General features: G+C 71.1%; 202 protein-coding genes, 2 pseudogenes and 2 riboswitches (2 of these 206 cut by a window edge). Of the genes and pseudogenes, 111 read left to right on the top strand and 93 right to left on the bottom strand.

Going from position 1 to position 229246, the window contains the following annotated elements:
• Positions 1-148: the 3' portion of a hypothetical protein gene (locus tag OG607_RS17680; RefSeq protein WP_405724136.1), read on the top strand. It extends 110 nt beyond the left edge of the window; 148 of the gene's 258 nt are visible here — the last part of the coding sequence; its start codon lies off the left edge, out of view; its stop codon occupies positions 146-148.
• A gap of 52 nt (positions 149-200) precedes the next feature.
• A complete protein-coding gene (locus tag OG607_RS17675) occupies positions 201-338 on the top strand; it encodes an SCO1431 family membrane protein (RefSeq protein WP_405724135.1) in 138 nt (45 codons plus the stop codon).
• On the opposite strand, the gene OG607_RS17670 is transcribed toward OG607_RS17675, so the two are convergent.
• Positions 331-1521 (bottom strand): THUMP-like domain-containing protein, encoded by a 1191-nt coding sequence (locus OG607_RS17670; RefSeq protein ID WP_405724134.1) that lies wholly within the window; start codon positions 1519-1521, stop codon positions 331-333. The genes OG607_RS17675 and OG607_RS17670 overlap by 8 nt on opposite strands.
• A gap of 30 nt (positions 1522-1551) precedes the next feature.
• Positions 1552-1845: a DUF6234 family protein gene (locus OG607_RS17665; RefSeq protein WP_405724133.1), complete on the bottom strand. Its 294-nt coding sequence runs from the start codon at positions 1843-1845 to the stop codon at positions 1552-1554.
• Positions 1846-2107: 262 nt separating this feature from the next.
• Between OG607_RS17665 and groES the strand changes: the two genes are divergently transcribed.
• Together groES and groL are read left to right on the top strand one after the other, a co-directional pair.
• Positions 2108-2416, top strand: coding sequence for a co-chaperone GroES (gene groES, locus OG607_RS17660; protein WP_167986429.1), 309 nt, complete (start codon positions 2108-2110; stop codon positions 2414-2416).
• Between the two features lie 125 nt (positions 2417-2541).
• Positions 2542-4167: a chaperonin GroEL gene (gene groL / locus OG607_RS17655; protein WP_329313553.1), complete on the top strand. Its 1626-nt coding sequence runs from the start codon at positions 2542-2544 to the stop codon at positions 4165-4167.
• Positions 4168-4268: 101 nt separating this feature from the next.
• Here the strand turns inward: groL and OG607_RS17650 are convergent, their stop codons facing one another.
• The 5 genes from OG607_RS17650 to OG607_RS17630 form a co-directional block, all read right to left on the bottom strand.
• Complete coding sequence (locus OG607_RS17650; RefSeq protein WP_405724132.1) at positions 4269-4973, bottom strand: ester cyclase; 705 nt, start codon at positions 4971-4973, stop codon at positions 4269-4271.
• 97 nt (positions 4974-5070) lie between these two features.
• Positions 5071-5856 carry an SDR family NAD(P)-dependent oxidoreductase gene (locus OG607_RS17645; RefSeq protein ID WP_405724131.1) on the bottom strand — a complete coding sequence of 262 codons (786 nt, stop codon included), beginning with the start codon at positions 5854-5856 and terminating at the stop codon, positions 5071-5073.
• A 532-nt stretch (positions 5857-6388) separates the two neighbouring features.
• Positions 6389-7057, bottom strand: a complete 669-nt coding sequence (locus OG607_RS17640; RefSeq protein WP_405724130.1) for an MOSC domain-containing protein — start codon at positions 7055-7057, stop codon at positions 6389-6391.
• Between the two features lie 41 nt (positions 7058-7098).
• The gene (locus tag OG607_RS17635; RefSeq protein ID WP_405724129.1) at positions 7099-8166 is read right to left on the bottom strand and encodes an aminotransferase class V-fold PLP-dependent enzyme; all 1068 of its coding nucleotides are present in this window, start codon (positions 8164-8166) and stop codon (positions 7099-7101) included.
• 100 nt (positions 8167-8266) lie between these two features.
• Positions 8267-8572, bottom strand: a complete 306-nt coding sequence (locus OG607_RS17630; RefSeq protein WP_405724128.1) for a WhiB family transcriptional regulator — start codon at positions 8570-8572, stop codon at positions 8267-8269.
• A gap of 444 nt (positions 8573-9016) precedes the next feature.
• Between OG607_RS17630 and OG607_RS17625 the strand changes: the two genes are divergently transcribed.
• The 5 genes from OG607_RS17625 to OG607_RS17605 all read left to right on the top strand — a co-directional run bounded on the left by OG607_RS17625 (position 9017) and on the right by OG607_RS17605 (position 15151).
• Positions 9017-9628 carry a response regulator transcription factor gene (locus OG607_RS17625; protein WP_003948568.1) on the top strand — a complete coding sequence of 204 codons (612 nt, stop codon included), beginning with the start codon at positions 9017-9019 and terminating at the stop codon, positions 9626-9628.
• A 297-nt stretch (positions 9629-9925) separates the two neighbouring features.
• A complete protein-coding gene (locus OG607_RS17620) occupies positions 9926-10558 on the top strand; it encodes a sigma-70 family RNA polymerase sigma factor (protein WP_405724127.1) in 633 nt (210 codons plus the stop codon).
• A gap of 79 nt (positions 10559-10637) precedes the next feature.
• On the top strand, positions 10638-12140 hold the full coding sequence (gene guaB, locus OG607_RS17615; RefSeq protein WP_405724126.1) for an IMP dehydrogenase: 1503 nt from the start codon (positions 10638-10640) through the stop codon (positions 12138-12140).
• Between the two features lie 137 nt (positions 12141-12277).
• Entirely contained in the window at positions 12278-13399 is a 1122-nt protein-coding gene (locus OG607_RS17610; RefSeq protein WP_329313539.1) for a GuaB3 family IMP dehydrogenase-related protein, read from the top strand.
• Between the two features lie 186 nt (positions 13400-13585).
• The gene (locus OG607_RS17605) at positions 13586-15151 is read left to right on the top strand and encodes a glycosyltransferase family 39 protein (protein WP_405724125.1); all 1566 of its coding nucleotides are present in this window, start codon (positions 13586-13588) and stop codon (positions 15149-15151) included.
• A gap of 31 nt (positions 15152-15182) precedes the next feature.
• On the opposite strand, the gene OG607_RS17600 is transcribed toward OG607_RS17605, so the two are convergent.
• Both OG607_RS17600 and OG607_RS17595 read right to left on the bottom strand, forming a co-directional pair.
• Positions 15183-16781 carry a hypothetical protein gene (locus tag OG607_RS17600; protein WP_405724124.1) on the bottom strand — a complete coding sequence of 533 codons (1599 nt, stop codon included), beginning with the start codon at positions 16779-16781 and terminating at the stop codon, positions 15183-15185.
• A gap of 255 nt (positions 16782-17036) precedes the next feature.
• Positions 17037-18281 carry a ricin-type beta-trefoil lectin domain protein gene (locus tag OG607_RS17595; RefSeq protein ID WP_405724123.1) on the bottom strand — a complete coding sequence of 415 codons (1245 nt, stop codon included), beginning with the start codon at positions 18279-18281 and terminating at the stop codon, positions 17037-17039.
• A gap of 179 nt (positions 18282-18460) precedes the next feature.
• On the opposite strand from OG607_RS17595, the gene OG607_RS17590 reads away from it, so the two are divergent.
• The 5 genes from OG607_RS17590 (at position 18461) to OG607_RS17570 (ending at position 25063) form a co-directional block, all read left to right on the top strand.
• A complete protein-coding gene (locus OG607_RS17590) occupies positions 18461-20074 on the top strand; it encodes a glycosyltransferase family 2 protein (RefSeq protein ID WP_405724122.1) in 1614 nt (537 codons plus the stop codon).
• On the top strand, positions 20071-21117 hold the full coding sequence (locus tag OG607_RS17585) for a glycoside hydrolase family 26 protein (RefSeq protein WP_405724121.1): 1047 nt from the start codon (positions 20071-20073) through the stop codon (positions 21115-21117). The genes OG607_RS17590 and OG607_RS17585 overlap by 4 nt, the downstream gene beginning before the upstream one ends.
• Positions 21117-22865: a glycosyltransferase family 39 protein gene (locus OG607_RS17580; RefSeq protein ID WP_405724120.1), complete on the top strand. Its 1749-nt coding sequence runs from the start codon at positions 21117-21119 to the stop codon at positions 22863-22865. Before OG607_RS17585 ends, OG607_RS17580 begins: the two co-directional genes overlap by 1 nt.
• An 84-nt stretch (positions 22866-22949) precedes the next feature.
• Entirely contained in the window at positions 22950-24284 is a 1335-nt protein-coding gene (locus OG607_RS17575) for a UDP-glucose dehydrogenase family protein (RefSeq protein WP_405736860.1), read from the top strand.
• Positions 24285-24346: 62 nt separating this feature from the next.
• Complete coding sequence (locus tag OG607_RS17570; RefSeq protein WP_405736858.1) at positions 24347-25063, top strand: polyprenol monophosphomannose synthase; 717 nt, start codon at positions 24347-24349, stop codon at positions 25061-25063.
• Positions 25064-25088: 25 nt separating this feature from the next.
• Here OG607_RS17570 and OG607_RS17565 read toward each other — a convergent pair whose 3' ends face one another.
• A complete protein-coding gene (locus tag OG607_RS17565) occupies positions 25089-26345 on the bottom strand; it encodes a nucleotide sugar dehydrogenase (protein ID WP_405724119.1) in 1257 nt (418 codons plus the stop codon).
• Between the two features lie 191 nt (positions 26346-26536).
• On the opposite strand from OG607_RS17565, the gene OG607_RS17560 reads away from it, so the two are divergent.
• From OG607_RS17560 to OG607_RS17525, 8 genes and pseudogenes are all read left to right on the top strand, one after another.
• A complete protein-coding gene (locus tag OG607_RS17560; RefSeq protein WP_405724118.1) occupies positions 26537-28243 on the top strand; it encodes a glycerol-3-phosphate dehydrogenase/oxidase in 1707 nt (568 codons plus the stop codon).
• A 97-nt stretch (positions 28244-28340) separates the two neighbouring features.
• The gene (locus OG607_RS17555; RefSeq protein ID WP_405724117.1) at positions 28341-29939 is read left to right on the top strand and encodes a serine/threonine-protein kinase; all 1599 of its coding nucleotides are present in this window, start codon (positions 28341-28343) and stop codon (positions 29937-29939) included.
• Positions 29940-30073: 134 nt separating this feature from the next.
• Positions 30074-31873, top strand: a complete 1800-nt coding sequence (locus OG607_RS17550; protein ID WP_405724116.1) for a protein kinase domain-containing protein — start codon at positions 30074-30076, stop codon at positions 31871-31873.
• 81 nt (positions 31874-31954) lie between these two features.
• Complete coding sequence (locus OG607_RS17545) at positions 31955-33841, top strand: protein kinase (protein ID WP_405724115.1); 1887 nt, start codon at positions 31955-31957, stop codon at positions 33839-33841.
• A 24-nt stretch (positions 33842-33865) separates the two neighbouring features.
• Positions 33866-35506 carry a serine/threonine-protein kinase gene (locus OG607_RS17540; RefSeq protein ID WP_405724114.1) on the top strand — a complete coding sequence of 547 codons (1641 nt, stop codon included), beginning with the start codon at positions 33866-33868 and terminating at the stop codon, positions 35504-35506.
• 55 nt (positions 35507-35561) lie between these two features.
• Positions 35562-37157, top strand: coding sequence for a succinic semialdehyde dehydrogenase (locus OG607_RS17535; RefSeq protein WP_405724113.1), 1596 nt, complete (start codon positions 35562-35564; stop codon positions 37155-37157).
• Positions 37158-37172: 15 nt separating this feature from the next.
• The gene (locus tag OG607_RS17530; RefSeq protein ID WP_405724112.1) at positions 37173-38945 is read left to right on the top strand and encodes a GMC family oxidoreductase N-terminal domain-containing protein; all 1773 of its coding nucleotides are present in this window, start codon (positions 37173-37175) and stop codon (positions 38943-38945) included.
• Between the two features lie 5 nt (positions 38946-38950).
• Positions 38951-39151: pseudogene (locus OG607_RS17525) on the top strand (diadenosine tetraphosphate hydrolase); the annotation flags it as partial.
• A gap of 9 nt (positions 39152-39160) precedes the next feature.
• Here the strand turns inward: OG607_RS17525 and OG607_RS17520 are convergent.
• Entirely contained in the window at positions 39161-39865 is a 705-nt protein-coding gene (locus tag OG607_RS17520) for a LuxR C-terminal-related transcriptional regulator (protein ID WP_405724111.1), read from the bottom strand.
• A gap of 67 nt (positions 39866-39932) precedes the next feature.
• Positions 39933-41243, bottom strand: coding sequence for a PspC domain-containing protein (locus tag OG607_RS17515; protein ID WP_405724110.1), 1311 nt, complete (start codon positions 41241-41243; stop codon positions 39933-39935).
• 120 nt (positions 41244-41363) lie between these two features.
• Between OG607_RS17515 and OG607_RS17510 the strand changes: the two genes are divergently transcribed.
• Together OG607_RS17510 and OG607_RS17505 are read left to right on the top strand one after the other, a co-directional pair.
• A complete protein-coding gene (locus OG607_RS17510) occupies positions 41364-42605 on the top strand; it encodes a PspC domain-containing protein (RefSeq protein WP_405724109.1) in 1242 nt (413 codons plus the stop codon).
• Complete coding sequence (locus OG607_RS17505; protein WP_405724108.1) at positions 42602-42910, top strand: hypothetical protein; 309 nt, start codon at positions 42602-42604, stop codon at positions 42908-42910. Before OG607_RS17510 ends, OG607_RS17505 begins: the two co-directional genes overlap by 4 nt.
• Here the strand turns inward: OG607_RS17505 and OG607_RS17500 are convergent.
• The 4 genes from OG607_RS17500 to guaA form a co-directional block, all read right to left on the bottom strand.
• Positions 42845-43390 (bottom strand): DoxX family protein, encoded by a 546-nt coding sequence (locus OG607_RS17500; protein WP_405724107.1) that lies wholly within the window; start codon positions 43388-43390, stop codon positions 42845-42847. The genes OG607_RS17505 and OG607_RS17500 overlap by 66 nt on opposite strands.
• A 72-nt stretch (positions 43391-43462) precedes the next feature.
• The gene (locus OG607_RS17495) at positions 43463-44254 is read right to left on the bottom strand and encodes a class II aldolase/adducin family protein (protein WP_405724106.1); all 792 of its coding nucleotides are present in this window, start codon (positions 44252-44254) and stop codon (positions 43463-43465) included.
• 57 nt (positions 44255-44311) lie between these two features.
• Positions 44312-44920, bottom strand: a complete 609-nt coding sequence (locus OG607_RS17490; RefSeq protein WP_405724105.1) for a Uma2 family endonuclease — start codon at positions 44918-44920, stop codon at positions 44312-44314.
• 111 nt (positions 44921-45031) lie between these two features.
• Entirely contained in the window at positions 45032-46612 is a 1581-nt protein-coding gene (guaA, locus tag OG607_RS17485; protein WP_405724104.1) for a glutamine-hydrolyzing GMP synthase, read from the bottom strand.
• A 267-nt stretch (positions 46613-46879) separates the two neighbouring features.
• Between guaA and OG607_RS17480 the strand changes: the two genes are divergently transcribed.
• Positions 46880-47158, top strand: coding sequence for a chorismate mutase (locus OG607_RS17480; RefSeq protein ID WP_405724103.1), 279 nt, complete (start codon positions 46880-46882; stop codon positions 47156-47158).
• 18 nt (positions 47159-47176) lie between these two features.
• Here the strand turns inward: OG607_RS17480 and OG607_RS17475 are convergent, their stop codons facing one another.
• A complete protein-coding gene (locus tag OG607_RS17475) occupies positions 47177-48946 on the bottom strand; it encodes a carbohydrate-binding module family 20 domain-containing protein (protein WP_405724102.1) in 1770 nt (589 codons plus the stop codon).
• Between the two features lie 628 nt (positions 48947-49574).
• Here OG607_RS17475 and OG607_RS17470 point away from each other — a divergent pair.
• Complete coding sequence (locus OG607_RS17470) at positions 49575-50507, top strand: LAETG motif-containing sortase-dependent surface protein (protein ID WP_405724101.1); 933 nt, start codon at positions 49575-49577, stop codon at positions 50505-50507.
• 94 nt (positions 50508-50601) lie between these two features.
• On the opposite strand, the gene OG607_RS17465 is transcribed toward OG607_RS17470, so the two are convergent.
• Positions 50602-52107, bottom strand: coding sequence for a multicopper oxidase family protein (locus OG607_RS17465; protein ID WP_405724100.1), 1506 nt, complete (start codon positions 52105-52107; stop codon positions 50602-50604).
• Between the two features lie 152 nt (positions 52108-52259).
• A complete protein-coding gene (locus OG607_RS17460) occupies positions 52260-53351 on the bottom strand; it encodes an NlpC/P60 family protein (RefSeq protein ID WP_405724099.1) in 1092 nt (363 codons plus the stop codon).
• Between the two features lie 335 nt (positions 53352-53686).
• Here OG607_RS17460 and OG607_RS17455 point away from each other — a divergent pair, with 335 nt between their 5' ends.
• Entirely contained in the window at positions 53687-54040 is a 354-nt protein-coding gene (locus OG607_RS17455; protein ID WP_405724098.1) for a hypothetical protein, read from the top strand.
• 8 nt (positions 54041-54048) lie between these two features.
• On the opposite strand, the gene OG607_RS17450 is transcribed toward OG607_RS17455, so the two are convergent.
• Entirely contained in the window at positions 54049-55137 is a 1089-nt protein-coding gene (locus OG607_RS17450; RefSeq protein WP_405724097.1) for an NlpC/P60 family protein, read from the bottom strand.
• A gap of 9 nt (positions 55138-55146) precedes the next feature.
• Positions 55147-55313, bottom strand: a riboswitch (cyclic di-AMP (ydaO/yuaA leader).
• A gap of 174 nt (positions 55314-55487) precedes the next feature.
• Between OG607_RS17450 and pcrA the strand changes: the two genes are divergently transcribed.
• Positions 55488-57986 (top strand): DNA helicase PcrA, encoded by a 2499-nt coding sequence (gene pcrA, locus OG607_RS17445; protein WP_405724096.1) that lies wholly within the window; start codon positions 55488-55490, stop codon positions 57984-57986.
• Between the two features lie 127 nt (positions 57987-58113).
• Here the strand turns inward: pcrA and OG607_RS17440 are convergent.
• Positions 58114-59004 (bottom strand): annotated as a pseudogene (locus OG607_RS17440) (M23 family metallopeptidase); the annotation flags it as partial.
• A 347-nt stretch (positions 59005-59351) separates the two neighbouring features.
• Complete coding sequence (locus tag OG607_RS17435) at positions 59352-60158, bottom strand: esterase/lipase family protein (RefSeq protein ID WP_405724095.1); 807 nt, start codon at positions 60156-60158, stop codon at positions 59352-59354.
• Between the two features lie 230 nt (positions 60159-60388).
• Here OG607_RS17435 and OG607_RS17430 point away from each other — a divergent pair, with 230 nt between their 5' ends.
• On the top strand, positions 60389-60802 hold the full coding sequence (locus OG607_RS17430; protein WP_405724094.1) for a cobalamin B12-binding domain-containing protein: 414 nt from the start codon (positions 60389-60391) through the stop codon (positions 60800-60802).
• 49 nt (positions 60803-60851) lie between these two features.
• On the opposite strand, the gene OG607_RS17425 is transcribed toward OG607_RS17430, so the two are convergent.
• Both OG607_RS17425 and OG607_RS17420 read right to left on the bottom strand, forming a co-directional pair.
• Positions 60852-62342 carry a DUF5691 domain-containing protein gene (locus OG607_RS17425; protein ID WP_405724093.1) on the bottom strand — a complete coding sequence of 497 codons (1491 nt, stop codon included), beginning with the start codon at positions 62340-62342 and terminating at the stop codon, positions 60852-60854.
• A 52-nt stretch (positions 62343-62394) separates the two neighbouring features.
• Positions 62395-63714, bottom strand: coding sequence for an SWIM zinc finger family protein (locus OG607_RS17420; protein WP_405724092.1), 1320 nt, complete (start codon positions 63712-63714; stop codon positions 62395-62397).
• A 157-nt stretch (positions 63715-63871) separates the two neighbouring features.
• Here OG607_RS17420 and OG607_RS17415 point away from each other — a divergent pair, with 157 nt between their 5' ends.
• The 5 genes from OG607_RS17415 to sucD all read left to right on the top strand — a co-directional run bounded on the left by OG607_RS17415 (position 63872) and on the right by sucD (position 70648).
• The gene (locus OG607_RS17415) at positions 63872-64963 is read left to right on the top strand and encodes an AAA family ATPase (protein WP_405724091.1); all 1092 of its coding nucleotides are present in this window, start codon (positions 63872-63874) and stop codon (positions 64961-64963) included.
• Positions 64960-67203 (top strand): DUF5682 family protein, encoded by a 2244-nt coding sequence (locus OG607_RS17410; RefSeq protein WP_405724090.1) that lies wholly within the window; start codon positions 64960-64962, stop codon positions 67201-67203. The genes OG607_RS17415 and OG607_RS17410 overlap by 4 nt, the downstream gene beginning before the upstream one ends.
• Positions 67196-68329: a VWA domain-containing protein gene (locus OG607_RS17405; RefSeq protein ID WP_405724089.1), complete on the top strand. Its 1134-nt coding sequence runs from the start codon at positions 67196-67198 to the stop codon at positions 68327-68329. The genes OG607_RS17410 and OG607_RS17405 overlap by 8 nt, the downstream gene beginning before the upstream one ends.
• 237 nt (positions 68330-68566) lie before the next feature.
• Positions 68567-69742: an ADP-forming succinate--CoA ligase subunit beta gene (gene sucC, locus OG607_RS17400; protein ID WP_405724088.1), complete on the top strand. Its 1176-nt coding sequence runs from the start codon at positions 68567-68569 to the stop codon at positions 69740-69742.
• Between the two features lie 21 nt (positions 69743-69763).
• Positions 69764-70648 carry a succinate--CoA ligase subunit alpha gene (sucD, locus tag OG607_RS17395; RefSeq protein ID WP_405724087.1) on the top strand — a complete coding sequence of 295 codons (885 nt, stop codon included), beginning with the start codon at positions 69764-69766 and terminating at the stop codon, positions 70646-70648.
• Positions 70649-70735: 87 nt separating this feature from the next.
• On the opposite strand, the gene OG607_RS17390 is transcribed toward sucD, so the two are convergent.
• A complete protein-coding gene (locus OG607_RS17390) occupies positions 70736-71533 on the bottom strand; it encodes a sigma factor-like helix-turn-helix DNA-binding protein (RefSeq protein ID WP_405724086.1) in 798 nt (265 codons plus the stop codon).
• A 77-nt stretch (positions 71534-71610) separates the two neighbouring features.
• Here OG607_RS17390 and OG607_RS17385 point away from each other — a divergent pair, with 77 nt between their 5' ends.
• On the top strand, positions 71611-72855 hold the full coding sequence (locus OG607_RS17385; RefSeq protein WP_405724085.1) for a DUF6350 family protein: 1245 nt from the start codon (positions 71611-71613) through the stop codon (positions 72853-72855).
• 1 nt (position 72856) lies between these two features.
• Here the strand turns inward: OG607_RS17385 and OG607_RS17380 are convergent, their stop codons facing one another.
• A complete protein-coding gene (locus OG607_RS17380; RefSeq protein WP_405724084.1) occupies positions 72857-73627 on the bottom strand; it encodes a hypothetical protein in 771 nt (256 codons plus the stop codon).
• A gap of 227 nt (positions 73628-73854) precedes the next feature.
• On the opposite strand from OG607_RS17380, the gene purN reads away from it, so the two are divergent.
• Together purN and purH are read left to right on the top strand one after the other, a co-directional pair.
• A complete protein-coding gene (gene purN / locus OG607_RS17375; RefSeq protein ID WP_405724083.1) occupies positions 73855-74457 on the top strand; it encodes a phosphoribosylglycinamide formyltransferase in 603 nt (200 codons plus the stop codon).
• Positions 74454-76004 carry a bifunctional phosphoribosylaminoimidazolecarboxamide formyltransferase/IMP cyclohydrolase gene (gene purH, locus OG607_RS17370; RefSeq protein ID WP_405724082.1) on the top strand — a complete coding sequence of 517 codons (1551 nt, stop codon included), beginning with the start codon at positions 74454-74456 and terminating at the stop codon, positions 76002-76004. The genes purN and purH overlap by 4 nt, the downstream gene beginning before the upstream one ends.
• Before the next feature lie 92 nt (positions 76005-76096).
• On the opposite strand, the gene OG607_RS17365 is transcribed toward purH, so the two are convergent.
• Positions 76097-76663, bottom strand: coding sequence for a hypothetical protein (locus OG607_RS17365; RefSeq protein ID WP_405724081.1), 567 nt, complete (start codon positions 76661-76663; stop codon positions 76097-76099).
• Positions 76664-76726: 63 nt separating this feature from the next.
• Positions 76727-77473: an RDD family protein gene (locus tag OG607_RS17360; RefSeq protein ID WP_405724080.1), complete on the bottom strand. Its 747-nt coding sequence runs from the start codon at positions 77471-77473 to the stop codon at positions 76727-76729.
• A 138-nt stretch (positions 77474-77611) separates the two neighbouring features.
• Here OG607_RS17360 and OG607_RS17355 point away from each other — a divergent pair, with 138 nt between their 5' ends.
• Positions 77612-78478 carry a bifunctional methylenetetrahydrofolate dehydrogenase/methenyltetrahydrofolate cyclohydrolase gene (locus OG607_RS17355; protein ID WP_405724079.1) on the top strand — a complete coding sequence of 289 codons (867 nt, stop codon included), beginning with the start codon at positions 77612-77614 and terminating at the stop codon, positions 78476-78478.
• Entirely contained in the window at positions 78468-78866 is a 399-nt protein-coding gene (locus tag OG607_RS17350) for a DUF3017 domain-containing protein (RefSeq protein ID WP_405724078.1), read from the top strand. The genes OG607_RS17355 and OG607_RS17350 overlap by 11 nt, the downstream gene beginning before the upstream one ends.
• 87 nt (positions 78867-78953) lie before the next feature.
• On the opposite strand, the gene OG607_RS17345 is transcribed toward OG607_RS17350, so the two are convergent.
• Positions 78954-79508 (bottom strand): peptidoglycan-binding protein, encoded by a 555-nt coding sequence (locus OG607_RS17345; RefSeq protein WP_405724077.1) that lies wholly within the window; start codon positions 79506-79508, stop codon positions 78954-78956.
• 267 nt (positions 79509-79775) lie between these two features.
• On the opposite strand from OG607_RS17345, the gene OG607_RS17340 reads away from it, so the two are divergent.
• The 5 genes from OG607_RS17340 (at position 79776) to OG607_RS17320 (ending at position 84825) form a co-directional block, all read left to right on the top strand.
• Entirely contained in the window at positions 79776-80915 is a 1140-nt protein-coding gene (locus OG607_RS17340) for a sensor histidine kinase (RefSeq protein WP_405736856.1), read from the top strand.
• Entirely contained in the window at positions 80912-81610 is a 699-nt protein-coding gene (locus OG607_RS17335; RefSeq protein ID WP_405724076.1) for a response regulator, read from the top strand. Before OG607_RS17340 ends, OG607_RS17335 begins: the two co-directional genes overlap by 4 nt.
• Positions 81611-81715: 105 nt before the next feature.
• Positions 81716-82477 carry a helix-turn-helix domain-containing protein gene (locus tag OG607_RS17330; protein WP_405724075.1) on the top strand — a complete coding sequence of 254 codons (762 nt, stop codon included), beginning with the start codon at positions 81716-81718 and terminating at the stop codon, positions 82475-82477.
• Positions 82478-82753: 276 nt separating this feature from the next.
• The gene (locus tag OG607_RS17325) at positions 82754-83659 is read left to right on the top strand and encodes an XRE family transcriptional regulator (protein ID WP_405724074.1); all 906 of its coding nucleotides are present in this window, start codon (positions 82754-82756) and stop codon (positions 83657-83659) included.
• A gap of 176 nt (positions 83660-83835) precedes the next feature.
• Positions 83836-84825 carry a malate dehydrogenase gene (locus tag OG607_RS17320; RefSeq protein ID WP_405724073.1) on the top strand — a complete coding sequence of 330 codons (990 nt, stop codon included), beginning with the start codon at positions 83836-83838 and terminating at the stop codon, positions 84823-84825.
• Between the two features lie 87 nt (positions 84826-84912).
• Here OG607_RS17320 and OG607_RS17315 read toward each other — a convergent pair whose 3' ends face one another.
• Both OG607_RS17315 and rocD read right to left on the bottom strand, forming a co-directional pair.
• Positions 84913-85734, bottom strand: a complete 822-nt coding sequence (locus tag OG607_RS17315) for a hypothetical protein (RefSeq protein ID WP_405736854.1) — start codon at positions 85732-85734, stop codon at positions 84913-84915.
• 33 nt (positions 85735-85767) lie between these two features.
• Entirely contained in the window at positions 85768-86976 is a 1209-nt protein-coding gene (rocD, locus tag OG607_RS17310) for an ornithine--oxo-acid transaminase (RefSeq protein WP_405724072.1), read from the bottom strand.
• Between the two features lie 142 nt (positions 86977-87118).
• Positions 87119-87204, top strand: a riboswitch (ZMP/ZTP riboswitch).
• A 20-nt stretch (positions 87205-87224) separates the two neighbouring features.
• On the opposite strand from rocD, the gene OG607_RS17305 reads away from it, so the two are divergent.
• Positions 87225-88661, top strand: a complete 1437-nt coding sequence (locus OG607_RS17305) for a glycine hydroxymethyltransferase (protein WP_405724071.1) — start codon at positions 87225-87227, stop codon at positions 88659-88661.
• Here the strand turns inward: OG607_RS17305 and OG607_RS17300 are convergent.
• The 3 genes from OG607_RS17300 to OG607_RS17290 all read right to left on the bottom strand — a co-directional run bounded on the left by OG607_RS17300 (position 88654) and on the right by OG607_RS17290 (position 90710).
• The gene (locus OG607_RS17300; RefSeq protein ID WP_405724070.1) at positions 88654-89319 is read right to left on the bottom strand and encodes a hypothetical protein; all 666 of its coding nucleotides are present in this window, start codon (positions 89317-89319) and stop codon (positions 88654-88656) included. The genes OG607_RS17305 and OG607_RS17300 overlap by 8 nt on opposite strands.
• An 81-nt stretch (positions 89320-89400) precedes the next feature.
• Positions 89401-90141 (bottom strand): hypothetical protein, encoded by a 741-nt coding sequence (locus OG607_RS17295; protein WP_405724069.1) that lies wholly within the window; start codon positions 90139-90141, stop codon positions 89401-89403.
• Positions 90138-90710, bottom strand: coding sequence for an RNA polymerase sigma factor (locus tag OG607_RS17290; RefSeq protein ID WP_405724068.1), 573 nt, complete (start codon positions 90708-90710; stop codon positions 90138-90140). The genes OG607_RS17295 and OG607_RS17290 overlap by 4 nt, the downstream gene beginning before the upstream one ends.
• Before the next feature lie 130 nt (positions 90711-90840).
• Here OG607_RS17290 and trpS point away from each other — a divergent pair, with 130 nt between their 5' ends.
• From trpS to OG607_RS17275, 3 genes are all read left to right on the top strand, one after another.
• Complete coding sequence (gene trpS / locus OG607_RS17285) at positions 90841-91854, top strand: tryptophan--tRNA ligase (protein ID WP_405724067.1); 1014 nt, start codon at positions 90841-90843, stop codon at positions 91852-91854.
• A gap of 129 nt (positions 91855-91983) precedes the next feature.
• Positions 91984-92577: a 2'-5' RNA ligase family protein gene (locus tag OG607_RS17280; RefSeq protein WP_405724066.1), complete on the top strand. Its 594-nt coding sequence runs from the start codon at positions 91984-91986 to the stop codon at positions 92575-92577.
• Positions 92578-92644: 67 nt separating this feature from the next.
• Positions 92645-93595: a YihY/virulence factor BrkB family protein gene (locus tag OG607_RS17275; protein WP_405724065.1), complete on the top strand. Its 951-nt coding sequence runs from the start codon at positions 92645-92647 to the stop codon at positions 93593-93595.
• Here the strand turns inward: OG607_RS17275 and OG607_RS17270 are convergent.
• On the bottom strand, positions 93552-94838 hold the full coding sequence (locus OG607_RS17270; RefSeq protein ID WP_405724064.1) for a D-alanyl-D-alanine carboxypeptidase family protein: 1287 nt from the start codon (positions 94836-94838) through the stop codon (positions 93552-93554). The genes OG607_RS17275 and OG607_RS17270 overlap by 44 nt on opposite strands.
• 140 nt (positions 94839-94978) lie before the next feature.
• Here OG607_RS17270 and OG607_RS17265 point away from each other — a divergent pair, with 140 nt between their 5' ends.
• Together OG607_RS17265 and OG607_RS17260 are read left to right on the top strand one after the other, a co-directional pair.
• Entirely contained in the window at positions 94979-95239 is a 261-nt protein-coding gene (locus OG607_RS17265) for an SCO4848 family membrane protein (protein WP_405724063.1), read from the top strand.
• Complete coding sequence (locus OG607_RS17260) at positions 95236-96444, top strand: metallophosphoesterase (protein WP_405724062.1); 1209 nt, start codon at positions 95236-95238, stop codon at positions 96442-96444. Before OG607_RS17265 ends, OG607_RS17260 begins: the two co-directional genes overlap by 4 nt.
• On the opposite strand, the gene OG607_RS17255 is transcribed toward OG607_RS17260, so the two are convergent.
• From OG607_RS17255 to OG607_RS17240, 4 genes are all read right to left on the bottom strand, one after another.
• Positions 96410-97162: a TetR family transcriptional regulator gene (locus OG607_RS17255; protein WP_405724061.1), complete on the bottom strand. Its 753-nt coding sequence runs from the start codon at positions 97160-97162 to the stop codon at positions 96410-96412. The genes OG607_RS17260 and OG607_RS17255 overlap by 35 nt on opposite strands.
• 10 nt (positions 97163-97172) lie before the next feature.
• Positions 97173-97703 (bottom strand): thiol-disulfide oxidoreductase DCC family protein, encoded by a 531-nt coding sequence (locus OG607_RS17250; RefSeq protein WP_405724060.1) that lies wholly within the window; start codon positions 97701-97703, stop codon positions 97173-97175.
• The gene (locus OG607_RS17245) at positions 97700-98110 is read right to left on the bottom strand and encodes a hypothetical protein (RefSeq protein WP_405724059.1); all 411 of its coding nucleotides are present in this window, start codon (positions 98108-98110) and stop codon (positions 97700-97702) included. The genes OG607_RS17250 and OG607_RS17245 overlap by 4 nt, the downstream gene beginning before the upstream one ends.
• A gap of 145 nt (positions 98111-98255) precedes the next feature.
• The gene (locus OG607_RS17240) at positions 98256-100457 is read right to left on the bottom strand and encodes an MMPL family transporter (RefSeq protein ID WP_405724058.1); all 2202 of its coding nucleotides are present in this window, start codon (positions 100455-100457) and stop codon (positions 98256-98258) included.
• 149 nt (positions 100458-100606) lie between these two features.
• Between OG607_RS17240 and OG607_RS17235 the strand changes: the two genes are divergently transcribed.
• From OG607_RS17235 to OG607_RS17225, 3 genes are all read left to right on the top strand, one after another.
• Positions 100607-101320, top strand: coding sequence for a response regulator transcription factor (locus OG607_RS17235; RefSeq protein ID WP_405724057.1), 714 nt, complete (start codon positions 100607-100609; stop codon positions 101318-101320).
• Positions 101317-102834, top strand: coding sequence for a sensor histidine kinase (locus tag OG607_RS17230; RefSeq protein WP_405724056.1), 1518 nt, complete (start codon positions 101317-101319; stop codon positions 102832-102834). The genes OG607_RS17235 and OG607_RS17230 overlap by 4 nt, the downstream gene beginning before the upstream one ends.
• 225 nt (positions 102835-103059) lie before the next feature.
• On the top strand, positions 103060-103485 hold the full coding sequence (locus OG607_RS17225; protein ID WP_405724055.1) for a DUF4234 domain-containing protein: 426 nt from the start codon (positions 103060-103062) through the stop codon (positions 103483-103485).
• Positions 103486-103567: 82 nt separating this feature from the next.
• Here the strand turns inward: OG607_RS17225 and OG607_RS17220 are convergent, their stop codons facing one another.
• From OG607_RS17220 to OG607_RS17190, 7 genes are all read right to left on the bottom strand, one after another.
• A complete protein-coding gene (locus tag OG607_RS17220; protein WP_405724054.1) occupies positions 103568-104635 on the bottom strand; it encodes a D-alanyl-D-alanine carboxypeptidase family protein in 1068 nt (355 codons plus the stop codon).
• Positions 104636-104660: 25 nt separating this feature from the next.
• A complete protein-coding gene (locus OG607_RS17215; protein WP_405724053.1) occupies positions 104661-105308 on the bottom strand; it encodes a PhzF family phenazine biosynthesis protein in 648 nt (215 codons plus the stop codon).
• 68 nt (positions 105309-105376) lie between these two features.
• On the bottom strand, positions 105377-106150 hold the full coding sequence (locus OG607_RS17210; RefSeq protein WP_405724052.1) for a succinate dehydrogenase iron-sulfur subunit: 774 nt from the start codon (positions 106148-106150) through the stop codon (positions 105377-105379).
• Positions 106150-107904 carry a succinate dehydrogenase flavoprotein subunit gene (sdhA, locus tag OG607_RS17205; protein ID WP_405724051.1) on the bottom strand — a complete coding sequence of 585 codons (1755 nt, stop codon included), beginning with the start codon at positions 107902-107904 and terminating at the stop codon, positions 106150-106152. Before sdhA ends, OG607_RS17210 begins: the two co-directional genes overlap by 1 nt.
• A gap of 29 nt (positions 107905-107933) precedes the next feature.
• Positions 107934-108404: a succinate dehydrogenase hydrophobic membrane anchor subunit gene (locus OG607_RS17200; RefSeq protein ID WP_405724050.1), complete on the bottom strand. Its 471-nt coding sequence runs from the start codon at positions 108402-108404 to the stop codon at positions 107934-107936.
• 8 nt (positions 108405-108412) lie between these two features.
• On the bottom strand, positions 108413-108793 hold the full coding sequence (gene sdhC, locus OG607_RS17195) for a succinate dehydrogenase, cytochrome b556 subunit (protein ID WP_329313401.1): 381 nt from the start codon (positions 108791-108793) through the stop codon (positions 108413-108415).
• A gap of 184 nt (positions 108794-108977) precedes the next feature.
• Entirely contained in the window at positions 108978-109430 is a 453-nt protein-coding gene (locus OG607_RS17190) for a 2-oxo-4-hydroxy-4-carboxy-5-ureidoimidazoline decarboxylase (protein ID WP_405736852.1), read from the bottom strand.
• A gap of 350 nt (positions 109431-109780) precedes the next feature.
• Here OG607_RS17190 and OG607_RS17185 point away from each other — a divergent pair, with 350 nt between their 5' ends.
• The 4 genes from OG607_RS17185 to OG607_RS17170 all read left to right on the top strand — a co-directional run bounded on the left by OG607_RS17185 (position 109781) and on the right by OG607_RS17170 (position 113916).
• Positions 109781-111355: a beta-N-acetylhexosaminidase gene (locus OG607_RS17185; protein ID WP_405724049.1), complete on the top strand. Its 1575-nt coding sequence runs from the start codon at positions 109781-109783 to the stop codon at positions 111353-111355.
• Between the two features lie 342 nt (positions 111356-111697).
• A complete protein-coding gene (locus OG607_RS17180) occupies positions 111698-112240 on the top strand; it encodes an RNA polymerase sigma factor (protein ID WP_405724048.1) in 543 nt (180 codons plus the stop codon).
• A 114-nt stretch (positions 112241-112354) separates the two neighbouring features.
• A complete protein-coding gene (locus OG607_RS17175) occupies positions 112355-112954 on the top strand; it encodes an RNA polymerase sigma factor (protein WP_405736849.1) in 600 nt (199 codons plus the stop codon).
• Positions 112951-113916: a hypothetical protein gene (locus OG607_RS17170; protein ID WP_405724047.1), complete on the top strand. Its 966-nt coding sequence runs from the start codon at positions 112951-112953 to the stop codon at positions 113914-113916. The genes OG607_RS17175 and OG607_RS17170 overlap by 4 nt, the downstream gene beginning before the upstream one ends.
• 483 nt (positions 113917-114399) lie before the next feature.
• Here OG607_RS17170 and OG607_RS17165 read toward each other — a convergent pair whose 3' ends face one another.
• Entirely contained in the window at positions 114400-115188 is a 789-nt protein-coding gene (locus OG607_RS17165; protein ID WP_405736846.1) for a peptidoglycan-binding protein, read from the bottom strand.
• A 169-nt stretch (positions 115189-115357) separates the two neighbouring features.
• Between OG607_RS17165 and OG607_RS17160 the strand changes: the two genes are divergently transcribed.
• Complete coding sequence (locus tag OG607_RS17160; RefSeq protein ID WP_405724046.1) at positions 115358-116941, top strand: methylmalonyl-CoA mutase; 1584 nt, start codon at positions 115358-115360, stop codon at positions 116939-116941.
• 32 nt (positions 116942-116973) lie between these two features.
• Here OG607_RS17160 and OG607_RS17155 read toward each other — a convergent pair whose 3' ends face one another.
• The gene (locus tag OG607_RS17155; RefSeq protein WP_405724045.1) at positions 116974-118344 is read right to left on the bottom strand and encodes an alpha-2,8-polysialyltransferase family protein; all 1371 of its coding nucleotides are present in this window, start codon (positions 118342-118344) and stop codon (positions 116974-116976) included.
• Positions 118344-119309 carry a glycosyltransferase family 2 protein gene (locus OG607_RS17150; RefSeq protein WP_405724044.1) on the bottom strand — a complete coding sequence of 322 codons (966 nt, stop codon included), beginning with the start codon at positions 119307-119309 and terminating at the stop codon, positions 118344-118346. Before OG607_RS17150 ends, OG607_RS17155 begins: the two co-directional genes overlap by 1 nt.
• A 187-nt stretch (positions 119310-119496) precedes the next feature.
• On the opposite strand from OG607_RS17150, the gene OG607_RS17145 reads away from it, so the two are divergent.
• From OG607_RS17145 to OG607_RS17090, 12 genes are all read left to right on the top strand, one after another.
• Positions 119497-120801 (top strand): DUF6716 putative glycosyltransferase, encoded by a 1305-nt coding sequence (locus OG607_RS17145; RefSeq protein ID WP_405724043.1) that lies wholly within the window; start codon positions 119497-119499, stop codon positions 120799-120801.
• Complete coding sequence (locus OG607_RS17140) at positions 120798-122057, top strand: cytidylyltransferase domain-containing protein (protein ID WP_405724042.1); 1260 nt, start codon at positions 120798-120800, stop codon at positions 122055-122057. The genes OG607_RS17145 and OG607_RS17140 overlap by 4 nt, the downstream gene beginning before the upstream one ends.
• Positions 122054-123001, top strand: coding sequence for an N-acetylneuraminate synthase family protein (locus OG607_RS17135; protein WP_405724041.1), 948 nt, complete (start codon positions 122054-122056; stop codon positions 122999-123001). The genes OG607_RS17140 and OG607_RS17135 overlap by 4 nt, the downstream gene beginning before the upstream one ends.
• A 5-nt stretch (positions 123002-123006) precedes the next feature.
• Positions 123007-124092 carry a hypothetical protein gene (locus OG607_RS17130; protein WP_405724040.1) on the top strand — a complete coding sequence of 362 codons (1086 nt, stop codon included), beginning with the start codon at positions 123007-123009 and terminating at the stop codon, positions 124090-124092.
• Positions 124089-125597 (top strand): glycosyltransferase family 4 protein, encoded by a 1509-nt coding sequence (locus tag OG607_RS17125; protein ID WP_405724039.1) that lies wholly within the window; start codon positions 124089-124091, stop codon positions 125595-125597. The genes OG607_RS17130 and OG607_RS17125 overlap by 4 nt, the downstream gene beginning before the upstream one ends.
• Before the next feature lie 168 nt (positions 125598-125765).
• The gene (locus OG607_RS17120) at positions 125766-126974 is read left to right on the top strand and encodes an amidohydrolase (RefSeq protein ID WP_405724038.1); all 1209 of its coding nucleotides are present in this window, start codon (positions 125766-125768) and stop codon (positions 126972-126974) included.
• 155 nt (positions 126975-127129) lie between these two features.
• Positions 127130-128182 carry a BMP family protein gene (locus OG607_RS17115; RefSeq protein ID WP_405724037.1) on the top strand — a complete coding sequence of 351 codons (1053 nt, stop codon included), beginning with the start codon at positions 127130-127132 and terminating at the stop codon, positions 128180-128182.
• Between the two features lie 289 nt (positions 128183-128471).
• Positions 128472-130013: an ABC transporter ATP-binding protein gene (locus OG607_RS17110; protein WP_405724036.1), complete on the top strand. Its 1542-nt coding sequence runs from the start codon at positions 128472-128474 to the stop codon at positions 130011-130013.
• Complete coding sequence (locus tag OG607_RS17105; RefSeq protein ID WP_405724035.1) at positions 130010-131122, top strand: ABC transporter permease; 1113 nt, start codon at positions 130010-130012, stop codon at positions 131120-131122. Before OG607_RS17110 ends, OG607_RS17105 begins: the two co-directional genes overlap by 4 nt.
• On the top strand, positions 131119-132399 hold the full coding sequence (locus OG607_RS17100) for an ABC transporter permease (RefSeq protein ID WP_405724034.1): 1281 nt from the start codon (positions 131119-131121) through the stop codon (positions 132397-132399). Before OG607_RS17105 ends, OG607_RS17100 begins: the two co-directional genes overlap by 4 nt.
• The gene (locus OG607_RS17095; RefSeq protein ID WP_405724033.1) at positions 132396-132794 is read left to right on the top strand and encodes a cytidine deaminase; all 399 of its coding nucleotides are present in this window, start codon (positions 132396-132398) and stop codon (positions 132792-132794) included. Before OG607_RS17100 ends, OG607_RS17095 begins: the two co-directional genes overlap by 4 nt.
• 14 nt (positions 132795-132808) lie before the next feature.
• Positions 132809-134086 carry a thymidine phosphorylase gene (locus OG607_RS17090; protein WP_405724032.1) on the top strand — a complete coding sequence of 426 codons (1278 nt, stop codon included), beginning with the start codon at positions 132809-132811 and terminating at the stop codon, positions 134084-134086.
• A 249-nt stretch (positions 134087-134335) separates the two neighbouring features.
• Here OG607_RS17090 and OG607_RS17085 read toward each other — a convergent pair whose 3' ends face one another.
• The 3 genes from OG607_RS17085 to OG607_RS17075 all read right to left on the bottom strand — a co-directional run bounded on the left by OG607_RS17085 (position 134336) and on the right by OG607_RS17075 (position 138345).
• Positions 134336-134596, bottom strand: coding sequence for a hypothetical protein (locus OG607_RS17085; protein ID WP_405724031.1), 261 nt, complete (start codon positions 134594-134596; stop codon positions 134336-134338).
• A 259-nt stretch (positions 134597-134855) separates the two neighbouring features.
• Positions 134856-136304 (bottom strand): hypothetical protein, encoded by a 1449-nt coding sequence (locus tag OG607_RS17080; protein ID WP_405724030.1) that lies wholly within the window; start codon positions 136302-136304, stop codon positions 134856-134858.
• Positions 136305-137055: 751 nt separating this feature from the next.
• Positions 137056-138345: an MFS transporter gene (locus OG607_RS17075; protein ID WP_405724029.1), complete on the bottom strand. Its 1290-nt coding sequence runs from the start codon at positions 138343-138345 to the stop codon at positions 137056-137058.
• Positions 138346-138407: 62 nt separating this feature from the next.
• On the opposite strand from OG607_RS17075, the gene OG607_RS17070 reads away from it, so the two are divergent.
• Positions 138408-139388 (top strand): LysR substrate-binding domain-containing protein, encoded by a 981-nt coding sequence (locus tag OG607_RS17070; protein ID WP_405724028.1) that lies wholly within the window; start codon positions 138408-138410, stop codon positions 139386-139388.
• Positions 139389-139533: 145 nt separating this feature from the next.
• On the opposite strand, the gene OG607_RS17065 is transcribed toward OG607_RS17070, so the two are convergent.
• Together OG607_RS17065 and OG607_RS17060 are read right to left on the bottom strand one after the other, a co-directional pair.
• Positions 139534-139737 (bottom strand): DUF5999 family protein, encoded by a 204-nt coding sequence (locus tag OG607_RS17065; RefSeq protein ID WP_405724027.1) that lies wholly within the window; start codon positions 139735-139737, stop codon positions 139534-139536.
• Between the two features lie 260 nt (positions 139738-139997).
• A complete protein-coding gene (locus tag OG607_RS17060; protein WP_405724026.1) occupies positions 139998-140795 on the bottom strand; it encodes an alpha/beta hydrolase in 798 nt (265 codons plus the stop codon).
• Positions 140796-140905: 110 nt separating this feature from the next.
• Between OG607_RS17060 and OG607_RS17055 the strand changes: the two genes are divergently transcribed.
• Positions 140906-142072: an adenosine deaminase gene (locus OG607_RS17055; protein ID WP_405724025.1), complete on the top strand. Its 1167-nt coding sequence runs from the start codon at positions 140906-140908 to the stop codon at positions 142070-142072.
• A gap of 152 nt (positions 142073-142224) precedes the next feature.
• A complete protein-coding gene (locus OG607_RS17050; protein WP_405724024.1) occupies positions 142225-142539 on the top strand; it encodes a hypothetical protein in 315 nt (104 codons plus the stop codon).
• A gap of 89 nt (positions 142540-142628) precedes the next feature.
• Here the strand turns inward: OG607_RS17050 and OG607_RS17045 are convergent, their stop codons facing one another.
• The 8 genes from OG607_RS17045 to OG607_RS17010 form a co-directional block, all read right to left on the bottom strand.
• Positions 142629-142841 (bottom strand): PspC domain-containing protein, encoded by a 213-nt coding sequence (locus OG607_RS17045; protein ID WP_405724023.1) that lies wholly within the window; start codon positions 142839-142841, stop codon positions 142629-142631.
• Between the two features lie 115 nt (positions 142842-142956).
• Entirely contained in the window at positions 142957-143121 is a 165-nt protein-coding gene (locus OG607_RS17040; protein ID WP_405724022.1) for a hypothetical protein, read from the bottom strand.
• A 115-nt stretch (positions 143122-143236) separates the two neighbouring features.
• Complete coding sequence (locus tag OG607_RS17035; protein WP_405724022.1) at positions 143237-143401, bottom strand: hypothetical protein; 165 nt, start codon at positions 143399-143401, stop codon at positions 143237-143239.
• 115 nt (positions 143402-143516) lie between these two features.
• A complete protein-coding gene (locus OG607_RS17030) occupies positions 143517-143681 on the bottom strand; it encodes a hypothetical protein (protein ID WP_405724021.1) in 165 nt (54 codons plus the stop codon).
• A 93-nt stretch (positions 143682-143774) separates the two neighbouring features.
• On the bottom strand, positions 143775-144257 hold the full coding sequence (locus OG607_RS17025; RefSeq protein ID WP_405724020.1) for a VanZ family protein: 483 nt from the start codon (positions 144255-144257) through the stop codon (positions 143775-143777).
• Between the two features lie 53 nt (positions 144258-144310).
• Positions 144311-144925 carry a hypothetical protein gene (locus OG607_RS17020; RefSeq protein WP_405724019.1) on the bottom strand — a complete coding sequence of 205 codons (615 nt, stop codon included), beginning with the start codon at positions 144923-144925 and terminating at the stop codon, positions 144311-144313.
• Complete coding sequence (locus tag OG607_RS17015) at positions 144922-146586, bottom strand: sensor histidine kinase (RefSeq protein ID WP_405736844.1); 1665 nt, start codon at positions 146584-146586, stop codon at positions 144922-144924. Before OG607_RS17015 ends, OG607_RS17020 begins: the two co-directional genes overlap by 4 nt.
• The gene (locus OG607_RS17010; protein WP_329313327.1) at positions 146484-147161 is read right to left on the bottom strand and encodes a response regulator transcription factor; all 678 of its coding nucleotides are present in this window, start codon (positions 147159-147161) and stop codon (positions 146484-146486) included. The genes OG607_RS17015 and OG607_RS17010 overlap by 103 nt, the downstream gene beginning before the upstream one ends.
• A gap of 199 nt (positions 147162-147360) precedes the next feature.
• Between OG607_RS17010 and OG607_RS17005 the strand changes: the two genes are divergently transcribed.
• The gene (locus tag OG607_RS17005; protein WP_405724018.1) at positions 147361-148140 is read left to right on the top strand and encodes a SigE family RNA polymerase sigma factor; all 780 of its coding nucleotides are present in this window, start codon (positions 147361-147363) and stop codon (positions 148138-148140) included.
• A gap of 119 nt (positions 148141-148259) precedes the next feature.
• On the opposite strand, the gene OG607_RS17000 is transcribed toward OG607_RS17005, so the two are convergent.
• Entirely contained in the window at positions 148260-148880 is a 621-nt protein-coding gene (locus OG607_RS17000) for an ATP-binding protein (RefSeq protein ID WP_405724017.1), read from the bottom strand.
• 126 nt (positions 148881-149006) lie between these two features.
• On the opposite strand from OG607_RS17000, the gene OG607_RS16995 reads away from it, so the two are divergent.
• The gene (locus OG607_RS16995; protein WP_405724016.1) at positions 149007-149360 is read left to right on the top strand and encodes a hypothetical protein; all 354 of its coding nucleotides are present in this window, start codon (positions 149007-149009) and stop codon (positions 149358-149360) included.
• 28 nt (positions 149361-149388) lie between these two features.
• Here OG607_RS16995 and OG607_RS16990 read toward each other — a convergent pair whose 3' ends face one another.
• From OG607_RS16990 to deoC, 3 genes are read right to left on the bottom strand one after another with little or no spacing between them, the layout of a single operon-like run.
• Positions 149389-150276 carry an aldehyde dehydrogenase family protein gene (locus OG607_RS16990; protein ID WP_405724015.1) on the bottom strand — a complete coding sequence of 296 codons (888 nt, stop codon included), beginning with the start codon at positions 150274-150276 and terminating at the stop codon, positions 149389-149391.
• Positions 150269-151705: an aldehyde dehydrogenase family protein gene (locus tag OG607_RS16985; RefSeq protein ID WP_405724014.1), complete on the bottom strand. Its 1437-nt coding sequence runs from the start codon at positions 151703-151705 to the stop codon at positions 150269-150271. Before OG607_RS16985 ends, OG607_RS16990 begins: the two co-directional genes overlap by 8 nt.
• A gap of 5 nt (positions 151706-151710) precedes the next feature.
• On the bottom strand, positions 151711-152706 hold the full coding sequence (deoC, locus tag OG607_RS16980) for a deoxyribose-phosphate aldolase (protein ID WP_405736842.1): 996 nt from the start codon (positions 152704-152706) through the stop codon (positions 151711-151713).
• A 222-nt stretch (positions 152707-152928) separates the two neighbouring features.
• Here deoC and OG607_RS16975 point away from each other — a divergent pair, with 222 nt between their 5' ends.
• Genes OG607_RS16975 through OG607_RS16965 form a run of 3 tightly spaced genes read left to right on the top strand, consistent with a single transcriptional unit; the run spans position 152929 to position 155203 of the window.
• A complete protein-coding gene (locus OG607_RS16975; RefSeq protein ID WP_405736839.1) occupies positions 152929-153510 on the top strand; it encodes a SigE family RNA polymerase sigma factor in 582 nt (193 codons plus the stop codon).
• A complete protein-coding gene (locus tag OG607_RS16970) occupies positions 153507-154523 on the top strand; it encodes a hypothetical protein (RefSeq protein ID WP_405724013.1) in 1017 nt (338 codons plus the stop codon). The genes OG607_RS16975 and OG607_RS16970 overlap by 4 nt, the downstream gene beginning before the upstream one ends.
• Before the next feature lie 47 nt (positions 154524-154570).
• A complete protein-coding gene (locus OG607_RS16965; protein ID WP_405724012.1) occupies positions 154571-155203 on the top strand; it encodes a PH domain-containing protein in 633 nt (210 codons plus the stop codon).
• Here OG607_RS16965 and OG607_RS16960 read toward each other — a convergent pair.
• The 7 genes from OG607_RS16960 to OG607_RS16930 all read right to left on the bottom strand — a co-directional run bounded on the left by OG607_RS16960 (position 155193) and on the right by OG607_RS16930 (position 162505).
• Complete coding sequence (locus OG607_RS16960; protein ID WP_405724011.1) at positions 155193-156392, bottom strand: cytochrome P450; 1200 nt, start codon at positions 156390-156392, stop codon at positions 155193-155195. The genes OG607_RS16965 and OG607_RS16960 overlap by 11 nt on opposite strands.
• Entirely contained in the window at positions 156385-157800 is a 1416-nt protein-coding gene (locus tag OG607_RS16955; RefSeq protein WP_405724010.1) for an alkaline phosphatase family protein, read from the bottom strand. Before OG607_RS16955 ends, OG607_RS16960 begins: the two co-directional genes overlap by 8 nt.
• Positions 157797-159011 (bottom strand): metabolite traffic protein EboE, encoded by a 1215-nt coding sequence (gene eboE, locus OG607_RS16950; protein WP_405724009.1) that lies wholly within the window; start codon positions 159009-159011, stop codon positions 157797-157799. Before eboE ends, OG607_RS16955 begins: the two co-directional genes overlap by 4 nt.
• Before the next feature lie 6 nt (positions 159012-159017).
• Entirely contained in the window at positions 159018-159887 is an 870-nt protein-coding gene (locus tag OG607_RS16945; RefSeq protein ID WP_405724008.1) for a TatD family hydrolase, read from the bottom strand.
• Entirely contained in the window at positions 159887-160582 is a 696-nt protein-coding gene (locus OG607_RS16940) for an EboA domain-containing protein (protein WP_405724007.1), read from the bottom strand. Before OG607_RS16940 ends, OG607_RS16945 begins: the two co-directional genes overlap by 1 nt.
• 121 nt (positions 160583-160703) lie before the next feature.
• Positions 160704-161615 (bottom strand): sugar phosphate isomerase/epimerase family protein, encoded by a 912-nt coding sequence (locus OG607_RS16935; protein ID WP_405724006.1) that lies wholly within the window; start codon positions 161613-161615, stop codon positions 160704-160706.
• Complete coding sequence (locus OG607_RS16930) at positions 161612-162505, bottom strand: SCO3242 family prenyltransferase (protein ID WP_405724005.1); 894 nt, start codon at positions 162503-162505, stop codon at positions 161612-161614. The genes OG607_RS16935 and OG607_RS16930 overlap by 4 nt, the downstream gene beginning before the upstream one ends.
• Before the next feature lie 225 nt (positions 162506-162730).
• Here OG607_RS16930 and OG607_RS16925 point away from each other — a divergent pair, with 225 nt between their 5' ends.
• On the top strand, positions 162731-163207 hold the full coding sequence (locus OG607_RS16925; RefSeq protein WP_405724004.1) for a hypothetical protein: 477 nt from the start codon (positions 162731-162733) through the stop codon (positions 163205-163207).
• 68 nt (positions 163208-163275) lie between these two features.
• Here the strand turns inward: OG607_RS16925 and OG607_RS16920 are convergent, their stop codons facing one another.
• Both OG607_RS16920 and OG607_RS16915 read right to left on the bottom strand, forming a co-directional pair.
• On the bottom strand, positions 163276-164970 hold the full coding sequence (locus OG607_RS16920; RefSeq protein WP_405724003.1) for a phospho-sugar mutase: 1695 nt from the start codon (positions 164968-164970) through the stop codon (positions 163276-163278).
• Positions 164971-165075: 105 nt separating this feature from the next.
• Positions 165076-165909 (bottom strand): purine-nucleoside phosphorylase, encoded by an 834-nt coding sequence (locus OG607_RS16915; protein ID WP_405724002.1) that lies wholly within the window; start codon positions 165907-165909, stop codon positions 165076-165078.
• Between the two features lie 206 nt (positions 165910-166115).
• Here OG607_RS16915 and OG607_RS16910 point away from each other — a divergent pair, with 206 nt between their 5' ends.
• Positions 166116-168467 carry a SpoIIE family protein phosphatase gene (locus OG607_RS16910; RefSeq protein WP_405724001.1) on the top strand — a complete coding sequence of 784 codons (2352 nt, stop codon included), beginning with the start codon at positions 166116-166118 and terminating at the stop codon, positions 168465-168467.
• A gap of 18 nt (positions 168468-168485) precedes the next feature.
• Here OG607_RS16910 and OG607_RS16905 read toward each other — a convergent pair whose 3' ends face one another.
• Positions 168486-168923, bottom strand: coding sequence for a gamma-glutamylcyclotransferase (locus OG607_RS16905; RefSeq protein ID WP_405724000.1), 438 nt, complete (start codon positions 168921-168923; stop codon positions 168486-168488).
• A 64-nt stretch (positions 168924-168987) separates the two neighbouring features.
• On the opposite strand from OG607_RS16905, the gene OG607_RS16900 reads away from it, so the two are divergent.
• A complete protein-coding gene (locus OG607_RS16900; protein WP_405723999.1) occupies positions 168988-170436 on the top strand; it encodes an NAD(P)H-quinone dehydrogenase in 1449 nt (482 codons plus the stop codon).
• An 84-nt stretch (positions 170437-170520) separates the two neighbouring features.
• Positions 170521-171510 carry a DeoR/GlpR family DNA-binding transcription regulator gene (locus OG607_RS16895; RefSeq protein ID WP_405723998.1) on the top strand — a complete coding sequence of 330 codons (990 nt, stop codon included), beginning with the start codon at positions 170521-170523 and terminating at the stop codon, positions 171508-171510.
• A gap of 63 nt (positions 171511-171573) precedes the next feature.
• On the opposite strand, the gene OG607_RS16890 is transcribed toward OG607_RS16895, so the two are convergent.
• Positions 171574-172176 (bottom strand): TetR/AcrR family transcriptional regulator, encoded by a 603-nt coding sequence (locus OG607_RS16890; protein ID WP_405723997.1) that lies wholly within the window; start codon positions 172174-172176, stop codon positions 171574-171576.
• Between the two features lie 193 nt (positions 172177-172369).
• Between OG607_RS16890 and OG607_RS16885 the strand changes: the two genes are divergently transcribed.
• Together OG607_RS16885 and OG607_RS16880 are read left to right on the top strand one after the other, a co-directional pair.
• Positions 172370-173743 carry an MFS transporter gene (locus OG607_RS16885; RefSeq protein WP_405723996.1) on the top strand — a complete coding sequence of 458 codons (1374 nt, stop codon included), beginning with the start codon at positions 172370-172372 and terminating at the stop codon, positions 173741-173743.
• Between the two features lie 103 nt (positions 173744-173846).
• Positions 173847-174803: an IS481 family transposase gene (locus tag OG607_RS16880; RefSeq protein WP_405723995.1), complete on the top strand. Its 957-nt coding sequence runs from the start codon at positions 173847-173849 to the stop codon at positions 174801-174803.
• A gap of 211 nt (positions 174804-175014) precedes the next feature.
• Here OG607_RS16880 and OG607_RS16875 read toward each other — a convergent pair whose 3' ends face one another.
• On the bottom strand, positions 175015-176769 hold the full coding sequence (locus OG607_RS16875; protein ID WP_405723994.1) for an acetyl/propionyl/methylcrotonyl-CoA carboxylase subunit alpha: 1755 nt from the start codon (positions 176767-176769) through the stop codon (positions 175015-175017).
• Positions 176770-177130: 361 nt separating this feature from the next.
• On the opposite strand from OG607_RS16875, the gene OG607_RS16870 reads away from it, so the two are divergent.
• Positions 177131-177583 carry a hypothetical protein gene (locus OG607_RS16870; protein ID WP_405723993.1) on the top strand — a complete coding sequence of 151 codons (453 nt, stop codon included), beginning with the start codon at positions 177131-177133 and terminating at the stop codon, positions 177581-177583.
• On the opposite strand, the gene OG607_RS16865 is transcribed toward OG607_RS16870, so the two are convergent.
• The 4 genes from OG607_RS16865 to OG607_RS16850 form a co-directional block, all read right to left on the bottom strand.
• Positions 177580-178194 carry a nucleoside triphosphate pyrophosphatase gene (locus OG607_RS16865; protein ID WP_405723992.1) on the bottom strand — a complete coding sequence of 205 codons (615 nt, stop codon included), beginning with the start codon at positions 178192-178194 and terminating at the stop codon, positions 177580-177582. The genes OG607_RS16870 and OG607_RS16865 overlap by 4 nt on opposite strands.
• Positions 178195-178216: 22 nt before the next feature.
• Positions 178217-178348, bottom strand: a complete 132-nt coding sequence (gene mmpB / locus OG607_RS16860) for a morphogenic membrane protein MmpB (RefSeq protein ID WP_405723991.1) — start codon at positions 178346-178348, stop codon at positions 178217-178219.
• A 365-nt stretch (positions 178349-178713) separates the two neighbouring features.
• Positions 178714-178923: an acyl-CoA carboxylase epsilon subunit gene (locus OG607_RS16855; protein WP_405723990.1), complete on the bottom strand. Its 210-nt coding sequence runs from the start codon at positions 178921-178923 to the stop codon at positions 178714-178716.
• 10 nt (positions 178924-178933) lie between these two features.
• A complete protein-coding gene (locus tag OG607_RS16850; RefSeq protein ID WP_405723989.1) occupies positions 178934-180508 on the bottom strand; it encodes an acyl-CoA carboxylase subunit beta in 1575 nt (524 codons plus the stop codon).
• A gap of 130 nt (positions 180509-180638) precedes the next feature.
• Between OG607_RS16850 and OG607_RS16845 the strand changes: the two genes are divergently transcribed.
• The 5 genes from OG607_RS16845 to hutH all read left to right on the top strand — a co-directional run bounded on the left by OG607_RS16845 (position 180639) and on the right by hutH (position 186893).
• Complete coding sequence (locus OG607_RS16845) at positions 180639-181478, top strand: biotin--[acetyl-CoA-carboxylase] ligase (protein ID WP_329313294.1); 840 nt, start codon at positions 180639-180641, stop codon at positions 181476-181478.
• Positions 181479-181550: 72 nt separating this feature from the next.
• Positions 181551-182684, top strand: a complete 1134-nt coding sequence (locus tag OG607_RS16840; RefSeq protein WP_405723988.1) for an adenylate/guanylate cyclase domain-containing protein — start codon at positions 181551-181553, stop codon at positions 182682-182684.
• Between the two features lie 77 nt (positions 182685-182761).
• Positions 182762-183568 carry an enoyl-CoA hydratase/isomerase family protein gene (locus OG607_RS16835; protein WP_405723987.1) on the top strand — a complete coding sequence of 269 codons (807 nt, stop codon included), beginning with the start codon at positions 182762-182764 and terminating at the stop codon, positions 183566-183568.
• Between the two features lie 490 nt (positions 183569-184058).
• Positions 184059-185153, top strand: a complete 1095-nt coding sequence (locus tag OG607_RS16830; RefSeq protein WP_405736837.1) for a GGDEF domain-containing protein — start codon at positions 184059-184061, stop codon at positions 185151-185153.
• Positions 185154-185342: 189 nt separating this feature from the next.
• Positions 185343-186893: a histidine ammonia-lyase gene (hutH, locus tag OG607_RS16825; protein WP_405736834.1), complete on the top strand. Its 1551-nt coding sequence runs from the start codon at positions 185343-185345 to the stop codon at positions 186891-186893.
• Between the two features lie 191 nt (positions 186894-187084).
• Here the strand turns inward: hutH and OG607_RS16820 are convergent, their stop codons facing one another.
• Positions 187085-187375 carry a hypothetical protein gene (locus tag OG607_RS16820; RefSeq protein ID WP_405723986.1) on the bottom strand — a complete coding sequence of 97 codons (291 nt, stop codon included), beginning with the start codon at positions 187373-187375 and terminating at the stop codon, positions 187085-187087.
• A gap of 163 nt (positions 187376-187538) precedes the next feature.
• Between OG607_RS16820 and OG607_RS16815 the strand changes: the two genes are divergently transcribed.
• Complete coding sequence (locus tag OG607_RS16815) at positions 187539-187901, top strand: hypothetical protein (protein WP_405723985.1); 363 nt, start codon at positions 187539-187541, stop codon at positions 187899-187901.
• A 240-nt stretch (positions 187902-188141) separates the two neighbouring features.
• On the top strand, positions 188142-189437 hold the full coding sequence (locus OG607_RS16810; protein ID WP_405723984.1) for an Ig-like domain-containing protein: 1296 nt from the start codon (positions 188142-188144) through the stop codon (positions 189435-189437).
• 70 nt (positions 189438-189507) lie between these two features.
• On the opposite strand, the gene OG607_RS16805 is transcribed toward OG607_RS16810, so the two are convergent.
• Positions 189508-192387 (bottom strand): glycoside hydrolase family 3 C-terminal domain-containing protein, encoded by a 2880-nt coding sequence (locus OG607_RS16805; protein ID WP_405723983.1) that lies wholly within the window; start codon positions 192385-192387, stop codon positions 189508-189510.
• A 343-nt stretch (positions 192388-192730) separates the two neighbouring features.
• Here OG607_RS16805 and OG607_RS16800 point away from each other — a divergent pair, with 343 nt between their 5' ends.
• The 4 genes from OG607_RS16800 (at position 192731) to OG607_RS16785 (ending at position 198956) form a co-directional block, all read left to right on the top strand.
• On the top strand, positions 192731-194389 hold the full coding sequence (locus OG607_RS16800) for an extracellular solute-binding protein (protein WP_405723982.1): 1659 nt from the start codon (positions 192731-192733) through the stop codon (positions 194387-194389).
• 248 nt (positions 194390-194637) lie between these two features.
• The gene (locus tag OG607_RS16795; protein ID WP_405736832.1) at positions 194638-195612 is read left to right on the top strand and encodes an ABC transporter permease; all 975 of its coding nucleotides are present in this window, start codon (positions 194638-194640) and stop codon (positions 195610-195612) included.
• Positions 195609-196559, top strand: a complete 951-nt coding sequence (locus OG607_RS16790; protein ID WP_405723981.1) for a carbohydrate ABC transporter permease — start codon at positions 195609-195611, stop codon at positions 196557-196559. Before OG607_RS16795 ends, OG607_RS16790 begins: the two co-directional genes overlap by 4 nt.
• Positions 196560-196739: 180 nt before the next feature.
• Positions 196740-198956, top strand: a complete 2217-nt coding sequence (locus OG607_RS16785) for a WD40/YVTN/BNR-like repeat-containing protein (RefSeq protein ID WP_405723980.1) — start codon at positions 196740-196742, stop codon at positions 198954-198956.
• Positions 198957-199223: 267 nt separating this feature from the next.
• On the opposite strand, the gene OG607_RS16780 is transcribed toward OG607_RS16785, so the two are convergent.
• Positions 199224-199514: a hypothetical protein gene (locus tag OG607_RS16780; RefSeq protein ID WP_405723979.1), complete on the bottom strand. Its 291-nt coding sequence runs from the start codon at positions 199512-199514 to the stop codon at positions 199224-199226.
• Positions 199515-199561: 47 nt separating this feature from the next.
• Between OG607_RS16780 and OG607_RS16775 the strand changes: the two genes are divergently transcribed.
• Positions 199562-199897 (top strand): hypothetical protein, encoded by a 336-nt coding sequence (locus OG607_RS16775; protein ID WP_405723978.1) that lies wholly within the window; start codon positions 199562-199564, stop codon positions 199895-199897.
• A 100-nt stretch (positions 199898-199997) separates the two neighbouring features.
• Here the strand turns inward: OG607_RS16775 and OG607_RS16770 are convergent, their stop codons facing one another.
• Positions 199998-200966, bottom strand: coding sequence for a phosphotransferase family protein (locus OG607_RS16770; protein WP_405723977.1), 969 nt, complete (start codon positions 200964-200966; stop codon positions 199998-200000).
• Between the two features lie 232 nt (positions 200967-201198).
• Between OG607_RS16770 and OG607_RS16765 the strand changes: the two genes are divergently transcribed.
• The 4 genes from OG607_RS16765 (at position 201199) to OG607_RS16750 (ending at position 206977) form a co-directional block, all read left to right on the top strand.
• The gene (locus OG607_RS16765; RefSeq protein WP_405723976.1) at positions 201199-203211 is read left to right on the top strand and encodes a beta-galactosidase; all 2013 of its coding nucleotides are present in this window, start codon (positions 201199-201201) and stop codon (positions 203209-203211) included.
• Complete coding sequence (locus OG607_RS16760; RefSeq protein ID WP_405723975.1) at positions 203208-205466, top strand: glycosyl hydrolase family 95 catalytic domain-containing protein; 2259 nt, start codon at positions 203208-203210, stop codon at positions 205464-205466. Before OG607_RS16765 ends, OG607_RS16760 begins: the two co-directional genes overlap by 4 nt.
• The gene (locus OG607_RS16755; protein WP_405723974.1) at positions 205436-206137 is read left to right on the top strand and encodes a GH12 family glycosyl hydrolase domain-containing protein; all 702 of its coding nucleotides are present in this window, start codon (positions 205436-205438) and stop codon (positions 206135-206137) included. The genes OG607_RS16760 and OG607_RS16755 overlap by 31 nt, the downstream gene beginning before the upstream one ends.
• Before the next feature lie 345 nt (positions 206138-206482).
• Positions 206483-206977 carry a hypothetical protein gene (locus OG607_RS16750; protein WP_405723973.1) on the top strand — a complete coding sequence of 165 codons (495 nt, stop codon included), beginning with the start codon at positions 206483-206485 and terminating at the stop codon, positions 206975-206977.
• Here the strand turns inward: OG607_RS16750 and OG607_RS16745 are convergent.
• Both OG607_RS16745 and xylB read right to left on the bottom strand, forming a co-directional pair.
• Complete coding sequence (locus OG607_RS16745) at positions 206956-208083, bottom strand: ROK family protein (RefSeq protein ID WP_405736829.1); 1128 nt, start codon at positions 208081-208083, stop codon at positions 206956-206958. The two genes, OG607_RS16750 and OG607_RS16745, sit on opposite strands and share 22 nt — an antisense overlap.
• 146 nt (positions 208084-208229) lie before the next feature.
• A complete protein-coding gene (xylB, locus tag OG607_RS16740; protein WP_405723972.1) occupies positions 208230-209657 on the bottom strand; it encodes a xylulokinase in 1428 nt (475 codons plus the stop codon).
• 92 nt (positions 209658-209749) lie between these two features.
• Here xylB and xylA point away from each other — a divergent pair, with 92 nt between their 5' ends.
• A complete protein-coding gene (gene xylA / locus OG607_RS16735; protein WP_405723971.1) occupies positions 209750-210919 on the top strand; it encodes a xylose isomerase in 1170 nt (389 codons plus the stop codon).
• 242 nt (positions 210920-211161) lie between these two features.
• Here xylA and OG607_RS16730 read toward each other — a convergent pair whose 3' ends face one another.
• Complete coding sequence (locus OG607_RS16730) at positions 211162-212481, bottom strand: hypothetical protein (RefSeq protein WP_405723970.1); 1320 nt, start codon at positions 212479-212481, stop codon at positions 211162-211164.
• Between the two features lie 204 nt (positions 212482-212685).
• Here OG607_RS16730 and OG607_RS16725 point away from each other — a divergent pair, with 204 nt between their 5' ends.
• From OG607_RS16725 to OG607_RS16710, 4 genes are all read left to right on the top strand, one after another.
• Entirely contained in the window at positions 212686-214146 is a 1461-nt protein-coding gene (locus tag OG607_RS16725) for an ABC transporter permease (protein ID WP_405723969.1), read from the top strand.
• 110 nt (positions 214147-214256) lie between these two features.
• Positions 214257-214973 carry an ABC transporter ATP-binding protein gene (locus OG607_RS16720; RefSeq protein WP_405723968.1) on the top strand — a complete coding sequence of 239 codons (717 nt, stop codon included), beginning with the start codon at positions 214257-214259 and terminating at the stop codon, positions 214971-214973.
• A gap of 164 nt (positions 214974-215137) precedes the next feature.
• Positions 215138-216610 carry an ABC transporter permease gene (locus OG607_RS16715; protein ID WP_405723967.1) on the top strand — a complete coding sequence of 491 codons (1473 nt, stop codon included), beginning with the start codon at positions 215138-215140 and terminating at the stop codon, positions 216608-216610.
• Positions 216611-216676: 66 nt separating this feature from the next.
• Positions 216677-217366 (top strand): ABC transporter ATP-binding protein, encoded by a 690-nt coding sequence (locus tag OG607_RS16710; protein WP_405723966.1) that lies wholly within the window; start codon positions 216677-216679, stop codon positions 217364-217366.
• A gap of 83 nt (positions 217367-217449) precedes the next feature.
• Here the strand turns inward: OG607_RS16710 and OG607_RS16705 are convergent, their stop codons facing one another.
• Positions 217450-218040, bottom strand: coding sequence for a hypothetical protein (locus OG607_RS16705; protein WP_405723965.1), 591 nt, complete (start codon positions 218038-218040; stop codon positions 217450-217452).
• A gap of 160 nt (positions 218041-218200) precedes the next feature.
• Between OG607_RS16705 and OG607_RS16700 the strand changes: the two genes are divergently transcribed.
• The 3 genes from OG607_RS16700 to OG607_RS16690 are packed head-to-tail and all read left to right on the top strand — an operon-like array spanning position 218201 to position 219954.
• Positions 218201-218536 carry a WXG100 family type VII secretion target gene (locus OG607_RS16700; RefSeq protein WP_405723964.1) on the top strand — a complete coding sequence of 112 codons (336 nt, stop codon included), beginning with the start codon at positions 218201-218203 and terminating at the stop codon, positions 218534-218536.
• A 53-nt stretch (positions 218537-218589) separates the two neighbouring features.
• Positions 218590-219534: a PE-PGRS family protein gene (locus OG607_RS16695; protein WP_405723963.1), complete on the top strand. Its 945-nt coding sequence runs from the start codon at positions 218590-218592 to the stop codon at positions 219532-219534.
• Positions 219535-219555: 21 nt separating this feature from the next.
• A complete protein-coding gene (locus OG607_RS16690) occupies positions 219556-219954 on the top strand; it encodes a hypothetical protein (protein WP_405723962.1) in 399 nt (132 codons plus the stop codon).
• A gap of 36 nt (positions 219955-219990) precedes the next feature.
• Here the strand turns inward: OG607_RS16690 and OG607_RS16685 are convergent, their stop codons facing one another.
• On the bottom strand, positions 219991-223395 hold the full coding sequence (locus OG607_RS16685) for a S8 family peptidase (protein ID WP_405723961.1): 3405 nt from the start codon (positions 223393-223395) through the stop codon (positions 219991-219993).
• 288 nt (positions 223396-223683) lie between these two features.
• Between OG607_RS16685 and OG607_RS16680 the strand changes: the two genes are divergently transcribed.
• Together OG607_RS16680 and OG607_RS16675 are read left to right on the top strand one after the other, a co-directional pair.
• Positions 223684-224697 (top strand): LacI family DNA-binding transcriptional regulator, encoded by a 1014-nt coding sequence (locus tag OG607_RS16680; RefSeq protein WP_329313250.1) that lies wholly within the window; start codon positions 223684-223686, stop codon positions 224695-224697.
• 225 nt (positions 224698-224922) lie between these two features.
• On the top strand, positions 224923-228234 hold the full coding sequence (locus OG607_RS16675; protein ID WP_405723960.1) for a S8 family serine peptidase: 3312 nt from the start codon (positions 224923-224925) through the stop codon (positions 228232-228234).
• Between the two features lie 65 nt (positions 228235-228299).
• On the opposite strand, the gene OG607_RS16670 is transcribed toward OG607_RS16675, so the two are convergent.
• A complete protein-coding gene (locus OG607_RS16670; protein ID WP_405723959.1) occupies positions 228300-229046 on the bottom strand; it encodes an SCO6745 family protein in 747 nt (248 codons plus the stop codon).
• A gap of 99 nt (positions 229047-229145) precedes the next feature.
• Positions 229146-229246: the 3' end of a peptidoglycan recognition family protein gene (locus tag OG607_RS16665; protein WP_405723958.1), read on the bottom strand. Its footprint extends 667 nt past the window's final position; 101 of the gene's 768 nt are visible here — the last part of the coding sequence; its start codon lies off the right edge, out of view; the stop codon is at positions 229146-229148.

The following is a 229246-nucleotide window of genomic DNA, read 5'->3' as shown; positions in this document are numbered from 1 at the left end:
CTTCACCGCCCCCGGGGACCGTGTGCTGGTCATCACCTGGTGGGACGCGCCCTACGACGCCGAGCTGCCGGAACTCCCCGAGCCGCCCGGGGAACTGGCCGGGCGGGCGCCGCACCGCTGGCGCTTCGAGTCGCTCGGAGCGGAATGAGGTCGGTCACTTTTCGGTCTTAATCCGCCAAATGGGCGTTTACGCTCGCCGCATGACGGAAATGGCAGCGTCCCGAGCGCGTACGGGTGGCCCTTCGGGCGACGACGGCATGAAGCTGCTCGAGCATGCGCTCGGCTGGGCCCTGGTCGTGGTCGTCGCGATGCTCGTGACCGGCCTGGGGCTCATTTAGGGCCTGTCTGGTGGATCTCCGCGGCGGGCTGCCCGATGAGCATCGAGGGCGCTCCCGCCACCCGGGTCAGGATGATCACGCACGAGTTCGGCCCCGACAGCTTGAGCTTCCTGCGCAGGTCGTCCGGCTCGATCGCGGAGCCCCGCTTCTTGATCACGGCCACACCGATCTCCCGCTTGCGCATGAGCGCCTTCAACGCCTTGAGGCCGAACGGCAGCACATCGGTGATCTCGTACGCGCTCGCGTACGGCACCGGCCGCAGCTCGTCAGCCGTCACATAGGCGATCGTCTCGTCGATCAGCCCGCCGCCCACCGCCTCGGCGGCCTCCGCCACCAGATGGGCCCGGATCACGGCCCCGTCCGGCTCGTACAGCCACCGCCCCACCGGCCGCACGGCAGGGTCCGGCAGGCCCCGCCCCACCACCGAGGTCCCGCCCGGCAGCAGTGTGGCCCGCCGCGTCCCCGGCTCCGTGCCGAACCAGAGCACGGCCTCCTTCACATCACCGCCGTCCGAGATCCACTCCGCCTCGGCCTCCGCCGGAACCGCCTCGTGCGGCACCCCGGGCGCGATCTTCAGCGCGGCGAACGGCGCCTTGCGGGCGGCCCCCACCGCCCACGACAGCGGCGGCGAGTACGCCTCCGGGTCGAAGATCCGGCCCCGCCCGCCCCGCCGCGCCGGGTCCACGAAGACCGCGTCGTACGCCCCCGTGTCGACCTCCGCCACATCCGCGCACCGCACCTCGATCAGCGCGCTCAGTCCGAGCGCCTCCGCATTGGCCTTCGCCACCGCGCAGGTCAGCGGATCCCGGTCCACCGCCAGCACCTCCACCCCCGCCCGGGCCAGCGCGATCGCGTCCCCGCCGATGCCGCAGCACAGATCGGCCAGCCTGCGCACGCCGAGCGCCGTGAACCGGCCCGCCCGGTACGCCGCGACGGACGTGCGCGTCGCCTGCTCGACCCCGTTCGGCGTGAAGTACATCCGGTACGCGTCCTCGCCGAACTTCGCCGCCGCCCGCTGCCGCAGCCGCGCCTGCGCCAGGGCGGCCGACACCAGCCCCGCCGGGTGCTCACGGCGCAGCCGGGTGGCCACGGCCAGCTCCTGGCCCGGGTCGTAGTCCCGCAGGGAGGCGAGGAGGGCCTGCCCGTCGGAGGTCAGCAGGGCGGAGAAGGCGTCAGGATCCACGCGTCCATTGTCGCAACCCGGCTCCACCGGTTACGCGACGGCGACCGCCGCCAGTCCGCAGAGCCCCGCGACCAGCCACTGCACGCCCGCCGTGACCGGCCGCCGCCGGCGCCCGCAGGCGTACGCGACGACCGCCACGACGAGCGCGGCGGCGCCGAAGGCGAGGGTGAGGGTCCAGCCGGTGTCCGGGGCGCGGTCGGCGCCCCGGGCCAACTGGGTGAGCCCGTAGAGGAGCGAGCCCAGGCAGAGCGCGCCGGCCTCGGCGGCGAACAGGACGAAGGCGAGGAGGGGGTCGCCGAGGCGGTAGGACGGGGCAGTTGGCATGAGGGCAGGCTGCCCCGGAACCATGGGCTCCGACCCGGCGTTGTCCGAACCGAGACCTGCGGAGCGGGCTCGCGCCACGGCGCGACATTGGCACTCCGCTTGACCGAGTGCTAAGACCGTCCTAGTCTCGGATCTGGCACTCAGCACTGCCGAGTGCCAGCAACACAGCGACGGGCAGGTCCGGCACCCGCGACGACGGGCCTACCAGGTCGCCACCCCATACAGACACTCCCGTGAGCCCTTTGAAGGGGGAGGTCGGATCGTGACGACCGCCAGCACCAAGGTTGCCATCAAGCCGCTTGAGGACCGCATTGTGGTCCAGCCGCTCGACGCCGAGCAGACCACGGCCTCCGGCCTGGTCATCCCGGACACCGCCAAGGAGAAGCCCCAGGAGGGCGTCGTCCTGGCTGTGGGCCCGGGCCGTTTCGAGGACGGTCAGCGCCTGCCGCTCGACGTGTCCGTCGGCGATGTCGTGCTGTACAGCAAGTACGGCGGCACCGAGGTCAAGTACAACGGCGAGGAGTACCTCGTCCTCTCGGCCCGCGACGTCCTCGCGATCGTCGAGAAGTAATCCGGGAATTCCCAGAAGTTCCGGAACAGCAGTGACCACGCCCCGGGCATCCGCGTCATCCGACCGGGGGCCCGGGGCGTGGTCTTTGTCGAAGACCCAAAAAGACGACGAGGTATTCCGCCGGTATGGCCAAGACCCTGAAGTTCGACGAGGACGCCCGTCGCGCCCTTGAGCGTGGCGTGAACAAGCTCGCCGACACCGTGAAGGTGACGATCGGCCCCAAGGGCCGCAACGTCGTCATCGACAAGAAGTTCGGCGCCCCGACCATCACCAACGACGGCGTGACCATCGCCCGCGAGGTGGAGCTCGACGACCCGTACGAGAACCTCGGCGCGCAGCTGGTGAAGGAGGTGGCCACCAAGACCAACGACGTCGCCGGTGACGGCACCACCACCGCCACCGTCCTCGCCCAGGCGCTCGTCCGCGAGGGTCTGCGCAACGTGGCCGCCGGCGCTTCCCCCGCCTCCCTGAAGAAGGGCATCGACGCGGCGGTCAAGGCCGTCTCGGACGAGCTGCTGCGCACCGCCCGCCCGATCGAGGGCAAGGAGGACGTCGCCGCCGTCGCCGCCCTGTCCGCCCAGGACAAGCAGGTCGGCGAGCTGATCGCCGAGGCGATCGACAAGGTCGGCAAGGACGGTGTCATCACCGTCGAGGAGTCCAACACCTTCGGTCTGGAGCTGGACTTCACCGAGGGCATGGCCTTCGACAAGGGCTACCTGTCCCCGTACTTCGTCACCGACCAGGAGCGCCTCGAGGCCATCCTGGACGACCCGTACATCCTGGTCACCCAGGGCAAGATCAGCTCGATCCAGGAGCTGCTGCCCCTCCTGGAGAAGATCATCCAGGCCGGTGCCTCCAAGCCGCTGCTGATCATCGCCGAGGACGTCGAGGGCGAGGCCCTCTCCACCCTCGTCGTCAACAAGATCCGCGGCACCTTCAACGCGGTCGCGGTCAAGGCCCCCGGCTTCGGTGACCGCCGCAAGGCCATGCTCGGCGACATCGCCACCCTCACCGGTGCGACCGTCATCGCCGAGGAGGTCGGCCTCAAGCTCGACCAGGCCGGTCTGGACCTGCTCGGCACCGCCCGCCGCGTGACCGTCACGAAGGACGACACGGTCATCGTCGACGGTGCCGGTGAGAAGGCCGAGATCGAGGGCCGGGTCAACCAGATCAAGGCCGAGATCGGCAACACCGACTCCGACTGGGACCGCGAGAAGCTCCAGGAGCGCCTCGCCAAGCTGGCCGGCGGCGTGTGCGTCATCCGCGTCGGCGCGGCCACCGAGGTCGAGCTCAAGGAGAAGAAGCACCGTCTGGAGGACGCCATCTCCGCGACCCGCGCCGCGGTCGAGGAGGGCATCGTCTCCGGTGGTGGCTCCGCTCTCGTCCACGCCGTCAAGGTGCTGGAGGGCGACCTCGGCAAGACCGGCGACGAGGCCACCGGTGTCGCGGTCGTCCGCCGCGCCGCCGTCGAGCCGCTGCGCTGGATCGCCGAGAACGCGGGCCTTGAGGGCTACGTCATCACCTCCAAGGTCGCGGAGCTGGAGGCCGGTCACGGCTTCAACGCCGCCACCGGCGAGTACGGCGACCTGGTGAAGGCCGGCGTCATCGACCCGGTCAAGGTCACCCGCTCCGCCCTGGAGAACGCGGCCTCCATCGCGTCCCTCCTGCTGACGACGGAGACCCTCGTCGTCGAGAAGAAGGAAGAGGAGCCCGCCGACGCCGGTCACGGCGGCCACGGGCACTCGCACTGACGCGTGGCGCGTGACGCGTAGCGCGTGGCGCCTGGCGCGTACGACGAAGGCCTCTGTTCCCCGCCCGGGAACAGAGGCCTTCGGGCTTTCCCGTACGAGCACTACGACGGCAGTTCGACCACGCCGAGCTGGCGCAGCATGCCCAGGAAGTCCCAGTGCCACCAGCCTTCCTTGATCCTGCCGTCCTCGAACCGGAAGGTCGTGGTGCCGACCATCTCGACCGGCTTCCCGGTCGGCGGCATACCCCGCATCTCTCCGGTGTTCGTCCCGCGCCAGGTCCAGCGGGTCACCACTCGGTCGCCCTCGGCCACCTGGTCCTCGATGGTGAACCTGAAGTCCGGGAAGCCCCGGCGGTAGCCGAGTGCCTCCTCCCGGAACGCGTCGGCGCCCCGGGTGTCCTGCTCGTTGGCGACATCGTGGTCGCGGTAGTCGCGCGCGACCAGTTCGTTGAACGCCGCCGCGTTGTCCGTGCCGATGATCTGCTCGAACAGGCGGCGCGCGGCGTCCTTGTTGAGCTGCGCGTCACGGACCACGTCCAGGTCCGTGAAGGTCGGCATCTCGTCACAGAGCGCCACCATTTCCTGGAAGATCTTGTCGGTCTCCGGGAGCTTGGAGTTGCGCATCGCGTCCTCGTACGAGGGAAACTCCACGATCTCCACGTAGTGGTCGTCCGCCGACCGGTCCTTCGCGATCACCGCGTGGGTCGCCGTCCGCCTGCCCTGCGTCGCCTCGACCCACGAGTCCATGAGCCGGTTCATGTCGTCGTACCTGGTGGTCTTGCAGTCGATGATCTGGACGAATGTCATGGCGCCTCCAAGGGTCCATGCCCGATCCCCAACGATCCCCGAGGACCAGTTTAGGCCGGAATGTCCATTCGGCCCGGGCTGGTCCCGCGCAGGCGCCCTAGTCCCGGGGATACCGGGGTCCGTACTTCCGCCCAGCCTTCGTCGAGAACCGCCCGAACACCCCGCTCGGCGCCATCCGCGTCGCCGTCACCACCGCCTTGTACCGCGCGTCCGGCACGCTCAGTGACTTCCCCCGGGCCAGATCCCGGATCGCCGCCGCCACCACCTTGTCGGCGTCCAGCCACGCCCACTCCGGGATCGCCCTCGCGTCCATCCCGGCCCGCTCATGGAACTCCGTACGCACGAATCCCGGGCACAGCGCGAGCAGCCGTACGCCTGTGCCCGCCAGCTCCTTGTCCACTCCCTGCGTGAAGCTCACCACCCACGACTTGCTCGCCCCGTACGTCCCGCGCGGCAGGAAGGCCGCCACCGAGGCGACATTGACGACATAGCCCCGGCGCCGCTCCCGCATCACCTCCACCGCCGCGCCCGTCAGCCGGAGCACCGCCTCGATGTGCACCTTGACCATCGTCAGCTCGTCCGCCATCGCCGCGTCCCCGAACGGCGCACGGTTGCCGAACCCCGCGTTGTTCACCAGCAGCCCCACCGGCCGGTCCCGGTCCCGCAGCCGCGTCTCGACCGCCTCGATGCCCTTGTCCGTCGACAGATCCGCCGGCAGCACCTCCACGGACACCGCGTACCGCTCCCGCAGCTCCGACGCGTACTCCTCCAGCCGCGCTTCGTCGCGCGCGACGAGCACGAGCGCGTGGCCGTCCCCGGCGAGGCGGCGCGCGAACGCGGCGCCGATGCCTGCGGTCGCCCCTGTGATGAGTGAAGTCGTCATAACTGCAGGCTAACGCGGCGTCAGGCGAGTGCGGGCGTACGGCGCGGGAGGTGGTGCCGGTCCGGGGCCTGCGGGGCTGGGAGTCCTGGACCGACATATTTACGTGCGTCACGGGTCGGCCGTGGAGGACCCGGCATGCCGCACACAAATATGCGGAGCGTCCAGGACCCCCACCCCTCCGGCCCCGGCCCTCCCGTTCGTTGTCGGCGGACGGAGTCCGGCGCAGCCGTTCGAAGCAAGCGCAGCGCCCGCGAGGGCGGCGTTGAGGGTTGGAATCGCCCACCCCTCCGGCCCTGGCCCTCCCGTTCGTTGTCGGCGGGCGGAGTCCGGCGCAGCCGTTCGAAGCAAGCGCAGCGCCCGCGAGGGCGGCGTTGAGGGTTGGAATCGCCCAGCCCTGCGGCCCCGGCCCTCCCGTTCGTTGTCGGCGGGCGGAGTCCGGCGCAGCCGTTCGAAGCAAGCGCAGCGCCCGCGAGGGCGGCGTTGAGGGTTGGAATCGCCCAGCCCTGCGGCCCCGGCCCGCACGGTGCCGGCCCTAGGGTCCGGCGGGGCGGCTCAGGCGCTTGCGGATCTGGGCCATGTCCGCCTCCGGGAGGGCGTCGGCGGCGAGGAGGCGGGGGAGGAGGTCCGGCTCGGTCGTCACGGCGCGGAACTGCAGGGCTACGGTGACGTCGTGGTGGTCGGGTTGGTGGATGATCTCGATCGGGTCGTCCGCCGTGATCTCGCCCGGTGTGATGACCCGGAGGTACGCCCCGGGCACGGCTGCTGTGGTGAAGCGCTTGATCCAGCCGCCGCGGTCCAGCCAGCCCTGGAAGGTGCCGCAGGGGATGCGGGAGCAGGTGACCTCCAGGACTACCTCGTGGCCGATCCGCCAGCGCTCGCCGATCAGGGCGCCGTTCACATCCAGCCCGGCGGTGGTCAGGTTCTCGCCGAAGACCCCGTTCGGGAGGACGCGGCCGAGCTCCGGCTGCCACGCGTCCAGGTCCTCGCGTGCGTACGCGTACACCGCCTGGTCCGTCCCGCCGTGATGGGCGAGGTCGTACACGCGGTCGCCGGCCAGGCCCACGTCGCCGGTGCCCTTGGGGCCGGGGGCGGTGACGCGTACGGGGCCGTCGACCGGGCGTTTGTCGATGCCGGTGACGTCGGGGCCGGTCTTCCAGGGGTTGGCCCGGGGGCGGCCCACGTTCACGGACAGCAGTTTCATACGGAGACGGTAGGCGGCGGAGTGCGGGCGCCGCGAGCGGTTTACGCGAGGGCGGCCAGGAGCCGGTCGACGTCGGCCACGTCGTTGTAGAGGTGGAAGGCGGCCCGCAGATGCCCCGCCCGGGCCGAGACGCGGATGCCGGCGGTGGCGAGGGCGGCCGCCGAGTCACCGAGGCCGGGGACGGAGACGATGGCGGAGGGGGCGGCGCCGGAGGGCACGGCCTTGTGGCCGAGCCGTTCGACGCCGGAGCGGAAGCGCTCGGCGAGGGCCACGTCGTGGGCGCCGATCGCGGGGACGCCGAGCTCCTCGATGAGGGAGAGGGAGGCCGCGCCGGCGAGGTGCAGGAGGAAGGGTGGCATGACGTCGTAGCGCCGCGCGGAGTGCGCGGTCTCGGCGACGGGGCCGTAGCACTCGCCCCAGGGGTCCTCGGCGGCGTACCAGCCGGCGAAGTGCGGGGAGACCCAGTCGTCCGCGCCCTCGCGGACGGTGAGGAAGGAGACGCCGCGGGGGCAGAGCAGCCATTTGTAGGCGCCGCAGACGACGTAGTCGTAGCCGGCGCCGGCCACGGGGAGCCAGCCGGCCGCCTGGGTGGCGTCCAGGAGCACCCGGGCGCCGTGGGCGGCGGCGGCCTCCCGTACGGCGGGTAGGTCGGCCACGCGGCCGTCGGCGGACTGGACGGCGCTGACGGCTATCAGCGAGGTGCCGGCGCGGACGGCGTCGGCGATGCCCTCCAGGGGGACGATGCGCAGGGTGACGTCCGGCCGGGTGGCGAAGGGGTTCACCAGGGAGGCGAAGTCGCCGTCGGCGACGATGACCTCCGCGCCCCGGGGGAGCCCGGCGGCGATCAGCCCGACGTGGGTGGTGACGGCGGAGCCGACGGCGACGCGCTCGGGGGAGACGCCGGTGAGCCGGGCGTAGGCCCCGCGGACCGCGGCCGTGGTGGCCTCGTTCTCCTCGAAGCTGTCGGTGCCGTCGGCCCAGCGGTCGGTGCCGTGCCGCAGGGCGTCGGCGGCGCGGCGCGGGCCGATGCCCGCGGAGGCGGTGTTGAGGTAGGTCGTCCGCGGGGCGAATTCCGCGCGGACCAGCGTCTCGAAGGTCTCGAAGCTCATCTCAGGAGCCTGGACCGGCGCCGCGCCAAAGTCCATGGGGCGTAGCTTGCTCCGTTCGGGTGGCGGCGGCTTGCCGCCACCCGATTGAGGAAACGTTTCGTCAATTGGTGTGGGCGCTCATGATCCGGTTTCGCGACCGGCCCATCATCTCCTCGCGCTCGTCCTCGGTCAGTCCGCCCCAGACGCCATAGGGCTCGCGGACCGCCAGTGCATGCGTCGCGCACTCGGCTCGTACGGGACAGCGCATGCACACCTCTTTCGCTGACGCTTCGCGCGCACTCCGGGCCGCGCCTCGCTCGCCCTCCGGGTGGAAGAACAGCGAGCTGTCGACGCCGCGGCAGGCGGCGACGAGCTGCCAGTCCCAGAGGTCGGCGTTCGGGCCCGGGAGGCGGGAGAAGTCTGCCATTGCTCATCTCCTCAAGAGGTGGGCTGTGGGGCACGGTGCCCTCGACCGTACATCTACCATCGAAGTAGATGTAAATATGATTCATCACAAGAACGCCACCGAACTCCCGCCATGCGGGTAAAAAGCCGCCAAACAGGCAAAAACTGACATTGCCCCCCGGTCGGCGGGTTGCGTGTCCTGCAAGTGGGCGCGCGAAGTGCTTCCGTCTGTGCCCCGGTGGACCCCTGCGACCTGCGACGTAGCTGATCCGTGTCCGTACGCGCACATAGAGTGCGCGAGATGCCCGCCAAACTCCGTAACTCTTTCGAGTGAGGGTCGTTGAAGGTGCGGAAGTGGTTGGCGGTCGGACTAATCGGGCAGCTGCCCGAAGCCGTCAGCCCCACCGGTGACGATTCGTACAGCCTGGAGGCTCAACGTGACGCGGATCAGCTGCGGAGGACGGTCATGACTTCCGTCCTCGTCTGCGACGACTCCCCGCTTGCCCGAGAGGCCCTGCGCCGCGCGGTGGCGACCGTGCCCGGCGTCGAGCGCGTAACGACCGCGGCCAACGGCGAGGAAGTCCTCCGCCGCTGGGGCGCCGACCGCTCGGACCTCATTCTCATGGACGTCCGGATGCCGGGCCTGGGCGGTGTGGAAACGGTTCGGCGGCTGCTGTCCGCCGACCCCGGCGCACGCATCATCATGCTCACCGTCGCCGAGGACCTCGACGGTGTGGCGCTGGCGGTGGCCGCCGGTGCGCGCGGCTATCTGCACAAGGACGCCTCGCGCGCCGAACTGCGGGCCACGGTCACCCAGGCGCTCGCCGACCCGACCTGGCGGCTCGCCCCGCGCCGGCTGCGGTCCGCGGAGATGGGTGCGGCGCCGACGCTGACGGCACGTGAGATCCAGGTGCTGGAGGGCATGAGCCATGGCCGCTCCAACGCGGAGATCGGCCGCGAGCTCTTCCTCTCCGAGGACACTGTGAAGACCCACGCGCGACGGCTCTTCAAGAAGCTCGGCGCCTCGGACCGCGCGCACGCCGTGGCTCTCGGTTTCCGCTGGGGCCTGGTGCGCTGAGCGTGACGGCCGCTCCGCTCGTACCGCTTTCCGGAGCGAGGACGCATGCTTGACGTATGGGACTCATCGGGGACGAGCGGGCGGAGCGGTACGCAGTGCCTCCTACTGGGGTGGTGGCCGGGTGGCGGGTGGGAGGGTCGGCTTGTGCATGAGCGGCATGAGCGACATGAGCGGGTGCATGACATGACAGCCGTGACGGCGGCCGGTGCGATCCCACGCGACACTTCGGATAACGCTTCGGACCAGACTTCCGGACGCGATGCGACGGATCGTCCGGCGGCGAGGCACTATGGACGGATGCGCGACGAGGCGACCGGTAACGAGACAGGTATTGGCGCCCTCGTCCGTCGCGCCGTCGACGGCGACGAGCAGGCCACCCATGATCTGCTGGCCCGGGTGCACCCCCTGGCGGAGCGCTACTGCCGTACCCGGCTGTCCCGGCTGCCCGGCGACGCACGTCACTTCGTGGACGACCTCGCACAGGAGGTCTGCCTGGCCGTGCTGTGCGCCCTGCCCCGATACCGGGACCAGGGCCGTCCCTTCGAGGCCTTCGTCTTCGGCATCGCCGCCCACAAGGTCGCCGATCTGCAGCGAGCCGCGATGCGCGGGCCGGGCAGCACTGCCGTTCCCTCGGACGAGATGCCCGAGCAGCCCGACGACTCCCTGGGCCCCGAGGAGCGCGCGCTGCTCAGCAGCGACGCCGAATGGGCCAAGCAACTGCTCGCCAACCTCCCGGAGCACCAGCGCGAGCTGGTCCTGCTGCGGGTCGCGGTCGGGCTGAGCGCCGAGGAGACCGGCCTGAAGCTCGGCATGTCCCCGGGGGCCGTACGGGTGGCCCAGCACCGGGCGCTGAGCAGGCTGCGGGCACTGGCCGAGGAGACGACCCAGGCCCCGGTGGACGTAGAGGGGCCGAAAGGCCTGAGCGCGTAGGGCTTGCGTCCGACCGGCGTGTTCCGTCGAGCCCAGTACCATGGGTCATCTCGCCGGGCAAGACCATGGAGAAGGTGTCATGACGCTGAACGCCGACGGAGTAGCCGCAAAATTCGGGCTGCTCGGACTCACCTACGACGACGTGCTGCTGCTGCCGGGCGCGTCCGAGGTGCTGCCGAATCAGGTCGACACCTCGTCGCTGGTCTCCCGCAACGTCCGGGTCAACATCCCGCTGCTGTCCGCCGCCATGGACAAGGTCACCGAGGCCCGGATGGCCATCGCCATGGCCCGCCAGGGCGGCGTCGGCGTCCTCCACCGCAACCTGTCCATCGAGGACCAGGCCAACCAGGTGGACCTCGTCAAGCGCTCCGAGTCCGGCATGGTCACCGACCCGATCACCTGCCACCCCGACGCCACGCTCGCCGAGGCGGACGCGCTCTGCGCGAAGTACCGGATCAGCGGTGTCCCGGTGACGGACCCGGCCGGCAAGCTGCTCGGCATCGTCACCAACCGCGACATGGCCTTCGAGACCGACCACTCCCGCCAGGTCCGCGAGGTCATGACCCCCATGCCGCTGGTCACGGGCAAGGTCGGCATCTCCGGCGTCGAGGCCATGGAGCTGCTGCGCCGCCACAAGATCGAGAAGCTGCCGCTGGTCGACGAGGACGGCCGCCTCAAGGGCCTCATCACCGTCAAGGACTTCACCAAGGCCGAGAAGTACCCCAACGCCGCCAAGGACGCCGAGGGCCGCCTGCTGGTCGGCGCGGCGGTCGGTGCCAGCCCCGAGGCGCTGGAGCGGGCCCAGGCGCTGGTCTCCGCGGGGGCCGACTTCATCATCGTCGACACCTCGCACGGCCATAACAGCAATGTCCTGAGCTGGATCTCCAAGATCAAGTCCGGCGTGCCGGTGGATGTCATCGGCGGCAACGTCGCCACCCGCGACGGTGCCCAGGCCCTCATCGACGCAGGCGTCGACGGCGTCAAGGTCGGCGTCGGCCCCGGCTCCATCTGCACCACCCGCGTCGTCGCCGGCGTCGGTGCCCCGCAGGTCACCGCGATCTACGAAGCCGCGCTGGCCTGCCAGGCCGCGGGCGTCCCGGTGATCGGCGACGGCGGCCTCCAGTACTCCGGCGACATCGGCAAGGCCCTCGTGGCCGGCGCCAGCACCGTCATGCTCGGCAGCCTGCTCGCCGGCTGCGAGGAGTCGCCCGGCGAACTGATGTTCATCAACGGCAAGCAGTTCAAGTCCTACCGGGGCATGGGCTCGCTCGGCGCCATGCAGTCCCGCGGCCAGGCCAGGTCCTTCTCCAAGGACCGCTACTTCCAGGCCGAGGTCTCCTCCGACGACAAGCTCGTCCCCGAGGGCATCGAGGGCCAGGTCCCCTACCGGGGTCCGCTGGGCGCGGTCCTTCACCAGCTCGTCGGCGGTCTCCGGCAGACCATGGGATATGTCGGTGCGGCCTCGATCGACGAGATGGAGTCCAAGGGCCGGTTCGTACGGATCACCGCGGCCGGGCTCAAGGAGTCCCACCCGCACGACATCCAGATGACCGTCGAGGCCCCGAACTACCAGGCGCGCTGATTTTCAGCCCGTCCGGCGTTTGAGGACACGCCCGGAGGGCGTTCGGGGTCCGGGGCGGAGCCCCGGGGCGCGCACGAGCCCGGTGTCCAGAAATGGGACACTGGGCGGGCAAGCCACGAAGGAAAGGCATAGCGACAGTGACTGAGATCGAGATCGGGCGGGGCAAGCGGGGCCGCAGGGCCTACGCATTCGACGACATCGCCGTCGTCCCGAGCCGGCGGACCCGGGACCCGAAGGAGGTCTCGATCGCCTGGCAGATCGATGCCTATCGCTTCGAGCTGCCGTTCCTCGCGGCGCCCATGGACTCGGTGGTCTCTCCGGAGACGGCGATCCGCATCGGCAACCTCGGCGGCCTCGGGGTGCTGAACCTCGAAGGGCTGTGGACCCGCTACGAGGACCCGGAGCCGCTGCTCGCGGAGATCGCGGAACTGGACGACGCGGCGGCCACCAAGCGGCTGCAGGAGATCTACGCGGAGCCGATCAAGGAAGAGCTGATCGGCCAGCGCATCAAGGAGGTGCGCGACGCGGGCGTCGTCACCGCCGCCGCGCTCTCGCCGCAGCGCACCGCTCAGTTCAGCAAGGCGGTCGTGGACGCGGGAGTCGACCTCTTCATCATCCGCGGCACCACGGTCTCCGCCGAGCACGTCAGCGGCTCGCACGAGCCGCTGAACCTCAAGCAGTTCATCTACGAGCTCGATGTGCCGGTCATCGTCGGCGGCTGCGCCACGTACACCGCCGCGCTGCACCTGATGCGTACGGGCGCGGCCGGCGTCCTCGTCGGCTTCGGCGGCGGGGCGGCCCACACGACCCGCAATGTGCTCGGCATCCAGGTGCCGATGGCGACCGCGGTCGCCGACGTGGCGGCTGCCCGCCGCGACTACATGGACGAGTCGGGCGGCCGCTACGTGCACGTCATCGCGGACGGCGGCTTCGGCGCCAGCGGCGACCTGCCGAAGGCCGTCGCCTGCGGCGCGGACGCGGTGATGATGGGCTCCCCGCTCGCGCGGGCGACCGACGCGCCGGGCCGGGGCTTCCACTGGGGCATGGAGGCGGTCAACACCGAACTGCCGCGCGGGAAGCGGATGAACCTGGGCACCGCCGGCACGACGGAGGAGATCCTGCTGGGCCCGTCGCACGCGCCGGACGGGTCGATGAACTTCTTCGGGGCGCTGCGCCGTTCGATGGCCACGACGGGCTACAGCGACCTGAAGGAGTTCCAGCGCGTCGAGGTGACGGTGTCTCCGACGCACCACCGGTGAGGTCGCAGGTGACGTAGACAAACAGAGAGGCCCGGACGGCGCGAGAGGCGCCGTCCGGGCCTCTCCGCCTGCCGGGGTGTGCGGGGGATCAAGATATGCTCATGACACTCAGTCGGATTTTCATATCGCGTTCCGGCTGGGCCAAGGTGGGAATGAAGAGCCCACTCTGCTCGGGGGACTTGAGAGATGAGTGCAGTTCAGCCTGCTGTGACCGACCGCGCCCCGAACGCCGACCGGGATGCGCCGCGCGCCGCCGCATCCGGACGCCGCCATGCCCGCGGCAGCGGCCACAGCGCGGCGAGCACGGCCATGGTCTTCCTGCTGCCGGCCGCCGTGGCCCTCGGCTTCTCACTGCCCGGTATCGGCGACCGGCAGTTGTGGCGTGACGAGCACGCCACCTGGTGGGCCGCCTCGCTCTCCTTCGGGGATCTCGGCGCGCTCATCAAGAACATCGACGTGGTCTTCGCGCCGTACTACGTGGTGATGCACCTGTGGATCTCGGTCTTCGGCACCTCGCCGACCGCGATGCGCATTCCGGCGGCGGGCGCCATGGCCGTGGCGGCGGGCCTGCTCGGGCTCGTCGGACGGCGGTTGTTCACCGTGGGGACCGGGGTGCTGGCCGGGCTGCTGTTCGCCGTCGTCCCGACCGTGATCCGGTACGGGGAGGAGGCGCGACCGTACGCCTTCGCGGTGGCCTTCGCGCTGCTGTCCACGCTGTTGCTGCTGAGGGCCCTGGACCGGCCTGGTCCCAAGCGCTGGGCGCTGTACGGCGTGAGCATCCCGCTGATCGGCTGCAGCCACCTGGTGTCACTGTCGGTGCTGGCGGGCCATCTGGGCCTGGTCGTCATGGCGAAGCGCGGCGGCGACCGGACCGCGCACCGGGCGTTCGCCGCCGCGGCGGGCCTGGGAGTGTCCTTGGTGCTGCCGATGCTGGCGCAGGGGGCCGGCCAGAGTGGCCAGATCGCTTGGAACAACCCGACCCTCCAGGACCTGGGCGACTACCCGCAAGAGCTCTTCGGCTCCTGGGCGATCGGCGGCCCGGTCATGGTCATCGGCGTGTGGGGGCTGTACGTGGCCCGCCAGCACGCGGCGCTGCTCGCCCCGTGGGTGCTGCTGCCGCCGGTCCTGACCTACCTGACATCCGATCAGCTGCATCTCTTCCTGCCGCGCTATCTGCTGTTCACCGTCCCGGGCTGGCTGCTGCTCGCCGCTGCTGCCGCCATCGGTGCCGCCGACCGGCTGGCCAAGGAGTTCGTCGCGCGCGTGGGCGTCGGACGGCGGGGGGTCGTCACGGTGTTCGTGCTGGCCACCGTGGCGGTCTTCGCCGGGCTGGCCCAGCCCGGCATCGCGATCGCCCGGAAGAGCAACCCGGTCGAGCCGGACTACCGGCAGGCGGGACGGATCGTGGCCCGGTACCAGCAGGCGGGCGACGGCATCGCCTTCTCCGGTCACCTGTCCGAACGCCGCGCGATGGCCTACGAACTGCGCGACGACAGCGGGCGGCCGACAGAGGTACTGCTGTCCCGGACGGCACAGGAGAGCGGCACCTACAGCGGTGTCGAGTGCTCCGAGCCCGTGAAGTGCCTGGCCGGCACCGACCGGCTGTGGGTGGTGTCCACCTCGCAGACCGGTGTGACGCCCTTCGCCGACATGAGCGCGAAGACCGCCACCGCGCTGAACACGTACTTCACGGTGGTCCGTACCTACTCCCCGGCCAACGTCCGGGTCCTGCTGCTGGAACGCGTCAGATAGGCAGCGCTGCGGCGACGCGGCCGGTCCCGGCTCACTTCTTCGTGCCGAAGCCCGGCGCGAAGTAGATGGTGTATTCGCCGTCGCCGGTCCGGGTGCTGTCGACGACCTTGTGGACCCGGTATCCGGCCTTCTTCAGCGTGGGCTGGAGCGCGGTGTCGATGTCCGCGGTCTGGGTGAAGTCCAGTACGACGATCGAGTAGTAGCGGTCCGTGACGGCGGCCTGGAGGGCCGGTGCGCCAGTGAGGGTTTTCCTGGTCTCCGGGTCGGTGTAGCTCTTCCCGATGAGGTCCTGCCACTGCTGCCAGTTGGAGGATTCCCGCAGGTAGTACGCCGGGACGTCGTAGTTCTCGACGAGGTACTCGTCCTTGCCCTTGTGGACGTACGGCTTCAGGGCGGTCACCAGGCCCGAGGAGTGCGGCCATTCGCTGAACATGTACGCGGCCTGGCCCGCGCCCACGTAGCCGAGGGGGCCGATCACCAGAGCCGTGACCAGGACGCCCGCCACGACGTGGACCTTGTGCTTCAGCGTGAGGAAGACCCGGGCCAGCAGGATTCCGACCACGATGCAGGCGAACCAGGCGCCGAAGTCGACGTGCTTCTGCAGGGACAGCCAGGTGTGGATGCGGATCTGGTTCACCGGTGCGAGCAGTCCGCCGGCCAGCAGAACGAGGGCGAGCCAGAATGCGGACCGGTCGTTCTTCTCGCGCCGGGTGACGAACAGGGTCACCACGACACCGATGAGGGCCAGCACCAGCAGAGGGCCGACCCACTTCGCGGCTTCCTCCGCCACGTACGAGCGGGCGTCGGTGCCCGGCGCACGCATCAGGGTGGTGTGGGTGAAGCCGTCGATGTACAGGTCGGCCGATACGGCGGGCAGGAGAAGGGCCACCAGCCAGACGACCATGAGTTCCGCCCCGCGTCTCCACCGGGCGCCCTGCCAGGGCGATCCTCCGTGCCCGGCGAAGACGGCGATGCCCAGGATCACGGGTGTCCAGAGCAGCGAGGCGTACTTGGTCCAGTCGGCCAGCGCCAGGAAGACGGCGGCGCCGAGCATGCTGGGATATCCGCCGCCAGTGGTCAGCCGTACCGTGAAGTAGCCCGCCCAGGCGAGTGCCGCGAGCGCCATCGAGTCAAAGGTGGAGTATCCGCCCAGGAACTGGGTGGGCCCCAGGGCGGCGAAGGATGCGGCCGCGAAGAAGGCGGCCACGGAGCCGTGGAGCCGTCGGGTCGACAGATGGAGGGCGGTGGTGGCGGAGAGCATGAAGAACATGCTCAGCAGTCGCGTACCGCGCAGGCCGCCGACCATGTCGGCGAGCGCCACCACGACCGGGTAGATCACGGGTGAGCCGGAGAAGAAGGTCTCGTAGGTCGCGACCGGGCTGCCGTGCACGATGTGCGCGATTTCCTGGTACCCCGAGTAGATGTACGTTCCTTCGTCCACGAAGGCTGTGTTGGCGTCGGTGAGGCGGAACGAGAGAGCGCCCTGGACCAGCAGGACCGCGAGCAGCGGCAGCCAGTCGGTCCGCAGCGCCGGCCGGGGCAGCTTGGCCGGCCGCAGTGGCGCCCGCCTGCGGGCTGCCCGGGCAGCCCGCTTGGCCGCGGCGTCGGCCGGCAGCGTTCCGAGCGCCATCGTGGCGGGATCGTCCGGACCGGGACCACCCTGGCCGGGACCACCTTGGCCGGGACCGGCCGGCCGGTTGGGCGCCGGTCTTGTGCCGGTTCCCCGGCTGGCACCCTCTGGACGTATCCAGTGCCCATCTGAAGTCATTTGGCGGTCTTTCTCGCTCGGAAGGTCGGCGCCCGGACTCGACGGACCCCCCCGCCGGCCTATCGCTCACGTGTGTGGATGATAAGTCATCGTCTGTCGTTACCCCTGGGCGACGGGTCAGGACAGCCCGTTGTACGGAAGCCGCCAGCGCTGCGATGCTCCGTCGCGGCACGGCTGGAGCAGGGCGGTCACGTTCACCGCCAGGGATCCCCCGGTGGTGTCCAGGCAGCGGCCCGACCGTACGTGCTGCAGGCTGTGGTCAGGCCGGGCCGCCCATCTCTGGGCGGCGCTCCCGTTGCAGGCGGCCAGCACGGCCGTCGTCGTACCGCGACGCCCCGCCGACGGCTGCAGGCAGCGCCCGCCCGTCCGCAGTGAACCGTCGTTCCCCACGGTCCATGTCGTCTTCCCGGCATCGCCGCCGCACGCTCCGGTCACCACCGGGGCGGAAGGCTTGTCGCCGGACCGGCGCACCAGGCAGATCCCGGTTGCCCCCGAGGTGAGCACGCCCGCGGGCAGGCCGACGCTGTTGTGGAAGGAGAACGAGTAGGTGCGCAGGCCGACCCCGCCACTCCATATCTCGAAGCCTCCCGAGACCTTGCACAGATACGACGTGGGCGGGACATAGCCGCGTTGGAGGGCGTCAGCGGTGAAGAGGCGGAGGTTCAGCCGGCGGGCGGTATGCGTCGGCTTCGTCCTGACGTAGCTGATCACGCTGTGCGCACCGGTGATGGGTGCCTGGTAGACGATGTAGGAGGCATCCCCGAGCGTGACGGATCCCGGGAGCCGGCTTCCGGCGGGCGCGACGCTGTCGGTGGCGTCCAGCCAGATCATCAGCTCCGCACTCGACGCGGAGTCGCAGTTGCCGGCGGTCGGGCCGTACCAGAGGTCGAAGGCCATGTTGTACGAACCCGAGGCCGTACCCCAGGCGCTCCAGTCGCTGGTCGCGTCGCCGAGTCCGGTCACCGGCACGGGAAGCCCCTGTGTACCGGGAATGGTGGCGATGTTGGGGTAGGCGCCGGGGGCTTTGGGGGACGTCGCGACGAGCCGCCGTACGGCGGAGACGGTGAAGCCGGTGTTCCCGGGGGCGTCCAGGCACACCGTGCCGGAGGCGTTCCACCGGTTCGGCTCGACGCTGTACTTCCCGGCTCCCACCGCACGGCTGGGGAAGGGCTGCTGTGAGGAAGTGCACAGTTCACGCGTGCCGGTCGTGTGCCCGGGCGAGGTGGTGGAGCCGGAGCCGGAAGCGGGCCCGGGGGCGGTCTGGCCCGAACAGCCGCCGAGCAGGACGGTCAGGAGGCAGAATGCGGAGATCTTCCGTGCGCCTCGCGCCGCCCGCAGTCGGCTCAACGGGGTCTGGATCACGCCGGTGATCCTGTCACGATCTCATGTCGGTCCTGTTTCGGTGCCGGATGCATGCGACTTTGACCATACCTGCTCATGAATCTCTCATAATCCTTCACGTACTATCCTCATCTGTCAGATGAGGATTCTCAGATCCCACAGGAATCACCACCAGGTCCGGGTTCCCGGGGGGGAGCAGCATGACGGTCACCGAGGGTCTTCCGGTCGCTGGAGGGGGCAGGGATGCCGCCTCGCACCGGAAAGCGAGGCGTGGGCAGCCTCCCCGCACGCAGCGCGGACTGCTGCCCCAGCCGCCCGACAACGCGGAGAAGTACTCCTACACGAGCCGCAACCTGTGGGTGCTCACCTGCTTCTCCATCATCAGCTTCACCTGCCTGGTGGCGAGCCAGGTCTCCCTCGCCCGCTCCAGCGCGTGGCTCTGGGTCTACCTGCCGTTCCTGCTGTTCACGGTGGTGTACTACCTGATCTCCCTGCGGGTGAACGGCTTCACCAAGGACTTCGACCTCAAGGCCCACCGTGCCCTGGTGCGCGACTGGAGCCCCGAGCGCTACCCGACCGTCGACGTGTTCCTGCCCGTCTGCGGCGAGCCGATCGAGGTGCTGCACAACACCTGGACCCACGTTGCCCGGCTGCGTGACCGGTATCCCGGAGTTGTCACGCCGTATGTGCTGGACGACGGAGCGAGCCCCGAACTCGCCTCGATGGCAGTTGATTTCGGGTTTGTCTACGGAACCCGGCACAAGCGGGGCTGGTTCAAGAAAGCCGGCAACCTGCACTTCGGATTCCAGAATTCCGACGGCGAGTACATCCTCATCCTCGATGCCGACTTCGCCCCTCGGGATGATCTACTGGAGGAACTCCTCCCGTATATGGAGAAGGACCCGGATGTCGCGATAGTCCAGTCCCCGCAGTTCTTTCGGATTCTCGACTCCCAGAACTGGATCGAACGCGGTGCGGGCGCGGTGCAGGAGCTGTTCTACCGCTCCGTCCAGGTCTCCCGGCAGAGCAACGACGGTGCGATCTGCGTGGGGAGCTGCGCCGTCTACCGGCGTGCCGCCCTGGAGACCAATGGCGGGACCACGCTCATTGAGCACTCCGAGGACGTGCACACCGGGTTCGACCTGCGCGGGCTCGGATGGGATCTGCGGTATGTGCCGGTGGCCCTGTCGACCGGCGTCTGCCCGGACACCGCGGGTGCGTTCTTCAATCAGCAGTACCGCTGGTGCTCGGGCTCGATGAGCCTGCTGGGCAGCAAGAAGTTCTGGCAGGCCAATCTGCGGCCGGAATCCCGGCTGTGCTATATGTCGGGTTTCTTCTACTACATTCACACAGCCCTGTTCACCTTTGCCTCACCGCTCATCCCGATCGTGCTGCTGCTCGCGATGCCGGAGAAGCTGCAGATCATGAACATGGGGCTGGTCATTCCCAGCCTGGTGTACACCACCCTGATCTTCCCGCTCTGGCACCGGAATCCCTACCGGCTCGAGGCATGGGCGGCCCGGATGATGTACGGCTGGGCCCATCTCTTCGCCATTTTCGACATCCTCCGCCGCAATCGCATGGCCTGGCAGCCGACGGGTTCGAGCGGCGCCAAGAAGAACAAGACCAGGCGTTTCTGGATGGGCATCAGTGTCTGGGGCGGCGGAACCGCCCTGGTCTGGGTGGCCGCGGCGACCTGGCGCATGCTCACCATGGATCCGCTGGACTTCGCCCTTGTGCTGGCATCCGGTCTGTTCTACGCCGTGATCGTGGGCCGGGTTCTCGTTCAGCCGCGTTCGAGAGAAGTTGCGTGATCCCTCTGTCTGCCTACCGAACGGGCGCCACACCCCGGCGCACCCTTGCCCTGCTGTCCCTTCTGTCGGCCTGCCTCATGCTGCTGACCGCCTGCGGCCCGACCGGAGGCACGAGCACGGCCGACGGCGGCGCGAAGCCGGACAGCGGGGCCTCGGCCGGCGGGGAGACCGAGGCGGCCGAGGTCACTCCGTACGACGTCACCCCGCTGCTGAAGCCGGGCAAGAAGTACCTGGGTGCCGCGCTGACCGGAGTGCCCAAGTCGCTGAAGCCGCTCACCAAGTACACCGACACCATTGGCAAGCAGCCCAATGTGCTGGAGTACTACTCGGCCTGGGGCGACGGGTTCGACACCAGCGGCGTCCGCCGCGTCTACAACGCCGGTGCGCTGCCGTTCATGGCGTGGGAGCCCTTCAAGCCCTCGCTGGCATCTATCGCGAGCGGAAAGACCGACACGTACCTCAAGACCTTCGCGAAGAACGTCGCCGCCCTCAATCTCCCCATCGCCATCAGCTTCGGGCATGAGATGAACGGTGACTGGTACGCCTGGGGCCGGACGAAGACCACCGCGTCCGACTTCGTGAAGGCCTGGCGGCACATCCACGATGTCTTCGAGGAGACCGGCGCGACCAACGTGATCTGGGTGTGGACCCCCAACGTCATCAACCCCGCGCCCAACGTCAAGCTCAAGTCGTACTACCCCGGCGACGCCTATGTGGACTGGGCGGGCATGATCGGCTACTACACCCTCACCGGGGCGAAGACCTTCGACACCCTGTACGGGCCGACGATGCGTCAGATGCGTACGTTCACCAAGAAGCCTTTCTTCATCTCGGAGACCGCCTCCCAGGCGGGCGAGCGCCGCCGTGCGGACATCAACGACCTCTTCGACGGCGTCACGGCGAACAAGGATGTCGTCGGGTTCGTCTGGTTCAACATCCCGAAGCGCGCGGACTGGCGCATCGAGATCAGCCCGCTCGCTCTCGCGGAGTACAAGAAGCGTGCTGCGAACTCCCGCTTCGGCTTCGACATCAGGAAGCAGTAATGGACAGAGAGACTGACTCCTGGTTCAGCCCGGCGAGCCCGCCGCCCGCCTGGGACCCCACGCAGAACCAGTACCGTGCCAAGGAACCCGCCCCGTACCAGTTCGCCGCCGCTCCCGTCGCCGAACAGCCGTACCTGTACGAGCCGGAGCAGCCCTACCCGTACGAGCCGGAGCAGGCGTACGAGGCGGAGCAGCCCTACGAGCCGGAGCAGCCCTACGAGCCGGAGCAGGAGTACGAGGCCGAACCGGCGACGGAGAAGGCCGCGTACGAGATACCGGAGACCCCCGAGACCGGGTGGTCGGGGGCTCCCAGCCGCCGGCGCCGCTGGATCGGCCGGATCCTGCTGGCCGGCGTACTGCTCATCCAGGGACTGCTGTCCTTGCGGCTGGGCAACACGGCGGCCACCGACGAGGCCATTTCCCTGATCGTCGGCCACCAGGAATTCGACCACCTCTTCAACGGCACCGCGGTCACCACCGACCTGGTCCAGCAGTTCCCCGGTTCGCCCTCGCTGTATCCGGTGCTGGCAGCCGCCGCCGACGCGGCGTACGGGCTGGCCGGGGCGCGGCTGCTCAGTCTGCTCTTCGCGCTGGTCGGCACCGCGCTGCTCTACTCGCTGACCCGCCGCATGTTCAACGAACGCGTGGCCATCTGCAGCGCGGGCGCCTACGCCGTCCTGCAGTCCACCGCGGTCGTGGGCTACTACGCGGCCCCGGACGCCCTGGCGATCATGCTGGTCGCGATCGCCGCGTGGATCATCGTCTACTCCAATCGTGCCCCGGCCGCCGTCGTGCTCGCCGCGGCTCCGGCCGCGGCGCTCGCGGTCGCGGTGGAGCACGCGTCGGTGCTCGTACTCCCCACCCTCCTCCTGCTGGCGGTCCTCACCGCCTGGCCGCTGCCCACGAGGGGCCTGCTGCGCGGGTTTCTGCTGGGCGCGGCGACCCTCGCCCTGCTGTTCGCCACGGGTGTCCTCAGTGGCGTCCGGAACGGCACGTTCGCCCGCGGTCGGGGGACCGAGAGCGCCCTGTCGATCCTCAGCACCGCCGGTCAGTGGAGCGGCCTGCTGCTTCTGCTCGCCTTTGGCGGGGCGGTGGCCTACCTCTGGCGTGAGCGCATGAACGAGGTGGTCGACGCCGCGGTCGTCGCCAGCTCGCCGCTGCGACGCGCGGCACTGGGCCTGGTCCTGTGCGGGACGGGCCTGCTCCTCCCGCTGCTCCAGGCGCAGCTGCACACGTCCGCGGTGATGTTCCGGCACATCGGCCTCGGGCTGTTCTTCGCCGCGCCCCTGGCCGGGGTCGGCATCAGCCGGATGATGGGTGCCCACTTCCGTCAGCCCCAACTGGGCATCCTGGCATGGGTCCTGATGCTGGCCCTGGGCATCTCCCAGTCGACCCTGCGGTTCGGGGCGTGGCCGGACTCCACCCGGCTGGTCAGCGTGCTGCGCACGCACGTCAGCGCCAAGGGCCACTACCTCACCGAGGTGGAAGGGGTGCCGCAGTACTACCTTCGCGGAGTCACCGGCCCCGACCGGTGGACCTCGCTCCGGGACCAGAGCGCCTCCGCCACCGTCTCGGCCATCGAGAAGGGCCGCTACGACCTGATCCTGCTGGACGGTGCTTCGTCCACCGACAAGGACAAGGCCGCCACCAAGGCGATCCGCGCCAGTGGCCACTACCGGCTGATCGCCCAGCTCCCCTACCGCGTCTCCGGCGGGTCCGGAGCCTACCGGGTCTACGTCGCGCAGTAGCCCGCCCGTCCTGCTCGTTCCACCCGTCCTGCCCGTTCCGCACGTTCCACCCGTTCCGCACGTCTGCAAGGAGAAGCCGTGGCTCTGCGGCTCACTGTCATCGGCACCGGTTACCTCGGTGCCACCCATGCCGCCTGCATGGCCGAGCTCGGGCACGAGGTGCTCGGGGTCGACGTCGACGCCGACAAGGTCGCGGCGCTGAACGCGGGCCGGGTGCCCTTTCACGAGCCCGGGCTGGCGGAGCTGCTGGGCAGGCACACCGCGTCCGGGCGGCTGCGGTTCACCACGTCGTACGAGGAGGCGGCGGCCTTCGGCCGGGTGCACTTCGTGTGTGTGGGGACGCCGCAGCGCAAGGACACCGACTCCGGTGCCGCCGACATGACGTATGTCGACGCGGCCGTGGAGGCACTCGCGGCGCATGTGGGCCCGGGCGCGCTGGTGGTCGGCAAGTCGACCGTTCCGGTGGGGACGGCGCGGCGGCTGGCGGGGCGGCTGCCGGAGGGGGCCGAGCTGGCCTGGAACCCGGAGTTCCTGCGGGAGGGTTTCGCCGTACGGGACACGCTGAGCCCGGACCGGCTGGTGCTCGGAGTCGAGAGCCAGGCTGCAGAAACGATTCTGCGTGAGGTGTACGCGGCCGTTATCGAGGCGGGCACGCCGGTGGTGACGGCGGACTTCCCGACCGCGGAACTGGTCAAGACCGCGGCCAACGCCTTCCTGGCCACGAAGATCTCGTTCATCAACGCCATGGCGGAGGTCTGCGAGGCCTCCGGCGGCGACGTCTCCGTACTGGCCCGCGCGATCGGTCACGACGAGCGGATCGGCGCCCGCTTCCTGCGGGCCGGGGTCGGCTTCGGCGGGGGCTGTCTGCCCAAGGACATCCGTGCCTTCGCCGCCCGCGCGGACGAGCTCGGGACGGGTGAGTCGCTGGCCTTCCTCCGGGAGGTCGACGCGATCAACCTGCGGCGCCGGGAGAGGGCCCTGGACCTGGCGCGTGAGCTGTGCGGCGGGTCGCTCGCCGGGAAGCGGGTGGCCGTGCTCGGCGCGGCCTTCAAGCCCGACTCGGACGACATCCGCGACTCGCCGGCCCTTGATGTGGCCGCCCGTGTCCATCTGGAGGGCGCGGAGGTCACCGTATTCGACCCCAAGGCCATGGACAACGCCCGTAAGGCATACCCGGTGCTCGGGTACGCGGTGTCGGCGAAGGACGCGGTGTGGGGGGCCGATGTCGTACTGCACCTGACCGAATGGCAGGAATTCCGGGACCTGGACCCGGCGGAGCTGGCTCGCGGCACCGCCCGGCCGCGGATCATCGACGGCCGGGGGGCCCTCGACGAGAACCGCTGGACGGCCGCCGGATGGTCATTCCACGCATTGGGCCGGACGCGAAAGCCGGTCCTTCCGAACGAGGAGAGACAGTGAACACACCGGAGACGGCGGCGCGGATCCCCGCGCCCTGGGGGGACGTCCCCATCACGGTCGTCATGCCGACCTACAACGAGGCGGCCAATCTGCCGCGTATGGCCGAGATCGTGCTCGGCCTCCCGCTCGCGGGCCTGCATCTGAAGATCGTCGACGACAACAGCCCCGACGGCACCGGGCGGATCGCCGCGGAACTCGCGGAGAAGGCCAACACCGGCGGTCGCAACCGGATGAGCGTCCTGCACCGCACCACCAAGGACGGACTGGGCCGGGCCTACGCGGCCGGCATGTCCGCCGCGCTGGACGAGGGCGCGGAGTTCGTGGTCCAGATGGACGCCGACGGCAGCCATCCCGCCGATGTCGTACCGCAGATGCTCGGCACCGCCCTGTCCACCGGCGCCGGCTTCGTCGTCGGCAGCCGGTATGTCGACGGCGGCTCCCTGGACGAGGACTGGGGCCGGCACCGCCAGATCCTGTCCCGCTTCGCCAACCGCTACGCGCGCGCGATCCTCGACGTCAAGATCCGCGACATCACCGCGGGCTTCAACCTCTGGCGCGCACAGACGCTGCACGACGTCGGCCTCGCCACCCTTGACAGCGCGGGCTACAGCTTCCAGGTGGAACTGAAGTTCCTCGCCGTCCGGCGCGGGCACAACGGCGTCGAGATCCCGATCCGCTTCGAGGAGCGCACCGAGGGCGTCTCCAAGATGAGCCTGTCCACGCAGCTCGAGTCCGCGCTCGTCCCGCTGCGGCTGCGGCTGCGCAACCGCGGCGCCTGAGCCCGTAGCCGGGCCCAGAGCCGGCTCACAGCCGCGCGGCCGCCCCCACCGGGGTCGCCCCGCGGGTGTCCAGCAGAAGCTGGGCCTTCACGGCCAGGCCCTGCAGGTCGTACGTGCGGTGGTGCTGGAGCAGCACCGTCAGATCGGCGTCGGCCGCCGCCTCCCACAGGGAGTCGGCGCGGGGGACCGGGCGGTCCAGGACGCGCCACTGGGGGGCGTACGGGTCGTGGTAGCCGATCTGCGCGCCCAGCTCGATGAGTTTCGCGGCGATCTCGCGGGCGGGGGCGCCCTCCTGGTCGGCGAGGTCGGCCTTGTAGGTGACGCCGAGGAGCAGCACGCGCGCGCCGCGCAGGGACTTGCCGTGCTCGTTGAGGAGGGCGGCGGCGCGCTGGACGACGTAACGCGGCATGCGCGTGTTGACTTCCTGCGCCAGCTCGACCATGCGCAGGGGGTGTCCGAGGACGCGGCCCTGGTAGGAGAGGTAGTTGGGGTCCAGGGGGACGCCGTGGCCGCCGACGCCGGGGCCGGGGCGGAAGGCGTGGAAGCCGAAGGGCTTGGTCTCGGCGCAGCGGATGACATCCCAGATGTCGACCCCGACGTCGTGGCAGAAGACGGCCATCTCGTTGGCCAGGGCGATGTTGACGTGCCGGAAGTTGGTCTCCAGCAGCTTGACGGTCTCCGCCTCGCGCAGACCCCGCGCGCGCACGACGCGTTCGGTGAAGCGCCCGTAGAAGGCGGCGGCGGCCTCGGTGCAGGCGGGGGTGAGGCCGCCGATCACCTTGGGGGTGTTGGCCAGGGTGAAGTCTCGGTTGCCGGGGTCGGCGCGCCCGGGGGAGTAGGCGAGGTGGAAATCGCGGCCTGCGCGCAGGCCGGATTCCTCCAGGATCGGCCGGAGGAACCCCTCGGTGGTGCCGGGGTAGGCGGCCGATTCGAGCACGACGGTGGTGTGCGGCCGCAGTTGCGCGGCGAGCGTACGGGCGGCGGTCCCGACCGCCGTCAGGTCCAGTACGCGGTCCTCGCCCAGCGGTGTCGGCGCGCAGATCACGGCGGTGCGGACCCGGCCCAGCGCGACCGGGTCGGCGGTGGCCCGGAAGCCGCCGGCGAGCATTCGGCGTACGTCGGCGGCGGACAGGGCGCCGGAGGGGACGCGGCCGGCGTTGACGGCTTCGACGGTGGGTGCGTGGGTGTCGTAGCCGATGACGCCGAGCCCGGCGGCGGTGGCCGCCTGCGCGAGGGGGAGTCCGGTGTGGCCGAGTCCGATGACAGCGAGGTCTGCGGGCATGGGGCGGTCCCTCTCCGTACACGAGCCCGAATGGCTCCAAAAACAGGCTAACCAGACATATAGGTGATATGACTGCGCGCCGCGCCGACACGGATGGATGTACGCGGCAGATGAGTGGCCGGGAACGTTGGCCGTCCGCCCGCCGACGGGTAACTCTTGAGGGACGGGGACCCCCAGCACCGGAGGCACGGATGCGTACGGCGAAACTCGGACCGGCGGAGCGGGCGGCGGCGCTCGCACGGATGGCGGAGACAGAGCTCGACATTCTTGTCGTCGGAGGTGGTGTCGTCGGCGCCGGCACCGCCCTCGACTCGGCCACCCGGGGCCTGGCCACCGGGATCGTCGAGGCCCGCGACTGGGCCTCCGGCACCTCCAGCCGCTCCAGCAAGCTCATCCACGGCGGCCTGCGCTACCTCGAAATGCTCGACTTCGCCCTCGTGAGGGAAGCCCTCAAGGAGCGCGGCCTGCTCACCCAGCGGCTCGCCCCCCACCTGGTCAAGCCCGTGCCCTTCCTCTACCCCCTCCAGCACCGCGGCTGGGAGCGGCTCTACGCGGGCTCCGGCGTCGCCCTCTACGACGCCATGGCCCTGACCTCCGGCCACGGCCGCGGCCTGCCCCACCACCGCCACCTCTCCCGCCGGCACGCCCTGCGCATCGCGCCCGGTCTCAAGAAGGACGCCCTCGTCGGCGCCCTCCAGTACTACGACGCCCAGATGGACGACGCCCGCTATGTCGCCACCCTGGTCAGGACCGCCGTCGCCTACGGCGCCCAGGCCGCCAACCGCGCGCGGGTCGTGGGCTTCCTGCGCGAGGGCGAGCGGGTGGTCGGCGCGCGCGTGCAGGACGTCGAGGGCGGCGGCGAGTACGAGGTCCGCGCCCGGCAGATCGTCAACGCCACGGGCGTGTGGACCGACGACACCCAGGCGCTGATAGGCGAGCGCGGACAGTTCCATGTGCGCGCCTCCAAGGGCATCCACCTCGTCGTGCCCAAGGACCGCATCCACTCCACGTCCGGGCTCATCCTGCGCACCGAGAAGAGCGTCCTGTTCGTCATCCCCTGGGGCCGGCACTGGATCATCGGCACCACCGACACCGACTGGGACCTCGACAAGGCGCACCCCGCCGCCTCCAGCGCCGACATCGACTATCTCCTGGAGCACGTCAACTCCGTCCTCGCCGTCCCCTTGACCAGGGACGACGTCGAGGGCGTCTACGCGGGCCTGCGGCCGCTGCTGGCCGGTGAGTCCGAGGCCACCAGCAAGCTGTCCCGCGAGCACACCGTCGCCCACCCCGTGCCGGGGCTCGTGGTCGTCGCCGGCGGCAAGTACACGACCTACCGCGTCATGGCCAAGGACGCCGTCGACGAGGCCGTCCACGCCCTGGACCACCGGGTGGCCGAATGCTGCACCGAGGAGATCCCGCTCGCCGGCGCCGAGGGCTACCACGCCCTGTGGAACGCCCGCGCCCGCATCGCCGCCCGCGCCGGGATCCACGTCGCGCGCATCGAGCACCTGCTCAACCGCTACGGCTCCCTCGCCGAGGAAGTCCTGCAACTCGTCGCCGACGATCCCTCCCTCGGCGAGCCACTCGCCCACGCCGAGGACTATCTGCGCGCCGAGGTCGTCTACGCCGCCTCCCACGAGGGCGCCCGCCACCTCGACGACGTCCTCACGCGCCGCACGCGCATCTCGATCGAGACCTTCGATCGCGGCGCGCGCAGCGCGCGGGAAGCGGCGGAGCTCATGGCCCCCGTCCTCGGGTGGGAGAAGGAGCACACGGAGAAGGAGATCGAGCACTACGAAAAGCGGGTCGAGGCCGAGCGCGAGTCCCAGCGCCAGCCGGACGACCTCACGGCCGACGCCGCGCGTCTGGGGGCGCCCGACATAGTCCCGCTGTGACCGGGCGCCGCCCGGACTCCGCTGCGGAGTGGGCCAGGCCACTGCGGCGACCGGCCCCGGGCCGGTTATCGTGCAGGGGCGAGGGAAAGGGGCCGGCGTGTCGGACCAGGGAAGGCTCGTGGCCGGGAGATACCGGCTCGTCGAGTGCATAGGCCGCGGCGGCATGGGCACCGTGTGGCGCGCGGAGGACGAGCTGCTGGGCCGGCAGGTCGCGGTGAAGAAGCTGCACGCGCCGCACGCGCACCTGCACGAGGACGAGCTGGCGACCCTCTTCGAGCGCACCCGCCGCGAGGCCCGCTCGGCGGCCCGGATCAGCCACCCGAACGTGGTCGTGGTCCACGACGTCGTGGAGGACGAGGGCGTTCCGGCCATCGTGATGGAGTACGTGCCGGCCACGGATCTCGGCGATCTGATCAAGAAGAACGGCCCGGTCGGCCCCGCCGAGGCGGCCCGGATCGGCCGCGGCATGATCGCCGCGCTCCGGGCGGCCCACGCCGCGGGCGTGTTCCACCGCGACGTCAAGCCGGGAAACGTGCTCCTCGCCGCGAACGGCCGCGTCGTGCTCACGGACTTCGGCATCGCGCAGGCGTCGGGGACGTCCACGCTCACCCGCACCGGCGAACTGATCGGCTCGATCGACTTCCTGTCCCCGGAACGCCTCACCGGCGGCGCCGTGCCCGGCCCGGAGGCGGATCTGTGGGCGCTGGGGGCGACGCTGTACCAGGCGGTGGAGGGCAGGTCGCCGTTCCGCAGGGACACCCCGATCGAGACGGCGTACGCGATCGCGGCCGACGAGGTGCCGACCGCGCGCAACGCGGGCGCACTCGCACCGGTGATCGCGGGGCTGCTGGTACGGGACCCGGCCCTGCGCATGTCGGCGGAGGAGGCGGAGCGGCGGCTACGGGGCCCGGCGGCGGAGCCGGACACGGAGACGGCACCTGTGCACAGGAACGCCGTCGCGAACGCACAACCGCAGCCGCCCGCCGTGCCCACCCCCACCCCCACCCCTACGCCTGCGCGCACGGGCACGACGGCCGCGCACGCACTGACGCCCGCGCGCAGGCGCGGCCGCGCCGCCCTCTGGCTTATCGCGGCCCTCGCCGTCGTGGCGGTCGCGGCCGGCGGGACGTATCTGGCGACCGGGCCCGGCGGCGACGCCTCGGCGGCGGCGTCCACGTCGCAGTCCCCGTCCCCCTCCCGGTCCCCGTCCCCGACGGCGTCCGCTTCCGCGTCCCCCTCCATCGCCCCCGTACCCGCCGGCTATCACCTGGCCCACGAACCCGACCGCGGCTACTCGGTCCCCGTCCCCGACGGCTGGACCCGCCAGGCCGACAGCAACGGCGACGTCGACTTCATCGACCCCACCAAAACGGTCGACCTCAAGGTGAGCGCCATGGAGTTCGCCGGCACGAGTCCCATTCAGGGCTGGAAAGAACTCGAACCGCAGACCAGGCAACAGGTTGGTGACACTTACCACCGGCTGCGGATGAACGCCACCCGCTGGCGCGACCAGCCGGCCGCCCTGTGGGAGTTCACCTGGCAGGGCAAGACCCGCACCTGGCACGCCATCGACCTGGGCTTCGGCGAGGAGGGCGGCACGGCCTACGCGATCTATCTCTCCGCGCCGGACGACCAATGGGCCACGTACAAGCCGGTCTTCGACAATGCGGTCGCCGGAATCCGGCTCGCCGGATAACCCACCGGGCAGGGGGTGCGCAAGATCGCCTGGCGGAGTCATGGATGATGGTCCCTTATCCGGAGCAGGAGTGCGGGGGCGGCGTCGCGCTTTCCTGCCGGTCGCATCATCTTCAGTGACTGCAGAGGGATTTCATGGGCGAGGGCCAGGGGCAGGGCGGGGACCGTACGGACGCGGGCGGCGGCACCGACGGACGTCTGGTCGCCGGGCGCTACCGGCTCGGTGCCGTCCTCGGCAAGGGCGGCATGGGCACGGTGTGGCGGGCGCTCGACGAGACCCTGGGCCGCACCGTCGCGGTGAAGGAGCTGCGCTTTCCGCACAACATCGACGAGGACGACAAGCGACGGCTCATCACGCGCACGCTGCGCGAGGCGAATGCGGCCGCCCGGATCCGCAACACCGGCGCGGTGACGGTCTTTGACGTCGTCGAGGAGGACGACCGGCCCTGGATCGTGATGGAGCTGGTCGAGGGCCGCTCGCTGTCCGACGCGATCCGCGAGGACGGACCGCTCACCCCCAAGCGCGCCGCCGAGGTCGGGCTGACCGTGCTCGACGTCCTGAAGGCCGCGCACAAGGAGGGCATCCTCCACCGTGACGTGAAGCCGTCCAATGTCCTGATCGCCGACGACGGCCGCGTCGTGCTCAGCGACTTCGGCATCGCGCAGATCGACGGCGACCCGTCCGTCACCTCCACCGGCATGCTGGTCGGCGCGCCCTCCTACATCTCGCCCGAGCGCGCCCGTGGCCACAAGCCCGGCCCGCCCGCCGACCTGTGGTCGCTGGGCGCGCTGCTGTACGCCTCCGTCGAGGGCCGGCCGCCGTACGACAGGGGCTCGGCCATCGCGACCCTCACCGCGGTCATGACCGAGCCGCTCAAGGAGCCGGCCAACGCCGGTCCGCTCGCCGACGCCATCCACGGCCTGCTCATCAAGGACCCCGCGCACCGCCTCGACGACGACACCGTACGGCCCCTGCTGACCGAGATCGTCAACGCGCCGGACCTCCCCGTCGAACCGGCCCCCGACGTGACCCGCGTCATCCCGCTGGCCGTCGACCCTCAGCCCGTCCCGACCGACGCCCCGCCCGCCACGCGCAAGGCGGTCGCCGACCAGGCGCGCGTGCGCAGCGCGCTCCGGGCGGTACGGAAGACAAAGCCGGCGCCGGAGCCGGGGCCCCTACCCCTGCCTGCGCAGGCGCCGGCCGAATCGGACGGGCGCAGGCGGCGCGCGCTGGTGATCGTGGCGCTCGCGGTCGCACTCGCCGTCCTCGGGACCGTCATAGGGTTCTACCTGGCCGCGACCAGTGGCGACAACAACGACGGCAGCAAGAAGCCGGTGGTGAAGAGCACCGGGTCCGCCTCCCTCGAATCGGCGAAGAACACCGCCGCCGCTTCGGAGTCCGGGTCCGCAGCCGTGTCCGCATCGGCCACCGCCTCGTCGTACATCTCGGCCTCCGCCTCGGCGTCCGTACCCGCCGGCTACACCACCTACAGCAGCGCCAGGGGCTTCTCCATAGCCCTGCCCGACGGCTGGAAGCACGTGGGCGGCTACGTGGACGGCAACGACGGCGGCGCGAAGTTCAGCGCCGGGAGCGCCACCAGCGTCCCCCGTGTCCAGGTGGACTGGACGCGAACCCCCGGCAAGAGCGCGGCGGCGGCCTGGCGGGCGTCGGCGAAGACCGCGGCGAGCCGGTTCAGCGGCTACCAGCAGATCTCCATCAAGACGATCGAGTGGCGCGGCTACCGCACCGTCGCCGACTGGCAGTTCAAGTACACCTCGGGCGGCACGACGATGCGGGCCGTCAACCGTGGCTTTGTCACCGATTCGACCCACGGTTACGCGATCTTCTTCATAGCGCCCGACGCGGACTGGAACAGCGTGAAGATCAAGAAGATGCGGAAGACTTTCTTCGACACCTTCAAACCGGCCAAGTGACCTGGCGCCAGCACGTATCGTGAATCCTTGCGGACAGAAAGCTCCGGTTCCGGACCGGAACTGACGCTTTGGGGAGGCGTCGTGGACGACTACGCGGGACGGGTACTCGCCGACCGCTACCGCCTGCCCAGGCCCCCGGCCGACGAGTTCGAGCTGGTCGAGACCCGCGCGTTCGACACGTACAGCGGCCAGGAGGTGCTCGTCCGGCAGGTCCTCCTCCCGGAGGTGGTCGGCGGCGAGCCGGGCGACGAGGACGCGGGCAGTGACAGCGCGCACCGGGCGCTGGAGGCGGCACGAGCGGCCGCCGCGATACCCGATCATCCCCGACTGGTCCAGGTCTTCGACATATTCGTCGACGGCGGCAGCCTGTGGATCGTCAGCGAACTGGTGTCCGCCCGCCCGCTGGCCGCGCTGCTTGCCGACAAGCGGCTCAGCCCCTACCGCGCCGCCGAGGTCGGCTCCGACGTGCTCACCGCGCTGCTCGCGCTGCACGCGCACGGCTGGACGCACCGCAATGTCACCGCCGGCACGGTGCTGGTCTGCGACGACGGCCGGGCCATGCTCTCCGGGCTCGCGGCCGGCGCCGCGCAGGAAGCGCTCTGCGGCTACAACCCGGTGCCCGTGCACGTCCTGGCCGGCGCGCCCGGTGACGGTGACGAGTGGGCGGGCCCCGACAGCGCGCTGGAGCTGGAACGCGCGCGGCAGGCCCGCATCACGGTCGTCGGCCCGGTGACCGAGCGCTGGGCGCCCGAACAGGCCACGCCCGTCCACGAGAACTGGCAACTGGCCCCGCCGGTCGGCCCGGCCGCCGACCTGTGGGCGCTCGGCTCGCTGCTCTACCGCAGCGTCCAGGGCCATCCGCCCTTCCCCGAGGAGAACACCGCCGAACTGGTCCAGCTGGTCTGCGCCGAACCGCCCGCCTTCGCCGAGGACAGCGGGGCCATGCGGCCCATCGTCGAGTCGCTGCTGCGCCAGGACCCCGCCGAGCGCCCCGACTTCGAGGAGCTGCGCGGCTGGCTGCGCTCGCTGGTCCGCTCCGCCCCCGAGCCCGACCTCGGTCTGCAGACCGTGCCGGTGCCGGCGGACGACCCGCACAAGCTGCCGATCGTACGCCGCCGCGGTGAGCTGGTCCGCAAGCGCAAGCCCGGCTCCGCCCCTTCCGCCGAGCCGGTGCCCCTGCACCCCTCCCACGGCCGCCACAAGCGCGCCAAGTCCGCGAAGGCCCGCTCCTCGCGCGGCCCCCGCAGCCTGGGCCTGACGCTGCTGCTGGCCGTCGCCCTGCTACTGGTCGCGGCCGTCGCGTACGCCGTGCTCTTCCTGCCGGGCAACGGCACCGGCACCAACGGCGCCGGGGGCACGGGCAACGCCTCGCAGACCCTTCCGGCGAAGCTCCCCGGCTCGGGGAACGGTTCGCAGAAGCCGACGCCCACCCCGACCCCGTCGGCCACGGCCTCGAAGACGAGCGCCGCCCCCACCAGCAGCGCGCCCGCCAACACCCCCACCGCCACCGACCTCGGCAGCGACTTCAAGCTCCGCACCGACCCCGAGGGCTTCACCGTCGCCGTCCCCACCGGCTGGACGCGGCACGGCAAGAACGCCAAGGGCCAGGTCATCTACACCGGCGGCGGCCTCCAGCTCATCATCGTCCCCGGCCGCGATTCCGTCGCCGACTTCGGCAGCGACCCGATCGCCTACCAGTCCGACGGCGAGGCCGAGCTCGACGCCTTCCACTCCTCCGACTGGTCCTCCGCGTTCGGCGTGCGCAGCCTCGACCTGAACGGCGTCTCCGCAGCCGAGGGCGAGTACACCTACCGCGAGTCGAGCGGCCGTGAGGTCTACGCCGCCAACCTCGCGATGCTGCGCGGCGGCAAGTACCACGTCGTCATGCTCATCGGCCCGACCTCGCAGACCTCCGACATCAAGCGCGACTTCGACAAAGCGGCCGAAACCTACAGCACTTCCGGCTGACCTCGACTGGGGCATGATGGGCTCATGGCAAGTGACGGGGGCGCCGCCGGGTTCGGCGGCGATGGGGGATTCACCGGCACCATAGCCGGTCGTTACCGGATCACCGGGCGGCTGGGCCGGGGCGGCATGGGCACCGTGTGGCGGGCCGAGGACGAGCTGCTGGGCCGTCAGGTCGCGGTCAAGGAGCTGCTCCTGGACGAGGACATGCCGGACGAGCAGCGGCAGGCACGCGGCGAGCGCGCGCTGCGCGAGGCGCGTACGGCGGCGCGGATCAAGCATGCGCATGTGGTCGTTCTGCACGATGTCGTGGAGCAGGACGGCCGTCCATGGATCGTGATGGAGCTCGTCGACGGCCGCTCGCTGGCCGAGATCCTCGCGAAGGACGGTCCCGTCGACCCGCGCGAGGCGGCCCGGATCGGTGCCGCGGTCACCAGCGCGGTGCGTGCCGCGCACGCGCATGACGTACTGCACCGCGACATCAAGCCCGCCAACGTACTGATCGAGAACGGCACCGGGCGGGTCGTGCTCACCGACTTCGGCATCGCCCGCATGCTGGGCACGACGACCCTCACCGAGAAGGGCGAGTTCGTCGGCTCACCCGAATACTGCGCCCCGGAGCGGATGTCGGGGCAGGAGGCCGGACCGGAGTCCGACATGTGGTCGGTGGGCGTGCTGCTGTGCGCGGCCGTACGCGGTCAGTCGCCGTTCCGCCGCGACTCGCTGGGCGGGGTGCTGCACGCCGTCGTCTTCGACGAGATCCGGCCGCCCGAGCAACTGGGGCCGTTGCTGCTGGTGGTGACCGCACTGCTGGAGCGCGACCCGGAGCGCCGGATGGGCGCGGCCGAGGCGGAGGAGCGGCTGCGCGGGTGCGCGGAGCCGCAGGACGCCCACGCCGCCCTGTCCGCTCACCTTTCCGCCCACTCGGCGCCGACCCGGTCGACCGACGTGCGCACGCCGTCTCCCGGTCCCGCGAAGCCGTGGCGCAGCCGTGCACGGCTGCTTCTCGCCTCGCTGGCCGTCTTGGCGGCGGGCGGCCTCGCAGCCGGCGAGCTCGCGTACAACCAGGGTGGGCAGGCCGAGCAGCTCGCGACAGCGCCGAGCACCGCCGCGTCCAACCCCGAATCCACCGCCGCCTCCACGGCCACCGCCGGCACGATCGCGAAGACCCCGTCCCCCGGCCCCACGCCCACCCCCACGCCGAGCGGGACCCCTACGACGGCCGTCCCGAAGGGCTACCACCTCGTCACCGACCCCAAGGGCTTCTCGCTCGCCGTGCCCGACGGCTTCACCCGCTCCTACGTGCGGCCCCGGGTCTTCTACCTCTCCTCCGGCGAGGTGTTCCGCCTCGGAATCCGTACCGCCGCCCCCGGCCCCGGCGGCCCGCTCGCCGTCATGACCGCGCAGCACGAGGCCGGCCCCGGCACGTACAAGGGCTACCGGGACGGATTCGTCACCTCTGTCACCCACAAGGGGAATCCGGCCGCCCTGTGGGAGTTCACCTGGGACGGCTTCGGAGACGGCGGCGGCGCCCGGCGCACGTACGACCTGTGCTGGACCGAGGGCGGCAGGCAGTACGACCTGTGGGTGTCCTCGCCCGTGGCGAAAGCCGAACAGGGGCGCGAATACTTCGACACGGCCCGCGACACATTCCTGCCCACCCCGTGAAAAAAAGCTACTGGTGGGTATGCAGAAGCCCGCGATCCGCCGTAACCTCACGCCCATGACGGACACCTCTACTGGCGGTAACCCGGTGGCCCCCGCAGGGAACCGTACGGCGGCCGACGTGGTCACCCCGGACCTGGTAGCGCGGCTCACCCGCGGTGTGGCCGGCAGCGGCCGTACGGCGAACCACACCCCGCTGACCGGCAAGAAGCTGGCGGACCTGCCGGAGGCGACGCCGCAGGACGTGGCGGCGGCGTACGAGAAGGCCAGGAAGGCCCAGAAGGCCTGGGCGGCGACGTCCCCCCGGCAGCGGGCGGCCGTACTGCTGCGGTTCCACGACCTCGTCATGGCCCGCCAGGCCGAGGTGCTGGACCTGCTCCAGCTGGAGACCGGCAAGGTAAGGCTGCATGCGCATGAAGAGGTGCAGCTGGTCGCAGTCACCGCCCGCCACTACGGCACGAAGGCGCCCGCCTATCTGCGGCCCAAGCGCCACACCGGCGCCATCCCCGTCCTGACCAAGGTCACCGAGCTGCGCCAGCCCAAGGGCGTCATCGGCTTCATCGTGCCCTGGAACTACCCCCTCGCGCTGTCCGCCGGTGACGCGCTGCCCGCCTTCGCCGCGGGCAACGCCGTCGTCATGAAGCCCGACACCGAGACCGCGCTCACCGTGCTCTGGGCCCGCGAGCAGCTCATCGAGGCCGGGCTGCCCGAGGACGTCTGGCAGGTCGTCATCGGCGAGGGCCCGGTCGTCGGCCCGGCCGTGGTCGACCATGCCGACTACGTCTCCTTCACCGGCTCCTCCCGCACCGGCCGCGACGTCGCCATCCGTGCCGCCTCCCGGCTCGTCGGCGCCTCCCTCGAACTCGGCGGCAAGAACGCCATGCTCGTCCTCAAGGACGCCGACCTCGACAAGGCCGCCGAGTGCGCCGTCCGCGCCTGCTTCAGCTCCGCCGGCCAGCTCTGCGAATCCATCGAGCGCCTCTACGTCGACGAAACGGTGGCCGGCGCCTTCCTCGACAAGTTCGCCGCCCGCACCCGCGCCCTCAAGCTCGGCACCGCTCTCGCCTACGGCGCCGGCATGGGCTCCCTCGCCGGTGACCGCCAGCTCGAAACCGTCACCCGCCACGTCGACGACGCCGTGGCCAAGGGCGCCAAGGTACTCGCCGGCGGCCGCCCCCGCCCCGACATCGGCCCCTTCTTCTACGAGCCCACGATCCTGGACGGCGTCGAGGCCCCCATGGCCGTCTGCGACGAGGAGACCTTCGGCCCCGTCGTCTCCGTCTACCGCTTCGCCACCGAGGACGAGGCCGTCGACCGCGCCAACGACACGCCCTACGGCCTCAACGCGGCCGTCTGGACCAAGGACACCCGCCGCGGCGCCCGCATCGCCGCCCGCCTCCACTCCGGCACCGTCAACGTCAACGAGGGCTACGCCTCCGCCTACGGCAGCATCCAGTCCCCGCTCGGCGGCATGGGCGAATCCGGCCTCGGCCGCCGCAACGGCTCCGAGGGCATCCTGAAGTACACCGAGGCCCAGACCGTGGCCACCCAGCGCCTGCTTCCCCTGGCGCCCTCGCTCGGCATGAACGACGAGCAGTACGCCGCCTTCATGAGCCGTTCGCTTCGCGCGATGAAAGCCTTCCGGCTGCGCTGACAGGAGGTCCGTACAGTGCCGTACGGCTATGACTACGACGTGATCGTCATCGGCTCCGGCTTCGGCGGATCCGTATCCGCCCTGCGCCTGACGGAAAAGGGCTACAAGGTGGGCGTCCTCGAGGCGGGCCGCCGCTTCACGCGCGACAGCCTGCCCAGGAACTCCTGGCGCATCAAGGACTACCTCTGGGCCCCCGCCCTGGGCCTGTACGGCATCCAGCGCATCCACCTGCTCAACAACGTCATGATCCTGGCCGGCGCGGGCGTCGGCGGCGGCTCCCTCAACTACGCCAACACCCTCTACGTGCCGCCCAAGGCCTTCTTCGAGGACCGCCAGTGGGCCGGCATCACCGACTGGCAGGAAGAGCTCAAGCCGTACTACGACCAGGCGCAGCGCATGCTCGGCGTGCGCATCAACCCCACCATGACCCCCTCCGACGTCCACCTCAAGGCGGCCGCCGAGAAGATGGGCGTGGGCGAGTCCTTCCATCTGGCCCCCGTCGGAGTGTTCTTCGGCGACGGCAAGGACGCCGAGGGCGACGCCAAGGCCGCGCCCGGCGAAGAGGTGGCCGACCCCTACTTCGGCGGCGCCGGCCCCTCCCGCCGCGCCTGCCTGGAGTGCGGCGAGTGCATGACGGGCTGCCGCCACGGCGCGAAGAACACCCTCAACGAGAACTACCTCCATCTCGCCGAGCAGGCCGGCGCGGTCATCCACCCCATGACGACGGTCACCGCGCTCTCCGAGAACCCCGAAGGCGGCTACGACGTCACCACGGTCCGCACGGACCGCAGGCGCAAGTCCAAGCCCCGAACGCTGCGTGCGCAGTACGTGGTTGTCGCCGCGGGCACCTACGGCACCCAGAGCCTGCTGCACCGCATGCGCGACACGGGCCGCCTGCCCGGCATCTCCGCCCGCCTCGGAGACCTCACCCGCACCAACTCCGAGGCCCTGGTCGGCTCCCAGACCACCGACCGCCGCTACCGCAAGAAGCACGGCGGGAAGCCGGACTTCACCCGCGGCGTCGCCATCACCTCCTCAATCCACCCCGACGCCAACACCCACATCGAGCCCGTCCGCTACGGCAAGGGCTCCAACGCCATGGGCGGCCTCGCCATCCTCCAGGTCCCCCACGGCACCCGCCTCCCGCGCGGCCTCGCCTACCTGGTCAACTCCGCCCGCCACCCAGTGCTGACCCTGCGCTCCCTGTCCAACTACCGCTGGTCCGAGCGCACCATCATCGGCCTGGTCATGCAGTCCCTCGACAACTCCCTCACCACCTACCGCAAGCCCAAGGGCCTCGGCAAAGGCCTCCTCACCGCCCGCCAGGGCCATGGCGCCCCCAACCCCGACTTCATCCCCGAAGGCGCCGAAGCCGCCCGCATCATCGCCGACGACATCAACGGCTTCCCCGGCAGCAACATCGGCGAACTCATGGGCACCCCCCTCACCGCCCACTTCCTCGGCGGCTGCCCCATCGCCGCCGACCCCGACCACGGCGTCATCGACCCCTACCACCGCCTCTTCGGCCACCCCGGCATCCACGTCGTCGACGGCGCCGCCGTCTCCGCCAACCTCGGCGTGAATCCGTCGCTGACCATCACCGCCCAGGCCGAACGCGCCGCCGCCCTCTGGCCCAACCGCGGCGACCCCGACCCCCGCCCCGCCCAGGGCGAGACCTACGTACGCCTCCCGGCCGTCGAGCCCCGCCGGCCCGCCGTCCCCGAGGACGCGTTCGGCGCGCTGCGCCTGCCGCTGCTGCCGGTGCCCAAGGTGCCGCCGAAGGGGTAGGAGCGCGGCGGGTCAACCTGGAGATCCTGGGCAACACGGACGGCTTCCTGCACGCGCAGGTGTGGCCCCGGTACGAGTGGGAGCCGGGCGATCTCGTGCGCATGCCCGTGTGGCTGTACCCGCGCGAGCGGTGGAGCGACGAGCGGTTCGCACTCGGCCCGCGCCACGGCGGGCTGCGCGAGGCGATCGCCGCGGAGCTGGAGCGTCCGCCGGTCTCAGACCAGGCGTCGGGCGGTCGCCCAGCGGGTCAGCTCGTGACGGTTGGAGAGCTGGAGCTTGCGCAGCACGGCCGATACGTGGCTCTCGACCGTCTTCACGGAGATGTAGAGCTGCTTGGCGACTTCCTTGTACGCGTAGCCGCGTGCGATGAGCCGCAGCACCTCGCGCTCGCGCTGCGTCAGGCGGTCCAGGTCCTCGTCCACGGGCGGGGCGTCGGTGGAGGCGAAGGCGTCCAGGACGAAGCCGGCGAGCCTCGGGGAGAAGACGGCGTCGCCGTCGGCGACACGGAAGATGGAGTTGACGAGGTCGGGGCCGGTGATGGTCTTGGTGACGTAGCCGCGGGCGCCGCCGCGGATGACGCCGATGACGTCCTCGGCGGCGTCGGAGACGGACAGGGCCAGGAAGCGGACGGGCTGGGTGGCGTCGGACATCAACGGGGCGCAGCGCTTGAGGACTTCGACGCCGCCGCCGCCGGGGAGGTGGACGTCGAGGAGGACGACATCGGGGCGGGTGGCGGTGACGACGGTGACGGCCTGGTCGACGTCCGCGGCCTCGCCGACGACATCGACACCGGTGCGGTCGGTCTCGCCGATCTCGGCCTGGACGCCGGTGCGGAACATGCGGTGGTCGTCGACCAGTACGACCCGCACGGTGCGGCCTTCGGCCGGGGGGACCGCGCCCTGGGTGGTGTCGTCGCTCATCGTTCGTCCCTCGTTTCTGCTGTGCCGCGCCCGCGGCTTCGGTGATGGCCGCTCCGTTGCCGGCTGCTCATGCCGACGACCGCTCCATTTCCAGCTCTACCTCTGTCCCCCCGCCCGGCGCGGAGCGCAAGCGCGCCTCGCCGCCGTTGCGCTTCATGCGGCCGATGATCGATTCGCGGACGCCCATGCGGTCGTCCGGCACCGAGTCCAGGTCGAAGCCCGGGCCCCGGTCGCGTACGGATACGAAGACCTTGTGCTCCTCGACCTCGGCGTAGACCTGAACGGGCTCGTCCCCACCGTACTTGGCGGCGTTGACCATGGCTTCGCGGGCCGCCTGCATCTGGGCGCCGAGGCGTTCGTCGAGGGGGCAGTCGCCGACGCAGACGACCTCGACGGGGACGCCGTGGGCGTCCTCGACCTCGGCGGCGGCGCGGCGGACGGCTTCGGCGAGGGTGGCGGGTTCGTCGTCGCGGCCGTTGCCCTCCGGGCGGTAGAGCCAGGCGCGGAGTTCGCGTTCCTGGGCGCGGGCGAGCTTGGCGACCTCGCGGGGGTCGTCGGCGTGACGCTGGATCAGGGTGAGGGTGTGCAGGACGGAGTCGTGGACGTGGGCGGCGACTTCGGCGCGCTCCTGGGCGCGGATGCGCTCGCGGCGCTCGGCGGAGAGGTCCTGGGTCATACGGACGAGGTAGGGGCCGGTGATGAGGGCCACGCCGACGAGAACGGCCAGCGCCGCCTGGAGGATGACGCCGATGTGGCTGGCGGAGCCCTGGACGACGAGGAAGCCGGTGACGCCGATGCCGACGAGGATGACGCCGGCGGCGCCGCGTGCGAGGGGGAGCAGCCGTTTGCGGCGGCTCATCTCGGCCCAGCGGGCGCGGCGGGAGTTGTCGGCCTGGCGCCAGACGAGGGCGACGCCGAGGCCGATGATGAGCAGGGGCCAGACGTAGGCGTTGGCGCGGCCGAGGTTCAGGCTGTCGATGAGGATGGCGAAGCCGCAGGCGACGGCGATCAGCGCGACGATCTGGCCCTTGTCGGGGCGGCGGCCGGCGAGCCAGGAGCGGGCGTTGCGCGGCTCCTTGGCCTCGGCGGGGGTGAGGTTGACGCCGCCGACGCCGAGCGGGACGACGAACCAGAAGATGGCGTAGAGCAGGATGCCGAGCCCCTGGATGGTCGCCAGGACGACGAAGACCACCCGGACCCAGGCCACCGGCAGCGACAGATGTCCGGCCAGGCCGCGCGCGACGCCGCCGACCATCCGGCCCTCGGAGCTGCGGTAGAACCGGCGGACCGGCGGGTCCGCCGGGTCGGGGGTCGTGAAGAACGAGGCCCCGGGCACTCCGGATGCTCCGCTCGTCGGGCTGGTGCTGGCTGCCGGCATGCCCCGATCGTCACACGCCGGGCACCGATCCGGCATCAGGGTTGCCCCGGACACCGCCTCAGGGCAGGTCCAGGGTTGTGCCGGGTGCCGGGAAGGGCCGCCGTCCGCCAGCATGGGGGCATGACGGATCCGGAGGACAGTCCAGCGCGCATGGGCCTCGTACGCAGCCGCAAGGGCAAGGTGATCGCGGGCGTCTGCGAGGGCGCGGGGCGGTACTTCGACATCGACCCGGTGGTGTTCCGGGTGGTGCTCGGCGTGCTGGCGCTGACCGGCGGCCTCGGGCTGGTGGCGTACGGCGTGGTGTGGCTCCTGGTGCCCATGGAGGGCGAGGAGGAGAGCGAGGCGCACCGGCTGCTGTCCGGGCGGGTGGAGGGCCCGGCGCTGACGGCGGTGCTGGTCACCCTGGTCGGCTGCGGGCTGTTCCTGTCGATGCTGGGCAGCGCGGGCAACCAGGCCTTCTCGCTCGTCCTGCTGGCCGCCCTGGCCGGCGCCGTCTACTGGTCGCAGACCAAACGCCGCACCGCCGAGACCACCGAGACCGTGCCCCCCGCGCCGCAGCCGCCGCCCGCCCCCGCCACGGCCTCGTGGTGGCGCGAGCCGATCACCAAGGACGTGCCCTACGAGTGGGGGCCCGACGACACCCCGTACGCGTACGACCGCCGCAGCCTCCGGGACTGGCGCGATCGCCACCGCGCCGCCCGGCAGGACGCCCGCCGCGAAGCCCGCCGCGATGCGCGGCCGCCGTTCGGCGGGATGCTTTTCCTGCTGGCCGTGACCGCGGCCGCGATCGGCATCGCGGTGTCGTGGCACTCCCGGCCGCTCGGCACGAGCCTGGAGATCGGCTTCGGGTCGGCACTGGCCGTCCTCGGCCTCGGCTTTGTCGTCAGCTCGCGCTGGGGGCGCCTCGGCGGCGGCACCGTCTTCACGGCGGTCCTGGTCACCGCGCTGCTGGTGGGCTCCGCCGCGCTCCCGAAGTCCATCGGTACGCAGTGGACGCACCGCACCTGGGCCCCGGCCGCCGTCGCCGACGTACGGCCCGCGTACGAACTCGGCGCGGGCGAGGCCGTGCTCGACCTGAGCGCGGTGCGGCCGGGCGGCAAGGAGCACGTCGTCTCGACCCGGGCCGAGGTGGGGGCCGGGCAGCTGAAGGTGACGGTGCCCGAGGACGTGACGCTGCAGCTGAAGATCCAGGTCGGGCTCGGCGACATCCAGCTGCCGGGCGAGAAGCGCACCAAGGACGTGGACGTGCAGCCCGACGTCAAGCGCGATGTCATCATCCAGCCGGCTGACGGCCTCAAGTCCACCGGCACCCTGAAACTCGACCTCCAGGTAGGCCTCGGACAGGTGACGGTGACCCGATGAGTCAGCAGCAGGAGTATCAGCAGGAGCCGTACCACCACCGCCACCGATTCGACCCGGCGGCCTTTCTCACCGGCCTGATCCTGCTCGCCCTCGCCGCGGCCTTCCTGCTGGACGCCTCCGGCACCTGGCGCGTCCCGCCCCGCGAGTCCGTACCGCTGGCGGCCGGGGGACTGGCCCTGGCCGCCGTCGGCGCGATCGTCAGCGGGATCGTACGGAGCCGAAGGCGCCCGGCGGCGGGCTCAGGCCCGGTGCCCGTGCCGCCTGCGGCGGCGGGCGGTGGAGATGACCGCGTCGACGGACAGTAGCGGCGCGCCCGCCAGAACCAGCGGCAGCCAGGCCATCAGGTAGACCAGGTCGTTGCCGTAGTAGTACGGATGCGTGGACCAGCTCACCGTCAGCCACAGGCTCGCCGAGATCGCCGCGCCGCCGAGGGCCGCGATCCGGGTCAGCAGGCCCAGCACGGTGCCGATGCCGACCGCGACCTCGCCCAGCGCGATCGCGTAGCCGAACGCGTGCGGGTTCTTCAGCGCCAGATCGATCATCGCCGGGATCGCGGCGCTGGTCTTCACCGCGTTCAGCGTGCCGACCAGCGATCCGGGCGCCGAGTCCGTGAAGAACGTGTCGCTCAGGAGCTTGTCCAGCCCCGCGTACACGAACGTCACGCCCAGGAAGATCCGCAACGGCAGCAGCGAATACCGTCCGGCGGCATCCCGCCAGCCGCCGCCCGTGCCGCCGGTCCCTGCGCCTGTGCCTGTCTCAGTGCCTGATATGCCGGTTGCGCTCATGCCGTTTTCCGCCTCCCGATTCACCAGTGCATACGAATGGGAACCGAAAACGGTTCACTTTCGCTTGAAAATTCAGTCAAACATACCGGCTTCCGCGCGGGCTACCCGCTCGTACAACGGCTGATAATTGATCCACGCCACCAGGTCGTTCCCGATCTGCTCCCGCGTACGCATCGCGTCCTCGTGACCGATCCGCACCGGCTTCCCCGCCGCCTTCGCCATCAGCTGCGTCCGGCACGCCCGCTCCATCGTCATGAACCACCATGCCGCCGCGTCCACCGAGCCCCCGACCGTCAGCAGCCCGTGATTGCGCAGGATGACCGCCTTGTGCGGCCCCAGCGCCTCCGCGATCCGGCGGGCCTCCGCCTCGTCGACCACGACCCCCGTGTACGCGTCGAACAGCGCGTGATCCTCGTAGAACGCGCACACGTCCTGGGATATCGGCTCCAGCAGCTCCCCCAGCGTCGAGAACGTCCGGCCGTGCGTGGAGTGGCTGTGCGCCACCGCGACCACGTCCGGGCGCGCGGCGTGGACCTGCGCGTGGATCGCGAAAGCCGCCTGATTGACATGGAAGTGGCCCTGCACCACCTGGCCCGCCCCGTTCGCCAGCACCAGGTCGCTGACCCTGACATGCGCGAACGGCATCCCGAAGGGGTTCACCCAGAAATGGTCGGTGAGCTCGGGATCGCGGGCGGTGATGTGGCCGGACACCCCTTCGTCGTAGCCGAGCTGCCCGAAGGCGCGCAGCGCGGCGGCCAGGCGCTCCTTGCGATGGCGGCGCTCGTCGGCGGGGTCGGCGAAGGCGGTGGGGAGGGTGAAGTGCAGCTCGTCGGTGGGGATCGGCGTCGGCGCGGGCTCGGTCATGCGGCGGAAGTTACCGCGAGGTACGTCAGATGACCAGGGCTGTGGCGGAGGGTGGCGCTACGACGTGTACGGCGGCCGCCGGTTGATCGCCGTCAGGTCGATCTCGATGTCGTACGGGCGGCTGACCTTGAGCCGGTCGTGGAAGATGCCGGTGGGCGCGTATGCCTTGGTCGCCGGGTCGAGTTCGTACACGTACACGACCGGGTAGCCGTCGCTGTTCTCCTCGACGCGCCAGAAGTGCGGGATGCCGGCGGTGGCGTACTTGCGCGGTTTGACCTCGCGGTCACGGACCTCGGAGTCCAGCGACACGACCTCGACGGCGAGGAGGACGTCCCCGGGCAGGTACTTGGTCTGCTTCGACCCGGTGATCGCCTCCTGGGTGATCACCAGAATGTCCGGCTCGGGGCGGTTCCTGCGGTCCAGATGGATGGTCATCTCCCGGTCGACATCCAGCTCGCCCGGCGCCTGCGTCAGCAGCATGTACTCCAGCAAGCGCATGGCCCTGGAATGGAATCGCGTCTGCGGACTCACGAAAACAAGGCTCCCGTCTAGCAGCTCCGTGTGCGGAGGCAGGTTGGGAAGCCGGTCGAGGTCATCGGAGGTCCAGCCGCCCACAGGGGGTCGCGGCCAGTCGTGGTCCGACTCAGCGGTCATTGGTGCTCCCATGGGACGGATCCTCGCGGGTATCACCAGCCTACCCACCCCGAAAGACAACGCCGCCGCCCAAACGAATGAGCGACGGCGCGGTCGTTGACGCTTCGGGAGGCAGCTACGGGGCTACTCCCACTCGATGGTGCCCGGCGGCTTGCTCGTCACGTCCAGCACCACCCGGTTCACATCGGCGACCTCATTCGTGATCCGGGTCGAGATCTTCGCGAGCACCTCGTACGGCAGCCGGGACCAGTCGGCCGTCATGGCGTCCTCGCTGGACACCGGCCGCAGGACGATCGGGTGGCCGTACGTACGGCCGTCGCCCTGGACGCCGACGGACCGGACGTCGGCCAGAAGCACCACCGGGCACTGCCAGATGTCGCGGTCGAGGCCGGCGAGGGTCAGCTCCTCGCGGGCGATGGCGTCGGCCTCGCGGAGGAGGTCGAGCCGCTCCTTGGTGACCTCGCCGACAATGCGGATGCCGAGGCCGGGGCCGGGGAAGGGCTGGCGCTGGACGATCTCGTCGGGGAGGCCGAGCTCCTGGCCGACCATGCGGACCTCGTCCTTGAAGAGCTTGCGGAGCGGCTCGACGAGGGAGAACTCGAGGTCGTCGGGGAGGCCGCCGACGTTGTGGTGGGACTTGATGTTGGCGGTGCCGGTGCCGCCGCCGGACTCGACGACATCGGGGTAGAGGGTGCCCTGGACGAGGAAGGCGACCTCTTCGCCGTCCGCGGCCTCGGCGATGATCTCGGCCTGGGCCTGCTCGAAGACGCGGATGAACTCGCGGCCGATGATCTTCCGCTTCTGCTCGGGGTCGGAGACCCCGGCCAGCGCGCTGAGGAAGCGCTCCTCGGCGTCGACGACCTTGAGCTGAACGCCCGTCGCCGCGACGAAGTCCTTCTCGACCTGCTCGGACTCGCCCTTGCGCATGAGGCCGTGGTCGACGTAGACGCAGGTCAGGCGGTCCCCGATGGCCCGCTGCACGAGCGCCGCGGCGACAGCGGAGTCCACGCCGCCGGACAGGCCGCAGATGGCGCGCTTGTCGCCGACCTGCTCGCGGATCAGCGCCACCTGCTCGTCCACGACGTTCGTGGTGGTCCAGGTGGGGGCGAGGCCGGCGCCGCGGTAGAGGAAGTGCTCCAGGATCTGCTGGCCGTGCTCGGAGTGCAGGACCTCCGGGTGGTACTGGACGCCGTAGAGCTTGAGGTCGTCGTTCTCGAAGGCGGCGACCGGGACGACGTCCGTGGAGCCGGTGACGGTGAAGCCGGCCGGGGCGGCCGAGCACGCGTCGCCGTGGGACATCCAGACGGACTGCCGGTCGGGGGTGCCCGCGAAGAGGGTGGAGCCGGGCTTGGAGACGTTCAGCTGGGTGCGGCCGTACTCGCGGGCGCCGGTGTTGTCGACGGTGCCGCCCAGCGCCACGGCCATCAGCTGGAAGCCGTAGCACATGCCGAAGACGGGGATACCGGCCTCGAAGATCGCGCGGTCGAGGCTGGGGGCGCCGTCGGCGTAGACCGAGGAGGGGCCGCCGGAGAGGATGATCGCGCTGGGGCTCTTGGCGAGGATCTCGTCGACCGGCATCGTGCTGGGCACGATCTCGCTGTAGACCCGGGCCTCACGCACGCGGCGCGCGATGAGCTGGGCGTACTGCGCTCCGAAGTCGACGACGAGAACGGTGTCGGGGGCGGGCGGGGTCGCTGATGCCACGGCGTGCCTTCCGGCGATTCGTACGAGGGGGCGTGTCCGATTCTACCGGCCCGCGCACGGCCCCCGGCCCGCATGGCATACTCGCCCCATGCTCTCGACCGCGCACTTCGCGTTTACCTATGGCACCGGCTGGTCCGGCTGCCACGGTCGTGCTGTCTGAGAGCGAAACCTCAGCACTTCACCAGGCGCCCCGGGCCACTCGGCCCGGGGCGCTCTGTGCTTCTCGGGCCGGAACCCCGGGGGACAACACCCCAGGAGACACCGATCATGAGCACCGACGCAGGCACTGCCACCAGCACCGACCCGGGCACCCTCATCAGCAGCGCCCGCGAGCGCATCGACGCCCTCGACGGGCAGATCATCGCCCTCGTCCAGGAGCGCATGGGCGTCTCGGCCGAGATCCAGCGCACCCGGATCGACTCCGGCGGCCGCCGGGTGCACCTCTCCCGCGAGATGGAGGTGCTGAACCACTACAGCGACGCGCTCGGCAAGCCCGGCACGGCTCTGGCGATGACGCTGCTGGAGCTGTGCCGGGGCCGGGTGTGAGGGGGCGGGTGTGAGGCTCTACTTCCAGGTGTCGCTCAGGGACGCCGCGGCCGTGCCCGTCGTGTAGGAGCGGTTGCTGCCGCTTTCCCAGGTCACGTTGCCAGAGGAGTCCTTCTTTATGTACTTGTACTCGAAGGACGTGTTCGCGGGCAGCGAGACCGTCCCGCTCCAGACCGGGTACGAGGCCGAGGACAGGGCGACCGCGCTGCCGGTGCTCCAGGAGCCCAGCGCCGCGATCGAGCCGACGACGTAGACGTTGGTGCCCCAGACCGTCGTGGCGGTGACGTTGAAGGTCACCGCGGCGGTGGTCGCGGTGGAGCCGGTGCCGGTGGCGTTCACGTCGATCGCCACGGCGCCGCCCGCCGGGACGGTCACGGACGCGGTGCCGCTGGAGCTGACGGTGACGGCGGTGCCGGTGCAAGAGCCGCTGCTGACGGTGCCGGAGATGACGTCGCAGTAGGTGCCGGCGGCCAGGCCCGTGGTGAAGGTCCTGGTCACCGCGGCGGACTCGTTGTTGATGGCGATCCAGCCGGCGCTGCCGCGGCTGAAGGCGATCAGGTTGCTGCCGTCGGAGTACCAGTTGGCGACCGAGGTGCCCTTGACCGCGTTGTGGAAGCCGACCATGCCCGTGATGCCGGTGGCGCGGTCGGTGCAGGTCCAGGCGCCCGAGGTGCACTCGGTGTCGGTGACGTAGCCGGTGGAACCGGCCGGCGGGCCGGCGTCCGTGCTGGACCAGGTGTACGCGGAGTAGACCTGCGGGATGCCGTAGGTCCAGGCGAGGGAGAAGTAGTTGGCCAGTGCGTAGTCGGCGCTCTTGTAGGTGAGGGTGCTGCCGTCGCGCTCGGTGTCGTGGTTGGCGACGAAGGTCACCGCCGAGCCGCTCGCGACCATGCCGCCCCAGGTGTCGCCGAAGGTCTGGAGGTCGGCGATGTTGCCGTTGAACTTCGACAGCAGGTAGCGGCCGGACTGGAAGTCCAGCACGTCACCGAGGCCGGTGTACTGGCTGGGCTGGACCGCCTCGCCGGAGCCGTAGATGACCTCCTGCGCGAGGAAGGGCGCGGCGCCGGAGGTCGTGGTGTTCAGCCGGCCGTAGATCGCGGAGAGGTCGGTCGGCGAGATGTGCTTGGCGGCGTCGACCCGGAAGCCGTCGGCGCCGTAGGACAACAGCTTGTTCAGGTACGCGGCGATGGTGCTGCGCACGTACGTGGAGCCGGTGTCGAGGTCGGCCAGGCCCACCAGCTCGCACTGCTGGACGTTGGTGGCGCTGCCCGTGTAGTCGCCGCTCGCGATGAGGCCGTCGGAGTTGGAGCAGTCGTCGGGGTAGTAGTGGAAGTCGGCGGCGCTGTAGGCGGGGTAGCTGTACTTGCCGTAGGTGACGCCGCCGTAGGAGGTGCTGCCCTGGCCGGTCATGTGGTTGATGACGGTGTCGACGTAGACCTTGACGCCCGCCGTGTGGCAGGCGGAGACCATCGCCTTGAACTGGGCCTCGGTGCCGAACTTGCTGGTCAGGTCGTAGTCCACGGGCTGGTAGATGTCCCACCACACCGACCCGCCCTTGCTGAGCGAGTCCTGCGGCGGGGAGACCTGCACGGCTCCGTAGCCGGCCGGGCCGAGCACGCCCGTGCACTCGGCGGCGACCGAATTCCAGTTCCAGCTCCACAGGTTGGCGATCACGTCGTTGTCGCCGGTCGCGGCCTGCGCGGTGGCCGCGCCGGTGCCGAGGGTGCCGGCGACGGAGAGCGGGATGGCGAGGGCGGCGGCCAGTAGGGCTCGTATGGCGGCATGCATGGGCAGGGGCTCCTGACGTGTGCGGCTCGGTGCTTCGAGCGGCGCGCGCCTCGCCGCGACCATGACAGTGCCGACAGGATCCGGAGGGGTCAATACCTCTTTCCGAATTCACAGAAAATTTGCGCAAGTTCTTGCAGTGGTGTGACGGACGGCTGGTATGCGAGGGCCGTGCGATGACCCGTTCGGGGGGCGTCACCCGTACGGCACGTGACCGCCTCCGGGTGGCTTCGTTGAAACCGGTGTCCGTCCCAGCCAGGGGCGGTCGCCCTTGGCCCAGGGAACAACAGAAGACGTCGTACAACCACGCGTGGACACCGCCCAGACGCAGCTGGGCGGGGTGCAGCCGGAGCGATGAGGCGTACCCCGCCGAGTGGAATCAAGGGGTGCGCCGTGGGACCTCGCTTCGGTGAATGTGGCCGGGCAGCAGGGGACAGCGGCCCGGTCACGACTCAAAGAGGCGGTCGGTTCCGGGGACGCCCGGGATCGGCCGCTCTGCGAGAGACAGATTACTCATTCATGGGGCGTTCGCGGACATACGACCCACGATCGGGCGAACCGAATAGATCACGGATTCGCATCACCTTCGGTCCTCGTACAACTGGTCGACCGCTGCGATGGTCTACCTGTCATGAATCTTCGTCGTACCCTCGCGGTCACCGCCGCGACCGCCGCCCTTGTGCCGGCGGCACTGCTCAGCGCGGCTGCCGCGCACGCGGACGACGCGGAGACGACGTCATCGGCTACGGCCACCGCGACGGAGTCGGCGACGGAATCCGCGTCGGCGTCCGCGTCCGCCTCCGACTCGGCGTCCGCCTCTGCCTCCGCCTCCGCGTCGGACAGCTCGTCCCCTTCGGCGACCGGCTCCGCCGCGCCGACCGACCGCCCCGCCTGCGACTACTCGGGTGACGATGAGACGGTCGACGACAACCTCACCACCGCGCTCAGCGGCCTGCCCTCGAAGATCGTGGCGGGCAGCGGCTGGCACGGCTTCACGCTCGAAGTCGGCAACGACTCCGACACCGACTTCTCGCGCGTCGACCTGGGCGTCTTCGCCCTCGCCGTCGACGGCCGGTCGTCCGGTCTCTCCACCGACCACCTGGCCCTGCAGTGGCAGGACCCCGCCAGCGGTGCCTGGCACGACATCTCGCTGGACGAGGACGACGAAACGGCAGGCTACGTCGGCTTCACCGACCTCAAGGCCCACGATTCGTTCTCGCTCAAGATCCGCCTGAGCGTGGACAAGACCGCCCCGGCGGGCAGCGGAGTCGCCCTCAGCATCGGCAGCTACGCCGACAGCAACGGTGACTGCGTCTACTCGGGCGGCGACGACTTCTACTCCTTCGACATCCTCGCCGCCGGTTCGGACGCGGGCGATGGCGGCGACGCCGAGCCGCAGACCGGCGGCTCGGCGCACCCCAAGCCGGCGGGCGACACCGAGATCGGCAGCCTGGCCGACACGGGTTCGTCCTCGGCGCTGCCGTACATCGCGCTCGCGGGCGGGGCGGCCGTCGCGTTCGGTGGCGGCGCGATGTTCGTCGTACGCCGCCGCAAGTCGGTCTGAATATCTGGGTAGGCTGAAAAACGGGCGAAGGGGCCGCATTGCGGGCGGCCCCTTCGCTTTCTTTTTTCCGCTGTACGTCGGTGCGTCTGTCCGTCTAGCTCGCGGTGACCATGAGGCCGGCCATCATGCCCTCGTCCTCGTGCTGGGCGAGGTGGCAGTGGAGCATGTACATGTACGTGTCGTCCGAGTAGTCGGTGAACTCCATGGCGATCTTGACCGTGGCGGCACCGATGATCTCGACCGTGTCCTTCCAGCCGAGGTTCACGCCGGTCGGATCCTCGCCGTTGATGGAGATGACCTGGAACGCCACGTCGTGCAGATGGAATGAGTGCTCCAGCTGCGAGGCGTTGGTGATGGTCCAGATCTCCTGGGCGCCCACTGTGGTGGAGATCATCGCCATGCTGTCCATGCTGGTCCCGGCCGAGCCGTTGATCGTCATGGTGGCGCCGTTGTTGTTGAGGGTGATCGTGCGGGCGGTGAAGTCGGTCGTGTCGTAGCGGCTGATGGTGTTGAGGGTGCTGGGAAGGTCGTCCGGGGTGTCGGTGCCCTCGGCGGTGATGGACAGGAACTCGTAGGTGCCGCTGCCGCCGCTGACCCAGCCGGTGGTGATGACGGCCTCCAGGGCGGCCGCGGCGGAGAGGTCCATGACGATCTCGGCGCGGGAGCCGGCGACGAGGCGGATCGTGTCGACCTCGGTGGCCTCGGTGAGGTAGCCCTGCTCGGTGGCGATCTGGGTGAGGGTCTCGCCGTCGCTTCTCTGGATGGTGATGATGTCGGACAGGGAGGCGTTGAGCAGCCGGAACCGCACCCGGGTGGTGGAGGCGGTGAAGGTGAGGGTGGTGTCGCTGACGTTGACGCCGTTGACGAGGAGCGGGTAGTTGAGGTCCTGCTCCTGGTAGCCGGCCAGGTTGTACTTGATGACGCCCTCGTCGTCCATTGCCACGCACTGGAAGATCAGCGGGATGTCGTCCACCCCGTAGTCGCTGGGGAGGGCGGCCGAGGTGGTGGAGTCGTCGTCGACGATGAGCATCCCGGCCAGGCCCATGGAGACCTGCTCGGCCGTGGTGCCCAGCGCGTGCGGGTGGTACCAGAGGGTGGCGGCTTCCTGGTTGATCGTGAAGCTGGGGCTCCAGGTCTCGCCGTCGGCGAAGGCGACCTGCGGTCCGCCGTCGACCTTGGCGGGGACATGGGCGCCGTGCCAGTGGACGGTGGTGTCCGCGCCGAGGTTGTTGGTGACGTCCATCTGGACGGTGTCGCCGTTGGTCACCTTGATGGTGGGGCCGAGGAAGGTCCCGTTGAACCCGGCTGTGCTGCTGCTGACGCCGCTCAGGATCTCGGTGGTGCCGGTGTCCATGGTCAGCGTGTAGACGTCCGTGCTGTCCGAGGTGGTGGCGCTGAGCAGCGAGGGTATGACGAGGGTGCCGCTGGTGGAGGTGGTCGCCGACGCCGCCGAGGCCTTGTTCTTCGAGTCGGTCTGCGAGATGAGCGACAGGGCGGTGGTGGTCGCGGCGAGCGCGGCTCCGGCACCTGCTAATCCGCCGAGGAAGCGACGACGGTGGATGCCTTTTTTGCGTGACGTGGATGAAGTGGAGTGGCTCATGGGGCAGGAGCGTGGTCTGGCGATCAAGGAAGAAGCTGTCATTCAGGCGAACAACGTCTGAGATAACGGCTCCTTTGCTGTGAGTTCCCTTCAGATTCACTTCCGCTGGGAGTGTTTGCCCTACGCCGGGCGTTGACGGGCGTTACGGGCTGTTACGCCGGGCGGGCCGCGCCCGCGAACGGCATCTCGTCGATCGGCGCGATGCGCACCGGCGCCCCCGGGTGCGGTGCGTGGATCATCTGGCCGTTGCCGATGTAGAGGCCGACGTGGCTGATGCCGGAGTAGAAGAACACCAGGTCACCGGGCTGGAGTTGGGACCTGCTGACCCGGGTGCCGGCGTTGATCTGGGTGTACGTGGTCCGGGGGAGCGAGACCCCGGCGGAGCGCCAGGCGGCCTGGGTGAGGCCGGAACAGTCGTACGAGGAGGGGCCGGTGGCACCCCAGACGTACGGCAGCCCGAGCGCGCCGTAGGCGAAGGAGACGGCCTGGGCGGCGCGGGCGGACGGCGCAGGGACGTCCCCGTCGGCGGTGGAGCTCCCGCTCCCGGACAGGGCCGTACGGCCGCCTCCGGAGACGCCGCGGGCGGCGCGGGAGGTGAGGGGCGAGGTGGAGGCCCCGACGGCGGCGCGTTCGGCGGCGGTGAGGCGGTCCAGGATCTGCTGGGCGGCCTTGAGCTTGTCCTCCACCGTGCGCTTGTGGGTGCGCAGCTCGTCCTGGGCGCCGCGCAGGGTGGCCAGCTCGGCGTCGGCCTCGTGGCGTACCTGGGTGAGCTCGCGCCGCTGGGCGGCGAGCGTGCGCAGGGCGGCGGAGGCGCGGTTGCCGAGCTGGTCGATGAACTGGGCCCGCTCCAGGTACTCGGCGGGGGTGGAGTCCAGCGCCAGCTGCACGGTGGGGTCGATGCCGCCCGAGCGGTACTGGGCGGCGGCGATGGTGCCGAGCCGGTCCCGGGTGGCGTTGACCCGGCCGGTCTTGCGGGCCTGCTCGTCCTGCAGGTGCTCGATGGCGGCGCGGGCCGTGTCCGCCCTCTCCTGCGCCCCGTTGTACGCCTCGGTGGCGGTCTCCGCCTCCTCGTACAGCCGGTCCACCCTGGCCTGTGCCTGCGCCGGGGTGAGCCGGGGCTCGGCGCTGGAAGCCTCGGTGAACATGGTCGCGGAGGCGGCTCCCGCGATCGCGATCGTCGCTGCCGTCCGGGCTGCGGCGGAACCGGTGGACGAGCGCTGCTTGGGCCTTGCGTGCGACGCCACGGACGGCTGCTCCCTTCCTCGCCCCGGCCGCCGTGACCGCGATCCGACGGCGGCCGCACGGGGAGCGGACCGCCGCCGGATCTTCGGCGGGGGCGGCCGGGCCGGCGCTGACTCGCCGGCCGTGGGGATCGGCCACCTGGGGGAGGACGCTAAACCGGCCATCACCCGGATGCGCCGCACAGAGCGGTAGTGCTCCGATTCGGCCTCGGCGTGACCGGGAATGACCGTTCGCCCCCGGGTGACCCGGCCGTTTTCCGTACGCCTGTGACCGATGCGGCGGATGAGGCCTACCTCAGTGCGAGGGGCTGCTACGGCCGTCGCTAGGGTCCGTCGGTATGGACGTACTCATTCACTTCGTCGTCGGCCTGCACATCATCGGCATCGCCGCGCTGCTCGGCGGCTTCCTCACCCAGATGAAGGCCATGGGGCGCGGCGAAGCCCGCTTCGTGCCCGCCATGCTGCACGGCGCGCTGACGATGCTCGTGACGGGCGCCCTGCTGGTCGGCCTGAACCAGGCGGACGACCAGCCGGTCAACAACATCAAGATCGGTGTGAAGCTGGCCGTCCTGGTGGTGATCCTCGGCCTCGTCTACGTCAAGCGCGACGAGGAGCGCCAGCCGGCGGCGGTCTTCGGCACGGTGGGTGCCTTGACCGTCGCCAACATCTTCATCGCGGTGCTGTGGACGTAGGGCCTGGGTTACGCCATGCGGGCGTAGCCCGCAATGGGCATCTCGCTGATCGGGGCGATCTTGACGACGGTGCCCGTGTGCGGGGCGTGGATCATCTGGCCGCCGCCGATGTAGAGGCCGACGTGGCTGATGCCGGAGTAGAAGAAGACCAGGTCGCCCGGCTGGAGCTCGGAGGCGCTGATCTTGGTGCCGTAGCTGTACTGGGCGGCGGCCACGCGGGGGATGGAGACGCCGGCGGCTGCCCAGGAGGCCTGGGTGAGGCCTGAGCAGTCGTAGGAGTTCGGGCCGGTGGCGCCGTAGACGTACGGCTTGCCGAGCTGGGCGCGGGCGAAGGCGATGGCCTTGGCGGCCTTGGTGCTGGTGGTCGTCGAGCTGGACGAGCTCGACGAGGAGGACGAGCTGCTACTGGCAGAGGCCTTCGCCGCGGCCGCGGCGTCCGCCGCCTTCTGGATGGCCGCGAGCCGGGCCTTCTCCTTGGCGGTGAGGGTGTTGAGGAGCTTCTGCGCGGTGGTCAGCTTCTGCTGGACCGCCTTCTTCTCCTTGTTGAGCTCCTGCTGGGCGTCGTCCAGCTTCGTCAGGCTCTCGACGGCCTTGGCGCGCTCCTGGGCGATCTCGATCGTCTGCGTACGGAAGGTCTCCAGGGCGGCCTCGGTGCGGCCGGACATCCGGTCCATCACGTGGGCGTTGTCCAGGAGCTGCTGCGGGTCGTTGGCCAGCAGGTACGTCGTGGTGGTGTCCAGGCCGCCGCTGCGGTACTGGGCGGCGGCGTACTCGCCCAGGGTGTCGCGGGTGGCGTTGAGCTTGGCGGTCTTGCGGGCGACCTCGTCCAGCAGCTGGTCGGCGGTGGTGCGCTGCTTGTCGGCCTTGTCCTTGGCGGCGTTGTACTTCTCGGTGGCGACCTCGGCCTGCTCGTACAGCTTGTTCACCCGGGCCTGCACCTGCTTGATGGAGGCCGTGGTGCTGCCGGCGGACGGGGCCGCGCTCGCGCTCTCGCCGAAGAGGGTGACCGTCGCCAGTGCGGCGGTCGTGAGCCCCACGGCCGCTCTGGGGCCGGGGGCGGTGAGTATGCCGGTACGGGGCTTGCGGTGCGTCGCCAAGGCGGCCGCTCCTTCTTCCGTCGACCGCTTACCGGGTTAGCTGTCGGGTTCGGGCTTCGGAAGTCGCCCTACGGTCGTGGCGCCCGTGTCTGACGGACGTGCGGACCGATTCACCCCAAGGTCGTCGTGCGTGGGTCCCCGGCTCCGGCTCGCGCCGGACTCAGCGGAGGCGGCCCGTGACGGCACGGTCGCCGCCGGGAGGGCGGGCCGCCTGATGCGGAACCGTAATCAACGGAAGTGGCGCTTGGGAAGACTGATGTTCGGTTTGTCCCGAAACCAATTCGTGACTTTTAATGTACGCACAGGTTCGGGCAGGGGCTGTCAGTCCCACGGCCTAGACTCGGGAGGCGATGAGCAGCCTCTTTGACGACAGCTTCCTGGCCGACTTCGAGCCTTCCGACGGCCCCCCTCCGCCGCCCGAGGACCACGCCGGGGACCATGCGGGGGACCACGCCCCGGAGCGGATCCCGGACGACCTGTTCGGGGGCCGTTTCGACGCGCCCGTGGACCGGGACGCGTACTACCGGGACGGCGCCCACCGGCCGGTCATCGACGCCGCCGCGCTGCTCGACGGGCTGAACGAGCAGCAGCGTGCCGCCGTCGAGCACGCGGGCGGGCCGCTGCTCATCGTCGCGGGCGCCGGCTCCGGCAAGACCCGCGTCCTGACGCACCGGATCGCGCACCTGCTGGCGACCCGGCATGTGCACCCGGGCGAGATCCTGGCGATCACCTTCACCAACAAGGCCGCCGGCGAGATGAAGGAGCGCGTCGAGCAGCTGATCGGCCCCCGCGCGAACGCGATGTGGGTGCTGACCTTCCACAGCGCCTGCGTACGGATCCTGCGCCGGGAGAGCAAGCGGCTCGGCTTCACCTCCAGCTTCTCGATCTACGACGGCGCCGACTCCAAGCGGCTGATGGCCCTGGTCTGCCGGGATCTGGACCTGGACCCGAAGCAGTACCCGCCGAAGTCCTTCAGCGCCAAGGTCTCCAACCTCAAGAACGAGCTGGTCGACGAGGAGACCTTCGTCGCCCAGGCGGAGAACCCCTTCGAGAAGAAGCTCGCCGAGGCGTACGTCCTCTACCAGTCGCGGCTGCGCGAGGCCAACGCGCTGGACTTCGACGACATCATCATGACCACCGTCAACCTGCTCCAGGCCTTCCCGGACGTGGCCGAGCACTACCGGCGGCGCTTCCGGCACGTCCTCGTCGACGAGTACCAGGACACCAACCACGCCCAGTACACCCTGGTGCGCGAGCTGGTCGGGCCGGGCGGGCCCGAGGACCACCCCGCCGAGCTGTGCGTGGTCGGTGACGCGGACCAGTCCATCTACGCCTTCCGCGGCGCCACCATCCGCAACATCCTCCAGTTCGAGGAGGACTATCCACAGGCCCGCACGATCCTGCTGGAGCAGAACTACCGCTCCACGCAGACGATCCTGACGGCCGCGAACGCCGTCATCGAGCGGAACGCGTCGCGGCGGCCCAAGAACCTGTGGACCGAGGCCGGGGACGGCCCCGTCATCACCGGCTACGTCGCTGACCAGGAGCACGACGAGGCGCAGTACATCGCCGAGGAGATCGACCGGCTGACGGACGCGGGCGACGCCCGGCCCGGTGATGTCGCGGTCTTCTACCGCACCAACGCCCAGTCCCGGGTCTTCGAGGAGATCTTCATCCGCGTCGGCCTGCCCTACAAGGTCGTCGGCGGCGTCCGCTTCTACGAGCGCAAGGAGGTCCGCGACGTCCTCGCGTACCTGCGGGTGCTCGCCAACCCCGAGGACACCGTCCCGCTGCGGCGCATCCTGAACGTGCCCAAGCGCGGCATCGGCGACCGCGCCGAGGCGATGCTCGACGCGCTGGCGCTGCGGGAGAAGATCTCCTTCGCCGCCGCCCTGCGGCGGGTCGACGAGGCGTACGGCATGGCCGCGCGGTCCACGAACGCCGTCCGGCGCTTCAACGACCTGCTGGAGGAGCTGCGTACGGTCGTGGAGTCCGGCGCCGGCCCGGCCACCGTGCTGGAGGCCGTGCTGGAGCGAACGGGCTATCTGGCGGAGCTGCAGTCCTCCACGGACCCGCAGGACGAGACCCGGGTGGAGAACCTTCAGGAGCTTGCGGCGGTGGCCCTGGAGTACGAGCAGGAGCGCACCGCCGAGGCCGAGGAGGGCCCGGGGACCCCGGGAACGCCAGGGACACTGGCGGATTTCCTGGAGCGCGTCGCGCTCGTCGCCGACTCCGACCAGATCCCCGATGACGAGGAAGGCGGCGGCGTCATAACGCTGATGACGCTGCACACGGCGAAGGGTCTCGAATTCCCCGTCGTCTTCCTGACCGGCATGGAGGACGGCGTCTTCCCGCACATGCGCGCCCTCGGCCAGACCAAGGAGCTGGAGGAGGAGCGCCGGCTCGCCTACGTCGGCATCACGCGGGCCCGGGAGCGGCTCTACGTCACCCGGTCCACGATGCGCAGCGCCTGGGGGCAGCCCTCGTACAACCCGCCCTCGCGGTTCCTGGAGGAGATTCCGCCCACGCTGATCGACTGGAAGCGCACGGGCGGCTCGGCGGCTCCGTCGGTCTCCTCTGCCTCGGCCGCGGCGCTGGCCGCTTCGGGGCCCTCCCTGCTGGCACGGGCCAAGGCCGGGTCGAGCGGCTTCGCGACCCGTCGAGGCGGGGCGAAGGAGCGGCCGGTGGTCGCGCTGAGGGTCGGCGACCGGGTCACGCACGACTCGTTCGGGCTCGGGACCGTCGTCGCGGTCAAGGGCGCGGGGGACACGGCGGAGGCGACGGTCGATTTCGGCGAGGAGAAGCCGAAGCGGCTGCTGCTGCGGTACGCGCCGGTGGAGAAGCTTTAGCGCTTCGCGCGAAGCCCGCGAAGGCCCGGTGCCCAAGGTGCGGACCGTGGCCGGCTGGTCGCTCCGTTCTCCCCCACCCTTCGGCCGGGGGTACCCCCACGCGCCCCTTATAGGCCGGGCGGCTGCCTCAGCGCGGGTCGAGGCCCTTCGCGAGCAGCCACTGCAGGGGGTCGATGGCGGCGCCGCCGGCCGGGCGCACCTCGAAGTGGAGGTGCGGGCCGGTGGAGTTGCCGGAGTTGCCCGAGTAGGCGATGACCTCGCCCGCCTTGACGGAACCGGAACGGATCTTGGTGCTGCTGAGGTGGCAGTACCAGGTCTCGGTGCCGTCCGGGGAGGTGACTATGGCCATGTTGCCGTAGGAGCTGTTCCACTGGGTGCGGACGGTGCCGTCGGTCGCGGCCATCACGGGGGTCCCGTAGCTGACCGGGAAGTCGATGCCGGTGTGGACCGACATCCAGTTGACGCCGGCCTGGCCGAAGTAGGCGCTGAGGCCCTTCTGCGTCACCGGGAGCACGATCTTGGGCCGGGCGGCTTCCTTGGCGGCGGCCGCGGCGGCCTGTTTCTGTTTCTCGACCGCCTGGCGCTCCTTGAGGTCCAGCCGCTCCTGGGTCCGGCTGGCCCGCTCCGCGAAGTCGTCGGCCTTGCGGCTGACCCCGGCGAGCTGTTGGTCGAGCTTGCTGGTGGTGGTGCCGGTGGAGCCGTCGGCCTGGGTCTTGGTGGTGCCCGTTCCGGCGGTGGTCGTGGTCACGGCGGCGGCCGCGCAGGCCGCGACGCCCACGACGGCCACGGAGGGCACGGCGATGGTCAGCAGCGCCGAGCGCTTGGCGGGGCGCCGGCGACGGCTGCGGGCTGCGCTTCGCGCGGCGCTTCGCGGGCCGGGGGCGGCGGGCTCTGCTGCGGTTTCGGGCTCGGGCTCCGCCTCGGGCTCTTCGTACGCTTCGTGAGCTTCGTACGAGAACTCGGGTTCGGCCTCGGGCTCGGGTTCCGGCTCGTAGTAGACCTGGAACTCGGGGGTGGGCTCGACGTACTGCGGCTGCTCTGCGTACGGCTGGTGGTACTGCTGCTGGTGGTAATCCGAGTACTGCTGCTCCGGGTAGGTCTCGTAGGCGTATGCCTCGGTGTACACGGCACCGCCGGGTACCGCACCGCCCGGCACCGCGCCGAAGAGCGGATCGTCGTCCGCGTACACGGCACCCACGGCCCCGTAGGAGCTGTAGTTCGGATCGTTCACCGCTTCTCTTTCGCCTCGGCAGCACGAGAATTAGCGGCGACTGTATCCCCCTGCGGGCGGCGGGGACAATCTTCGGCAGGTTTCGGGCACGCGCAATGCTTTGTGTTCGATACGGTTTCGACGGCTGTGCCGTCCTACGCGGCGTTCACGGTGTCGGAAGCCAGTTCCTCGCCCATCAGTGCCTGTCGGATCCCGGCCGCGACGGCCGCGTGCACGGGCATGGTGAGATGTCCGATTCCGGCGATGTGCACATTCCGGGTGGCGAGATCCGCGTGGTCGAGACGGGCGGTTTCGACCGGATTCATCAATTCGTCGAGGTCGCTCCAGAAAGCGACGAAGCGGGTGCGGCAGCCCGGGGCGGGTCTGGTGAGCTCCTCCATGAGTTCGGAATCGGGCCGCATCTGGCGGACGATCGGGTGCGGGTTGAGCAGGGGTGCGGCCCGGGTGCCGGAGTGCGGGGTGCCCAGGGTGACCAGGGTGCGGACCCGGCGGTCGCCGCCGAGGCGCTGTACGTAGTAGCGCGCGATCAGGCCGCCGAGGCTGTGGCCGACGATGTCGACCTGGCTGTGGCCGGTGCGTTCGCAGGTCTGTTCGATGTGGTGGCCCAGCAGGGCGGCGGCGGCGCGGATGTCGCAGGTGAGGGGTGAGTAGTTGAGCCCCTGGACGTGCGTCCAGCCGTGCCGGCGCAGGGAGCGGCGCAGCAGTGCGAACACCGAGCGGTTGTCCGCGAAGCCGTGCATGAGGAGGACGGGCGGGTGCGCGCCGGGTCCGGGGGCGGGGATTCGCGGCATTTCCGCGAGCTCGGCGTCGCGTTCCTGGAAGATTCCGGTCGGATAGAGGAGCAGATGCCCGGTCAGGATCGCGATCTCGACAGCGGCAGCTCGTACGTATGCCGCTTGGCGCAGCAGACGATCTGCGGCTCCGAAAGACAGGACGCCCATGGCCCACCTCCCGTGCACGGCACGCCGGGATCCGTCCCTGTCCCCCGTGTGCCGAAGAACGCGGGGGCCCGCGCGCGGCCCCCGGTCTGAGCAGGTGCCGTCTGCGGGCCCGACGCGTTGCGAACTTGTACGTGTCCCATATGTGATTTCCCCTTCTGGCAGCTTCGTAAAACTGTCCGGGTAAGGGATGCTGGCGATAACGTTCGTTTACTCGTACGAGGGAGGCAGCGATGGGCGTGTCCGGACCGATCCGCGTCGTGGTGGCCAAGCCGGGGCTCGACGGCCATGACCGGGGGGCCAAGGTCATCGCCCGGGCCCTGCGGGACGCGGGCATGGAGGTCATCTACACCGGCCTCCACCAGACCCCGGAGCAGATCGTCGACACCGCCATCCAGGAGGACGCCGACGCCATCGGGCTGTCCGTTCTGTCCGGCGCCCACATGACCCTCTTCGCCAAGGTCCTGGACCTGCTCCGGGACCGCGACGCGGCCGACATCAAGGTCTTCGGCGGCGGCATCATCCCCGACGCCGACATCGCCCCCCTCAAGGCGCTCGGCGTCGCTGAGATCTTCACCCCGGGCACGCCGACCGGCGCCGCGGTGGACTGGGTCCGCGCGAACGTACGGCAGCCGGCCGAGGCCTGAGCTGCCCGAGGCCTGAGCTGCCCGAGGCCTGAGCTGTCCGAGGCGTGGGCTATCCGAGTTCGGCCAGCATCTCGGCCCGCAGCCGCAGCGTCCCGACGAGCCGCTGGAAGGCCTCCGCCCAGTAGGTGCCCGCGCCGGGCGTGGCGTCGGCGGACTCGTCCGGTATCGCCGTGAGCGGCGTGGCCCGGTCCGCCTCCGCCGGGTCCAGGCAGCGCTCCGCCAGGCCCATGACGCCGCTGAAGCTCCACGGGTAGTTCCCGGCGTCCCGGGCGATGTCGAGCGCGTCGACCACCGCCCGGCCCAGCGGCTCGGCCCAGGGCACCGCGCACACGGCGAGCATCTGGAAGGCCTCGGACAGCCCGTTCGACGCGATGAACCGGGCCACCCAGGCCGCGCGCTCCTGAGGCGGCAGCACGGACAGCAGCTTCGCCGGGTCCCCGACCGGCGCCTGCCCCAGCAGGGCCCGCGCCCAGTCCGCGTCCCGCTGCCGCACCGCCGCCCGGCACCAGGCCGCGTGCAGGTCGCTCTGCCACTCGTCCGCCACCGGCAGTCCGATGATCTGCTCCGGAGTGCGGCCCCCGAACCGCTCCCGCCATGCCGCCAGCGGTGTCGCGTCCACCAGCTGCCCGAACCACCACGCCCGCTCCCCGCGGCCCGCCGGGGGCACCGGCACGATGCCGTCCCGCTCCATCGCGGTATCGCACTCGTACGGAGCCTCCACGACGATCCGCTCCCCGGCTACGGCCATCGACACACAGCTCCGGGCCCGGCCCGCCATCCGCGCCCCCAGCGCCGAGCCCGGCAACGCCGACAGCAGCTCGGCGGCCGTCGCCCGCACATTGCGGCTCCGGTCCGACAGTGCCTGCTCCAGGAACGGCTCGTCGGCCGGTGACAGGCCCTCGCGCAGCGAGTCCACGAACATCAGCCGGTCCTCGGCCCGCTCCGTCGCCCAGGTCGTACGCAGCAGCGCGAGCGCCGCCTCCGGGTCGCGTGCGCGCAGCTGCGCGAGGTGGGCCACGCGCTCCGCGAAGAGGCCCTCCTCCCATACGCCGGGATCGAGCCGGGGCGCCATGGCCCCCGTGCGGAGCGCGTACCGCCAGTCCGGGTTCAGCCCCGCCAGCCACAGCGCCCTGGGGCCCGCCAGCGTGAGTGCCTCCGCCCTCAGGTCCGTGCGTGCCCGCGCCGCGTCCAGCAGCGCCGGCAGCAGCGCGGGCGGCGCCGCGTATCCGCGTGCGTTCGCCGCCGCCAGCCACTGCGGCAGCAGCTCCCCCAGATTCGGCGCCGCGCCCCGCCGGCCCCCGCCCGCCCCCGCGCTCTTGCGGTCAGCCAGCAGCAGCGCCAGCCGTCGCCGGGCCGCGTCCGGCAGCGACGGGCGGCTGTCCGGCTGCGCGGGGGCCGGTCGCTCGCCTGCCGTCGCCGGGCGCAGCCCCGCACGACGTCTTACGGTTTCCGTAGCCGCCGTCGCCAGCAGGGCGGTCGGCTCGCCGCCCCTGCGGTCCGTGCCCAGCAGGGCCGTGCCGATCAGATCCGGCCAGGTCATCGTCCGGCTCTCCCTTCGTCGTGGTATCCGTGCGGCTGCCTTTGACCCGTCCTCACAGCGGCAGCGCCACCCCGTCCGTCCCCCACACCGTGAACGGCTGGAAGCCGCGATGCCCCAGCTCACCGAAGACCGTGACGGGGTGCCCTCCGGAGACCGCGGCGAGCTGCCAGGGCGTGGCGCGGGCCGCGAGCGGGAGCGCGTCAACGCCGTCCGCGTCGGCGAGCTGCCACCCCGTGGGCGCCGGTATGGGGACGACGCCGGTGAGGACGACGGGCCAGGCGTCGAGCCAGGGGTCGTCGGCGAGGGCGGCGCCGTAGGAGGAGAGGGCGGGCCCGACGGCCGTGCCGGGCGGGACGGGGCCCGGGGAAGGGGCGCCGTAGGCGGGGCCGAGGGCGGCGCGCAGCGGGCGGGCGGCGGGGTGGTACGAGAGGCCGGCGTCGAGGCAGAGACCGACGGGGAGGGCGAGCTCGGGCGCACGGCCGGCCGCGCCGAAGGAGAGCAGAAGGGCCGGACGCCCTCCGGAGACGCCGTGCAGCCAGATGCGACGGGTCGTCAGCCGGTCATCGGCGGTGTCGTGCTGGGCCAGGACCAGCCAGCGGTCACGTACGGCGTCCGTCCCGGCGGCGCTGGTGAAGCCGACCCGCGTACGGACCGTGGCGGCCAGCGCCTCCGGGAGCCGGTCCTGCCGTGCGTACCCCTGGGTGAGCAGGTGAAGCAGCGATGCCTCCTCCAGCAGCCGGGCCGGCCAGTCCCCGCCCGCACCGACCACCGCCCCCAGCTCCCGCACCCGCGAGGCGAGTCCCGGCGCCTGGGCGTCGACCATGCGCGCGGCGACCTCGTCCCACTGCCCGTAGCCCTCCCGCTCCGCGCCGGCCAGCCCGCCGCGCAGCAGATCGGCGAGCCGCCGGTCGAGCTCGGCGGCACCCGCCGCCACCCGGGCCGCCCGCCGCTCGGCCCGTTGCCGGGCGGCGGCCGGGTCGGCGACCCCGGCCGAGGCGGGTGCGGGCCGCTCCTCCCGCTCCCGCCGGGCGTCCAGCCAATCGGTCACCCAGTCGGGGCCCCGGTCGGCCGCGTCGGGCACCGAGCCGCCGGACCACAGGAGCAGCAGCCCGATCGCGTGCTTGCAGGGGAACTTGCGGCTCGGGCAGCTGCACTTGTAGCCGGGCCCGGCCATGTCGATGGCCGTGCGGTACGGATTGCCGCCGCTGCCCGCGCACAGCCCCCACAGCGCCGAGCCGGCCGTGCCCGTGCCGGACCAGGGCGCGGGCGCCGCGAGCCCGGCCCCGGCCTTGCGTGACGAGGCGTCAGGGGCCAGTGCCAGAACCTGGTCCGCCGTCCACCGCTGCAGCTGTTCTGCTCCTTCTTCCGCCATGTCAACGACGGTAGAGGCAGGCACTGACAATCGGGCCCGGGCCGATTGTCAGTGCCGTGATGCATCGTTGGAACCACGGACGGCCCGCGGTGAGAACGGGGGCTGACGGGTCGTCCGTTCCATTCGACGTGCGTGAAAAAAGGGGGACCGGCTACTCATGTCTGTCGACGACACCACGCTCCGGCCGCATGCCGAGGACGCGTTCGCCCATGAGCTCAAGGCCCTCGCGGCGGCCGACGACCGGCCGCGTCCCGCCCGCTGGAACCTGTCGCCGTGGGCGGTGGCGACCTACCTGCTGGGCGGGGCGCTCCCGGACGGCACGGTCATCACACCGAAGTACGTGGGCCCGCGACGGATCGTCGAGGTCGCCGTCACGACGCTGGCCACGGACCGGGCGCTGCTGCTGCTCGGCGTGCCGGGCACGGCCAAGACCTGGGTGTCCGAACACCTGGCGGCGGCGGTCAGCGGGGATTCGACGCTGCTGGTCCAGGGCACCGCCGGCACGCCGGAGGAAGCCATCCGCTACGGCTGGAACTACGCGCAGCTGCTCACGAACGGCCCGAGCCGGGACGCGCTGGTGCCCAGCCCGGTCATGCGGGCGATGGCCGAGGGCCGGATCGCGCGGGTGGAGGAGCTGACCCGGATCCCGGCGGATGTGCAGGACACGCTGATCACGATCCTGTCCGAGAAGACCCTGCCGATACCGGAGCTGGGCTCCGAGACGCAGGCCGTCCGCGGCTTCAATCTGATCGCGACCGCCAATGACCGCGACCGGGGGGTCAACGACCTGTCCAGCGCGCTGCGGCGGCGTTTCAACACCGTGGTGCTGCCGTTGCCCGCGTCGGTGGAGGACGAGGTCGACATCGTCACCCGCCGGGTCGGCCAGCTCGGCCGCTCGCTGGAGCTGCCGGCCCTGCCGGACGGCACGGACGAGATCCGCCGCGTCGTCACGGTCTTCCGCGAGCTGCGCGGCGGAGTGACCGCCGACGGGCGTACGAAGGTCAAGTCGCCCTCCGGGACGCTCTCCACGGCCGAGGCGATCTCGGTGGTGACCAGCGGGCTGGCGCTGGCGGCGCACTTCGGCGACGGGGTGCTGCGGGCGGGCGATGTCGCGGCCGGCCTGCTGGGCGCGGTGATACGCGATCCGGCGGCGGACCGGGTGGTGTGGCAGGAGTACCTGGAGACGGTGGTCCGCGAGCGGGACGGCTGGAAGGACTTCTACCGGGCCTGCCGGGAGGTGTCGCGATGACCACTGCGACCACTGCTCTGCTCGGCGTGCGGCATCACGGGCCCGGGTCCGCCCGGGCGGTGCGCGCGGCCCTGGACCGGTACGAGCCGGGGATCGTGCTGATCGAGGGCCCGCCGGAGGCGGACGCGGTGGTGGGGCTGGCCGCCGACGAGGGGATGCGGCCGCCGGTCGCCTTGCTGGCGCACGCCGTGGACGACCCGTCGCGGGCCGGGTTCTGGCCGTTCGCGGAGTTCTCGCCGGAGTGGACGGCGATCCGCTGGGCGCTCGCCCGGGAGGTGCCGGTGAGCTTCATCGACCTCCCCGCCGCGCACTCGCTGGCGGCGCGGGACGGCGAGGACGGCCCGCAGGGCGCCCAGGAGGACGTCCGGGTCGATCCCCTCGCCGTGCTCGCCGAGACGGCCGGTTTCGACGACCCCGAGCGGTGGTGGGAGGACGCCGTGGAGCACCGAGGGAGCGAGGCCGACCCGCTGGGCGCCTTCGAGGCGCTGGGCGAGGCCATGGGGGCGCTGCGGGAGGCGTACGGGGACGGGGGCCACCCGGAGGACGCGGTGCGGGAGGCGCACATGCGGCTGCGGATACGGCAGGCCGGCCGCGAGCACGAGCGGGTGGCCGTGGTGTGCGGAGCGTGGCATGTCCCGGCACTGGCCGGGAAGGCCACGGCCACCTCCGACCGGGCGCTGCTCAGGGGGCTGCCCAGGGTGAAGGTCGAGATCACCTGGGTGCCGTGGACGCACCGGCGGCTGTCGAGGTCGAGCGGATACGGGGCGGGGATAGCGTCGCCGGGCTGGTACCGGCATCTGTTCACCGCCCCCGACCGGCCGGTGACCCGCTGGATGACAAAGGTCGCCGGGCTCCTGAGGGAGGAGGACCTGCCGGTGTCCTCCGCGCACGTCATCGAGGCGGTGCGGCTCGCCGACACCCTCGCCGCGATGCGCGGCCGGCCGCTCGCCGGGCTGAGCGAGACAACCGACGCCGTACGGGCGGTGATGTGCGACGGCTCCGACATACCGCTGGCCCTCATACGCGACCGCCTGGTCGTCGGCGATGTCCTCGGCGAGGTGCCGGACGGCGCGCCCGCCGTTCCCCTGGCGCGCGACCTGGCGCGCGAGCAGCGCCGGCTCCGCCTGAAGGGCGAGGCGGCGGAACGGGAGGTGGAGCTGGACCTGCGCAAGGACACGGACGCCGGCCGGAGCCGGCTGCTGCACCGGCTGCGGCTGCTGGGCATCGGCTGGGGCGAGCTCATACCCTCCCGCTCCGGGACCGGGACCTTCCGGGAGACCTGGCGGCTGCGCTGGGAGCCCGAGCTGGCGGTCCAGGTGGCCGAGGCGGGCATCTGGGGCACCACGGTCCGCTCCGCCGCGACGGCGAAGGCCGAGGACGCCGCCGTCGGCGCGACGGCGCTGGCCGAGGTCACCGGGCTCGCCGAGCGCTGCCTGCTCGCGGACCTGCCGGACGCGCTGCCGACGGTCATGCGGGTGCTGGCCGACCGGGCCGCCCTCGACGCGGATGTCGCACACCTGGCGGCGGCGCTGCCGGCCCTCGTACGGGCCGTGCGCTACGGCGATGTGCGCGGCACGGACTCCGCCGCGCTGGAGGAGGTCGCGCGCGGCCTGGCCGAGCGGGTCTGCATCGGCCTGCCGCCCGCGTGCGGAAGCCTCGACGCGGACGCTGCGGCGGAGATGCGGGGGCATGTGCGGGCGGTGCACCAGGCCGTGGGCCTGCTCCGCGACGACGAGCTGGGGGAGCGGTGGGCTGCGGTCCTGCGGGGGCTCGCCGAGCGGGACGGGAGCGTACCGGGGGTGCTGCGGGGGAGCGCGACGCGGCTGCTGGTCGACGGAGGCCGGATCGAGGGGGAGGAGGCCGAGCGGCTGATGGGGCTCGCCCTGTCGTCGGGCACGGCGCCGCAGGACGCGGCCGGGTGGGTGGAGGGCTTCCTGAGCGGCGGCGGGATGCTGCTCGTCCACGACGAGCGGCTGCTGGGGCTGGTGGACGGCTGGCTGTCGTCGGTGCCGGGGAGCGCCTTCGACGATGTGCTGCCGCTGCTGCGGCGTACGTTCGCCGAGTTCGAGCCGGGGGTGCGGCGGACGCTGGGGGAGCTGGTCCGGCGGGGCAAGACGGCGGAGGCCGGTGACGCGGCCGGGTTCGGCGCGGGGCTCGATGCGGCCAGGGCCGATGCGGTGCTGCCGACGGTGCGGCTGCTGCTGGGCGGGCTGGGTGGCGAAAGGGGATGGCATGACTGACGAACGACTGCGGCGCTGGCGTCTCGTGCTGGGCGGGGGACCGGCCGACGGCACCGGGCAGGAGCTGGCGGGGCGGGACGCCGGGATGGACCGGACGTTGGGGGCGCTGTACGGGGGACAGGGCGGCGAGCCGCGTACCGCCGGGCTGGGCGGGTCGGCGCCGCAGGTGGCGCGGTGGCTGGGGGACATCCGGGAGTACTTCCCGACGTCCGTCGTGCAGGTGATGCAGCGGGACGCCATAGACCGGCTCGGGCTGTCCGCGCTGCTGCTGGAGCCGGAGATGCTGGAGGCGGTGGAGGCCGACGTACACCTGGTGGGGACTCTGCTGTCGCTGCACAAGGCGATGCCGGAGACGACCAGGCAGACCGCCCGGGCCGTCGTCCGCAAGGTGGTCGACGACCTGGAGAAGAAGCTGGCGACCCGGACTCGGGCGACGGTGGGCGGTGCGCTGGACCGGTCGGCGAGGGTGAACCGCCCCCGGCACCGCGACATCGACTGGGACCGCACGATACGGGCCAACCTGAAGAACTACCTCCCCGAACAACGGACGATCGTGCCGGAGCGGCTGGTGGGCCACGGCCGGGCCTCGCAGGCGGTGAAGAAGGATGTCGTGCTGTGCATCGACCAGTCCGGGTCGATGGCGGCGTCCGTCGTCTACGCGTCGGTCTTCGGGGCGGTGCTGGCCTCGATGCGGAGCATCGACACCAAGCTGGTGGTCTTCGACACCTCCGTCGTGGATCTGACCGACCGGCTGGAGGATCCGGTCGATGTCCTGTTCGGCACACAGCTCGGCGGCGGCACGGACATCAACCGGGCGCTCGCCTACTGCCAGTCCCTGATCACCCGGCCCGCCGAGACCGTCGTCGTCCTCATCAGCGATCTGTACGAGGGCGGGATACGCGACGAGATGCTGAAGCGGGTCGCCTCGATGAAGGCGGCCGGCGTGCAGTTCGTGGCGTTGCTCGCGCTGTCCGACGAGGGCGCGCCGTCCTACGACCGGGAGCACGCGGCGGCGCTGGCCGCGCTGGGGGCGCCGGCTTTCGCGTGTACACCGGATCTCTTCCCGGAGATCATGGCGGCGGCCATCGAGAAGCGGCCACTGCCGGTGCCGGATCCCACCGCCTGAGGCCGCTGCCTGAGCCGCTCTGTGACTGTTCTCACCGCCCCCGATCGAGCTGCGAATTTCCGGTGCACCCCGCACGGGGATAACCTGCGAGACGGACATGCCGCGTGCTCGGACGACGTGTGCGCCCCCGTACGACCGGTCCGAATGATCCGGATTCGTGCGAAGACGTCAAGCGACGACCCCGTGGCGGCACGCTCAGGCAGACAAGCAACCCGCGATTACCAAGGACGGACGCGCGTGGACCTGTTCGAGTACCAGGCGAGGGACCTCTTCGCCAAGCACGGTGTACCGGTGCTGGCCGGTGAAGTCATCGAAACGCCTGAGGCGGCGCGCGAGGTGGCAGAGCGCCTGGGCGGCCGCGCGGTCGTCAAGGCACAGGTGAAGGTCGGTGGCCGAGGCAAGGCCGGCGGCGTGAAGCTGGCCTCCGACCCGGATGACGCGGTCGTCAAGGCCGAGGCCATTCTGGGCATGGACATCAAGGGCCACACGGTCCACAAGGTGATGCTGGCCCAGACCGCGGACATCGCGGAGGAGTACTACGTCTCCTTCCTGCTGGACCGCACCAACCGCACCTTCCTCGCCATGGCCTCCGTCGAGGGCGGTGTCGAGATCGAGGTCGTCGCCGAGGAGAACCCCGAGGCGCTGGCCAAGATCCCGGTGGACGCCATCGAGGGCGTGACCGAGGCGAAGGCCCGCGAGATCGTCGAGGCGGCGAAGTTCGCGCCGGAGCTGCACGACCAGATCGTGGAGGTCCTGAAGACGCTGTGGAAGGTCTTCATCGAGGAGGACGCCCTCCTCGTCGAGGTGAACCCGCTGGTCAAGACCGGTGACGGCAAGGTCATTGCGCTCGACGGCAAGGTCTCCCTGGACGAGAACGCCGAGTTCCGCCAGCCGGGCCACGAGGCGCTGGTCGACCACGCCGCGGCGAACCCGCTGGAGGCCGCGGCCAAGGCCAAGAACCTCAACTACGTCAAGCTCGACGGTGAGGTCGGCATCATCGGCAACGGCGCGGGTCTCGTCATGAGCACCCTGGACGTCGTCGCGTACGCCGGTGAGAAGCACTCCGGCGTCAAGCCGGCCAACTTCCTCGACATCGGCGGCGGCGCGTCCGCCCAGGTGATGGCGAACGGCCTGGAGATCATCCTCGGCGACCCGGACGTCAAGTCCGTGTTCGTCAACGTCTTCGGTGGCATCACCGCCTGTGACGAGGTCGCCAACGGCATCGTCCAGGCCCTCGCGCTCCTTGAGGAGAAGGGCGAGGCGGTCACCAAGCCGCTCGTCGTCCGCCTCGACGGCAACAACGCGGACCTGGGTCGCAAGATCCTCTCCGACGCCAACCACCCGCTCGTGCAGCGCGTGGACACCATGGACGGCGCGGCTGACAAGGCCGCCGAGCTCGCGGCCGCGAAGTAAGGGAAGAGGGACTCCAGAACCATGGCTATCTTCCTCACCAAGGACAGCAAGGTCATCGTCCAGGGCATGACCGGCGCCACCGGCATGAAGCACACCAAGCTCATGCTGGCCGACGGCACCAACATCGTCGGCGGTGTGAACCCGCGCAAGGCGGGCACCACCGTTGACTTCGACGGCACCGAGGTACCGGTCTTCGGCTCGGTCGCCGAGGCCATCGAGGCCACCGGCGCCAACGTCAGCGTCCTGTTCGTGCCGCCGGCCTTCGCCAAGGCCGCCGTCATCGAGGCCATCGACGCCGAGATCGGCCTCGCGGTCGTCATCACCGAGGGCATCGCGGTCCACGACTCCGCCGCCTTCTGGGCGTACGCGTCCAGCAAGGGCAACAAGACCCGGATCATCGGCCCGAACTGCCCCGGCCTGATCACCCCCGGCCAGTCCAACGCGGGCATCATCCCGGGCGACATCACCAAGCCCGGCCGGATCGGTCTGGTGTCGAAGTCCGGCACGCTGACCTACCAGATGATGTACGAGCTCCGTGACATCGGCTTCTCCTCGGCCGTCGGCATCGGTGGCGACCCGGTCATCGGCACCACCCACATCGACGCGCTCGCGGCCTTCGAGGCCGACCCCGACACCGACCTGATCGTCATGATCGGCGAGATCGGCGGCGACGCGGAGGAGCGGGCGGCGGACTACATCGCCAAGAACGTGACCAAGCCGGTCGTCGGCTACGTCGCGGGCTTCACCGCCCCCGAGGGCAAGACCATGGGCCACGCGGGCGCCATCGTCTCCGGTTCGTCGGGCACCGCCCAGGCGAAGAAGGAGGCCCTGGAGGCCGCCGGCGTCAAGGTCGGCAAGACCCCGTCGGAGACGGCGCTGCTCGCGCGCGCCATCCTCGAGGGCTGATTCTCTGCCTCACCGGTCGCGGGCCCGCTCCCTTCGGGGGGCGGGCCCGTCGCCGTTCACCCGTGCCTCGGCCTCGCCCGGACAGGCCTAGCGGGGCGCGGCCTCCCCGCACCACGCGTCGTACGGCGTGCAGCTCGATGCGCCGCGGCGCAGCTCGGTGTCCTCCGTGCTGTCCTGCGTGTTCGGGGGCTCGCGTACGGACGCGGCCGCCGGCGGGGGCGCGGCCGTCCGGTGCGCCGGCTCCAGCACGACGGCCGCGCCGATGCCGGCGGCCACGGCGGCCGTCAGCGCCAGCGCGCCGAGCGTCTGGCACCGTATGCGGCGTTCGCTGCGCCGCCGTACGGAGGCGGGCGTCTGCCGGGCCGTATGGGCTTCGTCCGGCGATTGCAGCAGTTCGGCCAGCCGGGTGCCCGCGCCCTCGCCGAGCGCGGCGCGGGCCCGCATGATGCGGGCGGCGGCAGCGGCCGTGCTCGCGGCGGTCTCGGCGGCGGTCTCGGGGAGGTCCAGGCCCAGGCCGTCGTAGAGGAGGACCGTACGCCGGGAGGCCGGCGGCAGCCGCAGCAGCGCGGTGCGCAGGGCGACGGCGGGGCCGGTGGTGGCGCGGCGGCGCGGGCGGCGGCCGGGGAGCCGGCGCCGCCAGGGGGCCAGGGCGTGGTCGTAGGCCGCCGCCCGGATCCAGGCCACGGGGTCGGGATCGACGGCGACGGCGGGCCAGTGCTGCCAGGCGAGGCCGAAGGCGTGCCGTACGGCACGGCGGGCGAGCCGGGGGTTGCCGGTCAGCAGCTCGACCTGGCGGACGAGGGGGCTCGCGCAGTGCGTGTGGAGGGAGTCGAAGGCCGATGCGGGGGCCGATGGCTCGGTGCGTGATGAAGCGATAAGCCGCATAGCGTCATATTCAGCGACACGACGGTCATTCGCATGCTGCCGGGGCGAAAGGGGTGTTCTTGGCAGCATGGGGTGCCGTGAGCAGCCACCTGCGCGACCGCGTCCCGTCCCTGCGCTCCCTGCGCTCCCTGCGCTCCCTGCCGTCTCTGCGATCTCTGCGACCCATGCTGTCCCTGAACGAGCGCGGCCCGGCGGCCTTCGTGGGGGGCGTGGCGGCGGCCGGGCTCGGGCTGGGGGCGGCGGCCGTTCTGGTGCTCTTCCTGTGGATCATCTCGCCCTATCCGGACAGCGGCGGCATCGAGGGAGCCCTGCATGTCGCGGCCGATGTCTGGCTGCTCGCGCATGGCGTGGGCCTGGTACGGACCGAGACGCTCTCCGGGGCCCCCGCCCCCGCCGCCCTGACGCCGCTGCTGCTGGTCGCGCTCCCCGCGTGGCTGCTCTTCCGGGCGGGCGCGGACGCGATCGCCGAGGACCACCACAGCCTGTCCCTGCTGGGCTGGCTCGTCGGCGGCTACACGGCGGTGGGCGCCTGCGCCGTGCTCTACACCTCGTACGGACCCGTGCGCAGCGACGCGCTCGCCGCACTGCTGCACCTCCCGCTCTTCGCCGCGCTCGCGGCCGGGGCCGGGGTGTGGGCCGAGCGGGGGCGCCCGCCGCTTCCGCTGCCCGGTGTGCTGCCGCGCGAGGCGACCGTGGCCGCCCTGCGGGCGGCCGCGGCGGGCGCCGCGGTGCTCGTCGGCGGTGGGGCGCTGCTCACGGCCGTCTCGCTGGCGTGGCACGCGGGCGCGTCCGCGGACGACTTCGGGCAGCTGAGCGGGGCCCTGGCCGGGCAGTTGGCGGTGCTGCTGCTCGCGGCCGCGTTCGTCCCGAACGCCGCCGTGTGGGGCGCGTCGTACGCCTTGGGCCCCGGCTTCACCGTCGGCGCCGGCAGCGCGGTGGGCCCGGGCCGGGCCTTCGGGTATCCCGTGCTTCCGGATTTCCCGCTGCTGTCCGCGCTGCCGGGGGAAGGCCGTGGCACGGCGCTGAGCTGGGCGGTGCTGGTGCTTCCGGTGTGCGCGGGGGTGGTGCTCGGGCACTTCACCGTCGCCCGTCGCCGCACGGCCTGGGCCACGACCGGGGTGGCGGCCTCGGCCGCGCTGCTCTGCGGTCTGGCGATGGGGCTGCTGGCCGCGGTCGCCTCCGGGCCGGTCGGCGCCGGCGCGATGGCCGGCTTCGGGCCTTCGGTGTGGCTCACGGCGGCGGCCGCGGCGGGCTGGACGGTGGCCGTCGGTGTCCCGGCGGCGCTTGTGCTGCGGTGGCAGCGGCTCCGGGACGAGGGCTGAGTCAGCCCGTGCTGTCGATCACGTCCCGCAACGGCGTCGGCAGCAGCTTGGCGCAGGCGTCACGGGAGGACGAGGTGAGGGCGTCCTGCGTGCACTCGTAGTAGTCCTGGTAGATGAGATGGAAGCTGAAACTGGCGGCGACCAGGAGAAGGGCGACGCCGCCGGTGACGATGCCGCTGCGGGCGGCGGTGCGCTGGGGTTTGAGGGCGAGGTCGCCCGACGGCGGGGTGGGGCGGGGGTCCGTGTCGTGGACGGGGGCGCGGGAGAGGGCGGCGGCCGCGGCGGCGCGGGCGTCGGCGCGCTGCTCGGGCTTCATGCGCAGGGCGGAAAAGCCCCAGTAGATGGCGAGGGTGCCGAGGAGGAGGGAGAAGGAGGTCCAGCCGAGGAGGGCGAAGAACAGGCCCCACATGCCGGAGATGAGGGAGTAGCGGGCGCGCCGCTGGGCGGGGTCGGTGGGGTCGAAGCGGGAGGGGCCGGAGCCGTCGGGGCCGCCGGAGCCGTCGGGGCGGGGGCCGCCGAGGCCGCCGTCCTGGGGGCCGGGCTGGTGGCCGCCCCACGGGCCGCTCCAGGCGGGCGGCGGGGGCGGCGGCGGGGGAGTGGGCCGGCCATCCCCGGGCTCACCGCTGCCGCCGCTACCACCGCTGTCACCGTCGGGACGGCGCGGCTGCCACGGCTGTTCGGGCGCGTCCTCGGGTGGCGGAGCGAAGGGGTTGTCCTGCTGCTCCGGGGAACGCTCCGTGTTGCTGCCGCTGCTCATGGTTGCTCGCGTCATCCCCTACCGCTGTTCGTCTCGTGTCAGATCGGTCACGTCCGCTACGCGCGTACGCCTTTACTCCCCGCAGACGCTACCCTCCGCGTGCTCCCCCGTCCCGTGGGGGCCGGGCGGAGTGCCGGTATCGTTGCTGACGGTCGGCGGCCTCGTAGGGTTCCCTGGAATCCGAGGGCCTTCCGGCTCGTATGAACCTCCAAGCCGAGAAGCCGAGACACCGGGACCCCGCCGTGGCTGCTTATCCCCCGCCCGACCGCATCGTCGTGCTCGTCTCCGGTTCGGGCACCAACCTCCAGGCCCTGCTGGACGCGGGCGCGAACATCGTCGCCGTCGGCGCGGACCGTGAGGGCATCGCCGGCCTGGAGCGCGCCGAGCGCGCCGGGCTGCCGGTCTTCGTACGGAAGGTGAAGGACTACGGGAGCCGTGAGGAGTGGGACGCGGCGCTGACCGAGGCCGTGGCCTCCTACCGGCCCGGCCTCGTGGTGTCGGCGGGGTTCATGAAGATCGTGGGCAAGGAGTTCCTGGCCCGGTTCGGGGGCCGGGTCGTCAACACGCATCCGGCTCTGCTCCCCAGCTTCCCCGGCGCGCACGGGGTGCGGGACGCGCTCGCGTACGGGGCGAAGGTGACCGGCTGCACGGTCCACTTCGTGGACGACGGCGTGGACACCGGGCCGATCATCGCGCAGGGCGTGGTGGAGGTCCGGACCGAGGACACCGAGGAAGCGCTCCACGAGCGCATCAAGGAAGTCGAGCGAAAGCTGCTCGTCGACGTCGTGGGGCGGCTGTCCCGCGATGGATATCGCATTGAGGGACGAAAGGTTCTGTTGCCGTGAGCAAGCGGGAGATCCGACGGGCGCTGGTCAGCGTCTATGACAAGACCGGGCTGGAGGAGCTGGCTCGCGGCCTGCACGAGGCCGGTGTGGAGCTGGTGTCCACGGGTTCCACCGCGGCCCGCATCGCCGCCGCCGGGGTGCCGGTGACCAAGGTCGAGGAGCTGACCGGCTTCCCGGAGTGCCTGGACGGCCGGGTCAAGACGCTGCACCCGCGCGTGCACGCCGGGATCCTCGCCGACCTGCGGCTGGAGGACCACCAGCGGCAGCTCGCCGAGCTGGGGGTGGCCCCCTTCGAGCTGGTGGTCGTCAACCTGTACCCGTTCAAGGAGACGGTCGCCTCGGGCGCGTCGGACGACGAGTGCGTCGAGCAGATCGACATCGGCGGCCCGTCCATGGTCCGTGCCGCCGCCAAGAACCACCCGTCGGTGGCCGTCGTCACCAGCCCCGAGCGCTACGCGGACGTGCTCGCCGCCGTCCGCGAGGGCGGCTTCGACCTCACCCAGCGCAAGCGGCTGGCCGCCGAGGCCTTCCAGCACACCGCCGCGTACGACGTGGCCGTCGCGAGCTGGTTCGCGGGTGGCTACGCCCCCGCCGACGACAACCCCTTCCCGGACTTCCTGGGCGCCACCTACGAGCGCCAGAGCGTGCTGCGCTACGGCGAGAACCCGCACCAGGCGGCCGCGCTGTACGTGGACGGCTCGGCCGGCCTCGCCAATGCGGAGCAGCTGCACGGCAAGGAGATGTCGTACAACAACTACGTCGACACCGACGCCGCGCGCCGGGCCGCGTACGAGCACGAAGAGCCGTGCGTGGCGATCATCAAGCACGCCAACCCCTGCGGCATCGCGGTCGCCGCCGATGTCGCCGAGGCCCACCGCAAGGCGCACGCCTGCGACTCGTTGTCGGCCTTCGGCGGGGTCATCGCCGTCAACCGGCCGGTGAGCGTGGCGATGGCCGAGCAGGTCGCGGAGATCTTCACCGAGGTCATCGTCGCGCCCGGGTACGAGGACGGCGCGGTCGAGGTGCTGGCCCGCAAGAAGAACATCCGCGTTCTGCGCGCGCCCGAGGCGCCGTGCCACGTCAAGGAGTTCCGGCCGATCGAGGGCGGGGTGCTGCTCCAGGAGAAGGACCTCCTGCAGGCCGAGGGCGACGACCCGGCCAACTGGACGCTGGCCACCGGCGAGCCGCTGACGGACGACGAGCTGGCCGAACTGGCCTTCGCCTGGCGGGCCTGCCGGGCGGTGAAGTCCAACGCGATCCTGCTCGCCAAGGACGGCGCCACGGTCGGCGTCGGCATGGGCCAGGTCAACCGGGTCGACTCCGCCAAGCTCGCGGTCCAGCGGGCCGGTGCGGAGCGCGCGGCCGGTTCGTACGCGGCGTCCGACGCCTTCTTCCCCTTCCCGGACGGCTTCGAGGTGCTGGCCGAGGCGGGCGTGAAGGCCGTGGCGCAGCCGGGCGGTTCGATGCGGGACGAGCTGGTCGTGGAGGCCGCCAAGAAGGCGGGCGTGACGATGTACCTCACGGGGACGCGGCACTTCTTCCACTGACGTGGTGTCGGCATGAGAAGGGCCGCCCCCGATGCATTCGGGGGCGGCCCTTCGCGTACAGCGCGAGCAGCACGTACAGCGCGCGCAGCGCCTCAGTAGCGCGGGCGGTTGAACCAGGCGGCGGTCTCGGCCTTGGCCGAGAAGACGATCACCAGGATGCCCAGCACCAGTGTGAAGACGGACAGGATGCCGCCGATCACGAGGCTGGCGAGGCTGATGACCACGATCAGCGAGCCGAGGAGGATCGCCCCGGCGCGCGTGCTGGGACCGCCGGTCTTGAACTTCGCGGCCATCGCCATGCACAGCGCGCCGATCGCGATCTCGAACACCCCGATGAACCAGCTGATTCCGGTGTAGTCGGAGAACTCGCCCGTGTCGTCGGCGGCCGACAGCCAGCTGGCGAAGGCGAAGAAGATCAGCGCGAAGATGATCTCCAGAACGCCCACCACGATGAGCAGCACACGGGCGCCCTTCGGCCCCGGGGGCATCAGCTGGGGGCCGCCCGGGCCGCCCGGATATCCGTACGGAACCTGCGGCTGCTGCGGCTGCTGCGGGTAGCCCCAGCCGGGCTGCGGCTGGGCAGGCTGCTGCGGGTAGCCGTACGGCTGCTGGTGAGGCTGCTGTCCGTAGGGATTCGGGGGACCGGGCGGGTAACTCACGTGAGTCTTCCTCCGAGCGGATGGGTGCGGAGATGGGGACGCCGCATCATTCTTATCGGATCATTACTTGGTTTTGACCACGACCGACTTGATGATCTTGTCAGCGAAGGTCTGCTTCTTGCTGTCCCACAGCGGCCACAGGTAGCCGATCGCGCAGCAGAAGGAGTCCAGGACGTGGGCCAGCCGGCGGACGAAGGCCATACCGAAGCCGAGCACCTGCCCGTCGGCCTCGCGCAGCACCGCGATGCCCAGCGCCTTCTTGCCGGGCGTCTGGCCCTTGGTGCCTTCCTGGTACGCGAAGAAGAGGCCGCCGGCGAACATCAGCAGGCCGCCGATCGCGATGAGCGGGAAGGCGTAGCCCGGGTAGTCGGGGGAGCAGGAGGAGTAGGCGCTGCTGGTGGAGCAGCTGGTCGCCGCGCCGACGAAGCCGGAGTAGCCGATCCCGTACAGGATGAGCGCCGGGCTGAGGATCAGCATGTCGAGCAGCAGCGCACCCAGGCGCGCACCCCAGCTCGCGAACGGGGGCATGCCGGGGACCGGCCCGCCCGGGTACCCGCCCTGGCCGTAACCCGGGGCCGGGTAGCCGCCGCCGGGACCGCCCGGGTAGCCCTGCTGGGGATAGCCCTGCTGCTGCGGGAAGGGCGGCTGCTGGGGGTAGCCGTAGCCGGGCTGGGGCTGCGGGGCGCCCGCCGGGGGCTGCTGGGGGTAGCCGTAGGGCTGCTGCGGCTGCTGGGGCGGCTGACCCTGGGGCGGCTGACCCTGCGGAGGCTGCTGACCGTAAGGGTTGTTGGGACCGGGCGGATAGGTCACTTGCGGAATCCTCCGAGCGGGGACGTATGTGTCCGGAGTTGATTAACGGGACGAGTGCACATCGTCCTTGCCAGGCCGCCGCACTGTCCAGCGCCAGGTACGTACGGTTACCTGACGCGGACCTGAGAGGATGGGGCCATGACTGCCCAGATTCTCGATGGCAAGGCCACTGCCGCCGCGATCAAGTCCGAACTGTCCACCCGCGTCGAGGCGCTCCGGGCGCGGGGCATCACCCCGGGCCTGGGCACGCTGCTGGTCGGCGACGACCCGGGCAGCCGCTGGTACGTCGCGGGCAAGCACCGCGACTGCGCGGAGGTCGGGATCGCCTCCATCCAGCGCGAACTGCCCGGAACCGCCACCCAGGAGGACATCGAGGCGGTCGTCCGGGAGCTCAACGACAACCCCGAGTGCACCGGCTACATCGTGCAACTCCCCCTCCCCAAGGGCATCGACACCAACCGCGTCCTGGAGCTGATGGACCCGGCCAAGGACGCCGACGGCCTGCACCCCATGAGCCTCGGCCGGCTGGTGCTGAACGAGCCCGGCCCGCTGCCCTGCACCCCCAACGGCATCGTGGAGCTGCTGCGCCGCCACAAGGTGGAGATCAACGGCGCGCATGTCGCCGTGGTCGGGCGAGGCGTCACCGTGGGCCGCTCCATCGGCCTGCTGCTGACCCGCAAGTCCGAGAACGCCACCGTGACGCTGTGCCACACCGGCACCCGTGACCTGGGCGCGGTGCTGCGCCAGGCCGACATCATCGTCGCGGCGGCGGGCGTCACGCACCTGGTGAAGCCGGAGTACGTGAAGCCGGGCGCGGCCGTTCTGGACGTGGGCGTCAGCCGGGACGAGAGCGGCAAGATCGTCGGCGATGTCCACCCGGGTGTGGCCGAGGTCGCGGACTGGATCTCCCCGAACCCGGGCGGGGTCGGCCCGATGACCCGCGCGATGCTGCTGGCGAACGTCGTCGAGGCCGCCGAGACGGCGGCGCAGGGCCATGCCGGCTGAACCCGGCAGCCGTCGCTTCCCCGCCTGGACCCGCACCACCGCCCGCCCCGAGGGCGGCGGCCGCGCCATAGGGGGCCACGCCCCCGCGCCGGCCCGCCAGTGGCCGATCCTGCTGGTGCTGGGCGGGGTCGCGCTCGGCCTGCTGCTCACCGCGGCGGGCACCTTCCGGGCCGGCATCGTGCTGATCGGCGCGAGCCTGCTGGCGGGCGGGCTGCTGCGCTGGCTGCTGCCGTCGGTGGGCATGCTCGCGGTGCGCAGCCGGTTCACGGATGTGATCACGTACGTGGTCCTGGGCACCGTCATCGTGCTGCTGGCGCTGATGGCCCAGCCGGACCCGGTGCTGGAGTTCCCGTTCCTGGAGGACGTCGTCCGCTTCTCGGTCCGCTAGGGCCTGTCCGGGCGCGCATGCCGGTGCCCCGCCCTCCCCCCGTGGAAGGGCGGGGCACCGGTCCTCCTCATTCCCCTGTGACAGTGGTCAGACCACGCTCAGCGTGTTGTAGTACGCGACCTTCCAGCTCTTCGTCCTGTTGATCCAGAACGAGTACTTGTTGTTGCTGCGCTTGAGCGTGAAGTCGTGGGCGAACCCGTCGTACGTCCCATTGCCGTCCGTGGTCGTGCCGTTGTCCCGGGACAGGTACTTGTTGGCGAAGGCGAAGGTCTTCGTCCCGACGATGCCGTCGACGGCGAGCCCGGCGCCGAACTCGGAGTTCATGAGCTTCTGCCACTGCTTGGTGGCGTACTTGGTGTTCGCGCCGAACTTTCCGTCGATGTCGGCGTAGTCGAACGTCGTGCCGTTGCTCTCCTTCACCCCGTCCGACCAGAGGATCTTCTGCCACAGGGCCACGGCGTTGCCCTTGGCGTGCGACGTGGTGGACAGGTTGCCCTCGCCCTTCAGGTCGTCCTTCCAGGTGCCCTTGCCGTCGATGTAGCCGGTGCCCGTGGTCGCGTGCGCGGCCGGGGCCAGGGCGAGTCCGCCGCCGAGGAGGGCGGCGGCGGCCGTGGCGGCCGTCAGGTGCCTGCTGATGCGCATGTGCGGGTCCTTCCCCCGTGATTTCAGGTGCTGCTGCGGTGCTGCTGTGGTGCGGCTCCGAAGCTACGGGCGGCGGGGACGGGCGGTCGTCGGACGGACGGTTGAGCTTTCGTGAAACCAGCGCGGTAGCGGCCCGGTTGCGTACAACTTCCGCGGTACGTCGGCCGGCTGACGCCTGGACCCGTCGCGCGGGCTTACGCTGCGCGCGTGCTGCGGAACAGAGGGCTGGTGGACGTGGGCCTGGCGCTGGCCTTCACAGCGGCGAGCATGCTGCTCGGGCACGAGCGGCCACCGCCCGGCTGGGAAAGCCTCGACGCCTACGGCTACGCGCTGACCGCCCTGGTGAATCTGCCCGTCGCCGCGCGCCGCCGGGCCCCCGTCGCCGTCTGCCTTGTCGTCTGCGCCGCCTGGACCGGCTACATAGCCGCCGGCTACTGGCCGGTGGTGAACAGCCTCGCGCCGCTGCTCGCGCTCTACACCGTCGCCGCCTCGCGCTCCTTGCGCACGGCGCTCGGCTGCGCGGCGCTGACGGGCGCGGTGTGGCTGTACGCGGGATTCACCGCCCGGGAGGCCTCGATGGCCACCGTGACCGTGCAGGCGGTGGTGTCCGCCCTGGTCATGTGCCAGTTCGGCAACGCCGCCAGGGTGTCCGCCGAGCGCGGCGACCAACTGGCCGTACTGACCGAGCGACTCCGCCGGGAGCAGGCGGAACGGGCCCGGCGGGCGGTCGCCGAGGAGCAGGGCCGCATCGCGCGCGAGCTGCACGACGTGGTCGCCCACCACATGTCGGCGATCTCGGTGCAGGCGGGCATGGCCGGATACGTCTTCGGCTCCGACCCCGGCGCTGCGCATGACGCGTTGCGCACGATCAGCGACACCAGCCGGGAGGGGCTCGAGGAGCTGCGCCGGATGCTGGCCGTCCTGCGCACCGACGGCCCGGGCGACGACGGCCCGGGCCCGGCCTCGTACGATCCTGTGCCCGGCCTCGGCCGGCTCGACGAGATGGCCGGACGCATCCGGGCGGCGGGGGTGCCGGTGGAGCTGACCGTCACCGGGCGGCCGCGGCCGCTGGCGCCGGGCGTGGAGCTGTGCGCGTACCGCGTGGTGCAGGAGGCGCTGACGAACGTACTCAAGCATGCGCATGCGGCGCGGGCGGAGGTCGTGGTCGCGTACGGTGCGCGGCAGCTGGCGGTGACCGTCACGGACGACGGCGGCGCGGGAGGACGTACGGATCCGGACAGAATCCCTCCGGGGGCCGGACACGGCTTGATCGGCATGCGCGAGCGCGCCAGGCTCTACGGCGGGACGGTGGACATCGGCCCCCGGCCCGAGGGGGGCTTCGGCGTCCGGCTGACGCTGCCCACCTCGGCGTCGGCCACGCCACAGGGGGACGAGTCACGCGCATGACGAGGGTGCTTGTCGTGGACGACCAGTTCCTGATCCGGGCCGGCCTCGTGGGGCTGCTGCGCGCCGCGCCCGGCATCGAGGTCGTCGGCGAGGCGGCGGACGGTGCCGAAGCGATCGAGCAGGCGGCGGCGACCCGGCCCGACGTGGTCCTGATGGACATCCGCATGCCCGGAATCAGCGGCATCACCGCCACCGAGCGGATCCTGGCCGGGGCGGACGGCGCCGACGGCGGGGCGCCGCCCCGGATCCTGGTGCTCACCACCTTCGACCTGGACGAGTACGTCTACGCCGCGCTGCGCGCGGGCGCCTCCGGCTTCCTGCTCAAGGACGCCGGGCCCGAACGGCTGCTCGCCGCCGTGGCGGCGGTCGCCGGCGGCGACACGCTCTTCGCGCCCAGCGTGACGCGGCGGCTCATCGAGGCGTTCGCTCCCCGGCCGGAGCCGGCTGCGGCCCTGGAACCGCCCACCGATCTCGGGGTGCTCACCGCGCGCGAGGTGGAGGTGCTCCGGCTGATCGCCAAGGGGCTGTCCAATCCGGAGATCGCCGACCAGCTGTTCATCAGCGAGGCCACCGTCAAGACGCATCTGAACCGCACCATGTCCAAGCTCGACCTCGGCAGTCGCGCCCAGGCGGTGGTCCTGGCGTACGAGTCCGGACTGGTGACTCCCGGCCGTCCGGGCCCAAGGGGTGGCTGATTTGCCGGATTCCGGTGATCGATCGCCAGTACGACGCTACGGTGGAGCGATCGTCGGACCCGGGGGAGGTGCGCTGTGACGCGCTGGGAGCCGTTACCGGACACCATGAGCGAGAACGCGCGCCGGCTGGCCATCCAACTGCGCAGGATGAAGGACCGCAGCGGGCTGGCAGTACCGACGATCGCCGCGCGCACCGCGCAGAGCACGCAGGCCTGGGAGCAGTACCTCAACGGTGCCAAGGTCCCGCCGCGTGACGCCGTCGAGGCGCTCGGGCAGCTCTGCGGCGCCGACTACGACCGCCTCGGCGCCCTCTGGGAACTGGCCGAGCGCGGCGGCGGCACCCATGTGCCCGACCCCGACCCGCTCGATCCCCTGTCGCCCGAGGAAGGGCTTCCCCGGCCGCCCTGGTGGAGCCGCTTCAAGCCGTTGTTCGTCACCGTCACCGGGCTGGCGCTCGGCGGCGTACTGGGACTGCTCATCCTCGCCGGGATGACCGGCGACGCGGGCGGCGACAAGCGTGCCGACGGCGGCGGCACCGAGACGACCGCTCCCCCCGCCGCTTCCTCCGCCCGGCCCGGCACGCAGCACCCCCGTACGTTCCCGGCGGCCCCGGCCCGCACGACGTCCGGCGCCGCGCAGGCCATGGACCCCGACGCGGTCTCCACGGCCCCCGTCGGCGCCTCCGGCTCCGCCGCACCGCCCGCCACGGCCTCCGCGACCACCTCGGCCACCGCGGCCCCGACGGCCTCGGCGTCCGCGTCGCCTTCGGCCTCCGCCTCCGCGTCCGCTTCGGCCTCCGCCTCGGCCACTTCGGCCGGCGGACTGTGCCTGGGCGTGCTCATCCTCAATGTCTGCATAGGCGGCTAGGGCCTGTCCGGCCGATCTTGGCCGGGTCCGCGACGCCACAGCGACATCAGCCGCTGGCGCGGCGGGCGGCACCTCGCCGCGTTGCCGAAACGCCCACAGGAAACCACCCTGCGGGCGCTCCGGCGCCTTGCGATGCACCACACCAGACGCCGCGGCCTGTCCGACCAAGATCGGCCGGACAGGCCCTAGGGCCCAGGGAACCGCAACCCGTTCCCCGGGCATCCCTCTGGGTAGTCATAAGGCACCATTCGTGGCACCGGGGACGGGAGGGGTGCAATGGCCCGTTGGCGGGCGCTCGGGGATGATCTGGACCCGCAGGTCAGGGAGTTCGCCGCCCTGATGCGGCGGCGGATCGAGCGCAGTGGGGTGAGCATCGCGACGCTCGCCGACGCGACCGGCTACAGCCGCAGTTCCTGGGAGCGCTATCTCAACGGCAGGCTTCTGCCGCCCAAGTACGCCGTCCTCGCGCTCGCCCAGGTCACCGGCACCGAGCCCGGCCACCTCACCACGATGTGGGAACTCACCGAGCGCGCCTGGACCCGCGCCGAGGGCCGCCACGACACCACGATCCAGTCCCACCTCGTCGCCGAAGCACGCGCCGCGCTGGGCGAGTTCGGCCCGCCGCCGGATCTCGGCGGCCCCGAGCGGGCGCCGTCCGGCCGTGGCCGCCGAGCCCTGCTCTTCGTCACCGGCGTGCTGGTCGTCGTACTCGCCGTCGTCGGGGGCACGCTGCTGCTCGGCGGCCGCGGCTCCTCCCCGAGCGCGGCCGGCGGCGCGTCCTCCTCGCCCTCCTCTTCCTCCTCCTCGTCCTCCCTCCAGGCCCAGGGCGACCTCCCGTCCGGCGTGAAGTGCGGCGGCGCCCGCTGCACCGGCCAGGACCCCGAAGCCATGGGCTGCGGCGGCAAGTACGCGCGTACGGCCGCCGCGACGTGGGTCGGCGGCACGTACGTCGAAATGCGCTACAGCCGCACCTGCGGCGCGGTCTGGGCCCGCATCTCCGCCGCCGCCTCCGGCGACACGGTCACCGTCACCGACGGCTCCGCGTCCGAGCGGACCGTCATCGGCCAGGACGCGGCCGCCTACACCCCGATGCTCGCCGTCTCCGCGCCGGGCCGGGCGAAGGCCTGCGCCACGCTGGCCACAGGGGCGCGGGGCTGTACGCCGCCGGGCACCGGCGGCTGAGGGCGGGCCCTGCGCGAAGCGAAAGGTGGCCGGGGCCACATGGAGTCGGGGCGCCGGGGCATGGCGGCCGGGTATAGCCTGGCGTGGGTCTCTTGATGCCGAGAGATCCACGTTCCCGGGGCAGGGACGCTGCCGGGGCGGCCAGGGTTCCAGCAGGAGAAGGCCAGGAGAAGGCAATGACTCGCACCCCCGTCAACGTCACCGTCACCGGAGCGGCAGGCCAGATCGGCTACGCGCTGCTCTTCCGTATCGCTTCGGGCCACCTCCTCGGCGCGGACGTGCCGGTGAAGCTCCGTCTTCTGGAGATCACCCCGGCCCTCAAGGCCGCCGAGGGCACCGCGATGGAGCTGGACGACTGCGCGTTCCCGCTGCTCCAGGGCATCGACATCAGCGACGACCCGAACGTGGCCTTCGACGGCGCGAACGTGGCCCTCCTCGTAGGCGCCCGCCCGCGCACCGCCGGCATGGAGCGCGGCGACCTGCTGTCGGCCAACGGCGGCATCTTCGGCCCGCAGGGCAAGGCCATCAACGACAATGCGGCGGACGACATCCGCGTGCTGGTCGTCGGCAACCCGGCCAACACCAACGCGCTGATCGCGCAGGCCTCGGCCCCCGACGTGCCGGCCGACCGCTTCACCGCGATGACCCGCCTGGACCACAACCGCGCGATCTCGCAGCTGTCGAAGAAGACCGGCGTGCCGGTGAGCGAGATCCGCCGCCTCACCATCTGGGGCAACCACTCCGCGACGCAGTACCCGGACATCTTCCACGCCGAGGTCGCGGGCAAGAACGCCGCCGAGGTCGTCAACGACGAGAAGTGGCTCGCCGAGGACTTCATCCCGACCGTCGCCAAGCGCGGCGCCGCGATCATCGCGGCCCGTGGCGCCTCCTCGGCCGCCTCCGCCGCCAACGCCGCCATCGACCACGTCTTCACCTGGACCAACGGCACCGCCGACGGCGACTGGACCTCGGCCGGCGTCGTCTCCGACGGTTCCTACGGCGTCCCGGAGGGCCTCATCTCCTCCTTCCCGGTGACCGCCAAGGACGGCAAGTTCGAGATCGTCCAGGGCCTGGACGTCAACGACTTCTCGCGGGCCCGCATCGACGCCTCCGTCAAGGAGCTCGAAGAGGAGCGCGCGGCGGTCCGCGAGCTCGGCCTGATCTGAGCCACCCGCACCACCGGCTGACAGCGAGCACCCCGCCCAGCACATCCGGGCGGGGTGCCGCGTCGTTACGGGCGGGCCCGGCCATCGTCAGGGGGCGGCCGGCTCGCCGAAGCGCGCGAGCGCCAGCGCGCCCAGGACCGCGAGGGCGAAGCCCATGACCGCCAGTGGGGCGAGCCCGTCGCGGGTACGGTCGCCGAGCGCGGCGATGCCGACGGCCGCGGGGCCGATGGTCTCGCCGATGACCATGCCGGCCGTGGCGGCGGTCACCGATCCCCGGTGCAGCGCGGAGGTCAGCAGCAGGAAGGCCGCGCCGCCACCGATGAGCAGGGCGTACGTCGCCGGGTTGGCCAGCACCGCCGCGGGCCGCAGGTCGTCGACGAGCCGCACGGCCACCTCGACCACGCCGAAGCCGAAGCCCGCGCCCAGGCCGAGCGCGGCGGCCCGGGCACGCCCCGGCAGCCGCCCCGCCGCGGCGCCGACGCCCAGCACGGCGACGGCCACGCACAGCGTGTCGACCCGCAGCGCCATGTCGCCGGGACGGTCGCCCTCGGCGCCGGAGGCCAGCCCGAGCAGCGCCAGGCCGCCGCAGACCACGGCGACCGCGCCCCACTCGGCGCCGGACAGCCGCACCCGCAGCATCCGCGAGGCGGCCACCGCCGTGACGGCCAGGCTCGCGGCCAGCGCCGCCCCGACCGCGTAGATCGGCAGCCTGCGCAGCGCGACCAGCTCCAGCACGAAGCCGATCGTGTCGAGGCCGAGCCCCGCCACGTACCGCCACTGCCCCAACGCCCGCATCAGCAGCCGGGTGTCGATCCCCGAGCCGCTGCCCGCCTCGGCGGCCCTCGCCGCCACCGCCTGGAGCACCGACGCGATGCCGAAGCAGACGGCGGACCCGAGCGCACACACCATCCCGATCAGCACGGGGCGAACACTACGGTCCGGCTAGTCGGCGAGCAGCACCGCCCGGAGTTGGTCGAGCCCCCAGTCCAGGTCGTCCTTGGAGATCACCAGCGGCGGCGCGATCCGGATCGTCGAGCCATGCGTGTCCTTGACCAGCACGCGCCGCTCCATCAGCTGTTCGGACACCTCGCGCCCGGTTCCGTGCCCGGGTGCGATGTCGACCCCGGCCCACAGCCCGCGCCCGCGCACGGCGGTGACCACGCCGCTGCCGGCGAGCAGGCCCAGTTCGTGGTGCAGGTGGTCGCCGAGCTCGCTCGCGCGCTGCTGGTACTCGCCGGTGCGCAGCATGGCGATGACCTCCAGCGCGACCGCGCAGGCCAGCGGATTCCCGCCGAACGTGGATCCGTGCTCGCCGGGCCGGTAGACACCCAGCACCTCGGCCGAGGACACGACGGCCGACACCGGCACGACACCGCCGCCCAGGGCCTTGCCCAGCACATACATGTCCGGGACCACGTCCTCGTGCTCGCACGCGAAGGTCCGTCCGGTCCGGCCCAGCCCGGACTGGATCTCGTCCGCGATGAACAGCACGCCGCGCCGCGCCGTGAGCGCCCTGACCCCCGCCAGATAACCGGCCGGGGGGACGAGCACGCCGGCCTCTCCCTGGATGGGCTCGATGAGCACGGCCACCGTGCGGTCGTCGATCGCGGCCTCCATGGCCGCGAGGTCCCCGTACGGGACGATCTCGAACCCGGGGGTGTACGGGCCGAAGTCCGCCCGTGCCTCGGGGTCGGTGGAGAAGCTGATGATCGTGGTCGTCCGGCCGTGGAAGTTGTCGGCTGCGACGACGATCCTCGCCTGGCCGTCGGGCACGCCCTTGACCCGGTAGCCCCATTTCCGGGCCGTCTTCACGGCGGTCTCCACGGCCTCCGCCCCGGTGTTCATGGGCAGCACCATCTCCATGCCGCAGAGCTCGGCCAGCTCCTTGCAGAACTCCGCGAAGCGGTCGTGATGGAAGGCCCGCGAGGTCAGCGTGACCCGGTCGAGCTGGGCCTTCGCGGCGTCGATCAGCCGCTGGTTGCGGTGGCCGAAGTTGAGCGCCGAGTACCCGGCGAGCATGTCGAGGTACCGGCGGCCCTCGACGTCCGTCATCCACGCCCCGTCGGCGGAGGCGACGACGACCGGGAGCGGGTGGTAGTTGTGCGCGCTGTGCGCTTCGGCTGCGGCGATATGCCGGTCGGCGGTCGTCACGTGCGTGTTCTCCGTTCGGGGTACGTCAGGAGTTCGCGGCCCACGGGCCGCCTGGGGCCCATTTCTGCCGTATGAGGCCTCTTTCTATCGTCGCGCGCCCTCAACCCGAAGGAACCCGGCGGCATCGCCGCTTGATAAACTCGCCGTGAGCCGTGACTGGCGCGCTGGGATGGGACCGACCATCGGGGAGCGGCTCAGTACGTAGTGCCGTGCGCCTGGGCCGTCCCGCCGATGCCGAGGAGCCCAGCATGCCCACGAACGAAACCATCGCCTACCGCAGCGCCCTGGACGTGATCCGTGCCGTCGAGCCCCGGGTGGCCGACGCCATCGGCCAGGAGCTCGAGGACCAGCGGGCCTCCCTCAAGCTGATCGCCAGCGAGAACTACGCCTCCCCGGCGACGCTGCTGGCCATGGGCAACTGGTTCAGCGACAAGTACGCCGAGGGCACCGTCGGCCGCCGCTTCTACGCCGGCTGCCGGAATGTCGACACCGTCGAGTCACTCGCCGCCGAGCACGCCCGCGCCCTGTTCGGCGCTGAGCACGCCTACGTACAGCCGCACTCCGGCATCGACGCCAACCTGGTCGCCTTCTGGGCCGTCCTCTCCCAGCGCGTCGAGAGCCCGGCGCTCAAGCGCGCCGAAGTCCGTCAGGTCAACGAGATGAGCGAGCGGGACTGGGCGCAGCTGCGGGCCGAGTTCAACAACCAGCGGATGCTGGGCATGTCGCTGGACGCGGGCGGTCACCTCACCCACGGCTTCCGGCCCAACATCTCGGGCAAGATGTTCGACCAGCGCAGCTACGGCACCGACCCGGCGACCGGCCTCATCGACTACGACGCGCTGCGCGCGCAGGCCCGTGAGTTCCGCCCCCTCATCATCGTGGCCGGGTACTCCGCCTACCCCCGCCTGGTCAACTTCCGCATCATGCGCGAGATCGCCGACGAGGTGGACGCCACCCTCATGGTCGACATGGCGCACTTCGCGGGCCTGGTCGCCGGCAAGGTCCTCACCGGCGACTTCGACCCCGTGCCGCACGCCCAGATCGTCACCAGCACCACCCACAAGTCCCTGCGCGGCCCGCGCGGCGGCCTCGTCCTGTGCCAGGAGGAACTGGCCGAGCACGTGGACCGAGGCTGCCCCATGGTGCTCGGCGGTCCCCTGCCGCACGTCATGGCCGCCAAGGCCGTGGCCCTCGCCGAGGCCCGGCAGCCCGGCTTCCAGGACTACGCCCAGCGCATCGTCGCCAACGCCAACGCCCTCGCCGAGGGCCTGCTGACCCGTGGCGCCAAGCTGGTCACCGGCGGCACCGACAACCACCTGGTCCTTGCCGACGTCGCCGCCTCGTACGGCCTCACCGGCCGGCAGGCCGAGACCGCGCTCCTCGACTCCGGCATCGTCACCAACCGCAACTCCGTCCCCCAGGACCCCAACGGCGCCTGGTACACCTCCGGCATCCGCCTCGGCACCCCCGCCCTCACCACGCGGGGCCTCGGGACCGCGGAGATGGACGAGATCGCCGGTCTGATCGACACCGTCCTCACCAGCACCACCCCGGCCACGGCCGCCAGCGGCAAGCCGTCCAAGGCCCAGCACGTGCTGGAGGGTGCCGTCGCCGAGCAGGTCGCCAAGCGCGCGGCCGACCTGCTGTCCGGTTTCCCGCTGTACCCCGGCATCGACCTCAGCTGACGTCGACCAACTGCTGGCGCGGGCCACTCTCGTGCGGCCCGCGCCGGGCCAGGCGGAGCGCGAGCAGCGTCCCGCCGCAGCCGAGTGCCGTCCCGGCCGCGAGGCCGGGCAGTGCGGGCCACCAGGTGGTACCGGACGGCGCCGGCTCCGCAGCCTGCGCCGCGGCGGGCTTCGTTTCCGCGGGCTGTGTCGCCGATCCGACCGGGTAGTCGGGGGCACTGAGGCCGGGGCCCGTGTCGCCGCTCAGGAGACCGAGCCGGCTCAGCAGACTCCCCAGGGCCTCCTCACGCGGCGACCGGTGCCACAGGCCGTCGCTGCCGCTGCCGCCGGACGTGCGTATCCAGATCCCGCCCGCCGCCTCCGGATAGATGCGGTCCACCTTCCACACCGACACGTCGTGTATCAGCCAGGTCGCTGTGATCTCCCTGTCGCCGAGCGAAGACGGTTCCATCGTGGTCCCAGCGCCGATATCGGTCCCCGTGGCCTCCGCCAGAGCCTGGTAGTCGGACGAGGTCGCGTAGATGGCGGTGGCGTTCCCGCTGCCCGGCGCCACGAGCATCACGCTGGTCGGCCCACCCGCGGCTGCGGGCCCCGCGAGAGCGAAGAGCGCCGCGAAGGCGGCTCCGAGAACGCCGGCGAGCCGTAAAACCGTAAGCATTCGCATGTGATCCCCCTGTTCGGTCGTCCTGCTCTTCCGTTCTGCTTCTGTTACACCGCCCACGACCGCCAGGTTCCGGATTTATCCGGTGGATTCCGTCGATTCCGTCGACTCTGCGATTTCTATCGCCCGTGACTTCGAGGCCACGCCCTCCAGCCGCAGCGTCAGCCCCCCGTCCTGCCAGACCAGCGTCGGACCCGCCGCCCGGGCCGCCTCATGCCGCCGGACGTGCCCGCCCTCGTCGACCAGCGCCAGGTAGTGCGGCTTGGCGAACCACAGGGCCAGGTGGTCGTCCACTTCCACGTACTCCGCGGCCTCGGCGGAGGTCTTGACGAACAGTGGGTCCAGAGTCGCCGGGAACTGGTCGAGCCGGACCGTGCTCCCGCCGTCCGTCCGCCAGCTCATCGACACCACGCCGTCCTCGCCCTCGGCCACCCCGTCCGGCGTGCCCAGCACCGAAGGCACCAGCGGTGCGATACCGGGCGCGCTGCCGTGCACGGCCGGGGGCGACCCGGCGCGGGGGGTCGCCGACGGGTCGTGGTGCACCAGCACGCCGCCGAAGCCGAAGTCGAGCCAGTCCGCGACCGCCGCCCGTACCGGCGGGGTCACCGCCAGCACCAGGAACAGCCCGGCCAGCACGGCGGCCAGGGCCCGGCGGCGGGCGCGCAGCCAGGCCCGTATCCGCACTCCTCCCGTCGGCCTTGGCGCGGGTTCGCGCAACAGCCGGGCCAGCACCTGCTCGGCCACGGAGTCCGGCGACGGGGCCGGCACGTTGAGGCTGCTGCCCAGAGCCCGCAGCTCATCAGGAAGCCGGTCGGTCACGTCCGCCTCCCCACGCCGGGACCGCGGAGCGCCGCGACCGCGGAGGGATCCCCCAGGACCTCGCGCAGTCTGCCCAGCGCGCGGTGCAGCCGGGACTTCACCGTGCCGCGGGGCCAGCCCAGCACCTCCGCCGTCTCCTCCTCGTCCAGGTCGAGCAGATAGCGGCAGGTCACCACCATCCGATGCGGCTCGCTCAGCCTGTCCACCGCCGTTATCAGCTCGCTGCGCCGCTCCCGCGACAGCACGAGCCCCACCGGATCCCCGTCGTCCAGCGGGGGCACGGCGGCCTCCAGGACCGCGTTCCGCTCGGCGGCGGAGCGCTGCCGGCGGGCGGCGCGGTAGGCGTTGCGCGCCTCGTTGGCCACGATGCGCAGCAGCCAGGGCCGGAAGGCCGCGCCGTCCTTGAAGCGGCCGAGAGCGCCGTACGCCTTGACGAACGACACCTGCACCACATCCTCCGCCTCTGCACCGGCGCCGAGCAGGACGGCGGTGCGGTGTGCGGCATCCGCGTGGACGCGCACCAGTTCCGCGTACGCCTCCCGCTCCCCGGCGCGTACGCGCGCGATCACTGCCGCCTCCCCCTCCGTGACGCCCCCTTCCGCCCCGAACCGCCCCGCTTCCTACCCCTTCTACACCGCTGCCCGCCGATCGGTTCCCAGGTGCTGGGAACAGCCCCCGCGACCTGAGACAATGAATGCCATGGCCTTCGATCGTCCCCGTGTGCTCTCCGGCATCCAGCCCACCGCAGGTTCGTTCCATCTCGGCAACTACCTGGGCGCGGTCCGGCAGTGGGTGGCGCTGCAGGAGTCCCACGACGCGTTTTACATGGTCGTGGACCTGCACGCGATCACCGTCCCGCAGGATCCGGCGGAGCTGCGCGCCAACACCCGGCTCGCCGCCGCCCAGCTCCTCGCCGCCGGGCTGGACCCGGAACGCTGCACGCTGTTCGTGCAGAGTCATGTGCCGGAGCACGCCCAGCTCGGCTGGGTGATGAACTGCCTCACCGGCTTCGGCGAGGCCTCCCGCATGACGCAGTTCAAGGACAAGTCGTCCAAGCAGGGCGCGGACCGGTCCACGGTCGGCCTCTTCACGTATCCGATCCTGCAGGTCGCCGACATCCTGCTCTACCAGGCGAACGCCGTCCCGGTCGGCGAGGACCAGCGCCAGCACATCGAGCTGACCCGCGACCTCGCCGAGCGCTTCAACGGCCGCTTCGGCGAGACCTTCACCGTCCCGGCTCCGTACATCGTCAAGGAGACGGCGAAGATCTACGACCTGCAGGACCCGGCCGCCAAGATGAGCAAGTCGGCGCCCTCGCCCAAGGGCCTGATCAACCTCCTCGACGAGCCGAAGGCCTCCGCGAAGAAGATCAGGAGTGCGGTCACCGACACCGACACCGTGGTCCGCTTCGACGAGAAGGAGAAGCCGGGCGTCAGCAACCTCCTCACCATCTACGCCACCCTCACCGGCGCCGGAATCCCGGAACTGGAGCAGAAGTACGAAGGCAAGGGCTACGGTGCGCTGAAGACCGACCTGGCGGAGGTGTATGTGGAGTGGGTCACACCCTTCCGCGAGCGCACCCAGGAATACCTGGGCGACCCGGAGACGCTGGACTCCGTCCTGGCCAAGGGCGCTGAGAAGGCCAGAGCGGTGGCCGCCGAGACGCTGGCCGCCGCCTACGACCGGATCGGCCTGCTGCCCGCCAAGCACTGAGCGATCAGCGCCACGGGACGTACGTCCCGCAGATGTGTGACGTACGACGCTCGCGCTTCGGGCTGCGCGGGCGGCACACTTGCAGCTGGCCTACAGCTCACTGCTACGACCCGGGGAAGGGGTGAACACGTGGGGAACCGCACGATCGGCGTGTCGATCGCGGTCCCGGAGCCTTACGGCAGCCTGCTCCAGGAGCGGCGCGCCGGCTTCGGCGATCCGCTGGCCCACTGCATCCCTACTCATGTGACGCTGTTGCCCCCCACGGAGGTTGCCTCCGAGTCGCTGCCGGAATTCCGCGAGCACCTCGCCGCCGTCGCCGCCGCAGGCCGTGCCTTCCGGATGCGCCTGGACGGCACCGCCACCTTCCGGCCGCTCTCCCCGGTGGTCTACGTCGAGCTGGCCGAGGGCGTGCGCGAGTGCGCCGAGCTCCAGGAGCAGGTCCGCTCCGGCAGCGTCCGGCGCGAGCTGCAGTTCCCGTACCACCCGCACGTCACCGTCGCCCACGGCATCTCCGAGGAGGCGATGGACCTGGCCCAGCTGCACCTGGCCGACTTCGCCGCCACCTGGATCGCGGCCGGCTTCGCCCTCTACGAGCAGGACGACTCCGGCGTCTGGCGCAAGCTGTGCGACTACGCCTTCGGGGCGCCCGCGCCCGCCGGCGGCGTCCGCCCGGTCGTCCCGCACCAGCAGGGTGCGAGCGCTCTGGACGCCGCCGCGCCGTAAACCGGTCGCGGACCCGTCCACGTATCGCCTTTAGAGTGCACTCCGTGACGGAGGGTAGGCGCTGCGTATGGACTGGCTGACTCGGCTCCCGGTGATCGGCCCCTGGCTGGCCCGGCTGAAGCGCACCCACGCCTGGCGCGCGTACGAGCACCTGGAGAGCGTGCACTGGACGCGGCTGGCCGCCGCGATCACCTTCACCAGCTTCGTGGCACTGTTCCCGCTGCTCACGGTCGGTGCGGCCGTCGCCGCCGCGCTCCTGAGCCCGGCGCAGATCAAGGACCTTGAGGACAAGCTCGCCGACCAGGTCCCCGGCATCGCCGACCAGCTCGACATCAGCGGCCTCGTCGCCAACGCCGGCACGGTCGGTGTCATCGCCGGTGTGCTGCTCCTGGTCACCGGCATCGGCTGGGTCGGCTCGCTGCGGGACTGCCTGCGCGCGGTGTGGGCCAAGGACGACGACCCCGGCAATCCCGTCAAGCGCAAGCTGGCCGACGCCGGGGTCCTCATCGGTCTCGGCGGCGTGGCCCTCCTCTCGCTCGGCTGCTCCGCCTTCGCCACCGCGGTGGTCGGCCGGGCGGCCGACCACATCGGCCTTGCGCACAATGGCCCCGGCCGGGTCCTGCTCACCGTCGCCGGATTCTGCATCGCGGTGGTCGTCAACCTCGTGATCATGGCGTACATGCTGACCTGGCTGCCCCGCGTCACCCCCGAGCGACGCGCCGTCCTGGTCGCCGGGCTCATCGGCGCCATCGGCTTCGAACTGCTGAAGGCCCTGCTCAGCGGCTACATGCAGGGCGTCGCCACCAGGAGCGTGTACGGCGCCTTCGGCGTGCCCATCGCGCTGCTGCTGTGGATCAACTTCATCGCGAAGCTGCTGCTGTACTGCGCCGCCTGGACGGCGACACAGCACGTCGACGGCATCCAGTCGTACGAGCAGCAGCGCGAGCGGCGCCGGGCGCGGGAGGCGGGGGACGTCAGTCCTGGGGGAGGGGCCAGCGCCTCCGCACCAGGAAAGTGATGCCGCCGACCACGACCATCGACCCGCCCGCGATACCGACGGCGGTCCACATGCCGCTGCTGCTGGAGTCGGCGGTGGCGGAGGCGGCGGCCGGGTCGGCCGAGGCGGTGGCGGTGGCGGTGGTGGAGGTGGAGGTGCCCGCCGAGGCGGAGGCGGCGGCCTGGGCGGACTTGGCGGCGACGAGGCTTCCGACGGGGGTGACCTTGCCGGAGGCGGATGCCTTGAAGCCCCAGTCGAGGAGGGCGGCGGCTTCCTTGTAGACCAGGTCATGCCCGGAGTCCGGGTGCATGACGGTGACGAGGAGGGTGCGGTCGCCGCGCTGGGCGACGCCGGTGAAGGTGTTGCCGGCCTTGCTGGTGTAGCCGTTCTTGACGCCGGCGAGGCCCTGGTAGGCGTCGATGTCGTAGTCACCGGCGAGCAGGCGGTTGGTGTTCTGTATCTCGAAGGTCGACCGGGACTTGGTCGTCTTCCCCTTCTTCTTGGTCGTCTTCCACTCGCCGGGGAAGTCGTAGCGCACGGTCGAGCAGTACTCGCGGAAGTCGGCGTTCTGCAGGCCCGCACGGGCGAAGAGCGAGAGGTCGTACGCGGACGAGGTCTGGCCCGGCATGTCGTAGCCGTCGGGGGAGACGATGTGGGTGTCGCCGGCCTGGAGGTCCTCGGCCTTGCGCTGCATCTCCTGCACGGTCTCGTCGACGCCGCCGTTCATGGCGGACAGGACGTGGACGGCGTCGTTGCCGGAGCGCAGGAAGACGCCCAGCCAGAGGTCCTTGACGGTGTAGGTGAGGCCTTCCTTGATGCCGACGAGGCTGCTGCCCGCCCCTATTCCGTCGAAGTCGGACGTGACGACCTTGTGGGTCTGCGTACTGGCGAACTTCGGCAGGACGGTGTCCGCGAAGAGCATCTTGAGGGTGCTGGCGGGGGCCAGCCTCCAGTGCGCGTTGTGCGAGGCGAGCACCTCGCCGCTCTCGGCGTCGGAGATGATCCACGACCGGGCCGTGAGCTTCTTCGGGAGGGCGGGCGCGCCGGCCTGCAGGCTCGCCTGGGTGCCGCTTCTGCCGAGCAGGGTGCCGCCGACGGTCGACATCCGCGCGGGCGGAGTCGGGGTCGGACTCGGGCTCGGGCTCGGGCTCGGGGACGCCTTCGCGTACGCGGCGGGCGCGGTGGTCAGGGCGGTGCCACAGGCGAGCGCGAGGGCGGACAGGACCAGGGCAGGGCGGCGCACGGCGCGGAAAGGCATGGGCACGTGCAAGAACGTACATGGCGGAGCTGAGAACCCGGCATGCGCGGGGGCTGATACCGGCCGTGAGCAGTGCCACGCGCAGGCCGTGCAACCTTCCGGCCCCGGCGGCGGTCCTCCCCGGAGGCCTGTTCATACTGGGGAACATGATGCTCAGCCGCCGTGTGTCCTGGTTCCTCATCGCGTTCGGCGTGTGGTCGTGGATCGTCTGGACGACCTTCGTCAAGAACCTCTGGAAGGACGCCGGCGGGCTCGCCTTCACCCACGGCGACCACTCCCAGCCGACGGCCTACTTCTGGGTTCATCTCACCCTCGCCGTCGTCTCGTTCCTGCTGGGCACGGCCATCGGCCTGCTCGGTCTGCGCGGTTTGCGCGGCCTGCGCGCTCAGCGCGGCGTGGCCTCGTGATCTTCCTGATCATCGCGGTCGTCCTCGCCCTCTTCGGCGGGGTGCACCTCTACCTGTGGAAGCGCCTGGTCCATGACGTCTCCGCGCCGGGCAGCCGGTGGCGGCGTACCGGAACCGTGCTGGCCGTTCTCCTGCCGCTGCTCAGCCTGGGCGCGCTGATCGGCGGGCGCGCGCTGCCGCTGGCGGCGGAGCGCTGGCTGGCCTGGCCCGGGTACATGTGGCTGGCGGTGCTGCTGTATCTGACGATGGCTCTGCTGGTGGGGGAGTTCGTACGGCCGCTCCTGCGCAGGGCGCTTATACGCACGCATGCGCAGGAGGCGCCGCAGCCCGCGCCGGAGCCCGATCCCGTTCCGGAGCCCGGGCCCGCTCCCGCCGATCCCGGCCGCCGGCTCTTCGTGGCCCGTACGGTCGCGATCGGCGCCGCCGCGGCCGCGGCGGCGACCGTCGGCTACGGGACGTACGGCGTGCTGCGCGGGCCGCGTCTGAAGTACGTGACCGTGCCGCTGGCCAAGCTGCCCGCGGCCGCGGACGGTTACCGGATCGCGGTGGTGAGCGACATCCACCTGGGGCCGATCCTGGGCCGGGCGCACACGCAGCGGATCGTGGACACGATCAACGGGGCGCGGCCGGACCTGGTGGCGATCGTCGGGGACCTGGTGGACGGCAGCGTCGCGGATCTGGGCCCGGCGGCGGAGCCGCTGGCGCAGCTCAGCGCGCGCGACGGCAGCTACTTCGTCACCGGCAACCACGAGTACTTCTCCGGCGCGGACCAGTGGGTGGACTTCGTACGCGAGCTGGGAGTGCACCCGCTCGCGAACGCCCGGGTCGAGATAGCCGCCGGCTTCGACCTCGCCGGGGTCAACGACATCAGCGGCGCGAACCACAACGCGGCCCCCGACTACGGCAAGGCGCTGGACGACCGGGACCGCACCCGGGCGGCCGTGCTGCTCGCGCACCAGCCGGTGATGATCCACGAGGCCGTGAAGCACGGCGTGGACCTCCAGCTGTCCGGGCACACCCACGGCGGGCAGCTCTGGCCCGGCAACTACATCGCGGAGCTGGCCAATCCGACCGTGGCGGGCCTGGAGCGCTACGGCGACACCCAGCTGTACGTCACCCGTGGCGCCGGCGCGTGGGGCCCGCCGGTGCGCGTGGACGCGCCGTCGGACATCACGATCGTGACGCTGGGTTCGCCGAAGGCGTGACCGGGGGCTGCCCCGCCGTCCGGTCGCCGAAGGTGCGGAACTCGCCCAGCGCCTCCAGGGCTTCGCGGGTGACCGGCCGCATGATCCGGTAGCGGGACAGGGCGACCAGCCGGGCCACGAGACCGGCGGTGCGGGTGACGAGGCGGCGGGTGCGCTCGGAGCCGGGGGAGCGGTCGTAGACCCAGAAGAGCACCACGCCCATCTGGTACATCCACAGCAGCTCCGGGAGCATCTCGGCCAGTTCGGCGTCGACCTTGACGCCCGACCCGCTCAGCACCCGCTCGTGGATCGCGATGGTGGCCTCGCGGGCGTGGCGCGAGTCGGGCGAGAACGGGCTGAGCGGGCTCTCGGGATCGGCGGCGTTCTTGAAGAACTGGACGGCGAAGCGGTGGTACGGCTCCGAGACGTCGAGCCAGAGCTCCATGACGCCGCGCAGCCGGGCGGCCAGATCGCGTTCGCCGCTGTCCAGCAGCTCCTGCACGGCCGCCTGGTGTTCGTTCGCGAGGCGGTCGTAGAAGCCCTGGACGAGGTGTTCCTTGCTGTCGAAGTAGTAGTACGCGTTGCCTACCGAGACTCCGGCCTCCTTGGCGATGGCGCGCATCGTCGTCTTGTCGTAGCCGCGTTCCTCGAAGAGCCGCATGGCGGTTTCGAGGATGAGCGTCCGGGTCTGCTCGCTCTTCGCGGCTTTCGGGGCCTTGGGCGGGGTCGCGTCTTCCACGTCGGTGAGCCTAACGGGGTACTTCGCAGCCGTCCGCGCAGGCACCGGGGGCGGGGGCGGGGGCGGGGGCGGGTACGGGGGCCGGGGTCTGCGGCCCGGTGTACGTCCAGCCGTCCGGGCCGAAGCGCCAGGCGCCCTGCGCCGGGTAGTTCGCCTCCGGCCGCCCGGCCGCCTCGCGGTACTTCGCCGCGGCCAGCACCGCCGCCCGGGCGAGCGGGGCGCCGGCCCTGGTGCTGAGCCGGTGGGCCATGGGCCGGTACTCGGACAGCGCCCACAGGACGACCAGCCAGGCGGCCTGGCCCTGGTAGACCTGCCCGCCGTCGCCGACCACCGTGATCTCGGACCGCGTGGTGGCGTGGTCGAGTTCCGGGAAGCGGCCCCGGGCCTCCTCGGAGCCGACCGGGACCAGGTCGAGGGGGACGAGCTGGCGCTGCCGGGTGAGCCAGCCCCGTACGAAGGCGCAGAGCGAGCAGTGCGGGTCGTACAGCACGGTCAGCCGGGCCAGCCCGGCCGGCCCCGTCGACGCTGTCGGCGCTGTCATCGGGCGGGCTGGGCCGGCGGGGTCCAGCCGGTCGGGGGGACGGGCGGGAGCTGCTCGCGGTCCATGACGCCCCGGCGGCGGATCTTGTTGAGGACATAGACGTTGCAGAGGTGCATGACGCCGAGGACGAGCAGGACGACGCCGATCTTGACCGACAGCTCCTCGAAGAGGCCGCGCGAGTCCTCGACCGCGTCCGAGGTCTTGAGGTACAGGGCGACGAACCCGAGGTTGACGAGGTAGAAGCCGACCACGAGGAGGTGGTTGACGGCGTCGGCGAGCTTTTCGTTGCCGTGCATGACGTCGGCGAGGAAGACCTTGCCGCTCTGGCTGAGGGTCCGGGCCACCCAGACGGTCAGCGCGATGCTGATGACCAGATAGACCACGTATGTGACGACCGTGAGGTCCATGTTCCCACCCTGAATGAGTCTGTTGAACGTGTTCAAAAGCCTTGTGGGACTGACTGTAGACCTATTTTTGAACATGTTCAAGGCCCCCGTTCCGCGGCTGCGGAACGGAGGCCTTGAGGGTGTGCCGGGTGTGCCGGGCGACGGCTCAGTCGTGCGAGGGAACCAGCTCCTTCGCCTCGCCGACCGGCTCCTCCTCGTCCGCCGGCTCGACCGCCATGTGCGGCAGCCGCTTGTCCAGCCAGCCCGGGAGCCACCAGTTGGAGTCGCCGAACAGGTGCATCAGCGACGGCACCAGGATCGTGCGCAGGACGAACGCGTCGAGCGCGACCGCGCCCGCGAGCCCGATGCCGAACATCGCCGTCGCGCGCTGGCCCATCAGCACGAAGGCGCCGAAGACGCAGATCATGATGACGGCCGCCGAGTTGATCACCCGGCTGGTCTCGGCGAGGCCGACCCGCACCGCGCGCGCGTTGTCGCGGGTGTGCACCCACTCCTCGTGCATGCGGCTGACCAGGAACACCTGGTAGTCCATCGAGAGCCCGAAGAGCAGCGACAGCATGATCACCGGGATGAACGAGTCGATCGGCCCGGCCCGCCCCGCGCTGAGCAGATCACCGCCCCAGCCCCACTGGAAGGCCGCGACCAGGACGCCGAAGGCCGCCGCCGCCGCGATCAGGTTCATCGCTGCCGCCGTGAGCGGGACGACGATGCTGCGGAAGGCGAGCATCAGGAGCACGAAGCCCAACGCGATGATGATCCCGATGAACAGCGGCAGCTTCTGCATGATGACATGCGCGAAGTCCTTGAAGATCGCGGTCTGTCCGCCGACGTAGGCCTGCATGGTGCTGCCCTTCTCGGCAGCCGGGATCACGTCGTCGCGCAGCCGGTCGATCAGCTCGTCCGTCTGGACCGCCTGCGGCGAGGTGGTCGGCACGACCTGCACCACGGCGACCGTCGCGCCCGCCTTCACCGGTACCGCGTTCACCGCCGCCACCCCGTCGAGCTTGCGGATGTCCGCGACCAGCCCGTCCAGGGCCGTCAGGTCGCCCGCCCCGCCCGGCACCTCGGCCAGGATGGTCAGCGGGCCGTTGAAGCCGGGCCCGAAGCCGTCGGCGAGCAGGTCGTACGCCTGCCGGGTGCTGGTGGACGCCTGGTTGTTGCCCTGGTCCGAGGAGCCGAGACGCAGCGACAGCGCCGGGATCGCGAGCGCGGCCATCACGACGACCGCGATCACGCCCAGGACCCGGGGGTGGCGCTGTACGAAGCCGGACCAGCGCGCGGCGGCGCCGACCGCCTCCTCGCTCTCCGGGCCGTGCTGCGCAAGCCGCTTTCGCTGGCGGCGGCTCAGCACGCGCATGCCGAGAACGCCCAGCATCGCCGGCAGCAGGGTCACCGAGGCCGCGACCGTGAGGATGACGGTGAGCACGGCGGAGACGGCCAGCCCGTCGAGGAAGTTCAGCCCGACCGCGTACATGCCCAGCAGCGCTATGCACACCGTGCCGCCCGCGAACAGCACCGCCCGCCCCGAGGTGTTGACCGCCTTGACGGCCGCCTCCTCCGGGACGAGGCCGCGCAGGATGCCCTTGCGGTGCCGGGTGACGATGAACAGGGCGTAGTCGATGCCGACACCCAGGCCGACCAGCGAGGCCAGGGTCGGGGCGATGTCGCCGAGATCCATGCCGTGGCTGAGGAGCGCGATCGCCGACACGGAGGTGCCGACGCCGAACACGGCGGTGAGGATCGGCAGCAGCATGCCGAACAGCGAGCCGAAGGCCAGGTACAGCACGATCGCTGCGGCGGCGATGCCGACGATCTCGCTCAGCCCCATCGGCGGCTGCTCGGCCTGCTGCACGGCCTGGCCGCCGACCTCGACCTCAAGGCCCTTCGCGGCGGAGTCCGGCGCCCGCGCGGTGTCGACGAAGGTGTTCACCTGGTCGACGGTCAGCTCGTTGCCGAGCTTGGACCAGGTGACGGTGGCGTAGGCGGTCCGGCCGTCCTTGCTGATCCGCCCGGCGCCCTGGGCGTCGTAGGGGCTCGCGACCGAGCCCACGTCCGGCAGCTTGGCGACCTTCGCGAGCGCCGCCGTCATCTCGTCCTTGACCGCCGCGTCGTTCACCGAGCCGCTGTCGGTGTGCCAGACGACGCTGTCGGCCTCGCCCGAGCGGTTCGGGAACGCCTGGTCCATCAGGGTCAGCACCTTGGCGGACTCGGTGCCGGGCAGCTGGAATACGTTGGCGTAGTTGCTGCCCACGGTGTTGCTGGCGATGCCGACACCGAACAGGGCCAGCACCCAGAACAGCACCACCGTCCATTTGTGCCGGTAGCACCATCGTGCCAATGCGGCCACGGCTACAGCTCCTTCATTTCATCAGTCGTGGAGTAACTACCTCAGCCTCCGTTGCGGCGAGGCGCTGAGCCAAGCGGCTCGGGCTTCTCTCAAGGAACTCCAAAGTTCCGGCCCGCACCGCGCGGGCGGGCGGCACCGATACTGGGGCCATGGAGAGTTCCGAGCCCGCCGCGACCGTACTGATCGTCGAGGACGAACCGAGCATCGCGGACATCCTCCGGATCACCCTGAAGTTCCACGGCTACACCGTGCACACCGCCGCCACCGGCCGCCTGGCCGTGGACGCCGCCCGCGAACACCGGCCCGACCTGGTGCTGCTGGATGTGATGCTGCCCGACGGCAACGGCTGGGAGGTCTGCCGCACGCTGCGCGCGGAGCGCGAGACCATCGGGGACCTCGCCGTCATCTTCGTGACCGCCCGGGACGCCCCGCGCGATGTCGTCGGCGGGCTCGCGCTCGGCGGCGACGACTACATCACCAAGCCGTTCGGCGTCGACGAGGTCCTCGCCCGCGTACAGGCCGTGCTGCGCCGCACCCGGCGGCACACGCCGACGCCCGATCCGGTGCTGCGCCACGGCGACCTGGAGATGAACGAGGCGACGTACAGCGTGCGGCGCGGCGGCGAGCCGGTCGAGCTGACGCCGACCGAGTACAGCCTGCTGCGGCAGCTGCTGCGCAATGCCGGGCGGATCGTCACCAAGGAGCAACTGCTGCAGGACGTGTGGAGCTACGACTTCGAGGTCGAGTCCACCGTCCTGGAGACGTACATCAGCTACCTGCGGCGCAAACTCGACCGCCTCGGCCCGCCCTTGATCGAGACCCGGCGCGGAGTCGGCTACGGGCTGCGGGCGGTGGCGGCGTGACCGGCCCGTCCCCGCTGGTGTGCAAACCGGGCACGCTGCGCGGGCGCATCACGCTCGCCAACGTGGCCTTCCTGGCGGCCGGGCTGGCCATGGCCGGGGTGGCGAGCCTGGTGGCCATGTACATGTTGCTGATCGGCGAGATCGACGACGGGCTGCACGCCTCGCAGCGCGGGCTGGAGCGCACCTCGCTCACCGCCGACGGCCTGCGCAAGCTGTGCACGATGACCGGCCTGGTCGAGAACTCCACCGAGAACCGCGAAGCGGTCCGCGCCTTCGACCAGGACCTCTTCGTGATCCTCGACCAGCACGGCCGGGCGGTCGACGCCTGCCTGGGCGACGCGGTCCCGTCCACCGCCGAACGCGCCCGGCTGGCCACGGCCGTCACCGATCCGAAAGCCCTGGCCGCGTCCGGCGACGCCGCCACCGTGAGCACCGGCGGCGACTACTACCGCGTCGCCGTCGCCCGGCTCGACGACGGCAGCATGGTCGTCAAGGGCGTACGGCTGGGCGGCGTGCGCAGGGCGGTTTTCCATCTCCTGCTCGTCGAGGCGGTGGTCGGCGCCGTCCTGCTCGGGCTGCTCACCTTCGGCTCCCTGCGGGCCGTCAGGCGCCGTCTGCGGCCACTGGAGGACATGGTGGAGACGGCCAGCGCCATCGCCGAGGGAGACCTCTCCCGGCGCGTCCCGGCGGCCCGCAAGGCCGGCGACGAGGTAGCCGCGCTCAGCGTCGCGCTCAACACCATGCTCCACCAGATCGAGCAGGCCCTCCTGACCAGTGAGGACGCCGCCGGCCGGCTCCGCCAGTTCGTCGCCGACGCCTCGCATGAGCTGCGCACTCCGCTCGCCACCGTCCGCGGCTATCTGGAGCTGTACGACAAGCGCATGCTCGACGACGCCGACCGCGACCGCGCCCTGCGGCGCGTCTCCGCCGAGGCCGAGCGCATGAGCCGGCTCGTCGACGAACTTCTCTCCCTCGCCCGCCTCGACCACCGGCCCGCGCTGCGGCTGCGTCCCGTCGACCTGCGGCAGCTCGTACGCGACGGGGTCGCCGACCTGTGCGCGCAGCAGCCGCAACGGCCGGTCCTGGTGGAGTGCGACGCCGGTGAACTCCTCGAAGTACGCGGCGACGAGGCCAAACTGCGGCAGGTCATCGGCAACCTGCTGGGCAACGTGCGTATCCACACCCCCGCCGACACCCCGGTCACCGTCGAGATCCGAGCCGACGCCGCCGGGTCGGCCGTCCTGCGCGTGACCGATTCCGGACCCGGCATGCGCGAGGAGGACGCCGCCCGGGTCTTCGACCGCTTCTTCCGCGCCGACCCCGACCGCTCCCGCGCGACCGGCGGCACCGGGCTCGGCATGTCCATCGTCGAGGCGGTCGTGCATGCGCATAACGGCTCCGTCGCCGTGGACACCGCGCCGGGCAGGGGCCTCACGGTACGGGTCGTGCTGCCTGCGCAGGCACGGGTTCCGATAGGTGACAAAACGCACACGTTGAATGCTCAACCGTCATAGGATCCATACAACCCTTTCCGTCGCGCCCCGAATGTGCGGGGTGATGGCGCTCGCGTCGGTGAGCTGTGCGGAATCTGTGCGAAGCCCCTAGCTGACACGCGTAGACGGAGCGATTACCTTTACCTTCGCTCTGGCACGCGGCAACGTGGTCCGGGCAGGCACTGACCATGCCTGCCGGTTCGCCTCGCGTCGAGCGTTCGATCAGTATGCGCACCTGGGGGCGGGATGTTCGAAGAAGTGCGGTACGGCCTGGCGGCCGGGGCGTACGCCGTCTCACCGCGAGCCGGGCTGGCCACGCCGTCCGGCGTCCTGCGCAGCCCAGCCTCGGTCTGGCTGCTCGGCTTCGCCACCCTCGGCGTCTACTGGCTGGTCTGGTACTACCGCGCCAACCGCGAGCTCCGCGACTTCGACCCCGAGATCAAGGTCCGCCCCGCCCTCTCCCTGCTCGCCGTCACCCTCGGCGCCCTCCTCGTCCTCCCGGCCGTCGCCTCCCTCTACAACACCGGCTGCCGCATCGCCCAGGCCCAGCGCCGCGCCGGCACCTGCGGCCGCGCCTCCGGCTTCCGCGGAGTCCTGCTCGCCGGTGCGTTGGTCCTGACGCCCTTCTACTACCAGGCCCAGCTCAACACGGTCTGGGTGGCGCGTAACTAGCGCTGTGGCCGCGAAAGTTCGCCGACGGAACCGGAAGCCGGACGGACCCGGCAAACCATTCCGGTCACCGCACCAGCGCTGTCTACCGCCGCCTTCTGCCCGCCTGCTTCGGCGCCGGGCGGCGGCGCAGCGCAAGCGAGCAGCCCGCGATGAGCACCGACAGCGTGGCCGCCGTACCGGCCCGCATCAAAGAGCCCTGGCCGGCCGAGGCGAGGCGCCTGGTGGCGGAGGACCTTGAACCGCCGGCTGCCGAAGGGCTGGGCGACGCCGTGGCGCTCAGCGGCTCGGCCAGCGTGCCGACCGGGTCCACCGTGTCGCCCGCCTTGAATCCCCAGTCCAGGAGCGCGGCGGCTTCCGTGTACACCTCGTCGTACCCGGAGGTCGGGTGCATGACGGTGACCAGCAGCGTACGGCCGTCACGCTTCGCGGCACCGGTGAAGGTGTTGCCGGCGTTGGTCGTGTAGCCGTTCTTCACACCGATGAGGCCGCGGTAGTCGCCCAGCAGGCGATTGGTGTTCTGGATCTGGAAGGTCTTGCCGCCCCCGGCCGGGAAATCGGCCACAGCGGTCGAGCAGTACTGGCGGAAGTCCGCGTTCTTCAGCCCCGCGCGCGCGAACAGCGTCAGGTCGTACGCCGACGACACCTGGCCCGTCTTGTCGTAGCCGTCCGGGCTGACCACGTGCGTGTCGTTCGCCTGCAGCTGCTTCGCCCGCGCCCGCATCTCCTCGACTGTCTTCTCCACCCCGCCGTTCATCGCGCACAGCACATGCACCGCGTCATTGCCCGACCGCAGGAACACCCCGAGCCACAGCTCCTCGACCGTGTACGTCGTCCCGCGCTCTATCCCCACCAGGCTGCTGCCCGCGCCCATCCCGGCGAGGTCCGCGTCCACCACTTTGTGTCTGCGCGTCTTGTCGAACTTCGGCAGCACCGTGTCCGCGAACAGCATCTTCAGCGTGCTCGCGGGCGGAAGCTGCTTGTGCGGGTTGTGCGCGGCCAGAATGCCGCCGGTGTCGGCGTCCGCCACGATCCAGGCGGCCGAGTTCGTCTTCGGCAGGGCCGCCGACGCGGCGGTGTTGCGGGCAGGCAGTACGGCAGCCGCGAGCGCGAGTGCGGTACGCCGCGACATGGTGGGGGGTGTCTCGGGCATCGGAATGAAAAACTACAAGTCGTACCTATGTACGGTCGACCCGGCCTCCGATATCGACGGTCCCGTCCCCGTTCACCCGCGTCAGGATCCGCGACCCCACCCCCTGCCGCACATCCAGCCCCCGCCCCAGCTCCCCCGTCAGCACCAGCGCCGCCGCCCCCGTCGCCTCGTCCTCCACGACCCCGTCCCCCCGCCGCGGAAACCCCCTCGCCCGCACCACCCCCGCCTCCTCGTCCGCCCACGCCCACGCGTACTCCCACCCCACCCCCGGCGGCGGCGCCGGCAGCCCCTCCACCTCCGCCACCGACCCGTACCGCACCGTCCTCTTCCCCTCCACCCACTCCGGCCGCGCCCTGATCCAGGTCACCTCGCCGTCCTGCCACGCCGCCACCTCCCCGGCCTCCGGCCGCAGCGTCCCCACCCCCAGCAGCCATGCCACGCCGACCAGCGGATAGCCGGCGAACGGCAGCCGCACGGACGGCGTGTAGATGTCCACCACGCCCTCGGCGGCGTCATCCACGAACACCGTCTCGCTGAAGCCCAGTTCGGCCGCCAGTGCCTGCCTCTCGGCCCGCGACGGCACCGCCGCACCGTCCCGTACGACGCCCAGGGCGTTGCCGCCGCGGCCGTCGGATCCGATGAACACCCGTAGGACTTCGTGAAGATCAGCCATACCGGCATCCAACCAAACGAGGGCCCCGGCGCAGAAGCGCCGGGGCCCTCGCAGACGGGACCGGAAGGTCAGAAGCGACGCGTGATCAGCGCGCGCTTCACCTCCTGGATGGCCTTGGTGACCTCGATGCCGCGCGGGCAGGCGTCCGTGCAGTTGAAGGTCGTACGGCAGCGCCAGACGCCGTCCTTGTCGTTGAGGATCTCGAGCCGCTGCTCACCGGCTTCGTCCCGGGAGTCGAAGATGAAGCGGTGGGCGTTGACGATCGCCGCCGGGCCGAAGTACTGGCCGTCGTTCCAGAACACCGGGCACGAGGAGGTGCAGGCGGCGCAGAGGATGCACTTGGTGGTGTCGTCGAAGCGCTCGCGGTCCTCGGGGGACTGACGGCGCTCGCGGGTCGGCTCGTTGCCCTTGGTGATGAGGAAGGGCATGACGTCGCGGTAGGCCTGGAAGAAGGGGTCCATGTCAACGACGAGGTCCTTGAGCACGGTCAGGCCCTTGATGGGCTCGACGGTGATGGGCTTCTCGGGGTTGATGTCCTTGATCAGGGTCTTGCAGGCGAGGCGGTTGCGGCCGTTGATGCGCATGGCGTCGGAGCCGCAGATGCCGTGGGCGCAGGAACGGCGGAAGGTCAGCGTTCCGTCGATCTCCCACTTGACCTTGTGGAGGGCGTCGAGGACACGCTCCTTGGGGTCGATCTCCAGCAGGTAGTCGATCCAGTTCGCCTCGTCCGAGACCTCGGAGTTGAAGCGCCGGATCCGCAGGGTGACGGTGATCAGGTGCGCACCGGTCGCCTCGGCGGCGTCCAGGGCGTCGCTGTTCTTCTCAAGCGTGGGGGTGCTCATCAGTACTTACGCTCCATCGGCTGGTAGCGGGTCGTCACGACCGGCTTGTAGTCGAGACGGATCGACTCGTTGCCGTCGGCACCCACTTCGCGGTACGCCATGGTGTGCCGCATGAAGTTGACGTCGTCGCGGTTGGGGTAGTCCTCGCGGTAGTGACCGCCGCGGGACTCCTTGCGGGCGAGGGCGGAGACGGCCATGACCTCGGCGAGGTCGAGCAGGTTGCCCAGCTCGATGGCCTCCAGGAGGTCGGTGTTGAACCGCTTGCCCTTGTCCTGGACCGAGACGTTCTTGTAGCGCTCGCGCAGACCCGCGATCTCCTCGACCGCTTCCTTGATGGTCTGCTCGGTGCGGAAGACCATCACGTTCTTGTCCATGCACTCCTGCAGCGCCTTGCGCAGGTCGGCGACCCGCTCGGTGCCGGTGGAGTTGCGCAGGCCCTCGACCTGGGCGACGACGACCGAGGCCGGGTCCTCCGGGAGCTCGACGTAGTCCGTCGTCGCGGAGTACTCGGCGGCGGCGATGCCGGCGCGGCGCCCGAAGACGTTGATGTCGAGCAGGGAGTTGGTGCCCAGGCGGTTGGCGCCGTGCACGGACACGCACGCGACCTCGCCGGCGGCGTACAGGCCCGGAACGACGGTGGTGTTGTCGCTCAGCACCTCGCCCTCGACGTTGGTCGGGATGCCGCCCATGGCGTAGTGCGCGGTGGGCTGGATCGGGATCGGGTCCGTGTAGGGCTCGATGCCCAGGTACGTACGCGCGAACTCGGTGATGTCCGGGAGCTTGGCGTCGAGCTGCTCCGGCGGGAGGTGGGTGAGGTCGAGGTAGACGTGGTCGCCCTCGGGACCGCAGCCACGGCCTTCGCGGATCTCGGTGTAGATGGCGCGGGAGACGACGTCACGGGACGCGAGGTCCTTCATGACCGGCGCGTACTTCTCCATGAAGCGCTCGCCGTCCTTGTTGCGGAGGATGCCGCCCTCACCGCGGGCGCCCTCCGTCAGCAGGATGCCCATGCGCCAGATGCCGGTCGGGTGGAACTGGAAGAACTCCATGTCCTCCAGCGGCAGCCCGCGCCGGTACGCGACCGCCTGGCCGTCGCCGGTCAGGGTGTGCGCGTTGGAGGTCACCTTGAAGAACTTGCCGGTGCCGCCGGAGGCGAAGATGACGGCCTTGGCCTGGAAGACGTGGATCTCGCCGGTGGCCAGCTCGTAGGCGACGACGCCGGAGGTCTTCTGGACCCCGTCGACCTCGGCGAGGAGCAGGTCCAGGACGTAGAACTCGTTGAAGAACTCCACGCCCTCCTTGACGCAGTTCTGGTACAGCGTCTGGAGGATCATGTGACCGGTGCGGTCCGAGGCGTAGCACGAGCGGCGCACGGCGGCCTCGCCGTGGTTGCGGGTGTGCCCGCCGAAGCGGCGCTGGTCGATGTTGCCTTCGGGCGTCCGGTTGAACGGCAGGCCCATCTTCTCCAGGTCCAGGACCGCGTCGATGGCCTCCTTCGCGAGGATCTCGGCGGCGTCCTGGTCGACCAGGTAGTCACCGCCCTTGATCGTGTCGAAGGTGTGCCACTCCCAGTTGTCCTCCTCGACGTTCGCCAGCGCGGCGGCCATGCCGCCCTGGGCGGCGCCGGTGTGGGAGCGCGTCGGGTAGAGCTTCGTCAGGACGGCGGTGCGGCTGCGCTTGGTGGACTCGATGGCCGCGCGCATGCCGGCGCCGCCGGCGCCGACGATGACGGTGTCGTACTTGTGGATCTGCATGAGGGTCGCTTCCCTGTCCCAGCCCTGGCTTAGCGGATGTTCGGGTCGAAGGTGAAGATCACCAACGTGCCGAGCAGGATGGTGAACGCTGTCGCCGTGAAGAGCAGCGTCTTGAGCCAGAGCCGGGTGTTCGCCCGTTCGGCGTAGTCGTTGATCACCGTACGGAGGCCGTTGCCGCCGTGCAGCATGGCCAGCCACAGCATGATGAGGTCCCAGCCCTGCCAGAACGGCGAGGCCCAGCGGCCGGCCACGAAGGCGAAGCCGACCTTGGTCACGCCGCCGTCCAGCACCAGCTGGATCAGCAGGTGGCCCAGGACCAGGACGACGAGCACGATGCCGGACAGGCGCATGAACAGCCAGCCGTACAGCTCGAAGTTGGTCCGGGTCGCGCGCGGGGTGCGCTTGGTGCGGGCCCGCGGCGGCTCGATGACCGGCGCCGGGTTGTCCGGGCTGAAGGCGGCGCTGGAGGCGTTCAGCTCCACGGAGTCGGATACAGACATGGCTTGCCTCAGCTCCCGAACAGGACTCGTGCGGCGTGGCCGAGGACGGGGTAGATCGCGCCGATCATCAGCACGACCCAGACTCCGACGACGGTCCACAGCATCTGCTTCTGGTACTTCGGGCCCTTGGACCAGAAGTCCACGGCGATGACGCGCAGGCCGTTCAGAGCGTGGAAGAGGATCGCCGCGACCAGCCCGTATTCGAGCAGGCTGACGATGGGCTGCTTGTAGGTGTTGACGACCTTGTCGTAGTCCTCGGGGGAGACCCGGACCAGCGCGGTGTCGAGGACATGGACGAACAGGAAGAAGAAGATGAGGACACCGGTGACTCGATGAGCCACCCATGACCACATGCCTTCCCGGCCGCGGTACAGCGTTCCAGCCGGCACGGAAAAAACCCTCCGGGAGCGGGGTGGGGGCCTGCCGGCTTCGGTGTCGGTCGCGGCCCGGCCGGGTACGGTCCTCCGGCCCCGGCCATCGTAGCGACGGCTTGTCGGCTACGTCCCGCCGGGTCCGCCAGGTGTGATCGATCCCGCACGACTGGGCGTACGTTCCCGGGAACCCGTTGGGAGATCAGCCCCGGGTGAGCCGGGTGAGCCGGCCCCGGGTGACCTTGCGGAGCTGGTCCGCCGCGGTGGCGCGCTCCTCGTCCGGGTCGTTGCCGAGGCGGGCGCGGATGCCGGCCAGCACCTGGTCGAGCAGCTCGTCCGGATGGAATCCGTCCAGGGCCACCACGAAGACATGCCCGAAGCGCGCCTCGTACGCGGCGTGGGCGGCCCGCAGCGCGGTGTGCGCGGCCAGTCCGCCGCGCGGCGGCAGCGGCGCGGTCGCCGCGGCCTCGGCGGCCAGGGCCTCGGTGAGGTCGGCGGGCGCGAGATCGTACCCGGCCTCGTCGGCTGCGGCCAGCAGGGACGCGACGTCCGGGTAGGGGCGGTGGGCGGCCACCCGGCGGGCCCAGCGGCGGCTGCCGCACATGCCCAGGAGGGTGGCCTCCGCGGCCGCCGGCGGGGCGTCGTTGAGGCGGATGAGGCCGTTGGGCCGGTCGGCTCCGCCTGCTTCGCGCCGGGACTGCGGCGGAAGGTGCGCGCTGACGGCTGTGACGGCCGGGGTGTCGCTGGACAGCTCAGGGCTCCTGTTTACGGGACGGCTGGGAGCGGGGGTGGTGGGACGCGGGAAACACCAAGAAAGCTATGGGATGGCTGTGGGGTCGTGCCACCGTATCGACGGATGTTCACTGCTGTCCGACGGATGCACGAATTTCACCCTTACGAGGTCCAACCTGAGCGAATGCGGACGCGGGCCCTCCTGTTTAGCGTCTATGTATGGTGCATCTGTGGACGAAACTCGCATCCTTTGTCGGTGCGGTGGCGGTCATCATGGCCGTATTCGTGCCCGAGCCCTCTCCCGCGGCCGCCGCGGCCATGCCGGCGATCCCCTCGATACCGGCCGTACGCTCCTTCACCCCCACCGCCGGGGGGACCTGGCGGCCCGCCTCCGGCACCCGCGTCGTCGCCCCTGTCGGAAGCGCCGTAGAGGACGAGGCGCGGCTGCTCGCCGCAGAGCTGAACGTTCCGTACGCCAACGGTCCCCCCGGGCCCGGGGACATCTCGCTTTCACTCCAATGGGTGAACGACAACCCGGAGGCCTACGAGCTGGCCAGCTCCGCCTCCGGCATCGCCATCCGTGGCACCACCGACGCCGGCGTCTTCTACGGCACCCGCACCCTGCTCCAGGTGCTGCGCGCCCGTGGCGGCTTCCCAGGCGGCATCGTGCAGGACCGGCCCGACCGTCCGCAGCGAGGGCTGATGGTCGACGTCGGCCGCAAGTACTTCACGCCCGGCTGGCTGCGGGCGCGGATCGGTGAGCTGTCCTATCTCAAGCTCAACGAGCTCCATCTGCACCTCAGCGACAACCAGGGCTTCCGCGTCCAGAGCACCACCCACCCCGAGGTCGTCTCCGCCCGCCACCTCAGCAAGGCCGACATCCGCGATCTCGTCGCCTACGCCGCCCGGCGGCACCTCACCGTCATCCCCGAGATCGACAGCCCCGGCCACCTGGGCGCCGTCCTCGCCGCGCACCCCTCACTGCAGCTGCGGACCCGCCTCGGGGTGCCCGTCAACGGCGCGATCGACATCTCGAACCCCCGGTCCGCGACGCTCCTCGACGACCTGATCAAGGAGTACGCCCCGCTCTTCCCCGGCCGGTACTGGCACCTCGGCGGCGACGAGTACGGCGCGCTGACCGTGCCCGACCCGCAGGCCGCCTTCCCGCAGCTCGCCGCCTACGCCCGCAGCCGCTTCGGGCCGGCCGGCACGGTCGCCGACGCCGCCACCGCCTGGCTCAACGACCGCTCGGCGGTGCTGCGCCGCTACGGCAGGACGACGAAGGTGTGGAACGACGGCTTCTTCAGCAGCCCCCGGTCCTGGCCCGACGCCGGCCGCGAGGTCGAGTACTGGTCCAGCAACGTCCAGCGCGGGCCGCTGCCCGAGACGTATCTGAGGGAGGGACGGACCCTGGTCAACCTCAACTCCTGGTACCTCTACTACGTCCTCGGCAGCCCGGCCAGCTTCCCCTATCCGAGCGGCCGCGCCATCTACGAGCGCTGGACCCCGGCCGTCGTCTACCGCGACCGCGCCGTCCCCGCCGCCCTCGCCGGCGCCGACCGGATCCTCGGCGGCCGCCTCGCCGTCTGGTGCGACCACGGCGACGCGCAGACCGAGACGCAGATCGCCGCCGGCATCCGGCTGCCCCTGCGCGCGCTCGCCCAGAAGGTCTGGGACCCGCGCACCCCGGCGCTGAGCTGGGAGGGCTTCAAGTCCCTGGCGAACGCGGTCGGTCAAGAGGCCGCGCGGATAGGTGGGGTGGGTGAAGGTGCGGGTCGAGGGGCAAGTCTGGCAAGGCGGAGGAGGGAGGCGACGCGTTGGGGGTACCCCCTGCTCGAGCGGAGCTGAGAGCTTGGGGGCGTCGTGGACCGACGACAACGCCGCCAGGCGCCGCCCATCGACCCGCGACGCCGCCCCACCTATCCGCGCGGCCTCGAAGGCCTGTCCTGACCAAAGGAGGCGGCCGGGGCCCGCTTCCCCCCACGGGAGCGTCCCCGACCGCCGTCTGGTGGCGGCCCTGTCATGTACAGCGTCCGCAGGGCAGTAAGTGTCACACCCCCAGGGGTGTGACGATTCTGTTCGATTCCACGCTGTAGGAGTTGGGGAGCCGTACGGCTGGGGGCAACCCCGGATCTGCGGCCGACGGTCGGCGGTCGAGCCGAAGCTGAGCGCAGCGGAGGCGAGACCGCCTTGAAAAACGATGACGAGCTCGGTGTGGCGGTCGAGCGTGCCCAGGGCGGGGACGAGGCGGCCTTCACGGTGGTCTACCGGCTGGTGGACCCGCTGCTCCTCAACTACGTACGGACCATCGTCGGTCCGGCCGACGCGGAGGACGTGACGTCCGAGGCATGGCTGGAGATCGCCCGCGACCTCGGCCGGTTCCGGGGCGACGGGGCCGGTTTCCGGGGCTGGGCGGCGACCATCGCGCGGCACCGGGCACTGGACCACCTGCGCTGGCAGCGCTCGCGGCCCCGGGCGACCCTGCTGGAGCAGGACGTCCTCGAACTGCCCGGGGCCGAGGACACCGCCGCCGAGGCCCTGGAGCGGCTCTCCACCCGGCAGGCCCTCGCGCTGATCGCCACCCTCCCCCCGGACCAGGCCGAGGCCGTACTGCTGCGGGTCCTGGTCGGACTCGACGCCGCCTCGGCCGCCCGGGTCCTGGGCAAGCGGCCCGGTGCTGTCCGTACGGCTTCGTACCGCGGCCTGAAACGACTGTCCCGGCTCCTCGACTGACACGAACCGCGTGCGCAACCGCCACTTACCTGTGCGTAAGACCCCAGGAGCCCGGCGCGGCCCGGCAATGGGGCAGGATGGGGCGCCTGGGTGAGGGGGTATGGAGACGTGGATCTGGCGACCGCGGTGCGCGCGGCGCAAGGGGGTGACGAGGAGGCCTTCCGGGTCTTGTACCGGACGGTGCAGCCACAGCTGCTGCAGTACGTACGCACCTTCGTCGGCGCGGCGGACGCCGAGGACGTGGCCTCCGAGGCCTGGCTGCAGATCGCCCGTGACCTGCCGGGCTTCCGCGACACCGGGGCCACGGACACCGGGGACGCGATACGCGGCTGGACGGCGCGGATCGCCCGCAACCGGGCGCTGGACCACCTGCGGGCCGCGGGCCGCCGGCCGATAGCCGCCGGCGGCGTCGAGGAACTGCTCGACCGGCCCGGCGGACAGGACACGGCGGAGGAGGCGGTGGCCGCGGTCGGCACCGGGAGGGCGCTGGCGGCGATCGCGTCGCTGCCGAGGGACCAGGCGGAGGCGGTGCTGCTGCGGGTCGTGATGGGTCTGGACTCCAAGAGCGCGGCGGACGTGCTGGGCAAGCGGCCGGGGGCGATGCGGATGGCCACCAGCCGCGGACTGCGGCGGTTGGCTGAGCTGCTGGAATATGACGGAGGCGTGTCGAGTGTGACGTTTTCGGTGTCTCGAACGCTTGAGGACATGAGATGAGCGATAACCGAGGACCCGACTGGCTCGACGACGCCACCGCCGAGCGGCTGCTGCGCGGCACGAGGGATCCGTCCCTGGACGCTTCCGTGGACGCCTCCATGGGCGAGGCCCAGCACGTCGCCACGGACCCGGCCGACGACAAGCGCGCCGCCGCGCTGGCAGGGCTGCTCGCCGCCGCCGCCGCGCCGGCCGCTCTCGACCCGGCCCGCGAGGAGGCGGCGGTCGCCGCCTTCCGGGCCGCCCGCGACGCGGGCACGCTCACCGCCGGCGTACGGCAGCGCCACCGGCGGCGCTCCGACGACTGGCGGCCCGGAGCCCGGGGGCTGCGCCACGCGGCGCGCTCGGCCAAGACCGTCACCGGCGCGCTGTTCGCCACCCTTGCCCTGGGCGGGGTCGCGGTGGCCGCCGCCGTGGGCGCGCTGCCGACCTCCTTCGGCAGCGGTGCACAGGGCCCCGACCCGCTGCAGAGCGGCGGTTCCAGCGCCCGGGCCGGCGCCACGGACCCCGGCCGGTCCGCCTCCCCCGCACCGGACCAGGAGCGCCCGGCCGGTGGGGCCTCGCGCGGCGTGGCCACCCCCACGGCGCCCGCGTCCCCCGGTTCCACGAACTTCAAGACGCTCTGCACGGCGTACGCCGCCGCCGACTGGCGCCGGGGCGGCATGGACCGCCAGTCCTACCGGGAGCTGGAGAAGGCCGCCGGCGGCGGACGGCACCGGGTGCGCCAGTACTGCGCGGGACTGCTCGGCCACGGCGGCTGGGCGGACGGCAGCGGCGGCGACGGCTCGCCCACGGACTCCACGGGCACCCCCGGCGGGGATTCCGGTGCGAGCGGCTCGTCGATGCAGGGTGACAGCGACAGCGGCAGCGGCAGCGGTGACGCGGGCGACGTCGTCGACGGTGCCGGCAGCGGAAACGGCGGCAGCAACGGCAGTGACGGCCAGTCACCTCAGAATGCGAACTAGTGACCGGGTGACGTTTTCCGGCGGACCGGCGCTGTATGAGGTGGGTCGACTGGTCATCGGCCAAGCGGGTCCGGGTTCTCCCCGTACCGATCGGGCTCGCGTCAGGGCGTGGCCGGGCGCATGCACCAACCCCCCGGCCCGGTCACGCCCCCAGGTGTGACACTTTCGGCGCCCCTGGCGCTGTACAGAGTGGGTCGACTGGTCATCGGCCCGCGGATGCCCGGTCCCCCCGTATCGGGCGTCCTTCCGAGGAACGCGGGCGGGGCGCATTTCCCCCCGCCCCGCCCGCGTCCTTTTCTTTTTTTAGAGGCTCGGTTCGCCGCCGCTGCGCTCAGCCACTGTCGACAGTCGACGTGCTCGGTCGCTCGTGCCTCGCTCCCTGCGCGCGTCTCCTTTTCGACAGCGGCCGCTCCGCTTTGGCTCACTCGCCTACCGTCGGCCGCAGATGCCGTGGTGAAGGCTGGCTGTGGGATCACTGGGGCGTCACCAGTAGACGACCACCTTGTCGCCGATCCGTACCTGGTCGAACAGGGCGGAGATCCCGTTCAGATCCCGTACGTTGACGCAGCCGTGCGAGGCGCCGGCGTAGCCGCGGGCGGCGAAGTCGGCGGAGTAGTGGACGGCCTGGCCGCCGCTGAAGAACATCGCGTACGGCATGGCGGTGTGGTAGATCGTCGACACGTGGTGGCGGCTCTTGGAGTTGACCTTGAAGGTGCCCTCGCGGGTGGGCGTGTACTGCGAGCCGAAGCGTACGTCCATGGACTTCAGGACCTTGCCGTCCACCACCCAGGACAGCGTGCGGCTGGTCTTGCTGATGCACAGGACGCGTCCGGTGAGGCAGCGCTGGTCGAGTTCGGCGACCGGGCGGCTGGTGGCGGGGTACATAGCGGCGTGCGTCGGCTGCTTGGTGAGCGAGCGGAGCTTGCTCCAGGTGGCCTTGGTGACGGTGCCGGAGGCGGTGAGGCCGTGCTTGGCCTGGAAGGCGCGGACGGCGGCCGCGGTCACGCTGCCGTAGTAGCCGGTGGGGGAGGGGGAGAAGTGCCCGAGCTGCTTGAGCCGGGCCTGGAGTTCGCGGACCTGGGCGCTACTGGAGCCGCGGGCCATGAGGGGCCGCTCGGTCGGGCGGGCAGGGGCGGCGGTGGACCGGCTGGGGCTGGTGCTGGGGCTGGGGCTCGCGCTCGCATGGGAGGCGGTTGGCGAAGCCGACGCCGAAGGTGAGGCCGAGGACGCTGCCTCGGTGGCCTGGGCCGTACAGCCGATGGCCGACATCATGGCCAGTACGGCGGTGGCCGCCAGACCTATTCGGGTTCGGGTGTTCCTGCTCGGCACTTTGCCCCCCTGGACATCGTCGTACCTCCTTGGACACTTTTCCCGGATATGTAGTTCCAGGAACCTGGCATAAGACTGTGAGGGGGCTGTGCGGGGAAGGAGTCGTGAACCCATGACACGTGAGTCCGAATCCGGGCTGCCGATCGAACAGGTCTACGGGCCGGACGCCCTGAGGGGCTGGGATCCGGGCGGCAGGCTCGGCGAGCCCGGGGCGTATCCCTTCACCAGGGGCGTCTATCCGTCCATGTACTCCGGCCGCCCCTGGACCATGCGCCAGTACGCGGGCTTCGGCACCGCCACCGAGTCCAACGCCCGCTACCGGCAGCTGATCGCCCACGGCACGATGGGCCTGTCCGTCGCCTTTGACCTGCCCACTCAGATGGGCCACGACTCCGACGCCGTCATCGCCCACGGTGAGGTCGGCAAGGTGGGCGTCGCCATCGACTCGGTCGAGGACATGAAGGTGCTCTTCGACGGCATTCCGCTGGACAAGGTGTCCACGTCGATGACGATCAACGCGCCCGCCGCGCTGCTTTTGCTGATGTACCAGCTGGTCGCCGAGGAGCAGGGCGTCGCCGCCGACAAGATCACCGGCACGGTCCAGAACGATGTGCTGAAGGAATACATCGCGCGCGGTACGTATATCTTCCCGCCCAAGCCGAGTCTGCGGCTGACCGCCGATATCTTCGCGTACTGCCGGACCACGATCCCGAAATGGAACACCATCTCGATCTCCGGCTACCACATGGCCGAGGCCGGTGCCTCTCCCGTTCAGGAGATCGCCTTTACCCTGGCTGACGGAATCGAATACGTCCGCACGGCCGTCGCGGCGGGTATGGATGTCGACGACTTCGCGCCCCGCTTGTCCTTCTTCTTCGTATCCCGTACGACGCTCCTCGAAGAGGTCGCCAAATTCCGCGCCGCCCGCCGGATCTGGGCGCGCGTCATGCGCGAGCAGTTCGGCGCCCGCGACCCCAGGTCCCAGATGCTGCGCTTCCACACTCAGACCGCGGGAGTCCAGCTCACCGCCCAGCAGCCCGAGGTCAACCTCGTGCGCGTGGCCCTCCAGGGTCTGGCGGCGGTGCTCGGCGGCACGCAGTCCCTTCACACGAATGCCTTCGACGAGGCGATCGCTCTCCCCACGGACAAGTCCGCGCGGCTCGCGCTGCGCACGCAGCAGGTACTCGCCTACGAGACCGATGTCACCGCGACCGTCGACCCCTTCGCGGGCTCCTACGCCATCGAAAGGCTGACCGATGAGGTCGAGGCCGCCGCTGTCGATCTCATGCGCAGGGTTGAGGACCTCGGCGGTGCGGTCAGCGCCATCGAGCGGGGCTTCCAGAAGGAGGAGATCGAGCGCAGCGCGTACCGCGTCCAGCAGGAGACCGATTCCGGTGAGCGGGTCGTCGTCGGCGTCAACCGCTTCGCCCTTGATGAGGAGGAGCCGTACGAGCCGCTCCGGGTCGATCCCGCCATCGAGGCCCAGCAGGTGGAGCGGCTGGCCGTGCTGCGCGCCTCGCGCGACCAGGCGGCGGTCGACGCGGCGCTGTCCGCCATGCGCAGGGCGGCCGACGGCACGGACACCAATGTCCTGCACCCGATGAAGGACGCGCTGCGCGCGCGGGCGACGGTTGGTGAGGTGTGCGGCGCGCTGCGGGAGGTGTGGGGCACATACGTCCCGGCTGACGCGTTCTGAGTTTCTGCAACGCGTCAGCCGGGCCCGCGATGTCAGCCCAGCGACCTGCGCAGCGCCTTCGCGCGGCGGGCGACACGGCGGACGGTGCGGCTGCGCGGCAGAAACGCGAGCTGCGCAGGCAGCGCGCCCGGCAGGGCGAGAGCCGTGAGGCGGCGGCGTTTGAAGTAGCGCCAGGTGGTGGTGTCGAGCCGTGAGGCCAGGTAGGCGACTGTCTCGTCGCGCAGGTGCGGGTAGGCCAGGGACTGCATGCAGTAGCCGACGGCGCCGAGGAGGGGGGTGAGGTCGCGGTGGACGGTGTCGGGGGTGGGCGGGGTCCAGGAGGTGACGGCGGCGGGGTCGGCGAGGTCGGGGAGGAGGGCGTCGACGAGGGTGACGGGGACGCGGTTGCTGTTCTGGTAGGGGGAGATGCGGTCGAGGAGGAGGCCTGTGCCGGTGCGCGCCACGGGGATGCCGTAGAAGGCGGTGGCGGTGAGCAGGGCGGTGGAGAAGCAGCCGACGACGATGGCGGGCCGGATCCGCTGGTAGAGGACTTCGGCCAGGACCGGGGCGTCCAGGACGGTGAGTTTCGCGCCGAGGGCGGCGGCCTCCCGCTCCAGCAGCTGGGACCAGTGGGCGGGCGCCGAGGGGTGCGGCTTGAAGATGACATCCCGGTGCCCGAGTGCGACGGCGCCGCGCAGTATGGCCACGTGCAGCTCTTCCTCCGCCTCGGCGCTGATGATGTCCAGCGCCGACAGGTACTGGCCGAGCAGCAGGGCCGCGCCCTCGGGCAGGCCGTCCAGGCGGGAGGCGTCCTCGTCCTGGAGGGAGGAGGCCAGTTCGGCCAGGACCTTGGTGAAGGCCTCGGAGGGTACGACCTCGGGCTCGACCCCGTATTCCGAGAGCAGCAGCGGGCGCAGCCCGGGGACGAGGTCCAGGTGGAGCAGCCGGCTGATCCGGGTCGTGACGAGGGGTTCCAGCTTGTTGCGGGTCGGGCCGTACGACATGAGGCCGTCGGCGTAGACCTCGACGGCCGCCGAGGGGAAGACATTGACCAGCGCGAGCGCGGGCTCGACCTGGATGGACTCGACGATCAGCTCCAGGTCGTCGTCGCCCAGGCTCCACAGGAGCCGCAGTCCTCGCTCCCACAGGGGGACGTCCTCGACGCGGGGCTGCCAGCCGCCCGGGTGGAGCGGGGCGATGGCCTCGTTCCAGGACAGGACCTCGTCGAAGCGGCCGCGCAGGGCCTCGAAGCCGGGCATCGCGTCCAGGGCGGGGGTGGTCTCGGGGATGCCGGCGTTGTTGCTGATCAGGAGCAGCCGGCGGTCCGCGGGGGCGAACTGCCCCGCGTCCAGGGCGGCGGCCAGGGTGGCGGCGCCGTAGAGGGTGGACGCCATGAAGATCTGCGTACGGGAGGGCATGGGCATCACGCGCTCACCAGCCGGCGCCGGAGGCGGCGCAGCCGCACGCTTCGCTCGACGTCCATGGCATCCAGGGCCTCCGTCAGTACGTCCTGGGGCATCTTCTTCATCGCGGCGGCGCTCATCACCTTGAGCTTGCGCGCGACGGCGGGCTCGTAGCGGTCGATCGCGTTGAGGTGGTGGGCGATGATCGCACAGTATGTGCGCACCGCCTTGGGCAGGAAGCGGTCCGCCTCGGGGTCGGCCGCGGTCTCGGCGAGTACCTGATCGAATGAGCGGATGAAGTCCAGTTGACGGATGTCACCGATCTGGGTGAGTGAGGTGGTGACACCGCGCCGGTAGAAGACGCCGAGCAGGCCGACGACGGCGAAGGACTCGGCCTCGCGGTGCAGCCGCCAGATCCACGGCCGGTCCTCGGCGGTGCGCAGGCCGTCCGGGAAGTGCAGCAGGCCGGCGTCGACCAGGCGGCGGTGGTAGATCCCGGCCCAGGCGTACGGGTAGTCCACGGAGGTCGTGCGGTCGGCGGGCAGGATGGCGGCGCGCGGGCTGAGCCTGATGCCGCGGCGGCCCTGCGGGACGCGGGCGACGGTGCGCTTGCGGCCGTGGCAGACGACATGGTCGGTGCGGACGAAGTCGGTGCCGAGGGTTTCGATGGAGTCCAGGAGCCGGGCGAGATAGCCCTCGGCGAGCCAGTCGTCGCCGTCGAGGAAGGTGAGGTACTCGCCGCGGGCCGCGTCGATGCCGGTGTTTCTCGCTGTGGCCAGGCCGCCGTTTATGTCGTGCGAGACGAGCCGTGCTCCCGGGAGGTCGGGAACGGCACGCGCAAGGATTTCCGGAGTTTCATCCGTCGCACAGTCATTTACTAGGATGAATTCGAAATCCGAGCGGGCGTTCGCACGAAGGCTTCTCAACATGTCTGGTGCGAAAGCCTGAACGTTGTAGAACGGCACGATTACGGAGAGCTTGACCACGACCACCACACTATGACCACGCCAGGCGTGCTGGCTGACACTTGGGCAACCCTGAGGTTAACGCGGAGTGTCGAAACCGTAGATTCGACTTCTGCTCAGGTGAGTTAGTCATTCGGAGGTATGTTGTTTACCTCCCGTTGCGCTTGCGTATGGCGCCCGCTCGGAATGGATTCCTAGCGTCTTGGACGTGCAAGAAAGTACCGTCGGCCCGCTCCGGGTCACTGTCCTCGCCGATTCGGACACCCGCTGGAAGTGGGGTGCGCTGACGGCCCGCCGCATAGCCTCCGGCGCGCGGCTCGACGCCCGCCTGCTCCGAGGCCGGGCCACTCCGACGACCCGCCAGCTCGCCGAGGTCGGCATCCCGGCGGACTCGATGCGCGAGGTCACGGCACCCGAATTCCTCGCGGAGACCGGGCGGGACACGGCCGACGTACTGATCCTTTCCTGCGTGGGCGGCACCGTCCAGGCGATGCTGCACGGTCTGAACCGGGCCTGGGAGGGCGCGGAGCGACGCCCGGTGGTCGTCACCGGATATGTCGGGGTCGTCTACGAGAAGCTCGCCGACGGCCTGCTGCTGCGGGCCGGCGCGGATGTGGTGCTGGCCAACAGCGCGCACGACGCCGACCGCTTCCGGGCGGTCTACGCGGGCGTCGGCGCCGACCCGGACAGCGTCGTCGAGACCGCGCTGCCCTTCCTGGAGGGCGAGCCCTACAAGCCTTCCGCCGAGCGGCCGTTCACGGTCGTCTTCGCCGTCCAGCCGTCCGTCCCGGACAGCCGCAAGGACCGTACGTACCTGCTGCGCCGGGCCGTTGACCACGCCCGCTTCCACCCCGACCGCGAAGTCCTGGTCAAGCTGCGCAGCAAGCCCGGCGAGCACACCACGCACATCGAGGAACAGCCCTACCAGAAGCTGGTCGCCAGGCTCGATCCGCCGGCCAACCTGAAGCTGGTCTACGGGCACATGGGCGAGGTCCTGGACCGCACCGACCTGCTGGTCACCGTCTCCTCGACGGCCGCGCTGGAGTCCATGCACCGGGGCATCCCCACCGCCGTCCTCACCGACCTCGGCATCCGCGAGGCGCTGGGCAACCACCACTTCCTCGGCTCGGCCGCGTACGCCTCCTGGGACCGGATCGACGCAGGTCACGTCCCGGTGGCCGACCCGGCCTGGGCCCGCGCCCACGGGGTCGCCGCGGTCGACCCCTTCGGGGCCGTACGCGAGCGGGTCACCGCACTCGCCGCCCGGGGCCAGCTGCCGCCGCTCGCGCCGTACTACACGCCGGAGACCGCGCCCGGCTACCTGCCCGGCGTCCTCGCCCGGCACGGGCTCGACCCCAAGGGCGAGCCGCTGCCCGGGGTGGCCGTCGAGCCCACCGAACCAAGCGCCGTGCGGCGCGCGTTGCGCGACTTCGCGCGCAACTCCGCCCGCACCGCCTACCGCCAGGGCGTGCAGCGCGTCGCGCCCGTGATCCGCCGCTGGGGTCAGCTGTGACCATTTCGAGTGAATCTCAGAGCACCGTCCCGGCGCCACGGGCACCCCGGGTGCTCGCCGTCATCCCCGCCCGGGGAGGCTCGAAGGGCGTCCCCGGCAAGAACCTCGCCCCGGTCGGCGGCATCCCGCTGGTCGCCCGCGCCGTGCGGGCCTGCGTCGAGTCGGTGCACGTCACCGATGTCGTGGTCTCCACCGACGACCACTCCATCGCCCAGGCCGCCCGCACCGCCGGCGCCGAGGTCGTGCTGCGCCCGGCCGCCATCGCGGGGGACACCGCGACCAGCGAGGCGGCGGTCATCCACGCGATGGACGAGTACGAGGCGACCCACGGCTTCACCACCGACGTCGTCCTGCTCGTGCAGTGCACCAGCCCGTTCATCACCGTCGCGGACATGGACGGTGTCGCCTCCGCCATCACCGAGGGCGGCGCCGACACCGCCCTGACGGTGGCCGCGACGCACGGCTTCCTGTGGCGCGAGGCCTCCGACGGGGACACCGGGGACGGCTACGGCGTCAACCACGACAAGGCCAACCGCCCCCGCCGCCAGGACCGCGAGCCGGAGTACCTGGAGACCGGCGCCGCCTACGCGATGCGCGCCGACGGATTCCGCGACGTCCGGCACCGCTTCTTCGGCCGCACCGCGCTGGTGCGCACCGACCCCCACCGGGTCCTGGAGATCGACGAGCCGGACGACCTCAGCCGTGCCCGCGCCCTGGCCCCCCTGGTGGACGCCACCCGCGCCGACGCGCTCCCCACCCGCGACGACATCGACGCGGTGGTACTCGACTTCGACGGCACCCAGACCGATGACACGGTGCATGTCGACTCCGACGGACACGAGACCGTGATCGTGCACCGGGGCGACGGGCTGGGCATCGCAGCCCTGCGCGACGCCGGCCTGCCGGTGCTGATCCTGTCCACGGAGACCAACCCGGTCGTCGCCGCGCGCGCCCGCAAACTGCGGGTCCCCGTCCTGCACGGCATCGACCGCAAGGACCTCGCGCTCAAGCAGTGGTGCGAGGAGCAGCAACTCGACCCCCAGCGGGTTCTGTACGTCGGGAACGACGTCAACGACCTCGGCTGTTTCGAGCTCGTCGGCTGGCCCACGGCCGTCGCCAACGCGCACGACATCGTCAAGGGCCTGGCCCGTTCCATCACCGCGACACCCGGGGGGCACGGCGCGATCCGCGAGATCGCCGCGTGGATTCTCGGCCCCTCTCTTTCCCGCACATCCCGAAGGGACCCCTCCCAGTGACCAACAACACCGCCCGCCTCCGCCCGATCGGCGACCGTCTCGTCGGCGCCGGCCAGCCCGTCTACGTCACCGGCGAGATCGGCATCAACCACAACGGCAGCCTCGACGACGCCTTCGCGCTGATCGACTCGGCCGTCACGGCCGGTGCGGACGCGGTCAAGTTCCAGAAGCGCACGCCGGAGATCTGCACCCCGCGCGACCAGTGGGACATCGAGCGGGACACCCCGTGGGGCCGCATGACCTACATCGACTACCGCCACAAGGTGGAGTTCGGCGAGGACGAGTACCGCGCGATCGACGAGTACTGCACCAAGAAGGGCATCGACTGGTTCGCGTCCCCGTGGGACGTCGAGGCCGTCGCCTTCCTGGAGAAGTTCGACAACATCCGCGTCCACAAGGTCGCCTCGGCCTCCCTCACCGACGACGAGCTGCTGCGCGCCCTGCGCGCCACCGGCAAGACCGTCATCCTCTCCACCGGCATGTCGACGCCCCGCCAGATCCGCCACGCGGTGGAGGTCCTGGGCTCGGACAACATCATCCTGTGCCACGCCACTTCGACCTACCCGGCGAAGCACGAGGAGCTCAACCTCCGGATGATCAACACCCTCCAGAACGAGTTCCCCAACGTCCCCGTCGGCTACTCCGGCCACGAGATCGGCCTCCAGACCACGCTGGCCGCCGTCGCGCTGGGCGCCGTCTTCGTCGAGCGCCACATCACGCTGGACCGCGCCAACTGGGGCTCCGACCAGGCCGCCTCCGTCGAGCCGCAGGGCCTGGACCGCCTGGTGCGCGACATCCGCGTCATCGAGTCGGCGCTCGGCGACGGCGTCAAGAAGGTCTACGAGGGCGAGCTCGGCCCCATGAAGAAGCTCCGCCGCGTCCCCGGCGTCATCGCCGAGCGTGAGGCGGCCGAGGCCGCCGAGCGCGAGAAGGTGTCGGCCTGACCGGTATGAGCGACACTCTGGCACTCGTAGAGAGCCCCGTTCAGCTTCTCAACGTGCTGGAGTGGGCACATGTCCGGCCGCCTGCCCCCCGCCAGGGGCCGGGCGGCCGGGGTCTCACGCTTGTCGTCCTGCCGCCGCGCGACCCCACCTCACGCGGCCAGCTCCGACGCATGGCCGAATTCGCCATGGACGAAGGCCACACCGTGCGCTGGAGCGAGGCCCGGGCCGGCCGTGCCTCGCTCCCGCGTACCGTCGCCGAGCTGACCCCCGCCCTGCGCGCCGCACAGCGGATCGTGCTGGGCGACCCGTTCTCCCGCCTCGTACAGGCGCTGCTGCCGCTGAGCCGCGCCCGTGAGATCACGGTCGTGGACGACGGCACGGCCACCATGGAGTTCACCGAGCTGCTCACCCGCGGCGACCGCCTGGTGCGCTGGCACCGCAGCGGCCGCCGCACCTCGCCGGCCGACCTCGCCTTCGGCGTCTTCGCCTCCGCCGCCCGGCGCAGGCTGACGCCGGGGCGCGGCCGTGAGGTCGAGCTGTTCAGCGCGATGCCGGCCACGCCACCGCCGGGCATGGCGCTGCGCGCCAACCGCTTCGGCTGGACGCGGGCGCGCTTCGGCCCGCCCATCATCAGCGCGGGCACCGACATAGTCGGCACGTCGCTCGTCGAGACCGGCGTCGTGGACCCCGAGCGGTATCTCACGGCTGTCGGGGCACTGGCCCGGGCCCACGGCGCCACCCGCTACTTCGCCCACCGCCGCGAGAGCCCGGACAAGCTGCGCGCGCTGGCCGTCGCGACCGGGCTGGAGATCGTCCGCCCCGACCTGCCGCTGGAGCTGGTCGCCCGGCGCGGCCCGGTCGGCCACACGGTGCTGAGCTTCCCGTCCACCGTCGTCCACACCCTCCCGCTGGCCCTGGAGGGCACCGGGGTGCGCATCATCGTCTGCGACGTCGACCCCGCGTGGCTCACCGACAGCGCCTCGCCCCGCGCCCACGGCTTCCTGTCCGCGATCACCGGCACCGCCCGTGAGCTGCACGGCCTGAAGTCGGTCGCCTCGGCGGCCTCGGTGGCGCCGGCCCCGGCCCGGTGAGCGCGGCCCGCGTCGCGATCCTGGCCGACAGCACGCTCGACGGCGACTCCCGGGCCCACCGGGTGGCCGCCGCCGCTGCCGGGGCCGGCTACGAGGTCACCCTCATCGGCCGCGCCCACCCCGGCAGCAGGGCGGATCCCGGCCCGGCGCCGCCCGGCGTACGGGTCCTGCGCGTGCCGGTCGCCGCGACCCTGCACCGCCACCGCCGGCGCCGCCCCCGTCCGGGCGTGCGCTGGCCGCTGGCGTACCGCAGCGAGGAGACCTACGACCACCGCAACGCGCGGCTCACCGCCCAGGCCGCGCTCATAGCCACCCGCACCGCCGAACTGGGCGTCGTCCACCGCCCGTTGCCCCTGCAGGCCGCCGCCCGCACCGGCCATGCGGGGGCGCACCTCGTCCAGGCCGTGCGCCGGGCGTGGACGGCGGCGCGCTCGGCGCAGTTCCGGGCCGCCGTACGGGGCAGGGCCGAGCCCGGCGGCCCGGTCGACGACGCGGTGACCACGCTGACCGCCCTGCTCCTCGGCAAGAACGCCTGGCGCCGCCTCGACCCGCTGCTGCTCGACCTGGAGACCGCGTACGGCCCGGTTCTGGACGAGCTGCGCCCGCACCTCGTGCACGCCCTGGGCCACGGCACCCTCGGCGTGGCGGTGCGCGCCGCCTACCGCTCCGAGGGCGCCGGGCACCGCATCGAGGTGGTCTGGGACGCCTTCACCCGCCGTTCCGCCTCCCGCCGGCTGGCCGCCGCGCAGAACGCGCACGAGCGGGCGTACGCGTCACTGGCCGACGGAGTCGTCACCGTCGCCGACTCATACGCCGAGCAGCTCCGCAAGCGCCACGCCCTGCCGGCCACCCCGGTGGTGGCCCTCAACGCCCCGCCGTACGAGCCCCGCCCCCGGCGGGAGCCCGGCGTCCGCGAGGCCTGCCGCCTGGCCCCCGACATCCCGCTGCTCGTCCACAGCGGCTCCGTCGCCCCCTCCCGCGGCCTGCTCACCGTCATCGAGGCGCTCCCGCAGCTGTACGACCTGCATGCCGCCTTCGTCGTACCGGACCCCGCGCACCCCGACGTCCTGGCCCTCACCGCCCGCGCCGCCCAGCTCGGCGTCGCCCGCCGGCTCCACGTCCTCCCCTACGTCCCGCCGGCCGCGATCCCCGCCTTCCTGTCCTCCGCGGACATCGGCGTCCTCCCCGTCCACCCCCTCCCCGACCGCCAGCTGGCGCTCCCCACCCGCTACTTCGAGTACGCCCACGCCCGGCTCCCGGTCGTCGTCTCCGACATCCGCGCGATGTCCGCCGCCACCCTCGAACTCGGCATCGGCGAGGTCTTCCGCGCCCGCTCCACTCCCGACTTCGTCCGTGCCGTCGGCGCCGTCCTCACCAACCCCCGCCGCTACCGCAAGGCGTACGACCGCCCCGACACGCTCCGCCAGTGGTCCTGGCAGACGCAGTCGGTGCCCCTGCTGGACCTGTACGGGCGGCTGCTGGGACCGAGCCTGAACCGCGGGTGACCAGGGTCACCTGCGATGACAGGGGGTCGTTGCCTCGCGCCGGGCGCATCGTTGAGTCAGTATGAAAAGGGCCGGAGCGGCGGCGAGCCCTTATTGATACCCCTCGACGGAGCTGTCTACGCGCCACGCTGCGCAGCTTTTTCCTCGATCACGCAAACAGGAGCACGCATGAGGTCTACGCTTACGGAGGTGAGCGAACTCCCTTCCCAGTCCGTAGGCGCACTGCCCGAGCAGCTCTCGGCCGAACTGATCTCCTTCCGGCGTGATCTGCACAAGAACCCGGAACTGGGGCGACAGGAGTTCCGTACGACCGCCGCCATCAAAGCCCGGCTGGAGCAGGCGGGCCTGCGGCCCACCACTCTGCCCGGCGGCACGGGCCTCATCTGCGACATCGGCGCCACGGATCCGGACCGCCCGCGGCTGGCACTGCGCGGGGACCTGGACGCGCTGCCGATCCCGGACACCAAGCAGGTGGAGTACCGCTCGACCGTCCCCGGCCGGGCCCACGCGTGCGGCCATGACGTGCACACCACGGTGGTGCTGGGCGCGGGCCTGCTGCTGGCGGAGCTGGAGCGCGCCGGGCAGCTGCCGCGTCCCGTGCGGCTGATCTTCCAGCCCGCGGAGGAGGTCATGCCGGGCGGGGCGCTGGACGTGATCAAGGCGGACGCGCTGGACGGCGTCGGGCGGATCCTGGCCGTGCACTGCGACCCGAAGGTCGAGGTCGGCCGGATCGGCCTCCGGCAGGGCGCGATCACCTCCGCCGTCGACAAGCTGGAACTCTCCATGGACGGTCCGGGCGGCCACACGGCCCGCCCGCATCTGACCACCGACCTGGTGATGGCCGCCGCGAAGATGGCCACCGAGCTGCCCGCCGTGCTTGCCCGGAGGGTGGACCCGCGCAGCGGCCTGTCCGTGGTGTGGGGCCGGATCGAGGCCGGTCACGCCTGCAACGTCATTCCGCAGCATGCCGAGCTGGAGGGCACGGTCCGCTGCCTGGAGCTGAACGCCTGGCGCGACGCGCCGGACCTCATCCACGAGGTGATCGACCAGATCGCCGGGATGTACCGGGCCAAGTGGGAGCTGACGTACCACCGCGGCGTGCCGCCGGTGGTCAACGAGCACGACTCCACCGAGCTGCTGCGCGACGCGATGATGGCCCGCTACGGCCTGCACAGCGTGGAGGACACCGAGCAGAGCCTCGGCGGCGAGGACTTCTCCTGGTACCTGGAGCAGGTGCCCGGCGCACTCGCCCGGCTGGGCGTACGGCCGGTGGGCGACACGGCCAAGCGTGACCTCCATCAGGGTGATTTCGACGTGGACGAGGGGGCGATCAAGGTCGGCGTGGAACTGTTCACCTCGGCTGCACTGCTTTCCTGACACCGGGTGACCGTGCCACAACGGGCGGTTCACCTGGCCGAAATGCGTCGATCCGATAACGGGTGGCCAACCCCCCTTTACCTGACATCTACGCGCGTTAAGCTCCCGCTTAAGCCAGCGCCGGACGGGGCGCTTCTAGTTGAAGGGGTACCCTCTTGCGCCGGGTAACCAAGATCGCCGCCGCGGGCATCGCCTCCGCGGCGCTCGCGCTCACTGCCACCGCTTGCGGCAGCAGTTCCAAGGACACCAGCTCCTCTGCTTCCAGCAGCAGCAGCGGGCTGAAGGTCGGTGTCGCTTACGACGTCGGCGGCCGGGGCGACCACTCGTTCAACGACTCCGCCGCCAAGGGCCTGGACAAGGCCAAGGCGGACTTCGGTATCACCGTCAAGGAGCTCACCGCCAAGACGGCCGACACCGACGCCGACCGTGAGACGCGTCTGGAGCAGCTGGCGGGTGCGGGCTACAACCCGGTCATCGGCGTCGGCTACTCCTACGCGACCGCGCTGACGGCGGCGGCGAAGAAGTACCCCAACACCACCTTCGGCATCGTGGACTCGGTCGTCGACGCCAAGAACGTCGACAGCATCGTCTTCACGGAGGAGCAGAGCTCCTACCTCGCGGGTGTCGCGGCGGCGCTGAAGACCAAGACCAACAAGGTCGGCTTCATCGGCGGCGTGGACATTCCGCTGATCAAGAAGTTCCAGGCGGGCTTCGACCAGGGTGTCGCCGACACCAAGCCGAAGGTCAAGGTCACCGCCCAGTACCTGAGCCACGGTTCCGACCTCTCCGGCTTCGCCGACCCCGCCAAGGGCAAGGAAGCCGCGCAGGGCATGCTGGACAAGGGCATCGACGTGATCTACTCCGCGGCCGGCTCCTCCGGCAACGGCTCGATCGAGGCCGTGGCCGGCAAGTCGGGCACCTGGGCGATCGGTGTCGACTCCGACCAGTACGAGGACAGCTCGCTGGCCAAGTACAAGAACTCGATCCTGACCTCCGCGCTCAAGAACGTGAACGTCGCGGTCTACGACCTCGTCGAGTCCGTCAAGAGCGGCACCCCGCTGACCGGCACCCAGAGCTACAGCCTGGCCAAGGACGGCGTCGGCCTCTCCTACAGCGGTGGCTTCATCGACAACATCAAGACCCAGCTCGATGCCGCCAAGAAGAAGATCGTCAACGGTGACATCACCGTGAAGACCACGGTCTCCTGACACCGGCACGCAGCGAGGCCCGGTGGGGGTGAGCTCAGGCTCACCCCCACCGGGCCTCGCCCACGTTGGTCGGGTTAAATGAGAAGCCGCACGGACAGGCGCGGCCTCAGCTCGTATTAAATTCTGATCTCGACCACGCCCAACCTATGGATCCGACGACCGCTACGCGCGTAGAGTTCGATCCTCGCGATACGTTCGCCACCACCACCCCAAGTAGCCCTCCCCGGTAGCTACCCCCGCTCTTTTCCCGCGAGGAGAGTGCGCCATCAAAGCGTCCAGTCCGAATGCCGTGGAACTGCGCGGCATTACCAAACGATTCCCCGGAGTCGTGGCCAACCACGACATCGACATCACCGTGCGCCGCGGCACCGTTCACGCCCTCATCGGTGAGAACGGCGCCGGCAAGTCGACCCTGATGAAGATCCTCTACGGCATGCAGAAGCCGGACGAGGGCACCATCACCGTCGACGGCGAGCGGGCCACCTTCCACGACCCCGGCGACGCCATCGCCCGCGGCATCGGCATGGTGCACCAGCACTTCATGCTCGCCGACAACCTCACGGTCCTGGAGAACGTCGTGCTGGGCAGCGAGAAGCTGTACGGCATCGGCGGCAAGGCCCGCGCCAAGATCCAGGAGATCTCCGACGCGTACGGCCTCGGGGTGCGCCCCGACGCCCTCGTCGAGGACCTCGGCGTCGCCGACCGTCAGCGAGTTGAGATCCTCAAGGTCCTCTTCCGCGGCGCCCGTACGCTGATCCTCGACGAGCCGACCGCCGTCCTGGTCCCGCAGGAGGTCGACGCGCTGTTCGACAACCTGCGCGAGCTCAAGGCCGAGGGACTGACCGTCATCTTCATCTCGCACAAGCTGGGCGAGGTGCTGTCGGTCGCCGACGAGATCACCGTCATCCGCCGTGGCACGACGGTCGGTTCGGCCGACCCGAAGCACACCACCACCAAGCAGCTCGCCGAGCTGATGGTCGGCAGTGAGCTGCCGTCGCCGGAGACCCGGGAATCCACGGTCACCGATGAGCCGATGCTGGTCATCGAGGGCCTGCACCTGTCGGAGTTCGACCTCGAAGGCATCGAGCGCATCGTCCTGGACCGGATCTCGCTCACCATCCACAAGGGCGAGGTCCTGGGCATCGCCGGTGTCGAGGGCAACGGCCAGGCCGAACTCGTCGAGGCCATCATGGGCATGCTCCCGCCCGACGCCGGAGCCCTCGCCCTCGACGGCGCCGACATCACACACGCGCCCACCCGCAAGCGGCGCGAGGACGGCATCGGCTACATCCCCGAGGACCGGCACCGGCACGGCCTGCTGCTGGAAGCCCCGCTGTGGGAGAACCGGATCCTCGGCCATGTCACCGAGCGCCCCAACAGCAAGGGCGGCCTGCTCGACCCGACCGCGGCCCGCCGCGACACCGAGCGGATCGTGCGCGAGTACGACGTCCGGACCCCCGGCATCGAGGTCACCGCGGCCTCCCTGTCCGGCGGCAACCAGCAGAAGCTGATCGTCGGCCGCGAGATGAGCCACCTGCCCAAGCTGCTGATCGCCTCGCACCCCACCCGGGGCGTGGACGTCGGCGCCCAGGCGCAGATCTGGGACCAGATCCGCGAGGCCCGCCGCGAGGGACTGGCCGTGCTGCTGATCTCCGCCGACCTGGACGAGCTGATCGGCCTGTCCGACACCCTGCGCGTCATGTACCGCGGCCGCCTGGTCGCCGACGCCGACCCCGCCACCATCACCCCCGAGGAGCTGGGCTCCGCCATGACCGGTGCCGCCTCCGGCCACCTGGAGCACGGCGAGAACGCTGGGGGAGAGGACCGATGAAGAAGATCGACAAGGAGCGGCTGCTCCTCGCCATCGCGGCGCCGCTGCTCGCCATCGCCGTCTCGTTCGTGGTCACCGCGCTGGTGCTGCTCGCCACCGGCAAGCAGCCGTTCGACGCGTTCGGCATCATGTTCGACTACGGCTTCAAGAGCGACAGCCAGGTCTACATCCTCGACAAGGGCACGACGTACTACATCGCGGGTCTCGCGGTCGCCGTCGGCTTCCGGATGAACCTGTTCAACATCGGCGTCGACGGCCAGTACCGGATGGGCGCCTTCTTCGCGGCGGCCGTAGGCGGCGCCGTGTCGTTGCCGAGCTTCCTGCAGATCCCGCTGATCATCGTGGTCGCCATGCTGGTCGGCGGTATGTGGGCCGGCATCGCGGGTCTGCTGAAGACGAAGCGCGGCGTCAGCGAGGTGATCGCCACGATCATGCTCAACGCGATCGCCACCAATGTCATCGCCTACTTCCTCCAGCCCGGCCGGCTCGGCCACCTGGACAAGGCCCAGACCCAGGTCTCGACGACCCCGTTGCCGTCGTCGGGCCACTTGTTCAACTTCGACATGGGTGAGCTGAACGGCGAGATCTACGGGTTCATCGTCGTCGCCGTGCTGCTCGGCATCGCCTACTGGTTCGTGCTGGGCCGCACCCGCTTCGGCTTCGACCTGCGCGCCGTCGGCCTGTCCGAGTCGGCCGCCGAGGCCAGCGGCGTCAGCGTCAAGCGCATGGTGCTCACCAGCATGCTGATCTCCGGCGCCCTGGCCGGTCTGGTCGGCATGCCGACGCTGCTCAACGACGCGCACCAGTTCGGCACCGAGTTCCCGGCCGGCGTCGGCTTCGTCGGCATCTCGGTGGCGCTGCTCGGCCGCAACAACCCGGTCGGGGTCGCGCTCGCCGCGCTGCTGTGGGCCTTCCTGGAGCGGACCTCCTCCCAGCTGGACTTCGAGGACTTCGACAAGGAGATCGTCGGCGTCATGCAGGGCGTCATCGTCCTGAGCGTCGTCATCGCCTACGAAGTGGTCCGCCGTTACGGGCTCAAGCGCCAGCAGCAGAAGGTCGGCGAGGAGCTCGCCGCCCAGGCCAAGAACAAGCAGGAGGTGGCGGCGTGACTGCCACGGCGACCAAGACCCCGCCGCCCGCGGCCCCCAAGGCGGTTGGCGGTAAGCGCCGGCTCACGCTGCCGGTGATCATGCTGATCATCGCGGCCGCGCTGGCCCTCGTATCGGTCGTACGGATCATCACGGGCCAGGACCAGCTCACCGCCGAGGGCCAGATCAGCGCCGCGCTCGGCCTCGCCGTCCCGATCGGCCTGGCCGGTCTGGCCGGCCTGTGGTCCGAGCGGGCCGGCGTGGTCAACATCGGCCTCGAAGGCATGATGATCCTCGGCACCTTCTTCGGCGCCTGGGCCGGCTGGCAGACCAGCCCCTGGATCGGCGTCCTGACCGGAATCCTCGGCGGCATGCTCGGCGGCCTGGTGCACGCCTTCGCCACCGTCACCTTCGGCGTCGACCACATCGTCTCCGGTGTGGCCGTCAACATCCTGGCGCTCGGCACCACCCAGTACCTCGCCAAGCTGTGGTTCAACTCCGGCGAAGCCGCCACCAAGGGCGGCAACCCCAAGCAGTCCCCGCCCGTCGACAGCCTGCCCACGATCACTGTGCCCGGCCTGTCCGACTGGCTGCACGACATCGAGGGCCACGGCTGGTTCTTCGTCTCGGACATCGCCGGCATCCTCGGCGGCCTGGTCACCGACCTGTCCGTGCTGACGCTGCTGGCTGCCGTCCTGTTCGTCGGCAGTTTCTTCATCCTGTGGAAGACCTCGTTCGGCCTGCGGTTGCGCTCCTGCGGCGAGAACCCGATCGCCGCCGAGTCGCTCGGCGTCAACGTCTACCTCTACAAGTACATCGCCGTGATCGTCTCCGGCGGCCTCGCCGGCCTCGCCGGCGCCTTCCTGGCGATGGTCCCCACGCACATCTACCTCGAAGGCCAGACCGGCGGCCGCGGCTACATCGGCCTCGCCGCGATGATCTTCGGCAACTGGCGGGTCGGCGGCCTCGCCACCGGCGCCGGGCTCTTCGGCTACTCCGACGCGCTGCAGCTCCGCAACGGCGGCCCCACCGTCCACGCGCTGCTGCTCCTGCTGGTGGTGCTGCTGGCCGCGCTGGCGCTGTGGAAGCTCTGGAAGAAGGCCTTCGTCCAGGGTGTGATCGCCGCCGCGGTCGCCGCCCTGGTGCTGGTCTGGTACCTGCTGACGGACGAGGTCCCCGACGAGTTCGTGGGCTCCACCCCGTACGTCGTCACTCTGCTGGTGCTCTCCCTGTCGGCACAACGGCTGCGGATGCCCAAGGCTGACGGTATGCGCTATCGCAAGGGCCAGGGCAAGTGACGCCTCCCATCGACTGGGAGGAACTGCGGACGCGGGCCCGGGACGCGATGTCCCGGGCCTACGCCCCCTACTCCAAGTTCCCCGTGGGCGTCGCCGCCCTGGTCGACGACGGCCGCGTCATCTCGGCGTGCAACGTGGAGAACGCCAGCTACGGGCTCGGCCTGTGCGCCGAGTGCGGGCTGGTCTCCACGCTGCACGCCACCGGGGGCGGCCGGCTGGTCGCCTTCACCTGCGTCGACCGCGCGGGCAATCTGCTCATGCCGTGCGGCCGTTGCCGTCAGCTGCTGTGGGAGCACGGCGGCCCCGGACTGCTCGTCGAGATGGCGGACGGGATCCGCACCATGCGGGACGTCCTGCCGGACGCGTTCGGCCCAGAAGACCTGATCAATCGTTAGGAAGCTGACTTACCATGGACGCCATTTCCGTCATCCGTACCAAGCGGGACCGCGGCCGGCTGAGCGACGAGCAGATCGACTGGGTCATCGACGCCTACACCAAGGGCGTCGTCGCCGACGAGCAGATGTCCGCCCTCGCCATGGCCATCCTCCTCAACGGCATGGACCGCGCCGAGATCGCCCGCTGGACCGCCGCGATGATCAACTCCGGCGAGCGCATGGACTTCTCCTCCCTCCCCCGCCCCACCGCCGACAAGCACTCCACCGGCGGCGTCGGCGACAAGATCACCCTCCCCCTCGCCCCCGTCGTCGCCGCCTGCGGCGCCGCCGTACCGCAGCTCTCCGGGCGCGGCCTCGGCCACACCGGCGGCACGCTGGACAAGCTGGAGTCCATCCCCGGCTGGCGTGCGCTCCTGTCCAACGACGAGATGCTCTCCGTCCTCCGCGACACCGGCGCCGTCATCTGCGCGGCCGGCGACGGCCTCGCCCCGGCCGACAAGAAGCTCTACGCGCTGCGCGACGTCACCGCCACGGTCGAGGCCATCCCGCTCATCGCCTCCTCGATCATGTCCAAGAAGATCGCCGAAGGCACCGGCTCGCTGGTCCTCGACGTGAAGGTCGGCTCCGGCGCCTTCATGAAGACCCTCGACCAGGCCCGCGAACTGGCCTCCACCATGGTCGGCCTCGGCACGGACCACGGCGTGAAGACCGTCGCCCTCCTCACCGACATGTCCACCCCGCTGGGCCTCACCGCGGGCAACGCGATGGAAGTCCGCGAATCGGTGGAGGTCCTGGCGGGAGGCGGCCCGGCCGATGTCGTCGAGCTGACCATCGCCCTCGCCCGCGAAATGCTCGACGCCGCCGGCCTCAAGGACGCCGACCCCGCCAAGACCCTGGTCGACGGCTCCGCGATGGACGTCTGGCGCCGCATGATCGCCGCCCAGGGCGGCGACCCCGACGCCCCCCTCCCCGTCGCCCGCGAGCAGCACATCGTCACCGCCTCCGCCTCCGGCGTCCTCACCGGCCTCGACGCCTACGCCGTCGGCGTCTCCGCCTGGCGCCTCGGCGCCGGCCGCGCCCGCAAGGAAGACCCCGTCCAGGCCGGCGCCGGCATCGAGATCCACGCCAAGCCGGGTGACTCCGTCACCGCCGGCCAGCCCCTCCTCACCCTGCACACGGACACCCCGGAGAAGTACGACTACGCGCTGGCCGCCCTTGAGGGCGGCATCGAGATCTCCCCGGCGGGCACGGCGTTCTCGCCGAAGCCGATCGTGCTCGACCGCATCTCCTGACGCTGCGGGCCCGGTGGACGGATGTCCACCGGGCCTGTTACGTCCGGCGGTCAGCGTCGCTGCTTGGGCCCGCGTTCACCTGCGTCGGTGTGGTCGACTGGCCTCGGATGCCCCTGGTCTGGGAGTGTCCGGGGAGCAAACGACGGCAGGCACGGGCTTCCGCGCGTCCACGGGATTGGACATCTCGTGGGCTGGAAGCTCGTGCCTGCGCTGTCGTCACGGCCCGTTCCGGTCCGCGACTTTGGATCCCTACTTCATGTCGAGTGCGTACTCGCAGTGCACGGTCTGCTGGTAGTTGACCCCTGCCTGCGTGTAGCGCACCTTGCAGCCGGTCAGATGTTTGGTCACCTTTCCGGTGATGCGTACCCGCACCATGGCGTACTTGTCGCTGATGGCACCCGCCTTGATGGTGAACGGGTGTTTCGCGTAGTTGGGGTACTTGTCGAGGTTGGGCTCACCGTCGTGGGAGTCATCCCGGTAGTCCAGAAGATAACCCGGCGTGTCCTTCACGGAATACACCGGGTATCCGAGAACGGAGATTCCTTCCGGAATTCCCTCGACACTCACGCCAGTAATCGATATCGATTGCTTGGATGTGTTGTGCATGAGGGGAAAAGCGAACCTGTAGGCCTTCCCGACCTGCGCGTCCTGGATTCCGAGGATCCCCGACGCCGGAGGGCCCCCTGCTCGGATCGCTGTACCTGCCGCGATGCCGCCATTGTGAGCTGAGCACGCGACGGTGAGTGCCAGGAGCATCAGGGTGAGCACCCTAGAACGAGTAGATGACACCGGGTTTTCCTGAGACAGGGCCCTTCGCTCCCCAGATGTCGTGCTCAAGACTCCCGCTTCCCGCACTGATCCTCTGGTAGTGCGAGGACCCGTACTCGGTGTCGAGGTTGATGGCGACGTTAAACGCCTTCACTGCCACACTCCACGTGACCGAATTACCTTCCGTCACCGTGTAGTACGACTTTTTCGGGATGACTCCGCGGTAAGCGGGGCGGGAGTTGCTGTACGCCGCTGCACCGTCCTTCGAGCTCACATCTGCTCCGTACTTACCGACCGCGCCGCCGGCTGGTACCTCGTACTTTACGGGCTGGATGTTGTAGTGGTGCTTGGTCTTGGCTCCAGGACAGTAGAGCGAAACGTCGACTTCGTGGTATCGGATCGGCACCCGCCACTGCCTGGCCCATTTGGGTCCTTGCCCGCTGAAGCCGGTGGAGTGGCCCATGCTGCTCTTGCGGGAGATCTTTCCGGTGATGGACCAGTTCTGGCCGTCGACGCTTGTCGCGACGCCCCAAGTGCTGGACAGGCTGTCGCTGTAATCGAACGACGCTGTCGTGTCGTAGTACGCGTGCCCCTCGCCGACCGTGGTGTAGTAAATCCCCGACTTGATGACTTTTGACGCGGTGCTGCACGAGGGCACACCGATGCTCGGAGTCACAGTGCTGTAGTCGACGCCGTTCACCACGTCGGGCTTGAAGTTGCTGTCCGATGTGCCGTCAGCGTTCTGCCATGCGGGTGTTGCCGAGTCCCCTGCGATGTCGGTGGTTCCGGTGCCGGCATCTGTGTCGGGGGCATCGGGCAGTGTCACCGTAGTGGTGTCGACGTCGGGATGGATGGCCACGGTGTCCGCCGTCTCCGTGCGGGCTTGGGCGGATCCTTCCGTGGTCGCGGCCCCGGTGGCCACTCCGGCGTCCACGAAGTCCGAACCGGTCATCAGCGTGCCGTCCGGTGCGGTGCCGTCATACGTGGCTTGGAGTGCGAGCACGCCGCCGTTGCTGTCGGCGAGGGCCTGCAGGTCACTGGAGAGCGTGGCCGGCAATGTGTATGACCAGGTGCCTGTCGGCCCTGTCGTCGTGGTGCCCACGACTGTTGGGGTGACGCTGGTCCCGTCGTCGGGTACGGAGTCCACGGCGGTCAACGTCACCGTCGCTCCGGAGAGGGGCGCGCCGCTCCCCAGGGTGAAGACGCCCGTGACCGTGGGCGGCCCCGAAACGGCGGCCACCCCACTGGAGCTCGGCGCGGCCGAGACTGTCGGGCCGCTGCTCACGGTCGCTGCGACGGTGGGCTTGATGTCGGTGTCGGTCGGACTCGGTGAGGCAGTGGCGGTGGATCCGCATCCGGTGCCGACGGAATCAATGACGGCGCTCGTACAGGCGGCGTAGGCCGGGCCGGCTGTGTTCAGATTCGTGAGGAGGGCCGCCGAAGCGACCACGCCCGCAGCGATACCAAGGGCGATCGCTCTTTCTCTGCTTCCCCGCAATTCGGTTTCCCCCATATGGAAACGAGATGCCATCGCCTTCGGGTGGGGGTCAAGTCCACCCATGGCGCTCGGCCTTTGCCGATGGAGAGGAACATACTGCGGAGATCGTAAGAACCTCAATAACCTTCAACTACCCTTGTTTGTAAAGCTCAAATCCAACTCAATTCTGCAGCGGGGATCTGAGGCACCGTCAAAGACGGCACCCCAATTTGAGTGAAATGACCCATGTAGTTACCGTCCAATACGGACATATCTTATGAGTCGATGAGTGAATGTGATCCACGTCACTGCGCGATTCTCTCAAGTCCACTTCCTGGTCAAAGAATTCCACTACGCAGGCAAAGGGGTGCTCAAATTCGATCTCGAAATGAACTTGAAACTTTTTCGGTGTGCGTCGGTGGTGCCGCGTCGCAGCTTTCGCGACGGATGCCGGTGTCGAGAGTGGCCGTTGCCTGTTCGGGATCCTCGCGTCGGAAGCGCTGATGGGCATGCCAGCCTGTGGACAGCCTCTCTCATTTGCGCGCTAGTTCACGGCACCCGTGCTACTGCCGACGCCGGCGAGAGCGAACGAGGTCGCCAGGGCATTCTGTGGTGGGCGGGCGGTGCCCGGACGGCGGACGGGGTCTGGCGCAGCCGGGCGAAGCAAGCGGAGCCGCCCGCGAGCCCGGCGTTGGGACCGGGGCCGGGGCGGCGTGGGGACGCCTTACGCGGCCCGCGCGGCGGCCATCGCCTGTCGGGTGCCGTACAGCGTGACGCAGGCGACGCCGACGACGGCGGCCAGGGCCAGCGCCACCGTGCCGGACCAGCCGGCGGAGTGGTAGGCGGAGGCGCCGACGGTGCCGCCGAGGCTGGCGCCGGCGTAGTAGGCGGTGAGGTAGAGGGCGGAGGCCTGGGCCCGTCCGGTGGTGGCGGTGCGGCTGACGGCGCCGGAGGCGATGGCGTGGCCGGTGAAGAAGCCGCCGGTGATGAGGACGAGGCCGGCCAGGATCATGACCAGGGAGCCGGAGAGGGTGAGGAGGAGCCCGGTGGTGACGAGGGCGACGCCGACGTAGAGCGCGCCGCGGCGTCCGATGCGGGCCAGCAGCACGCCGGAGCCGGCAGAGGCCGCCGTGCCGACGAGGTAGACCAGGAAGATGAGGCCGATCGCGCTCTGGGAGAGGGCGAAGGGCTCGGCGGCGAGCCGGTAGGCGAGCACGGTGTAGACGGCGCCGAAGACGGCCATGAAGAGCAGGCCGATGACGTACAGGCGGCGCAGGAGCGGGTTGCCAAGGTGGCCGGTGACCGTGCGCCACAGGGCCGCGGGGTTGACCGGGCCGGGGCGGAAGTGGCGGGCCGGGGGCACGAGCAGGCGGAAGGCGACGGCGCAGGCGAGGGACAGGACGCCGACCGCCAGAAGGGCCGCGCGCCAGCCGGCGTACTGGGCGACGGCGCCGGTCACGATGCGGGAGAGCATGCCGCCGATGCTGTTGCCGGCGACGTACAGACCGATGGCCGAGGCGACGGCCTTGGGATCGACCTCCTCCGCCAGGTAGGCCATCGCGGTGGCGGGGAGGCCGGCCAGCGCGATGCCCTGGAGGGCCCGCAGGACGACGAGGGTGGTCAGGTCGGGAGCGAACGGGATGACCAGGGCCAGTGCCGCCGCGCTGAAGACCGATGCCGTCATGACCGCCGTACGCCCGTACTTCTCGCTCAGCGCGCTCATCGGCAGCAGCGCCACGGCCAGCGCGGCGGTGGCCGCCGAGACGGTGAGGCTGGCCTGGGCCGGGGTGAGGGAGAGGCCGGAGGAGATCGCCGGGAGCAGCGCCTGCGTGGAGTAGAGCAGGGCGAAGGTGGCGAGGCCCGCGGCGAAGAGCGCGTAGAGGGCGCGGCGGTAACCGGCGCCGCCGGGGCTCAGCTTGGGCGGTGCGAAGGAGGGTGCGAACGACGGTGCGAAGGACGGCGTCGAGGCGCCCGCGCGGATGATGGCGGACGCCCCTGTATCAGCAGCAGGCATGCCACAAAACTATGACTGTCCCTTTCATGCGTCCAATGCACAAACTGCGGATAATCGTTCCCATGGCGCATGAGGTGAGGTCACAGAGATCACTGTCACCGAACGGTGACGCAAAAGACATGTCCGCGGAGCTGGATGCCGAGTCCTGGGCGTCCGTGCTGGCTCCGCGCCTCGCGCAGTTCGCCGCCGTGGCGCGCCACGAGCACGTCACCCGCGCCGCGCAGCAGCTAGGCATGCCGCAGTCGACCCTCAGCCGGGCGATGGTCCGGCTGGAACTCGACCTGGGAGTGACCCTCTTCGCCCGCCATGGCCGCACCGTCTCGCTCACTCCGGCCGGCCGCGGTTTTCTGGCGTCCGTCGAGCGGGCGCTGGCCGAGGTGGAGCGGTCGGCGGAGTCCGTTCGGGCGGACGCGGACCCGGAGGCGGGCCGGGTGGCGTTCGGGTTTCTGCACACCCTGGGTACGGAGACCGTGCCGGGGCTGCTGCGCACCTTCCGGGCCGACTATCCGCGGGTTCGGTTCCAGCTCGTCCAGACGTACGGGGAGGCGATGCTGGAGCGGCTGCGTGCCGGGGAGCTGGACCTGTGTCTGACCTCACCGGTGCCGGACGCGCCGGATCTGGTGACCCGGCGCCTGGACGAGCAGCGGCTGCGGCTGGTGGTCCCGGAGGGACACCGGCTGGCGGGCCGGAAGCGGGTGCGGCTGGCGGAGGCGGCGACGGAGCTGTTCGTGACGCTGGAACCGGGTTACGGGATGCGCCGGATCACGGACGCGCTGTGCGCGGAGGCCGGCTTCAGCCCGAGGATCGCGTTCGAGGGGGAGGAGGCGGAGACGCTGCGGGGCCTGGTCGCGGCCGGGCTCGGCGTGGCGCTGCTGCCGCCGCCGACGGTGCCCAGGCCCGGCGTGGCCGAGCTTGCCGTGACCGCGCCAAGGGCCGTGCGGGAGATCGGGGTGGCCTGGCTGGGCGGGCATCCGGACACTCCGCCGGTCGCCGCGTTCAAGAAGTTCCTGCTGAGCCGGAGGGGTCAGCTGCTTCCCGTGTGACGCGGACGGTGACCTGACGGGTCAGTACGGCATGGGGCGCCCGGAGGGCGTCCTCAGGTCGGGCTCGCGCGGAGCGATCGGCTTGGTCTTGCGGACTCTGATCTGTATGCGGTGCATCGGAATCACCTCACGACCGGGCCACCGCTCAGGCGGCGGCTGGAGCCTTTGCGTCAATGGGGCGGCGCGGGTGGATGACCCGGCCGTCCGGGAGGATCTCGCCGTTGTCCTCGAAGAGGACGACGCCGTTGCACAGCAGACTCCAGCCCTGCTCGGAGTGGGCTGCCACGACATGAGCCGCTTCACGGTCTGGCGCGTCCGCTGCGGGACACGCGGGTTGATGCAGGCACATGGTGCACCTCGATTCCACGTTCCACTGCGCTTCTGGTTGAGTCCGTTATGTGCCCGGTTCAATCCACTTGAGGTGGACTGTACCTCCGTTCGAAAGCGGAAGGAAGGATTCGGGCATATTCCAGACGGAAACGGGTAGGGGACTCCTTTGTCCCGATACTGCCGTCTCCTGCTGAAGGCTTCGTGTACCCCCGTACTCACATGCTCTCGCGTGCCACTGACAGCCGCCGTACTGCCGTACGCTAGGTCTACCCGCGTCCGTCAGTGATGAAGCCCCGACGTGCGCCCGAAACCGACGGCCAGTGGCATCCGCAGGCCCAGCGGCGGGGGAGCGGCCAGCGCGTCGGCCACCGGGCGGGCGAGAGCGCGGCCCAGGAGGGTGCCGAGGACGAAGTCGGCGGTGACGGCGGCGACCTCGGAGCGGTGGTCGTGCAGATCGTGGCCGTCGGTGTGCACCTCGAAGCGGCAGACGTCACGATTGACCTTTTTGGCCCGCTCGGCGAACCGGTACGACAGTTCGGGGTCGGTGTCGCGGTCGTTCGTGCCGTGCACGATCAGCGCCTGACGCCCGATCAGCTGACGTACCGGATCGGGCTCGGTGCCGGCCGGCAGCCAGGGGGCGATCGCCACCACGGAGCTGACGGCCGCGTGCCCCGCCGCGTGCAGCGCCGCCCGGCCGCCCATGTCCATGCCCACCAGGCAGACCGGTATGTCGCCGTAGCGGCGCACCACCTCGTCGACCGCCCATGACGCGTCCTGCGCGGGATGCGCATGCCCGCCGTTCCAGCCCCGGAACCGGTAGTGCACGACATGCGCGGCGAGCCCCTCGCCGCGCCCGGCCCGCACCAGCCGGCGGCCCAGCGGCAGCATCGCCGCCACGGCGAGCGGTGAGCGCCTGCGCGTGCTCAGCGCGTCGCCCCCGGGCAGCAGAAGAACGGCGGCCCGTACGGTGTCGTACGACTCCCGCCGTGCCGCCGGTACGAATCCCGCCGGGACCGGTCCCGATGTCAACTGTCTGCCCAACCGCGCACCACGCACAGGCAAAGCTTGCGAAGCCATGGGAGAACCATTGCAGAAGTTCAGGTGTGCAGGACCTGACACCGAGGTCAATATTCGGCATCAACGGAATGCTCTACGCGCGTAGGCCGATCAGACGCTATCGTGCGGTAATGACGAGCTCAAGCCTCAGCCTCCCGGACGCGGACCAGATCCGCCGCGCCCCCAAGGTGCTGCTGCACGACCATCTCGACGGTGGCGTCCGCCCGGGGACCGTCGTCGACCTCGCCCGCGAGACGGGCTACCGCGCCCTGCCCGAGACCGACCCGGACCGGCTCGGCGCCTGGTTCCGCGAAGCCGCCGACTCCGGCTCGCTCGAACGCTACCTGGAGACTTTCTCGCACACCGTCGGCGTGATGCAGACCCGCGAGGCCCTCGTGCGGGTCGCCGCCGAGTGCGCCGAGGACCTGGCCGCCGACGGCGTCGTCTACGCCGAGATCCGCTACGCGCCCGAACAGCACCTCGAAGCCGGGCTGACCCTGGAACAGGTCATCGAGGCCGTCAACGAGGGCTTCCGCGAAGGCGAGCGCCGCGCCCGCGAGAACGGCGACCGCATCCGCGTCGGCGCCCTGCTCACCGCGATGCGGCACGCCGCCCGCTCCCAGGAGATCGCCGAGCTCGCCAACCGCTACCGCGACCTCGGCGTGGTCGGCTTCGACATCGCCGGCGCGGAGGCGGGCTTCCCGCCCACCCGGCACCTCGACGCCTTCGAGTACCTCAAGCGCGAGAACAACCACTTCACCATCCACGCCGGCGAGGCCTTCGGCCTGCCCTCCATCTGGCAGGCACTCCAGTGGTGCGGCGCCGACCGCCTCGGACACGGCGTGCGCATCATCGACGACATCCATGTCTCCGACGACGGCTCGGTCAAGCTCGGCCGCCTCGCGTCGTACGTACGCGACAAGCGCGTCCCGCTGGAGATGTGCCCGACCTCCAATCTGCAGACCGGAGCCGCCGCCTCGTACGCCGAGCACCCCATCGGGCTGCTGCGCAAGCTGCACTTCCGCGTCACGGTCAACACCGACAACCGGCTGATGAGCGGCACGAGCATGAGCCATGAGTTCGGGGAGCTGGTGGCGGCATTCGGCTACACCCTCGACGACATGCAGTGGTTCACGGTCAATGCGATGAAATCGGCGTTCATTCCTTTTGATGAACGCCTCGCGATGATCAATGACGTCATCAAGCCCGGGTATTCGGAGCTGAAGGCCGAATGGCTGTTCCGGCAGACATCCGTGACACCGGCCGCGACCAGCGGTTCGGCGGTGGAAGAGGGCTGACGGGGAGAATTCCGGCCTGCGCATGCGGCTTGCGGCGGCGCGGCGTGGGGGCGGCGCGAAGCCGCGAGCCTGCTTGCGCGGGGTGGGGCCCCTGGCTAGCGTCGACGCTCGGCTGTCGCCCACCTCCCCCCACCACGACGAGGATCGCCATCATGAAGACCGGAACCGTCAAGACCCTCGGCGCCGCCGCGCTCGGTGTCGCCTTCGCGGGCGCCGCGGCCGGCACCGCCACCGCCGCCCCCGCCGAGGCAGGCCTCCCGACCCTGCCCGCGTCGGTGCCGGTCGCCGACGTCGCCCACTCCCTGCCCCTCGACCAGGTCACCCAGGGCCTGCCCACCAAGACCACTCACGTGGTCCCCGGTGCCATGAGCGCCCCCACCGGTGTCTCCACCCTCCTCGGCGGCCTCCCCACCGGCGCCCTCCCGCTGGGCCAGCTGCCCCTCGCCGGGCTCCCCATCGGCGGCTGACAGCTGTCACCCGTCACCGCCTGCGCATGCGCAAGGGCCGCACCCCTGTCGTTCAGGGGGGCGGCCCTTTTGCGCATGCGCAGGCGGGATCAGACGGCGTAGCCCGCGCCCGAGGCCTTCTCGGACGGCATGACGATCCACATCGCCAGGTACAGCAGGAACTGCGGCCCGGGCAGCAGGCAGGACAGCAGGAAGATCACTCGCATCGTCGTCGCCGAGGTGCCGAACCGGTCGGCGAGCCCGGCGCATACTCCGGCGATCATCCGGCCGTGACGGGGGCGGACCAGTGTGGACGCGGACATGGCGTGCTCCTTCTTGGGTGTGTTCACGCGGGTGGGTAAGTGTTCTGGGTACGCGTTGAGGTATCCGTGCCGCAGGCACGGGGCGGTTGTGGGTGTCGGGTACGGTGGCGTCCGGTCACGGCGCCGGGCTTGATCGTCCCGGTTGTCCGGGCGGTGCCCCCGGCACGACGGCCGGAGGCCGGCGCAGCCGTCCCGAAGCAAGCGAAGCGCCCGCGAGGGTGGCGTCCAGGATCGGGGCCATGCGGCCGTGACGGGGGCGGACCAGTGTGGACGCGGACATGGCGTGCTCCTTCTTGGGTGTGTTCACGCGGGTGGGTAAGTGTTCTGGGTACGCGTTGAGGTATCCGTGCCGCAGGCACGGGGCGGTTGTGGGTGTCGGGTACGGTGGCGTCCGGTCACGGCGCCGGGCTTGATCGTCCCGGTTGTCCGGGCGGTGCCCCCGGCACGACGGCCGGAGGCCGGCGCAGCCGTCCCGAAGCAAGCGAAGCGCCCGCGAGGGTGGCGTCCAGGATCGGGGCCATGCGGCCGTGACGGGGGCGGACCAGTGTGGACGCGGACATGGCGTGCTCCTTCTTGGGTGTGTTCACGCGGGTGGGTAAGTGTTCTGGGTACGCGTTGAGGTATCCGTGCCGCAGGCACGGGGCGGTTGTGGGTGTCGGGTACGGTGGCGTCCGGTCACGGCGCCGGGCTTGATCGTCCCGGTTGTCCGGGCGGTGCCCCCGGCACGACGGCCGGAGGCCGGCGCAGCCGTCCCGAAGCAAGCGAAGCGCCCGCGAGGGTGGCGTCCAGGATCGGGGCCATGCGGCCGTCACTGGGGCGGACCAGTGTGGACGCGGACATGGCGTGCTCCTTCGTGATCGCCCGGGCAGGCCCTAGGCGCGGATCCTGCTGATGACTCCACGCTACGAGCACATACGGGTCTGAATCGTCGCTCTAGGGGGCGATCCCGACCCTGGGAATCGTCGGGGTGGACCCCTGAGGGGGCCGCTGCGCGACCCGGGCGCGGCGGCGGAGACGGTGGCGGGCGGCGGGGACGACGGCCAGGTAGGCGAGGGCGACGCCGGCCGTGTTGAGGAGGAGCGCGTCGACGTCGAATATCTGGCCGGGGACGACGGTCTGGAGGAATTCCAGGGAGAGGGAGACCATCAGGCCCGCGAAGACCGTGCGGGCGAAGGAGCCGAGCCCGGAGACGAGGACCCGGCCGCCGGCCATCGGGAGGATGACCCCGAGCGGTGCGAGGAGGGCCAGGCCGGCGCAGAGGCGGCGGCAGGCCAGCCAGGGGTCGTCCAGGGCGAGGTCCGCGCGGATGGTGGCCAGGGGCCGGAGGTTGGGGGCGTCGACCCAGGGGACGTAATGGGGGCGCAGCATCAGCCATCCGACGAAGAGCAGATAGGCCGCGGCGAGAACCAGGCCCACCGCGCGCACTTTGGGGAGAGAGCCGTCGCGCCGCACGCCTGCAAGGACGCGGGTTATTTAACGGCGGTTCCCGCGGTCTGCGCGGTATCGGGAAGGGTGCGCAGATCCTCGGTGCAGCTGAAGCGCCGGGGCGCGGCCGATCCGGTGCCGCCGAGCACGACCGTGTTGCCGGTCGAGCCCGCCGCCGTGCCCGCCAGGGTGCACACGATCTGGGCGAGGGCGAAGGGCGGCAGCTCGTCCAGCGGGACGCCCAGCCGCAGGGTGCCGGCGGGGTCGGTGCGGCGCGCCTCGCCGAGGTCCAGACTGCCGGGCACGCTGGTGCTCAGCCCGGCCGCCGACTCGTCCGCGCCGGGCTTGCTCTGCAGTTCGGCCAGCAGTCGGCGCGCGGTGTCGAGCCGGTCCGAAGAGGCGGTGGCGCCGGGAGCGACCGCCACGGTGCGGGACACGGCGGTGACCTGGGCGCCGCGGCACACGAGATAGAGCCGTACGGTCTCCCCGGCAGCCGAGGCCGAGGCCGTCGCGCCGGGCAGCGTGCACGACACGCGCGCGGGCGCCGGCCCGGCGTCCACCGGCACGGACGTGGCGCGGATCCCGCACGCGGTGGCCGTGGCGGCGAGCGACAGAGCCGCCCCCAGGACGGCGGCGGCCCGCCGAGGGGCGGTTCTCACGTGGTCTCGATTCCTTCCTCGCCGGGCGAGCCGTCCGGCTCGGGCGAGCTCGGCAGGCGGAGCGTGAAGACGGCCCCGCCGCCGGAGATGTTGGCGGCGGTGATCTCGCCGCCGTGGATGTGCGCGTTCTCCAGCGCGATGGACAGCCCGAGGCCGCTGCCCTCGGAGCGGGCGCGGGAGGCGTCGGCCTTGTAGAAGCGGTCGAAGACATGCGGCAGCACGTCCTCGGGGATGCCCGGGCCGTTGTCGGCGACCTCGATCACCAGCTCCGCGCCGATCTGCCGGACCTTGACCCGGACCGGGGAGCCGCCGTGCTTGAGGGCGTTGCCGATCAGGTTCGCCAGGACGACATCGAGCCGGCGCGGATCCAGGCGTACGAAGATGCCGCGCGGCGCGTCGAGTTCGACGGCGTCCAGCCAGGCGCGGGTGTCGATGCAGGCGGTGACCATGTCGGCGACGTCGACCTCGTCCAGGACCAGCTTCGCCGTGCCCGCGTCGAAGCGGGTGACCTCCATCAGGTTCTCGACCAGTTCGTTGAGCCGCTTGGTCTCGCTCACCACCAGGCGCACGGCCGGGGCGATCATCGGGTCGAAGGAGTCCGCCTCGTCCTCCAGCACCTCGGCGACGGCGGTGATCGCGGTGAGCGGCGTGCGCAGCTCGTGCGACATGTCGGCCACGAAGCGCCGGCTGGCCGCCTCCCGCGCGCTCAGCTCGTCCACCCGCTGCTCAAGGCGCTCCGCGGTGCGGTTGAACGTACGCGACAGCTCGGCCAGCTCATCCGTGCCGGAAACCCGCAGGCGCGTGTCGAGTTTGCCCTCGCCGAGCCGCCGGGCCGCCTCGCCGAGCCGCTGGACGGGACGCAGCACCGTGGAAGCGGCGGCCTGCGCGAGCAGCGCGGCGCCGATCAGGGCGAGGGCGGTGGCGATGGCCAGCGACCAGGCGAGCGAGTTGAGGTCCTTGCGCTCGGCGTCCAGCGACTTGAACATGTAGCCGGTCGGGCCGCCGCCGATCATCCTGGCCCCGCCGATGAGATACGGCTGCCCGTGGAAGTTCACCCGCTGCCAGTACAGGTGGTACTCGGTCGGGTCGTTCGGCTTGGGGTACCGATCGTCGACCGCCTTGCGCAGGCTGGCCGGCACATCGCCGATCCCGAAGCCGCCGCTGCGCGAGGACGCCGTGCAGCGCCCGGACGTGGTGTCCTGGATGAGCAGCACCTGGTAGTTCTGCGTGCTGGTCCCGATCGAGTCCGCAGCGTCCTCGATCTTCGCGCAGGACGGGTTCTGCGTCAGCGCGCCCGCGTCCCGTGACATCGCGTCCCGGAAGTCGTTGAGCGCGGCGTTCTGCGCGCGGGTCAGCACGGCGTCCCGGTTCAGCCAGTACGCGATCCCGGACGCGGACACCGCCGCGGTCAGCGCCACGGCGGCGAACACCGCCACCAGGCGCAGCCGCAGGCTGGTGAGCCGCAGCAGCCGCGACTTCCAGCCGTTGAGCCGGGCGGGCTCCGACTGCCCGGTGCGTTCTTCGCGCGGCAGCTGCCGCTGAGGTTGGTGCTCTTTGATCACTGCGGTGTGTCCAGGCGGTACCCGACGCCACGCACCGTACGGATCAGGGTCGGCGCCGACGGCACGTCCTCGATCTTCGCGCGCAGCCGCTGCACGCAGGCGTCCACCAGTCGCGAGTCACCCAGGTAGTCGTGCTCCCAGACCAGCCGCAGCAGCTGCTGACGGGACAGCGCCTGCCCGGGCCTGCGGCTCAGCTCCAGCAGCAGCCGCAGCTCGGTCGGGGTGAGCTGCAGATCCTCGCCGTTCTTCGACACCGTCATCGCGGAACGGTCGATCACGATGCTGCCGAACGCAGCCGAGTCCGAGCTGTCCCGCTCCCCGCGCCGCAGCACCGCCCGGATCCGGGCGTCCAGCACCCGCGGCTGCACCGGCTTCAGGACATAGTCGTCCGCCCCGGACTCCAGGCCGACCACCACGTCGATGTCATCGCTGCGTGCGGTCAGCAGGATGATCGGCAGCTGGTCCGTCCGCCGGATCCGGCGGCACACCTCGAAACCGTCGATGCCCGGCAGCATCACGTCCAGCACGATCAGGTCCGGCCGCTGCTCACGCAGCAGTTTCAGCCCGTCCTCGCCCGTCGCCGCGGCCACCACACGGTGACCCTGGCGGGACAGGGCGAGTTCGAGGCTGGCTCGGATCGCGTCGTCGTCCTCGATCAGCAACAGGAAAGGCACGGTCGCATTCTCTCCTACGTACTCCCGGGTGCGGTACCGCAGGCCCACAGTGGCCGCACAGCCGGTGTCTGTGACGGGCCTGTGACACTCGGCGGACAGGGCCATGAAACTGGCCCGGCAGTCTATTGGGCACAGCAAGTCGCACCACTGCACAGCACGACGCAATAACCGAAGCAGGCTCCACCGACGGGGGCGCGAAATGAACGCACTGCACAGCACGACGACCACCGCAGTACTTCAGCCGCGCCAGCACACCGCGGTCCGGAGCGTGGAGAAGTCCGGTGCCACCGGCGGACGGGGGTGCGCTCGTGGCACCGGACGGCAGGTGATCCGTAACCGGCCGCCGTACATGACGGCGATCGAGGGCGGTCACGGGGGAAACAACGGGGGTACCAACGGGGGAACCCACGGGGGATCCGCGTACGGGGAGACGGGGGACCGGCACTCCTCCACGGCGGAGGCGGACTTCACCGCCTACGTCCAGGAGCGCCGCGCCTCCCTGTACGCGACCGCATACCACCTGACCGGCGACCGCTACGAGGCCGAGGACCTGCTCCAGAGCGCGCTGTTCTCCACCTACCGTGCCTGGGACCGGATCAGCGACAAGGCCGCCGTCGGCGGTTACCTGCGCCGCACCATGACCAACCTGCACATCAGCGCCTGGCGCCGGCGCAAGCTCAACGAATACCCGACCGAGGAGCTGCCCGAGACCGTCGGCGAGTCCGACGCCATGCGCGGCACCGAGCTGCGCACCGTCCTGTGGCAGGCGCTCGCCAAGCTTCCCGAGACCCAGCGCACCATGCTGGTGCTCCGCTACTACGAGGGCCGCACCGACCCGGAGATCGCCGACATCCTCGGCATCAGCGTCGGCACGGTCAAGAGCAGCATCTGGCGCTCACTGCGCCGGCTGCGCGAGGACGACTCGCTGAGCTTCGGCGAAGGCACCGAGGAAGAGGCCTTCGGCGAGCTGGTCGCCTGATTCGGGGGAGTCAGGCCGGGGGAACGGGGACACGGGGGAAGCGGGGGGAACGGGGGACGAGGCGGGACCGTATGGCCGGGGGGTCTGTGCGGTCCCGCTTCGCTGTTCTCTGTGTGTGCTTACGCCTCCACGGGCACCGGCTGCCGGTGCGCGGCGCGGATCCGCTCCAGCGCCGCGTCCCGCCCGCACACCCGCGCTCCCAGCGCCGCGTGCCGCGCCACGATCCCGCGCTCCGCGCGCATCAGCATCCAGCCCCTGCGCAGCAGGAACGTCACCGATTTGCGGCCCTCGCGCAGATCCCGTACGAACCGCCGCCGCGCCGTGGTCACCGCGCCCCGGCTCAGGCAGATCGCGTCGGCCAGCAGCCCCGGTTCCGCGCACCGCGCCACGATCTCCGCCGCGAAGATGCCCTCCGCGATGAACAGCGGGGCTCCGCCCAGATCCACCGCCGCCCGGCCGGTGATCGAGCTCGACGAGATCTCGTACACCGGCACCGATGTCCGTCCCGTCGCGCACAGCTCGGTCACCGCCGCGACGGCGGCATCCGCGTTCCACGACAGCGGCGAGTCCCAGTCCGTCCCGATGCCGCTCGGCAGCTCGGGGAGGGTCGGGTCGTCGCCCTCCTTGTAGAAGTCGTCCAGGCGCAGGACCGGCAGCCCGGTGCGGGCGGCGAGGGAGGACTTGCCGGAACCGGAAGGTCCGGTCAGCAGAATGACGCGGGCGTTTTGGCTGGGGCTCACGGAAGACCAGTGTGAGGCATTAAGCCATCCGAGTGACCCTTCAGGTCATGCTTTGGACGCGTGACGTTCAACCAAATACCGTACGTAGCCCTACTGTCGCGCTACGGAACCATACAGGTGGACGTCATGCCGAACCCCTCCCGCGCCCTCCGTCGTATCGCGGTCGTGGTGTCCTCCGCCGCCGCCCTGGCCTCCGCGGGCACCGCCGCCGCCCACGCCGCGGGCCCCGTCGACGGCCCCAAGGCCGCCTCCGACGGCAGCCGCCAGGCCGGAAAGGCCATCGTCGGCACGGTGAAGTACCTTCCGGTCAATCCCCTGGCCCACACCAACGTCAATCCGCTGGACAACTCCCTGGGTTCCCAGGTCGCCGACTTCCAGCCGGTCTCCACGGCGATGGTCACCGCGCCGCTCGCCGACAGCCGCTCGGTTGAGGAACTGCCGGTCATCGGCGGCGCGGTGAAGAAGCTCCAGGGGCCCTGACGGGCCCGGACCCCAGAGCCTGTCCGGTTCAGTACGCGGAGCCCGCCGAGCCGCCCGCGCCCGCCGGGTGCCAGACCGTCTTCGTCTCCAGGAAGGCCGTGAGCCGCTCCGTACCCGGCTCCGCCGCCCAGTCCACAGCCTGTGGACGACGGACGCGCTTCAGGTTGTCCGCCGCGGCGATCTCCAGTTCCTTGGCCAGCACCTCGTCCGCGCCGGCCAGATCGATCGCGTTGACGTCCTGGTGAGCGGCGAGCGGCGCCGCGATCTCCGCCGTACGCCCGGACAGCAGGTTGACGACACCGCCGGGCACGTCGGACGTGGCGAGCACCTCGCCCAGGGACAGCGCCGGGAGCGGGGCGGACTCGCTCGTCACGACGACCGCGGTGTTGCCGGTCGCGATGACGGGGGCGAGCACGGACACGAGCCCCAGGAAGGACGACTCCTGCGGGGCGAGCACGGCCACGACGCCGGTCGGCTCGGGCGAGGAGAGGTTGAAGTACGGCCCGGCGACGGGGTTGGCGCCACCGACGATCTGGGCGATCTTGTCGGTCCAGCCTGCGTACCAGACCCAGCGGTCGATGGCGGCGTCGACGACGACGGCGGCCTTGGACTTGGAAAGCCCCTCCGCCTCGCCGACCTCCCGTACGAACTGCTCGCGGCGGCCTTCGAGCATCTCGGCGACGCGGTACAGCACCTGGCCCCGGTTGTACGCCGTGGCGCCCGACCAGCCGCCGAAGGCCTTGCGCGCGGCGACGACGGCGTCGCGCGCGTCCTTCCGGGAGGACTGCGGCGCGTTGGCGAGCCAGCGGCCCTTGGAGTCGGTCACCTCGTACACCCGCCCGCTCTCGCTGCGGGGGAACTTGCCCCCGACGAACAGCTTGTAGGTCTTGAAGACACTCAGTCGCGTGTCAGACATCGAGGTAGGCCTCCAGACCGTGGCGGCCGCCCTCGCGGCCGAAACCCGACTCCTTGTAGCCGCCGAAGGGCGAGGTCGGGTCGAACTTGTTGAACGTGTTGGCCCACACCACACCGGCCCGCAGCTGGTTCGCGACCGACAGGATGCGCGAGCCCTTCTCCGTCCAGATGCCGGCCGACAGGCCGTACTGGCTGTTGTTGGCCTTCTCGACGGCTTCGGCCGGGGTGCGGAAGGTCAGTACGGACAGCACCGGGCCGAAGATCTCCTCGCGGGCGATCCGGTGGGCCTGGGTGACGCCGGTGAAGAGCGTCGGGGCGAACCAGTAACCCGATGAGGGCAGCTCGCAGGCGGGGGACCAGCGCTCGGCGCCCTCGGCCTCGCCGCTGTCGGCGAGGGCGGTGATACGGGCCAGCTGCTCGGCGGAGTTGATGGCGCCGACGTCGGTGTTCTTGTCCAGGGGGTCGCCCACGCGGAGGGTGGACAGGCGGCGCTTGAGCGCGTCCAGCACCTCGTCGGCCACGGACTCCTGGAGGAGGAGGCGGGAGCCGGCGCAGCAGACCTGGCCCTGGTTGAAGAAGATGCCGTTGACGATGCCCTCGACGGCCTGGTCGACGGGCGCGTCGTCGAAGACGATGTTGGCGCCCTTGCCGCCCAGTTCCAGGGTGACCTTCTTGTTCGTACCGGCGATCGACCGGGCGATGGCCTTGCCGACGGCGGTGGAGCCGGTGAAGGCGACCTTGTTGACGTCCGGGTGGGCGACGAGCGCGGCGCCCGCGTCCCCGTAGCCGGTCAGGATGTTGACGACGCCCTTCGGCAGCCCGGCCTGGCGGCAGACGTCCGCGAAGAAGAGGGCGGACAGGGGGGTGGTCTCGGCGGGCTTGAGGACGACCGTGTTGCCGGTGGCGAGCGCCGGGGCGATCTTCCAGGCCAGCATGAGGAGCGGGAAGTTCCAGGGGATGACCTGGCCGGCCACGCCCAGGGGCCGGGGGTCCGGGCCGTAGCCCGCGTGGCCGAGCTTGTCGGCCCAGCCGGCGTAGTAGAAGAAGTGCGCGGCGACCAGCGGAAGGTCGGCGTCGCGGGTCTCGCGGATCGGCTTGCCGTTGTCCAGGGTCTCCAGGACGGCCAGCTCGCGGGAGCGCTCCTGGATGATCCGGGCGATCCGGAAGAGGTACTTGGCGCGCTCGGCGCCGGGCAGCGCGGACCACGAGGCGAATGCCTTGCGGGCGGCCCTGACGGCGCGGTCCACGTCGGCCTCGCCGGCCTGGGCGATCTCGGACAGGACCTCTTCGGAGGACGGGGAGACGGTCTTGAAGACCCTGCCGTCGGCGGCCTCGGTGAACTCGCCGTCGATGAAGAGCCCGTAGGACGGGGCGATGTCGACGACTGCCCGGGACTCGGGCGCGGGGGCGTACTCGAACTTCGTTGTCATCGTGATCAGTCCACCGTCACGTAGTCGGGACCGGAGTAACGGCCGGTGCTCAGCTTCTGGCGCTGCATCAGCAGATCATTGAGCAGGCTGGACGCGCCGAAACGGAACCATTCGTTGCTCAGCCAGTCCTCGCCGACGGTCTCGTTGACCAGGACGAGGAACTTGATGGCGTCCTTGGTGGTGCGGATGCCGCCGGCCGGCTTCACGCCGACCTGGACGCCGACCGTCGCGCGGAAGTCGCGTACGGCTTCGAGGAGGATCAGCGTGTTGGGGGGTGTGGCATTGACCGCGACCTTGCCGGTCGAGGTCTTGATGAAGTCGGCGCCGGCCAGCATGCCGAGCCAGGAGGCGCGGCGGATGTTGTCGTACGTCGACAGCTCACCGGTCTCGAAGATCACCTTGAGGTGGGCGGAGGTTCCGTCGGGGCGTGCGCAGGCCGCCTTGACGGCCCTGATCTCGTCGTAGACCTTCAGATAGTGCCCGGCCAGGAAGGCGCCACGGTCGATGACCATGTCGACCTCGTCCGCCCCTGCCGCGACCGCGTCGGCGACATCGGCCAGTTTCACCGGCAGCGCGGCCCGGCCGGCCGGGAAGGCGGTGGCGACGGACGCGACACGGACGCCCGATTCGCCGAGGGCCTCCTTGGCCACCTTCACCATGTCGGGGTAGACGCAGATCGCGGCGACCCGGGGGGTCGTGCGGTCCAGGGGGTCGGGATGGGCGCCCTTGGCGCACAGCGCCCGGACCTTGCCCGGGGTGTCCGCGCCTTCGAGCGTGGTCAGGTCGATCATCGAGATGGCCAGATCGATGGCGTACGCCTTCGCCGTGGTCTTGATCGAGCGGGTGCCGAGGGTGGCGGCGCGGCCTTCGAGGCCGACCGCGTCGACACCGGGCAGGCCGTGCAGGAAGCGGCGCAGGGCGCTGTCGGACGCGGTCGCATCCGACAGGGACGCCAGCCGGGCCGCGGCCTCGGGGCTGTGAGCGGGGACAGTGATGGGCATGGTCACCAGATGAGCATATCTACGCGCGTAGCGACTGTCACTAGGGCGGTGGACGGCCGGGGCAGCCGATACGGGACCGCAACCTTTCGCGCTGGTTTTCCAGGGTAGCCGGGCGGGCCGGGCAACCGGATCCGGAGACCGGCGGGCAACCGGATCCGAAGACCGGGCAACCGGATCCGGAGAAGTGGTGGTCTGGAGGGTTGAGGGGGTGTGCGGATGAAAATGCACGCAGAGGACGAAGCGCAGTTCCAGGCTTTTGTGCAGGCCAGATGGGCCCACCTGGTGCGGACGGCCTATCTGCTCTCCGGGGACCGGCACTATGCCGAGGACCTGGCGCAGGCGGCGCTGGCCAAGGCCTACCGGTCCTGGCGGCGGGTGAACCGCAGTGAGAATCCGGAGGCGTATGTCCGCCGGATCCTCGTCAGCTGCAACAGCGACCGTTTCCGAAAACGCCGGGTCGCCGAACGGCTCACAGCCGCCCCGCCCGAAGGGACCGGCGCCGATCCCACGGCCCGGGTCGCCCAGCGCGAGCTCTTGCTGGAAGCGCTCGCCGGGCTGCCGGCCCGCCAGCGGGCAGTGGTCGTCCTGCGGTACTGGGACGACCTCTCGGAGGCGGAGGTCGCCCAGACCCTCGGCTGCTCGGCCGGGACGGTCAAGAGCCAGGCGGCCAAGGGGCTGGCCAAACTGCGCGCGTATCCGGGGCTCGGCGCTTCGGAGGAGCGCGGTGTCCCGGGTGCTCGCGGTGTCCCGGGCGCTCGCGGACGGCGTGAACGCCTGACCACAGACCACGGAGGTGTGAAATGACGGAGTTCGGCTTCAATGACGGCAACGGTCCCTTTGACGACGAGCTCGACCGGGCTCTTCGCGACGAGCTCGGCGGCGGGTTCGATGACGAGCCGTTCGACTTCGAGGCGAAGCTGCGCGAAATGCTCACCGAGGACGCCGGAAGCGTGGCCCCCGGCCAGGCGCCCTACTCGGCGATCGTCCGCCGGGGCCAGGCCGCCCAGCGCCGCCGGGCGGCCGCCATGGGCATCGGCCTCGCCACGCTCGTCGCCCTCCCGGGTGCGGCCTACGCCGTGAACGTCCAGTGGAGTCCCGACCCGGGCGTCAGCGCCCGCCCCGGGGCCTCCTCGAAGTCGCCCGCGACGTCCCCGGCGCCCACGACACCCGCGAAGCCGACGCCCGTCCCCAGCGGCGCGGCCGGCCCGGCCACACCGGGGCAGCTCGCCGACGGCATCACCCTGGAACGGGCCTCCGAAGCCCTCACGGCCTGCCTGGACTACAACAAGGCGCACCGGATCCAGGGCTCACCGATGAACCAGGACCTCGGCAAGGCCGCCGACTACCGCATCATCCTCGCCCTGAGGACCACCGGCGACGACAACGCCCCCGGCGACGGCATCGGCGTCGTCGCGGTCAAGGACACCCCCAAGACCAGGCTCATCTGCTCCGAGAAGGGCGGCGTGGGCTCCGGCCTCAACACCAGCATCGGCGAGGACAACGACCCGAACCGAGGCGCCGTGGCGCCGGACATCAACGCCTCCAAGCTCTACAAGCAGACCATCCTTTCCAGCGGCAGCTGGAAGCTTCCGTATCGCTGGGGCAGCATCGGCACCATCGAGTCCGGCGTCGCCAGGGTCACGGTCTCCTACGGCGGGGCGACGGTGGAGGCCGCCCTGGACCACGGGTACTTCGCCGCCACCGGCATATTGACCCAGTCCGTCAGCAGGACCCCGCACATCAAGGGCTACGACGCCGACGGCAAGCTGGTCTACGACTCGGACTCGGACACGGGCTACGACCAGGCTGTGTCCTGACGGGCCCGGGGGCGCCCCTCGCCCGCCGGTCAGGCAGAATCGAGCCCATGACGAGCTCCGACAAGTCCACTCCGGCCCCGACTCCGACCCCCTACGCAGAGCGCACCTATCGCTCGGCCGCCGGGATCGCCGGCGGTGTGCTGCTGCTGGTGCTCGCAGGCTGGCTGGGCGGCGACGCGGTCATCAACGGTGACGGCCGCACCCCCTGGATCGCTCTCGCCGGGCTGCTGCTCGGTGTGCCGCTGGTGGTCGCTTTCACTCTGCGGCCGCTCGTCTCCGCGGGCGAGGCACGGATCCGGGTGCGCAACCCGCTGCGTACGATCACCGCTCCCTGGGCCGCGGTCACGGACATCCGTTCCGGCTACTCCACCGAGCTCTTCGCGGGCGACCGCAAGTACCAGCTCTGGGCCATCCCGGTGTCCCTTCGGGCCCGCAAGCGGGCCGCCCGCGCCACGGCCCGCTCCGACCGCCCCTCCCGGGCCGATGCCCTCAACCCGCACATGGACGCGGTGCGCGCCTGGTCCGACCAGGCCGTCGACGACCTGCGTGAGCTGCGCGAGCGCAACGCGGCGAGCGAGGCCGCCCAGGGCGGGATCACCGTGCGGTGGGCGTACGAGGTGATCGCCCCGGCGGTGGCCGGGGCGATCGTGCTCGCGGTGCTGCTCGCGGTCACCAGCTGACGGGCAGCTCGCTCACGCCGTGCACGGCACGGCCCTGGAAGGCGAACTCCGCCACGGGTTTCGCCAGCCGAAGCGACGGAAGCCTGCTCAGCAGCGCGGGCAGCGCGATCTGCAGTTCGGCCCTGGCCAGCGACTGGCCGAGGCAGTGGTGCAGGCCGTGTCCGAACGCGATGTGGTGACGGGCATCGCGGGTGATGTCGAAGGCGTCGGGGTCGGTGAAGGCCTCCGGGTCGCGGTTGGCGGCCTGGAGGGAGACGACCGCACCTTCGCCGGCCCGTATGGTGACGCCACCGAGTTCCACGTCCTCCGTGGCGATCCTGCGCATCCCGATATGGACCACGGTGAGGTAGCGGAGAAGTTCCTCCACCGCGCCGGGCACCAGCTCGGGGTCGGCCCGCAGTGCGGAGAGCTGCGTGGGGTGCGTCAGCAGCGTCACGACGCCCAGGGACAGCATGCCGGCCGTTGTCTCGTGGCCGGCGATGAGGAGCTGCACCGTCATGCCGGCGGCCTCGGCGGCGGTGGCCTCACCGGTGGCGACGCGTTCGGTCGCGAGCCTGCTCAGCAGGTCGTCGCCGGGGCGCCGGGACTTGTCGGCGAGGAGTTCGCAGAGGTAGCCGAAGAGCGCGGCCCAGCCCGCCCGCATCGCTTCGGGGCCGGCGGTGACCGTGGCGAAGGCGGCGGCCTGCTGGTGGATGAACTCCCGGTCGGTGTAGGGCACACCGAGCAGCTCGCAGATGACGAGGAGGGGCAGTGGCAGGGTGAAGTGCTCGACCAGATCGACGGTTGCCCCGGCAGGGTGTTTGGCCAGCAGGTCGTCGATCAGGCCGTTGGCCAGTTGCTGGATGGACGGCCGCAGTTCCTCCACGCGGCGGAAGGTGAAGTCGGGGATGAGCATCCGGCGCAGCCGGGTGTGGTCGGGCGGGTCCATGGCGAAGAGCTGGCCGGGGGAGCGCGGCGGCGGGGTCGGCTGGAGGCCGGGGAAGCCCTCGCGGAAGTTCTCGGAGCTGAAGCGGGGGTCGGCCAGGACGGTGCGGGCGTCCTCGTGGCGGGTGACCAGCCAGGGGGTGTTGCCGCCCCACAGGGCGATCCGGCTGACCGGGCTCTGCTCGCGCAGCCGGGCGTACTCGGCGGGCGGGTGGAGCAGGGCGGTGCGCTGCATGGGCAGTGGGGGGAGGGTGGTTTCAGACATGGTCGTCTCCTGCGGCGCCGTCTCCGGTGGCGGGGAGGCCGGCCAGCCGCAGCAGCAGGCCCTTGACGTCGGTGGCGGCTATGGCGTCCAGGGTCTGTCCGGCGGACTCGGGCTGCGAGCAGAGCAGTACGGGGCTGTCCTGCGGGTCGTCGGGCAGGCGGCCGTGGCTGCCGCGGATCCCGGACGGGTCGAGTGGGACGGTGCGGATCCGGTAGCGCATGCCGAGCTTCTTGCGGGCCACCTGGCCGGCCGCCCGCAGCTTCAGCGCCGGGACGGCCGGGTCCCACAGCAGCTCCGCCGGGTCGTAGCCGGGCTTGCGGTGGATCTCGACCTGGCGGGCGAAGTCCGGGGCCCGGTCGTCGTCCAGCCAGTAGTAGTAGGTGAACCAGGAGTCCGCCGCCGCGACCGCCACCAGCTCGCCGGAGCGCTCGTGGTCCAGGGAGTGCTTGGCCTTGCCGGCCTCGTCCAGCACCTCGTCCACGCCGTCCAGGGCGGCGACGATCCCGGCCACCTCCTCGGTGTCGGCCGGGTCGCGTACGTAGATGTGCGCCACCTGGTGGTCGGCGACCGCGAAAGCCCGCGAGGTCCACGGGTCCAGGTACTCCATTCCGTCCTGGGTGTGGACCTGGAGCAGCCCGGCCCGGCGCAGCGCACGGTTGATGTCGACCGGGCGGTTCGCGGGGGCGATGCCGTACTCGCTCAGGGCGACGACGGTGGCGCCCTCGCGCAGGAAGTGGTCGATCAGCGGGGCGAGCGCCGCATCGAGCTCGCGGGCGGCGCGGGCGCTGGCGGGGGAGCCGGGGCCGGAGCGCTGCGGCTCGTAGTCCAGGTGGGGTACGTAGACCAGGGTCAGGTCGGGGCGGTGCTCGTCGAAGACCTGGCGGGCGGCGCCGAGGATCCACTGGGTGGACGGCATTCCGGCGTTCGGGCCCCAGTAGGTGAACAGGGGGAAGGGGCCGAGGCGGTCGGTGAGCTCGTCGTGGAGAGAGGGCGGCCAGGAGTAGAAGTCGGGCTCCTTGCGGCCGTCGGAGTAGTAGACGGGGCGGGGGGTGACGGTGAGGTCGACGTCGGCCCCCATCGCGTACCACCAGCAGATGTTGGCGACCTTGTAGCCCGGGTCGGAGCGGCGGGCGGTCTCCCACAGCTTCTCGCCGCCGACCAGGGCGTTGTGCTGCCGCCACAGCAGCACCTCGCCGAGGTCGCGGAAGTACCAGCCGTTGGCGACGGCCCCGTGGTCGCGCGGCGGCGCGCCGGTGAGGAAGGTGGACTGGACGGTGCAGGTCACGGCGGGCAGCACGGTGTCGAGCCGGGCCCGGAAGCCGCGCTCGCCGAGGGCGGACACCGACGGCATATGGCGCAGGAGCCGCGGGGTGAGCCCCGCGATGTCGAGGACGACGAGCCGGGTCATGCGACGGTCTCCTTCTGCTGTGTACTGCGCTGCGTACTGTGCTGGGCGGAGTCGGCGGTCAGGCGCAGGCGCAGCATCAGGTCCCGGGTCCAGGCCAGTTCGGCGGCCATGCCCCTGACCAGGCCCTGGGGACCGTCGGGGCGCAGCGCCTCCGGCAGAACGGACCAGGTGTACGTCTCCACCTCGATGTGGTCGCACAGCGCCCGCTCCTTGCCGAGCAGCCAGCCCAGTACGTCGGCGAGCTCCGGCGTGGTGGTCCGCAGTGGCGGCTCGGGTTCCGCGTGCAGGGGGGCGTGGAAGTGCACCCGCCAGGCCGCGCCCGGGTCCAGTCCGCCCGCCAGGGCCTCGGGCAGGTCGTCCACACCGCTGACCCCGGCCAGGGTGGCCGTCCGCGTCTGGTGCAGGAACCGCTCCTCGGCGAACCCTTCCAGGGCGGCGCGGGCCGCCGGGTCCGACGGATCGTCGGCCTGCAGCGCGGCCGAGGCCTGGAGCTTTACCACCGGCAGGCCCGCGTCCGCGAGCCGCCGCAGCGCCGCGCCCGGCCGCTCGAACTGCACTGCGAGATGGCAGGCGTCCAGGCACACCCCGAGCCACTCGGGGTCGAGCCCGCGCAACTCCCGGACCGCCTGCACGGTGGTCTCCACCACGCAGCCGGGCTCCGGTTCGAAGCCGACCCGGACCCGCCGCCCGGTCTCCCGGTGCAGTCCGGCCAGCCCTTCCGTGAGCCGGTCCAGGGCCCGCCGGGCGGCATCCGCGCGCTCCGTCGGCCAGGAAGTGCGCCAGGCCAGCGGCAGCGTGGAGACGCTGCCGCGCTCGGCGTCCTCGGGCAGCAGCCCGGTCAGCACGCGGGCGCAGTCCAGGGTGTAGGCAAGCCGTTCCTCGTCCGCCCAGTCGGGCAGATAGACCTTCTTCTTCACCACCTCGTCGTGGAAGCCCGCGTAGGGGAAGGCATTGAGCGTGACGGTCTCCAGACCGCGCGCCCCCAGCTCCGACCGGAGCCGGGTCACCGCCTCGGGCCGGGCGGCCAGTTCGGTCACCACGTCGCGGGCCAGCCACAGGCCGATGCCCAGCAGGTCGGCGCCGAGCTCCTCACGGACGGGTTCGGCGTACTGCGCGAGCTGGGCGATCACACCGTCCAGGTCCTCGGCGGTGTGCACATTGCTGCAGTAGGCGAGGTGGACGGCCGTGCCGTCGGAGTGCCGGAATCGCATGGCCGCTCACTCCCCGCCGCGCTTGACCGAGTTGCCCTCGAAGAGCGCCGAGGGGTCGGGGGCCAGGCCCTCCGGCGTCAGGTCCTCCAGCTCCAGGCGGCCGCTCTGCCCGTAGAAGGCGACCGGATTGCGCCACAGCACGGTGTCCACGGCCTCGGAGTCGAAGCCGTCGGCCAGCATGGCGTCGGCCGTCTTCCGGGTCTTGAGCGGATCGCTGCGGCCCCAGTCGGCGGCGGAGTTGACCAGCATCCGGCCGGTGCCGTGGTCGCGGAGGATGCGGACCATGCGGTCCTCGCTCATCTTGGTCCTCGGATAGATGGAGAAGCCCATCCAGCAGCCCGCGTCGGCGACCATGCCCACGGTCAGTTCGTTGAGGTGGTCGACCAGCACCCTCTCCGGCGCGATGCCCGACTCGCGTACGACGTCCAGCGTGCGGCGGGTCCCGGCGGCCTTGTCGCGGTGCGGGGTGTGGACCAGCACCGGCAGGTCGTGCTCGACGGCGAGCTGGAGCTGGGCGGCGAACGCCTTGTCCTCCTCCGGGGTCATCGAGTCGTAGCCGATCTCGCCGACCGCGACGACCCGGTCCTTGGCCAGGTAACGGGGCAGCTCGTCCAGGACCGGCAGGCAGCGCGGGTCGTTGGCCTCCTTCGGGTTCAGCGCGATGGTGCAGAAGTGCTCGATGCCGAACTGGGCGGCCCGGAAGGGCTCCCAGCCGAGGAGGGCGTCGAAGTAGTCCGTGAAGGCGCCGACCGAGGTGCGCGGCTGGCCCAGCCAGAAGGACGGCTCGACGACGGCCCGGACACCGGCCGCGTACATCGCCTCGTAGTCGTCGGTGGTCCGGGAGGTCATGTGGATGTGGGGGTCGAAGATACGCATCACACGGCTCCCGTCAGCACGTGGGGAAAGCGGCGGACGACGGGCCCGATGTCGTCCGGCACCTCGCGGCCCGCGGCGATCCGCTCGTCCGCGAAGTCGGCGAGCATCCGGGCCAGTTCGGTGTCCGCGCGGTCCGCCAGACCGGCGACCCGGGCCAGCGGGATCTCGCAGAAGACGCACTTCAGGACAGCCTGCCGGTATTCGTCGTCCGGCAGCCGCCGGGCGGCGTACGGGCCGAGGGCCGCCTCGATCAGCCGGGTGTCGTTGCTGCGCAGCGCGTCGCGGACCAACGGCAGGCCGAGCCCGGTGAATCCGGGGTCGGCGGCGTCCAGCAGCGGCAGCGCGTGCAGCACCGCGCGCCGCTCGGCGGAGTCGCCGCGTTCGTACAGCACGGCCGCCTCGGCGGCGAGCGCGGGGCCGGACAGCGGCAGCGCGGTCAGCAGGAGCGCGCGGGCGGCGTCCTCGACGAGCCAGGCGGTTCCGGCGAGCGGCCCACGGCCGCAGCCGCGCCCGGCGGCGGGGAAGTCGGCCCGCAGCGACGAAGGGTCGCCGGCGGCGCGGGTGACGGCGGCATCCAGCCAGGTCAGCGCGGGTCCTGTGAGCTGGAGGTCGAGCGCGGGACGCAGCACGTCGCGCGCGATGTCATGAGGATGCGGTTCGGTGTGCTCGGGGTGTTCGATGTGCTCGGTTGGCATTGCCCTGTTCCTCTGGAGGGGGCCCGCGCAATGCGGCTCCGTGGGGACGGGCCGGGTCGCGTCGTGCGGGGAACGGACGGGGTGGTGCGGGTGGCACCGGCTGTACGGGTGGTGCGTCGGGCTAGACGGCTGCCGAGGCGGCGGCGGCCGTCGCGGTGCGCAGGAACTCCATTGACCTGCGCGCCACTTCGGGGGCGTCCAGGGCGGCGCCCTGGATCTCCACGGATACCGGGCCCCGGTAACCGGTCGCGGCGAGGGCCGCGAGCACGGGCGGGAAGTCGATCTCTCCGGCTCCGAATTCCAGATGCTGGTGAATGCCCCGCCGCATGTCCTCGATCTGCACGTTCGCCAGGTGGGGGGCGGCGAGCGTTACGCAGTCGAGCAGCGGGATCTCCTCGACGCAGTGGGCGTGGCCGATGTCCAGCGTGATGCCGAACAGTTCGTGCCCGCCCAGCCTGCGGCTCAGCTCCAGCCAGCGGTCCACCACGTCGATGAACATGTACGGCTCCGGCTCGAAGGCCAGCGCGATGCCGTACGCCTCCGCGGTCTTCAGGGCCGCCTCGCAGCCGGCCGTGAGCCGGTCCCAGGCCTCGGCGCCGGGGATCCCGTCGGGGGCCGGGCCGCTGCACAGGTGGACGACGGGGGAGCCGAGGTCGGCGGCGATGCGTATGGCGCGTTCCAGCAGGTCCACGCGGCGCGAGGTGCCTTCGGGGCCGGACATCAGGTTGGGCAGGTGCTTGCCCCACGGGTCCAGGAGATACGGCGCGCCGGTCTCGACCATCACCGACAGCCCGAGCCGGTCCAGCCGCCGGGCCAGCGCCGCCACCCGACGGGGCAGGTCGTCGGCGTACGGGTCGAGATGGCCGTGGTCGAGGGTGAGGGAAACGTTGTCGTAGCCGAGGTCGGCGAGGATGGTCAGGACATCGTCGAGCCGGTGGTTGACGAAGCCGTTGGTGCCGTACCCGAAGCGCATCCCGGGCGTGGGGGTCCCGGACGCTGGTGACCCGGACGCCGGGGCCGCGGGCGCCGTCATGTGGGCGACACCTTCCGGGACAGCCGCCGGGCCAGCGGGTGCGCCGTGGCCAGTACGGCGGCCGCGCCCACCGCGCCCGCCCCGGCCGTCAGCGCGGCCTGCAGCGGGATCAGCCCGAGGATGCCCGAGCCCACGGCCCGCCGTACATTGCCCGCCGAGGGATCGCGAAGGGCCCCGGCCTGCGCCCGTCCGTACGCGGCCACATACCCGGCCGCCGCGACAGCGGCCCCGGCCCGTCCGGCCCTCGTGCCGGACCGGCGCCACGGGAAGGCCGCGGCGGCCAGCCCGACCGCCGTGCTGCCCGCCAGAGTCGCCGCCGGCACGGAGGCCGGGGCGCCGCCCACCTCGTGGCGGCTCAGCAGCGTGACCGTGTATGTGTGCGCTCCCACCGCGAGCGCGGCGGGCAGGGCGGGGCGGATCTCGCGTGCCCCGGCCAGCACATTGAGGGCGCGGGCCCCGGCCATCGCCGCCGGCCCGGCCGGAGTGGACTTCAGCGCCAGGTCGTACGCCCACACCACCCCGGCCAGCGGTACCGCCACCGCCAGGCCCCGGCGTCCGCCCGACAGCGCGGCGAGGCCGAGTCCGGCGGCCGTGAGCCCTTTCGCGGTGCTCAGTGCGGTGCGCCGTGGCACCCGGCCGGAGGGGATGGGGCGGCCGGGCCGTTCCACGGAGTCGACGGCGGCGTCGGCGTAGTCGTTGAGGGCCATGCCCGCCCAGTACAGGCAGACCGAGGAGGCCGTCATGCCCAGTGTCCGGGGCCAGTCGGGCCGGCCGGTCGCGGCGGCTCCGGCCAGTACGTCACCGGGGACGCTGAGAGCCGCAGGCGCGCGGACAAGGCTCGCCAGATCGGCAAGTCCCGGTCTGTGCAAGGGAGTTATGTGCGCTTTCATCCACTGGACGCTATCGCATCCACTTAAACATTCAAGGATGCGATGTAAAGATACTGCGAAAGAATCATGCCCTGTGGAACGCGGCCGGGCGCCAGGGGAAGTGGCCGGAATCGTACGGTCCGGTAAGCGTCTCCCTTGCTCTCTCTAGATCCTCGCGCATCAATGAGCGCTGCCGTATCCGACGACCCGTCAGATATGGCCGCAGCAACAGCGAAGGGATCCCCCATGAAAGGCACCAGGTTAGGCATCGGCTTCACAGTGGCCGCGGCCGCGCTACTGGCTCTCGCGCCGAGCGCCGTAGCGGTCACGCCGGAATCGGCCTCCGCCACCTACGACTGCGGCATCTGGGGCGGCGGCGCCGCCACCCTCACCGCGACCCAGGACGGTGACACCGCCACCATCACACTGAGCACGGCCCTGACAGCGCCCATCGCCATCGGCGAGAACACGCTCGCCAGCGACCTGGCGCTCACCCTCAACGGCGGCGACACCCAGACCCACTTCACCGGCACGGTCAACCCCGCCATGGCGTCCGGGGACCCGATCACCGTCGGGCCGCTCACCGGGACGGTCGCCTCGGGCGACAGCCTCGACTCCTACCTGGCCACCGGCGACGCGTACTCCCTGTCGGTCCTGTACCTGGGAGTCACCGTGACCTGCCAGGCCACGACCGTCCAGGACCCGGGGCCGTTCGTCTTCTGACCCGGGGAACGGGGAAGTACGCCGGGCCCCCGCGGTGACTGCAGGGGCCCGGTGCTACTCACTCGGCGTCAGATGCCCGCCGCCTCCGACAGGTCGGCCTTCAGGGCCGCCAGGACGGCTCCGGCGCGGGCGCGGGCCGTGGTCAGGCCCTCGGCGCCGGTGACGGGGACGACGGCCTCCAGGTAGCACTTGAGCTTGGGCTCGGTGCCGGAGGGGCGGACGATGACGCGGGCGGCGGAGACGCCGGAGGCGGGGGTGCCGGAGAGGTGGTAGCGCAGGCCGTCGGTGGGCGGGAGGTCCGCGGTGCCCTTGGTGAGGTCCTCGGCGGTGAGGACGGGCAGCCCGGCCAGAGCGGTGGGGGGAGCCTCGCGCAGGCGGGCCATGGCGTCGGCGATCAGCGACAGGTCGGCCACACGGACGGAGAGCTGGTCGGTGGCGTGGAGCCCGTGGCGCAGCGCGAGGTCGTCGAGCAGGTCGGTCAGGGTGCGGCCGTGCTGCTTGAGCTCGGCGGTGAGCTCGGCGATGAGGAGGGCGGCGCTGATGCCGTCCTTGTCGCGGACGCCTTCGGGGTCGACGCAGTAGCCGAGGGCCTCTTCGTAGCCGTAGCGGAGGCCGTCCACGCGGGCGATCCACTTGAAGCCGGTGAGGGTGTCCGCGTACTCCAGGCCCGCGTCGGCGGCGATGCGGGACAGCAGGGAGGAGGAGACGATGCTGGCGGCGAAGGTGCCGGTGGCGCCCTTGTGGACGAGGTGGGTGGCCAGGAGGGCGCCGACCTCGTCGCCGCGGAGCATGCGCCAGCCGGACGGGGAGGTGCGGTCCGGGACGGCGACGGCGCAGCGGTCGGCGTCGGGGTCGTTGGCGATGACGATGTCCGGGCCGATGGACTGGGCGGACTTGAAGGCCAGGTCCATCGCGCCGGGTTCTTCCGGGTTGGGGAAGGCGACGGTCGGGAAGTCCGGATCCGGGTCCGCCTGCTCGGGGACGGTGGTCGGGGCCGGGAAGCCCGCCTTCTTGAAGGCGGCGGTAAGGGTCTCGCGGCCGACCCCGTGCAGCGGGGTGTAGACCACGGAGACATCGCGGGGCGAGTGGGTGTCCACCACGGAGGACGTACGGGCCAGGTAGGCGTCCAGCACCTCGTCGCCCAGGATCTGCCAGCCGTCCGCCGCCAGCGGGACCTCCGTCAGCGAGCGGATCGCGTCGATCCCGGCCGCGATGCCGGAGTCGGCGGGCGGCACGATCTGCGAGCCGTCGCCGAGGTAGACCTTGTAGCCGTTGTCGCGGGGCGGGTTGTGGCTCGCGGTGACGGTGACGCCCGCGACCGCGCCCAGGTGACGGATGGCGAAGGCCAGCACCGGGGTCGGCATCGGGCGCGGCAGCACGGCGGCGCGCAGGCCGGCGCCGACCATGACGGCGGCGGTGTCGAGGGCGAAGTCGTACGACTTGTGGCGGGCGTCGTAGCCGACCACCACCAGGCCGCCCGCATTGCCGTTGGCCTTGAGGTACGCGGCCAGGCCGGCCGCCGCCCGGATGACGACCGAGCGGTTCATCCGCATCGGGCCCGCGCCGATCTCGCCGCGCAGCCCCGCCGTGCCGAACTGCAGCGTGCCGGCGAAACGGGCGGCGAGGTCGGCGGCGGCAGCCTCACCGGCGGCGTCACCGGATTCGACGGCCGCCAGCAGGGTCTCCAGCTCGGCCCGGGTGTCCGGGTCGGGGTCCTCGGCGAGCCAGGTGCGCGCCTGCTGGATCAGCTCTGCTGCTGCCACGTCATGCTCCTGCTGTGTCTTGTACGGGGCGGTACGGGGTTGTTACGGGGTGGTGGTGTGTCGGGACGGGTACCCGGGGGCCGCGCCCGGCAACCGTCCGTAGGGTCAGAGGCGGTTCAGCACCTGGGCGAGGAGGGAGCCCATCCGGGCCGCCGAGTCGCGGCCGGCCTCCAGGACCTCTTCGTGGTTGAGCGGCTCGCCGGTCATACCGGCGGCCAGGTTGGTGACGAGCGAGATGCCGAGTACCTCGGCGCCCGCCTCCCGCGCGGCGATGGCCTCCAGCGTGGTCGACATGCCGACCAGCTCGCCGCCGATCGCCCGGACCATGCCGATCTCGGCCGGGGTCTCGTAGTGCGGGCCGGGGAACTGCACGTACACGCCCTCTTCGAGGGTGCCGTCGACCTCCTTGCACAGCGCGCGCAGGCGGGGCGAGTAGAGGTCGGTCAGGTCCACGAAGTTCGCCCCGATGATCGGGGAGGTCGCGGTGAGGTTGATGTGGTCGCTGATCAGGACCGGCTGCCCGGGGTACATCCCCTGGCGCAGGCCGCCGCAGCCGTTGGTCAGCACGACGGTCTTGCAGCCCGCGGCGACGGCCGTGCGCACACCGTGCACGACGGTCGCCACGCCCTTGCCCTCGTACAGGTGGTTGCGGCCCAGGAAGATCAGCGCGCGCACGCCGCCGATCCGGACCGACCGCACCTTGCCGGAGTGCCCGGCCACGGCGGGCGCCGGGAAGCCGGGCAGTTCGGTGATCGGGAATTCGTACTCGGCCGCCCCGAGCTCATCGGCGGCGGGGACCCATCCGGAGCCCATTACCAGGGCCACGTCATGGGTCTCTCCACCGGTCAGCTCGCGCAGCCGCGCGGCTGCCGCTTCCGCGGCCGCGTGGGGGTCGGCCTGCGGGCCGCCGGTGATGTCGGAGGTTGGGGAGGAGTTCACGTGCACGAGGGTAACCGGTAAAGGCCTACGCGCGTAGACGTCCTATGTACTGGGCCGGGGTTTTTCGTAGGAACCCACGATTGACCGTCCCCCTCCCGTCCTCCTCCCGGATCTCCGCGCTCCCTCCGGCCCCGGCCCCGGGTCGCCCCTGGCCGGGTCCGTCCGCCGGGTTGAAGCAGGGTGACAATTGGTTCATTGTTGACCATATGGTGCATCCCGACCCCGTGGCGCTCGTCGACCCATGGGGCGTTGTGACGGGGTGGAGCGAAGGGGCACAGCGGCTGACAGGCTACGCGGCCGAGGAGGTCGTGGGGCGTGCGGCGGCAGAGCTGCTGGCCGGCGGTCCGCCGTCGCGCCAGGCACTGGCCGTGCTGGCCGCCGAGGTCGCCCTCCGGCGCCGGGACGGGCACGTCATCGACCTGGCCCTGCGGGCCTTTCCCCTGCTCGACGGCGAGGGCGCACCGCAGGGCTACCTCGTCACCGCGACCGCGGCGGGTGCGCTGGAGCCCACGGTGGCCGAGCAGGTGTTCCAGCAGGCGTCCGTGGCGATGGCCGCGTTCGACACCGGGCAACGGATCATGCGGTTCAACACCACGGCCGGCCTGAGTACCGAATTCGCCGAGGCGTCGCTGCTGGGGCGGTCCCTCCGGGAGATCCTGCCGGATTTCGACCCGTCCGCGCAGCGCTACCTCCAGCACCAGCGCGAGGTGCTCAGGACCGGGAATCCCGTGCGCTTCGAGGGCTACGGCGCTCCGAAGCCCGGCGGCCGCGAGCACGCCTGGAACGTGGAGATGTGGCCCGTACGGGACGCCTTCGGGAAGCTGGTCGCGGTCGGCACGGCGGCCTTCGACAGCAGCGAGCAGCACTGGGCCCGGCAGCGGCTGGCCCTGCTGAACGAGGCCGCGACCTCCATCGGCACCACGCTGGACGTGGTCCGGACCGCCGAGGAACTAGTGGAGCTGGTCGTGCCCCGCTTCGCCGACTTCGCCAGCGTCGACCTGTTCGACTGGACGCTGAGGGCGGAAGAGCCCTCCTCGGCCGAGGTGCACACCGATGTCGTGCTGCGCCGGGCCGCGCACTGGGGCGGCCCCGGGACGGGAACGGAGGCCGCCGTCCCGGTCGGGGAGATCGACACCTACCCGCCGTTCTCGCCTCCCGCCCACGCCCTCGCCACCGGGCGGGCGGTGCTCAGCCAGGCCGGGGACCCTGACCTGGAGCGGTGGATCGAGGAGCACAACGCGCGGGCCGCCATGACCCGCAAGCACAGCAGGAGCGCCCGTTCGCTGCTGGCGGTGCCGTTGCTGGCCCGTGGCACCACGCTGGGCGTCGCGGTCTTCGCACGGGCCGTACGCCCGGACCCGTACACCGCCGACGACGTCTCCCTGGCCGAGGAACTGGCCAGCCGCGCCGCCGTCTGCGTGGACAACGCCCGCAGATACGCCAGGGAGCGGGCGACCGCGCTGACCCTCCAGCGCAGCCTGCTGCCGCAGCGGCTGCCCCGGCAGGCGGCCGTGGAGGTCGCCCACCGCTATCTCCCGGCCGACTCCGTGGCGGGCGTCGGCGGCGACTGGTTCGACGTGATCCCGCTGTCCGGCAGCCGGATCGCCCTGGTCGTCGGCGACGTGGTGGGCCACGGCATCCACTCCTCGGCGACCATGGGACGCCTGCGCACCGCCGTGCGCACCCTCGCCGACGTGGACCTGCCGCCGGACGAGCTCCTCACCCACCTGGACGACCTGGTCGTCCACCTGTCGACCGACGACAGCGCCGGCGAGGACATCGCGGAACTGGGCGCGACCTGCCTGTACGCGGTCTACGACCCCGTGTCGCGCGGCCTGACGCTGGCCGCCGCCGGACATCCGCCGCCCGCCGTCCTGCGCCCCGACGGCACGGTGGAACTCGTCGACATGGCCGCGGGGCCGCCGCTGGGGATCGGCGGACTGCCCTTCGAGTCGACGGAACTCCAGCTGGACGAGGGCTCGGTGATCGCCCTGTACACCGACGGGCTGATCGAGGACCGAGGCCGCGACATCGACCAGAGCACCGCCGAACTGCGCCGGGCGCTGGCCGGCCCGGGCGGCTCGCTGGAGGCCATGTGCGACGCGGTGCTCAAAGCCATGCTGCCGGAGCAGCCCAGCGACGACGTGGCCCTGCTGCTGGCCCGGACCCGCGCCCTGGGCGCCGACCGGGCGGTCGCCTGGGACCTGTCGCCGGATCCCGCGCAGGTGGCCACCGCCCGGCAGAACGCGGTGGAGCAGCTGTCGCGGTGGGGGCTGGAGGAGGCCGCCTTCGTCACCGAACTGGTCGTCAGCGAACTGGTCACCAACGCCATCCGGTACGGCGTCCCGCCGATGCGGCTGCGGCTGATCCGCGACCGCGCGCTGATCTGCGAGGTGTCCGACGGCAGCTCCACCTCACCGCACCTGCGCCGCGCGAACGACTACGACGAGGGCGGCCGCGGCCTCCTGCTGGTCGCCCAGCTCACGCAGCGCTGGGGCAGCCGGCAGACCCCCACGGGAAAGACCATCTGGGCCGAGCAGCCGCTGTCACCGGACTGAACAGCGTCACCGCAACGACTAACAGGGCCGCTTGCGCAGCTCCATCACATAGTCGTGCGGCGCGCCCGCCGACTCCGCCGCGTCGGCGATCTCGCCCAGATAGCGGGCCGAGGGCAGCCCGCCCTCGTAGTCGTTGAGGACGTAGGCCCAGGCGGGGATGTCGCCGTCCAGGGTGTCGACGCGGATCATCGTGCGCCGGTAGATGCCCAGCGGTACGCCCTCCCAGCGGTCCATCGACTCCTCGTCGACGGGGGCGATGTCGTAGAGGCCGACGAAGACCTGGTGCAGCGGGTCCTCGACGAGGGACGCCAGCGCGCCCTCCCAGCCCATCTGCTCGCCGCCGAAGGTGAGGCGCCAGCCGGTGAGCCAGCCGGTGCCGCGCAGGGGGGAGTGCGGGGCGCGGCGGGTCATGAGCCGGGCGTCGAGGTTGCCGGCGTACGCGGCGTAGAGCGACATGGTCACGAGGGTACGGGAGGGGGGAAGCGGCCCCGGTCAGTGATCACGTGGCGGGTGCGGGACAATGGGGTACGTGACTCGGATCGTGATCATTGGTGGCGGACCCGGCGGATATGAGGCGGCGCTGGTTGCCGCGCAGCTCGGCGCGGAGGTGACCGTCGTCGACTGCGACGGCCTGGGCGGGGCGTCGGTGCTGACCGACTGCGTGCCGTCGAAGACTCTGATCGCGACGGCGGAGGTGATGACCACCTTCGACTCGTCGTACGAGGAGCTGGGCATCATCGTGGCCGACGACACCCCGCCCCTGGAGCAGGCAGCCCGGGTCGTGGGCGTGGACCTCGGCAAGGTCAACCGCCGGGTGAAGCGCCTCGCGCTCGCCCAGTCGCACGACATCGCGGCCTCCGTCACCCGCGCCGGTGCCCGCGTCATGCGCGGGCGGGGCCGCCTGGACGGCATGCAGGCCATCGACGGCTCGCGCAAGGTCGTCGTGGAGGCAGCCGACGGCAGCAGCGAGACGCTGACCGCCGACGCCGTGCTGATCGCCACCGGCGGGCGGCCGCGCGAGCTGGCGGACGCGCTGCCGGACGGCGAGCGGATCCTGAACTGGACGCAGGTGTACGACCTGAACGAGCTCCCCGAGGAGCTCATCGTGGTCGGGTCGGGTGTGACGGGCGCCGAGTTCGCGGGGGCGTACCAGGCGCTGGGCTCGAAGGTGACGCTCGTGTCGTCCCGCGACCGCGTGCTGCCCGGCGAGGACCCGGACGCCGCCGCCGTGCTGGAGGACGTCTTCCGGCGGCGCGGCATGAACGTCATGGCACGCTCGCGGGCGGAGTCCGCCAAGCGGGTCGGCGACAAGGTCGAGGTGACGCTGGCCGACGGCCGGGTCATCACCGGCAGCCACTGCCTCATGGCGGTCGGCGCGATCCCGAACACCTCGAACATGGGCCTGGAGGAGTCCGGGGTCAAGCTCAAGGAGTCCGGCCACATCTGGACCGACAAGGTGTCCCGGACCACCGCGCCCGGCGTGTACGCGGCCGGTGACGTGACCGGGATCTTCGCCCTCGCGTCGGTCGCCGCCATGCAGGGCCGGATCGCGATGTACCACTTCCTGGGCGACGCGGTGGCGCCGCTGAACCTCAAGACCGTCTCGTCGAACGTCTTCACCGACCCCGAGATCGCCACCGTCGGCTACACCCAGGCGGATGTGGACGGCGGCCTGATCGAGGCGCGCAGCGTGAAGCTGCCGCTGCTGCGGAACCCGCGCGCCAAGATGCAGGGCATCCGGGACGGCTTCGTGAAGCTGTTCTGCCGCCCGGGTACGGGAATCGTGGTGGGCGGTGTGGTCGTGTCACCCCGGGCGAGCGAGCTGATTCACCCGATCTCGATCGCGGTCGACAACAATCTGACGGTCGAGCAGATCGCGAACGCGTTCACGGTCTACCCTTCTCTGTCGGGATCGATCGCCGAGGTGGCGCGGCAGTTGCACACCCGGAAGTCGTCCTCGGAGCTCTAGGGCAGAACCGAAGGTGTCCGTATAGCACTTCCCGCCCGGTTTCGCCAACAACTTCTGCTAATCGGCGCAAACTGCTGATAGCGGATGGTCATTGGCGTTACTGTCAGTTTCGTGTTCGCAGCAGAACGTCGCCAGCTGATCCTCGAAATGGTGCGCGCCAACGGGGCCGTGTCGCTCCGTGAGCTCGCCCGTGTCGTCCAGACCTCTGAAGTGACCGTACGGCGGGACGTGCGGGCGTTGGAGGCAGAAGGACTGCTCGACCGCCGGCATGGCGGTGCGGTGCTGCCGGGTGGCTTCACCAGGGAGTCCGGCTTTCCGCAGAAATCCCATCTAGCGGCCGCGGAGAAGACGGCGATCGCCGATCTCGCGGCCAGTCTTGTAGAAGAGGGCGAGGCCATCGTGGTCGGCGCCGGGACCACCACGCAGGAGCTGGCCCGCCGGCTCGCGCGGGTGCCGGGGCTGACCGTCGTCACCAACTCCCTGCTGGTGGCTCAGGCGTTGGCACACGCCAACCGGGTCGAGGTCGTCATGACCGGCGGCACGTTGCGCGGTACCAACTACGCCTTGGTGGGCAGTGGCGCCGAGCAGTCCCTCCAGGGGCTGCGGGTGTCGCGTGCCTTCCTGTCCGGGGCCGGGCTGACCGCCGAGCGCGGGCTGTCCACGTCCAACATGCTCTCCGCGAGTGTCGACCGGGCTCTGGTCCAGGCGGCGTCGGAGGTCGTGGTGCTGGCCGATCACACCAAGCTCGGTACGGACACGATGTTCCAGACCGTGCCCACGGATGTGATCACCCGTCTCGTCACCGACGAGCCGCCCCCGGGCGACGACCGTGCCGCGACCGAGCTCCAGGCGCTCGCCGACCGGGGCGTCCACGTCGCCGTCGCCTCCCTCAACGGCCTGGAGAACGGCGCCCCGGGCGGGCCCGGCGGTGGTCGGCGGCGCGAGCTGCCGCCGGTTCCGGGGCCCCGCCGGCATCCGCACCCCGGACACGCCGCCGGGCACCCCGCGCAGCCGCAGCTGCGCGCCGCGCAGCTCGCGGGTGAGCAGCGCATCGCCGACATGCGGCGCCGCTAGCGCTTGGCTTGTGCGGTTCCTCACGCGCGGGCCGTGGATGGCTGGTCGCGCAGTTCCCGCGCCCTAGGGTCGGGCGCGGTAGCCGTCGAGGGTTAGGTCCATCAGGCGCTGGAAGGTGCCGCGGTGGTCCGTGGGGTTGCGCTCGGCGGCGACGACGATGGCGCTGGTCAGCCGCATGATGTCGGCGACGGCGACATCGGCGCGTACCTCGCCCGCCTGTTGGGCGCGTACGAGGAGCTGGTCGCCGGCCGCGGTGAGGGCGCCCTTGCAGGCGGGCATACGGCCCTCGTCGGCCTCCATCAGGGCCACGGCGAGCCCGCGGTACTGCGCGGAGTAGACGGCGTAGGCGCGCAGCCATTCCTGCAGCGCGCCGATCGGTGACTCCGCCTCCAGGAGGGACCCGGCGCGGGCGGTGAGGGTGAGGGTCTCCTCCTCGAAGACCGCGTCCATCAGGGCGTAGCGGTTGGGGAAGTGGCGGTAGAGGGTGCCGATGCCTACGCCCGCGTGGCGGGCGATGTCCTCCAGGGGTGCCTCGGTGCCGTGGACGACGAACGCCTGGCGGGCCTCGGTGAGCAGCCGTTCGTAGTTGCGCCGGGCGTCGGCCCGCATCGGCCGCTGGAGACGGTCCGCGGCGGCGGGCGCGCCCGCCTGCTTGCCTGTGGTCATCGGCACCGTCCTCGTCGCCTTGCGTGTCCGCCAGGGAAATCCTTACGACTCCAGAATCCCATTGTAAATACGGAGGCAACCTCCGTATATTGAGCGGAGGCAACCTCCGTTTATTGGGCTCTCCGCTGGAGGCTTACGTCCCATGCCCCGTTCCTCCCTTCCTACGATGACGCCTGCCCGCACACCAGGGCCGATGCGTCGACAACGTCCCCTGTTCGCCCTTTCCGCAATCGTCGGCGCCCAGTTGATGCTGCTGCTGGACGTGACCGTGGTGAACGTCGCGATCCCCGGCATCGGCGATGACCTGGGCTTCTCCACCACCGGCCGGTCCTGGGTGGTGAATGTCTACATCCTCGCGTTCGGCGGGCTGCTGCTCCTGGGCAGCCGGATCGGCGACCTCGTCGGCCGCCGTACGGCGCTGATGGCCGGGGTGGCGGCGTTCACCGTCGCCTCCGTCGCCGGCGGCCTGGCCACCGGCCCGGCCACGCTGCTCGCGGCCCGCCTGCTCCAGGGCGCCTCGGCGGCCCTGGCCGCACCCAGCACGCTCGCACTGATCGCCACGAACTTCCGCGAGGGCGGCGAGCGCCAGAGGGCGCTGAGCGTCTTCTCCGCGGTCTCCGGTGCGGGGTCGTCGATCGGCCTCATCCTGGGCGGCGCACTCACCGAGTGGGCCTCCTGGCGGTGGATCTTCTTCATCAACATCCCGATCGGCGCCGCGATCCTGTTGCTCGCCCCGCGCCACATCACCGAGACCGACCGGCACCGCGGCGGCCGCTTCGACATCTCCGGCACCATCACCGGCACCCTGGGCATCTCGTCCCTGGTGTACGCCTTCATCCGGGTCGCCGAGCAAGGCTGGGGCGACGGCCAGGCGATCGGCGGCTTCGTCGCCGCCGTGCTGCTGCTCGCGGCCTTCCTGGTCAACGAGACCCGGGTCGAACGCCCGCTGGTGGTGCTGCGGCTCTTCGCCGACCGGTCCAGGGTGATCGCGTACAGCTGCTGGTTCCTGCTGCCGGCCGGCATGTTCGGGATCTTCTACTTCGTCACCCAGTACATGGAGACGGTCAGCGGCTTCAGCCCGCTGCGCACGGGGGCGGCCTTCCTGCCGATGACCCTGCTGCTCTTCGCCGCCGCCCGCACCGCGCCACGGGCCGTCGCCCGCTTCGGCGCCAAGCGGACGGCCGTCTGCGGGCTGCTCGTCGGGCTCGCCGGGATGCTCTGGCTCGCCACGCTCGACCCGGGGCAGGCCTACGTCAGCGGCCTCGCCGGGCCGCTGGTCCTGGTCGGGCTGGGGCTGGGCTTTGTGACGATGCCGCTCACGACGATGATCCTGTCCGGGGTCGAGCCGCGGGACGCGGGGTCCGCGTCCGGGCTGCTGCAGACGTTCCAGCAGATCGGCGGCACGCTCGGGCTGTCGGTGCAGGTCACGGTGTTCGGGACGGTGGTGCGGCACGGCGGTCCGGACGCGTTCGCGCACGGCGTGATCGCGGCACTGGGCACGGCGGCGGGGTTCGCGGTGCTTGCGTGCGTGCTGTTGTCGACCCTGAGGGCCCGTAGCCGGGCCTAGGTGTATTGATCACGAGCGTTGTTGACACGTGTCGTGCTTGATCAAAGGTGAAGACCTCCGGTGTGGTGGAGCTGTCTAGGACCGCACCACACCGGAGGTCTTCGTGTCCCACCGTAATGCCCGGCTGACCGTTCACGGCAGGCGACTGCTGGTCGAGCGTGTCACCTCGGGCCGGCCCGTCGCCCACGTGGCCGCTGAGATGGGTGTCTCCCGCGCCACCGCCCACAAATGGGTCCGCCGGTGGCGGGCCGAGGGCGAGCCGGGCCTGCACGACCGGCCCAGCAGTCCCCGCACGACCCCGCACCGCACCCCGGCCGCGACCGAGCAGGACGTCTGCCGTCTGCGCCGCGAGCGCAAGCTCGGCCCGGCCCGCATCGGCCCGATCCTGGGCCTGCCCGCCTCGACCGTGCACCGCATCCTGACCCGCCACGGCCTGCACCGCCTGGCCTTCCTGGACCGCCCCACCGGCCAGGTCATCCGCCGCTACGAACGCGACCGCCCCGGCGAGCTCATCCACGTGGACGTGAAGAAACTCGGACGGATCCCCGACGGCGGCGGCCACAAAACACTCGGCCGCCAGGCCTCCCGCGCCACCAAGACCGGCGTCGGCTTCGACTACGTCCACTCCGCCGTCGACGACCACACCCGCCTGGCCTACAGCGAGATCCACCCCGACGAGAAAGCCGCCACCTGCGCCGACTTCCTCCGCCGGGCCGCCGCCTTCTTCACCACCTGCGGCATCCACCGCATCGAACGCGTGCTGACCGACAACGCCTGGTCCTACCGCAAAAGCACCCAATGGAAGCAGGCCCTCACCGACCTGGACGCGACCGGCAAACTCACCCGCGCCTACCGGCCCCAGACCAACGGCAAAGTCGAACGCTTCAACCGCACCCTGCTCGACGAATGGGCCTACCTACAGCCCTACACCAGCAACGACCAGCGCACAGCCGCCCTGACAGACTTCCTCCACAGCTACAACCACCATCGCAGCCACACCGCACTCAAAGGCCAGCCCCCGATCAGCCGCGTCAACAACCCTGCGGGTCAATACACCTAGGGCCCCTTCTGATGGATCTCCGTGGCGTCGCGTGCCCTGGCACCAGTGCTCGCGGCGTTGCCGGAGCGCCCACAGGAAACCACCCTGTGGGCGCTCCGGCGCCTTGCGATCGCAGGCGCCAGACCCCGCTCCTTCACCCACGGAGATCCATCAGAAGGGCCTAGCCCCGGGGTCCAGGGGGCAAGGCCCCCTGGACCCCGAAAATGAGCCGTCAGTCCTTGATCTCGCAGATGACAGCACCCGAGGAGACGGACGAACCGACCTCCGCCGCGAGGCCCTTGATGGTGCCGGAGCGGTGGGCGTTGAGGGGCTGTTCCATCTTCATGGCTTCGAGGACGACGATGAGGTCGCCCTCGTTGACCTGCTGGCCCTCTTCGACGGCGATCTTGACGATGGTGCCCTGCATGGGCGACGCGAGCGTGTCGCCGGAGGCGGCGGCGCCGGCCTTCTTGGCGGCGCGGCGCTTGGGGCGGGCTCCGCCGGCGGCGGCGGTGCGGGCGAGGGTCATGCCCAGGGAGGCCGGGAGGGAGACCTCCAGGCGCTTGCCGCCGACCTCGACGACCACGGTCTCGCGGCCGGCCTCCTCGGCCTCGTCCTCGGCCACCGGGGCGGCGAAGGCGGGGATGTCGTTGACGAACTCGGTCTCGATCCAGCGGGTGTGGACGGTGAACGGGTCGCTGGTGAAGGCCGGGTCGACGACGACCTTGCGGTGGAAGGTGATGGCCGTGGCCATGCCCTCCACCTCGAACTCGGCCAGGGCGCGGGCGGCCCGCTGCAGGGCCTGCTCGCGGCTCGCGCCGGTGACGATGAGCTTGGCGAGCAGGGAGTCCCAGGCGGGGCCGATGACCGAGCCGGTCTCGACGCCCGCGTCCAGGCGGACGCCCGGGCCGGACGGCGGGGCGAACTTCGTCACCGTGCCGGGGGCCGGGAGGAAGTTGCGTCCCGGGTCCTCGCCGTTGATGCGGAACTCGAAGGAGTGGCCGCGCAGCGGCGGGTCGTCGTAACCCAGTTCCTCGCCATCGGCGATACGGAACATCTCCCGTACGAGATCGATGCCGGTGACCTCTTCGCTGACCGGGTGCTCGACCTGCAGACGGGTGTTGACCTCCAGGAAGGAGATCAGCCCGTCCTGGGCGACCAGGAACTCGCAGGTGCCGGCGCCGACATAACCGGCCTCGCGCAGAATGGCCTTGCTGGCGCGGTACAGCTCCGCGTTCTGCTCATCCGTGAGGAAGGGAGCCGGAGCCTCCTCGACCAGCTTCTGGTGGCGGCGCTGCAGCGAGCAGTCACGGGTGGAGACGACGACCACATTGCCGTGGCTGTCGGCCAGGCACTGGGTCTCCACGTGCCGGGGACGGTCCAGGTAGCGCTCCACGAAGCACTCGCCGCGGCCGAAGGCGGCCACCGCCTCACGCACCGCGGAGTCGTACAGCTCCGGGACCTCTTCGAGCGTGCGGGCGACCTTCAGACCGCGGCCGCCACCGCCGAACGCGGCCTTGATCGCGATCGGCAGGCCGTGCTGCTCCGCGAACGCCACGACCTCGTCGGCGCCCGAGACCGGGTCCGGGGTACCGGCGACCAGGGGCGCGCCGGCCCGCTGGGCGATGTGGCGGGCGGCGACCTTGTCACCGAGGTCGCGGATCGCCTGCGGCGGGGGACCGATCCAGGTCAGCCCGGCGTCGATCACCGCCTGCGCGAACTCGGCGTTCTCGGACAGGAAACCGTAGCCGGGGTGGACGGCGTCGGCACCCGATTCGGCGGCCGCGGCCAGGACTTTGGCGACGTCCAGATAGCTGCCGGCCGGGGTGTCGCCGCCCAGCGCGTAGGCCTCGTCGGCCGCGCGGACATGCAGCGCGTCCCGGTCGGGCTCTGCGTAGACGGCTACGCTGGCGATCCCGGCGTCCCGGCAGGCACGGGCGACGCGGACTGCGATTTCACCGCGGTTGGCGATGAGCACCTTGCGCACGATGGCTCCCTCCTTGAAACAAGCCGAGTTTAGGTACTGGTGACACTTCGTGCCGAGGCACCCCCAGTGGTGAGCTTGCCCACACGTAGGGTGATCCGGACACGGCAACAGGGTCGTATTGCCGCGTAATTCCACGCTACGGCCGTATATCTCCGGGCGGTTGTGCCACGCTTGAGTGAGCTGGATCTCTGCGTACCACCGTGGCCGACGGGGTCTCCCATTTGTGGGAACTCCACGAAGCCACGGGGAAAACTTTGCCCGATCACCGCCCCGTAAGGGTGGTGCTGTCCGAACTCTTGCCGCAGGACCTACCCGTTAGTAGCGTTCTCGATGCGGGGTACCGGCGGTAATAGGGGGCATCATGCGACGAGGCGTGGCCGCGACGGCAGCTGTGGTGCTGGTCCTGGAAGCATTCGGACTCGCCTTCATCAACTGGGTGATGGGCCTCGCCGTACGCCACCAGTCCATGTCCCTGGCCGGACTCGACCCCGCCGCGATGGCCGCCGGCGCGTGGGTCGCCGGGGGCCTGATCGCGGTCTTCCTCATCTCCTGCGCGGTGGTGCTGGCACGCACGGCGCACCACGACCGCGCCCCGGGACGGCTCGGGCGGCTGCTGCTCATCTCGGCCGCGGTGCTGCATGTGGTGCTGGGCGCGGCAGTCGTGGGGCTGGTGGGATGGCCGGCGTACGCACTGATGATGGTGATCTTCGCGCTCGTGGTGCTCAGCCTGTTCATGTACGGGACCGGCGCCCCCGCCCCCGCCCCCGCCCCCGCCGATGACGAGCCCGGCCCCGCCGCGTCGGCTCCCGCCTAGGAACTGGTCCACAGGTCGGTGATCCGTACGCCCAGCTCGGCCAGCAGGCGGCGCAGCAGCGGGAGCGAGAGGCCGACCACATTGCCGTGGTCGCCGTCGATGCCGTCCAGGAACGGCGCCGACCGGCCGTCCAGGGTGAAGGCGCCCGCCACGCTGAGCGGTTCGCCGGAGGCGACGTAAGCCGCGATCTCGGCGTCATCGGGGGTACCGAACCGCACTGTCGTGGACGCGGTCGCGGAGACGCGGCGGCCGCCGGCGAGGTCGATCACGCAGTGGCCGGTCTGAAGGATGCCCTCGCGCCCGCGCATGGACTTCCATCGGGCCGTGGCCTCTTCGGCGTCGGCGGGCTTGCCGTACGCCTGCCCGTCGAGCTCCAGGACCGAGTCGCACCCGATGACCAGCTCGCCGTCCGACAGCTGTCCCGCCACCACGTCCGCCTTCGCCTCGGCGAGCACACGGGCGAGTTCGCCCGGCGTCGGGGCGGTGATGGCCTCCTCGTCGACCCCGCTCACGATCACCCTGGGATCCAGACCGGCCTGCCGCAGCAGCCCGAGACGCGCGGGGGAGGCGGAGGCGAGTACGACGGTGCGGCGGGGAGCGGGATTCGTCATGGGCGCCATCGTAATGACCCCCTCAGAACGGCCAGCCCACGATCAGCATGATGATCGGCATGGCCAGCGCGATGAGCAGGATCGCGCGGCGCATCATCATCTGCGCCTGGCGCATCTCCTCGGGGGGCTCTTCGGGTGGATCCGACCACAACATGTCTTCAAGGTTGCGCCCCGGTAACGGCCCGCGCCTGAGTACGGGTACTCAGGCGCGGACCTATTTCGCGCGGTAACCCCGTACCCCGGTTTCTCGCGCAGTTCCCCGCGCCCCTGGGGTGCCGGGGAGCGGGGGCATGGACCACGAACGGGAGGGCCGAGATCACAGGGGTGGGAGACGGCAGGGAAGACAGGTACGGGCGGGAGGGCCGGGGTCGCAGGGGTGGGGGTCCTGGACGCTCCGCATATTTGTGTGCGGCATGCCGGGCAGGACAGCGGTCGACCCGTCACCCACGTAAATATGTCGGTCCAGGACCCCCACCCCGGAGGCCCCGGACCGGCACCGGAACCCGCACCGCAACCCGGTCAGCGCGGCCAGTACGTGGCACGCCAGGCGCCCCCGCCGGGGTGGAGCGCGCGGGTGGGGACGTTGCGGGCCGGGTCGGCCCACTCGTCGAGGGGGCGCGGGCCGTCGGCGGCGCCGGTGGCAGCGGCCGCGGCCCGCGCCTGGACGAGGGCGACGACGGCGGCGAGCTCCTCGGGGGTGGGGTTGCCTCGCTCGACCTTTATGACCATCGAGGGCTCCTTAGAGGGGGATGTTGCCGTGCTTCTTGGGGGGCAGGCTCTCGCGCTTGTTCTTGAGGGTGCGCAGCGCCTTGACGAGGTGAGCCCGGGTCTCGGACGGCACGATCACCGCGTCGACATAGCCGCGCTCGGCCGCGATGTACGGGTTGAGCAGGGTGTCCTCGTACGCGGCCATGAGCTCGGCGCGCCGCGCCTCCGGGTCCTCCGCGTCGGCCAGTTCGCGGCGGTGCAGGATGTTGACCGCGCCCTGGGCGCCCATGACGGCGATCTGGGCGGTCGGCCAGGCGAGGTTGAGGTCGGCGCCCAGGTGCTTGGAGCCCATGACGTCGTAGGCGCCGCCGAAGGCCTTCCGCGTGATGACCGTGATCAACGGAACCGTGGCTTCCGCGTACGCGTAGATCAGCTTGGCGCCGCGCCGGATGATGCCGGTGTGCTCCTGGTCGACGCCGGGGAGGAAGCCGGGGACGTCCACGAAGGTGATGACCGGGACGTTGAAGCTGTCGCAGGTCCGCACGAAGCGGGCGGCCTTCTCGCTCGCGTCGATGTCGAGGCAGCCGGCGAACTGCATGGGCTGGTTGGCGACGACGCCGACCGGGCGGCCCTCGACGCGGCCGAAGCCGGTGAGGATGTTGGGGGCGAACAGTGCCTGGGTCTCCAGGAATTCGCCGTCGTCCAGGACATGCTCGATGACCTTGTGCATGTCGTAGGGCTGGTTGGCCGAGTCCGGGATGAGGGTGTCCAGATCGGGGTCCGGCGCCAGGTCGTCGGGCTCCGCCGCGTACGCCGGGGGCTCTTCGAGGTTGTTGCTGGGCAGGTAGGACAGGAGCGCCTTGACGTACTCGATGGCGTCCTTCTCGTCGCCCGCCATGTGGTGGGCGACGCCGGAGACGGAGTTGTGGGCCCGCGCGCCGCCGAGCTCCTCGAAGCCGACGTCCTCACCCGTCACCGTCTTGATGACGTCCGGGCCGGTGATGAACATGTGGGAGGTCTGGTCGACCATCACCACGAAATCCGTGATCGCGGGCGAGTACACCGCGCCGCCCGCGCACGGGCCGACGATCAGCGAGATCTGCGGGATGACGCCGGAGGCGTGCGTGTTGCGGCGGAAGATCTCGCCGTACAGGCCGAGCGCGCTGACGCCCTCCTGGATGCGGGCGCCGCCGGAGTCGTTGATGCCGATGACCGGGCAGCCGTTCTTCAGGGCCCAGTCCATGACCTTGACGATCTTCTGGCCGTAGACCTCGCCCAGGGCCCCGCCGAAGACCGTGAAGTCCTGGGAGAAGACGGCGACCGGGCGGCCGTCGACCGTGCCGTAGCCGGTGACGACGCCGTCGCCGTACGGGCGGGTCCGGTCCAGCCCGAAGTTGGTGGAGCGGTGCCGGGCGAGCTCGTCCAGCTCCACGAAGGAGCCCTCGTCCAGGAGCAGTTCGATCCGCTCCCGGGCGGTGAGCTTGCCCTTGGCGTGCTGCTTCTCCACCGCGCGGGCGGAGCCGGCGTGCGTCGCCTCCTCGATACGGTGGCGGAGGTCGGCGAGCTTGCCAGCGGTGGTGTGGATGTCGTACTGCGGCTCGGCCATGGGAGGCGGCTCTCCTGCTCTCGTCGGGTCGCATTTGACTGGCGAGTAACCCTGTTTTCGTAGCGTAACGGCGCGACTGCTCGGCGAGCAGTGCGGCGTTCGACACACTCCCGCTCGTAGGGTGGGCCACATGACCTCAAACCGCTGGTCCGACCTGGACCGGCCGCCGCTCAACGCGGCGGCGCTGCAGCGCGCGATCGTCACCCCGGACGGCTTCTGGACCGAACTGACGGTCGTCGAACGCACCGGCTCGACCAACTCCGACCTCGCCGCCCGGGCGAAGGCGGGGGCGGCGGAGGGCGCCGTGCTCGTCGCCGAGGAGCAGTCCGCCGGGCGCGGCCGCCTCGACCGGCAGTGGACGGCGCCGCCGCGCTCGGGGCTCTTCTTCTCCGTACTGCTTCGCCCGTCCGGGGTGCCCGTCGAGCGCTGGGGCTGGCTGCCGCTGCTGGCCGGGGTGGCGACCGCCACGGCGGTGTCGCGGGCGGGCGGCGTCGACACCGGGCTGAAGTGGCCGAACGACCTGCTGGTCACCGTGGACGGCGAGGAGCGCAAGACCGGCGGCATCCTCGCCGAGCGGGCGGGGGACGACGGCGTCGTCATCGGCATCGGGCTGAACGTGTCCCTGCGGGAGGACGAGCTGCCGGTCCCGGCGGCCGGCTCGCTGGCCCTGGCGGGGGCCAAGGGCACCGACCGCGATCCGCTGCTGCGGGCGGTGCTGCGCTCCCTGGCCGACTGGTACGGCGAATGGCGTACCGCGGGCGGCGACCCCGAGGCCAGCCGGCTGCGGCCGGTGTACGCCGCCGGGTGCGTGACGCTGGGCCGGGCGGTGCGGGCCGAGCTGCCGGGCGGCGACGCGGTGACCGGCACGGCGGTGACCGTGGACGACGACGGGCGGCTGGTCATCTCCTCCGGCGGCGCCGAGCGGGCGGTGGGCGCGGGCGATGTCGTACACCTGCGCAACGATGTGTGAGAGTGAGCTACAGCACACCTGTCGTATCGTTGAGGCGGCATCCGACCCAAGGAACCGAAGAGGGGGCGGGCGGTGACCGTGGAGAACGCGGTGGGCGCCGGAGGCGCCGATGATCATGACGCCCTCGGCGATGCCTCCGGCGACGACCTCAGCCATGCCTCCGGCCACGCCGCCAGCCATGCCCCGGGCGAGGATCCCATCGCCCTGCGTCTGGAGCAGCTGATCCTCGGCGCCGAGCGCCAGTACACCCCCTTCCGGGCGGCCCGCACGGCCGGCGTCTCCGTGGAGCTCGCCGCCCGCTTCTGGCGCGCGATGGGCTTCGCCGACATCGGCCAGGCCATCGCCCTCACCGAGGCCGACGTCATCGCCCTGCGGCGGCTCTCCGGCCTGGTCGAGGCCGGGCTCATCAGCGAGCCCACCGCCATCCAGGTCGCCCGCTCCACCGGCCAGACCACGGCCCGGCTCGCCGAATGGCAGACCGATTCCTTCCTGGAGGAGCTGACCGAGCCGCCCGAGCCGGGCATGACCCGGGCCGAGGTCGCGTATCCGCTGGTCGAGCTGCTGTTGCCCGAGCTCGAGGAATTCCTGATCTACGTCTGGCGGCGGCAGCTCGCCGCAGCCACGAGCCGGGTCGTGCGAAGCGACGACGAGGAGGCCGTGGACCGGCGGCTGGCGGTCGGCTTCGCCGATCTGGTCGGCTTCACCCGGCTGACCCGGCGCCTGGAGGAGGAGGAGCTCGGCGAGCTCGTCGAGGCCTTCGAGACGACCGCGGCGGACCAGGTGCACGCCCATGGCGGGCGGCTGATCAAGACGCTGGGCGACGAGATCCTCTACGTCGCCGATGACCCGGGGACGGCCGCCGAGATCGGGCTCCGGCTGATCGAGACGATGACCGGTGACGAGACCATGCCCGCTCTACGGGTCGGCATGGCCTTCGGCACGGTCACGACGCGGATGGGCGACGTCTTCGGTACGACGGTGAATCTGGCGAGCCGGCTCACGTCGATAGCGCCCCGGGACGCGGTTCTGGTCGACGGCGAGCTCGCCCAGGCGCTGGGCGAGAGCGGCGACGCACCGGTCTCCGAGCTCGACGTGAGCCCCGGCTCCGAGGACAAGTACCGCTTCGCCCTGCAGCCGATGTGGCGGCGGCCGGTGCGAGGGCTCGGCGTCGTGGAGCCCTGGCTTCTGACCCGGCGGGGCGGTTAGGGCCTGTCCGGCAGATCCTTGCCCGGTACGTTGGTTCACGTTCGTTAACCAACATGCCCGGAGGGTGGAGGCCGCGGATGCCCCAGGAAGAGCGGTTCGGCGAGTGGGTGGCGGTACGGCGGCACGGTGACGGCGACCGGGTCGCGGAGCTGGTGCTGGACCGGCCGAAGGCGATGAACGCCGTGTCGACGGACATGGCGCGGGCGCTGGCCACGGCGTGCGCCGCCCTCGCGGAGGACCGGGGGGTCAGCGCGGTCGTGGTCAGCTCGACGCATGAGCGGGCGTTCTGTGTCGGCGCGGATCTGAAGGAGCGCAATTCGTTCAGTGATGCGGATCTGGTGCGGCAGCGGCCTTACGCGCGGGGCGCGTACACCGGCGTGCTGGAGTTGCCGATGCCGGTGATCGCGGCGGTGCATGGCTTCGCGCTGGGCGGCGGGTTCGAGCTGGCGCTGGCGTGCGATGTGATCGTGGCGGACTCCACGGCGGTGGTGGGGCTGCCGGAGGTGTCGGTCGGGGTGATCCCGGGCGGCGGGGGGACGCAGCTGCTGCCGCGGAGGGTGGGGGCGGCCCGGGCGGCGCAGCTGATTTTCACCGGGCGCCGGGTGCCGGCGGCGGAAGCGCTGGCCCTGGGCCTGGTGGATGTGCTGGCCGAGGAGGGCGAGGACCGTGCGGAGGCGCTCGCGCTGGCCGAGCGGATCGCTGCGAACTCCCCGGTTGGGCTGCGGGCGGCGAAGCGGGCGCTGCGGCTGGGGCAGGGGGTCGACCTGCGGGCCGGGCTGGAGATCGAGGACGCGGCGTGGCGCGCGACGGCGTTCTCCGGGGACCGGGCGGAGGGCGTGGCGGCGTTCAACGAGCGGCGTACGCCGAGGTGGCCCGGGGAGTAGGCCCGGTTCGGGTTTCGGTGCCGGTCCGGGGCCTCCGGGGTGGGGGTCCTGGACCGACATATTTACGTGCGTGACGGGTCGACCGCTGTCCTGCCCGGCATGCCGCACACAAATATGCGGAGCGTCCAGGACCCCCACCCCTGCGACCCCGGCCCTCCCGTTCGTACCTGTCTTCCCCCGCCGTCTCTCATCGGCCCGACTGGCCGGGGGGAGTAGCGTGCCGCGCGCTTGTGCGGGGGTTATGGCCCAAACTGGTACAAACACCTCGGCCACCTGACGGCTGACGGCCGCCCGGGATCTGCGGCCGACGGTCGGCGAGTGAGCCGAAGCGGAGCGGCCGCTGTCGAAAGGGAGAACGCGCGCAGGCCGCGAGGAACGAGCGGGTGAGCACGATCGACCGTCGACAGTGGCTTAGCGCAGCGGAGGCGAACTCGCCTTGAAAAAAGAAGGTGACGAGCGGCTGAGGGCTGTGGCTGAGCTGGCGCGGGTGGTGGCGGCGGCCAGGACGCCGATGGAGGCGGTGGCGGCCGCGGCGGCGGCGGCGCGGCTGGCGCTGGGCGGGAGCATGTCGGCGGTGTCGCGGTGGGAGCGGGACCGGGGGCGGCTGCGGGTGCTGGTGAATGACGGGGAGCTGGCGCCGGGGGAGGAGCCGCAGCCGAGGAACGAGGTGTACTCGGTGGCGGACTTCCCGGAGATCGTGGAGTTTCTGCACGGGCGGTGGACGGAGGGCGGGGAGCCGCACGCGTGGGTGGAGACGGCCGATGCGGGCGGGCCGGTAAACGGCGGGCCGTACTGCCATCAGCGGGTGGCGGCGCTGCGGCGGCGCGGGCGGTCGTCGTGCGTGGTGGCGCCGATCATGCTGCACGGGCTGGCGTGGGGTGAGCTGTATGTGGCGCGGGCGACCGGGAAGCCGGTGTTCGACCGGGCGGACGCGGAGTTCGCGACCGTACTGGCGGCGCTGATCGCGGCCGGGATCGCGCAGACGGAGCGGTTGGCGGAGGTGCGGCGGCTGGCGTTCACGGACCCGCTGACGGGGCTGGCGAACCGGCGGGCGGTGGACGCGCGGCTGGAGGAGGCGTTCGAGCGGCACCGGGAGGAGGGGGCGCCGGTCAGCCTGGTGGTGTGCGACCTGAACGGGCTGAAGAAGGTCAATGATCAGCTGGGGCATGCGGTCGGGGACCGGCTGCTGGTGGGGTTCGGGTCGGTGCTGTCGCTGTGCGGGGCGGAGCTGCCGGGGAGCCTGGCGGCGCGGCTGGGCGGGGATGAGTTCTGCCTGCTCACGGTGGGCGTCGCGGCGGATGAGGTGGTGCGGGTGGCGGAGGAGCTGTGCGAGCGGGCGAAGCGGCTGGGGCTCGGGGACGGCGTCGCGGTGGGGGTGGCTTCCACGGATGCCGGCATCGGGCCGGTGCAGTCCGCCCGGCGGCTCTTCCGGCTCGCCGACGCGGCCCAGTACCGGGCCAAGGCGCTGGGATCCGAGCGGCCGGTGGTGGCGGGGCGGGCGGGGGCGGAGGACCCGGTGGTGCGGCTGGCGGACGAGCCGCCGGGGACGGAAACGGAGCGGCGGCGGTTCCGGGGGCGTGGGTAGCGCGGGGCGTTGCCCGTTTCGGCGGACGGAGTCCGGCGCAGCCGTCCCGATGCCAGCGGAGCGCCCGCGAGGGTGGCGTGCGGGATAGGTGCGGAGCGGCGGCGGTTCCGGGGGCGTGGGTGAGCGGTAACGGGTGGAGCCTGCGCGTGACAGTTACCGATTCAGGCTCTAGGGTGCGTGAATATGGATATGCAAAACGTGCTCATCGGGGCTCACGGGGCCGCGGCCCAGGACGTGCTGGCGGTCGCGCGCGGCAATGCGAGGGTCGAGCTGTCGGCGGAGGCGCTGGCGGGGATCGCGGCGTCGCGCGGGGTGATCGAGGCGCTGGCGGCGAAGCCGGAGCCGGTGTACGGGGTGTCGACGGGGTTCGGGGCGCTGGCGGTGCGCCACATCAGCCCGGAGCTGCGCGCGCAGCTGCAGCGGAGCCTCGTACGGTCGCACGCGGCCGGGATGGGCCCGAGGGTGGAGCGCGAGGTCGTGCGGGCGCTGATGTTCCTGCGGCTGAAGACGCTGGCCTCGGGGCGCACCGGGGTGCGGCCGGTCGTCGCGGAGACGATGGCGGCGCTGCTGAACGCGCAGATCACGCCCGTTGTCCATGAGTACGGCTCGCTGGGCTGCTCCGGGGACCTGGCGCCGCTCGCGCACTGTGCGCAGGTGCTGATGGGCGAGGGCGAGGCGGAGGGCCCGGACGGGGTCGTACGGCCCGCTGGGGAGCTGCTGGCGGCGCACGGTATCGAGCCGATCGAGCTGCGGGAGAAGGAGGGCCTGGCCCTCATCAACGGCACGGACGGCATGCTGGGCATGCTGGTGATGGCGATCGCGGACCTGGAGCGGCTGTTCACCGCCGCCGACATCACCGCCGCGCTGTCCCTGGAGGCGCTGCTCGGCACCGGCAAGGTGCTCGCGCCGGAGCTGCACGCGATCCGCCCGCACCCGGGGCAGGCGGCGAGCGCGGAGAACATGCGCAAGGTCCTGGAGGGCTCCGGGCTGACGGGGCATCACCAGGATGACGCGCCGCGCGTGCAGGACGCGTACTCGATCCGGTGCGCGCCCCAGGTCGCAGGCGCGGGCCGGGACACGCTCGCGCATGCGCGCCTCGTGGCGGACCGGGAGCTGATCTCGGCGGTGGACAACCCCGTCGTGCTGCCGGACGGCCGGGTGGAGTCCAACGGCAACTTCCATGGCGCGCCGGTGGCGTACGTGCTGGACTTCCTGGCCATCGCGGCCGCCGACCTGGGGTCGATCGCGGAGCGGCGTACGGACCGGCTGCTGGACAAGAGCCGTTCGCACGGCCTGCCGGCGTTCCTGGCGGACGACCCGGGGGTGGACTCGGGGCTGATGATCGCGCAGTACACGCAGGCGGCGCTGGTGAGCGAGAACAAGCGGCTCGCGGTGCCCGCTTCGGTGGACTCGATCCCGTCCTCGGCGATGCAGGAGGACCATGTGTCGATGGGCTGGTCGGCGGCCCGCAAGCTGCGGCACGCGGTGGACAACCTGGCGCGGATCATCGCCGTCGAACTGGTCGCGGCGACCCGGGCGATCGAGATCCGGGTGCAGGGGAGCGAGGTCCTGCAGGCGGCTCCCGCGACCGAGGCGATCGTGAAGGCGGTCCGTGAGGCCGGTGTCGCCGGGGTCGGGCCGGACCGCTTCCTGGCGCCGGATCTGGCGGCGGCGTACGAGTTCGTACGGGCCGGGGGCCTCGGCGCGGCCGCCGAGTCGGTGACGGGGCCGCTGGCGTAACGCCTAGGTCCTGTCCGGGCGATCATGGGCGCCCGCCGCGCCAGCGGCTGATGTCACGGCGGCGTCGTCCGGTGCGGTGCATCGCAAGGCGCCGGAATGCCCGCAGGGTGGTTTCCTGTGGGCGTTTCGGCAACGCCGCGAGGTGCCGTGCCGGGCGGCGAAGGGGCCGTTCATGATCGCCCGGACAGGGCCTAGTGCGCCTCGCGGCGCCGTGTGACGTTGACCAGGAGCGCCGCGCCCATGCCGAGGAAGGCGGTCCCGCCGATCAGGTAGGGCGTGGTGTCGGTGCTGCTGGTCTCGGCCAGTTGTGCCTTGTCGGAGGCGCCGGCCGTGGTGGCCGTCGTCTGCTGGGTCACGGTCGCCGCGGCGGCCTTCGTGGAGCTGTGCTCGGCGCTCGCGGAGGCGTTCGGCACGAAGTAGAGCGCGCCGAGAACGGTGGCCGCGGCGGCGGCGATGAAGATGGGCGGGCGGTGCGTGGTCAACGGATCCCCCAGCGGTAGCGGCGATTTGACCGTGGTGGCTGATGTTAGTGATGGGTGGGTCCGGTGGGAAGCCGAGATGCGGAACGCTTCCCTCCGGGGCCCGTTTGTCCGCATAATGCGCGTCGCCTGCCCGCCCGCGCGCGCGACCCCTACGCTCCGTGGCATGAGCACTACTGAGATCCCCCGTGGGGAGAGCGGACCGCGCTATGTACGCCTGCAGGTCGAGCTGGTCCTGGAGGTCACCGATTCCGGCCAACTGGCGGGGGCGGCCCTGGACCACATCGGCGGCGACGATTTCATGCCGGACGACGAGCGGTCGCACGCCGAGGCGGCCGTGAAGCAGGACGAGTCGGAGGCGCTGGCGTATCTGGTGGACCCGTTCGATCTGGTCACCACCGTGCCGGGGATCGAGCTGGTACAGGCGTCCTGGTCCTGCGCTCACACCGAGTATGATCCTGATTCCGACGAGTGGGACCTGTACGAGGACGAAGATGCCGCCGCCGCCGAGGAACCGGACGGCGTCTGAATCCGTCCCTCTCTGTGTGTGACTCACAGGCCCCGGGCCCATCATGGTCCGGGGTTTTCCTTGTGCGGCACGCACACGTGGTCTTCCCCACAGTTTTCCGGAACAGGGGAACGGACCAAAGACCCTGGCAGTTCCATAGCGTACGACTGAGGCTCGAATGAGGGCCGTGGCTTGAGGTGGAAGCAGTGTCGCAGCCCAAGCCTGGGGAACGCGTACCTGAAACACCCATTGGAGATTCGCGTGAAGCCGTCCGACGCCGCCACTGACACCGGCACCGGCATAGCCAACGACCCGCGCTCGACTGTCACCCGGCGGCGCGGGCTCGCCACGATAGCCGCCCTGGTCGCGGGCGGGGCGGTCACGCTGACCGCCTGCGGCGGCGACAAGAGCAGCGACTCCGGCAGTTCGGGCGCCTCCGCGAAGGCCAGCGAGTCGGCGGCCGCCGCGGCGGCCAAGGACACCTCGGACGCGAACATCACGATCACGCCGGGCGACAACAAGACCAATGCCTCGATCCAGACCTCGGGCCAGGTGACGGTCACCGGCGGCACGCTGGTGTCGGTCGCCATGACGACCGACGCGGGCACCAAGGTCGCGGGCACGATGACCAGCGACAAGACGGGCTGGAAGCCGGACGCCCAGCTGGACCGCTCGACCAAGTACAAGGTCGTCGCGACCGCCGAGGACAGCAAGAAGCGCGAGTCCGTGGCGAACGCCACCTTCACCACCGTCTCCCCGGGCAACAGCTTCATCGGCTACTTCAACCCGGACAACGGCACCACGGTCGGTGTCGGCATGCCGGTGTCGTTCAACTTCGACAAGGCGATCACCAACAAGAAGGCCGTCGAGCAGGCGATCACGGTCACCACCAGCACCGGCCAGGAGGTCGTCGGCCACTGGTTCAGCGCCACCCGCCTGGACTTCCGTCCCGAGGAGTACTGGACCGCGTACTCCACCGTCACCGTCAAGATCGCCCTGGACGGCGTCGAGGGCGCGAGCGGCGTCTTCGGGGTCCAGAGCAAGACGGTGTCGTTCAAGATCGGCCGCAAGCAGGTCTCCACCGCCGACGACAACACCAAGACCATGACCGTGGTCCGCGACGGCAAGACCATCCGCACCATCCCGGTCTCGCTGGGCGCGGCGCCGAACACGACCTACAACGGCATCATGGTCATGTCCGAGAAGTACAAGAAGACCCGCATGAACAGCCAGACGGTCGGTCTCGGCAAGGCGTACGACATCAAGGACGTCCCGCACGCCATCCGGCTGACCAACTCCGGCACCTTCGTGCACGGCAACTACTGGCGGCCCACGTCGGTCTTCGGGCACACCGACACCAGCCATGGCTGCGTCGGCCTGCACGACACCAAGGGCGGCAACGACACCTCGACGCCCGCGTACTGGTTCTACAACAACTCGCTCCTCGGCGACGTCGTGGTCGTCAAGAACTCCCCGGACAAGACTGTCAGCCCGGACAACGGCTACAGCGACTGGAACCTGTCCTGGGCGGACTGGAAGGCCGGCAGCGCGCTTTAGCCTGCGGCGCCTTCGTAAGCAATGACGTGCTGGGCCGGAACCATATGGTTCCGGCCCAGCACGTTTTGCGTTATGCCGTGAAACTCACCCGCGCCAGCCGCAGGGCGCCCCGCAGCGTGATGTGCAGGTCGTGCACGCCGGTCGGCGGCGCGGCCGGCTCCACGCGCACGGCGGTGTACGCGTAGGGGTCCCCGGTGGAGGGCACGGTGGCGGTGCCCAGCGGGGTGCCGTCCCCGAGGCGCAGCTCCACGACGGCCTCGCCGGGCTCGGCGCGGGCGGCGTCCAGGACCAGGGAGGCCGGGCCGGCGGTGCCGAAGTCGCAGGCGCGGAAGAGCAGATGGGCCTCCTCGGCCGCTGAGGCGACCGCGTCGCCGCGGACCTTCGTACGGTCCACGAGAACGGCCCCGCGCTGCTCGTCGAAGTCGGCCGCCTCCAGGCCGCGCACCAGGACGGGACGGGGGGCGGGGGGTTCGCCGGCCACCTCGAAGGAGGCCACGGCGTCGCCGGCCAGCAGCTCGTACGTACCCGGGTCGACGTGCCAGGCGCTGTGGGCGACGTCCCACAGGCCCAGGGCGTCCAGGGGGAGGGTGAAGGAGAAGACCCGGATCTCCCCGGCGGCGAAGTGGGCGCGCTCGTACGCGGCGAGACGGCGGACCGGGCCCGGCAGGCGCGGGTCGAGGGCGCGGGTGTAGAGCTGGACGACCTCGTCGGATTCGCGGGGGCCGGTGTTGGCGACGGTGAAGGACGCGGTGAGGGAGTCCTGGCCCACGGCGACGGTCAGGTCGCCGTAGGTGAAGGAGGAGTACGTCAGGCCGTGGCCGAAGGGGTAGAGCGGGGTGCCGGTGAAGTAGAGGTAGGTGGCGCCGGCGCTGATGATGTCGTAGTCGAGCAGCTCGTTGGGCAGGTCGTCGTCGGAGGCGTACCAGGTCTGCGGGAGCCGGCCGGCCGGGGAGACGTCGCCGAGCAGGACGCGGGCCAGGGCGGGGCCGGCCGCCTGGCCGCCGTGGGCGGTCCACAGGAGGGCGGGGAGGGCGGCGTCGGCCTCGGGGACCGCGTAGGGGTAGGCGGAGGCCAGGACGAGGGCGGTGCGGGGGTTGGCGGCGTGGGCGGCGCGCCAGAGGCGGTCCTGGTGGGGCGGGAGCGCGAGGGTGGTGCGGTCCTCGGTCTCGCGGCCGTTGATGTGCGCGTCGTTGCCCGCGACGACGATCACGGTGTCCGCCGAGGCGGCGGCCCGCGCGACCGCGTCCGCCCCGCGCTCGACGACCTCCAGGGAGAACGGCGTCCCCTCCTCGGCAACCTTCAGGCCGTCGGCGGCGACAGACAGGTATCGGCCTGTCCCTGTGTGCTTGAGGAGGTGACTGCCGTCGTGGCCGTCGCCGGCGCTGTCAGCGTGCGGTTCGAAGCTGAACGTCTCCTGCACGATCCAGCCGTGCGGACGGTCGGCCGCCGCCCGTACGAAGCCGTCCTCCGCGACCGTCAGGTACAGCCCGGTAGGCGCGCGCAGGGTCACCGCGCCGCCGCCCCAGTCGATCAGTGCCAGGTCGGTCGGCTCGTCGCCGGTGGTCAGCGGCGGCAGGTCGGTGCGGCCCTCGGCCGTGGCCGGGTTGAAGGACCCTTCCTCCTCCCGCTGCGCCACCTCGACGTCCGGGACCTGCAGCCAGCGGCCGTCGGCCGCCCGCAGGCGTACGGTGTCGGCGCCCTCGGCGAAGACCACGTTGTCGGCGCCGAGCCGCTCGGCCAGGGCCGCGCGAAGGGACATGCCGCGGCCGGGGATGAGGCTGCCGCTGTACCAGTCGAGCTTGATCTCGTCCGCGAGGAGACCGACGACGGCGATCCGCTGGTCCCCGGTCAGCGGCAGCAGCCCGTCGTTCTTGAGCAGCACCACCGCCTGCTCGGCGGCCTCCAGCGCCAGCGCCCGGTGCTCGGGGGTGTCGAAGGACTCGGCGCCGATGCCCGCGTACGGGTCGTCCTGAGGGTCGAACTCGCCGAGCCGGAAGCGCATGCTCAGCAGCCGGTGCACGGCGGTGTCGATGTCCGACTCGTCGATCAAGCCCTTGTCCAGGGCGCCGCGCAGCCGGGCGATCATCTGCGAGGAGTCCTGGTCGTGGTCGGTGAAGCTGTCCACGCCCGCGCGCAGCGAGGCCGCCGTGGACTCCTCGTGGGTGTCGTAGTAGTGCTCGGAGTTCACCAGGTTCGAGGGCGCGCCCGCGTCGGAGCAGACCACCAGCTCCCGGTCCGTCCAGGCCCGCAGCTGCTCGCGCAGCAGCGGCGACACATGGTTCGGCCGGCCGTTGACCAGGTTGTACGCCGGCATGACACCGATCGCCGTGCCCGCCTCGATGGGGCCGCGGAAGGCTTCGAGGTCGTACTCGTGCAGGACGCGGGGGCGTACCGAGGACGAGGTGATGTCGCGGCCGGTCTCGTTGTTGTGCGCGAGCCAGTGCTTGAGGATGGGCGCGGTGCGCCAGTACGTGGGGTGGTCGCCGCGCAGCCCGCGGGTGTACGCGGTGGCGATGGCCGAGGTGAGGCGGGGGTCCTCGGAGTACCCCTCCTCGTTGCGGCCCCAGCGCGGGTCGCGCAGCAGGTTGACGGTCGGCGCCCAGACATTGAGGCCCACCCGCTCGTTCCAGCCCCGCATGGCGCGGACCTCGTTGCCGACGGCCTCGCCGACCCGGCGCACCAGCTCGTCGTTCCACGTCGCGCCGAGGCCGACCGCCTGCGGGAAGACCGTGGCCGGCCCCATCCACGCGACGCCGTGCAGCGCCTCCTGGCCGGTGCGGAATGCGGCCAGGCCGAGCCGGGGGACAGCCGGGGCGAACTGGTGGAGCATCGCGATGCGCTCGTCCAGCGTGAGGCGGCCCAGCAGGTCATCGACCCGCTTCGACAGCGGCAGGTCCTGAACCTGGAAAGGCAGATGATCGGTGGTCACGCCGGGTCCCCTCGGTGGCATCTTCGGCAAACGTTTCGAAGCGCTTCGATGCTGAGTCTTCCCACCTGGGCTGTCAAGACATGACTCGGCAACAACCCCCTAACCACTTGGGTCGTCATCGGTCCCGTATCTGCCGACAGATCCGATGTTTCTTGAAGCTGACTCTTGCGCGGTGTGTCGCTCACGCTTAACCTCGCAGCAACATCGAAGCGCTTCGACCAAAGGCGGTGGCAGCGGGTGTCCCACCTGTGCTCGAAGACCGCTTCTGTTCACCCAGTTTCCGTTACGCCAGCACCTCCCACAGAAGATGCCGACCGGCGGCAGCCCCGCCGTGTGTCCTGGCGCGCCACGAAGGGTTGACGCTATGCCGAACTCCCAGGCTCCGAGCCGGAGAACATTCCTCGCCTCCACCGCGGTCGCGGCGGCGGCCGTGGCGGGCGGGGTCCCGCTGCTGTCCGCGTGTTCTCCCAGCACGTCCTCCACCAAGGGGTCGGTCGCCACGGGCAGCGCGCTGAAGAAGCTGCTGCCGACGTACGTGCCGTCCACCCTGGTCACCCCGGACGTGGCGAGCGTCAATGGCTCGAGCCCCGGTTTCACCAAGCTCCCCAGCCCGCTGGCACAGTCGGTCAAGACGGTCCCCGGCAAGGGGTCCACCTTCAAGGCCATGACGCCGATCTGGGGCACGGTCCCGAAGAAGGGCAACGCGTACTACACGGCCTTGAACAAGGCCGTCGGCGCCACCGTCGACTTCGATCCGCAGGACGGCAACACCTACCAGGACAAGATCGGCGCGGTGCTGGCGGGCAGCGACATCCCGGACATCGTCTGCATCCCCGGCTGGAACCTCACCGGCCAGATACCCAACGCGGTCGTGGCGAAGTTCGCCGACCTGGGCCCCTACCTGTCCGGCGACAAGGTCAAGGACTATCCGAACCTGGCGAACATCCCCACCGCCGCCTGGCAGCTGTCGGTCTTCGGCGAGAAGCTGCGCGGCCTGCCGATGCCCAACCCGGCGATCGCCAACGCGATCTTCTACCGCAAGGACCTGATCGACGGACTCGGCGCCACCCTGCCCAAGTCCACGGACGACCTGCTGGCCTTCGGCAAGGAGTACACCGACGCCAAGAAGAAGGTCTGGGCCTACGACGACCTGTGGACCGGCATCCAGTTCATCTACCACCTGCCGCTGGACGCCCCGCACTACTGGAAGCTCGTCAACGGCAAGCTCGTCCACAAGATCGAACTCCCTGAGTACAAGGAGGCGCTGGCGTTCGCCCGCAAGCTCCACGACGCGGGCGTTGTCCACCCCGACGCCGAGGCCGGCAAGGACGCGGACGCGCAGCTGCGCTTCACCTCCGGCCAGACCCTGATCTACAACGACGGCACCGGCGCCTGGTACGGCCTGGTCAGCCAGCAGTCCACGTCCAACCCCAAGTTCGACATGCAGGCCCTGGACTACTTCGCGGCCGACGGCGGCACCGCGAAGCTCTGGCAGGGCGACGGCGCCGGGATCTTCAGCTTCATCAACAAGGACCTCTCCCCGGCCAGGATCAAGGAACTGCTCGGCATCGTCGACTTCGCCGCCGCGCCCTACGGCACGAAGGAGTACATGCTGGTCAACTACGGGGTCGAAGGCGTCGACTACACCCTCAAGAACGGCGTCCCCACCCGCACCGCGCAGGGCACCGCCGAGGCCCTGCCGGCCACGTACGTCTTCTTCGCCTCGCCGCCCAGCACGATCGCGTACCCCGACCAGCCGCAGTTCGTGAAGGACTACGCGGGCTGGATGGCCCGGCAGACCCCGCACATGGAAAAGCCGATGTTCTTCGGCATGCAGGTCCAGGAGCCCAAGCGCTACGCCTCGCTCTACACCCCCTTCGACGACCTCCAGAAGGACATCCGCCGCGGCCGCAAGTCCATCAGCGCGGTCGACGACGCGATCAGCACCTGGCGCAAGTCCGGCGGCGACGATCTGCGCAAGTGGTACGAGCAGCTGCTGGAGAAGAACGGCAGCGGCGCCTGACGGTTCCCGGGGAAGCGGGAACACGTGGGTTTCGCAGCGGCAACAGGCCGCCGGACGCGCGAACAGCGTCCGGTGGCCAGGGTGGAGTACGAGATGGGGAGCACACCGTGAAATCACGGATCGGCGCCGCCGGCGCCGGGGCGGCGCCGGTGGCCAGGAGCGGCGAGGCGGCCGGGAGCGGTGCCGGCCTTGCGGGCGGATCCGCTGCCGAGGTGCCGGACACCGAGGACGCCGCGCCGCGCGGCGCTGTGATCCGGCAGTCACGCGGCCGTGGAGTCGCGAAGGCCGCGCGGCCCGAGCCGGCAGGCGGGATCACGCGGTGGCAGCGGATGCGGCGGGACCGCACGCTGCTGCTGATGGTGCTTCCGGCGGCGGGGCTGCTGCTGGTCTTCAACTACCTCCCCCTGCTGGGCAACGTAGTCGCGTTCCAGGACTACGACGTCTACGGCGGCGGGATGCTGCACAGCCAGTTCGTCGGCTTCGCCAACTTCCAGCGGATCTTCGAGGACTACCGATTCTGGCAGGTGCTGGTCAATACGCTGACCATCACCTTCACGCAGCTGATCCTCTTCTTCCCGATCCCCATCCTGCTCGCGCTGCTGTTCAACAGCGTTCTCAGCGACCGCATCCGCGGCATCGTCCAGGGCATCATCTACCTGCCGCACTTCTTCTCCTGGGTACTCGTCATCACCGTCTTCCAGCAGATGTTCGGCGGCGCCGGGCTGATCGCCCAGATCCTGCGCCAGCACGGCGGGGGCGGCTTCGACCTGATGACCAACCCCGGGCTGTTCAAGTTCCTGGTCACCGCACAGTCCGTCTGGAAGGACGCCGGCTGGGGCGTCATCGTCTTCCTCGCCGCCCTCGCGGCGGTCAACGCCGAGCTGTACGAGGCCGCCGCCGTCGACGGAGCCAACCGCTGGCGCCGCATGTGGCATGTCACGCTGCCCGCGCTGCGCCCGGTCATCGCCCTGCTGCTGGTGCTCCGTGTCGGGGACTCGCTCACCGTCGGCTTCGAGCAGATCCTGCTCCAGCGCGACGCGGTGGGCCCGGGAGCCTCCGAAGTCCTCGACACCTACGTCTGGTACACCGGCATCCGCACGGGGGACTACTCGTACGCCGCCGCCGCCGGACTGTTCAAGGGCGTGCTGAGCGTGCTGCTCGTACTGCTCGCCAACAAGGTCGCCCACATGCTGGGCGAGCAGGGGGTGTACTCCAAGTCATGACCGCCACGCTCATAGCCCCCGACGGCACGCCGGAGACCCCGCTCCAGCGCATCGACCGCACCGGTAAGCGCCCGGTGTGGGAGGAGGAACCCACCAAGATCGGCCAGGGCCTCAAGGGTGCCTCACTGGTGCTGGTCTGCCTCACGATCCTCGCCCCGCTGTGGGTCGTCGTCATCACGAGCCTCTCGGACACCAAGACCATCAGCGAGGCCGGCGGCCTCGTCATCTGGCCGAAGCACATCACCTTCCAGGCCTACACCGAACTCCTCAGCGGTGGAACCGTCACCCGGGCCACGCTCGTGAGCATCGTGCTGACGACCGTCGGCACGGTCTTCAGCATGGTCATCTCCGTCCTGGCCGCCTACGGCCTGTCCCGGCCCGGGTCCTTCGCCCACCGGCCTCTGCTCATGCTGCTCATGCTGACGATGTTCTTCGGCGCCGGGCTGATCCCGACGTACCTGCTGGTCACGGGAATCGGGCTGCAGGACTCGTACTGGTCCATGATCCTCCCGAGCGCGATCTCGGTCTTCAACATCCTTGTGCTGCGGGCCTTCTTCATGAGCGTCGCGCCCGAGCTCATCGACAGCGCCCGTATCGACGGCGCGGGGGAGTGGCGGATCCTGCTCGGGATCGTCATGCCGCTGTCGCGGGCCGTGATCGCGGTCATCTCGCTGTTCTACGCGGTGGGCTACTGGAGCCAGTGGTTCAACGCGATGCTCTACATCCAGGACAGCGACAAGTACCCCCTGCAGCTGATCCTGCGGCAGTTCGTGCTGCAGCACCAGATGCCGCCCGGCCTCGGCACGGCCATCGGCCAGCAGACGATCCCCAGCCTCGCCGTCCAGATGGCAGTCATGATGCTGGCCCTCATCCCGGTGGCCATCCTGTCCCCCTTCGTCCAGAAGCACTTCCAGAAGGGCATGCTCATCGGCGCGATCAAGGGCTGACGCCGGTTTGTGGGCAGGCGTTCCGCACGGCGGAACGGGTGGGCGCAAACCGTCCACCGGCCCGCAGGCGCCAACGCAACGCCAGAGCAACCCCCTTAACTCCGCTGCGTCCGCCGGGTGCCTGACACCCCGGCGGGCGCGGCGGGCACAGCCCCACCCCACGACAATGAGGTCACTGTCATGCCCCTGCCCAGCAGACGCGCCGTCCTCGCCGGCGCCGCCGCTACCGCCGCGCTGACGGCAATCCCCCTGACCCAGGGCCGGTCGTACGCCGCCACCACGACAGCCGCGGAGGCGGGAACCTACCGCTGGCGGAACGCAGTGATCGGCGGCACCGGATTCGTGACCGGCGTCGTCTTCCACCCGGCGGAGAAGGGACTGGCCTACGCCCGCACCGACATCGGCGGGGCGTATCGCTGGGACGACCGGACGGGGCGCTGGATACCGCTGATCGACCACCTCGGGTGGGACGACTGGAACCTGCTGGGCGTCGAGGCGGTCGCGATCGACCCGGCGCGCCCGAACCGCCTGTACCTGGCGGTGGGGACGTACGCGCAGTCGTGGGCGGGCAACGGGGCGATCCTGCGCTCCGACGACCGGGGCGCGACATGGACCCGTACCGACCTGAGCGTGAAGCTCGGCGCGAACGAGGACGGCCGGGGCACCGGCGAACGCCTGCTGGTGGACCCGCGGGACGCGGACACGCTGTGGCTGGGCACGCGGCACGACGGGCTGTGGAAGTCCACGGACCGGGGCGCCACATGGGCGCAGGCGACGGCCTTCCCGGCGACGGCGAGCTCCTCCGGCCAGGGCGTCACCTTCCTCACCGCCGCCGGCCGCACGGTCTACGCGGGCTGGGGCGACGGCAACGGCGACAGCGGCACCGCCCTGTACCGCACCAAGGACGGCGCCACGTGGGAGGCGGTCCCCGGCCAGCCGTCCGGCGAGGCGGCCAAGGTGCCGCAGCACGCGGCGTACGACTGCCACACCCGCGACCTGTACGTGTCGTACGCGAACGCGCCCGGCCCGAACAACCAGAGCACCGGCTCCGTGCACAAGCTGGCCACCGTCACCGGCAAGTGGACCGAGGTCACCCCGGTCGCCCCCGGCGGCACCACGAGCGACGGCTCGGCCGACACCTTCGGCTACGGCGGCCTGGCGGTGGACGCGCGCCGCCCCGGCACGCTGGTGGTGTCGAGCAACAACCGCTGGGCGGACGGCGACACGCTCTTCCGGTCCACCGACGGCGGGCGCAAGTGGACCTCGCTCAAGGACACGGCCGTGCTGGACGTGTCGCAGACGCCGTACCTGAAGTGGGGCGCCGAGGCGAAGTTCGGCTGGTGGATCCAGGCCGTCGGCATCGACCCCTTCGACTCCGGGCACATCGTCTACGGCACCGGCGCCACCCTCTACGGCACCCGCGACCTCGTCCACTGGGCGCCGCAGATCCGGGGCCTGGAGGAGACGGCCGTCAACAAGCTGGTCTCGCCGCCAAGCGGCACCGCGCACCTGCTGTCCGCCCTCGGCGACATCGGCGGTTTCTACCACGACACGCTCACCGCGTCCCCCGCCGCCGGCATGTCGGCCAACCCCATCCTCGGCTCGACGACCGGCCTGGACCAGGCCGCCCTCAAGCCGTCCTACGTCGTCCGCACCGGCTGGTCGTCCTCGGCCGCGAACGGCGGGTACTCCACCGACGGCGGCCAGTCCTGGACCCCCTTCGCCGCCCAGCCCGACATCGCCTCCAGCGCCCCCGGCCCGGTCGCGGTCAGTGCCGACGGCACGACGCTGCTCTGGGCGCTCATCCACTGGAGCGGCACCACCTACCCCACCCACCGCTCCACCGACAACGGCGCCACCTGGACCGAGGTCGCCACCGCCCCCAAGGGCGCCGCACCGGTCGCCGACCCGGCCGACCCGACGCGCTTCTACGCGTACGACACCACCGCCGGCACGGTGTACGTCTCCACCGACTCCGGCGCGACCTTCACCGCCGCCGCGACCGGACTGCCCTCCGGCGACACGCAGTTCCGCATCACCGCCGCCCCTGGGCGCGGCGGCGACCTGTGGCTGTCGGCCAAGTGGAACGGCCTGTACCGGTCCACCGACGGCGGCGCCACCTTCACCAAGGTCAGCAGCTGCTGGGGCTCGTACGCGATCGGCTTCGGCAAGGCGGCGACCGAGGGTGCGTACCCGGCGATCTACCACGTCGGCAGCGTCGCCGACTTCACCGCCGTCTACCGCTCCGACGACGAGGCCGCCACCTGGGTCCGGATCAACGACGACGCCCACCAGTGGGGCTGGATCGGCCAGACCATCACCGGCGACCCCCGGGTCTACGGACGGGTGTACCTCGGCACGAACGGCCGGGGCATCCAGTACGGCGACCCGAGCTGAGCTTGCGCCGTCAGCGGCTCTCGAACCCGGTGCCCCCGTCGCGATGAAACGGGCACTCGCAGGGCGGAAAGCGGGAGGTCATGACCGGCGCCAGTCTGTCGCCGGTAATGACCTCCACCTCCTCACCTCCCGCGAGACCGATCCGTCACGGGACACCCGGTAAACCCGCATCGTCATGCGGGGACAGCCCTCGGGGCTGGACGCCTGCTTCGGAATGGACGGGCTGTTCGGCCGCCTGTACGCGCTGGTGCGGAACGAGCCGTTCCGCTACAGGATGCGCCGGGTGATCGAGGCGCCAGCTCGGCCTTCGCCGCCATCGACCACATCACGGACACGATCGAGACCTCCCACGCCCACTCGGAATCCCTCGATCTCCGCGCTCACGCGTTCCAGGACGCCGCTGTGCGCCCCCGCGATGAGGCCGAAGAGGCCGTCGTTGGACACCGCCACATTGCCGTGCTGCTGGGCGTAACGGCGGGTGTGCTGGAAGTCCTCGGCGGCTCTTCCCACCTGCGAGGCGTAGCTGTCGAGATCATCCGGTTGAACGTCGAATCCCATGCATGCATCCCCGTGTCCGATTTTGACTCTGCGGTACGTTGCCCCACATGCCGAACCGAACGAACGATGACCTCCAGGGCGAACTGAACCGGTCTCCGTTGTCCGCGGCGTACGGCCAGGAACCCCGCGCCGAGGTGTGGCAGCGGATCAGGATCAACGTCCTGGGGCTCTCGCTGCTGCTCGCGGTGATGACCGGTCTCGGCTCTCTCGCCCTGCTGTTCGTGGGCGGAGGCGTCTTCGTCGGCATCGTCGGTCCGCTGCTGATGGCGGCGGCGGCGACGGGCGCGATCAGGGGTTATCGGCGCCGTGAGTGGCCGTGGTCGCTCGGTGCCCTCGCCATCGTGGTCGCCTGGTTCGCGGTGATGATGATGGCGCTGAACTGAGCTGCTGCGGGCGCGGTTCCACGTCCAACTCGACTGAGCTCCAGGGCCGGACGGGCTGATCCAGCCCGCCCGGCGATTGAGGGCGGAACCGGCCACCGTCCTAGCCGAGCTTCCGCAAGGCGCGGACCGCGTCGCCGAGCATGCCCCGGGAGAAGGCGATGTGGTCCGCGTCGGTGTAGCCGCGCGGGCCGCATTCGACGACGAGCAGCAGCCCGAGGTAGAGCCGGTAGAGGGCGAGCCGGTGGTGGAGGGAGGGCGTGAAATCGAGCCGGCCGCCGGCTTCGAGGTATCCGGCGACGAGGGGGCTGCCGGGGCCGGTGTCACCGCCGAAATCCAGGGAGACCAGTTCGGCGGCAGGGTCGCCGTAGAAGGCCCGTTCGTGGTCGATGAGGCCGGTGACCGACCCGTCGGCGATGAAGATGTTGCCGGGCCACAGGTCGAAGTGGACCAGTGCGGGTTCGGTGACCTCGGCGAGCGCGCCGGTGCCCGCCGCGACCAGGGACCGGACCTCGGCAGGGGTGACGTCGAGTTGGATCTCCCAGCGGTCGGCGTCCGCCAGCAGGGCGTCCGTCATCGCGGTGAAGGCCGTCGGCCAGTCGGGCCCGCCGAGGCCGGCCTCGGGGGCCGGATAGCCGAAGCGGCCGTCGGGTGAGCGGACGGTGTGCAGCCGTGCGGTGATCCGGCCCAGCTCGCGGCGGAGCGCTTCCTGGCCGTCGGCCTTGTCGCCGCCGGCCTTGTCCCAGGGGAGGCCGTCCAGGACCGAGATGACGAGGAAGTCCGGGCCCTGGTGGATCAGTTCGGGCTGCGGGACGCCGGCGACGGCGGCCAGCTGCCGGTAGACCATGGCCTCGGTGGCCATGATGCCCAGCTCGTAGCGCAGCACCGGTACGCCGTCGGGCGGGGCGACCTTGACGACGGCCGGACGTCCGTCGTCGAGCCGGACCCGGTAGGCGCTGTTGAACCAGCCGTCGGTCAGCTCGCTCTCCATCCGGCAGCCGGTGCCTGACGAGCGGCGGAGCATGGCGTCGAGCTCGCCTGCGGTGAGCAGGCGCTTCGTCTGGCTCTGCATGTATAGGTACCTTCATTCGATTTAGTCGAAGCGCTTCGATGTTGTTTTCCGCGCTTCGGGCTGTCAAGGCGTAGGGCGGGGCGATTCCCCCGGATTCGTACAGTGGAACGGGGATTCCGGCGCTTCTGTGTTTACGGATGTTCATGTCACTGGGCTCTTGCGCGCTCTGACTCCCGCCCTTAACCTCGCAGCAATATTGAAGCGCTTCGACAGTCTCAGGAGTCAGCCCGTCATGCCCGACCTGAACGACGCGACCCGCGGCCGCATCCTCTTCGGCGGCGACTACAACCCCGAGCAGTGGCCGGAGGAGGTCTGGGGCGAGGACATCCGCCTCATGCGCGAGGCCGGCGTCAACAGCGTCACCGTCGGGGTCTTCTCCTGGGCCAGGCTCGAACCGCGCCCCGGGGCACGGGACTTCGGCTGGCTCGACCGGCTGCTCGACCTGCTGCACGCCAGTGGCATCGGCGTCGTCCTGGCCACCCCCACCGCCTCGCCGCCGCCGTGGATGGGTGCCCGCCACCCGGAGACGCTGCCGCGCGACAGGCAGGGGAACGTCGTCTGGTACGGCTCGCGCAACCAGTTCTGTGCGTCCTCGCCGGTCTACCGTGAGTACGCCGCGCGGATCACGGAGGACCTCGCGGCCCGCTACGGCAGCCACCCCGCGCTGCGCATGTGGCACATCAACAACGAGTACTGCACCTACTGCTACTGCGACGAGACCGCCGCCCACTTCCGCCGCTGGCTGCGCGCGAGGTACGGCACGCTCGACGCCCTCAACGAGGCCTGGGGCACGGCCTTCTGGAGCCAGCGCTACGACTCCTGGGAGGAGCTGATCCCGCCCCGCCAGGCCCAGTACATGATCAACCCGACCCAGGGACTGGACTTCCAGCGCTTCACCTCCGACGCGCTGCTGGAGTGCTTCACCGCCGAGCGCGACATCGTAGCCCGGCACACCCCCGACGCAGTCCCGGCCACCACCAACTTCATGCCCTTCTGGATCGGCCAGGACGCCTGGAAGTGGTCCAAGGAGGAGGATGTCGTCTCCGTCGACATCTACCCGGACCCCAGGGATCCCTTCGGCGGCGCCTACAACGCCCTGATCCACGACATGACCCGCTCCCAGGCCGGCCCCGGCCCGTGGATGCTCATGGAGCAGGCCGCCGGACCCGTCAACTGGCGGGGCGTCAACCACCCCAAGCCGCGCGGCATGAACCGGCTCTGGTCCCTGCAGGCGGTGGCCCGGGGCGCGGACGCCGTCTGCTACTTCCAGTGGCGGCAGTCCCGGCAGGGCGCCGAGAAGTTCCACTCCGGGATGCTCACCCACGCGGGGGAGCGGGGGCGTACGTACCAGCAGGTCAAGGCGCTCGGCGCCGATCTCGGCAAGCTGGCGGAGGCCGTCGGTTCGGGGGTTCGCGCCGAGGCGGCCGTGCTGATGGACTGGGACACCTGGTGGGCGCACCAGCAGTCCGGCCGCCCCTCCAGCAAGCTGGACTACCCGGAGGTCGTACGGGCCTGGCACCAGGCCCTGTGGACCCAGAACGTCACGACCGACTTCGTCCACCCCGAGTCCTCGCCGTCGGAGCTCTCCCGCTACCGGCTGCTGGTCGTGCCCAACCTGTACCTCGCCGGGGATGCCGCGATCGAGGCCCTCGTGGCCTACGCACGCGGTGGCGGGGTGCTGGTCGGCGGCTTCTTCACCGGAGTCGCCGACCAGGACGACCGGGTGCGCGACGGCGGCTTCGACGCGCGGCTGCGGGAGCTGTTCGGCGTCGACGTGCTGCACGAGTGGTGGCCGCTGGACGAGGGGGACACCGTCGGCGTCGACGGTGTCAACGGCGGCTTCAACGGGACCGTCTGGTCCGAGGACCTCGACCTCCTGCCGGCCGCCGAGGTCATCGCCGCGTACAAGGGCGGCGAACTGGACGGCGGCCCCGCCGTCATCCGGCACCAGGTGGGGGAGGGCGCCGCCTGGTACCTCTCCACCCTCCCGGAACCCGACGCGCTGCGCGGGCTGCTGGCCCGCGCCGTCCGGGAAGCCGGCGTACGGCCTCCGCTCGATCGCTTCCCCGCCGGAGTCGAGGCCGTACGCCGTGGCGAGCTGCTCTTCGTCCTCAACCACGGGCAGGAGCCGGTGACCGTCCCGGTCGAGGGCACGCGGGAGGACCTCCTGTCCGGCACCGTCCACGCGGGTGAGCTGGTTCTTCCCCGCTACGGCGTCGCCGCCCTCCGGGAGGTCGTGGAGTGATCTGGGAGCCCGCCCCGGCCGCCCGTTGGGAGGACGCCTTCCTCTCCGGCAACGGGCGGCACGGCGCCATGGTCCACGGCGACCCCGCCGACGAACGGATCATCGTCAACCACCATCTCCTCGTCCGCCCCGACGGCTCCGGCTCCGAGCCTGCCCGCGCGCCGTATCTGGCCCCCGATCTCGACCGCCTCCGCGACGACGTCCTCGCCGGGCGCGCCGCGTCCGCCGTGGCCCGCGCCACGGCCGGTCGCGAGCTGCGGTGGGTGCGGCCCTTCCATCCTGCTTTCGCGTTGCGGGTGATGCGGCCGACGGCGGGTCTCGCCGGCTACCGGCGGGAGGTGGACTTCCGCACCGGCGTCATACGTTCCGCCTGGACCGAGGGCGCGGGCTCCTGGCGTGCCGAAACGTTTGTCTCGCGAGCGGATGACGTCATCGTCCACCGCCTTCTCCCGCCCGAGGGGGCGACGGTCTCCGCCGCGCTGAGCCATGACGTCCTTCTGGAGGGGGCCCCGGCCGACCTGGATGTCAGCGTGGCCGTTACCGGCGACCTGCTGCGGGTCGAGGTGGCGTTTCCGGACGCGCCCGGTTCCGGGTACACCGGCTGGACCCGGGTCGTCGGGACAGGCGGCGGTGCGGTGGAGGTCGACGGCACGACGCTGCGGGTGGCGGGCGCGGCCGAGCTGGTGCTGCTGACGTGGGTCGAGCCGTGGGCGCTGTCCCGCACCCGCACCCCGCATTCTCCCGCCGTAAGGGCCGGGGCCGGAGCCTGGGACGACCTCCTCGCGCGGCACAGCGCCGCGCACCGCACCGCCTACGACCGGGTCACCCTCGACCTGGCCGTGCCGGAGGCGGTCGCGGCGCAGCCCGTGTCCGAACTGCTGGCGCACCCGCAGAGGAACAGAACCGCCATCCTGGAGCGGCTGTTCGCCGCCGGCCGCTATCACCTGCTCTCCTCCTCCGGAATGCTGCCGCCCCGCCTCACCGGCATATGGACCGGCTCGTGGGACACGGCCTGGTCCGGGGCCTTCACCTGCGACGCCAACCTCAACCTGCAGATCGCCTCCGCGGCGGTCGCGCAGCTCCCGGAGGCATCGCTCGCCCACGCCGAATTCGTCAGGGCGAACCTCGACGACTGGCGGGACAACGCGACCCGGGTCTTCGGAGCGCGCGGCATCGTCGCGCCCGCGCACAGCGACGGACTGTCGGGCGGGGCCTACCACTTCAATGACGACTACCCCCTCCACCTCTGGACCGCCGGAGCGGACTGGCTGCTGCACCCCCTCCTCGACCACGCCACCGTCACCGGCGACGAGGAGTTCGTACGCGAGACACTCGTGCCGCTCCTGGCCGAAGCAGCCGCGTTCTACGAGGACTTCCTCACCCGGGCGGATGCGGACGGGGAACTGCTGCTCGTCCCCTCCTACTCACCGGAGAACACCCCGGCCGGTGCGGACAGCCCCGTATCGGTGAACGCCACCATGGACATCGCGGCGGCCCGCCACGCCTTGCGCGCCGCGGGCAACGACGCGCTCGCCGAGCGGCTGCCCGGCTACCGGGTCAACGAGGAGGGGGCGCTGGCCGAGTGGGCGTGGGCGGACGCGAAGGACGCGTACGACCACCGGCACATCAGCCACCTCTACCCCGTGTGGCCGCTGGACGAGATCAATCCCTTCGACACCCCCGAGCTGGCCCGCGCGGCGCACCGGGCCCTGGAACTCCGCGGTGCGGAGAACGACTCGGCGCACGGATATCTGCACACCGCGCTCGTGGCCGCGCGCCTGGGCGACGCGGAACGCGTGGAGCGCGCGCTGACGGCGGTCCTGGACGGCGACTTCTTCCACCCCTCCCTGATGAGCGGGCACTACCCCCACCGCCACGTCTACAACGCCGACGCGGCGCACACCCTCCCCGCTGTGATCATCGAGGCACTGATCCACTCCTCCCCCGACCGGATCGTGCTCCTCCCCGCCGTACCCCCCTCGCTCCTCCCCTCGGGAACGCTGCGCGGCCTGCGCACGCGCTGCCGCGTGACCGTCACCGAGTTGAGCTGGGACCTCCGGGCCGGGCATGTCCGGGCGGTCCTCAACTCCGACTTCGACCTCACTGTGAACGTACACCTGGGCACTGACAGTGACCCGATTCCCCTTGAGCTCCCCGCCGGACAGGACATCGCGTTCGACGGGGTGATCCCGCAACACCCCCCACACGACAAGGGAGTCGTACCGTGCAACGAGCCGCTCGCAAGCTCATCCTGACCCCGCTGATAGCGCTGCTGGCGCTCATCGGCTTCGCCGCCGCCCCCGCCCAGGCGGCCACCTGGTCCTCGTGCGACCAGTGGGGCAACTGGACCAGCGGCAACTACACCGTCTACAACAACATCTGGGGCAGCGGCGCCGGCACCCAGTGCGCCTGGGCCAACTCCGGCAGCAACTTCGGCGTCTGGGCCCAGCACCCCGACACCGGCGGCATCAAGTCCTACCCGAACTCCACCCGCTACGTCGGGAAGACGATCTCCTCGCTGGCCACCCTGACCAGCAGCTACAACGTCACCGTTCCGTCCTCCGGCGCGTACAACACCGCGTACGACGTCTGGGACAGCGGCAAGACCAAGGAGATCATGCTCTGGATGAACTACAACGGCGCAGTCGGCCCGATCGGCAGCTCCATCGGCAACCTCACCCTCGGCGGCCACACCTGGACGGTCTACGTCGGCAACAACGGCAACAACGACGTCTACTCCTTCGTGCGCACCTCCGACTCCAACTCCGGCACGGTCAACATCCTCCCCATCCTCAACTGGCTCCGTAACACCAAGGGCTACATCAGCAACTTCACCGTCGGCGACGTCCAGCTCGGCTGGGAGATCACGTCCTCGTCGGCCGGCCTGAACTTCCAGGCCAACAGCTACAGCGTCTCCTTCAGCTAGCCGGGCCCATGGCAGAGCCCCCGCCGCGCGGTGCATGCGCGGCGGGGGCTCCACGCCCCACGGTAGCCCTAGGGCCCTTCTGATGGATCTCCGTGGCGTCGCGTGCCCTGGCACCAGCGCTCGCGGCGTTGCCGAAACGCCCACAGGAAACCACCCTGTGGGCGCTCCGGCGCCTTGCGATCACAGGCACCAGACCCCGCTCCTTCTCCCACGGAGATCCATCAGAAGGGCCCTAGTCCTGGGAACGGGTGGCAAGCTCTGATCTTGCTCAAGCGGTGATTCGCGGCGCGGGCCGTGCGGAAGGGTGTCGGTGACCGCACGATCGGATCACCGGGGGGAATCACGATGCCGCAGCCAAAGATGAAGATCATGGGCGCGCTCGCTGTTCTGCTGGCCGCCACGGCCTGTACTGCCACCAGCTCCACCAAGGCCTCGCCCTCGCCCTCGCCCTCGTCCTCGCCTGAGAAGGCCGTGAGCCTGGACACGACCGAGCTGGCGCAGGCCAGGAAGGCCGCGTCCGTGCTCTCGGCCGACGCCTTCGAGAGCGGCAGCGCAGGGCTGAGCCGGCCGACCGGCAACCTGGACGCCTCCCTGGCGTCCGGCACCCGCGTCACCGTCCAGGTGGCCTGCCTCGGCACCGGCTCGATGACCGTCGCCCTGACCTCCGGGGGCCTGGACGGGGACGGGAAGCACGAGGTCAGCGAGGTCTTCACCTGCAGCGAGGACGGAATCGCCAGCCACACCATGGAGTACCGGCTCGCCGCCAGGGGCCTGATGGTCTCCGTCGACCCGGCCAAGGGCACCAGGGGCGGCTACGCCTACGCGTTGCTGAAGGCGTAGGCCTGAGGGTCGTCCAGCACCGCCCGCACCGTGCTGTACGCGGCCCCCAGCAGCACCCCGTCCCGGCCCAGCCGGGACACGAGCAGCGCCTCCGGCGGCCACTGGCGGTCGGTGACCCTGCGGCCCAGCTCACGTTCCACCGCGGGCCGCAGCCAGGGCGCCAGCTCGGCCAGCGGCCCGCCGAGGACGACCGCCTGGGGGTCCAGCAGATTCACCGCCCCGCTCAGCGCGATGCCGAGCGCCTGCCCGGCGGCCGCCAGCGCTTTGAGCGCCGCCGGGTCGCCGTCGGCGGCCGCGGTGTGCAGCGCCTTGAGCGCGCCCTGCCGTTCCGGCGGGATCCCGGCCGCGCGCAGCACGGCCTGCTCGCCCGCGTACTGCTCCAGGCACCCGCGCGCTCCGCACGAGCAGCGCGGGCCGTTGGGATGTACGGGTACGTGGCCGAGCTCGCCCGCGAAGCCCCGGGCGCCCCGGAAGAGGCGGCCGTCGATGATCAGGGCGGCGCCGATGCCGATCTCGGCGGACACGTGGATGAAGTCGGTGACTGCCGCAGCCGTCTCATGTCCCCCGAGCCACAGCTCGGCGAGCGCGCCGAGGTTCGCCTCGTTCTCGACGGCCGCCGGTAGGGGGACGGCGATGTTCTCCCAGCCCAGGTTGGGCGCCCTCAGCACGGTGCGGCGGTCCCGGCCGACCAGTCCCGGCACCGCCACCGTCCGCCCGGCGGGCCGCAGGCCAAGGGCCTCCGCCTCGGCCTCCACCTCGCCTATGAGCCCGGTCAGCTCGCGCAGCACCTCGCCCGGCGGCCGGTCCCGCTCGCGGTTGCGCGCCTCGACCTCCGCCCGTACCCGGACCGTCCCGCGCAGGTCCACCGCGCACACCGCGAGATGGTCGACCCCCACCTCCGCCCCGATTCCGGCCGGGCCGTTGCCGTTCAGCGCCAGCGCGGTGCCGGGCCGGCCGACCGTGCCGGGGCGCTGCGCGCCCAGCTCGACGAGCAGCCCCGCCGTCAGCAGCTCGTCGACCAGCGTCGACACGGTCGCCCGGGTCAGCCCGATCTCCGCCGCGACCGCCGCGCGCGAGATCTCGCCGCGGGTCGCGACGCTGTGCATGACCAGGGCGAGGTTGTGTCGCCGCAGGCCGGCCTGCGAGCCGGGGCCTTTCGGCACGGTGGACTCCTTCCAGGGTGCGCGTCCAACCGGCCACTCGCCGGAGGCCGCCAAAGCAACCGTAACCAGCCACCCGGTAGCGGCCTGCCTCAGGCCGTCCCGAACGCCCGCGTCAGCTCCCCGCCCAGCCGCTCCAGCGCGGCCTCGTCCCGGGTCACGGGCTCGTACGACACGCCCTGCGCCGTCCCCCACCGCCGGGCGATCGCCGCCGGGGCCTCGCCGGTCAGCAGGCTCGCCGCCTGCGCGGCCGCGCCCAGCGCGACGAGCTCGTCCGCCGCCGGCACCTGAACCGCCCGCCCCGACAGCCGCCGCACCGTCTCGCGCCAGGCGGTGCCCCGGGCGCCGCCGCCGATGAGCAGGAGCGGGGCATCGGCGGGGGAGCCGTCCACGGCCAGGACCTGGTCGAGCGCGGCGAGCAGGGCGTAGGCGGCTCCGTCGTAGGCCGCCTGGAGGACCTGGCCGGGGGTCGTGTCGTGCCGCAGGCCGCTGAGCACGCCGGAAGCGTACGGCAGGTTCGGCGTGCGCTCGCCGTCCAGGAAGGGCAGCAGAGCCACGGACCCCCCGCTCTCCACGGCCTCGCGGTCGAGCGAGAGCAAGGACGCGACCTTGTCGACCGCCAGTGTGCAGTTCAGGGTGCACGCGAGCGGCAGCCAGCCGCCGTCCGCCCCCGCGAATCCGGCGACCGTGCCGGAGGGGTCGGCGGGCCGGGCCGTCGAGGGGGTGTACACCGTGCCGGAGGTGCCGAGGCTCAGCGCGGCCTGGCCGGGGGCGAGCCCGAGGCCGAGCGCGGCGGCGGCGTTGTCGCCCGTGCCGGCCGCGACCAGGGCGCCCTCGCGCACGCCGACGCCGGGCAGGGTGATCCCGGCGGCCTCGCGGGGGCCCAGGACGTGGGGGAGGAGCGCGGGGTCGAGGCCGATCTCGGCGAGCAGCGCTTCGTCGTAGGCCTCGGCGGCCGTGGACCACCACCCGGTGCCGGACACGTCGCCGCGGTCCGTGACGGCGGCCCCGGTCAGCCGTTCCGTGAGGAAGTCGTGCGGCAGGCGGACGCCCGCGGCCGCCTTCGCCGCCTCGGGCTCGTGCTGGGCGAGCCACGCCCACTTCGTGACCGTGAAGCTGGCCCCGGGCACGCTGCCGAACCGCTCCGCCCACCACGCGGCCCCGTAGCGCTCGACGAGTGCGGCGGCCTGGGGCGCGGACTGCACGTCGTTCCACAGCAGCGCGGGCCGCAGCGGCAGCCCGTCCCCGTCCACGACGACCAGCCCGTGCTGCTGCCCGCCGACGGAAACCGCCTCTGCGCGTGCGGCGTAATCGCCGACCTGCGCAAGCGCGTCCTGGAGCGCGCGCCACCACACCTCGGGGTCGGTCTCGCGGGCCGCGCCCTCGCTGACGACGTGCCGGGCCTGTCCCCGGGCCAGCACCTCCCCGCTGTCGGCGTCGACGGCGAGCACCTTCGTCGACTGGGTGGAGCTGTCCACCCCGAGCACAACCCGTCCAACGCCTTCGACGACGCGTCCCATAACTGCGGCTCCCTCGGTCCTTCACAAACACGGCATGCGCATACTAATTTGTTCAGTGGTCTTACGAATAGAGGAACCGAGGAGCCGCAGCAATGAATCTCACCCCCACTCCCGACGACAAGTTCACCTTCGGCCTCTGGACCGTCGGCTGGCAGGGCCGCGATCCCTTCGGCGACGCGACCCGCCCCGCCCTCGACCCGGTCGAGAGCGTCACCAGGCTCGCCGAGCTCGGCGCGTACGGCGTCACCTTCCACGACGACGACCTGATCCCCTTCGGGTCCGACGACACCGCCCGCGAGTCGCACATCAAGCGCTTCCGCCAGGCCCTGGACGCCACCGGCATGAAGGTGCCCATGGCGACCACCAACCTCTTCACCCACCCCGTCTTCAAGGACGGCGCCTTCACCGCGAACGACCGCGACGTACGCCGCTACGCGCTGCGCAAGACCATCCGCAACATCGACCTCGCGGCGGAGCTGGGCGCCACCACCTACGTCGCCTGGGGCGGCCGCGAGGGCGCCGAGTCCGGCGCCGCCAAGGACGTAAGGGTCGCCCTCGACCGCCTCAAGGAGGCCTTCGACCTGCTCGGCGACTACGTCGTCTCCCAGGGCTACGACCTGCGCTTCGCCATCGAGCCCAAGCCCAACGAGCCGCGCGGCGACATCCTGCTCCCCACTGTCGGCCACGCCCTGGCCTTCATCAACGAGCTCGCCCACGCCGACCGCGTCGGCGTCAACCCCGAGGTCGGCCACGAGCAGATGGCGGGGCTCAACTTCCCGCACGGCATCGCCCAGGCCCTGTGGCACGGCAAGCTCTTCCACATCGACCTCAACGGCCAGTCCGGCATCAAGTACGACCAGGACCTCCGCTTCGGCGCCGGCGACCTGCGCCAGGCCTTCTGGCTGGTGGACCTGCTCGAATCGGCCGGCTACGAAGGCCCCAAGCACTTCGACTTCAAGCCCCCGCGCACCGAGGACTTCGACGGCGTCTGGGCCTCCGCCGCGGGCTGCATGCGCAACTACCTCCTCCTCAAGGAGCGCGCCACCGCCTTCCGGGCCGACCCCCAGGTCCAGGAGGCCCTGAAGGCCTCCCGCCTCGACCAGCTCGCGCAGACCACCCTCGCCGAGGGCGAGACCCTCGCCGACCTCCTCGCCGACCCCACCGCCTTCGAGGAGTTCGACGCCGAGGCCGCCGCCAAGCGCGGCATGGCCTTCGAGCAGCTCGACCAGCTCGCCATGGACCACCTCCTCGGCGCCCGCTGACGCGTCAGGGGGATACGCCACTCAATCGCCGGGCGGGCCGAATTCGGCCCGCCCGGCGATTTGAGTTCCGGGGCGCCCTAGGGTCTGTCCGGCGGATCCTGGCCGGGTCCGCGACGCCTGGCACGGCACCTCGCGGCGTTGCCGAAATGCCCACAGGAAACCACCCTGTGGGCATTTCGGCGCCTTGCGATGCACCGCACCAGACGCCGCGGCCTATCCGACCAAGATCCGCCGGACAGACCCTAAGCCGCCGACCCGTTCCCCGTGGGTGCGGCGTCCGTGGCGAAGCCGGCTTTGAGCTGCTTGATCTCGGTGTCGGGGACGGCGCGGGCCCAGGCGTCGGGGAGGCCGCGGACGGTGTGGTCGCTGTAGAGGGAGGCTGAGTAGGTGGCCTTGCAGGTGAGGGCGACCGTGCCGTTGGCCTTCATGGTGCGGTTGAAGGTGCAGTGCTTGACCTGGCGGCCGTCGAGTTTGACGTCGATGGTGATGACGGCGTGGACGGCCTGGGATTTGGCGGTGCCGTCGGGGTCGTAGACGGAGTTCTTGATGGAGAACCTGGCGGTGCAGCTGTAGTTGCCGCAGGGGGTGAAGCGGGCCTTGCCGGTGCTGGAGAAGGTGACGTTGGGGTCGACGGCGGAGGTGAGGGCGCCGAGGTCCTTGTTGTAGGCGGTGGTGAAGGCGGTACGGGTGGTGTCGGTCAGCTCGGCGACGGTGGCGTCGGTGCCGTCCGGCAGGGGGAGCAGGCCCGAGGAGTCGGAGGCGTCCGAGGAAGAGGCGGCGGACTGGACGCGTACGAGGGTGTGGGGCGTGGCGGAGGTGACGTAGAAGCGGCCGGAGGGGGTGTAGAGGCGCTGGGCCGGGATGCCGGAGAGGGTGGTCTCGGTGCCGGGGGTGACGTGGCCGCGGTTGGCGGCGTCGAGCATGAGCTTGGCGAGGTTGGCCGGCGCGAGGGGGTCGGTGAGGGCGGCGAGGTCGGGGAGATCGGTGGCCGAGTCGAGCCAGTGGTTGGCGAAGTGCTTGATGGTGGTCGAGTTGTACTTCTGGGCCTTCCAGTAGGCGGTGTCGGCCTTCATGAGGCGGTTGTCGCCTGCGGTGAGCAGTTGGATGGTGTGCTTGCCGGAGGCGAGGGAGCCGCGGCCCCAGCCGTTGTGGGTGGTCTGGAGTTCGAAGGCCGAGACGGCGTCGTCGCTGTCGGTGAACTGGCCCTTGTACGCGACCACCGGGGCGTTGCTCAGGGCCTGCGCCGCCTGGCGCAGCGCGGCCTCGGCGATCTTGGCCGGGTCCTTGGAGGCCGAGGGGGACGGTTTGGCGCCCGCCTCGCCGGAGGCGTCGCTCCACGGTGCCCAGATGAGAAAACCGGCGATGATCGCGGCGGCGACCACCCCGGCGATGATGAGAGCCGCGACGCCGCGTCTGCGGGGCGGCGGAGGCGGCGGCGGGGACGCCCAGCCCGGGGCGGGCGCGTACGCCGGCGGTGGCGGGAAGGCCTGTGCCGGTATCTGTGGCGGAAGTTGCGGTGCTGGCCCGAATCCACCGGCGTTCCATGGTGATTGGTCTGACATGTCGTTTTCCCCCACCCCTGAGCGGTCGCTGCGCCCCCCTTTCATACCCGCCTTAGGGCGGTTCTCATCCAGTGGGTGACCTTCTCATCTCCCCCACATGCGCCACTCAGCTCTCCATAAACATCCATACATAGTTTTTCGCCGTGGCCCCGCACGGGCTGTCCTGCAACCCACAGTCCCCTTGGGGCATACGCGAGGATTGGCATGTTTCTCATCTATCTCAGGCGTGAGCTGCGCCGCCGGAAGAAGGCGGCCCTGGTCATCTCCATGGGTCTCGCCCTCGGCATCGCGCTGGTCATCACCGTGAACTCGGTGTCGGCAGGCATGTCAGCGGCCCAGGGCAAGGTGCTGGAATCGCTCTACGGCCTCGGTACGGACATGACCGTCACCAAGGCGCAGACGGCGACTGCCGCGAGCAGCGGTGCCCCGAAGTTCGACTTCGACGCGCAGAGCAACAGCAGCAGCAAGAAGCAGAGCTCCGACAACGTCCGGGTGCAGGGCTTCCAGTCGCTGGCCTCCTCGGTCGTCACCAAGGTCTCCCAGCAGACGGGTGTCGCCTCCGCGGTCGGCGGGCTCAGCCTGAACGTGACCAAGGTGGACGGCTCCTTCACCCAGGGCCAGGCCAAGTCCACCACCGGCAACAGCGGCGGCGGCCAGCAGGGCGGCCAGGGCGGCGGCAACTCCACCGCGCAGCCGCAGGTGCAGGGCGGCGGCGCCAACTTCAGCGTCAACAGCTACACGGTCTTCGGCACCGACGTCAGCAACCTCGACCTCGGCCCGCTGACCACGTCGAAGATCACCAGTGGCCGTACCTTCAAGAGCACCGAGACCAACGCCAAGGTCGCGGTCGTGGACAGCGCGTACGCCAAGACCAAGAAGTACAAGGTCGGCAGCACGGTCACCATCAGCGGCACCAAGTTCACGATCATCGGTATCGCCACCGCCGACAGCGGCTCCTCCACCGCGAACCTCTACATCCCGCTGAAGCAGGCGCAGACCCTCGCGGACTCCAAGAACAAGGTCACGACGATCTACGTCAAGGCCACGGACTCCAAGAAGATCAGCGCCGTCAAGGCGACCATCCAGAAGAACATCTCCGGCACCACCGTCACCACCTCCTCCGACCTGGCCTCCACGGTCTCCGGTTCGCTGTCCACCGCGTCCAACCTCGCGACCAGCGTCGGCAAGTGGCTGTCGATCGCCGTCCTGATCGCCGCCTTCCTCGTCGCCGCGCTGCTGACCTCCTCCGCCGTCAGCCGCCGTGTCCGTGAGTTCGGCACCCTGAAGGCGCTGGGCTGGAAGTCCGGCCGGGTCACCCGGCAGGTCATGGGCGAGGCCTTCGTCAACGGTCTGCTCGGCGGCGCCCTCGGCATCGCGCTGGGCCTGGCGGGCGCGTACACCGTCACCGCGATCAGCCCGACCCTGAGCGCCTCGCTCGGCTCCACCTCCTCCGGCGGTGGCGGCCAGGGCGGCCCCGGCGGTGGCGGCCCGGGCCAGCAGACCGCCTCCAAGGCGATCGACATCGCGCTCACCGCTCCGGTCAGCGTCAACACCATCGCCCTCGCGGTCGCCCTGGCCGTCCTGGGCGGTCTGATCGCCGGCACCTTCGGCGGCTGGCGGGCCTCCCGGCTGCGCCCGGCCGACGCGCTGCGCCGCGTCGAGTAGCCGAAGCCGTCACCACGGCCGGCCTTCACAGACCGGATGCCGGGCCCCTGCTTCCCCCCGGGGGCCCGGCATCCAACACCCCTCCCAGGACAGACTTCAGGAGTCACCCCATGTACAAGCTGAGCGGCGTGACCAAGCAGTACTCACGCGGTAAGGAGACCGTGCACGCGCTGCGCGGCATCGATCTCGTCATCGAGGACGGCGACAAGGTCGTCATCCAGGGCCCCACCGGCGGCGGCAAGTCCACGCTGCTGCAGATGCTCGGCGGCCTCGACCGCCCCACGGCCGGAAGCGTCGAGCTGGACGGCGTGGACCTGGCCAAGCTGAGCGAGACCAAGCTGACGAAGGTGCGCGCCGAGAACATCGGCATCATCTTCCAGAGCTTCAACCTCATCCCGACCCTCACCGCCCAGGAGAACGTCGAGACCGCCCTCGCCCCGCAGGGCACCAAGGCCGCCGAGCGCCGCCGCCTCGCGGCCGAGGCGCTCACCTCCGTGGGCCTCGGCGAGCGGCTGCACCACCTTCCCGGCGAGCTGTCGGGCGGTCAGCAGCAGCGCGTCGCCATCGCCCGAGCGCTGGTCAAGAAGCCCAAGGTGCTTCTCGCGGACGAGCCCACCGGCGCACTGGACGAGGGCACCCGGGACGAGATCCTCGCCCTGCTCGACGGGCTGTGGAAGGAGTACGGGCTGACGTACATCATGGTCACCCACGACTCCCACATCGCGAAGAGCGCCCCGCGGCTGGCCACCATCAAGGCCGGCCAGGTCACCATCACCGACCAGGTGGTCGAGGCGCCGCAGGCCCGAGAGGAAATGAACGTGGTCTGAGCAGCGCATGAGGGTTTCTCATCAGGCTCTCATCCCGGCCTCACACGTTCATCACAGCTGATTCCTACCGTCGCCGGAACGGGAGGGAGGCGTTTCCCCCGCCTCCCTCCCGTTCCACATTCTGAATACATCCCCGTATCGGGGCGGCATCGGCGAGGAATCGCATGTTCTTCACATATCTCCGGCGTGAGCTGCGCCGCCGCAAAAAAGCGGCGATCGTCATCTCCTTGGGCCTCGCCCTCGGCATCGCACTCGTCATCACCGTCAACTCGGTGTCGGCAGGCATGACCCAGGCCCAGGGCAAGGTGCTGCAGTCTCTCTACGGCCTCGGTACGGACATGACGGTCACCAAGGCGGCCACCCCGACCGCGGCCAGCTCCGGCCGGCCCAACTTCGACTTCAACGCGCGGAACGACAGCAAGAGCCAGAGCAGCGACCGCGTCAACGTCCAGGGCTTCCAGTCGCTCGCGTCCTCCGTGGTCACCAAGGTCAAGGCCCAGAGCGGGGTCAAGAGCGCCGTCGGCGGCCTGAGCCTGAACGTCACCAAGGTCAACGGCACCTTCGACCGCGGCACCTTCTCGCAGGCCCCCAACGCGGGCGGCCAGAACGGCGGCGGCCAGAACGGCGGCGGCAACGGCGGCAGCGGCCAGCCGCAGGGCCAGGTGCAGGGCGGCGGCGCCAACTTCAGCATCGACTCCTACACCGTCTACGGCACCGACGTCACCAACCTCGACCTCGGCCCGCTGACCTCCTCGAAGATCACCAGCGGCCGCGCCTTCACCAGCGCCGACGCCAGCGCCAAGGTCGTGATCCTCGACAGCGCGTACGCCAAGACCAAGAAGCTGAAGGTCGGCAGCACCCTCACCGTCAGCAGCGTCAAGCTCAAGGTGATCGGCATCGCCACCGCCGACAGTGGTGACTCCGCCGCCAACGCGTACATCCCGCTGACCGAGGCGCAGACGCTCGCGGACTCCAAGAACAAGGTCACGACGATCTACGTCCAGGCCACGGACTCCAAGAAGATCGACTCCGTCAAGACGGCGATCCAGAAGAACGTCTCCGGCACCACGGTCACCACCTCCTCCGACCTGGCCTCCACGGTCTCCGGCTCCCTGTCCACCGCCTCCAGCCTCGCCACCAACGTCGGCAAGTGGCTGTCCATCGCGGTCCTCATCGCCGCCTTCCTGGTGGCCGCGCTCCTCACCTCCTCAGCCGTCAACCGCCGCGTCCGTGAGTTCGGCACCCTCAAGGCTCTGGGCTGGAAGTCCGGCCGCGTCACCCGCCAGGTCATGGGCGAGGCCTTCGTCAACGGCCTGATCGGCGGCGCCCTCGGCATCGCGCTCGGCCTCGCCGGCGCGTACACCGTCACCGCGATCAGCCCCACCCTGAGCGCCTCCCTCGCCTCCGGCGGCGGTGGCGGCGGCCAGGGCGGCCCCGGCGGCGGTGGCGGCTTCGGCGGCCCCGGCCGCCAGGCGGCGGCCAAGGCGATCGACGTCACCCTCACCGCTCCGGTCAGCGTCAACACCATCGCCCTCGCGGTCGCCCTGGCCGTCCTGGGCGGTCTGATCGCCGGCACCTTCGGCGGCTGGCGGGCCTCCCGGCTGCGCCCGGCCGACGCGCTGCGCCGCGTCGAATAGCGGGCCCCGGCCCGCCCTGCCCGCCCCAACGTGCCTTTCTTCTCCAGGAGTTCAGGAGCTCACCCCATGTACAGACTGAGCGGCGTGACCAAGCAGTACTCACGCGGCAAGGACACCGTCCACGCCCTGCGCGGCATCGACCTGGTCATCGAGGACGGCGACCAACTCGTCATCCAGGGCCCCACCGGCGGCGGCAAGTCCACGCTGCTGCAGATGCTCGGCGGCCTCGACCGCCCCACGGCGGGAAGCGTCGAGCTCGACGGTGTCGACATCGCCAAGCTGAGCGAGACCAAGCTCACGAAGGTGCGCGCCGAGAACATCGGCATCATCTTCCAGAGCTTCAACCTCATCCCGACCCTCACCGCCCAGGAGAACGTCGAGACCGCCCTCGTCCCCCTCGGCCTGAAGGTCTCCGAGCGCCGTACGCGCGCCGCCGAGGCACTGGAGTCCGTAGGCCTCTCCGAGCGGCTGCACCACCTCCCCGGCGAGCTGTCGGGCGGTCAGCAGCAGCGCGTCGCCATCGCCCGCGCGCTGGTCAAGAAGCCCAAGGTGCTCCTCGCCGACGAGCCCACCGGCGCACTGGACGAGGGCACCCGCGACGACATCCTCGCCCTGCTCGACGGCCTCTGGAAGGAGTACGGGCTGACCTTCATCATGGTCACCCACGACTCCGCCATCGCGAAGCGGGCGCCGCGCGTCGCGACCATCAAGAAGGGCCAGATCACGGTCAAGGACCAGGCCGCCACGGCCAAGTAGCGGAGCCGGTACCACGGATGCCGGAAGCCCCGTCACGGCGGTGACGGGGCTTCCGGCCTGCGTACGGTCCAGAAAGGCCGGCCCTACAGCCAGGCGATGCCGCCGGCGACGGCGAACAGCAGGGCCCCGCCGCCACCGGCCAGGTAGAGCGTGTTGAGGAACCTGTCGAACCATGTCCCCTTGATCTTCTCCTCGGCCTCCTTGGAGGTCGGCCCGCCCCACTTGCCGAACGAACAGCCGGTGACGAGGCAGAACAGCCCAAAGGCGAAGACGGCGAGCATGACGAACGCCCCGGCCATGGTGAGCAGCGCACGGGTCCAGCCCGGGAACTGGTAGTCGCCGCCGGACTGCTGCACCGAGAGCTCGGTACCGATCCGCTGGTCGTCGCTGACGCGGACCACGGCGGCCGTGTCCATCGCACCGCCCCCGTCCGCCACGAACGTGCCGGTGCAGTCGTAGTCCCGGTCCTGGAGCTGCCGGCTCCTCCTGCTGCCGTGATTGGCGACGAACGAGCACCGCTCAACGGTCAGCGTTCCGTGCGTGCCGATGAACCCGGTCTCGGACAGGGACTGCTGCACCCAGACCGTGGAGAGCAGCAGCCCGGCGACGACGAGGAGAAGCCCCGTCCCGCGCCCGGCGGCGAAGCGCTTCCACCTTTGGGTGACTTCTCCCATGACCGACCGGCCCCTTCTCCCGTGAATTACGACGTCGCAGGACGTTACCCGACCGGCTGAGGAGGGACTGTGGAGAGAACGGGGAGGGGCTGACGAGGCGTTGGGGCGCTTCGCGCGTCGCCATAGGATGCGGCTTCTGATCTTTACGCAGGGGGACGAAATGACAGCCCAGCAGTTCCGGACCGACCCGGACTCGCTCAGGTCCGCCGGTGAGTCCTTCCATGACCTCGGCTGGGACTTCAGCGCCGCCGCCGCGCGCCTGAAGGACACCCTCGACGGCCTCGAAAAGCCATGGGGTGAGGACGACTTCGGCGAGATCGTGTCCACGGTCCACGATCCGATCAAGCAGGGCATGGACGAGTCGATGCCTTTCCTCGGCAGTGAGCTGACGAAGATCGGCGAGTCCCTCAAGGCGATGGCCGACAACTACCAGCGCAGTGACGTCGAGGCCGTGACGTACATGGGCACGCTGAACGCCCAGCGCCCAACCCTCTGAACCACCTGAACCATCTGAACTGTCCTACGGGGGACCGACACACGATGTCATTGATGCTGCCCGGCGAAGTCGCCTGGGTTCTCAACCTGCTGGGCTACGACTGGCCCGAGGCCGACGAGAGCAAGATCATGGAAGCCGCCGGTGCGTGGCGTACCTTCGCCGAGGAGGTCGCACAGCTGGAGGCGCGAGGCGTCACCACTGCCGGGCAGGTCATCTCGTCCAACTCCGGTGACGCGGCCGACAGTTTCGCCGAGGCCTGGCGGCAGTTCAGCGACGGCGGTGACGGCTATCTGTCCGATGCCCGGCAGACCGCCGAGTTCATCGCCGTCGCGCTGGACGGCGTGGCCGTCGAGGTCATGATCGTCAAGGCCATGGTCATCGCCCAGCTCATCGCGCTGGCCTTCGAGTTCGCCGCCGCCCAGGCCGCCGCGCCCTTCACGTTCGGGCTCTCCGAGGGCGGACTGCTGGCCGCCACGCAGGCGGCCCGTATCGCCGTCCGCGAGCTGCTCATGCGACTGCGGCGGGTGATCGCCGAGAAGGTCACCCAGATCGCCGAGAAGGCCTCCGTCCAGGCGATCAAGGACCTGGTCCGCAACTTCACGCGCGACCAGGCGAAGGCTCTCGCGAAGCGCGGGGCCACCGAGGTCGGCAGGCACGTCCTCAAGCCGATGCTCCAGGACGCGGTCAAGGACGGTGCCAAGGCGGTCGCCCAGGACACGGTCAGGCAGGGCATCGACATGCACTACGGCCAACAGAAGGGCTACGACGTGGGCGCGGCCGGATCCGCGGGGCTGACGGAGGGCGCCAAGCAGTTCACGGAAACCGGGAACTACGTGGAAAAGGCGACCGAGCCGCTCACGGAGAAGGTCACGGAACGCGTCAGCGGCCGCAGCCACGAGGCCACGGGCACCGGCGAGGACGCCACCGGCGGCGACGGCACCGGCGACGGCGGGAACACCGGCCGTACGCAGCGCGCAGTCCGCGCGGTCTTCGGCTGACGGGGAGAGGACACAGTGGGCATGGCAGAGGAAACAGAGTTCCACGACGCGGCCCTGGACCCCGGGCAGGCCGCCCGGTTCACCCGCACCCTGCGCAAGGTCACCGAGAGCGGCGTCGGGGGTCCCGACCTTCAGGACCTGGCGCGCAGGCTGCTGTCGGGGCGGATGGAGCTGGGGGACGTACTGGACAGCCCCGCCGGGGCGCGGGCGCTGGGCGCCGGGCTGGATCCGCTGCGGTCGAAGTGGGAGGCACTGCCGGAGCAGGAGCGGCAGGCCATCCGGGACGAGCGGCCGGGGCCGGAGGAGACCAGGGAGCCCGGCCGGGACGGCCGGGAGGGCGCGGGGCCGCGCGGGCGGCGGCCGCGCGGGCAGGCGCCGTCGTCGGGGCCGCGGCACGGGGGCGGCTGGTCGGCGTACTGAGCGCTTCGCGCCCAGTACGCCGACCGCCACGCGGGGCTACTTCGCCAGGTACGCGTTGTAGATGACCTGGGAGAGCGTGTTGCCCTTCTTGTCGGTGACGTTGGCCTTGAAGGAGACGCCCTTGCCGGCCTTGGGGTTCTTGACGGTGACCTTGCCGCCGCGGACGGTGAGCCTGGTCCATTGCGAGCCGCCGTCGAAGGAGACGTAGACCTTCAGGGACTTCAGGTTGCGGCCGGCGGCCGAGCCCAGCACCTTCACCGGGACCTTGACCGTGGCCTTGGCCTTGGAGGTGCTGGCCGTGGTCAGCGCGGGGCTGAACTTGACCGCTGAGGCGGGCAGTTGGGTCAGGGTGGAGGTCTTCTTGGAGGTGAAGGTCCAGGCGGCGGTGACCCTGGTGGAGACGGTCGCGACGCCGCTGCGGGTGAGGGAGGTGGTGAGCCGGTAGTTCTTCTTGCCGGAGGCGACGGTGAAGGGCTCGCTGTCCCCGGTGAGGGGGTCGGTGCTGGAGCCGACGTTGACGCCGTTGGCGTAGAGGACGGTCTTCGCCTTGTCGTACGTGGTGCCGCCGGTGAGGCCGGAGCCGTCGGCGAGCAGCGGCAGGAAGCCGTAGAGCTGGTTGCCGGTGCGGAAGATGCCGAAGTCCTTGCTGACCTTCGGGCCGAAGACGCCGACGTTGAAGGTCTTGGCGTAGGTCTTGCCGGCCTTGTAGACGGAGTTGGCGGTGGTGTAGTCGGCCTCGAAGTCGCCGGCGCTGTTGAGCTGGATGAACTCGAAGGACCACTTCACCGAGCCGCCGCCGTTGACGTACAGCGTGTAGTTGTACGGCAGCTTGTGAGTGAAGGCGATGCCGCTGCCGCCGTAGCCGGTGTCGCCCATGACGAAGAGCAGACCGGACTTGTTCTTGGCGGAGGTGCCGAGCCTGATGCCGAGCTTGGCGAGCTCGGAGGCCTTGGCGTGCTTGGTGTAGCCGGTCGCGAGGGTGGTCTTGCTGCGGCCGTACGCCAGGTTGTACTCGGTCTTGCCGTGGGTCCAGGTGCCCCCGTAGGTCTCGTGCAGCTCGCCGGGGGCGGCGGCGGGACCGAGGTGGGCGGTGCGGAATCCGGCGTACGAGTCGAGCCACCAGCCGAAGCCGGCACCGGTGTTGCCGACGGTGACGCTGAAGTCGGGCGAGGCGAACTGGGAGACGGCCGCGGTGTCCGGGACGGTGATGTCGATCGGCTTGCCGGTGCGGGCGTCGAGGGTGAGGTCGGTGTCGCCGGACATCACGAGGTTGGGGTCGTTGATCCAGTCGGCGCCCTGCCAGGTGTTGCCGTCACCGACGATGACGCTGCCGCTGAGGACGTAACGGCCCTTGGGTACCCGGACGGTGACGGTGCCGCTGGCGTCGTAGGGCGCGGAGAAGAGGCCGGCGCCGTCGCCGGTGAGGCCCTGGAGCAGGGCGCTGTAGTTGCCGGTGGCGGTGCCGCTGCGGTCGAGGGCCTTGATGGTGAGGTTGTAGGACTCGACCTCGCGGGTCACGGCGGCCGCCGTGCGGACCGTCTGCCCGTCGGCGGCGGTGGCCACGACGTACGCGCTGTAGGCGCCGTTGACGTCGCCGCCGAGGGTGGTGTCCACCGTGAGGTCGGCCGTGGCGGTGCCGTGGGCCGGGACGGTGACCTTGTCGGCGGAGAGGGCGAAGAAGCCGTCGGGGGCGGCGCCGCCCTTGGGGCCGGTGCCCTTGGCGGTCAGGTCCAGGACCACATCGGCGTCACCGGAGTTGGTGTAGGTGACCGTTTTGGTCTGCTTGGGGTCGTCGGTGTGCGGCCACTGGGCGAGGCCGTAGCTGAGGGAGACCGGGTCGGCGGTGACCGTCTGCTTGATCGCCTTGGTGAGGTCGACCTGGCCGGTGCCCTGCTGGAAGGGGTTGTAGCCGGCGCCGCTGTCGGTGGTGGCCCCGGTGAGGGTGGCCTTGATCTGCCGGCCGGTCCAGTCCGGGTGTTCCTGGGCGAGGATGGCGGCGGCGCCCGCGACATGCGGGGTGGCCATCGACGTACCGGAGATGGTCAGGTAGCCCGGGGCCGGGTGCGGGACGCCCGGGTCGGTGTCGATGATGGTGCCCGGGGCCGCGGCGGCGGTGATGTCGACGCCGGGGGCGGTGACATCCGGCTTGATGGCGCCGTCGCCCACGCGCGGGCCGCGCGAGGAGAACGAGGCCAGCTTGGAGTCCTTGTCGACGGCGCCGACGGTCAGCGCGGCGTCCGCGCTGCCGGGGGAGCCGACGGTGGAGTCCCCGAACTCGCCCTCGTTGCCCGCCGCGATGACGAACAGCGTGCCGGTGTCGGCGGACAGCTTGTTGACCGCTTCCTCGATCGGGTCGACACCGGGGGTGTCGGTGCCGCCGAGGCTCAGGTTGGCGATCTTCGCGCCGGAGGCGGCGGCCCATTCGAGGCCCGCGATGATGCCGGCGTCGTCGCCGTAGCCGTCGTCGTCCAGGACCTTGCCGCTGATGAGCGTCGCGCCCGGGGCGACGCCCTTGTAGTAGCCGCCGGAGGCCGCGCCGGTGCCGGCCGCGATCGAGGCGACGTGGGTGCCGTGACCGAAGTGGTCGTCGACGTTGTTGGCGGCCCCGAAGTTCTTCTCGTCCACGACCTTGGCGCCGTTCAGGTCCGCGTGGTCCTTGTCGACGCCGGTGTCGAGGATGGCGATCTTCACACCGGTGCCGTCGAGGGAGGGGTTCTGGGCCCATGCCGTCGGGGCGCCGATCTGGGTGCGGCTCCAGTCGACGTCGGACGCCTTCTGGATAGCGTCCAGCCACACCGTCTCCAGGCCGGACTCGGCGGTCGCGTAAGGCGTCCCCGCCGCCGGCTCGTTGGTCAGCGCCTTCCACACCCCGGCGGCGTCGCGGTCCGGCGTGCTGACCGCCTCGCCGCCGAGCCGCTTGTAGGTGTGCGTGACCCGGGTGCCGTCGGCGGCGTGCAGCTCGGCCCTGGCCTCCGGCTTGCCGCCCTTGTACGTGACGATGAAGCCGAGGCCCCTGGCCTGCGCCTTCACGTACTCGGCGCGGCTCAGTGTGGTGACGTCGAAGAGCCGGCGGTCGACCCGGCCCTTCTGGATCAGCTGGGTGGCGTCGAGCGGTATCGCGTAGGTGTGCCCGTTCAGCGTCTGTATCTGTACGGGTATGTGCTCACGGCCCTTGGCGTGCCGGATGGCGACCGGCTTGCCCTTGGCGTTCACGCCGACGCGGTCACCGGTGATGAGGGTGATCCAGGTCTTCGCGCTGCCCTTGGGCGCGGTCGCGGTGAGCGTGGCCTGTCCGGCGGTCCGGCCGGTGGTCTGCCGGGTGGTCTGCCCGGTCGTCTGTCCGGTGGCTGCCTGCGAAGGGGCGATGGCTCCGGCGGTCAGTGCCGCCGCGACCCCCGTTGCGAGCGCGATCGCGCTCGCCTTTCTCCGTAATGCGCGCAACTTTTCCCCTGGTGTCTGTGTCTGGACACACGAGAGCTGTGGTCCGAGGCGCGCGCACGCGATGTTCCCCCACGAGCGATCCCCCTCGCCCAACCCCCGTCGATTGCATACCGAGTATGTAGTCGGCCCCCGTGATTCACAACAGACTCACAGCCAACTCCTAACCGGAATCAGCCACTTGGGAAGTGAACCCGACACAGTTGAAGCGCTTCGACTCTCCTCTGGACAGCCGCCCCGGAGCGGGTCTACGGTCAGGTGTCGAAGCGCTTCACTGGATGGAGAATCTGGATGGTCACGCTCGCCGAGGTCGCCCGGCACGCCGGAGTCTCCGCCAGCACCGTGTCGTATGTCCTCAGCGGCAAGCGGTCCATCTCCGAAACCACGCGGGCACGGGTCGAGCAGAGCATCCAGGAGCTCGGCTACCACCCGCACGCGGGTGCCCGCGCGCTGGCCAGCAGCCGTTCGAACATCATCGCGCTCATGGTGCCGCTGCGTACAGACATGTATGTACCTGTGATGATGGAGATCGCCATCGCGGTGGCCACCACCGCCCGCCAGTACGGATACGACGTGCTGCTGCTCACCGGCGAGGAGGGCCCGCAGGCCGTCCGCCGGGTCGCCGCCAGCGGGCTCGCCGACGCGATGATCGTCATGGACGTCGAGCTGGAGGACGAGCGCATCCCCCTCCTCCAGGCCTCCGAGCGGCCCTCCGTACTCATCGGCCTGCCCGCCGACACGGCCGGTCTCACCTGCGTCGACCTGGACTTCGAGGGCACCGGCGCGCTGTGCGTCGACCACCTCGCCGACCTCGGCCACCGCGACATCGCCGTCATCGGCGAGGCCCCGGCCGTCTACCAGCGGCACACCGGCTTCGCCGTGCGCACCCTCCAGGGGCTGCGCGCCGGCGCCGCCGCCCGTGGCCTGCGGCTCATCCACCGTCCCTGCGAGGGCAGTTACGAGTCCACGGCCGGCACCATCTCGCGGATCTTCGAGGAACGGCCGGATACCACCGCTCTGGTCGTGCAGAACGAGGCGGCCATAGGGCCGCTGCTCGCGCTGCTGCGCCAGCAGGGCCGGGCGGTGCCGGAGGACGTGTCGGTGGTCGCGGTCTGCCCCGAGCCGGTGGCCACCCAGTCCGCACCCCAGCTGACCTCGGTGGCCATCCCCGCGCAGCAGATGGGACGGGGTGCGGTGGAGCTCGTCATCGCCAAGCTGGAGGGCGGTCTCAAGGAGGAGCTCCGGCTGCTCGCCCCCGAGCTGACGGTCCGGGCGAGCAGCGGTCCGGCCCCTACGGGACTGTGACACGTTGTTGACAGTGTGACTATTGAGGTTCTCAGATCGTGTGAAGATACTGAGAATCATCATCGGGGTGTCGGTGGGGGGCTTCGCCCGCGGGGGAATTTTCGCGTACGCGCGCCTCGGAAACCACTGCTCCCGCGTGTCCAACAGCAGACACCAGGGGACAAGTTGTACGCAGGATGGAAGAAGGCGAGCGCTGTCGCGCTCGCCACGGGGGTAACCGCGGCAGTGACTGCCGCATTGGCGATCACGCCGGCCGGAGCCGCGTCACCCGCACAGGCGGTCACCGTCTCGAAGGCGGCGGCGGCCAAGCAGGGCAAGGTCACATGGATCACGCTGATCACCGGTGACCGCGTCGCGGTCAACGCCAAGGGCAAGGTGATCGGCATCCAGCGCGGCGCGGGCCGCGCGGACGTGTCGATATCGGTGCGGAAGGCCCAGGGTCACACCTACGTGATCCCGCTCGACGCCGCCAAGCTGATAGCCGGGGGCAAGGTCGACCGCCGCCTCTTCGACATCACGACCCTCAGCCGCGCCGAGTACGTGAAGGCGCAGGCCAAGGGCCTCGGCTACATCGTCACGTACAAGGGCAGCAAGCCGGAGGCCAAGGCCGAGCTGCACGCCGCCGACGGCGCCGAGATCACGCACACCTACAGCAAGCTCAACGGCGAGTCGGTCTCCACCGACCAGCAGGACACCGCAGGGGTGTGGCAGGCGCTCACCAACGAGCCCAAGGGCGCGAGCCAGTACGCCACGGCCGAGTCCGGCCTCAAGACGGTCTGGCTGAACGCGATCCAGAAGGCGTCCGACGTCGACTGGAGCCGCACCCAGATCGGCGCCCCGACGGCATGGGCCCAGAGCCCGTCCCTCGACGGCACCGGCGTGAAGATCGCCATCCTCGACACGGGCATCCGCACCACGCACGCCGACCTCAACGGCGCCAAGGTCGAGACGTCCAAGAACTTCTCCACCGCCGCCACCGCCGACGACAAGTTCGGCCACGGCACCCACGTCGCCTCGATCGCCGCCGGCACCGGCGCGGCCTCCAGCGGCTACTACAAGGGTGTCGCCCCGGGCGCGACGCTGCTCAACGGCAAGGTCCTGGACGACACGGGCTCCGGCGACGACGCCGGCATCCTCGCGGGCCTGCAGTGGGCCGCTGAGAACGCCAAGATCGTCAACCTGAGCCTCGGCGGCACCGACGTCCCCGGCAATGACGTGCTCGAGTCGGCCGTCAACACCCTCTCCGCCCAGTACGGCACGCTGTTCGTCATCGCGGCGGGCAACGAGGGCGACGCCGCCGGCACCATCGGCTCCCCGGGCAGCGCGGACTCCGCGCTCACCGTCGGCGCCGTCGACAAGACCAGCACGCTGGCTGACTTCTCCTCGCGCGGCCCGCGCGTGGGCGACGACGCGGTCAAGCCCGACCTCACCGCCCCCGGCGTCGACATCACGGCCGCCGCGGCCTCGGGCAGCGTCATCGACAAGGAGGTCGGCGAGAACCCGGCCGGCTACCTGACCATCTCGGGTACGTCGATGGCCACCCCGCACGTCGCGGGCGCCGCCGCCATCCTCGCCCAGGAGCACCCGACCTGGAGCGGCGAGCAGATCAAGGACGCCCTGGTCTCCTCCACCACCGACGCCGGCCTCGGCTATACCTCCTTCCAGCAGGGCTCCGGCCAGGCCGACCTGACGAAGGCGATCACCCAGACCGTCACCGCCGACTCGTCCGTGAGCTTCGCCACCGCCTCGTGGCCGCACACCGACGACACCGCCGAGACCAAGACGATCACGTACACCAACACCGGTGACGCGGACGTCACGCTGGACCTCACGGCCAGCGGTACGGACCCGAGCGGCGCCGCCACCCCGGCCGGCTTCTTCACCCTCTCGGCGAACACGGTCACTGTCCCGGCCGGTGGCACCGCCACCGTCGACCTGACGGCCGACCCCAACGCCGACTCCGTCATCGGCTCCTACAGCGGCTACGTCGTCGGCACCTCCGCCGAAGGCCAGACGGTGCGCACCGCCGCCGGCATCACCCGCGAGGTCGAGTCCTACACGCTGACGCTCAAGCACCTCAACCGCAGCGGCGCCCTCACCGAGAACTACATCGACACCATCACCGGTCTCAGCTCCGCCGTCGCCGACCAGTGGCAGTACGTCCTCGGCACCGACCGCGGCGACACCGTCAAGGTGCGGCTCCCCAAGGGCACGTACACCCTGGACAGCGCCCTCGCCACGCTCAACGCGGCGGGCACCGCGGTGACCGGCGAGGACTACATCGTCCGCCCGAAGATCAGCCTCACCGGCGACACCACGGTGACCTTTGACTCCCGTACCGCCAAGGCCCTGAAGGTCAAGGTCCCGGACACCAGCGCCAAGCAGGTCGGCGGCTCGGTCGGCTTCATACTCAGCGACTCCTCCGGCGGCTACGAGAACTTCCTGTACCTGCCCAACTTCACGGGCTTCCGTACCGCGCACAGCGGGGCCGCGCTCAGCGCCACCGCGCTGACGTCCTCCATCAACACCAGCTGGCGGCACGGCAGCAAGGAGTACAACACCTCGGCGGCCCAGACCAAGACGTTCTTCACCGGCTACACCAAGGTCACCAAGGCCGCTGACTACGCGAAGGTCACCACCAAGGCCAACGCCGTCAAGACCGGCACCTACGGCACCGTCCTCACCTACGACGACTACGGCAACGGCGGTCCGGCGGTGCTCACCCTGAGCAAGCTGCCGTACACCCGGTCGGTCTACGTCACCGCGAAGACCTCCACCTGGGGCCAGCTGTTCGTCCAGGCGCCCAAGGACCTCTCCGCCATCCCGGTGGTGTACTCCGCCGCCAACAAGAGGTACACGGCGGGCAAGAGCTACACCAGCTCCTTCAACGGCGGTGTCGTCGGCCCGATCATCACCGCGTCGAACGACAACGGCATCTACCGCACGGGTGACACGATCCTCGGCTTCCTCGGTCTCTTCACCGATGCCGCGGGCCACGTGGGCGGCTCGGACTACGACAAGGCCTCGACGACGATCTACCGGAACGGGACCAAGCTCAAGACCCTCGCCGGCTCGATCGACGACCTCGACGTCGAGTTCACCGTCCCGGCGGGCAACGCCAAGTACAAGCTGACGACCACGGTCACCCGCAGCAGCATCGCGACCGTGAGCAGCAAGATCACCTCGACCTGGACGTTCTCCTCCAAGCACGTCGCGGCCGACGACTTCGTCAAGCTCCCGGCCTCCGTTGTCCGCTACAGCCCGACCCTGACCACCGCCAACACCTCCAAGGCCAAGGCCACGGTCAAGGTGCCGGTCAAGGTCCAGGGCTCGGCCGCGGGCAGCAACCTGAAGTCGCTGACGGTGTACTACTCCGTCAACGGCGGCTCGACCTGGAAGAAGCTCAAGGTCTCCAGCGGCAAGGTGACGCTGAAGAACCCGGCGGCGGGCAAGGGCGTCTCCTTCAAGGCCAACGTCACGGACAAGAAGGGCAACACGCTCTCGCAGATCATCTACAACGCCTACCTCGCGAAGTAGGCGGTAGGCAGTAGGCAGCAGCCGCGCGGCCCCGGACCTGAATCAGGTCCGGGGCCGCACGCCTTCTACGCCAGTGCCGTCAACCGCTCCCGCAGCTCCGCCAGTTCACCCGCGTCCAGCGCTTCCGCCGCCGCCCGGCCGAAGGCCTCGTCGGTGCGCCGGTGTGCCGCCTGCCAGCGCTCGGCCAGGTCCGGGATGCCGGCCGCCCGCTCCAGCAGCGCGTCCGCGTCGGCCTCGGGCCAGCCGGTGCGCAGCAGGCGGCCCCGCCCGCCGGTCGGGTCGACGGTGACGGCGTCCGGCACCCCGACCCCGTACGCGCGCAGCGCCGCGAAGTGCAGGCCGCCGCGCAGCTCGCGCAGCAGCATGACGGCGAAGGCCAGTGCGCCCTCCGGCGACTCCGGCCTGGCCGCCGCCCGCCAGCCCGCGAACAGCGGCAGGGCGCTGGCATCGGTCCGGTCGGTGACCCGGAAGGCCAGTTCGGCGGTGCGCTCGGGCCCGTCGGCGCCGGCCAGATGCCTGGTGCCCCAGGTCTCGATGACCCGGGTGTACGCGGCCACCGCCTCCGCCGTCGTCACCGTGGCCCCCGCCTCGGCCGCCCAGTCGGCGACCCAGGCCGGGAAGATGCCGAAGACCTCCTTCAGCACCACCCCCGACAGATCGCCGACCACGGCCGAGCGCCCCCTGAAATACAGCGCCCTCCCGGGCAGCCCCAGGCGCTTCTCCTCCTCGGCCAGTTCCTCCGAGGTCATGAACTTGGCCCCGACCCACACCACGGCGGCCTCCGTGGCCACCGCGAACTCCGTGCCTGTCACGGATGTCCTCCCCTGTACCAGTAGCAGAACGAGTGTTCCCCATCCTGGCATTGACGGGATCACGACAGGGCTGGTGTCGTGGGACTGCCGCGGCGGACGTCACTTCCGCGCACGTTGTGCCGCCGCCGCCCGGACCGCCGGCAGCCGCCCGTACATCGTCCCGCCCGGGCAGTCCGTCCGCATCCAGTCCCGGTGCCCCT

It is taken from the genome of Streptomyces sp. NBC_01537 (assembly GCF_045040445.1).
In the GTDB taxonomy this organism is placed as follows: domain Bacteria; phylum Actinomycetota; class Actinomycetes; order Streptomycetales; family Streptomycetaceae; genus Actinacidiphila.
Note: the sequence above shows the minus strand (reverse complement) of the source record. Positions and strands in the feature narration are given on the sequence as shown.

Coding starts and splice junctions, on each gene's coding strand:
- OG607_RS17560 (WP_405724118.1), top strand. CDS start 26,537: ATGCGTACGGCGAAACTCGGACCGGCGGAGCGGGCGGCGGCGCTCGCA.
- OG607_RS17640 (WP_405724130.1), bottom strand. CDS start 7,057: ATGAAACTGCTGTCCGTGAACGTGGGCCGCCCCCGGGCCAACCCCTGG.
- OG607_RS17130 (WP_405724040.1), top strand. CDS start 123,007: ATGAGCGACACTCTGGCACTCGTAGAGAGCCCCGTTCAGCTTCTCAAC.
- OG607_RS17325 (WP_405724074.1), top strand. CDS start 82,754: ATGGCCCGTTGGCGGGCGCTCGGGGATGATCTGGACCCGCAGGTCAGG.
- OG607_RS17245 (WP_405724059.1), bottom strand. CDS start 98,110: ATGGACCTCACGGTCGTCACATACGTGGTCTATCTGGTCATCAGCATC.
- OG607_RS16975 (WP_405736839.1), top strand. CDS start 152,929: ATGCACGCAGAGGACGAAGCGCAGTTCCAGGCTTTTGTGCAGGCCAGA.
- OG607_RS17345 (WP_405724077.1), bottom strand. CDS start 79,508: ATGCGCATCAGCAGGCACCTGACGGCCGCCACGGCCGCCGCCGCCCTC.
- OG607_RS17480 (WP_405724103.1), top strand. CDS start 46,880: ATGAGCACCGACGCAGGCACTGCCACCAGCACCGACCCGGGCACCCTC.
- OG607_RS17570 (WP_405736858.1), top strand. CDS start 24,347: ATGCCGACCTACAACGAGGCGGCCAATCTGCCGCGTATGGCCGAGATC.
- OG607_RS17515 (WP_405724110.1), bottom strand. CDS start 41,243: ATGCCGGCAGCCAGCACCAGCCCGACGAGCGGAGCATCCGGAGTGCCC.
- OG607_RS17220 (WP_405724054.1), bottom strand. CDS start 104,635: ATGCCCGAGACACCCCCCACCATGTCGCGGCGTACCGCACTCGCGCTC.
- guaB (WP_405724126.1), top strand. CDS start 10,638: ATGACGCTGAACGCCGACGGAGTAGCCGCAAAATTCGGGCTGCTCGGA.
- OG607_RS17120 (WP_405724038.1), top strand. CDS start 125,766: ATGAGGTCTACGCTTACGGAGGTGAGCGAACTCCCTTCCCAGTCCGTA.
- OG607_RS17055 (WP_405724025.1), top strand. CDS start 140,906: ATGACGAGCTCAAGCCTCAGCCTCCCGGACGCGGACCAGATCCGCCGC.
- OG607_RS17465 (WP_405724100.1), bottom strand. CDS start 52,107: ATGAGCCACTCCACTTCATCCACGTCACGCAAAAAAGGCATCCACCGT.
- OG607_RS17065 (WP_405724027.1), bottom strand. CDS start 139,737: ATGTGCCTGCATCAACCCGCGTGTCCCGCAGCGGACGCGCCAGACCGT.
- OG607_RS17535 (WP_405724113.1), top strand. CDS start 35,562: ATGACGGACACCTCTACTGGCGGTAACCCGGTGGCCCCCGCAGGGAAC.
- OG607_RS17520 (WP_405724111.1), bottom strand. CDS start 39,865: ATGAGCGACGACACCACCCAGGGCGCGGTCCCCCCGGCCGAAGGCCGC.
- OG607_RS16720 (WP_405723968.1), top strand. CDS start 214,257: ATGTACAAGCTGAGCGGCGTGACCAAGCAGTACTCACGCGGTAAGGAG.
- OG607_RS16850 (WP_405723989.1), bottom strand. CDS start 180,508: ATGGCCGAGCCGCAGTACGACATCCACACCACCGCTGGCAAGCTCGCC.
- OG607_RS17040 (WP_405724022.1), bottom strand. CDS start 143,121: ATGTCCGCGTCCACACTGGTCCGCCCCCGTCACGGCCGCATGGCCCCG.
- OG607_RS16715 (WP_405723967.1), top strand. CDS start 215,138: ATGTTCTTCACATATCTCCGGCGTGAGCTGCGCCGCCGCAAAAAAGCG.
- OG607_RS17475 (WP_405724102.1), bottom strand. CDS start 48,946: ATGCATGCCGCCATACGAGCCCTACTGGCCGCCGCCCTCGCCATCCCG.
- OG607_RS16995 (WP_405724016.1), top strand. CDS start 149,007: ATGCCGAACCCCTCCCGCGCCCTCCGTCGTATCGCGGTCGTGGTGTCC.
- OG607_RS16730 (WP_405723970.1), bottom strand. CDS start 212,481: ATGTCAGACCAATCACCATGGAACGCCGGTGGATTCGGGCCAGCACCG.
- OG607_RS17590 (WP_405724122.1), top strand. CDS start 18,461: ATGACGGTCACCGAGGGTCTTCCGGTCGCTGGAGGGGGCAGGGATGCC.
- OG607_RS17415 (WP_405724091.1), top strand. CDS start 63,872: ATGTCTGTCGACGACACCACGCTCCGGCCGCATGCCGAGGACGCGTTC.
- OG607_RS16945 (WP_405724008.1), bottom strand. CDS start 159,887: ATGCGTATCTTCGACCCCCACATCCACATGACCTCCCGGACCACCGAC.
- OG607_RS16845 (WP_329313294.1), top strand. CDS start 180,639: ATGACCTCAAACCGCTGGTCCGACCTGGACCGGCCGCCGCTCAACGCG.
- OG607_RS16835 (WP_405723987.1), top strand. CDS start 182,762: ATGCCCCAGGAAGAGCGGTTCGGCGAGTGGGTGGCGGTACGGCGGCAC.
- OG607_RS16895 (WP_405723998.1), top strand. CDS start 170,521: ATGGTCATTGGCGTTACTGTCAGTTTCGTGTTCGCAGCAGAACGTCGC.
- OG607_RS17665 (WP_405724133.1), bottom strand. CDS start 1,845: ATGCCAACTGCCCCGTCCTACCGCCTCGGCGACCCCCTCCTCGCCTTC.
- OG607_RS16710 (WP_405723966.1), top strand. CDS start 216,677: ATGTACAGACTGAGCGGCGTGACCAAGCAGTACTCACGCGGCAAGGAC.
- OG607_RS16705 (WP_405723965.1), bottom strand. CDS start 218,040: ATGGGAGAAGTCACCCAAAGGTGGAAGCGCTTCGCCGCCGGGCGCGGG.
- OG607_RS16725 (WP_405723969.1), top strand. CDS start 212,686: ATGTTTCTCATCTATCTCAGGCGTGAGCTGCGCCGCCGGAAGAAGGCG.
- OG607_RS16855 (WP_405723990.1), bottom strand. CDS start 178,923: ATGGTCATAAAGGTCGAGCGAGGCAACCCCACCCCCGAGGAGCTCGCC.
- OG607_RS17005 (WP_405724018.1), top strand. CDS start 147,361: ATGAACGCACTGCACAGCACGACGACCACCGCAGTACTTCAGCCGCGC.
- OG607_RS17105 (WP_405724035.1), top strand. CDS start 130,010: ATGAAGAAGATCGACAAGGAGCGGCTGCTCCTCGCCATCGCGGCGCCG.
- OG607_RS17675 (WP_405724135.1), top strand. CDS start 201: ATGACGGAAATGGCAGCGTCCCGAGCGCGTACGGGTGGCCCTTCGGGC.
- OG607_RS16960 (WP_405724011.1), bottom strand. CDS start 156,392: ATGTCTGAAACCACCCTCCCCCCACTGCCCATGCAGCGCACCGCCCTG.
- OG607_RS16790 (WP_405723981.1), top strand. CDS start 195,609: ATGACCGCCACGCTCATAGCCCCCGACGGCACGCCGGAGACCCCGCTC.
- OG607_RS16955 (WP_405724010.1), bottom strand. CDS start 157,800: ATGACCCGGCTCGTCGTCCTCGACATCGCGGGGCTCACCCCGCGGCTC.
- OG607_RS16775 (WP_405723978.1), top strand. CDS start 199,562: ATGCCGAACCGAACGAACGATGACCTCCAGGGCGAACTGAACCGGTCT.
- OG607_RS17160 (WP_405724046.1), top strand. CDS start 115,358: ATGACACGTGAGTCCGAATCCGGGCTGCCGATCGAACAGGTCTACGGG.
- OG607_RS17550 (WP_405724116.1), top strand. CDS start 30,074: ATGGGCGAGGGCCAGGGGCAGGGCGGGGACCGTACGGACGCGGGCGGC.
- xylB (WP_405723972.1), bottom strand. CDS start 209,657: ATGGGACGCGTCGTCGAAGGCGTTGGACGGGTTGTGCTCGGGGTGGAC.
- OG607_RS17420 (WP_405724092.1), bottom strand. CDS start 63,714: ATGGCGGAAGAAGGAGCAGAACAGCTGCAGCGGTGGACGGCGGACCAG.
- mmpB (WP_405723991.1), bottom strand. CDS start 178,348: ATGTTGTGGTCGGATCCACCCGAAGAGCCCCCCGAGGAGATGCGCCAG.
- OG607_RS17390 (WP_405724086.1), bottom strand. CDS start 71,533: ATGCGGCTTATCGCTTCATCACGCACCGAGCCATCGGCCCCCGCATCG.
- OG607_RS17315 (WP_405736854.1), bottom strand. CDS start 85,734: ATGGTGTGTGCGCTCGGGTCCGCCGTCTGCTTCGGCATCGCGTCGGTG.
- OG607_RS17410 (WP_405724090.1), top strand. CDS start 64,960: ATGACCACTGCGACCACTGCTCTGCTCGGCGTGCGGCATCACGGGCCC.
- OG607_RS17235 (WP_405724057.1), top strand. CDS start 100,607: ATGGAGAGTTCCGAGCCCGCCGCGACCGTACTGATCGTCGAGGACGAA.
- OG607_RS16770 (WP_405723977.1), bottom strand. CDS start 200,966: ATGCAGAGCCAGACGAAGCGCCTGCTCACCGCAGGCGAGCTCGACGCC.
- OG607_RS17380 (WP_405724084.1), bottom strand. CDS start 73,627: ATGACGCGAGCAACCATGAGCAGCGGCAGCAACACGGAGCGTTCCCCG.
- OG607_RS16745 (WP_405736829.1), bottom strand. CDS start 208,083: ATGCACAGCGTCGCGACCCGCGGCGAGATCTCGCGCGCGGCGGTCGCG.
- OG607_RS17625 (WP_003948568.1), top strand. CDS start 9,017: ATGACTTCCGTCCTCGTCTGCGACGACTCCCCGCTTGCCCGAGAGGCC.
- OG607_RS17330 (WP_405724075.1), top strand. CDS start 81,716: ATGAGCGAGAACGCGCGCCGGCTGGCCATCCAACTGCGCAGGATGAAG.
- OG607_RS16700 (WP_405723964.1), top strand. CDS start 218,201: ATGACAGCCCAGCAGTTCCGGACCGACCCGGACTCGCTCAGGTCCGCC.
- OG607_RS16865 (WP_405723992.1), bottom strand. CDS start 178,194: ATGACGAATCCCGCTCCCCGCCGCACCGTCGTACTCGCCTCCGCCTCC.
- OG607_RS17200 (WP_405724050.1), bottom strand. CDS start 108,404: ATGTCTGTATCCGACTCCGTGGAGCTGAACGCCTCCAGCGCCGCCTTC.
- OG607_RS16800 (WP_405723982.1), top strand. CDS start 192,731: ATGCCGAACTCCCAGGCTCCGAGCCGGAGAACATTCCTCGCCTCCACC.
- OG607_RS17430 (WP_405724094.1), top strand. CDS start 60,389: ATGGGCGTGTCCGGACCGATCCGCGTCGTGGTGGCCAAGCCGGGGCTC.
- OG607_RS17225 (WP_405724055.1), top strand. CDS start 103,060: ATGTTCGAAGAAGTGCGGTACGGCCTGGCGGCCGGGGCGTACGCCGTC.
- OG607_RS17165 (WP_405736846.1), bottom strand. CDS start 115,188: ATGATGTCGGCCATCGGCTGTACGGCCCAGGCCACCGAGGCAGCGTCC.
- OG607_RS16970 (WP_405724013.1), top strand. CDS start 153,507: ATGACGGAGTTCGGCTTCAATGACGGCAACGGTCCCTTTGACGACGAG.
- OG607_RS16750 (WP_405723973.1), top strand. CDS start 206,483: ATGCCGCAGCCAAAGATGAAGATCATGGGCGCGCTCGCTGTTCTGCTG.
- OG607_RS16900 (WP_405723999.1), top strand. CDS start 168,988: ATGGGGTACGTGACTCGGATCGTGATCATTGGTGGCGGACCCGGCGGA.
- OG607_RS17250 (WP_405724060.1), bottom strand. CDS start 97,703: ATGACAGCGCCGACAGCGTCGACGGGGCCGGCCGGGCTGGCCCGGCTG.
- OG607_RS17500 (WP_405724107.1), bottom strand. CDS start 43,390: ATGAGCGCAACCGGCATATCAGGCACTGAGACAGGCACAGGCGCAGGG.
- OG607_RS16910 (WP_405724001.1), top strand. CDS start 166,116: ATGGTGCATCCCGACCCCGTGGCGCTCGTCGACCCATGGGGCGTTGTG.
- groL (WP_329313553.1), top strand. CDS start 2,542: ATGGCCAAGACCCTGAAGTTCGACGAGGACGCCCGTCGCGCCCTTGAG.
- OG607_RS16805 (WP_405723983.1), bottom strand. CDS start 192,387: ATGCCACCGAGGGGACCCGGCGTGACCACCGATCATCTGCCTTTCCAG.
- OG607_RS17470 (WP_405724101.1), top strand. CDS start 49,575: ATGAATCTTCGTCGTACCCTCGCGGTCACCGCCGCGACCGCCGCCCTT.
- sucD (WP_405724087.1), top strand. CDS start 69,764: ATGGCTATCTTCCTCACCAAGGACAGCAAGGTCATCGTCCAGGGCATG.
- trpS (WP_405724067.1), top strand. CDS start 90,841: ATGGCCTTCGATCGTCCCCGTGTGCTCTCCGGCATCCAGCCCACCGCA.
- OG607_RS17645 (WP_405724131.1), bottom strand. CDS start 5,856: ATGACGACTTCACTCATCACAGGGGCGACCGCAGGCATCGGCGCCGCG.
- OG607_RS17060 (WP_405724026.1), bottom strand. CDS start 140,795: ATGGCTTCGCAAGCTTTGCCTGTGCGTGGTGCGCGGTTGGGCAGACAG.
- OG607_RS17210 (WP_405724052.1), bottom strand. CDS start 106,150: ATGAGCACCCCCACGCTTGAGAAGAACAGCGACGCCCTGGACGCCGCC.
- OG607_RS17275 (WP_405724065.1), top strand. CDS start 92,645: ATGGACTGGCTGACTCGGCTCCCGGTGATCGGCCCCTGGCTGGCCCGG.
- OG607_RS17320 (WP_405724073.1), top strand. CDS start 83,836: ATGACTCGCACCCCCGTCAACGTCACCGTCACCGGAGCGGCAGGCCAG.
- OG607_RS17340 (WP_405736856.1), top strand. CDS start 79,776: ATGCTGCTCGGGCACGAGCGGCCACCGCCCGGCTGGGAAAGCCTCGAC.
- sdhA (WP_405724051.1), bottom strand. CDS start 107,904: ATGCAGATCCACAAGTACGACACCGTCATCGTCGGCGCCGGCGGCGCC.
- OG607_RS17045 (WP_405724023.1), bottom strand. CDS start 142,841: ATGTCCGCGTCCACACTGGTCCGCCCCCGTCACGGCCGGATGATCGCC.
- OG607_RS16780 (WP_405723979.1), bottom strand. CDS start 199,514: ATGGGATTCGACGTTCAACCGGATGATCTCGACAGCTACGCCTCGCAG.
- OG607_RS17650 (WP_405724132.1), bottom strand. CDS start 4,973: ATGACATTCGTCCAGATCATCGACTGCAAGACCACCAGGTACGACGAC.
- OG607_RS17630 (WP_405724128.1), bottom strand. CDS start 8,572: ATGGCAGACTTCTCCCGCCTCCCGGGCCCGAACGCCGACCTCTGGGAC.
- OG607_RS17580 (WP_405724120.1), top strand. CDS start 21,117: ATGGACAGAGAGACTGACTCCTGGTTCAGCCCGGCGAGCCCGCCGCCC.
- OG607_RS17350 (WP_405724078.1), top strand. CDS start 78,468: ATGCCGGCTGAACCCGGCAGCCGTCGCTTCCCCGCCTGGACCCGCACC.
- pcrA (WP_405724096.1), top strand. CDS start 55,488: ATGAGCAGCCTCTTTGACGACAGCTTCCTGGCCGACTTCGAGCCTTCC.
- OG607_RS17405 (WP_405724089.1), top strand. CDS start 67,196: ATGACTGACGAACGACTGCGGCGCTGGCGTCTCGTGCTGGGCGGGGGA.
- OG607_RS16765 (WP_405723976.1), top strand. CDS start 201,199: ATGCCCGACCTGAACGACGCGACCCGCGGCCGCATCCTCTTCGGCGGC.
- OG607_RS17495 (WP_405724106.1), bottom strand. CDS start 44,254: ATGACCGAGCCCGCGCCGACGCCGATCCCCACCGACGAGCTGCACTTC.
- OG607_RS16890 (WP_405723997.1), bottom strand. CDS start 172,176: ATGACCACAGGCAAGCAGGCGGGCGCGCCCGCCGCCGCGGACCGTCTC.
- OG607_RS17605 (WP_405724125.1), top strand. CDS start 13,586: ATGAGTGCAGTTCAGCCTGCTGTGACCGACCGCGCCCCGAACGCCGAC.
- OG607_RS16785 (WP_405723980.1), top strand. CDS start 196,740: ATGCCCCTGCCCAGCAGACGCGCCGTCCTCGCCGGCGCCGCCGCTACC.
- OG607_RS16925 (WP_405724004.1), top strand. CDS start 162,731: ATGAAAGGCACCAGGTTAGGCATCGGCTTCACAGTGGCCGCGGCCGCG.
- OG607_RS17355 (WP_405724079.1), top strand. CDS start 77,612: ATGACTGCCCAGATTCTCGATGGCAAGGCCACTGCCGCCGCGATCAAG.
- OG607_RS17030 (WP_405724021.1), bottom strand. CDS start 143,681: ATGTCCGCGTCCACACTGGTCCGCCCCAGTGACGGCCGCATGGCCCCG.
- OG607_RS17540 (WP_405724114.1), top strand. CDS start 33,866: ATGGCAAGTGACGGGGGCGCCGCCGGGTTCGGCGGCGATGGGGGATTC.
- OG607_RS16990 (WP_405724015.1), bottom strand. CDS start 150,276: ATGTCTGACACGCGACTGAGTGTCTTCAAGACCTACAAGCTGTTCGTC.
- OG607_RS17505 (WP_405724108.1), top strand. CDS start 42,602: ATGAGTCAGCAGCAGGAGTATCAGCAGGAGCCGTACCACCACCGCCAC.
- OG607_RS16870 (WP_405723993.1), top strand. CDS start 177,131: ATGCGACGAGGCGTGGCCGCGACGGCAGCTGTGGTGCTGGTCCTGGAA.
- OG607_RS17050 (WP_405724024.1), top strand. CDS start 142,225: ATGAAGACCGGAACCGTCAAGACCCTCGGCGCCGCCGCGCTCGGTGTC.
- OG607_RS17600 (WP_405724124.1), bottom strand. CDS start 16,781: ATGGCGCTCGGAACGCTGCCGGCCGACGCCGCGGCCAAGCGGGCTGCC.
- OG607_RS17170 (WP_405724047.1), top strand. CDS start 112,951: ATGAGCGATAACCGAGGACCCGACTGGCTCGACGACGCCACCGCCGAG.
- OG607_RS17090 (WP_405724032.1), top strand. CDS start 132,809: ATGGACGCCATTTCCGTCATCCGTACCAAGCGGGACCGCGGCCGGCTG.
- OG607_RS17510 (WP_405724109.1), top strand. CDS start 41,364: ATGACGGATCCGGAGGACAGTCCAGCGCGCATGGGCCTCGTACGCAGC.
- xylA (WP_405723971.1), top strand. CDS start 209,750: ATGAATCTCACCCCCACTCCCGACGACAAGTTCACCTTCGGCCTCTGG.
- OG607_RS16815 (WP_405723985.1), top strand. CDS start 187,539: ATGAGCACTACTGAGATCCCCCGTGGGGAGAGCGGACCGCGCTATGTA.
- OG607_RS17335 (WP_405724076.1), top strand. CDS start 80,912: ATGACGAGGGTGCTTGTCGTGGACGACCAGTTCCTGATCCGGGCCGGC.
- OG607_RS17075 (WP_405724029.1), bottom strand. CDS start 138,345: ATGCCTGCTGCTGATACAGGGGCGTCCGCCATCATCCGCGCGGGCGCC.
- OG607_RS16680 (WP_329313250.1), top strand. CDS start 223,684: ATGGTCACGCTCGCCGAGGTCGCCCGGCACGCCGGAGTCTCCGCCAGC.
- OG607_RS17455 (WP_405724098.1), top strand. CDS start 53,687: ATGGACGTACTCATTCACTTCGTCGTCGGCCTGCACATCATCGGCATC.
- OG607_RS17435 (WP_405724095.1), bottom strand. CDS start 60,158: ATGGGCGTCCTGTCTTTCGGAGCCGCAGATCGTCTGCTGCGCCAAGCG.
- OG607_RS16690 (WP_405723962.1), top strand. CDS start 219,556: ATGGCAGAGGAAACAGAGTTCCACGACGCGGCCCTGGACCCCGGGCAG.
- OG607_RS17565 (WP_405724119.1), bottom strand. CDS start 26,345: ATGCCCGCAGACCTCGCTGTCATCGGACTCGGCCACACCGGACTCCCC.
- OG607_RS16905 (WP_405724000.1), bottom strand. CDS start 168,923: ATGTCGCTCTACGCCGCGTACGCCGGCAACCTCGACGCCCGGCTCATG.
- OG607_RS17300 (WP_405724070.1), bottom strand. CDS start 89,319: ATGCTTACGGTTTTACGGCTCGCCGGCGTTCTCGGAGCCGCCTTCGCG.
- OG607_RS17070 (WP_405724028.1), top strand. CDS start 138,408: ATGGCGCATGAGGTGAGGTCACAGAGATCACTGTCACCGAACGGTGAC.
- OG607_RS17425 (WP_405724093.1), bottom strand. CDS start 62,342: ATGACCTGGCCGGATCTGATCGGCACGGCCCTGCTGGGCACGGACCGC.
- deoC (WP_405736842.1), bottom strand. CDS start 152,706: ATGCCCATCACTGTCCCCGCTCACAGCCCCGAGGCCGCGGCCCGGCTG.
- eboE (WP_405724009.1), bottom strand. CDS start 159,011: ATGCGATTCCGGCACTCCGACGGCACGGCCGTCCACCTCGCCTACTGC.
- OG607_RS16985 (WP_405724014.1), bottom strand. CDS start 151,705: ATGACAACGAAGTTCGAGTACGCCCCCGCGCCCGAGTCCCGGGCAGTC.
- OG607_RS17305 (WP_405724071.1), top strand. CDS start 87,225: ATGCCCACGAACGAAACCATCGCCTACCGCAGCGCCCTGGACGTGATC.
- OG607_RS17490 (WP_405724105.1), bottom strand. CDS start 44,920: ATGGGAGCACCAATGACCGCTGAGTCGGACCACGACTGGCCGCGACCC.
- OG607_RS17215 (WP_405724053.1), bottom strand. CDS start 105,308: ATGGCTGATCTTCACGAAGTCCTACGGGTGTTCATCGGATCCGACGGC.
- OG607_RS16935 (WP_405724006.1), bottom strand. CDS start 161,615: ATGACGGCGCCCGCGGCCCCGGCGTCCGGGTCACCAGCGTCCGGGACC.
- hutH (WP_405736834.1), top strand. CDS start 185,343: ATGCAAAACGTGCTCATCGGGGCTCACGGGGCCGCGGCCCAGGACGTG.
- OG607_RS16940 (WP_405724007.1), bottom strand. CDS start 160,582: ATGCCAACCGAGCACATCGAACACCCCGAGCACACCGAACCGCATCCT.
- OG607_RS17635 (WP_405724129.1), bottom strand. CDS start 8,166: ATGAGCTTCGAGACCTTCGAGACGCTGGTCCGCGCGGAATTCGCCCCG.
- OG607_RS16930 (WP_405724005.1), bottom strand. CDS start 162,505: ATGAAAGCGCACATAACTCCCTTGCACAGACCGGGACTTGCCGATCTG.
- OG607_RS16965 (WP_405724012.1), top strand. CDS start 154,571: ATGACGAGCTCCGACAAGTCCACTCCGGCCCCGACTCCGACCCCCTAC.
- OG607_RS16695 (WP_405723963.1), top strand. CDS start 218,590: ATGCTGCCCGGCGAAGTCGCCTGGGTTCTCAACCTGCTGGGCTACGAC.
- OG607_RS16885 (WP_405723996.1), top strand. CDS start 172,370: ATGCGTCGACAACGTCCCCTGTTCGCCCTTTCCGCAATCGTCGGCGCC.
- OG607_RS17155 (WP_405724045.1), bottom strand. CDS start 118,344: ATGCCCATGCCCTCCCGTACGCAGATCTTCATGGCGTCCACCCTCTAC.
- OG607_RS17035 (WP_405724022.1), bottom strand. CDS start 143,401: ATGTCCGCGTCCACACTGGTCCGCCCCCGTCACGGCCGCATGGCCCCG.
- OG607_RS17620 (WP_405724127.1), top strand. CDS start 9,926: ATGCGCGACGAGGCGACCGGTAACGAGACAGGTATTGGCGCCCTCGTC.
- OG607_RS17265 (WP_405724063.1), top strand. CDS start 94,979: ATGATGCTCAGCCGCCGTGTGTCCTGGTTCCTCATCGCGTTCGGCGTG.
- OG607_RS17185 (WP_405724049.1), top strand. CDS start 109,781: ATGGCCGTATTCGTGCCCGAGCCCTCTCCCGCGGCCGCCGCGGCCATG.